The organism is Aeromicrobium jepli (assembly GCF_047246605.1).
Taxonomy (GTDB): Bacteria; Actinomycetota; Actinomycetes; order Propionibacteriales; family Nocardioidaceae; genus Aeromicrobium.
The window spans coordinates 1-222513 of record NZ_JBFOKO010000002.1 but is presented as its reverse complement, the minus strand read 5'-3'; the positions used below and the strand labels follow the sequence as shown (position 1 = coordinate 222513).

218 protein-coding genes, 1 tRNA gene, 3 pseudogenes and 2 riboswitches (1 of these 224 only partly in view) are annotated in these 222513 nt (G+C 70.5%); of the genes and pseudogenes, 118 read left to right on the top strand and 104 right to left on the bottom strand.

The window, feature by feature from the left end:
- The 3 genes in view from tpiA to AB3M81_RS04800 are tightly spaced (at most 13 nt apart) and all read left to right on the top strand, a layout consistent with a single transcriptional unit that may run on beyond the window.
- Positions 1-82, top strand: the final stretch of a protein-coding gene (tpiA, locus tag AB3M81_RS04810) for a triose-phosphate isomerase (RefSeq protein ID WP_412902766.1). It extends 716 nt beyond the left edge of the window; 82 of the gene's 798 nt are visible here — the last part of the coding sequence; its start codon lies beyond the left edge, outside the window; its stop codon occupies positions 80-82.
- A 13-nt stretch (positions 83-95) separates the two neighbouring features.
- Positions 96-332, top strand: coding sequence for a preprotein translocase subunit SecG (secG, locus tag AB3M81_RS04805; protein ID WP_412902765.1), 237 nt, complete (start codon positions 96-98; stop codon positions 330-332).
- Positions 329-685, top strand: a complete 357-nt coding sequence (locus tag AB3M81_RS04800) for an RNA polymerase-binding protein RbpA (RefSeq protein WP_412903127.1) — start codon at positions 329-331, stop codon at positions 683-685. The genes secG and AB3M81_RS04800 overlap by 4 nt, the downstream gene beginning before the upstream one ends.
- 187 nt (positions 686-872) lie before the next feature.
- Here AB3M81_RS04800 and pgl read toward each other — a convergent pair whose 3' ends face one another.
- Genes pgl through tkt form a run of 6 tightly spaced genes read right to left on the bottom strand, consistent with a single transcriptional unit; the run spans position 873 to position 8844 of the window.
- Positions 873-1571: a 6-phosphogluconolactonase gene (gene pgl, locus AB3M81_RS04795; protein ID WP_412902764.1), complete on the bottom strand. Its 699-nt coding sequence runs from the start codon at positions 1569-1571 to the stop codon at positions 873-875.
- A 1-nt stretch (position 1572) separates the two neighbouring features.
- Complete coding sequence (locus AB3M81_RS04790; protein ID WP_412902763.1) at positions 1573-2481, bottom strand: glucose-6-phosphate dehydrogenase assembly protein OpcA; 909 nt, start codon at positions 2479-2481, stop codon at positions 1573-1575.
- Positions 2481-3998 (bottom strand): glucose-6-phosphate dehydrogenase, encoded by a 1518-nt coding sequence (gene zwf, locus AB3M81_RS04785; protein ID WP_412902762.1) that lies wholly within the window; start codon positions 3996-3998, stop codon positions 2481-2483. Before zwf ends, AB3M81_RS04790 begins: the two co-directional genes overlap by 1 nt.
- Positions 3995-5554 (bottom strand): glucose-6-phosphate isomerase, encoded by a 1560-nt coding sequence (locus AB3M81_RS04780; RefSeq protein ID WP_412902761.1) that lies wholly within the window; start codon positions 5552-5554, stop codon positions 3995-3997. The genes zwf and AB3M81_RS04780 overlap by 4 nt, the downstream gene beginning before the upstream one ends.
- A 2-nt stretch (positions 5555-5556) precedes the next feature.
- The gene (tal, locus tag AB3M81_RS04775) at positions 5557-6645 is read right to left on the bottom strand and encodes a transaldolase (RefSeq protein WP_412902760.1); all 1089 of its coding nucleotides are present in this window, start codon (positions 6643-6645) and stop codon (positions 5557-5559) included.
- Positions 6646-6660: 15 nt separating this feature from the next.
- Positions 6661-8844, bottom strand: coding sequence for a transketolase (gene tkt, locus AB3M81_RS04770; RefSeq protein ID WP_412902759.1), 2184 nt, complete (start codon positions 8842-8844; stop codon positions 6661-6663).
- Between the two features lie 71 nt (positions 8845-8915).
- Here tkt and AB3M81_RS04765 point away from each other — a divergent pair, with 71 nt between their 5' ends.
- Genes AB3M81_RS04765 through AB3M81_RS04755 form a run of 3 tightly spaced genes read left to right on the top strand, consistent with a single transcriptional unit; the run spans position 8916 to position 10791 of the window.
- Positions 8916-9860: a heme o synthase gene (locus AB3M81_RS04765; protein ID WP_412903126.1), complete on the top strand. Its 945-nt coding sequence runs from the start codon at positions 8916-8918 to the stop codon at positions 9858-9860.
- A gap of 32 nt (positions 9861-9892) precedes the next feature.
- On the top strand, positions 9893-10261 hold the full coding sequence (locus AB3M81_RS04760) for a hypothetical protein (RefSeq protein WP_412902758.1): 369 nt from the start codon (positions 9893-9895) through the stop codon (positions 10259-10261).
- Positions 10258-10791, top strand: coding sequence for a GNAT family N-acetyltransferase (locus tag AB3M81_RS04755; protein WP_412902757.1), 534 nt, complete (start codon positions 10258-10260; stop codon positions 10789-10791). The genes AB3M81_RS04760 and AB3M81_RS04755 overlap by 4 nt, the downstream gene beginning before the upstream one ends.
- Here AB3M81_RS04755 and AB3M81_RS04750 read toward each other — a convergent pair.
- The 3 genes from AB3M81_RS04750 to AB3M81_RS04740 are packed head-to-tail and all read right to left on the bottom strand — an operon-like array spanning position 10685 to position 13262.
- Entirely contained in the window at positions 10685-11560 is an 876-nt protein-coding gene (locus tag AB3M81_RS04750; RefSeq protein WP_412902756.1) for a COX15/CtaA family protein, read from the bottom strand. The two genes, AB3M81_RS04755 and AB3M81_RS04750, sit on opposite strands and share 107 nt — an antisense overlap.
- Positions 11551-12321, bottom strand: a complete 771-nt coding sequence (locus tag AB3M81_RS04745) for an ABC transporter permease (RefSeq protein WP_412902755.1) — start codon at positions 12319-12321, stop codon at positions 11551-11553. The genes AB3M81_RS04750 and AB3M81_RS04745 overlap by 10 nt, the downstream gene beginning before the upstream one ends.
- Positions 12318-13262 (bottom strand): ABC transporter ATP-binding protein, encoded by a 945-nt coding sequence (locus AB3M81_RS04740; RefSeq protein WP_412902754.1) that lies wholly within the window; start codon positions 13260-13262, stop codon positions 12318-12320. The genes AB3M81_RS04745 and AB3M81_RS04740 overlap by 4 nt, the downstream gene beginning before the upstream one ends.
- A gap of 31 nt (positions 13263-13293) precedes the next feature.
- On the opposite strand from AB3M81_RS04740, the gene AB3M81_RS04735 reads away from it, so the two are divergent.
- Entirely contained in the window at positions 13294-14382 is a 1089-nt protein-coding gene (locus AB3M81_RS04735; RefSeq protein ID WP_412902753.1) for an ATP-dependent DNA ligase, read from the top strand.
- On the opposite strand, the gene AB3M81_RS04730 is transcribed toward AB3M81_RS04735, so the two are convergent.
- The 3 genes from AB3M81_RS04730 to AB3M81_RS04720 form a co-directional block, all read right to left on the bottom strand.
- A complete protein-coding gene (locus AB3M81_RS04730; protein WP_412902752.1) occupies positions 14379-15020 on the bottom strand; it encodes a DUF2510 domain-containing protein in 642 nt (213 codons plus the stop codon). The two genes, AB3M81_RS04735 and AB3M81_RS04730, sit on opposite strands and share 4 nt — an antisense overlap.
- A 197-nt stretch (positions 15021-15217) precedes the next feature.
- Positions 15218-15700, bottom strand: a complete 483-nt coding sequence (locus tag AB3M81_RS04725; protein WP_412902751.1) for a hypothetical protein — start codon at positions 15698-15700, stop codon at positions 15218-15220.
- A gap of 100 nt (positions 15701-15800) precedes the next feature.
- Positions 15801-16856 carry a DNA polymerase domain-containing protein gene (locus AB3M81_RS04720; RefSeq protein ID WP_412902750.1) on the bottom strand — a complete coding sequence of 352 codons (1056 nt, stop codon included), beginning with the start codon at positions 16854-16856 and terminating at the stop codon, positions 15801-15803.
- Between the two features lie 107 nt (positions 16857-16963).
- Between AB3M81_RS04720 and AB3M81_RS04715 the strand changes: the two genes are divergently transcribed.
- From AB3M81_RS04715 to abc-f, 9 genes are all read left to right on the top strand, one after another.
- Positions 16964-17674 carry a helix-turn-helix transcriptional regulator gene (locus tag AB3M81_RS04715; protein WP_412902749.1) on the top strand — a complete coding sequence of 237 codons (711 nt, stop codon included), beginning with the start codon at positions 16964-16966 and terminating at the stop codon, positions 17672-17674.
- Positions 17671-19107, top strand: a complete 1437-nt coding sequence (gene sufB / locus AB3M81_RS04710; RefSeq protein ID WP_412902748.1) for a Fe-S cluster assembly protein SufB — start codon at positions 17671-17673, stop codon at positions 19105-19107. Before AB3M81_RS04715 ends, sufB begins: the two co-directional genes overlap by 4 nt.
- A complete protein-coding gene (gene sufD, locus AB3M81_RS04705) occupies positions 19104-20291 on the top strand; it encodes a Fe-S cluster assembly protein SufD (protein ID WP_412902747.1) in 1188 nt (395 codons plus the stop codon). Before sufB ends, sufD begins: the two co-directional genes overlap by 4 nt.
- Positions 20288-20614: a non-heme iron oxygenase ferredoxin subunit gene (locus AB3M81_RS04700; RefSeq protein ID WP_412902746.1), complete on the top strand. Its 327-nt coding sequence runs from the start codon at positions 20288-20290 to the stop codon at positions 20612-20614. Before sufD ends, AB3M81_RS04700 begins: the two co-directional genes overlap by 4 nt.
- Positions 20611-21369: a Fe-S cluster assembly ATPase SufC gene (sufC, locus tag AB3M81_RS04695; protein WP_412902745.1), complete on the top strand. Its 759-nt coding sequence runs from the start codon at positions 20611-20613 to the stop codon at positions 21367-21369. Before AB3M81_RS04700 ends, sufC begins: the two co-directional genes overlap by 4 nt.
- Before the next feature lie 2 nt (positions 21370-21371).
- Positions 21372-22604 carry a cysteine desulfurase gene (locus AB3M81_RS04690; protein ID WP_412902744.1) on the top strand — a complete coding sequence of 411 codons (1233 nt, stop codon included), beginning with the start codon at positions 21372-21374 and terminating at the stop codon, positions 22602-22604.
- A gap of 4 nt (positions 22605-22608) precedes the next feature.
- Complete coding sequence (gene sufU / locus AB3M81_RS04685) at positions 22609-23064, top strand: Fe-S cluster assembly sulfur transfer protein SufU (protein ID WP_412902743.1); 456 nt, start codon at positions 22609-22611, stop codon at positions 23062-23064.
- Complete coding sequence (locus AB3M81_RS04680; RefSeq protein ID WP_412902742.1) at positions 23061-23417, top strand: metal-sulfur cluster assembly factor; 357 nt, start codon at positions 23061-23063, stop codon at positions 23415-23417. The genes sufU and AB3M81_RS04680 overlap by 4 nt, the downstream gene beginning before the upstream one ends.
- 255 nt (positions 23418-23672) lie before the next feature.
- The gene (abc-f, locus tag AB3M81_RS04675) at positions 23673-25274 is read left to right on the top strand and encodes a ribosomal protection-like ABC-F family protein (RefSeq protein ID WP_412902741.1); all 1602 of its coding nucleotides are present in this window, start codon (positions 23673-23675) and stop codon (positions 25272-25274) included.
- Here the strand turns inward: abc-f and AB3M81_RS04670 are convergent.
- Together AB3M81_RS04670 and AB3M81_RS04665 are read right to left on the bottom strand one after the other, a co-directional pair.
- Positions 25247-25984, bottom strand: a complete 738-nt coding sequence (locus AB3M81_RS04670) for an SURF1 family cytochrome oxidase biogenesis protein (RefSeq protein ID WP_412902740.1) — start codon at positions 25982-25984, stop codon at positions 25247-25249. The two genes, abc-f and AB3M81_RS04670, sit on opposite strands and share 28 nt — an antisense overlap.
- Positions 25985-26266, bottom strand: a complete 282-nt coding sequence (locus AB3M81_RS04665; RefSeq protein WP_412902739.1) for a DUF3099 domain-containing protein — start codon at positions 26264-26266, stop codon at positions 25985-25987.
- A 32-nt stretch (positions 26267-26298) separates the two neighbouring features.
- On the opposite strand from AB3M81_RS04665, the gene AB3M81_RS04660 reads away from it, so the two are divergent.
- Positions 26299-26514, top strand: coding sequence for a dodecin (locus AB3M81_RS04660; protein ID WP_412902738.1), 216 nt, complete (start codon positions 26299-26301; stop codon positions 26512-26514).
- Positions 26515-26523: 9 nt separating this feature from the next.
- Here the strand turns inward: AB3M81_RS04660 and serB are convergent, their stop codons facing one another.
- Positions 26524-27750: a phosphoserine phosphatase SerB gene (gene serB, locus AB3M81_RS04655; protein ID WP_412902737.1), complete on the bottom strand. Its 1227-nt coding sequence runs from the start codon at positions 27748-27750 to the stop codon at positions 26524-26526.
- Between the two features lie 50 nt (positions 27751-27800).
- On the opposite strand from serB, the gene AB3M81_RS04650 reads away from it, so the two are divergent.
- From AB3M81_RS04650 to AB3M81_RS04635, 4 genes are read left to right on the top strand one after another with little or no spacing between them, the layout of a single operon-like run.
- The gene (locus AB3M81_RS04650; protein ID WP_412902736.1) at positions 27801-28604 is read left to right on the top strand and encodes an ABC transporter ATP-binding protein; all 804 of its coding nucleotides are present in this window, start codon (positions 27801-27803) and stop codon (positions 28602-28604) included.
- A gap of 9 nt (positions 28605-28613) precedes the next feature.
- On the top strand, positions 28614-29063 hold the full coding sequence (locus AB3M81_RS04645) for an NfeD family protein (RefSeq protein WP_412902735.1): 450 nt from the start codon (positions 28614-28616) through the stop codon (positions 29061-29063).
- Positions 29064-30149, top strand: coding sequence for an SPFH domain-containing protein (locus tag AB3M81_RS04640; RefSeq protein WP_412902734.1), 1086 nt, complete (start codon positions 29064-29066; stop codon positions 30147-30149).
- A 32-nt stretch (positions 30150-30181) separates the two neighbouring features.
- A complete protein-coding gene (locus AB3M81_RS04635; protein ID WP_412902733.1) occupies positions 30182-30892 on the top strand; it encodes a lytic transglycosylase domain-containing protein in 711 nt (236 codons plus the stop codon).
- Between the two features lie 16 nt (positions 30893-30908).
- Here the strand turns inward: AB3M81_RS04635 and AB3M81_RS04630 are convergent, their stop codons facing one another.
- A complete protein-coding gene (locus AB3M81_RS04630) occupies positions 30909-31436 on the bottom strand; it encodes a YbhB/YbcL family Raf kinase inhibitor-like protein (protein ID WP_412902732.1) in 528 nt (175 codons plus the stop codon).
- A gap of 18 nt (positions 31437-31454) precedes the next feature.
- Here AB3M81_RS04630 and AB3M81_RS04625 point away from each other — a divergent pair, with 18 nt between their 5' ends.
- Complete coding sequence (locus AB3M81_RS04625; RefSeq protein WP_412902731.1) at positions 31455-32252, top strand: TrmH family RNA methyltransferase; 798 nt, start codon at positions 31455-31457, stop codon at positions 32250-32252.
- Between the two features lie 72 nt (positions 32253-32324).
- Here the strand turns inward: AB3M81_RS04625 and def are convergent, their stop codons facing one another.
- Positions 32325-32930, bottom strand: a complete 606-nt coding sequence (gene def, locus AB3M81_RS04620) for a peptide deformylase (RefSeq protein ID WP_412902730.1) — start codon at positions 32928-32930, stop codon at positions 32325-32327.
- 118 nt (positions 32931-33048) lie between these two features.
- On the opposite strand from def, the gene AB3M81_RS04615 reads away from it, so the two are divergent.
- Together AB3M81_RS04615 and AB3M81_RS04610 are read left to right on the top strand one after the other, a co-directional pair.
- Entirely contained in the window at positions 33049-34356 is a 1308-nt protein-coding gene (locus AB3M81_RS04615; protein ID WP_412902729.1) for an acyl-CoA dehydrogenase family protein, read from the top strand.
- A gap of 14 nt (positions 34357-34370) precedes the next feature.
- Positions 34371-35585: an acyl-CoA dehydrogenase family protein gene (locus tag AB3M81_RS04610; RefSeq protein WP_412902728.1), complete on the top strand. Its 1215-nt coding sequence runs from the start codon at positions 34371-34373 to the stop codon at positions 35583-35585.
- 16 nt (positions 35586-35601) lie between these two features.
- On the opposite strand, the gene AB3M81_RS04605 is transcribed toward AB3M81_RS04610, so the two are convergent.
- Positions 35602-36621: a zinc-dependent alcohol dehydrogenase family protein gene (locus tag AB3M81_RS04605; RefSeq protein ID WP_412902727.1), complete on the bottom strand. Its 1020-nt coding sequence runs from the start codon at positions 36619-36621 to the stop codon at positions 35602-35604.
- Positions 36622-36640: 19 nt separating this feature from the next.
- Here AB3M81_RS04605 and AB3M81_RS04600 point away from each other — a divergent pair, with 19 nt between their 5' ends.
- A complete protein-coding gene (locus AB3M81_RS04600; RefSeq protein ID WP_412902726.1) occupies positions 36641-37003 on the top strand; it encodes an FKBP-type peptidyl-prolyl cis-trans isomerase in 363 nt (120 codons plus the stop codon).
- Between the two features lie 10 nt (positions 37004-37013).
- On the opposite strand, the gene hrpA is transcribed toward AB3M81_RS04600, so the two are convergent.
- From hrpA to ypfJ, 3 genes are read right to left on the bottom strand one after another with little or no spacing between them, the layout of a single operon-like run.
- The gene (hrpA, locus tag AB3M81_RS04595) at positions 37014-40604 is read right to left on the bottom strand and encodes an ATP-dependent RNA helicase HrpA (RefSeq protein WP_412902725.1); all 3591 of its coding nucleotides are present in this window, start codon (positions 40602-40604) and stop codon (positions 37014-37016) included.
- A gap of 11 nt (positions 40605-40615) precedes the next feature.
- On the bottom strand, positions 40616-41359 hold the full coding sequence (locus AB3M81_RS04590; RefSeq protein WP_412902724.1) for a CPBP family intramembrane glutamic endopeptidase: 744 nt from the start codon (positions 41357-41359) through the stop codon (positions 40616-40618).
- A gap of 4 nt (positions 41360-41363) precedes the next feature.
- A complete protein-coding gene (gene ypfJ, locus AB3M81_RS04585) occupies positions 41364-42263 on the bottom strand; it encodes a KPN_02809 family neutral zinc metallopeptidase (RefSeq protein ID WP_412902723.1) in 900 nt (299 codons plus the stop codon).
- A 22-nt stretch (positions 42264-42285) separates the two neighbouring features.
- Here ypfJ and AB3M81_RS04580 point away from each other — a divergent pair, with 22 nt between their 5' ends.
- The 3 genes from AB3M81_RS04580 (at position 42286) to AB3M81_RS04570 (ending at position 45117) form a co-directional block, all read left to right on the top strand.
- Positions 42286-43548, top strand: coding sequence for a DUF445 domain-containing protein (locus tag AB3M81_RS04580; protein ID WP_412902722.1), 1263 nt, complete (start codon positions 42286-42288; stop codon positions 43546-43548).
- A gap of 75 nt (positions 43549-43623) precedes the next feature.
- A tRNA-Leu gene (locus AB3M81_RS04575) sits at positions 43624-43709 on the top strand.
- Between the two features lie 139 nt (positions 43710-43848).
- Positions 43849-45117, top strand: a complete 1269-nt coding sequence (locus AB3M81_RS04570; protein ID WP_412902721.1) for a tyrosine-type recombinase/integrase — start codon at positions 43849-43851, stop codon at positions 45115-45117.
- A 224-nt stretch (positions 45118-45341) separates the two neighbouring features.
- Here AB3M81_RS04570 and AB3M81_RS04565 read toward each other — a convergent pair whose 3' ends face one another.
- From AB3M81_RS04565 to AB3M81_RS04545, 5 genes are all read right to left on the bottom strand, one after another.
- Positions 45342-45866 carry a signal peptidase II gene (locus AB3M81_RS04565; protein WP_412902720.1) on the bottom strand — a complete coding sequence of 175 codons (525 nt, stop codon included), beginning with the start codon at positions 45864-45866 and terminating at the stop codon, positions 45342-45344.
- Between the two features lie 68 nt (positions 45867-45934).
- Positions 45935-46540, bottom strand: a complete 606-nt coding sequence (locus AB3M81_RS04560) for a cadmium resistance transporter (RefSeq protein ID WP_412902719.1) — start codon at positions 46538-46540, stop codon at positions 45935-45937.
- Positions 46540-48456, bottom strand: coding sequence for a heavy metal translocating P-type ATPase (locus AB3M81_RS04555; protein WP_412903125.1), 1917 nt, complete (start codon positions 48454-48456; stop codon positions 46540-46542). The genes AB3M81_RS04560 and AB3M81_RS04555 overlap by 1 nt, the downstream gene beginning before the upstream one ends.
- Positions 48453-48812 carry a Cd(II)/Pb(II)-sensing metalloregulatory transcriptional regulator CmtR gene (gene cmtR, locus AB3M81_RS04550; RefSeq protein ID WP_412902718.1) on the bottom strand — a complete coding sequence of 120 codons (360 nt, stop codon included), beginning with the start codon at positions 48810-48812 and terminating at the stop codon, positions 48453-48455. Before cmtR ends, AB3M81_RS04555 begins: the two co-directional genes overlap by 4 nt.
- Positions 48813-48927: 115 nt before the next feature.
- Positions 48928-49950: a flavin-containing monooxygenase gene (locus tag AB3M81_RS04545; RefSeq protein WP_412903124.1), complete on the bottom strand. Its 1023-nt coding sequence runs from the start codon at positions 49948-49950 to the stop codon at positions 48928-48930.
- A gap of 151 nt (positions 49951-50101) precedes the next feature.
- On the opposite strand from AB3M81_RS04545, the gene AB3M81_RS04540 reads away from it, so the two are divergent.
- The 3 genes from AB3M81_RS04540 to AB3M81_RS04530 are packed head-to-tail and all read left to right on the top strand — an operon-like array spanning position 50102 to position 51671.
- On the top strand, positions 50102-50482 hold the full coding sequence (locus tag AB3M81_RS04540) for an ArsR/SmtB family transcription factor (RefSeq protein ID WP_412902717.1): 381 nt from the start codon (positions 50102-50104) through the stop codon (positions 50480-50482).
- Positions 50483-50541: 59 nt separating this feature from the next.
- Positions 50542-51390: a cation diffusion facilitator family transporter gene (locus tag AB3M81_RS04535; protein ID WP_489671967.1), complete on the top strand. Its 849-nt coding sequence runs from the start codon at positions 50542-50544 to the stop codon at positions 51388-51390.
- Positions 51387-51671 carry a hypothetical protein gene (locus AB3M81_RS04530; protein WP_412902715.1) on the top strand — a complete coding sequence of 95 codons (285 nt, stop codon included), beginning with the start codon at positions 51387-51389 and terminating at the stop codon, positions 51669-51671. Before AB3M81_RS04535 ends, AB3M81_RS04530 begins: the two co-directional genes overlap by 4 nt.
- 109 nt (positions 51672-51780) lie before the next feature.
- Here AB3M81_RS04530 and AB3M81_RS04525 read toward each other — a convergent pair whose 3' ends face one another.
- The 3 genes and pseudogenes from AB3M81_RS04525 to AB3M81_RS04515 form a co-directional block, all read right to left on the bottom strand.
- The gene (locus AB3M81_RS04525; RefSeq protein ID WP_412902714.1) at positions 51781-52368 is read right to left on the bottom strand and encodes a copper resistance CopC family protein; all 588 of its coding nucleotides are present in this window, start codon (positions 52366-52368) and stop codon (positions 51781-51783) included.
- Between the two features lie 221 nt (positions 52369-52589).
- Positions 52590-53621 (bottom strand): M56 family metallopeptidase, encoded by a 1032-nt coding sequence (locus AB3M81_RS04520; RefSeq protein ID WP_412902713.1) that lies wholly within the window; start codon positions 53619-53621, stop codon positions 52590-52592.
- Positions 53618-53995 (bottom strand): annotated as a pseudogene (locus tag AB3M81_RS04515) (BlaI/MecI/CopY family transcriptional regulator). The gene AB3M81_RS04520 and the pseudogene AB3M81_RS04515 overlap by 4 nt, the downstream one beginning before the upstream one ends.
- A 269-nt stretch (positions 53996-54264) precedes the next feature.
- Here AB3M81_RS04515 and AB3M81_RS04510 point away from each other — a divergent pair.
- Positions 54265-55032: a cytochrome c biogenesis CcdA family protein gene (locus AB3M81_RS04510; protein ID WP_412902712.1), complete on the top strand. Its 768-nt coding sequence runs from the start codon at positions 54265-54267 to the stop codon at positions 55030-55032.
- A gap of 60 nt (positions 55033-55092) precedes the next feature.
- On the opposite strand, the gene AB3M81_RS04505 is transcribed toward AB3M81_RS04510, so the two are convergent.
- Both AB3M81_RS04505 and AB3M81_RS04500 read right to left on the bottom strand, forming a co-directional pair.
- On the bottom strand, positions 55093-55662 hold the full coding sequence (locus AB3M81_RS04505) for a vitamin K epoxide reductase family protein (protein WP_412902711.1): 570 nt from the start codon (positions 55660-55662) through the stop codon (positions 55093-55095).
- A 38-nt stretch (positions 55663-55700) separates the two neighbouring features.
- Positions 55701-56357, bottom strand: coding sequence for a DsbA family protein (locus AB3M81_RS04500; RefSeq protein ID WP_412902710.1), 657 nt, complete (start codon positions 56355-56357; stop codon positions 55701-55703).
- 356 nt (positions 56358-56713) lie between these two features.
- On the opposite strand from AB3M81_RS04500, the gene AB3M81_RS04495 reads away from it, so the two are divergent.
- The 4 genes and pseudogenes from AB3M81_RS04495 (at position 56714) to AB3M81_RS04480 (ending at position 59566) form a co-directional block, all read left to right on the top strand.
- Positions 56714-57421: a DUF3152 domain-containing protein gene (locus AB3M81_RS04495; protein WP_412903123.1), complete on the top strand. Its 708-nt coding sequence runs from the start codon at positions 56714-56716 to the stop codon at positions 57419-57421.
- 93 nt (positions 57422-57514) lie between these two features.
- Positions 57515-57844 (top strand): annotated as a pseudogene (locus tag AB3M81_RS04490) (PepSY domain-containing protein); the annotation flags it as partial.
- Positions 57845-58007: 163 nt separating this feature from the next.
- A complete protein-coding gene (locus AB3M81_RS04485) occupies positions 58008-58151 on the top strand; it encodes a hypothetical protein (protein WP_412903141.1) in 144 nt (47 codons plus the stop codon).
- A 120-nt stretch (positions 58152-58271) separates the two neighbouring features.
- Positions 58272-59566, top strand: a protein-coding gene (locus AB3M81_RS04480) for an IS3 family transposase (protein WP_412902709.1) whose coding sequence is annotated in 2 segments (ribosomal slippage) — positions 58272-58551 and positions 58551-59566 — 1296 coding nt in all. Because the reading frame shifts where the segments join, the coding sequence is not laid out codon by codon here.
- On the opposite strand, the gene AB3M81_RS04475 is transcribed toward AB3M81_RS04480, so the two are convergent.
- From AB3M81_RS04475 to AB3M81_RS04460, 4 genes are all read right to left on the bottom strand, one after another.
- Positions 59524-59868, bottom strand: coding sequence for a hypothetical protein (locus AB3M81_RS04475; RefSeq protein WP_412902708.1), 345 nt, complete (start codon positions 59866-59868; stop codon positions 59524-59526). The genes AB3M81_RS04480 and AB3M81_RS04475 overlap by 43 nt on opposite strands.
- Positions 59865-60110, bottom strand: coding sequence for a YgaP family membrane protein (locus AB3M81_RS04470; protein ID WP_412902707.1), 246 nt, complete (start codon positions 60108-60110; stop codon positions 59865-59867). Before AB3M81_RS04470 ends, AB3M81_RS04475 begins: the two co-directional genes overlap by 4 nt.
- Positions 60111-60289: 179 nt before the next feature.
- Positions 60290-60571: a hypothetical protein gene (locus AB3M81_RS04465; protein WP_412902706.1), complete on the bottom strand. Its 282-nt coding sequence runs from the start codon at positions 60569-60571 to the stop codon at positions 60290-60292.
- Between the two features lie 299 nt (positions 60572-60870).
- Positions 60871-61071, bottom strand: a complete 201-nt coding sequence (locus tag AB3M81_RS04460) for an SHOCT domain-containing protein (RefSeq protein WP_412902705.1) — start codon at positions 61069-61071, stop codon at positions 60871-60873.
- Positions 61072-61272: 201 nt separating this feature from the next.
- Here AB3M81_RS04460 and AB3M81_RS04455 point away from each other — a divergent pair, with 201 nt between their 5' ends.
- The 6 genes from AB3M81_RS04455 to AB3M81_RS04430 all read left to right on the top strand — a co-directional run bounded on the left by AB3M81_RS04455 (position 61273) and on the right by AB3M81_RS04430 (position 68967).
- Positions 61273-62040, top strand: coding sequence for a response regulator (locus AB3M81_RS04455; protein ID WP_425546780.1), 768 nt, complete (start codon positions 61273-61275; stop codon positions 62038-62040).
- Between the two features lie 62 nt (positions 62041-62102).
- Positions 62103-63161, top strand: a complete 1059-nt coding sequence (locus AB3M81_RS04450) for a sensor histidine kinase (protein WP_286928638.1) — start codon at positions 62103-62105, stop codon at positions 63159-63161.
- A 260-nt stretch (positions 63162-63421) separates the two neighbouring features.
- The gene (locus AB3M81_RS04445) at positions 63422-63706 is read left to right on the top strand and encodes a metal-sensitive transcriptional regulator (RefSeq protein ID WP_087625510.1); all 285 of its coding nucleotides are present in this window, start codon (positions 63422-63424) and stop codon (positions 63704-63706) included.
- 26 nt (positions 63707-63732) lie between these two features.
- Positions 63733-64113, top strand: coding sequence for a heavy-metal-associated domain-containing protein (locus AB3M81_RS04440; protein ID WP_412902704.1), 381 nt, complete (start codon positions 63733-63735; stop codon positions 64111-64113).
- A 52-nt stretch (positions 64114-64165) separates the two neighbouring features.
- A complete protein-coding gene (locus AB3M81_RS04435; protein WP_412902703.1) occupies positions 64166-66511 on the top strand; it encodes a heavy metal translocating P-type ATPase in 2346 nt (781 codons plus the stop codon).
- The gene (locus tag AB3M81_RS04430; protein WP_412902702.1) at positions 66508-68967 is read left to right on the top strand and encodes a heavy metal translocating P-type ATPase; all 2460 of its coding nucleotides are present in this window, start codon (positions 66508-66510) and stop codon (positions 68965-68967) included. The genes AB3M81_RS04435 and AB3M81_RS04430 overlap by 4 nt, the downstream gene beginning before the upstream one ends.
- Before the next feature lie 13 nt (positions 68968-68980).
- Here AB3M81_RS04430 and AB3M81_RS04425 read toward each other — a convergent pair whose 3' ends face one another.
- On the bottom strand, positions 68981-69385 hold the full coding sequence (locus AB3M81_RS04425; RefSeq protein WP_286928646.1) for a four-helix bundle copper-binding protein: 405 nt from the start codon (positions 69383-69385) through the stop codon (positions 68981-68983).
- Positions 69386-69549: 164 nt separating this feature from the next.
- On the opposite strand from AB3M81_RS04425, the gene AB3M81_RS04420 reads away from it, so the two are divergent.
- The 3 genes from AB3M81_RS04420 (at position 69550) to AB3M81_RS04410 (ending at position 72349) form a co-directional block, all read left to right on the top strand.
- On the top strand, positions 69550-70764 hold the full coding sequence (locus AB3M81_RS04420; protein WP_412902701.1) for an MFS transporter: 1215 nt from the start codon (positions 69550-69552) through the stop codon (positions 70762-70764).
- 26 nt (positions 70765-70790) lie between these two features.
- Complete coding sequence (locus AB3M81_RS04415; protein ID WP_286928650.1) at positions 70791-71153, top strand: ArsR/SmtB family transcription factor; 363 nt, start codon at positions 70791-70793, stop codon at positions 71151-71153.
- 962 nt (positions 71154-72115) lie between these two features.
- Positions 72116-72349: a DUF2933 domain-containing protein gene (locus AB3M81_RS04410; RefSeq protein WP_412902700.1), complete on the top strand. Its 234-nt coding sequence runs from the start codon at positions 72116-72118 to the stop codon at positions 72347-72349.
- A gap of 75 nt (positions 72350-72424) precedes the next feature.
- Here the strand turns inward: AB3M81_RS04410 and AB3M81_RS04405 are convergent, their stop codons facing one another.
- Together AB3M81_RS04405 and AB3M81_RS04400 are read right to left on the bottom strand one after the other, a co-directional pair.
- Positions 72425-73213: a DUF3152 domain-containing protein gene (locus tag AB3M81_RS04405; protein ID WP_412902699.1), complete on the bottom strand. Its 789-nt coding sequence runs from the start codon at positions 73211-73213 to the stop codon at positions 72425-72427.
- 224 nt (positions 73214-73437) lie between these two features.
- Complete coding sequence (locus AB3M81_RS04400; protein WP_412902698.1) at positions 73438-74043, bottom strand: DUF305 domain-containing protein; 606 nt, start codon at positions 74041-74043, stop codon at positions 73438-73440.
- Positions 74044-74246: 203 nt separating this feature from the next.
- On the opposite strand from AB3M81_RS04400, the gene resB reads away from it, so the two are divergent.
- A complete protein-coding gene (gene resB / locus AB3M81_RS04395; protein WP_412902697.1) occupies positions 74247-75812 on the top strand; it encodes a cytochrome c biogenesis protein ResB in 1566 nt (521 codons plus the stop codon).
- The gene (ccsA, locus tag AB3M81_RS04390) at positions 75809-76723 is read left to right on the top strand and encodes a cytochrome c biogenesis protein CcsA (RefSeq protein WP_412902696.1); all 915 of its coding nucleotides are present in this window, start codon (positions 75809-75811) and stop codon (positions 76721-76723) included. Before resB ends, ccsA begins: the two co-directional genes overlap by 4 nt.
- A 34-nt stretch (positions 76724-76757) precedes the next feature.
- On the opposite strand, the gene lnt (AB3M81_RS04385) is transcribed toward ccsA, so the two are convergent.
- The 6 genes from lnt (AB3M81_RS04385) to AB3M81_RS04360 form a co-directional block, all read right to left on the bottom strand.
- Positions 76758-78236 (bottom strand): apolipoprotein N-acyltransferase, encoded by a 1479-nt coding sequence (gene lnt / locus AB3M81_RS04385; protein WP_412902695.1) that lies wholly within the window; start codon positions 78234-78236, stop codon positions 76758-76760.
- A gap of 135 nt (positions 78237-78371) precedes the next feature.
- The gene (locus AB3M81_RS04380) at positions 78372-78959 is read right to left on the bottom strand and encodes a CueP family metal-binding protein (RefSeq protein WP_412902694.1); all 588 of its coding nucleotides are present in this window, start codon (positions 78957-78959) and stop codon (positions 78372-78374) included.
- 62 nt (positions 78960-79021) lie between these two features.
- Complete coding sequence (locus AB3M81_RS04375; RefSeq protein ID WP_412902693.1) at positions 79022-79636, bottom strand: TlpA family protein disulfide reductase; 615 nt, start codon at positions 79634-79636, stop codon at positions 79022-79024.
- Between the two features lie 15 nt (positions 79637-79651).
- Positions 79652-80431, bottom strand: a complete 780-nt coding sequence (locus AB3M81_RS04370; protein ID WP_412902692.1) for a cytochrome c biogenesis CcdA family protein — start codon at positions 80429-80431, stop codon at positions 79652-79654.
- Between the two features lie 171 nt (positions 80432-80602).
- Positions 80603-81580 carry a M56 family metallopeptidase gene (locus AB3M81_RS04365; protein ID WP_412902691.1) on the bottom strand — a complete coding sequence of 326 codons (978 nt, stop codon included), beginning with the start codon at positions 81578-81580 and terminating at the stop codon, positions 80603-80605.
- Positions 81577-81942, bottom strand: a complete 366-nt coding sequence (locus tag AB3M81_RS04360) for a BlaI/MecI/CopY family transcriptional regulator (RefSeq protein WP_412903122.1) — start codon at positions 81940-81942, stop codon at positions 81577-81579. The genes AB3M81_RS04365 and AB3M81_RS04360 overlap by 4 nt, the downstream gene beginning before the upstream one ends.
- Before the next feature lie 736 nt (positions 81943-82678).
- Between AB3M81_RS04360 and AB3M81_RS04355 the strand changes: the two genes are divergently transcribed.
- Together AB3M81_RS04355 and AB3M81_RS04350 are read left to right on the top strand one after the other, a co-directional pair.
- Entirely contained in the window at positions 82679-83479 is an 801-nt protein-coding gene (locus tag AB3M81_RS04355; protein WP_412902690.1) for a hypothetical protein, read from the top strand.
- Between the two features lie 886 nt (positions 83480-84365).
- Complete coding sequence (locus tag AB3M81_RS04350) at positions 84366-85037, top strand: CDP-alcohol phosphatidyltransferase family protein (protein WP_412902689.1); 672 nt, start codon at positions 84366-84368, stop codon at positions 85035-85037.
- A gap of 93 nt (positions 85038-85130) precedes the next feature.
- Here AB3M81_RS04350 and AB3M81_RS04345 read toward each other — a convergent pair whose 3' ends face one another.
- Positions 85131-85847 carry a TetR/AcrR family transcriptional regulator gene (locus AB3M81_RS04345; protein ID WP_412902688.1) on the bottom strand — a complete coding sequence of 239 codons (717 nt, stop codon included), beginning with the start codon at positions 85845-85847 and terminating at the stop codon, positions 85131-85133.
- Positions 85848-85944: 97 nt separating this feature from the next.
- Between AB3M81_RS04345 and AB3M81_RS04340 the strand changes: the two genes are divergently transcribed.
- From AB3M81_RS04340 to hrpB, 12 genes are all read left to right on the top strand, one after another.
- Positions 85945-87402 (top strand): MFS transporter, encoded by a 1458-nt coding sequence (locus AB3M81_RS04340; RefSeq protein ID WP_412902687.1) that lies wholly within the window; start codon positions 85945-85947, stop codon positions 87400-87402.
- A gap of 89 nt (positions 87403-87491) precedes the next feature.
- The gene (locus AB3M81_RS04335) at positions 87492-87998 is read left to right on the top strand and encodes a DUF2975 domain-containing protein (protein WP_412902686.1); all 507 of its coding nucleotides are present in this window, start codon (positions 87492-87494) and stop codon (positions 87996-87998) included.
- Positions 87999-88259 (top strand): helix-turn-helix domain-containing protein, encoded by a 261-nt coding sequence (locus tag AB3M81_RS04330; RefSeq protein ID WP_412902685.1) that lies wholly within the window; start codon positions 87999-88001, stop codon positions 88257-88259. It begins immediately after the preceding gene.
- A gap of 77 nt (positions 88260-88336) precedes the next feature.
- Positions 88337-90283 carry a 4-alpha-glucanotransferase gene (gene malQ / locus AB3M81_RS04325; RefSeq protein ID WP_412902684.1) on the top strand — a complete coding sequence of 649 codons (1947 nt, stop codon included), beginning with the start codon at positions 88337-88339 and terminating at the stop codon, positions 90281-90283.
- 26 nt (positions 90284-90309) lie between these two features.
- A complete protein-coding gene (glgX, locus tag AB3M81_RS04320; protein ID WP_412902683.1) occupies positions 90310-92421 on the top strand; it encodes a glycogen debranching protein GlgX in 2112 nt (703 codons plus the stop codon).
- Positions 92418-94697, top strand: coding sequence for a malto-oligosyltrehalose synthase (gene treY / locus AB3M81_RS04315; protein ID WP_412902682.1), 2280 nt, complete (start codon positions 92418-92420; stop codon positions 94695-94697). Before glgX ends, treY begins: the two co-directional genes overlap by 4 nt.
- Positions 94694-96364 (top strand): malto-oligosyltrehalose trehalohydrolase, encoded by a 1671-nt coding sequence (treZ, locus tag AB3M81_RS04310; protein WP_412902681.1) that lies wholly within the window; start codon positions 94694-94696, stop codon positions 96362-96364. Before treY ends, treZ begins: the two co-directional genes overlap by 4 nt.
- A gap of 100 nt (positions 96365-96464) precedes the next feature.
- The gene (locus tag AB3M81_RS04305) at positions 96465-98441 is read left to right on the top strand and encodes a maltotransferase domain-containing protein (protein ID WP_412902680.1); all 1977 of its coding nucleotides are present in this window, start codon (positions 96465-96467) and stop codon (positions 98439-98441) included.
- Between the two features lies 1 nt (position 98442).
- Positions 98443-100275 (top strand): maltose alpha-D-glucosyltransferase, encoded by a 1833-nt coding sequence (treS, locus tag AB3M81_RS04300; RefSeq protein ID WP_412902679.1) that lies wholly within the window; start codon positions 98443-98445, stop codon positions 100273-100275.
- A complete protein-coding gene (locus AB3M81_RS04295; RefSeq protein WP_412902678.1) occupies positions 100272-101675 on the top strand; it encodes a maltokinase N-terminal cap-like domain-containing protein in 1404 nt (467 codons plus the stop codon). The genes treS and AB3M81_RS04295 overlap by 4 nt, the downstream gene beginning before the upstream one ends.
- 4 nt (positions 101676-101679) lie before the next feature.
- A complete protein-coding gene (glgB, locus tag AB3M81_RS04290; protein WP_412902677.1) occupies positions 101680-103584 on the top strand; it encodes a 1,4-alpha-glucan branching protein GlgB in 1905 nt (634 codons plus the stop codon).
- A 45-nt stretch (positions 103585-103629) separates the two neighbouring features.
- Positions 103630-106146 carry an ATP-dependent helicase HrpB gene (gene hrpB / locus AB3M81_RS04285; RefSeq protein ID WP_412902676.1) on the top strand — a complete coding sequence of 839 codons (2517 nt, stop codon included), beginning with the start codon at positions 103630-103632 and terminating at the stop codon, positions 106144-106146.
- 168 nt (positions 106147-106314) lie between these two features.
- Here the strand turns inward: hrpB and AB3M81_RS04280 are convergent, their stop codons facing one another.
- The gene (locus tag AB3M81_RS04280; RefSeq protein WP_412902675.1) at positions 106315-107733 is read right to left on the bottom strand and encodes an NAD-dependent malic enzyme; all 1419 of its coding nucleotides are present in this window, start codon (positions 107731-107733) and stop codon (positions 106315-106317) included.
- 57 nt (positions 107734-107790) lie between these two features.
- Positions 107791-108771, bottom strand: coding sequence for a TIGR03557 family F420-dependent LLM class oxidoreductase (locus AB3M81_RS04275; protein WP_412902674.1), 981 nt, complete (start codon positions 108769-108771; stop codon positions 107791-107793).
- A gap of 289 nt (positions 108772-109060) precedes the next feature.
- Between AB3M81_RS04275 and AB3M81_RS04270 the strand changes: the two genes are divergently transcribed.
- From AB3M81_RS04270 to AB3M81_RS04260, 3 genes are all read left to right on the top strand, one after another.
- Positions 109061-111181, top strand: a complete 2121-nt coding sequence (locus AB3M81_RS04270) for a DEAD/DEAH box helicase (RefSeq protein ID WP_412902673.1) — start codon at positions 109061-109063, stop codon at positions 111179-111181.
- Between the two features lie 152 nt (positions 111182-111333).
- Positions 111334-112704 carry a hemolysin family protein gene (locus tag AB3M81_RS04265; RefSeq protein WP_412902672.1) on the top strand — a complete coding sequence of 457 codons (1371 nt, stop codon included), beginning with the start codon at positions 111334-111336 and terminating at the stop codon, positions 112702-112704.
- Positions 112701-113705, top strand: coding sequence for a hemolysin family protein (locus tag AB3M81_RS04260; RefSeq protein ID WP_412902671.1), 1005 nt, complete (start codon positions 112701-112703; stop codon positions 113703-113705). Before AB3M81_RS04265 ends, AB3M81_RS04260 begins: the two co-directional genes overlap by 4 nt.
- Positions 113706-113715: 10 nt before the next feature.
- Here the strand turns inward: AB3M81_RS04260 and AB3M81_RS04255 are convergent, their stop codons facing one another.
- The 7 genes and pseudogenes from AB3M81_RS04255 to kdpF all read right to left on the bottom strand — a co-directional run bounded on the left by AB3M81_RS04255 (position 113716) and on the right by kdpF (position 121343).
- On the bottom strand, positions 113716-114390 hold the full coding sequence (locus AB3M81_RS04255; RefSeq protein ID WP_412902670.1) for a response regulator: 675 nt from the start codon (positions 114388-114390) through the stop codon (positions 113716-113718).
- Positions 114387-116243, bottom strand: a complete 1857-nt coding sequence (locus AB3M81_RS04250; protein WP_412902669.1) for an ATP-binding protein — start codon at positions 116241-116243, stop codon at positions 114387-114389. Before AB3M81_RS04250 ends, AB3M81_RS04255 begins: the two co-directional genes overlap by 4 nt.
- 100 nt (positions 116244-116343) lie before the next feature.
- Positions 116344-116820, bottom strand: a pseudogene (locus AB3M81_RS04245) (histidine kinase); the annotation flags it as partial.
- Positions 116821-116924: 104 nt separating this feature from the next.
- The gene (kdpC, locus tag AB3M81_RS04240; protein WP_412902668.1) at positions 116925-117512 is read right to left on the bottom strand and encodes a potassium-transporting ATPase subunit KdpC; all 588 of its coding nucleotides are present in this window, start codon (positions 117510-117512) and stop codon (positions 116925-116927) included.
- A 5-nt stretch (positions 117513-117517) separates the two neighbouring features.
- Complete coding sequence (kdpB, locus tag AB3M81_RS04235; protein ID WP_412903121.1) at positions 117518-119530, bottom strand: potassium-transporting ATPase subunit KdpB; 2013 nt, start codon at positions 119528-119530, stop codon at positions 117518-117520.
- A gap of 65 nt (positions 119531-119595) precedes the next feature.
- A complete protein-coding gene (gene kdpA, locus AB3M81_RS04230; protein ID WP_412903120.1) occupies positions 119596-121242 on the bottom strand; it encodes a potassium-transporting ATPase subunit KdpA in 1647 nt (548 codons plus the stop codon).
- 8 nt (positions 121243-121250) lie between these two features.
- Positions 121251-121343: a K(+)-transporting ATPase subunit F gene (gene kdpF, locus AB3M81_RS04225; RefSeq protein WP_412902667.1), complete on the bottom strand. Its 93-nt coding sequence runs from the start codon at positions 121341-121343 to the stop codon at positions 121251-121253.
- Between the two features lie 136 nt (positions 121344-121479).
- On the opposite strand from kdpF, the gene AB3M81_RS04220 reads away from it, so the two are divergent.
- Both AB3M81_RS04220 and AB3M81_RS04215 read left to right on the top strand, forming a co-directional pair.
- Positions 121480-122976 carry a cobyric acid synthase gene (locus AB3M81_RS04220; RefSeq protein WP_412902666.1) on the top strand — a complete coding sequence of 499 codons (1497 nt, stop codon included), beginning with the start codon at positions 121480-121482 and terminating at the stop codon, positions 122974-122976.
- Complete coding sequence (locus AB3M81_RS04215) at positions 122973-123713, top strand: cobalt-precorrin-6A reductase (protein WP_412902665.1); 741 nt, start codon at positions 122973-122975, stop codon at positions 123711-123713. Before AB3M81_RS04220 ends, AB3M81_RS04215 begins: the two co-directional genes overlap by 4 nt.
- On the opposite strand, the gene AB3M81_RS04210 is transcribed toward AB3M81_RS04215, so the two are convergent.
- The 6 genes from AB3M81_RS04210 to AB3M81_RS04185 all read right to left on the bottom strand — a co-directional run bounded on the left by AB3M81_RS04210 (position 123652) and on the right by AB3M81_RS04185 (position 131019).
- Positions 123652-124611: a cobalamin biosynthesis protein gene (locus tag AB3M81_RS04210; RefSeq protein ID WP_412902664.1), complete on the bottom strand. Its 960-nt coding sequence runs from the start codon at positions 124609-124611 to the stop codon at positions 123652-123654. The genes AB3M81_RS04215 and AB3M81_RS04210 overlap by 62 nt on opposite strands.
- Positions 124608-125030 carry a histidine phosphatase family protein gene (locus tag AB3M81_RS04205; protein ID WP_412902663.1) on the bottom strand — a complete coding sequence of 141 codons (423 nt, stop codon included), beginning with the start codon at positions 125028-125030 and terminating at the stop codon, positions 124608-124610. Before AB3M81_RS04205 ends, AB3M81_RS04210 begins: the two co-directional genes overlap by 4 nt.
- Entirely contained in the window at positions 125027-125779 is a 753-nt protein-coding gene (gene cobA / locus AB3M81_RS04200) for a uroporphyrinogen-III C-methyltransferase (protein ID WP_412903119.1), read from the bottom strand. The genes AB3M81_RS04205 and cobA overlap by 4 nt, the downstream gene beginning before the upstream one ends.
- 209 nt (positions 125780-125988) lie before the next feature.
- On the bottom strand, positions 125989-128409 hold the full coding sequence (cobBC, locus tag AB3M81_RS04195; RefSeq protein ID WP_489671966.1) for a bifunctional hydrogenobyrinic acid a,c-diamide synthase/histidinol phosphate aminotransferase CobBC: 2421 nt from the start codon (positions 128407-128409) through the stop codon (positions 125989-125991).
- Complete coding sequence (gene cobO, locus AB3M81_RS04190) at positions 128403-129017, bottom strand: cob(I)yrinic acid a,c-diamide adenosyltransferase (protein ID WP_412902661.1); 615 nt, start codon at positions 129015-129017, stop codon at positions 128403-128405. Before cobO ends, cobBC begins: the two co-directional genes overlap by 7 nt.
- Position 129018: 1 nt before the next feature.
- Positions 129019-131019, bottom strand: a complete 2001-nt coding sequence (locus tag AB3M81_RS04185; RefSeq protein ID WP_412902660.1) for a VWA domain-containing protein — start codon at positions 131017-131019, stop codon at positions 129019-129021.
- 46 nt (positions 131020-131065) lie between these two features.
- Positions 131066-131211: riboswitch (cobalamin riboswitch) on the bottom strand.
- Positions 131212-131281: 70 nt separating this feature from the next.
- Here AB3M81_RS04185 and cbiE point away from each other — a divergent pair.
- Both cbiE and cobM read left to right on the top strand, forming a co-directional pair.
- Positions 131282-132487 carry a precorrin-6y C5,15-methyltransferase (decarboxylating) subunit CbiE gene (cbiE, locus tag AB3M81_RS04180; RefSeq protein WP_412902659.1) on the top strand — a complete coding sequence of 402 codons (1206 nt, stop codon included), beginning with the start codon at positions 131282-131284 and terminating at the stop codon, positions 132485-132487.
- On the top strand, positions 132484-133239 hold the full coding sequence (cobM, locus tag AB3M81_RS04175) for a precorrin-4 C(11)-methyltransferase (protein WP_412902658.1): 756 nt from the start codon (positions 132484-132486) through the stop codon (positions 133237-133239). Before cbiE ends, cobM begins: the two co-directional genes overlap by 4 nt.
- A gap of 1 nt (position 133240) precedes the next feature.
- Here the strand turns inward: cobM and AB3M81_RS04170 are convergent, their stop codons facing one another.
- From AB3M81_RS04170 to AB3M81_RS04160, 3 genes are read right to left on the bottom strand one after another with little or no spacing between them, the layout of a single operon-like run.
- A complete protein-coding gene (locus AB3M81_RS04170; RefSeq protein WP_412902657.1) occupies positions 133241-134743 on the bottom strand; it encodes a precorrin-2 C(20)-methyltransferase in 1503 nt (500 codons plus the stop codon).
- The gene (locus tag AB3M81_RS04165) at positions 134740-135402 is read right to left on the bottom strand and encodes a precorrin-8X methylmutase (RefSeq protein ID WP_412902656.1); all 663 of its coding nucleotides are present in this window, start codon (positions 135400-135402) and stop codon (positions 134740-134742) included. Before AB3M81_RS04165 ends, AB3M81_RS04170 begins: the two co-directional genes overlap by 4 nt.
- Entirely contained in the window at positions 135399-136277 is an 879-nt protein-coding gene (locus AB3M81_RS04160; RefSeq protein WP_412902655.1) for a nitrite reductase, read from the bottom strand. Before AB3M81_RS04160 ends, AB3M81_RS04165 begins: the two co-directional genes overlap by 4 nt.
- Positions 136278-136336: 59 nt before the next feature.
- Positions 136337-136519, top strand: a riboswitch (cobalamin riboswitch).
- A 56-nt stretch (positions 136520-136575) separates the two neighbouring features.
- On the opposite strand from AB3M81_RS04160, the gene AB3M81_RS04155 reads away from it, so the two are divergent.
- The 7 genes from AB3M81_RS04155 to AB3M81_RS04125 all read left to right on the top strand — a co-directional run bounded on the left by AB3M81_RS04155 (position 136576) and on the right by AB3M81_RS04125 (position 147035).
- Positions 136576-137607, top strand: a complete 1032-nt coding sequence (locus AB3M81_RS04155) for an ABC transporter substrate-binding protein (protein WP_412902654.1) — start codon at positions 136576-136578, stop codon at positions 137605-137607.
- A gap of 2 nt (positions 137608-137609) precedes the next feature.
- Positions 137610-138623, top strand: a complete 1014-nt coding sequence (locus tag AB3M81_RS04150) for a FecCD family ABC transporter permease (RefSeq protein WP_412902653.1) — start codon at positions 137610-137612, stop codon at positions 138621-138623.
- Positions 138620-139381, top strand: a complete 762-nt coding sequence (locus AB3M81_RS04145; RefSeq protein WP_412902652.1) for an ABC transporter ATP-binding protein — start codon at positions 138620-138622, stop codon at positions 139379-139381. Before AB3M81_RS04150 ends, AB3M81_RS04145 begins: the two co-directional genes overlap by 4 nt.
- 28 nt (positions 139382-139409) lie before the next feature.
- Positions 139410-143012: a cobaltochelatase subunit CobN gene (gene cobN, locus AB3M81_RS04140; protein WP_412902651.1), complete on the top strand. Its 3603-nt coding sequence runs from the start codon at positions 139410-139412 to the stop codon at positions 143010-143012.
- Positions 143009-143767, top strand: coding sequence for a precorrin-6A synthase (deacetylating) (gene cobF, locus AB3M81_RS04135; protein ID WP_412902650.1), 759 nt, complete (start codon positions 143009-143011; stop codon positions 143765-143767). Before cobN ends, cobF begins: the two co-directional genes overlap by 4 nt.
- A 377-nt stretch (positions 143768-144144) precedes the next feature.
- Positions 144145-145677, top strand: a complete 1533-nt coding sequence (locus AB3M81_RS04130) for an RNA-directed DNA polymerase (protein WP_412902649.1) — start codon at positions 144145-144147, stop codon at positions 145675-145677.
- Positions 145678-146201: 524 nt separating this feature from the next.
- Positions 146202-147035, top strand: coding sequence for a hypothetical protein (locus tag AB3M81_RS04125; protein WP_412902648.1), 834 nt, complete (start codon positions 146202-146204; stop codon positions 147033-147035).
- Between the two features lie 146 nt (positions 147036-147181).
- On the opposite strand, the gene AB3M81_RS04120 is transcribed toward AB3M81_RS04125, so the two are convergent.
- The gene (locus AB3M81_RS04120) at positions 147182-147988 is read right to left on the bottom strand and encodes a hypothetical protein (RefSeq protein ID WP_412902647.1); all 807 of its coding nucleotides are present in this window, start codon (positions 147986-147988) and stop codon (positions 147182-147184) included.
- A gap of 377 nt (positions 147989-148365) precedes the next feature.
- Between AB3M81_RS04120 and AB3M81_RS04115 the strand changes: the two genes are divergently transcribed.
- The 3 genes from AB3M81_RS04115 (at position 148366) to AB3M81_RS04105 (ending at position 151481) form a co-directional block, all read left to right on the top strand.
- Complete coding sequence (locus tag AB3M81_RS04115; protein WP_412902646.1) at positions 148366-149205, top strand: hypothetical protein; 840 nt, start codon at positions 148366-148368, stop codon at positions 149203-149205.
- 355 nt (positions 149206-149560) lie between these two features.
- On the top strand, positions 149561-150055 hold the full coding sequence (locus tag AB3M81_RS04110) for a hypothetical protein (protein ID WP_412902645.1): 495 nt from the start codon (positions 149561-149563) through the stop codon (positions 150053-150055).
- Positions 150056-150464: 409 nt separating this feature from the next.
- On the top strand, positions 150465-151481 hold the full coding sequence (locus AB3M81_RS04105) for a helix-turn-helix transcriptional regulator (protein WP_412902644.1): 1017 nt from the start codon (positions 150465-150467) through the stop codon (positions 151479-151481).
- 42 nt (positions 151482-151523) lie between these two features.
- Here the strand turns inward: AB3M81_RS04105 and AB3M81_RS04100 are convergent, their stop codons facing one another.
- Genes AB3M81_RS04100 through AB3M81_RS04085 form a run of 4 tightly spaced genes read right to left on the bottom strand, consistent with a single transcriptional unit; the run spans position 151524 to position 154891 of the window.
- Complete coding sequence (locus tag AB3M81_RS04100; RefSeq protein WP_412902643.1) at positions 151524-152699, bottom strand: zinc-dependent alcohol dehydrogenase; 1176 nt, start codon at positions 152697-152699, stop codon at positions 151524-151526.
- A complete protein-coding gene (locus AB3M81_RS04095; protein WP_412902642.1) occupies positions 152696-153169 on the bottom strand; it encodes a hypothetical protein in 474 nt (157 codons plus the stop codon). The genes AB3M81_RS04100 and AB3M81_RS04095 overlap by 4 nt, the downstream gene beginning before the upstream one ends.
- Positions 153166-153729 (bottom strand): type 1 glutamine amidotransferase domain-containing protein, encoded by a 564-nt coding sequence (locus AB3M81_RS04090; protein WP_412902641.1) that lies wholly within the window; start codon positions 153727-153729, stop codon positions 153166-153168. The genes AB3M81_RS04095 and AB3M81_RS04090 overlap by 4 nt, the downstream gene beginning before the upstream one ends.
- Before the next feature lies 1 nt (position 153730).
- On the bottom strand, positions 153731-154891 hold the full coding sequence (locus AB3M81_RS04085) for a glutathione-independent formaldehyde dehydrogenase (RefSeq protein ID WP_412902640.1): 1161 nt from the start codon (positions 154889-154891) through the stop codon (positions 153731-153733).
- Between the two features lie 159 nt (positions 154892-155050).
- Between AB3M81_RS04085 and AB3M81_RS04080 the strand changes: the two genes are divergently transcribed.
- Positions 155051-156049 carry a hypothetical protein gene (locus AB3M81_RS04080; protein ID WP_412902639.1) on the top strand — a complete coding sequence of 333 codons (999 nt, stop codon included), beginning with the start codon at positions 155051-155053 and terminating at the stop codon, positions 156047-156049.
- Between the two features lie 25 nt (positions 156050-156074).
- On the opposite strand, the gene AB3M81_RS04075 is transcribed toward AB3M81_RS04080, so the two are convergent.
- The gene (locus AB3M81_RS04075; protein WP_412902638.1) at positions 156075-157253 is read right to left on the bottom strand and encodes an MFS transporter; all 1179 of its coding nucleotides are present in this window, start codon (positions 157251-157253) and stop codon (positions 156075-156077) included.
- A gap of 80 nt (positions 157254-157333) precedes the next feature.
- Here AB3M81_RS04075 and AB3M81_RS04070 point away from each other — a divergent pair, with 80 nt between their 5' ends.
- Positions 157334-157900 carry a TetR/AcrR family transcriptional regulator gene (locus AB3M81_RS04070; RefSeq protein ID WP_412902637.1) on the top strand — a complete coding sequence of 189 codons (567 nt, stop codon included), beginning with the start codon at positions 157334-157336 and terminating at the stop codon, positions 157898-157900.
- Positions 157901-158042: 142 nt separating this feature from the next.
- Here AB3M81_RS04070 and AB3M81_RS04065 read toward each other — a convergent pair whose 3' ends face one another.
- The 12 genes from AB3M81_RS04065 to AB3M81_RS04010 form a co-directional block, all read right to left on the bottom strand.
- Positions 158043-158336 carry a hypothetical protein gene (locus AB3M81_RS04065; RefSeq protein WP_412902636.1) on the bottom strand — a complete coding sequence of 98 codons (294 nt, stop codon included), beginning with the start codon at positions 158334-158336 and terminating at the stop codon, positions 158043-158045.
- 161 nt (positions 158337-158497) lie between these two features.
- Positions 158498-159076: a C40 family peptidase gene (locus AB3M81_RS04060; protein ID WP_412902635.1), complete on the bottom strand. Its 579-nt coding sequence runs from the start codon at positions 159074-159076 to the stop codon at positions 158498-158500.
- Between the two features lie 385 nt (positions 159077-159461).
- Positions 159462-160433, bottom strand: a complete 972-nt coding sequence (locus AB3M81_RS04055; protein WP_412902634.1) for an epimerase — start codon at positions 160431-160433, stop codon at positions 159462-159464.
- Positions 160434-160442: 9 nt separating this feature from the next.
- Entirely contained in the window at positions 160443-160964 is a 522-nt protein-coding gene (locus AB3M81_RS04050) for a metallophosphoesterase family protein (protein ID WP_412902633.1), read from the bottom strand.
- A 10-nt stretch (positions 160965-160974) separates the two neighbouring features.
- Positions 160975-161481: a macro domain-containing protein gene (locus tag AB3M81_RS04045; protein ID WP_412902632.1), complete on the bottom strand. Its 507-nt coding sequence runs from the start codon at positions 161479-161481 to the stop codon at positions 160975-160977.
- A 43-nt stretch (positions 161482-161524) separates the two neighbouring features.
- Entirely contained in the window at positions 161525-162199 is a 675-nt protein-coding gene (locus tag AB3M81_RS04040) for a DUF6766 family protein (protein ID WP_412902631.1), read from the bottom strand.
- A 91-nt stretch (positions 162200-162290) separates the two neighbouring features.
- Positions 162291-162683, bottom strand: a complete 393-nt coding sequence (locus tag AB3M81_RS04035; RefSeq protein ID WP_412902630.1) for a hypothetical protein — start codon at positions 162681-162683, stop codon at positions 162291-162293.
- Between the two features lie 8 nt (positions 162684-162691).
- Positions 162692-163129, bottom strand: coding sequence for a DUF4383 domain-containing protein (locus AB3M81_RS04030; RefSeq protein WP_412902629.1), 438 nt, complete (start codon positions 163127-163129; stop codon positions 162692-162694).
- 37 nt (positions 163130-163166) lie between these two features.
- Positions 163167-163376 carry a DUF6458 family protein gene (locus AB3M81_RS04025; protein WP_412902628.1) on the bottom strand — a complete coding sequence of 70 codons (210 nt, stop codon included), beginning with the start codon at positions 163374-163376 and terminating at the stop codon, positions 163167-163169.
- Between the two features lie 108 nt (positions 163377-163484).
- Positions 163485-163967, bottom strand: coding sequence for a hypothetical protein (locus AB3M81_RS04020; RefSeq protein ID WP_412902627.1), 483 nt, complete (start codon positions 163965-163967; stop codon positions 163485-163487).
- A gap of 13 nt (positions 163968-163980) precedes the next feature.
- The gene (locus AB3M81_RS04015) at positions 163981-165378 is read right to left on the bottom strand and encodes a VWA domain-containing protein (protein ID WP_412902626.1); all 1398 of its coding nucleotides are present in this window, start codon (positions 165376-165378) and stop codon (positions 163981-163983) included.
- Entirely contained in the window at positions 165375-166259 is an 885-nt protein-coding gene (locus AB3M81_RS04010; protein ID WP_412902625.1) for an AAA family ATPase, read from the bottom strand. Before AB3M81_RS04010 ends, AB3M81_RS04015 begins: the two co-directional genes overlap by 4 nt.
- Positions 166260-166281: 22 nt before the next feature.
- Here AB3M81_RS04010 and AB3M81_RS04005 point away from each other — a divergent pair, with 22 nt between their 5' ends.
- Together AB3M81_RS04005 and AB3M81_RS04000 are read left to right on the top strand one after the other, a co-directional pair.
- Positions 166282-166674: an SRPBCC family protein gene (locus AB3M81_RS04005; RefSeq protein ID WP_412902624.1), complete on the top strand. Its 393-nt coding sequence runs from the start codon at positions 166282-166284 to the stop codon at positions 166672-166674.
- 9 nt (positions 166675-166683) lie between these two features.
- Complete coding sequence (locus AB3M81_RS04000; RefSeq protein WP_412902623.1) at positions 166684-167970, top strand: M20/M25/M40 family metallo-hydrolase; 1287 nt, start codon at positions 166684-166686, stop codon at positions 167968-167970.
- 126 nt (positions 167971-168096) lie between these two features.
- On the opposite strand, the gene AB3M81_RS03995 is transcribed toward AB3M81_RS04000, so the two are convergent.
- A complete protein-coding gene (locus AB3M81_RS03995) occupies positions 168097-168498 on the bottom strand; it encodes a hypothetical protein (protein ID WP_412902622.1) in 402 nt (133 codons plus the stop codon).
- Between the two features lie 12 nt (positions 168499-168510).
- Here AB3M81_RS03995 and AB3M81_RS03990 point away from each other — a divergent pair, with 12 nt between their 5' ends.
- From AB3M81_RS03990 to AB3M81_RS03980, 3 genes are read left to right on the top strand one after another with little or no spacing between them, the layout of a single operon-like run.
- Positions 168511-168918, top strand: coding sequence for a phage holin family protein (locus tag AB3M81_RS03990; RefSeq protein WP_412902621.1), 408 nt, complete (start codon positions 168511-168513; stop codon positions 168916-168918).
- Between the two features lie 9 nt (positions 168919-168927).
- Positions 168928-169266 (top strand): DUF3618 domain-containing protein, encoded by a 339-nt coding sequence (locus AB3M81_RS03985; RefSeq protein WP_412902620.1) that lies wholly within the window; start codon positions 168928-168930, stop codon positions 169264-169266.
- Complete coding sequence (locus tag AB3M81_RS03980) at positions 169266-170306, top strand: YihY/virulence factor BrkB family protein (protein ID WP_412902619.1); 1041 nt, start codon at positions 169266-169268, stop codon at positions 170304-170306. Before AB3M81_RS03985 ends, AB3M81_RS03980 begins: the two co-directional genes overlap by 1 nt.
- Position 170307: 1 nt before the next feature.
- On the opposite strand, the gene AB3M81_RS03975 is transcribed toward AB3M81_RS03980, so the two are convergent.
- Together AB3M81_RS03975 and AB3M81_RS03970 are read right to left on the bottom strand one after the other, a co-directional pair.
- A complete protein-coding gene (locus AB3M81_RS03975; RefSeq protein WP_412902618.1) occupies positions 170308-170493 on the bottom strand; it encodes a DUF5703 family protein in 186 nt (61 codons plus the stop codon).
- Positions 170490-171443 carry an aldo/keto reductase gene (locus tag AB3M81_RS03970; protein WP_412902617.1) on the bottom strand — a complete coding sequence of 318 codons (954 nt, stop codon included), beginning with the start codon at positions 171441-171443 and terminating at the stop codon, positions 170490-170492. Before AB3M81_RS03970 ends, AB3M81_RS03975 begins: the two co-directional genes overlap by 4 nt.
- 48 nt (positions 171444-171491) lie before the next feature.
- Between AB3M81_RS03970 and AB3M81_RS03965 the strand changes: the two genes are divergently transcribed.
- Positions 171492-172325, top strand: a complete 834-nt coding sequence (locus AB3M81_RS03965) for an undecaprenyl-diphosphate phosphatase (protein WP_412902616.1) — start codon at positions 171492-171494, stop codon at positions 172323-172325.
- A 61-nt stretch (positions 172326-172386) separates the two neighbouring features.
- Here AB3M81_RS03965 and corA read toward each other — a convergent pair whose 3' ends face one another.
- Positions 172387-173340, bottom strand: coding sequence for a magnesium/cobalt transporter CorA (gene corA, locus AB3M81_RS03960; RefSeq protein WP_412902615.1), 954 nt, complete (start codon positions 173338-173340; stop codon positions 172387-172389).
- Positions 173341-173387: 47 nt separating this feature from the next.
- Between corA and mshC the strand changes: the two genes are divergently transcribed.
- Positions 173388-174608 (top strand): cysteine--1-D-myo-inosityl 2-amino-2-deoxy-alpha-D-glucopyranoside ligase, encoded by a 1221-nt coding sequence (gene mshC, locus AB3M81_RS03955; RefSeq protein ID WP_412902614.1) that lies wholly within the window; start codon positions 173388-173390, stop codon positions 174606-174608.
- Between the two features lie 107 nt (positions 174609-174715).
- Here the strand turns inward: mshC and AB3M81_RS03950 are convergent, their stop codons facing one another.
- Together AB3M81_RS03950 and metH are read right to left on the bottom strand one after the other, a co-directional pair.
- Positions 174716-175564, bottom strand: coding sequence for a PAC2 family protein (locus tag AB3M81_RS03950; protein WP_412902613.1), 849 nt, complete (start codon positions 175562-175564; stop codon positions 174716-174718).
- A 9-nt stretch (positions 175565-175573) separates the two neighbouring features.
- Positions 175574-179302, bottom strand: a complete 3729-nt coding sequence (gene metH / locus AB3M81_RS03945; RefSeq protein WP_412902612.1) for a methionine synthase — start codon at positions 179300-179302, stop codon at positions 175574-175576.
- Between the two features lie 231 nt (positions 179303-179533).
- On the opposite strand from metH, the gene AB3M81_RS03940 reads away from it, so the two are divergent.
- Both AB3M81_RS03940 and AB3M81_RS03935 read left to right on the top strand, forming a co-directional pair.
- Complete coding sequence (locus AB3M81_RS03940; RefSeq protein WP_412902611.1) at positions 179534-181132, top strand: hypothetical protein; 1599 nt, start codon at positions 179534-179536, stop codon at positions 181130-181132.
- 14 nt (positions 181133-181146) lie between these two features.
- Positions 181147-181794 carry a phosphoribosyltransferase gene (locus tag AB3M81_RS03935; RefSeq protein WP_412902610.1) on the top strand — a complete coding sequence of 216 codons (648 nt, stop codon included), beginning with the start codon at positions 181147-181149 and terminating at the stop codon, positions 181792-181794.
- On the opposite strand, the gene AB3M81_RS03930 is transcribed toward AB3M81_RS03935, so the two are convergent.
- From AB3M81_RS03930 to AB3M81_RS03920, 3 genes are read right to left on the bottom strand one after another with little or no spacing between them, the layout of a single operon-like run.
- Positions 181780-183237: an MDR family MFS transporter gene (locus AB3M81_RS03930; protein WP_412902609.1), complete on the bottom strand. Its 1458-nt coding sequence runs from the start codon at positions 183235-183237 to the stop codon at positions 181780-181782. The genes AB3M81_RS03935 and AB3M81_RS03930 overlap by 15 nt on opposite strands.
- A 57-nt stretch (positions 183238-183294) precedes the next feature.
- The gene (locus AB3M81_RS03925) at positions 183295-184596 is read right to left on the bottom strand and encodes an MFS transporter (RefSeq protein WP_412902608.1); all 1302 of its coding nucleotides are present in this window, start codon (positions 184594-184596) and stop codon (positions 183295-183297) included.
- A 49-nt stretch (positions 184597-184645) separates the two neighbouring features.
- Positions 184646-185491 (bottom strand): pseudouridine synthase, encoded by an 846-nt coding sequence (locus AB3M81_RS03920; protein ID WP_412903118.1) that lies wholly within the window; start codon positions 185489-185491, stop codon positions 184646-184648.
- Between the two features lie 165 nt (positions 185492-185656).
- Between AB3M81_RS03920 and AB3M81_RS03915 the strand changes: the two genes are divergently transcribed.
- Positions 185657-186175, top strand: coding sequence for a 2'-5' RNA ligase family protein (locus AB3M81_RS03915; protein WP_412902607.1), 519 nt, complete (start codon positions 185657-185659; stop codon positions 186173-186175).
- Here the strand turns inward: AB3M81_RS03915 and AB3M81_RS03910 are convergent.
- A complete protein-coding gene (locus AB3M81_RS03910) occupies positions 186172-186825 on the bottom strand; it encodes a hypothetical protein (RefSeq protein ID WP_412902606.1) in 654 nt (217 codons plus the stop codon). The two genes, AB3M81_RS03915 and AB3M81_RS03910, sit on opposite strands and share 4 nt — an antisense overlap.
- Before the next feature lie 277 nt (positions 186826-187102).
- On the opposite strand from AB3M81_RS03910, the gene AB3M81_RS03905 reads away from it, so the two are divergent.
- Together AB3M81_RS03905 and AB3M81_RS03900 are read left to right on the top strand one after the other, a co-directional pair.
- On the top strand, positions 187103-187564 hold the full coding sequence (locus AB3M81_RS03905) for a hypothetical protein (RefSeq protein WP_412902605.1): 462 nt from the start codon (positions 187103-187105) through the stop codon (positions 187562-187564).
- Positions 187561-188004 (top strand): hypothetical protein, encoded by a 444-nt coding sequence (locus AB3M81_RS03900; RefSeq protein WP_412902604.1) that lies wholly within the window; start codon positions 187561-187563, stop codon positions 188002-188004. The genes AB3M81_RS03905 and AB3M81_RS03900 overlap by 4 nt, the downstream gene beginning before the upstream one ends.
- A gap of 13 nt (positions 188005-188017) precedes the next feature.
- Here the strand turns inward: AB3M81_RS03900 and AB3M81_RS03895 are convergent, their stop codons facing one another.
- Complete coding sequence (locus tag AB3M81_RS03895) at positions 188018-188431, bottom strand: GNAT family N-acetyltransferase (RefSeq protein WP_412902603.1); 414 nt, start codon at positions 188429-188431, stop codon at positions 188018-188020.
- A 61-nt stretch (positions 188432-188492) separates the two neighbouring features.
- On the opposite strand from AB3M81_RS03895, the gene AB3M81_RS03890 reads away from it, so the two are divergent.
- The gene (locus AB3M81_RS03890) at positions 188493-189170 is read left to right on the top strand and encodes an HAD family hydrolase (protein ID WP_412902602.1); all 678 of its coding nucleotides are present in this window, start codon (positions 188493-188495) and stop codon (positions 189168-189170) included.
- A 2-nt stretch (positions 189171-189172) separates the two neighbouring features.
- On the opposite strand, the gene AB3M81_RS03885 is transcribed toward AB3M81_RS03890, so the two are convergent.
- The gene (locus AB3M81_RS03885; RefSeq protein WP_412902601.1) at positions 189173-189481 is read right to left on the bottom strand and encodes an AzlD domain-containing protein; all 309 of its coding nucleotides are present in this window, start codon (positions 189479-189481) and stop codon (positions 189173-189175) included.
- Positions 189478-190140 carry an AzlC family ABC transporter permease gene (locus AB3M81_RS03880; RefSeq protein ID WP_412902600.1) on the bottom strand — a complete coding sequence of 221 codons (663 nt, stop codon included), beginning with the start codon at positions 190138-190140 and terminating at the stop codon, positions 189478-189480. The genes AB3M81_RS03885 and AB3M81_RS03880 overlap by 4 nt, the downstream gene beginning before the upstream one ends.
- Positions 190141-190229: 89 nt before the next feature.
- On the opposite strand from AB3M81_RS03880, the gene AB3M81_RS03875 reads away from it, so the two are divergent.
- The 16 genes from AB3M81_RS03875 to AB3M81_RS03800 all read left to right on the top strand — a co-directional run bounded on the left by AB3M81_RS03875 (position 190230) and on the right by AB3M81_RS03800 (position 206132).
- On the top strand, positions 190230-191144 hold the full coding sequence (locus AB3M81_RS03875; protein ID WP_412902599.1) for a M50 family metallopeptidase: 915 nt from the start codon (positions 190230-190232) through the stop codon (positions 191142-191144).
- A complete protein-coding gene (locus tag AB3M81_RS03870; protein ID WP_412902598.1) occupies positions 191141-192022 on the top strand; it encodes a tRNA (adenine-N1)-methyltransferase in 882 nt (293 codons plus the stop codon). The genes AB3M81_RS03875 and AB3M81_RS03870 overlap by 4 nt, the downstream gene beginning before the upstream one ends.
- A 93-nt stretch (positions 192023-192115) precedes the next feature.
- Positions 192116-193765 (top strand): proteasome ATPase, encoded by a 1650-nt coding sequence (gene arc, locus AB3M81_RS03865; RefSeq protein WP_412902597.1) that lies wholly within the window; start codon positions 192116-192118, stop codon positions 193763-193765.
- Between the two features lie 14 nt (positions 193766-193779).
- Positions 193780-194232 (top strand): GNAT family N-acetyltransferase, encoded by a 453-nt coding sequence (locus tag AB3M81_RS03860; RefSeq protein WP_412902596.1) that lies wholly within the window; start codon positions 193780-193782, stop codon positions 194230-194232.
- A gap of 57 nt (positions 194233-194289) precedes the next feature.
- Positions 194290-194709: a VOC family protein gene (locus AB3M81_RS03855; protein ID WP_412902595.1), complete on the top strand. Its 420-nt coding sequence runs from the start codon at positions 194290-194292 to the stop codon at positions 194707-194709.
- 38 nt (positions 194710-194747) lie between these two features.
- Positions 194748-196253, top strand: coding sequence for a depupylase/deamidase Dop (dop, locus tag AB3M81_RS03850; RefSeq protein WP_412902594.1), 1506 nt, complete (start codon positions 194748-194750; stop codon positions 196251-196253).
- A 14-nt stretch (positions 196254-196267) separates the two neighbouring features.
- Positions 196268-196462 (top strand): ubiquitin-like protein Pup, encoded by a 195-nt coding sequence (locus tag AB3M81_RS03845; protein ID WP_412902593.1) that lies wholly within the window; start codon positions 196268-196270, stop codon positions 196460-196462.
- Complete coding sequence (prcB, locus tag AB3M81_RS03840) at positions 196462-197274, top strand: proteasome subunit beta (RefSeq protein WP_412903117.1); 813 nt, start codon at positions 196462-196464, stop codon at positions 197272-197274. Before AB3M81_RS03845 ends, prcB begins: the two co-directional genes overlap by 1 nt.
- A gap of 8 nt (positions 197275-197282) precedes the next feature.
- Positions 197283-197975: a proteasome subunit alpha gene (gene prcA / locus AB3M81_RS03835; RefSeq protein WP_412902592.1), complete on the top strand. Its 693-nt coding sequence runs from the start codon at positions 197283-197285 to the stop codon at positions 197973-197975.
- A 75-nt stretch (positions 197976-198050) separates the two neighbouring features.
- On the top strand, positions 198051-199412 hold the full coding sequence (gene pafA / locus AB3M81_RS03830) for a Pup--protein ligase (protein WP_412902591.1): 1362 nt from the start codon (positions 198051-198053) through the stop codon (positions 199410-199412).
- A 68-nt stretch (positions 199413-199480) separates the two neighbouring features.
- Positions 199481-200389 (top strand): FKBP-type peptidyl-prolyl cis-trans isomerase, encoded by a 909-nt coding sequence (locus tag AB3M81_RS03825; RefSeq protein ID WP_412902590.1) that lies wholly within the window; start codon positions 199481-199483, stop codon positions 200387-200389.
- Positions 200390-200399: 10 nt separating this feature from the next.
- Positions 200400-201356 carry a helix-turn-helix transcriptional regulator gene (locus tag AB3M81_RS03820; RefSeq protein WP_412902589.1) on the top strand — a complete coding sequence of 319 codons (957 nt, stop codon included), beginning with the start codon at positions 200400-200402 and terminating at the stop codon, positions 201354-201356.
- Positions 201353-202324, top strand: coding sequence for a helix-turn-helix transcriptional regulator (locus tag AB3M81_RS03815; protein WP_412902588.1), 972 nt, complete (start codon positions 201353-201355; stop codon positions 202322-202324). Before AB3M81_RS03820 ends, AB3M81_RS03815 begins: the two co-directional genes overlap by 4 nt.
- A 1-nt stretch (position 202325) precedes the next feature.
- Positions 202326-202544: a twin-arginine translocase TatA/TatE family subunit gene (tatA, locus tag AB3M81_RS03810; protein WP_412902587.1), complete on the top strand. Its 219-nt coding sequence runs from the start codon at positions 202326-202328 to the stop codon at positions 202542-202544.
- Between the two features lie 5 nt (positions 202545-202549).
- Entirely contained in the window at positions 202550-203392 is an 843-nt protein-coding gene (gene tatC / locus AB3M81_RS03805; protein WP_412902586.1) for a twin-arginine translocase subunit TatC, read from the top strand.
- Positions 203393-203411: 19 nt separating this feature from the next.
- On the top strand, positions 203412-206132 hold the full coding sequence (locus AB3M81_RS03800) for a DEAD/DEAH box helicase (RefSeq protein WP_412902585.1): 2721 nt from the start codon (positions 203412-203414) through the stop codon (positions 206130-206132).
- On the opposite strand, the gene AB3M81_RS03795 is transcribed toward AB3M81_RS03800, so the two are convergent.
- The 3 genes from AB3M81_RS03795 to AB3M81_RS03785 are packed head-to-tail and all read right to left on the bottom strand — an operon-like array spanning position 206122 to position 209058.
- Entirely contained in the window at positions 206122-207021 is a 900-nt protein-coding gene (locus AB3M81_RS03795; RefSeq protein WP_412902584.1) for a 5'-3' exonuclease, read from the bottom strand. The two genes, AB3M81_RS03800 and AB3M81_RS03795, sit on opposite strands and share 11 nt — an antisense overlap.
- Positions 207018-207422 carry a PLDc N-terminal domain-containing protein gene (locus AB3M81_RS03790; protein ID WP_412902583.1) on the bottom strand — a complete coding sequence of 135 codons (405 nt, stop codon included), beginning with the start codon at positions 207420-207422 and terminating at the stop codon, positions 207018-207020. The genes AB3M81_RS03795 and AB3M81_RS03790 overlap by 4 nt, the downstream gene beginning before the upstream one ends.
- Before the next feature lie 58 nt (positions 207423-207480).
- Positions 207481-209058 carry a M28 family metallopeptidase gene (locus AB3M81_RS03785; RefSeq protein WP_412902582.1) on the bottom strand — a complete coding sequence of 526 codons (1578 nt, stop codon included), beginning with the start codon at positions 209056-209058 and terminating at the stop codon, positions 207481-207483.
- Positions 209059-209153: 95 nt separating this feature from the next.
- On the opposite strand from AB3M81_RS03785, the gene AB3M81_RS03780 reads away from it, so the two are divergent.
- The 3 genes from AB3M81_RS03780 to AB3M81_RS03770 are packed head-to-tail and all read left to right on the top strand — an operon-like array spanning position 209154 to position 212403.
- Positions 209154-210233, top strand: a complete 1080-nt coding sequence (locus tag AB3M81_RS03780; RefSeq protein WP_412902581.1) for a M24 family metallopeptidase — start codon at positions 209154-209156, stop codon at positions 210231-210233.
- Positions 210230-211687, top strand: coding sequence for an apolipoprotein N-acyltransferase (gene lnt / locus AB3M81_RS03775; RefSeq protein WP_412902580.1), 1458 nt, complete (start codon positions 210230-210232; stop codon positions 211685-211687). Before AB3M81_RS03780 ends, lnt (AB3M81_RS03775) begins: the two co-directional genes overlap by 4 nt.
- The gene (locus tag AB3M81_RS03770; protein WP_412902579.1) at positions 211684-212403 is read left to right on the top strand and encodes a polyprenol monophosphomannose synthase; all 720 of its coding nucleotides are present in this window, start codon (positions 211684-211686) and stop codon (positions 212401-212403) included. The genes lnt (AB3M81_RS03775) and AB3M81_RS03770 overlap by 4 nt, the downstream gene beginning before the upstream one ends.
- Here AB3M81_RS03770 and AB3M81_RS03765 read toward each other — a convergent pair.
- The 5 genes from AB3M81_RS03765 to AB3M81_RS03745 form a co-directional block, all read right to left on the bottom strand.
- The gene (locus AB3M81_RS03765; protein ID WP_412902578.1) at positions 212393-212776 is read right to left on the bottom strand and encodes an RNA polymerase-binding protein RbpA; all 384 of its coding nucleotides are present in this window, start codon (positions 212774-212776) and stop codon (positions 212393-212395) included. The two genes, AB3M81_RS03770 and AB3M81_RS03765, sit on opposite strands and share 11 nt — an antisense overlap.
- An 85-nt stretch (positions 212777-212861) precedes the next feature.
- A complete protein-coding gene (locus AB3M81_RS03760) occupies positions 212862-214208 on the bottom strand; it encodes an MFS transporter (RefSeq protein ID WP_412902577.1) in 1347 nt (448 codons plus the stop codon).
- Positions 214205-214966 carry a glycerophosphodiester phosphodiesterase family protein gene (locus AB3M81_RS03755; protein WP_412902576.1) on the bottom strand — a complete coding sequence of 254 codons (762 nt, stop codon included), beginning with the start codon at positions 214964-214966 and terminating at the stop codon, positions 214205-214207. The genes AB3M81_RS03760 and AB3M81_RS03755 overlap by 4 nt, the downstream gene beginning before the upstream one ends.
- Positions 214967-215001: 35 nt before the next feature.
- The gene (locus AB3M81_RS03750; RefSeq protein ID WP_412902575.1) at positions 215002-216540 is read right to left on the bottom strand and encodes a UDP-N-acetylglucosamine 1-carboxyvinyltransferase; all 1539 of its coding nucleotides are present in this window, start codon (positions 216538-216540) and stop codon (positions 215002-215004) included.
- A 41-nt stretch (positions 216541-216581) separates the two neighbouring features.
- Complete coding sequence (locus AB3M81_RS03745; protein WP_412902574.1) at positions 216582-217220, bottom strand: MBL fold metallo-hydrolase; 639 nt, start codon at positions 217218-217220, stop codon at positions 216582-216584.
- Between the two features lie 26 nt (positions 217221-217246).
- Between AB3M81_RS03745 and AB3M81_RS03740 the strand changes: the two genes are divergently transcribed.
- The 3 genes from AB3M81_RS03740 to AB3M81_RS03730 are packed head-to-tail and all read left to right on the top strand — an operon-like array spanning position 217247 to position 219553.
- Positions 217247-217738, top strand: a complete 492-nt coding sequence (locus tag AB3M81_RS03740) for a phosphoribosyltransferase (RefSeq protein ID WP_412902573.1) — start codon at positions 217247-217249, stop codon at positions 217736-217738.
- Positions 217738-218883 (top strand): serine hydrolase domain-containing protein, encoded by a 1146-nt coding sequence (locus AB3M81_RS03735; RefSeq protein WP_412902572.1) that lies wholly within the window; start codon positions 217738-217740, stop codon positions 218881-218883. Before AB3M81_RS03740 ends, AB3M81_RS03735 begins: the two co-directional genes overlap by 1 nt.
- Before the next feature lie 49 nt (positions 218884-218932).
- Complete coding sequence (locus AB3M81_RS03730; protein WP_412902571.1) at positions 218933-219553, top strand: alpha-ketoglutarate-dependent dioxygenase AlkB; 621 nt, start codon at positions 218933-218935, stop codon at positions 219551-219553.
- Here the strand turns inward: AB3M81_RS03730 and AB3M81_RS03725 are convergent.
- Both AB3M81_RS03725 and AB3M81_RS03720 read right to left on the bottom strand, forming a co-directional pair.
- Complete coding sequence (locus AB3M81_RS03725; RefSeq protein WP_412902570.1) at positions 219519-219929, bottom strand: DoxX family protein; 411 nt, start codon at positions 219927-219929, stop codon at positions 219519-219521. The two genes, AB3M81_RS03730 and AB3M81_RS03725, sit on opposite strands and share 35 nt — an antisense overlap.
- A gap of 15 nt (positions 219930-219944) precedes the next feature.
- On the bottom strand, positions 219945-220460 hold the full coding sequence (locus tag AB3M81_RS03720; protein WP_412902569.1) for a GNAT family N-acetyltransferase: 516 nt from the start codon (positions 220458-220460) through the stop codon (positions 219945-219947).
- A 100-nt stretch (positions 220461-220560) separates the two neighbouring features.
- Between AB3M81_RS03720 and AB3M81_RS03715 the strand changes: the two genes are divergently transcribed.
- Genes AB3M81_RS03715 through AB3M81_RS03705 form a run of 3 tightly spaced genes read left to right on the top strand, consistent with a single transcriptional unit; the run spans position 220561 to position 222440 of the window.
- The gene (locus tag AB3M81_RS03715) at positions 220561-221169 is read left to right on the top strand and encodes a DUF2975 domain-containing protein (protein ID WP_412902568.1); all 609 of its coding nucleotides are present in this window, start codon (positions 220561-220563) and stop codon (positions 221167-221169) included.
- Positions 221169-221393 carry a helix-turn-helix domain-containing protein gene (locus tag AB3M81_RS03710; RefSeq protein WP_412902567.1) on the top strand — a complete coding sequence of 75 codons (225 nt, stop codon included), beginning with the start codon at positions 221169-221171 and terminating at the stop codon, positions 221391-221393. Before AB3M81_RS03715 ends, AB3M81_RS03710 begins: the two co-directional genes overlap by 1 nt.
- 27 nt (positions 221394-221420) lie before the next feature.
- Complete coding sequence (locus AB3M81_RS03705) at positions 221421-222440, top strand: LLM class flavin-dependent oxidoreductase (RefSeq protein ID WP_412902566.1); 1020 nt, start codon at positions 221421-221423, stop codon at positions 222438-222440.
- Positions 222441-222513 lie beyond the last annotated feature (73 nt).

The window sequence follows — 222513 nt, the reverse complement described above, 5'->3', positions numbered from 1 at the left end:
CGTCGGTGGGGCCAGCCTGGTCGCGGAGGAGTTCGCCGGGATCGCCCGGTTCTACGACATGCCCGACCTCGCGGGGTCCTGACGAAGGGGAAGACGTGATCATCGCGTTCTCCGTGCTGCTGACCCTCAGCAGCCTGCTCATGATCGTCCTCGTGCTCATGCACAAGGGGCGTGGCGGCGGCCTGTCCGACATGTTCGGCGGTGGCGTCTCCAGCTCGCTGAGCGGCTCGTCCGTCGCCGAGCGCAACCTCGACCGCATCACGATCGGCGTCGCCGTCGTGTGGGCCGTGTGCATCTTCGCGCTCGGCCTGCTGCTGAAGGTGAGCAACTGATGGCCGCCGGCGCCATTCGTGGCAGCCGCATCGGCGCGGGCCCCATGGGCGAGGCCGAGCGGGGCGAGGCAGCCCCGCGCCAGGCCGTCTCGTACTTCTGCGTGAACGATCACTCGATCACGCTGCAGTTCTCGGTCGAGGCCGACGTCCCGACCGAGTGGGACTGCCCCAAGTGCGGCATGCCCGCCAGCATGGACTCCGAGAACCGGCCGGATGCGCCGAAGATCGAGCCCTACAAGACGCACCTGGCCTACGTGAAGGAGCGCCGCTCCGAGACCGAGGCCGCGGACATCCTCAAGGAAGCCCTCGACACCCTGCGCAGCAAGCGCAAGACCGGCGAGATCATCTTCTGAGGGCCGAGGCCGCTCAGCGGCCCACCGCCCCATGAGGTTGAGGCGCGAGGGCGCTCAGCGCCCGAAGCCTCGAAACCCGGTCAGACGAAGGGACCACGGATCCATCCGTGGTCCCTTCCTCGTACCCGGGGGAGCGTGGTCTCGATACACGCCGCTCGTTCCTCGCGGCGCACTCGACCAGCGTGGGCTACGAGCTGAGCCGGGAGGCGGCGCCGCGGTCGAGGAACCAGACGGTCTCCTCGAGGCCGCGGGCGCCCGCCGCGGGTGCCTGCTCGACGGGTGCGCCGCCGATCGCCTTGGCGACGGCCTCGGCCTTGTCCTCGCCGGACACGACGAACCACGTGGCGCGGGTGTGGTTGAGCGCCGGGTAGGTCAGCGAGATGCGCTGCGGCGGCGGCTTGGGAGAGTCGAAGACCTCGACGGCCCGGCGCTCGGTCTCGGTGACCTGCGGGTGGCCGGGGAACAGCGACGCGATGTGCGCATCGGGGCCCACGCCCAGCAGGACGACGTCGAACGGGTCGTCGGGAAGCGTCTCGGCGTACGCGTCCGCAGCCTCGGCCATCGACTGGTCGCAGCCGTGGGCGGGCATCGCGTGGACGTGCTCGGCGGGCACCTCGAACCGGTCGAGGAAGCCCTCGCGCGCCTGGCGGTCGTTGCGGTCCTCGTGCCCCTCGGGCACGAACCGCTCGTCGCCCCACCAGTACTCCGCGGCCCGCCAGTCGGCGTCGTGGGCGAGCTCTCCGTAGATCTTCCCGGCGATCGTGCCGCCGGTCAGCACGACGGTCGGCGTGCGGCCGGCGGAGACCGCCTCGGTCACGCGGGCGGCGAGCCGGCGGGCGACGGCCTGGGCCAGCAGCCCGGGGGTGTCGAAGACCTCGATCGCCATGTCAGTCCCTTCCGGTCACCAGGTGCTGGAGCGTCTCGCCGTAGATCTCGTCCGCGTCGAGGCGGCGCAGGTCCTCGGCCAGCAGCTCGGGGATCGTGCGGCGGCGGATCGGCACGACGCGCGGCGACGATCCGGGGACGCTGAACTCGCACGTCATCTCGTCGGTGCGCCGGATGTCGATGTCGCCGACGTCCGTGAACAGCGTGACCCGCTGGATCTGCGAGCCGGAGTCGTCGTCGACGAACTCGATCGGCACGCCCAGGCGACACTCGAGCCACGCCTGCAGGAGCACCGCGACGGGGTTGACGTCGTCGGCCAGGATGCGGCCGCCGGTGGCCGTGCCCGAGGTCTGGTCCAGGGCGGCGGCGAGCAGTGCGCGCCACAGCGTGAGGCGCGTCCAGGCCAGATCGGTGTCGCCGGGCTTGTAGCCGGGCGCCAGCTTGTGCAGCCAGCGCACCGGCTCGGGCGTGCGCTCGGAGTCCGTCAGCCGACGGCGGGCCAGCCGGCCGATGGGGTCGAGCGAGGGCTCCAGCGGGCCGATGCCCGGCCACCAGGCCACGACGGGGGAGTCGGGCAGCAGCAGCGGCAGGACGGCCGACTCGGCGTGCTTCACGAGGGGCCCGGACATGCGCAGCAGGACCGACTCGCCCGGCGAGCCCGCGCCGACGCGGACGCGCGCGTTGAGTCGCGGCTTCCCGCGCCCGTCGCCGAGGATGACGCCGAGCACGCGCGCCGGGTGCTCGTGCTGCAGGACGCTGGCGGACTTCATCACCTCGGCGACGTTGTCCTCGTCGGTGATGATGAGCAGCGTCAGCACCATGTCCATGGCCGGGCTGCCGGCCAGGGAGCGGCCCCGGGTGAGCGCCTTCGCGACCGCGGCCGCGTTGGTGTCCTCGAGGATCTCGTCCATCAGGGTCGCCTCCAGACGCGGCCGTCGCGGGCCAGCATGTCGATCGCGGACTGCGGGCCCCACGTGCCGGCCGGGTACGTGTCGATCGAGCGCTTGCGGGACCAGTGCTCCATGACGGGGTCGAGGATCTCCCAGGACAGCTCGACCTCCTGGTGCTGCGGGAACAGCGGCGGATCGCCCAGCAGCACGTCGAGGATGAGTCGCTCGTACGCCTCGGGGCTGCTCTCGACGAAGGTGCCGCCGTAGACGAAGTCCATGTTGACGTCGCGGATCTCCATCGTGGTGCCGGGCACCTTCGCGCCGAACCGCATCGTGACGCCCTCATCGGGCTGGATGCGCATCACGAGGGCGTTGTGGCCGAGCTCGGTGACGTCGATGTTCTCGAACGGCAGGTGCGGGGCCTTCTTGAAGACGACCGCGACCTCGGTCACGCGCCGGCCGAGGCGCTTGCCCGTGCGCAGGTAGAACGGGACGCCGGCCCAGCGCCGGGTCTCGATGTCGAGGCGCAGCGCGGCGTACGTCTCGGTCAGCGACTTCGGGTCGGTGCCCTCCTCGTCGCGGTAGCCCACGACCGGCTGGCCGCCGGCCCAGCCCTCGACGTACTGGGCGCGGGCCGTGTGCTTGTCGAGGTCCGTGGGCAGCCGCACGCTGCGCAGGACCTTCTGCTTCTCGGCGCGTAGGCTGCCCGCGTCGAACGCGACCGGCTCCTCCATGGCGACGAGCGCCAGCAACTGGAGCAGGTGGTTCTGGATGACGTCGCGCGCGGCGCCGATGCCGTCGTAGTAGCCGGCGCGCGAGCCGATGCCGATGTCCTCGGCCATCGTGATCTGCACGTGGTCGACGTAGTTGGCGTTCCAGACCGGCTCGAACATCTGGTTGGCGAACCGCAGCGCCAGGATGTTCTGGACCGTCTCCTTGCCCAGGTAGTGGTCGATCCGGAAGACCGACTCGCTGTCGAAGACGTTGCCGATCAGCTGGTTGAGCTCCTTGGCCGACTCGAGGTCGTGGCCGAACGGCTTCTCGACCACGACGCGGCGCCAGCCCATGCCGGGCTTGGCGAGACCGTGCTCGTCGATCTTCGACACGACGGTCGGGAACAGGCCCGGCGGGATCGACAGGTAGAAGGCGTGGTTGCCGCCCGTGCCCTGGCTCTCGTCGAGCTTGGTGAGCGTCTTGTTGAGCTCCTCCCACGCGTCGTCGTCGTCGAACTGGCCCGGGACGAACTTGATGCCGGCGGCGAGCTGCTTCCAGACGGTCTCGCTCCACTCGGTGCGGGCGCCGGCCTTGGCCGCCTTCTTCAGCAGCGACGCGAACGTGCCGTCGCCCCAGTCGCGGCGGGCGAAGCCGACCAGGCCGAAGCCCGGCGGCAGCAGGCCGCGGTTGGCCAGGTCGTAGATCGCGGGGATCAGCTTCTTGCGGGCCAGGTCGCCCGTCACGCCGAACATCACGATCGTGCACGGGCCCGCGATGCGGGGCAGGCGGCGGTCGCGCGGGTCGCGCAGCGGGTTCGGGCTCACGCGAGGGCGTCCTTGATCGTGGCGAGGCCGGCGTCCAGGTCGCGCAGGTGCAGTCGCAGCACGGGTCGTCCCTTCTCGCGCAGCACCTGGGCGTCGCCCTGCGCCTGCGACACGATGAACTGGCCGAGGGTGAAGTCGCGGCCGGGGACCGGCACGTCCTCGGCGGGCTCGCACGTGACCTGCAGGAAGACGCCGATCGGCGTGCCGCCCTTGTGGTACTGGCCGGTCGAGTGCAGGAACCGCGGGCCCCAGCCGAACGTGACGGGCCGGCCCAGCTGCGTGGCCAGGGCCGGGGCGAGCGACTCCAGGCCCGCGTGGGCCCAACGGTCGAGGTAGAACTGCAGCGCGAGGTAGCCGTCCTGGCCGACCTCGTCGCGCAGGTCGGCGAGCGCCTCCGCGACGGACCCGGCGGTGGATCCGTAGAGCTCGACGGTGCCGTCGACCGAGTCCGGCTCGGGCAGGCTGGCGCCACCGGAGAGCAGCTCACGCGCGGCGGCCTTGGCGCTTTCGACGTCGGGCTGGTCGAAGGGGTTGATGCCGAGCAGGCGGCCGGCGACCGCGGTCGCGACCTCCCAGATGAGGAACTGGTCGCCGAGCGTGCCGGCCAGCGCGACGGCCCAGTCGTGCTGCGGCAGGTCGTCGGTGCCGAGGTGGACGACGATCTCGTCCGCGGTCACCGGGTCGGTGGGGGCCTGGGCGACCACCGGCAGGATGCCGGTGCCCTCCTTGCCCGTCGACTCCGCCACCAGCTGCTCGGTCCAGTCGCCGACGTTGTGGTCCTCGTGGTCGTACACGACGACCTTGTCGACGCCGTTGCGCGCCGCCACGCCGAGGGCGGCGCCCAGGCGCAGGCCCGGATTCTGCGGGTCGTCGACCGACAGCGGCTCGTCGACCTCGCTGGCCTGGTCCAGCAGGCGGCCGATGTCGGCGCCGGCGAGGCCGCTGGGCACGAGCCCGAACGCCGTCAGCGCGGAGTAGCGGCCGCCGACGTGCGAGTCGGCGCGGAACACGCGGTAGCCCGCGGCCGTCGCCTCCTTGTCGAGGGGCGAGTCCGGGTCGGTGACGATCACGAGGTGCTCGGCCGGGTCGAGGCCGGCGTCGGTGAACGCCTGCTCGAAGATGCGGCGGTGGCTGTCGGTCTCGACGGTGCCGCCGGACTTGCTGGACACGACCACCACGGTCGACTCGAGGTCGTGGATGGCCGAGCGGACCATGTCGGGCTGTGACGAGTCGAGCACGTCGAGCGGCACGCCGTCGGCCTTGCAGATGACCTCGGGTGCGAGCGACGAGCCACCCATGCCGCACAGCACGACGCGCGTGATGCCGCGGCCGTGCAGCTCCTCGCGGAGCGCGGCGATGCGCTCCACGAGGGGCCGCGACGACTCGGCCAGGTTCACCCAGGACAGCCGGATGGAGGCCTCCGACTCGGCGGCGGGACCCCACAGGGTGCCGTCCTGGTCGAAGAGGCGGGACGCGAACCGCTCGGCGACGAGCTGGTCCACGGCTTCGGACACCGCTCCGTCCAGCGGTGTGTGGATGCGGAGTCGGTAGCCCATGGTCAGCCCTTGTTCAGCTCGGCCCGGACGGTCTCGAGGAGCTCGGCCCAGGAGTCGTCGAACTTCTGGAGCCCCTCGACCTCGAGCTTGTCGACGACCTCGTCGTAGGAGATGCCTTGTGCCTCGAGCTGGTCGATGATCTCCTGCGCCTCGGCGGCGCGGCCGGTCACGGTGTCGCCGGTCACCTCACCGTGGTCGGCGAAGGCCTCGAGCGTCTTCTCGGGCATCGTGTTCACGGTGCCGCGGACGACGAGCTCGCTGACGTACAGCGTGTCCGGGTAAGCCGGGTCCTTGACGCCGGTCGAGGCCCACAGCGGACGTTGCGGGTTGGCGCCCTTGGCGAGCAGCTCGCGGGCGCGCTCGCTGTTGAAGACCTCCTCGTAGGCCGCGTACGCGAGCCACGCGTTGGCCAGCGCCGCCTTGCCGCGCAGCGGGCTGTCCTGGGGCAGCCGGCCGTCGACCTCGGCGTCCACGCGGCTGACGAAGAACGAGGCCACCGAGTGGATCGTCGACAGGTCGCGACCCTCCGCGGCGGCCTGCTCGAGGCCGTAGAGGTAGGCGTCCATGACGCCGCGGTAGCGCTCGAGCGAGAAGATCAGCGTCACGTTGACGCTGATGCCCTTGGCGATCGCGGCGGCGATGGCGGGCAGGCCCTCGCGCGTGGCCGGGATCTTCACCATGAGGTTGGGGCGGTCGATCTCGTTCCAGAGCCGCTCGGCCATCTCGACGGTGCCGTCGGTGTCCTTGGCCAGGCCCGGCTCAACCTCGATCGAGACGCGGCCGTCGAGGCCGTTCGTGGCGTCGTAGACGGGACGCAGGATGTCGCACGCGTCGCGGACGTCGGTCGTGGTCAGGGCGAACACGGCGGCGTCGACGTCGGCGCCCGAGGCGCGCAGCTCGCCGACCTGCTGCTCGTACTTCTCGCCCTTGGACAGGGCGGAGGCGAAGATCGTCGGGTTCGTCGTGACGCCGACCACCTTGCCGCTGCTCACGAGCTCGGCGAGGTTGCCGGTCTCGATCCGCTCGCGCGACAGGTCGTCGAGCCAGATCGACACCCCCGCGTCGCCGAGTGCCTTGAGTCGTTCGGTCATGTCGATCTCCTCTGGTCAGTGGGTGGTGTCGGGAAGGACGGGGCCGGTCGGACGGGCGAAGACCGGCACGCCTCCCTCGTGCTGTGCGGCCTGCAGCGACTCGCGCGCGGCCGCGGCGGTCGCGGCCGCCGTGATGCCGAACTTGTCGTACAGCTCGGCGAACGACGCCGAGGCGCCGAAGTGCTCGAGCGACACGATGCGCCCGGCGTCGCCGACGATCTCGCGCCAGCCGAACGCGACCGCGGCCTCGACGGCGACGCGGGCGCGGACGTGCGGCGGGATGACGCTGTCGCGGTACGCCTCGTCCTGCTCCTCGAACCACTCGCGGCACGGCATCGAGACGACGCGCGCGGCGATCCCGTCCTCGGCGAGCAGGCGACGGGCCTCGACGGCCAGCTGGACCTCCGAGCCGGTGGCCACGAGCACGACGTCGGGGACGTCCTTGCCCAGGTCGGCGGGGGAGTCGAGCAGGACGTAGGCGCCCTTGGCGGTCTCGGACGCGGGGGCGTACTCGCCCTCGCGCGGGAAGACCGGCAGGTTCTGGCGGCTCAGGGCGAGCGCGGCGGGACGGTGGCTGCGGTGCAGGATCGCGGTCCACGCGGCGACGGTCTCGTTGGCGTCCGCGGGGCGGACGACGTCGAGGCCGGGGATCGCGCGCAGCGCCGCGAGGTGCTCGACGGGCTGGTGCGTGGGGCCGTCCTCGCCGAGGCCGATCGAGTCGTGCGTCCACACGTAGGTGACGGGCAGCTCCTGCAGCGCGGCCAGCCGGACGGCCGGGCGCATGTAGTCGCTGAAGACCAGGAACGTTCCGCCGTACGGGCGCGTGGGCCCGTGCAGCGCGATGCCGTTCATGATCGAGCCCATCGCGTGCTCGCGGATGCCGAAGTGCAGGACGCGGCCGTACCAGTCGCCGCTGAACTTCTTCGTGGAGTTCTGCGGCGGCAGGAAGGACGGCTGGTCCTTCGGGGTCGTGTTGTTCGAGCCGGCGAGGTCGGCCGAGCCGCCCCACAGCTCGGGCAGGTGCGGTGCCGCGGCGGTCAGGAAGTCGCCCGAGGCGACGCGCGTGGCGACGCCCTTGTCGTTCGGCTCGTAGACCGGCAGGTCGGCGTCCCAGCCGTCGGGCAGGCGACGGTCCAGGAGGCGGTCGAGCAGCGCCTTGCGCTCGCTGTTGGCCTCGGCCCACAGGTCGAAGCGCGTCGTCCACTCCTCGTGGGCCGCCGCGCCGCGCTCGAGCGCCTTGCGCGTGTGCTCGATCACGTCGTCCGGCACGGCGAAGTCGACCTCGGGGTCGAAGCCGAGCAGCTCCTTGGTGGCCTTGATCTCGTCGGCGCCGAGGGCCGAGCCGTGCGACGCGCCCGTGTTCTGGGCGTTCGGCGCGGGCCACGCGATGATCGTGCGCAGCACGATGAGGCTGGGGCGGTCCGTGACGGACTTGGCCGCCGCGAACGCGTCGGCGAGGGCGTGGACGTCCTCGCGGTACTCGCCGCCGCCGTGGGTCCAGTCGACGGTCTGGACGTGCCAGCCGTACGCCTCGTAGCGCAGGGCGACGTCCTCGGTGAACGCGACGTCGGTGTCGTCCTCGATCGAGATCTTGTTGTCGTCGTAGAGGACCGTCAGGTTGCCCAGCTGCTGCAGGCCGGCGAGCGAGGAGGCCTCGCCCGAGACGCCCTCCTGCAGGTCGCCGTCGGAGCAGATGGCGTAGATGTCGTGGTCGAACGGGCTCTCGCCGGGACCGGCGAACGGGTCCAGCAGGCCGCGCTCGCGACGGGCCGCCATGGCCATGCCGACGGCGTTCGCGACGCCCTGGCCGAGGGGCCCCGTGGTCACCTCGACGCCCGGGGTGTGGCCGTACTCCGGGTGGCCCGGCGTCTGGCTGCCCCACGTGCGCAGGCTCTTGAGATCGTCGAGCGACATCGGGTAGCCGGCCAGGAAGAGCTGGATGTACTGGGTGAGGCTCGAGTGGCCGCACGAGAGCACGAACCGGTCGCGGCCGAGCCACGTCGGATCGGCGGGGTCGTGCCGCATGAGCTTCTGGTAGATCAGGTAGGCGGCGGGCGCCAGGCTCATCGCCGTGCCGGGGTGGCCGTGGCCGGCCTTCTGGACGGCGTCGGCGGCCAGCAGGCGCGTGGTGTTCACCGCACGGTCGTCCACCTCCGACCAGTCGATCGTCGGTTCGGTGGATCGGGGGGCGTTGGTCACCGCTGCACTCCTGGGTTCACGTCGGTCGTCACACGAGGTCTGCGTCTCGAGCCTATCCGCCGGGCATTAGACTGTGCCATGTGACCGTCCTACCGCACACGACCGCTGACGACACCCTCGTCGAACGTCCGAGCCGGCGCGACGTGGTCGCGGCGTACGTGGCGCTCACCAAGCCTCGCATCATCGAGCTGCTCCTGCTCACCACCGTCCCGGTGATGTTCCTGGCGCAGCGCGGCGTGCCGGACCTGTGGCTCGTGCTGGCGACGTTCGTCGGCGGTGCGCTCTCGGCGGGCTCGGCCAACGCGCTGAACTGCGTCGTCGACGCCGACATCGACCAGAAGATGCGCCGCACCGCGCGCCGTCCGCTGCCGCGCCACCAGGTGGGCACCCGCAACGCGCTCGTGTTCGGCCTCGTCCTCGGCGTCGTGTCGACGCTGTGGCTGGGCCTGTTCGTCAACTGGCTGTCCTCGGCGCTCGCGCTGGCGGCCAACGTGTTCTACGTCGTGGGCTACACGATGATCCTCAAGCGCCGCACCACCCAGAACATCGTCTGGGGCGGCGCCGCGGGCTGCTTCCCGCCGCTCATCGGCTGGACGGCCATCACCAACGAGGTCGCCTGGACGCCGATCCTGCTGTTCCTCGTCGTGTTCTTCTGGACGCCGCCGCACTTCTGGGCGCTGGCGATGCGCTACCGCGAGGACTACGCGCGCGCGTCCGTGCCGATGCTGCCCTCGGTCACGACCTCGGCCGAGGTCGGCCGTCAGATCGTCCGCTACACGTGGGCCACGGTGCTCACGTCCGTCGCGGTCTGGCCCGTCGCCGACACCGGCTGGTTCTACCCGGCGATGGCGATGCTGCTCGGCATCGTGTTCCTGATCGAGGCGTACGACCTGCGCGCCCGCGCCCGCGAGACCGAGGAGCTGTCGATCATCAAGCCGATGCGACTGTTCCACTTCTCGAACGCGTACCTGGCGCTGCTGTTCGTCGCCGCCGCGGTCGACCCCTTCCTCGGCTGACCCCCGCGGCGCACGCGTCGTAGGCTCGGGCCATGCGAGCCATGCTGAGCTGGATCCTGCCCGCCGTCGCCACGTTCGCCGCGTGGTGGATCTTCCTGGGCGTCGACGAGGACGACCAGTACACCGTCGGCCAGGTCGCCGGCCTCGTGGTGGTCCTGCTCGTCGTCGGCATCGTCTGCGGCTGGCTCGCGCGCCGGAACGACCTCCTGCCGTTCGTCGTGAGCGCCACGATGGGCGTCGCGGCCGCGTGCTGGACCGGCTGGTCCGACGACGAGAGCGGCCTGTTCGTGGTCGGCTGGATCATGGTGACGGTCGCCATGGCGCTGGTCGCCACGGCGGTCATCGTCGGCTCGTGGGCCATGCGCCGCAGGCTGAGCGCGGACGACGGCCGCGTCGGGTGAGTCCGCGGATCGAGCCGATCGGCCCCGACGACTGGCGGCGCTGGCGCGACGTCCGCGTGCGGGCGCTCGCCGAGGACCCGGACGCGTTCGCCTGCTCGGCCCACCTGCTCGGCGCCGACGCGCCCGAGGAGCAGTGGCGACGCGCCCTCGGCGACCGGACGATCCACCTCGCCGTCGACGCAGGCCGCGACGTGGGCATGATCGGTCTCCGCCCCGGCGCGGAGCCGGAGCTGGTCTCGATGTGGGTCGCGCCGGAGGCGCGGCGCGCCGGGGTCGGCCGGCTGCTCGTCGACGCCGTCCTCGAGCAGGCGGGGGAGCGCCCCGTGATCCTGCGCGTCATGGCGGGCAACGACGCCGCGATCGCCTTCTACGCGGGTCGCGGGTTCGTGCTGACGAGCCGCGAGCCCGACCAGGAGGGCGCGCTCACGATGCGGCGGGCCGCGCCAGCAGCACGAGGCGCGTGGCCACGGCCAGCAGGACGGCCGCGCCGACCAGGTGCACCGCCACCAGGACCCACGGCAGATCAGTGAAGTACTGCACGTAGCCGATCAGGCCCTGGGCCAGGCCGACCGCCAGCACGAGGACGGCGGCGCGCCGGGCGCGGCCGTGCAGCATCACGACGGCCGCGACGACCAGGGCGATGAAGACCCACACGCTGATCGCGTGCGTCCGGCTCCACCACGCCGGATCGAGTCCGTTGCGCGGCGCGTCCGCGTCGCCGGCGTGCGGACCGCTGCCCGTCACGATCGTCCCGAGGTAGATGGCGACCAGCAGGACGAGGAACGCGGCGCGCACGACGAGCGCGGGAGTGCGGGGCACGCGCTCCTCGTCCTCGCGCCGGACGCCGGCCAGGAAGACGGTCGCCGCGACCACGAGGGCCATCGACAGCACGAGGTGCAGCGAGACGATCCACGGGTTGAGGTCCGTCAGGACGGTGATGCCGCCGATGACGCCCTGGAACGGGATGCCGATGGCGATGCCGAGGGCCAGGCGCAGCTGCAGCCGGGTGGCGTCGAGCCAGCGCCACGTCGCGATGAGCGTGCCGATCGCGATGACCATGAGCGCGTAGGTGAGCGTGCGGTTGCCGAACTCGATGACGCCGTGCCAGCCGAGCGCGCCGTGCGGGACGAACGACTCGTCCGTGCAGCGCGGCCACGTGGGGCAGCCCAGGCCCGAGCTGGTCAGCCGGACGAGTCCGCCCGTGAGGATGATGAGGGTGTTCGCGACGAGGTTCGCCCACGCCCACTTCTCGACCGTCGCCCGCGACACCGTGCGGCGCGACGCCGTGCTCATTCCCATCGGAACCACCTTCCGGCGGCGCCCGCGGACACGACGGCCCACACGGCGAGCACCGCCACCTCGACCGTACCGGGGGACCCGGTCACGAATGCCTGGCGAAGACCCTCGCCGAGGGCGCCGGAGGGCAGCGCGGTGAGCGCGCTCTCGACGGCGGACGGATAGCGGTCGAGCGGCAGCAGGACGCCGCCACCGACCAGGAGCAGCACGTAGACCAGGTTGGCCAGGGCGAGCGTCGCCTCGGCGCGCAGCGTGCCGGCCATGAGGAGCCCGAGGCCGCCGAAGGCGACCGTCGCGAGGACGGCCAGGACGACGAGCCACAGCCAGGCGGTCGCGCCGCCACCGGGACGCCAGCCCAGCGCGACGGCGAGGGCGCCCAGGACGACGAACTGGCCCAGCTGCAGCAGCACGACCGCCAGCACCTTGCCGCCCAGCAGTCCCGAGCGCGACAGGGGAGTCGCGCCGAGTCGCTTGAGGACGCCGTAGCGGCGCTCGAACGCCGTGGCGATCGCCAGGGACGTGAAGGAGGTCGACAGGATCGCCAGGCCCAGGACCCCGGGCGCGACCGTGTCGATCGGCCGGTCGCCGCCGACGAGGCGGTCCGAGCGCGATCCGGCGACGAGCAGCAGCACGGGGATGACGAAAGTCAGCAGCAGCTGCTCGCCGTTGCGCAGCGTCAGCCGCAGCTCCATCGCGGTCTGCGTCAGCAGCCGGCGCGCGGGCGCGGCGGCGCCGGGCGCGGGGGAGAGGTCGAGGTGGCTCATCGCAGTTCCCGTCCGGTCAGCTCGAGGAAGCGGTCCTCGAGGGTCTGCTGCTCGACCAGCACGGACTCCAGCAGGACGTCGTGGGCGGCGCACCAGCCGGTGACGCGGTGCAGGACGGCCGGGTCGACCCGCGTGGCGAGGACGTAGTGGCCGGGGCTCGGCTCCGTGGCGGTCGAGCCCTCGGGCAGCTCCTCGGCCAGGGCGTCGAGGTCGAGGCCGGCGCGGGCGCGCAGGCGGATGGTGTTGCGGGCGCCGGCCGTGACGAGCTCGGCGGCCGTGCCGGAGGCGATCACGCGGCCGGCGTCGATGATGTGGACGAAGTCCGAGAGCTCCTGCGCCTCGTCCATGTAGTGCGTCGTCAGGACGGTCGTCACGCCGTGGTCGCGCAGCTCGGCCACGAGGTCCCACGTCGCCCGGCGCGACTGCGGGTCGAGGCCGGCGGTCGGCTCGTCGAGGAAGACCAGCTCGGGACGGCCGACGATCGCCATCGCGAGGGACAGCCGCTGCTTCTGGCCGCCCGAGAGGCGGCGGTACGGCGTCCGCGCGAAGCCGGTCATCCCGAGCCGCTCGACGAGCGGCTCGACGGGCAGGGGAGCGGCGTACAGCGCGGCCATGTGGCGCAGCATCTCCTCGGCGCGCACGCCGAGCCAGGCCCCGCCGGACTGCAGCATGACGCCCACGCGGGGGCGCAGCGCCGCGGCGTCGGCGACCGGATCGAGTCCCAGCACCCGCACGGTGCCGGACTGCGGGCGGCGGAAGCCCTCGCAGGTCTCGATCGTGGTGGTCTTGCCGGCGCCGTTGGGGCCGAGGATCGCGGTGACCGTCCCGGGCTCGACCGTGAGGCTCAGCCCGTCGACGGCCCGCACGACGTCGCCGCGGCGGCCGTAGTGCATGACGAGGTCGCGAACCTCCACGGCGGGAGTGATCGTCGTCGAGGGCACCGGAACATTCTAGGTGTGGCAGGTTGGGGCCATGGACCTGCCCGTGATGCCGCCGCTGGCGCCGATGCTCGCGAAGTCCGCCAAGGCCGTCCCGCGCGGCGACGGCTGGCTGTTCGAGCCGAAGTGGGACGGCTTCCGGGCGATCATCTTCCGCGACGGGGACGAGGTCCAGATCGTGAGCCGCTCGGGCAAGCCGCTGACGCGGTACTTCCCCGAGGTGGTCGAGTCGATCCGTGCCAACGCGCCCGCGCGGTGCGTGCTCGACGGCGAGATCGTCATCGCCCGGGACGGCCGGCTGAGCTTCGACGCGCTGTCGAACCGCATCCATCCGGCGGAGTCCCGCGTCGACCTGCTCAGCCGCGAGACGCCCGCCTCGTTCGTCGCGTTCGACCTGCTGGCGCTCGACGACCGCTCGTTCGTCGAGGAGCCGCTGTCCGTGCGGCGCCCGGCACTGGTGGAGGCGCTCGCGGCGGCGGCCGACCCGGTCCACGTCACGCGAGTGACCGAGGACCCCGACGAGGCGGAGGAGTGGTTCGCCACGTTCGAGGGCGCGGGCCTGGACGGGGTGGTCGCGAAGGAGCTCTCGGGCCCGTACACGCCCAACGGCCGCACGATGCTCAAGGTCAAGCACGCACGCACGGCGGACGTCGTCGTCGCGGGATACCGCCTGCACAAGAACTCGACCGCGTCGCGCCCGCTGCTGGGCTCGCTCCTGCTCGGCCTGTACGCCGACGACGGGCGCCTGCAGCACGTCGGGGTGGCGGCGTCCTTCACCGAGGCGCGCCGGGCGGAGCTGATCGACGAGCTCGCGCCCCTGCTGCTCACGGACGGCGAGTCCCACCCGTGGGACCGGTGGCAGGACGAGGCCGCCCAGGCGTCGGGTCGCCTGCCCGGCGGCCAGAGCCGCTGGACCGGAACGAAGGACCTGTCGTTCGTCCCGCTGCGCCCCGAGCGGGTGGTCGAGGTCGGCTACGAGCACATGGAGGGCGAGGGCGACCAGGCGCGCTTCCGCCACATGGCGCGGTTCAAGCGCTGGCGCCCGGACCGCGAGCCGGAGTCGTGCACCTACGAGCAGCTCGAGGAGGTCGCGCGGTACGACCTCGGGGACGTGCTGCTCTAGGGGGTCCAGCGGCAGGTCGCGACGCCACCCGGCGACGCCGAGCTCGTCTGCACCAGGGTGCTTCCGTCGGCGTCGACGATGCGGCACGTCGTGATGTCCCGCCCGTCGTTCGCGCTGGCCTGGACGTAGACCTCGCCGTCGACCACGGAGAGATCGCTGCTCCAGCCGGGGTCGACCGCGCTCTCCTGGTACCAGCCGCTGCCGTCGTACCACTCGACGTCGACGCCCGTGCCGGCGCGCGAGTCGACCTCGAGCGTGTAGAGCGCGCCCTCGTCGCCGTCCGCGCCGGCGTCGCCCAGGTCGACGTCCTCCATGGCGAACAGCGAGGAGACGACGAACAGCAGCACGATCCCGATGGCGACCGCCGCCGCCACGAACGGACCGCGACGGGCCGGGCGGTGAAGGACGGACGGCCGCGAGGTGGACTCCGGCGTGCTCAGCTGTCCGAGCGGGACCCGCTGCCCGTTGAGCATCATGAAGCCGTCGGGGAGCCGGTCGCGGCCCGCCGGGCGGCCGGCCGAGGCGGGACGCCCGGCCCCCTCCACGCGGTCGGTCCAGCGCTGGCCGTCCCAGTAGCGGCGGCCGCCGCTCCCGGCCGGGTCGTCGTACCACCCCGCGGGCGGCCTCTGCTGGCTCACGCGGCGACCCTAGCCGAACGGACGGTCCTCCGGAGCGGATCATCCAAGCGCAGCGGTACCCCACTTGATCCGCTCGTGATCGTTGAGCGAATCACGTCCGAAGTGGCCCGCGATGTGTCGAACGACGGGATCACCTTCTTGTGACGACGACAGGGGAGCGGCCGACCTGTTCGCAGCGTCTGTTCGGCGCGCGTCGGTCATGCTGCAAGAGCCCGCCGAAGTGGGGCAGGCCATCCAGCCGGCCCCACTTCGATGCCGCTCACGTCACAGGATCGACAAGCCGGGGCGTCGGCCAGGACGCGGGGAGTTCGCTCGATGTCCCCAGACTGCAGCGAGGCGGTGCTGACGGAGGGGTCGAACGGCTCCGCGCCACCGTTGACGATGACGACCTCGAAAGAGAGGTACGCCGGGGCCTCGTCCGCAGCGGCGTACTCGCTGGGCTTGAAGGGCTTGGGCTTCCCCACGCGGATGGAGACGCCGTCTTCATACTTGTAGGTCTCGCCGAACGTGAGGGTGCTGTCCTCCGGCGCCTCGTCCGAGGCTTCCTCAGCCGGCTGCGCTTCTGAACTGGACGCGTTGCTCCCGACCTCGGGATCGGACTTCTCTCCGGTCTTGGTCGCACATCCAGACGCGAGGAGCACCGAGAGGACTACGGCTGCAGCCATGTTGGTTCGCTTCATGAAACGCAAGTCACCGTCTAGTAGCGGCGTACCGAAGGAACTGTCACGAAGTGGCCCGATAGGACTTAGGTCCCCTCCGGACGACGTGGGTTCAGCGTCGTCAGTCCTGCTTCTTGCGCGAGGGCTGCACGCGGCGCGGCTCGCCGGGCATCTTCGGGTAGTCGGGCGGGTAGGGCATCTCGCCCAGGCCGTTCTCCTCGTCACGGTCGTACCAGTCGAGCAGCGTCTGGATCGAGTGGTGGACGTCGTCGATCTCGGTCCACGGGTCCGGGCGCTTCTCCAGCAGCGAGGGCACGGTCGTGAGGTTCAGCTCGCGGGGGTCCTCGACGTCGAACAGCTCGTCCCACGTGAGGGGAGTGGAGACGGGGGCGCCGGGCTTCGGCCGCAGGCTGTAGGCGCTCGCGATCGTGCGGTCGCGCGCGTTCTGGTTGAAGTCGACGAAGATCCGCTCGCCGCGCTCCTCCTTCCACCAAGCCGTCGTGACGCCCTCGTCGCGGCGCTCCAGCTCGCGGCCGAACGCGAGGGCCGCGTGCCGCACGTCGGTGAACGTCCAGCGCGGCTCGATCCGCGCGAAGATGTGCACGCCGCGGTTGCCGCTGGTCTTGGCGAAACCGCGGATGCCGATCTCCTCGAGCAGCTCCTTGGCGACCCTCGCGACGCGCTGGGCGTCGCGGAAGCCGGTGCCCGGCTGGGGATCGAGGTCGATGCGCAGCTCGTCCGGGTGGTCGACGTCCGCGCGCCGCACGGGCCACGGGTGGAACGTCAGCGTGCCCATGTGCGCCGCCCACGCGGCCACGGCGATCTCGGTGGGGCAGATCTCGTCGGCCCGCCGCCCGGAGGGGAAGTGGATGCGGACGGTCTCGAGATACGGGGGAGCGCCCTGGGGGACGCGCTTCTGGTAGAACGCGTCGCCGTGGCTGTCGGACCGCGTGGCCATCACCATGTCCTCGCGGTAGCCCTTGGGCCAGCGCTCGAGCGTGGTGGGACGCTCGCGCAGCGCGCGCATGAGCCCGTCCTCGACCGTCACGAAGTACTCGACGACCTCGAGCTTGCTGATCGCCGGCGTGCGCTCGGTCGCCTCGTAGATGACCCGGTCCGGACTCGACACGCGGACGGTGCGCCCACCGGCCTCGACCTCGGCTGCTGTTGCCCCCATGGCCCGACCCTAGCGTCGTGTCGCGATGAGGCACGGCTCACTGAGGCGAGCCTTCGTTGAACGGGGGGAATCATTAACGTCACAATGGTGTTGTGAAAAACGTGCGCGTGAGTCATGAGGTGTCGTCGGCCGACGACCTCAGCACGCGCGAACGCGTCGCCGAGAGCATCCTGGCCAACGGTCCCAGCACCGCCTCGGCCCTCGCCGAGCGACTCGGGCTGACCCCTGCGGCCGTCCGCCGCCACCTCGAGGCCCTGCTGGAGTCCGGCCAGGTCGAGGCCCGCGAGCAGCGCGTCCGCGGCGAGCGCCGCCGGGGCCGCCCCGCCCGCGTGTTCGCCCTCACCGACGCCGGCCGCGACGGCTTCGAGCACTCCTACGACGACCTCGCCGCGCAGGCGCTGCGGTTCCTGCGCGACGCGGGCGGCGACGAGGCGGTCACCGCCTTCGCCCGCGCCCGCCTCGCCGAGTTCCGCCGCCGCTACGAGCGCGTGCTGGCCGGCGTGCCGGTCGAGGACCAGCCCGCCGTGCTCGCCCGCGCGCTGACCGAGGACGGCTTCGCCGCCTCCACCAGCTCCACGGCGCTCGGCGAGCAGATCTGCCAGCACCACTGCCCGGTCGCCCACGTGGCCGAGGAGTTCCCCCAGCTGTGCGAGGCTGAGACCGAGATCTTCGGCGAGCTGCTGGGCTCGCACGTCCAGCGGCTGGCCACCATCGCCCACGGCGACGGCGTCTGCACCACGCACCTGCCGCGCGCCACCCAGTCCACCACTGCTGTGTCACACAACCCTGTGTCATCAACCGAAGGGGAGTCGTCATGACGACCACGAACGACACGACCTCGATCGAGGACCTGAACCCGGGTCTGAAGGAGGTCGGCAACTACGAGTTCGGCTGGCACGACGCCGATGTCGCCGGAGCGAGCGCGCAGCGCGGCCTCAACGACGCCGTCGTCCGCGACATCTCGTCGAAGAAGAACGAGCCCCAGTGGATGCTCGACCTGCGCCTGAAGGGCCTCAAGCTCTTCGAGCGCAAGCCGATGCCGACGTGGGGCGCCGACCTCGACGAGATCGACTTCGACAACATCAAGTACTTCGTCCGTTCCACCGAGAAGCAGGCGACCTCGTGGGAGGAGCTCCCCGAGGACATCAAGAACACGTACGACCGCCTGGGCATCCCCGAGGCCGAGAAGCAGCGCCTCGTCGCCGGCGTCGCCGCGCAGTACGAGTCCGAGGTCGTCTACCACCAGATCCGCGAGGATCTGGAGGAGCAGGGCGTCATCTTCCTCGACACGGACACCGCGCTCAAGGAGCACCCCGAGATCTTCGAGGAGTACTTCGGCACGGTCATCCCGGTCGGCGACAACAAGTTCGCCGCGCTCAACACGGCCGTGTGGTCCGGTGGCTCGTTCATCTACGTGCCCAAGGGCGTCCACGTCGACATCCCGCTGCAGGCCTACTTCCGGATCAACACCGAGAACATGGGCCAGTTCGAGCGGACGCTGATCATCGCCGACGAGGACTCCTACGTCCACTACGTCGAGGGCTGCACGGCGCCGATCTACAAGACCGACTCGCTGCACTCGGCCGTCGTCGAGATCATCGTGAAGAAGGGCGCCCGCGTCCGCTACACGACGATCCAGAACTGGTCGAACAACGTGTACAACCTGGTGACGAAGCGCGCCACGTGCGAGGCCGGCGCCACGATGGAGTGGGTCGACGGCAACATCGGCTCCAAGGTCACCATGAAGTACCCGGCCGTCTACCTCATGGGCGAGCAGGCGCGCGGCGAGACGCTGTCGATCGCCTTCGCCGGCGAGGGCCAGTACCAGGACACCGGCGCCAAGATGGTGCACGTCGCCCCGAACACCTCCAGCTCGATCCTGAGCAAGTCCGTCGCCCGTGGCGGCGGCCGCACGTCCTACCGCGGCCTGCTGCAGGTCAACGAGGGCGCCGAGGGCTCGGCCAGCACGGTCAAGTGCGACGCGCTCCTGGTCGACCAGATCAGCCGCTCGGACACGTACCCCTACGTCGACGTCCGCGAGGACGACGTGACCCTCGGCCACGAGGCGACCGTCTCCAAGGTCAGCGACGACCAGCTCTTCTACTTCATGCAGCGCGGCATGGAGGAGGACGAGGCCATGGCGATGATCGTCCGCGGCTTCGTCGAGCCCATCGCCCGCGAGCTCCCCATGGAGTACGCGCTGGAACTGAACCGACTGATCGAGCTGCAGATGGAGGGTGCTGTCGGATGACCGCGACCATCGAGGGAAGCGACCAGAACCTGGCCGGGGCGCTGGAGCTGGACCACGTCCAGTCCCACCTGCACCCCGAGCCGTCGTACGACGTCGCCGACCACCCCAAGCCCACGGGCCTGGAGGAGATCTGGCGCTTCACCCCGCTGAAGCGCCTGCGTGGCCTGCTCGACGGCACGCCGTCGGACGCGCACCTGCAGTGGAAGGACGAGCTGCCGGCCGGCGCCACGCTGAGCGAGATCTCCACCGACGAGGCCAAGGCCCTCGGCGGCATCGCGCCGCTGGACCGCCTCGCGGCCCTCGCGGTCGAGAACGCCGGTGGCGCCGCGCTGCTGACGATCGACGGCGAGCTCGACGCCCCCGCGCGCGTCACGCTCACCGGCAGCTCGGTCGACCAGACCGTGTGGGGCCACGTCGTGGTCAAGGTCGCGCCCTTCTCGAAGGCCACGATCCTGTTCGACCACGTCGGCTCGGCCACGTACGCCACGAACGTCACGTACCTCGTGGGCGACGGCGCGCAGCTCGACGTCGTCAACCTGGCCGACTGGGAGGACGACTCCGTCCACAGCGTCCAGAACGGCATCAGCGTCGGCCGTGACGCGACGGTGCGCTTCTTCGAGTTCACGCTCGGCGGCGACGTCGTCCGCTCCTCGACCAACGTCGACTACCGCGGCACCGGCGGCTCGGTGGACCTGCTCGGCATCTACTTCGCCGACGCCGGCCAGCACCTCGAGCACCGCCAGTTCGTCGACCACACGGCGCCCAAGACGCGCAGCAACGTCGAGTACAAGGGCGCGCTGCAGGGCCAGGACGCGCACACCGTGTGGATCGGCAACGTCCTGATCCGCAAGGTGGCCGAGGGCATCGAGACGTTCGAGCACAACGACAACCTCGTGCTCACCGACGGCGCGCGCGCCGACTCGGTGCCGAACCTCGAGATCGAGACGGGTGACATCGCGGGCGCGGGCCACGCGTCCACGACCGGCCGCTTCGACGACGAGCACCTGTTCTACCTGCAGAGCCGCGGCATCGACCCGACCGAGGCCAAGCGCCTCGTCGTCCACGGCTTCTTCAACGACATCATCCGCCGGATCGGCGTCGAGGACCTGCAGGACCGCCTCATGGCGGCCATCGAGGACGAGCTGGCCACCGTGGTCGGCGCTCCCGCGGCGGTGACCGCGTGACGTTCCGCGAGGTGGCGAAGCTCGCCGACGTCCCCGAGGGCGCGGCCCTGGGCATCGAGTTCGAGGGCCACGACCTGGCCCTGGTGCGCGACGGCGACACCGTCTACTGCATCCAGGACTGGTGCTCGCACGCCGAGATCCCGCTGTCCGACGGCGACGTCGAGGGCTGCGAGATCGAGTGCTTCCTGCACGGCTCGCGCTTCGACCTGCGGACCGGCAAGGCGCTCAGCCTGCCGGCGACCGAGCCCGTCCCCGTCTACCAGACCAAGATCGAGGGAGAGACCGTGTGGGTCGACCTCCCCAACCAAGGAGAGAACGCATGAGCACCCTGGAGATCAAGAACCTCCACGTCTCCGTCGAGACCGAGGACGGCGCGAAGGAGATCCTGCGCGGCGTCGACCTGACCATCAACTCCGGCGAGGTCCACGCCATCATGGGCCCGAACGGCTCGGGCAAGTCCACGCTGGCCTATTCGATCGCCGGTCACCCCAAGTACGACGTGACCGAGGGCGAGGTGCTGCTGGACGGCGAGAACATCCTCGAGATGAGCGTCGACGAGCGTGCCCGCGCCGGCCTGTTCCTCGCGATGCAGTACCCGGTCGAGATCCCGGGCGTCTCGGTCGCGAACTTCCTGCGCACCGCCAAGACCGCCATCGACGGCGAGGCGCCCAAGCTGCGCACGTGGGTCAAGGACGTCAACGCCGCTCTCGAGCGCATGACGCTCGATCCGTCGTTCGCGTCGCGCTCGGTCAACGAGGGCTTCTCCGGTGGCGAGAAGAAGCGTCACGAGATCGCCCAGCTCGAGCTGCTGAACCCGAAGTTCGCGGTGCTCGACGAGACCGACTCCGGCCTGGACATCGACGCCCTGCGCGTCGTCTCCGACGGCGTCAACCGCTACTCGTCGCAGGGCGACCGCGGCGTCCTGCTGATCACGCACTACACGCGCATCCTGAACTACATCCAGCCCGACTACGTCCACGTCTTCGTGGCCGGTCGCCTGGCCGAGACCGGCGGTCGTGAGCTCGCCGAGCAGCTCGAGGCCGAGGGCTACGACAAGTTCGTCAAGGCGGCCGTCTGATCATGACCGGCTACGACGTCGAGGCCGTACGCAAGGACTTCCCGATCCTCTCCAGGACGCTGGCGGGCGATCGCCCGTTGGTGTACCTGGACAGCGCCAACACGTCGCAGAAGCCGCGTCAGGTCGTCGAGGCGATCGAGCGTCACTACCTCGAGCACAACGCGAACGTCGCGCGCGCCATGCACCAGCTCGGTGCCGAGGCCAGCGAGGCGTTCGAGCTCGGGCGCGACAAGGTGGCGTCGTTCATCGGCGCGCCGCGTCGCGACGAGGTGATCTTCACGAAGAACGCGTCCGAGGCGCTCAACCTCGTGGCGCGCGTCCTCGGTGACGCCGGTCGCGTCGGCGCCGGCGACGAGATCGTGGTGACCCAGATGGAGCACCACTCCAACCTCGTGCCGTGGCAGCTGCTCGCGCAGCGCACGGGCGCCGACCTTCGCTGGTACGGCGTGACGCCCGAGGGTCGCCTCGACCTGGACTCGCACACGCTGACCGAGCGCACCAAGGTCGTCGCGGTCACGTGGGTGTCGAACATGCTTGGCACGATCAACACGGTCGCCGAGGTCGTGCGCCGCGCCCGTGAGGTCGGTGCGCTCGTCGTCATCGACGCCTCCCAGGCCGTGCCGCAGCTGCCCGTCGACGTGGCGGCCCTCGGTGCCGACTTCGTCGCGTTCACCGGCCACAAGATGGTCGGTCCGACGGGCATCGGCGTCCTGTGGGGCCGTTACGACCTGCTCGCCGAGCTGCCGCCGTTCCTCGGCGGCGGCGAGATGATCGAGACCGTGTCGATGGACGCCACGACGTTCGCGGCGCCGCCGCACCGGTTCGAGGCGGGCACGCCGCCGATCGCGCAGTCGGTCGGCCTCGGCGCGGCCGTGGACTACCTGACCGAGCTCGGCATGGAGAACGTCGCCGCGCACGAGCAGCAGATCACGGCCTACGCGCTGGCCGCGATGAACGAGCTGCCGGGCGTGACGATCGTGGGTCCGAAGGAGCCGGTCGACCGCGGGGGAGCGATCAGCTTCACCGTGGACGGCGTGCACCCGCACGACGTCGCGCAGCTGCTCGACTCGCAGGGCGTCGCCGTGCGCGCCGGTCACCACTGCGCCAAGCCGCTGCACCAGTGCTTCGGCGTGCAGTCCACGACCCGCGCGTCGTTCTACCTCTACACGACCGAGGCCGAGATCGACGCGCTCGTCGCGGGCATCCGCCACACCCAGTCGTACTTCGGAGCGTGACCTGATGAACGCAGCCAACGTCGATGCGATGTACCAGGAGATCATCCTGGACCACTACAAGAACCCCCACGGGGCGGGACTGCGCGAGCCGTTCGAGGCGCAGGTCCACCACGTGAACCCGACCTGCGGCGACGAGATCACGCTGCGCGTGCACGTCAACGACAACCGCGTCGCCGACATCTCGTACGACGCCCAGGGCTGCTCGATCAGCCAGGCGTCGGCCTCGGTGCTGAACGACCTCGTCGTCGGCAAGAGCGTCGAGGACGGGCTGGCCACGCTGGACGTGTTCCAGGAGCTCATGCAGGGCCGTGGCCAGGTCGAGCCGAACGAGGACGTACTCGAGGACGGCATCGCCTTCGCCGGTGTCGCCCAGTTCCCCGCGCGCGTGAAGTGCGCACTGCTGGCCTGGATGGCCTGGAAGGACGCCGTCGCGCAAGCGGCGGCCAAGGAGGACTCATGACCACCGATCACAGCGACCTGCCCGACGTGGCGCCCGCCGGCGCCACCACCCAGGACGACGTCTGGGAGGCCATGAAGGACGTCGTCGACCCCGAGCTGGGGATCAACGTCGTCGACCTCGGCCTGGTCTACGGCATCCACACCGACGAGCACAGCAACGCCGTGCTGCAGATGACGCTCACCTCGGCGGCGTGCCCGCTGACCGACGTCATCGAGGACCAGACGCGCGCCGCGCTCGACGGCCTCGTGAACGACTTCCGGATCGACTGGGTCTGGATGCCGCCGTGGGGCCCGGACAAGATCACCGACGACGGCCGCGAGATGCTGCGCGCCCTCGGCTTCAACATCGGCTGACGGCTTCGCGAGCCGCGGCCCGACGCCGCCGCCCTGCCGACTTTCGGAACGGGATCCACTCTTCCTCCCCGGAGGAACGTGGATCCCGTTCCGAAAGTCGCGCGGGGGAGCGGCCGGTCCCGTGCCGCCCGCGGATTTCGCGCTGCGGGCATCGCTCCGTAGACTGCCTCGGTGGACATGATCCGGCTGGAGTGACGCGCGAGCCCCTGCTCGACCCGCGACCTCGCCCCGTCCACCCCTCACGAAGGCTCTTCCATGATCACCGCTTCCAACGTGGAGCTGCGCTTCGGCGCGCGCGTCCTGATGTCCGACGTCTCCTTCCGGGTGACCAAGGGCGACAAGATCGGCCTCGTCGGCCGCAACGGTGCCGGCAAGACGACGCTCACCAAGATGCTGGCGGGCGCCGGTGGCGAGCCGGCCCAGGGATCGATCACCCGCTCGGGGACGGTCGGCTACCTGCCGCAGGACCCCAAGACGGGTGACCTGACGATCTCCGCTCGGGACCGGATCCTCTCGGCCCGTGGCCTCGACGACGCCCTGCGCCGCATGCGCCAGGCCGAGAAGGACATGGCGTCGGAGGACTCGTCGGTCGCCGAGGACGGCATGCGCCGGTACGCGCGCGCCGACGCCGACTTCGGCGCCGCCGGTGGCTACGCCGTTGAGGCCGAGGCCGCGACGATCTCGCACGCGCTCGGCCTGCCGGACCGCATCCTCGAGCAGCCGCTGTCGACGCTCTCGGGCGGCCAGCGACGCCGCATCGAGCTCGCGCGCATCCTGTTCAGCGATGCCGACACGATGCTGCTCGACGAGCCGACCAACCACCTCGACGCCGACTCGATCGTGTGGCTGCGCGGCTTCCTGCAGACGTACTCCGGCGGGCTGATCATCATCAGCCACGACGTGGACCTCGTGGAGGAGACCGTCAACAAGGTCTTCTACCTCGACGCCAACCGCGCCACGATCGACATCTACAACATGGGCTGGAAGCACTACCTGCGCCAGCGCGAGTCGGACGAGGCGCGCCGCAAGCGTGAGCGCGAGATCACGACCAAGACCGCCGAGCGGCTCATCGCGCAGGGCAACAAGATGCGCGCCAAGGCCTCCAAGGCCTCCGCCGCCCAGCAGATGCTGCGTCGCGCCGAGCAGATGATGGCGGGCCTCGAGGACGTCCGCCAGGCCGACAAGGTCGCCAGGATCGACTTCCCCAAGCCCGCGCCGTGCGGCAAGACGCCGCTCATGGCCGAGGGCCTGTCCAAGTCCTACGGCTCGCTCGAGATCTTCACCGACGTCGACCTGGCGATCGACCGGGGCAGCCGCGTCGTGGTGCTCGGCCTCAACGGTGCCGGCAAGACGACCCTGCTGCGGATGCTGGCGGGCACGCTGACGCCGGACACCGGCAGCGTGGTCCCGGGGCACGGCCTCAAGATCGGCTACTTCGCACAGGAGCACGAGACCCTCGACCTCGAGCGGACGGTCCTCGACAACATGCAGCGCGCCGCGCCCGAGCTGACCGAGACCCAGGCGCGCAGCGTCCTGGGCGCGTTCCTGTTCACCGGCGACGACACCGAGAAGCCTGCCGGGGTGCTCTCGGGTGGCGAGCGCACGCGACTCGCGCTCGCGGGACTGATCGTCTCCAGCGCGAACGTGCTGCTGCTCGACGAGCCGACCAACAACCTCGATCCCGCCTCGCGCGAGGAGGTGCTGGCGGCGATCCGCTCCTACGAGGGCGCCATCGTGCTGGTCTCCCACGACGAGGGAGCGGTCCGGGCCCTCGACCCCGACCGGGTGCTGCTGCTCCCGGACGGCGACGAGGACATCTGGAACGACTCCTACGCCGACCTGGTCAGCCTGGCCTGACGCCGCTCGCGCACCTCGGTGCGGACGAACCAGTAGTAGCCGAACACGGCCAGGCCGGCGAAGAAGTACCACTGGACGGCGTAGAAGCCGCTGGGTCCCGAGCCGAGGTCGGGCTCGTCGGGCGCCTTGAGCCCATCCTGCTCGGGCGACGTCAGGGCGATGTGGCCCGGCAGCGGCTCGGCGCCCAGCAGGTCGGCCCAGCGCGAGGAGTCGATCGCGCGGACCTGGCCCTTGGTGGGCGTCGTGGCGGCCGCGTCGGCGGTGCTGTCCGGCTGGAGCCAGCCCGTGATCGTGACCTCGCCCGTGGGCGCGGCGGGGATGTCGTCGGGGGCCTCGCCCGTGCGGCTCGCGCTCATCCACCCGCGGTCGACCAGGACGATCTCGCCGCTGGTGAGCCGCAGGGGAGTGACCACGTCGACGCCCGGCGTGCTGCCGCGCTGCGCGAACCGGACGGTGATCTCGTCCTCGGGCTGGAAGGTGCCGGTGGCGGTGACGGTGCGCCACGCCAGCTTCGACGACCAGCCGTTCGCGAGGGCGCGCTCGACCGGGATCGGATCGGCCATGTAGTTGCCGCGCGTGACGTCGTTGGCGGCCTGCCGCTGGTGGTAACGGTCCCACTGCCAGCCGCCCAGCCACACGCACGCGACGGCCATGAACGCAGCGAAGACCGCCAGCCCGACCCAGCGCGGGCTGAGGAGGAATCGGTACACCTAGCGGTCCAACTGCTTGCGGTCGACGCCGAACGGCGAGGGGCCGTCGCCCACGTTCCGGATCGCCGAGTTGCCGATCACCACGGCGACGTACGGCAGGAGCACCGCGCCGACGAGGAAGAGCCAGCGCACCCAGTGGTCCACGGCGACGAACGCCAGGAAGCACGCGACGCGGATCGCCATCGAGATGAGGTAGTTGCGTTCACGGTGGTCGACCTGCGAGCTGTTGGCCGCGCGGGCACTCGTGATCGAGTGGACCTCTTCGGAGTCGCGGCGCGCCATGCCTCGAGTCTACGCCGTGGCACGATGGCGCCATGAGCAACCGCACCTATCGCGTCACGGAGATCGTCGGCACGTCGCCCGAGGGCGTCAGCGAGGCCATCGACAGCGGCATCGCGCGCGCCTCGCAGACCCTGCGCCACCTCGACTGGTTCGAGGTCGTGGGCATCCGCGGCCAGATCGTCGACAGCGAGGTCGAGCACTACCAGGTGACGCTGAAGATCGGCTTCCGCCTGGAGGACGACGAGTAGGACTCCGCGTCAGTGGGGGTCGTCGGCGGCGTCGGCCGCCTCGACCTCCTCGCGCGTGATGCCCATGAGGTAGACGATCGCGTCGAGGTACGGCACGTTCACTGACGTCTGCGCCTGGTCGCGCACGAGCGGCTTGGCGTTGAACGCGATCCCCAGGCCGGCGGCGGCCAGCATGTCGAGGTCGTTCGCGCCGTCGCCGATCGCCACGGTGTTCCGGACGTTGATGCCCGCGCGGTGGGCGAAGTCCCGCAGCGCCTCGGCCTTGCCGGCCCGGTCGACGACGCGCCCCACGACCTTGCCGGTGAGGGCGCCGTCGGCGATCTCGAGCTCATTGGCGGCGAAGTAGTCGATGCCCAGGTCGCTCGCGATGCGCTCGATGATCTGCGTGAAGCCGCCGCTGACCAGCGCGAACCGGTAGCCGAGCCGCTTGAGCGTACGGATCATCGTGCGGGCGCCGGGGGTGTAGGCCAGGCTCGCGAAGACCTCGTCGAGCGCCGACACCCGGACGCCCTCGAGCTGGGCGACCCGCTCGTGCAGGGACTCGGCGAAGTCGAGCTCACCGCGCATCGCGCGCTCGGTGACCTCGGCGACCGCCTCCTCGCAGCCGGCATGGGCCGCGAGCATCTCGATGACCTCGCCCTGGATCAGGGTGGAGTCCACGTCCATCACGACGAGGCGCTGCGCGTGGCGCAGGATGCCGTGCTCCTGGACGGCGACGTCCGTGCCGTGGTCGTGGCCGATCGCGGCCAGCTCGGACTGCAGCGCCTCGGGATCGGCGCCCGAGACCTCCATGCGGATCGCGGTGACGGGATACCGCGCCATGCGCACGATCCGGTCGATGTTGCCGCCGAGCTGGTTGATGCCCCTCGTGAGCGCCGCCATCGCCTCGGGCCGCAGCGGCGCGCCCAACACGACCACCTGCGAGCGGCCCACGCGGCGCGGCCGGTTGTCGCCGGTGCCGTGGACGATCTCGACCTCCAGGCCCAGCTCGGCGGCCGCGGACGACAGGTCCTCGGAGAACGCGGCGGCGTCGGCGGGTTCCGTCACGAGCACGCTCAGCACGAGGCGGCCGCGCACCACGAGCTGCTCGACGTCGATGACCTCGACGTCGTGACGGGACAGGACGGAGAACACCCGGCTGGAGACGCCCGTGCGGTCGGGACCGCTGATCGTCACGAGCACCGTGGGCGCGGTCAGCTGGAGCGTGGGGACGTGTCCCGGGACTGGCGTGCTCATCGTGTCGAGGGTATCGGCACCCGATTGCCCCGTACCGATAGGTTGGTCACGTGACTGCCGTGCTCGAACTGACCGACGTCACGATCGTGCGCTCGGGCAAGAAGCTCCTCGACGGGGTGTCGTGGCGTGTGCTGCCCGGAGACCACTGGGTGATCGTGGGTCCCAACGGCGCCGGCAAGACCACGCTCCTGCAGGTCGCCTCCGCCAACATGCACCCGACGTCGGGCACCGCCGAGGTCCTCGGCGAGCGACTCGGCTCCGTCGACGTCTTCGAGCTGCGGCCCCGCATCGGCCACACCAGCTCGTCGATCGCCGAGCGGGTCCCCGGCGACGAGACCGTCACCAACCTCATCCTGTCCGCCGCGTACGCCGTCCTCGGCCGCTGGAACGAGGAGTACGAGGCCGAGGACCACGAGCGCGCCATGGCGATGCTCGCCGAGCTCGGCATCGCCTCGCTCGCCGACCGCACGTTCGGCACGCTGTCCGAGGGCGAGAAGAAGCGCGTGCTCATCGCGCGCGCCCTGATGACCGACCCCGAGATGGTGCTGCTCGACGAGCCGGCCGCCGGCCTCGACGTGGGTGCCCGCGAGGACCTGATCGCCAGTCTCGAGGCGCTCGCCTCCGACAACCGCGGTCCGTCGCTCGTGATGGTGTCGCACCACCTCGAGGAGATCGCCCCCGGATTCACGCATGCGCTGCTGCTATCCCACGGTCGCGTGGTAGCGTCCGGGCCCATCGTCGAGACGCTCACGTCGCAGAACCTCACCGAGGCCTTCGGGCAGCGGCTCGAGGTCACGCACGACGCGGGTCGGTTCTCGGCACGCCGCCCACCGGTGCGGCGTCGAGCCAACTAGGAGGGGCGCATGGACTGGTTCGGGGACGACATCTGGCTCACCTGGGCCGCCCTCGGTGTCGTGGTCGGCCTGATCGAGCTGGCCAGCGGCGAGCTGGTCTTCCTGATGTTCGCGATCGCGGCGTTCGGCGCCGCGGCGGCGGCCGGCCTCGGCGCGCCCATCTCGCTGCAGATGGCGCTCTTCGGCGTCGTGTCCGTCGCGCTGCTGGCCCTCGTCCGTCCCCGCATCGTCTCGCGCCTCTACGACGGCCCGCCGCTGCCGTCCGGCCAGCACGGCCTCGTCGGCCACCTCGCGATCGTCGAGGAGCAGGTCACGCGCCACGCCGGCCGCGTGCTGATCGGCGACGTCTTCTGGACGGCGCGTCCGGTCGACCCCGATGCCATCTACGAACCCGGTGACGAGCTGCTCGTCGCCGCCATCGACGGCGCCACCGCGCGTGTCGTCCGGAAGGAGAGCTGAATGTTCGCCAACGCCGTGCTGGTCTTCCTCGTGCTGCTGGTCCTGCTGCTGGTGGTCGCCGTGGCGATGAGCCTGAAGATCATCCCGCAGAACTTCGCCGGGATCGTCGAGCGGCTGGGCAAGTACCGCACCACGCTGACTCCCGGACCGCACCTGATCGTGCCGTTCATCGACCGCGTGAAGTACCGCGTCGACCAGCGCGAGCAGGTCGTGTCCTTCCCGCCGCAGGGCGTCATCACCGAGGACAACCTGACCGTCGAGATCGACACCGTCATCCTGTTCACCGTCAACAACCCGGTGGCGGCGACCTACGAGATCGTCAACTACATCGAGGGCATCCACCAGCTCACGACCACGACGCTGCGCAACATCATCGGCGGCATGACGCTCGAGCACGCGCTCACCAGCCGTGACCAGATCAACCGGACGCTGAGCGCCGAGCTCGACGCCGCGACGGGCCGCTGGGGCATCAAGGTCAGCCGGGTTGAGCTCAAGAGCATCGATCCGCCGCCCACGATCATCGACGCGATGGAGAAGCAGATGCGCGCCGAGCGTGACAAGCGCGCGGCGATCCTCACCGCCGAGGGCGAGCGCCAGTCCGCCATCCTGACCGCCGAGGGCGAGAAGCAGGCCGCGATCCTGTCGGCCGAGGGCCAGAAGCAGGCCGCGATCCTCAAGGCCGAGGGCGAGAAGCAGGCCGCCGTGCTGACCGCGCAGGGCGAGGGCCGGGCCATCGAGACCGTCTTCCAGGCGATCCACGACGGCAACCCGGACCAGAAGCTGCTGTCCTACCAGTACCTGCAGACGCTGCCGAAGATCGCGCAGGGCAACAACGCCTCGACGTGGATCATCCCGGCCGAGGTCACTGCGGCGCTCAGCACGATCGGCAACGTCGTCGGCTCGATCCCGGTCGACGGCGGCGGCTCGCGCAAGCGGGTCGACCTCGACGAGCCCGTCGCCAGCGAGACCAGCGCGCCGGCCGAGACGAGCACCGCCGTCGAGGAGGCCATCCGCGCCGCCAAGCAGGCCGAGTCGCCCGTCTCGACCCAGGACGAGCCGCCGACGGACCAGCCGCCGACGGCCTGAGCCCGCTTGGGCGCTCTTGTCAGGGTGGGGGCATGAGTCGCCCCCGGATCATCGTGCTCGGTGCGGCCGTGCTGCTCACGGTCGCGACCGTCGTGGCCTGGCTGCTCGTCGACCGATCGGAGGACGACCCGGTCAGCGGCCCGCCGGCCAAGGCGGCCCAGGAGGTCCCGCTGGCGGACGGCTCGACCACCGAGCCGGACGAGGACTGGGTGGCCGAGACGGCCGCGAGCCGGCAGATCCCCGTCCGCGCGATGCAGGCTTATGCCCGCACCGAGATCGCCCAGCGCGAGGCGCAGCCGCAGTGCCGGCTGTGCTGGAACACCCTCGCCGGCGTCGGCTCGGTGGAGTCCGCCCACGGCACCTTGGGCGGGGCCGGGCTCGACGCCGCGGGCGTGCCCAGCAAGCGCATCATCGGCCCGCCGCTCAACGGCGAGAACGGCACGCGGGCTATCGAGGCGACGAAGGAGTCGACCGCACTCCACGGCGACGACACGTGGGACCGCGCGGTGGGCCCGTTCCAGTTCCTCACGTCCTCGTGGGAGCAGTACGGCGCGGACGCCGACGGTGACGGCCGCGCCGATCCGCACGACATCGACGACGCCGCGCTCGGCGCGGCGCGCCACCTGTGCGACCGCGACAGGGACCTGACCGGGGACGACTGGGTCCGTGCGGTCTTCGCGTACAACAACTCGATGGCGTACGTCGACAAGGTGCGCGGGATCGCCGACAGCTACGCGAAGTAGCTGCCGGCGCCGCTGCTCAGTGCTGCCAGGTGCCGTGGATGATCGCGCGGCCCAGCGTCTTGAACGCCAGGTTGAAGCCGACGACGGCGGGGGAGGCGGACGCGTCCACGCCCAGCGTCTCCTCGCCGACGGCGTGCACGACGAAGAAGTAGCGGTGCGGCTGGTCGCCCTCCGGCGGCGCTGCGCCCATGAAGTTGAGGCCGCCGCCGTCGTTGCGCACGTGGAAGGCGCTCCCCGGCAGGCTCTCGTCGCTCGCGCCGGCGCCTGTGGGCAGCTCGGTCACGTCGGCGGGAATGTCCACCGCGACCCAGTGCCAGAAGCCCGAGACGATCGGGGCGTCCGGGTCGAAGCACGTCACGACGAACGACTTGGTGCCCTCGGGCGCTCCGCTCCACGCCAAGTGCGGCGACGTGTCGCCGTGGGCGTTGACCTGGTCGGGCTTGAGCGGCTGGCCGTCCGTCACGTCGTCGCTGACGACGGTGAACGAGGCCGCCGCGGGCAGCAGCGGGTACGGATCGGGAGTCACGGGTCGGTCGAGGCTCATGCCCCCTAACCTAGTGCGGTGGCCGACCTCATCGCAGTGCAGGAACCGGGCGACGAGCGGTTGCGCGATTACCTGGACCTGCGCGACGTCCAGCTGCGCCAGAGCGTCGAGCACGAGCGCGGCATCTACATCGCCGAGGGCGCCAAGGTGATCGAGCGGGCGGTCGCCGCGGGCCACGAGCCCAAGTCGCTGCTGCTCGCGCCGCGCTGGCTCGACACCCTGGCCGACGTCCTCGAGGGGACCGACGCGCCGGCCTACGTGCTGGACGAGAAGACGATCGAGCGGGTGACCGGCTTCCACGTGCACCGCGGTGCGCTGGCGGCGATGCACCGGCCGCTCGAGCGCGCCGTCACGGACGTCCTGGCGTCCGCGACCCGTGTCCTGGTCGCCGAGGACCTGGTGGACCACACGAACATCGGCGCGATCATGCGGAACGTGGCCGCGCTCGGCTTCGACGCCGTGCTGCTGTCGCCGCGCTGCGCCGACCCGCTCTACCGGCGATCGATCAAGGTGGCGATGGGCGCCGTGTTCTCGCTGCCGTGGGCCCGGATCGACGACTGGTACGGCCTGCCCGCCCTGCTGCGCGAGCACGGCTTCACGACCTACGCGATGACGCTCGCCGACGACGCGGTGCCGATCGACGAGGTCGTCCCCGCCGAGCGTTCGGCCGTCATCGTCGGCTCCGAGGGTCCGGGACTGAGCGACCACTGGCAGCGCGCGTCCGACCACCGCGTCATCATCCCGATGGCGGCGGGCATCGACTCGCTCAACGTCGCCGCCTCGACCGCGATCGCCTGCTGGCAGTTCCGCCGCTGACCCGCTGAGTTGCACGTTGCGCCCGCGACACGCCGTCTGCGAGCGGCGGAACGTGCAACTCAGCGGGGAAGGTCAGTCGGCGTCGGGCTCCTCGCCGACGGGCCAGTCGTCGGGGTAGTCGTCGGCGAGCTGCCGGTGCTGCTTGTACAGCTTCTTGCGCGCCTTCTCGGGCACGCGGTCGCCGAAGACCGTGCCGAAGAGGTGGTCGGTCTCGTGCTGCAGGCAGCGCGCCAGCAGGCCCGTGCCCTCGAACTCGACCGGCTCGCCGTGCTGGTTGACGCCGGTGACCCACGCGTGGTCGGGACGCCCGCACTCGGTGAACGCGCCCGGGAGCGAGAGGCAGCCCTCGTCGTGGACGTCGAGCCGGCGTGCGTCGCCCTCGGGCAGGCGCAGGACGGGGTTGCAGACGACGCCGGTGATCCGCTGCTGGTCGGCGTCGGGGCAGTCGAACACGAAGACCTTGAGGTCCACGCCGACCTGGTTGGCGGCGAGGCCGACGCCCTCCGCTGCGTACATCGTGGCGACCATGTCCGCCACGAGCTCCTGGAGCTCGTCGTCGAACTCGGTCACGTCGCGCAGCTCGCGGTGCATGACGGGCGTGCCCCAGCGCGTGATCGGGCGGACGGAGCCCCCGCTCGGCAGGGGACGGGACTGGTCGGCGGAGGGCGTTTCAGGCACGCCTCAGAGTAACGAAGGAATCGACACGCCGAAGCACTGGCAACGGGAGTCCCAGTCAGATACCATCGGTATGTGAAACTGTAAACGACAGTTTCCACATCGTATCGAGGGAGTGAACGTGGCGGGCAACGACCCCATGGCCTACGGACTGCGCGTGCTGAACAAGCTGGCCTCGTCCGACAAGCTCGACAGGCTCGGTCTGCGCAGGTTCGCCGAGCGCGCGGTCCACAGTGGCACCCGGAGCGGGTTCCAGGCGATCGGCGCCGCGCAGCGCACGTTCACCAAGGTCGCCGGCGGCGGCCAGGGTGACCGACCGGCCGCGAGCCAGCCCTCCGGCGTCTTCGACCTGACGCCCACCGAGGACCAGCAGATGATCGTCGAGGTCATCTCCGAGTTCGCCGCCGAGGTGCTGCGCCCCGGTGCCGAGGCGGCCGAGCAGGCGGACGACACCCCCAAGGAGGTGCTCGCCCAGACCGGCGAGTTCGGCCTCTCGCTGATCAACATTCCCGAGTCGCTCGGCGGCCTGGCCGAGGAGCGCTCGGCCGTGACCGGCGTCCTCGTGGCCGAGGCGCTCGCCCACGGCGACATGGGCCAGGCCGTGGCCTGCATGGCGCCCTCGGCCGTCGCGACCGCGATCTCGCTGTGGGGCACCGAGGGCCAGCAGCAGACCTACCTGCCCGCGTTCACCGAGGGCGACGTCCCGACCGCCGCCCTCGTCGTGGCCGAGCCGCAGCCGCTGTTCGACCCGTTCGCCCTCCAGGCCGTCGCGAAGCGCGACGGCTCCGGGTGGGTCCTCAACGGCCTCAAGTCCGGCGCGGTGCGCGGTGCCGAGGCCGAGCTGTTCGTGGTCGCGGCGGACGTCGAGGGCCGCGGTCCGTCGATGGTCATCGTCGAGGCGAACGCCGACGGCCTCGCCGTCGCGCCCGACCCCGGAATGGGCCTGCGCGCCGCGGGCCTGTCGCGCCTGCAGCTGACCGACGTGCGCGTCGAGGCGGACGCGATCCTGGGCTCGGCCGCCGACTACCGCGACATGATCCGGCTCTCGCGCATCGCGTGGGCGGGACTGGCGCTGGGCACCGCGAAGTCCGTCCTCGAGTACGTCAAGGAGTACGTCGTCACCCGCGAGGCGTTCGGCGAGCCCATCGCCCACCGCCAGGCGGTCGCGTTCACGGTCGCCGACATGGCGATCGAGCTCGAGGGCATGCGCCTCGTCACGCTCAAGGCCGCCTCCCGCGCCGAGCGCGGCTCGGACTACGCCCGCGAGGCCGCGCTGGCCCGCCGCCTCTCGTCGGAGTACGGCATGAAGATCGGCACCGACGGCGTGCAGATGCTCGGTGGCCACGGCTTCGTCAAGGAGCACCCGGTGGAACGGTGGTACCGCGACCTGCGGGCCGTCGGCGTGATGGAAGGAGCGGTCCTCGTCTGAGGACGGAAGCGATCATGATCTACCTCGACACTCCCAAGAAGTTCCGCGGGTTCGTCCAGCAGGCGCACGACGTCGCCAAGGAGTTCCTGCGCGCCAATTCGCGCAAGTACGACCTCGCCGAGCACAGCTACCCCAAGGAGCTCGACCTCCTGGCCTCGCTGATCGACGGCATGAACGAGTCCGGCACCGGCACGGGTGCCGGCGCGGCGGGCGTCCGCGTCAAGGAGTCCGCGAAGGACAAGACCGGCGTCCGCAACGGCTCCAACATGTCGTCGGTGCTCTCGGTCATCGAGATGTGCTGGGGCGACGTCGGCCTGCTGCTGTCGATGCCGCGCCAGGGCCTGGGCAACTCGGCCATCGCGTCGGTCGCCACCGACGAGCAGCTCGAGCGGTTCAAGGGCACGTGGGCGTCGATGGCGATCACCGAGCCCAGCTTCGGCTCGGACTCGGCCGCCATCAAGACCACCGCCACGAAGGACGGGGACCACTACGTCCTCAACGGCGAGAAGATCTTCGTGACGTCGGGCGAGCGCTCCGACTCCGTGGTCGTGTGGGCCACGCTCGACAAGGACCTCGGCCGCGCGGCGGTCAAGTCGTTCGTCGTCCCGAAGTCGCTGCCGGGCATCCGCGTCGAGCGGCTCGAGCACAAGCTGGGCATCCGCGCGTCGGACACCGCCGTGATCGTGCTCGACAACTGCCGGGTTCCGGCCGAGAACCTGCTGGGCAGCCCCGAGATCGACACGAAGCAGGGCTTCGCCGGCGCGATGGCCACGTTCGACAACACGCGGCCGCTCGTCGCCGGCATGGCCGTCGGCTGCGCGCGCGCCTCGCTCGAGGTCATGCGCGACCTCATCGAGCAGGCGGGCATGACGATCGACTACGACCGCTCGCCGGCCACCCAGCCGCACGCCGTCGCGACGTTCCTGCAGATGGAGGCCGACTGGGAGGCCGCGCTGCTGCTGACGCTCGAGGCCGCCTGGATGGCCGACAACCGGCAGGCCAACTCGCTGCAGGCCTCGATGGCCAAGGCGAAGGCCGGCCGCTCGGGCAACCAGATCACGCTCAAGTGCGTCGAGCTCGCGGGCTCGCTGGGCTACAGCGAGACCGAGTTCCTCGAGAAGTGGGCGCGCGACTCGAAGATCCTCGACATCTTCGAGGGCACTCAGCAGATCCAGCAGCTCATCGTCGCGCGCCGACTGCTGGGCCTGAACAGCTCGCAGCTGAAGTGACCCGGCCGGGCCGCGATCAAGGCCGCAGGAGGGCCTTGATCGCGGTCCGCTCGTCCATCGCCCGGTAGGCGTCGGCGACCTCGTCGAGTCCGAAGGTCCGGTCGAACACCGCGCCGGGCTTCAGGTCGCCGGACAGCACCTCGGGGACCAGCTCGTCGAGGTAGTTGCGCACGGGCGCGACACCGCCGGCGAGGGCCTGGTTGCGGCCGAACATGGCGGGCACGTTGAGCTCGACGCCGTGGGGCACGCCCACGTAGCCGACCGTGCCGCCGGGGCGCAGCGACAGGAACGCCTGCTTCATCGAGTCGCCCGTGCCCACGCACTCCAGGACCGCGTCGGCGCCGATCCCGTCGAGGATCTCGCGCACCTCGGCCGCGCCCTCCTTGCCGCGCGTGGCGACGATGTGGTCGGCGCCGAACTGCGTGGCCAGGCGCTGACGGTCCTCGTGGCGGGACATCGCGACGACGGTGGCCGCCCCGAGCCGCTTGGCCGCCAGCACCGCGGAGAGGCCGACCGCGCCGTCGCCGACGACCGCGACGGTCGAGCCGGCCTTCACACCCGCGGCGACGGCCGCGTGGTGGCCCGTCGGGAAGACGTCGGTCAGCGCGAGCAGGTGCGGCAGCAGCTGGTCGTCGACCTCGCCGGGGACGGACACGAGGGTGCCGTCGGCCTGCGGGACGCGGACCAGCTCGGCCTGGCAGCCGGTGTAGCCGCCACCGTTGACGCACGAGGTGTGCACGCCGTTGCGGCAGTGCGCGCACGTGTTGTCGCTGTACATGAACGGGGCGATGACGAAGTCGCCGACGGAGAGGCCCGAGACGTCGCTGCCGACGCTCTCGACGATGCCGACCTGCTCGTGGCCGATCTGGTGCGGCTCCGTCTGCGGCTTGTTGAGGCCGCGGTAGGGCCACAGGTCGCTGCCGCACACGCAGGCCGCGACGACGCGGACGATCGCGTCGGTGTCGGCCGCGAGCACGGGATCGGGCAGCGTGTCGAGTCGGATGTCGCCGGGGGAGTGAAGGACGGTAGCGCGCATGCGTGCAAGGATGGCAGACATGAGTGAGAAGCCCGAAGTCGATTTCACCCCCGGCCCCGCGCCCACCGAGCTGGTCATCGAGGACATCACGGTCGGTGAGGGCGACGAGGCGGTCCCCGGCGGAGTCGTCGACGTCCACTACGTGGGCGTGGACTTCGAGACCGGCGAGCAGTTCGACTCGTCCTGGGACCGTGGCCAGTCCGCCCGCTTCCCGCTGCCGCAGTTGATCGGCGCCTGGCAGCAGGGCATCCCCGGCATGAAGGTCGGCGGCCGCCGCAAGCTGGTCGCCCCGCCGGAGCTCGCCTACGGCCCCGCCGGCGGCGGACACCGCCTCTCCGGCCGCACCCTGGTCTTCGTGATCGACCTGCTCGGCGTCGGCTGAGCCCAACCCGTCAGATCTCTCGGCCCAGCTCGTCCAGCGCCCTGCTGACGCGCTGGGCCGAGATCGGTCCCACGGCGCGCAGCTCCTGCGCGAACGTGCTGACCCGCAGCTCCTCGAGCATCCACCGCACCCGCTGGACCGGCGCGGAGAGGCGCTGCCACGGACGCAGGTCCTTCGTGAGCTCGTGGAAGCGGGCCTCGAGGTCCCACACGGGGCCCGGGTCCTTCGGCGAGGTCAGCCGCTTGGCGGCCGCCCGCAGGTAGACCTGCAGCCGGCCGACCTGGTCGGCGCCCATGTCCCGGATGAACCCGGGGTGGACGAGCCACGAGACCTGCACGCGCACGTCCTCGCCGGCCTCGTCGCTGCCCGGCGCGAGGTCGCCCAGCGCCTGCAGCGCCGCGATCGCCTGGCGCACGATGCGCTCGGCCAGCGGCACCGCGTCCGCGCGCGCCTTCTCGCGCAGCGCCCGGTACGCGGCCTCGTCCCAGACGGGACCGCCGTGCTGCACCACGAGGTGGTCCAGCGCGGCCAGCCACGACTCCTCGATGACCGCGGCGGCGTCGCCCTGCGGCGACGTGGCCAGCAGCAGCTTGTCCTGCAGCGAGAGCGACCGCCCGATCGTGGTGACGGGCGAGCCGGTCGACAGGGCGATCAGGCGCGCCTGCCCACGTGTGGACGCGACCTGCTGCTCGGCCGGGGTGCGCAGCACGCGCAGCGCCACGCTGTCGCCCTCGTCGACGACGGCGGGGTAGCCGGTGACCTGGCCGGCCGTCAGCGTGCGGTCGAGGTCGCCGAAGTCCCAGTCCTTGATCCCGGTGCGCTCCTCGCGCTGGGCGCGCTGGCGCAGGTCGCGGCGCAGCCGCGGCTCGAGCTCGGTGCGCAGCGCCTCGAGGTCCTTGCCCTGCGCCAGCTCCTTCTCGCCGTCGACGACGCGGAACGTGGGCCGCAGGTGCGCGGGCAGGCCGGCCGGGTCGATCAGCCGGCGGTCCACCTCGAGGGCGCGGGCCAGCTCGGAGCGCAGCTCGTTCGCCGGGTCGAGCCGGGGCAGGACGCGCTCGGCCGTCTGGGCGGCGGGCGCGAACCGGCGGCGCTCGGCCTTGGGCAGTCCGCGGATGAGCTCGGTGACCAGCTCGAGGCGTCGGCCGGGGACGCCCCAGGCGAACTCGTCGGCGTCGATCGTGAGCAGGTCGTCGACGGGCACGGTGATCGTGATGCCGTCGTCCGCGGCCTGCGGGTCGAACCGGTACGACACGTCGAACGTCGCGTCGAAGTCGGCGCTCTGCGAGGTCCACTCGGTGGGGAACGCGTCGGCGTCGACGCTCTGCTCGAACAGGTCGTCGGTGAAGTCCAGGACCGACTTGTCGGGCTGCTTCTTCCACCACGCGTCGAAGTGCCGGACCGAGACGATGTCGGCGGGGATGCGCGCGTCGTAGAAGTCGACGAGGGTCTCGTCGTCGACGCGGATGCCGCGGGTGCGCACGCGCTCCTCGAGCTCCTCGACCTTCGCGAGGCGGTCCTGGTTCCGCTTCCAGAACCGGTGGTGCGTGCGCCACTCGCCGCCGACGAGGGCGTGGCGGATGAACAGCTCGCGGGCGAGCGGCGCGTCGTGCTTCGAGAGCATCACGGTCCGGTCGACGACCACGGGGATGCCGTAGAGGGTGGATCGCTGCGTGGCGACGGCCGCACCGCGGCGAGCCGACCAGCGCGGCTCGGCGTACTGGTGCTTGAGCAGGTGCCCGGCGGCCTTCTCGATCCACTCTGGGTCGACGCGGGCGTTGTCCCGCGCCCACAGCCGCGAGGTCTCGACGAGCTCGCCGGCCATGATCCAGCGCGGCGGCTTCTTCGCCAGCCCCGAGCCGGGGAAGACGGCGAACCGCGCGCCGCGCGCACCGAGGTACTCCCGGCCCTCGGGATCGCGCAGGCCCACGTGCGAGAGCAGGCCGTGCAGCAGCGCCTGGTGGATGGCGTCGGCGTCGGGCTCGGTGCGCACCTTGCCGGGCTTGAGGCCGAGCTCGCGCACCGTGCGCCGCAGCTGGGCGTTGACGTCGGCCCACTCACGGACGCGCAGGTAGTGCAGGAACTCGTCGTGGCACATGCGGCGGAACTTGGTGTGCGAGAGGGCGTCGCGCTGCTCCTGCAGGTACCGCCACAGCGCCAGCAGCGAGAGGAAGTCCGAGTCCGGCTGGGCGAACCGCTTGTGCTGCAGGTCGGCGGCCTGCTGCTTGTCGAGCGGCCGCTCGCGCACGTCCTGGATGGAGAGGCCCGCGACGATCACGAGGACCTCGGGCAGGACGCCGAGCCGGTCGGCGGCCAGGACCATGCGGGCGTGCCGCGGGTCGAGCGGCAGCCGCGACATCGTGCGGCCGACCTTGGTGAGGCGGTCGCCGCCGTCGCGGCGCGGGGCGAGGGCGCCCAGCTCGCGCAGGAGGGTGAGACCGTCGGCGACGGCGCGGTGGTCGGGCGCGTCGAGGAAGCCGAACTCGCGGATGTCGCCGAGCTCGAGCGCCGCCATCTGCAGCATGACGCTGGCCAGGTTGGTCCGCAGGATCTCGGGATCGGTGAACTCGGGGCGGGACTCGAAGTCCTCCTCGTCGTACAGCCGGATGCAGATGCCGTCCGCGACGCGGCCGCAGCGACCGGCGCGCTGGGCGGCGCTGGCCTGCGAGATGCGCTCGATGGGCAGGCGCTGGACCTTCAGGCGGGCGCTGAACCGCGAGATCCGCGCCAGGCCGGGGTCGACCACGAAGCGAATGCCCGGGACGGTGATCGAGGTCTCGGCGACGTTGGTGGCCAGGACGATGCGCCGGCGCGGGCCGGTCTGGAAGACGCGCTGCTGCTCGTGTGCCGCGAGGCGGCCGTAGAGCGGCACGACGTCGCCCAGGCCCTTGCCCTCGAGGACCTCGGCGGTGTCGCGGATGTCGCGCTCGCCGGGCAGGAAGACCAGCACGTCGCCGTCGCGAGGCAGCTCGCGGACGGCGCTGACGATGCCGTCGATGACGTCGTCCTCGCGGTCGAGCGGGCGGTAGCGGACCTCGACGGGGTACGTGCGGCCGCTGACCTCGATGACGGGGACGGGGCGATCGGGCGTCGCGAAGAGGTCGGCGAACCGCTCGACGTCGATCGTGGCGGACGTGATGACGACCTTGAGGTCGGGCCGGCGGGGGAGCAGGTCGCGCAGGTAGCCCAGCAGGAAGTCGATCGCCAGGGACCGCTCGTGCGCCTCGTCGATGATGATCGTGTCGTAGCGCTCGAGTCGGCGGTCGTGCTGCAGCTCGGTCAGCAGCAGGCCGTCGGTGACGAGTCTGATGACGGTCTCGGGCCCGGATCTGTCGTCGAAGCGCACCGCGTAGCCGACCTCGGCGCCGAGCTCGACGTCGCACTCCTGCGCGATGCGGGCGGCGACGGAGCGCGCGGCGATGCGGCGCGGCTGCGTGTGGGCGATTTTGGTGCGGCCGAGCTCGGCGGCGATCTTCGGCAGCTGCGTCGTCTTGCCCGAGCCGGTCTCGCCGGCGATCACGACGACCTGGTGGTCGCGCATCGCGTCGCGGATCTCGTCGTGGCGGGCCGCGATCGGCAGGGCCGGGTCGAACTCGAGTCTCATCGTCTCCATTGTCAGCGCAGGCCGATGGCGTCGGCGAACAGGGCGTACCCGACGAAGGCCACGACATCGAGGATCGTATGCGCCACGACCAAGGGCATGACGCGGCCCGTGCGATGGAACCACCAGCCGAACACGACGCCCATGAGGGCGTTGCCGACGAACTGCCCGAAGCCCTGGTAGAGGTGGTAGCTGCCGCGCAGGACGGCCGAGGCGGCGATCGCCGCGGGGACGCCCCAGGAGAGCTGCCTGAGGCGGGTCATGAGGTAGCCGACCACGACGACCTCCTCGAGAAGCGCGTTCTGCAGCGCGGCGAGGAGCAGGACGGGGACGGTCCACCAGTGCAGGAGCTCCGGAGCCGTGACGATCTCGGCCGTGACGCCCAGCGCGCGGCCGCCGAAGTAGACGCCCAGTCCCGGCAGGCCGATCACGGCGGCCAGTCCGGCACCTATCGCGAGGTCGCGCCACGGCCGGCGACGGTCGAGGCCGATACGGGCGAAGACCGGGGGAGCGTCGCGGTCGAGGCTCAGCAGGTACAGCGCGAGCGCGACGGGCACGAGCGCGAAGGCGATGCCCACCACCTGGTAGGTGAGGTCGAGCCACGGGACGACGTCGCGGGACTGGTTGAGGCCGGCGGTGGCGTCGCGCAGCCGGCCCTCGCTGAGCTTGCGGACGAGGCTGAGGACCGCGTAGACGGCGGACTGGCCGAGGGAGAGGCCGAGGACGATCCAGACCTCGACGCCCAGACGCCGGGTCACGCGATCACAGGTCGTTCGTGGCGAAGGTGTCGCACTGGTTCAGGTTGCCGGACTCGTAGCCGGTGATGAACCAGCGCTGGCGCGACTCACTGGAGCCGTGCGTCCACGAGTCCTGGTTGACCCGGCCGCCGCCGAGCTCCTCCTGGATGTGGTCGTCGCCGACCGCCGCCGCCGCGGAGAGGGCGGAGTCGATGTCGTCGCGGGTCAGCGGCTGGATGAGCGTGTTGCCCTGGTCGTCCTGGGTCTGGGCGGCGTGGTGGGCCCAGACGCCGGCGAGGCAGTCGGCCATGAGCTCGATGCGGACGCCGCCGCTCTGCGGGCCGGTCTGGCCGTCCTGGCCGCGGGCCAGGATGCCGAGGATGTTCTGGACGTGGTGACCGTACTCGTGGGCGACGACGTACATCTGCGCGAGGTTGCCGCCGTCGGCGCCGAAGCGGCTGCTGAGCTCGTCGAAGAACGAGGCGTCGATGTAGACGCGCTCGTCGGAGGGGCAGTAGAACGGGCCGGTCGCGTTGGACGCGGTGCCGCACGGCGACTGCGTGGCGCCGGAGTAGATGACGGTCTGGGCCTCGCGGTACTGGCGGTTGATGTCGGCCGGGAGGGCGTCGGACCAGTAGTCCTGCGTGCTGTTGACGGTGCCGATGATGCGGCAGACGTCGTCGCGGTTGGCGTCGGCGCCGGTCTTGCACTGGCTGACGTCGATCGACTGGGACTGCGAGCCGCCGGTGAGGATCTGGTTGACGTCGAAGCCCGAGCCGGTCGAGCCTCCGCCGAGGGGGTTGCCCCCGAGGAACGCCACCAGCAGCATCAGCAGGAGGCCGCCGACGCCGCCTCCGACGATCGCGCCGCCCTTGCCGCCGGTGACCTGGCTCGTGTCGAGGTTCGCTCCCTCGTTGAACGTCATGCTCGGATTCTAGGGTTGGTCCATGACTGACGCGATGGCTCCGGCGCTCGGCGTGCTCGGCGACGACCAGGAGCGACGGGCCGGACTGCGGCGCATGCGCACGCTCGCCACCTCGCTGCTCGCGGTGGCGGCGGTGGTGTTCGCGCTGACGCACGGTCGCGACGGCTTATGGGGGTACGCCAACGCGGCGTCCGAGGCGGCGATGGTCGGCGCGATCGCCGACTGGTTCGCCGTGACGGCGCTGTTCCGGCACCCGTTGCGCCTGCCGATCCCGCACACCGCGCTCATCCCGCGCAAGAAGGACCAGCTGGCCGCGAGCCTGCAGGACTTCGTGGCCGAGAACTTCCTGCGTGAGGACGTGATCCGCGAGCGGATCGCGACGGCTCAGCCCGCCGAGCGCGCCGCCCGCTGGATCATGACGCCCGGCCGCGCGCACCGCGTCGTCGACGAGGCCTCGCGTGTCACGTCCGACCTGCTCGGGCGGGTGAAGGAGGACGACGTCCGTGCAGTCCTCACCGAGATGGTCATCCCGCGGATGGCCGAGGAGCCGCTGAGTCCCGCCATCGGCCAGCTGCTGACGGAGGTGCTCGACGAGGGCGCGCACCACGGCCTGGTTGACCTCGGACTCGACGAGCTGACCGGGTGGCTGCGCGAGCACCCCGAGCGCATCACCGACCTCATCAGGCAGCGCGCGCCGGACTGGTCGCCGCGGTGGGCCACCAACCTGGTCTCGGAGCGGCTCTTCCGCGAGGCGATGCAGTGGCTCGAGGACATCCGTGACGATCCCCGGCACGACGCGCGGCGGACGCTGGACCAGTGGCTGGTCGAGCTGGCCGACGACCTGCAGCACGACCCCGACACGATGGCCCGGGCGGAGCGGCTCAAGGAGCGCCTGCTCACCCAGCCCAAGGCGGCCGACACCGCGGTCCGCCTGTGGGACTCGTTCCGGCGTGGCCTCATCGACGCGCTGCGGGCCGAGGACGGCCTGCTGCGCCGGCGGATCGTCGAGGAGATCGAGCGGCTGGGGGAGCGGCTGCAGTCCGACCCCGCCTTGGCCGACCGCGTCGATCGCGCCGCCGGCGACGCGGCCGCCTACGTCGTCAACCACTACGGCGCGGAGATCGCCACCGTCATCTCCTCGACGGTCGAGCGCTGGGACGGCGACGAGACCGCCGAGCGCATCGAGCTGTTCGTCGGCCGCGACCTGCAGTTCATCCGCATCAACGGCACGGTGGTCGGCGGCCTGGCCGGACTCGTGATTCACGCGGCATCCCAGCTGCTGTGACGGGTCGGGTGGGCCCGGTGGTGGGGTGCGCGAGGAGGGTTTGCTAGAGTTCAGTGCTGCAGGAAAACGCACCACGTCCGGGTGGCGGAATAGGTAGACGCGCTAGCTTGAGGTGCTAGTGCCCGGTTACGGGCATGGGGGTTCAAGTCCCCCCTCGGACACACATGCGAAGTGGCCCCTGATCTGCGGAAACGCAGACGGGGCCACTTTGCATTTGCGGCCATGGCGGCACCATGGCGGCACATGGGCTCCCGCGGGGCACACCGATGACACCTAACGAGGGTCAGAGGAGCACCCGAGATGGCATGGATTCAGAAGCGACGCAGGACCGATGGCGGACTCTCGGTGCGCGTCGAATGGCGGATGGGTGGAGGTCGCAGCGGGGTCCGTCAAGACGAAACCTTCAGCGCGGGCACCGACGCGCAGAACCTCGCGCGCGCCGAAGGCTTCAAGAAGATGGTCGAAGCAGCCGGCAACCGCTGGCCCGACGGCTGGGTCAAGGGTGAGGGGTTCGTCCGATCGCCCGCTGACCACTACGTGCCGCCGCCGTACTTCGCCGAGGTGGCCGAGGAGTACGTCCGCCAGATCGTCGACCTGTCGCCAGGGCAGCGCAAGCGCTACCTGTCGCAGGTGAAGGTCTTGGCACGCACAGAGGTCCGCGGCGCGCGAATCTTCCACCGCCGGGTCGACGCGATCACCGAGAAGGACATCAAGGCCTGGCTGATCGACTGGGACCGCTCCATCAAGACCAAGGCGAACTACCACGGCCTGCTCTTCGGCATCTTCACCTACGCCAAGGAGGAAGGCCAGGTCGACGTGAACCCGTGCGCGCGCACCGCGCCCAAGCGCTCCAGGATCCGCCAATCTCAGGCCGACCTGCGCTTCCTGACCGAGGACGAGTTCCGCATCACCGCCCAGCTCGCGGCCGACGCCAAAGACCTGCTCACCCTCACCGTCGGCACCGGCCTGCGGTTCGGCGAGGTCACTGCCCTGTGGTGCAGCGACATCGACCTCGAGCACGGCACCGTCCGGGTCAACAAGGCGTGGAAGCGCGACGGCGAGGACGGCGAGACCGAGACGCCCGGATGGCTCAAGAAGCTCGTGCGGCCCAAGCACGCCATGCGCGGACATCACCTCGGCAACCCCAAGACCCCGAAGTCACGCCGCTCCGTCGCGATCGCCCCAGCGCTCGTGGAGCTGGTACGACCGCTCGTGGAGGGTCGACCGGCTGACGACGTGGTGTTCCTCTCGCCGACCGGACTGGCGATCCACAACAGCGACTTCTACGAGCGCGTGTGGCAGCCGCTCCAGCGCGATCTTCAAGCTTCCGGGATCGCGCCGTTCCGATTCCACGACCTGCGCCACACCCACGTCGCCTGGCTCATCGCCGGCGGCGCACCACTGCCACACATCCAAGCTCGCCTGGGTCACGAGTCGATCACCACGACCATCGACACCTACGGACACCTGCTGCCGGCCGGCGACGAACTGATCTCCGAGATCATCGAGACCGCCCTCACGGGCGGACGCATCCGGCCAGTCATGCGGCTCGTCAGAGGTGACAGATGAGTAGTCACAAGTGCGAACGCCCGGTCGATGCCCGTCGGAGCACCGCGACTTTCGACGGATGCTCGAGTACCGGCTGCTCGACCTCCACGGCACCTGATTGGAGACCGTCGCAAGCAGGCAGAGAGCGCCGCTCAGGACGTGCAAGACCAGGTACATCGGTTATTGTTGATCGGCGACTCGACGGCCCATCTCACCAGAGACAAGGGTTCGCTCCGGTGGATCTCTTAGCGCGTGTCGTACTCGGGTGGAAGGTTCTCGGGAATTTGCCGGCGGTGGTTTGTCGTAGTCGAAGCCTGTTCGCGGGCACGCTCCTCGCGCCTCATCAGGAGGGCCCCGGCCGCCGCCCCCGTGACGATCACGATGTCGGCGAAATTTCCGATGAACAGATTGCCGTAGGCAAGGAAGTCCACGACGTGTCCACGGGCGAATCCTGGTTCGCGGAACAGCCGGTCGCTGGCGTGAGAGGCTGCAGCGCCGCCCAGCGCACCGACCACGAGCGTCCAACCGAGCTGCCGGACGCGAAATGCGAAAACCACTGCGACGACCACGGCGGCGACAGAGACCAAGGCGAACACCCACGTGAACTCTTCGCCGAAGGAGAACGCCGCGCCCGGGTTGTACGCCAGTTGAAGGCCGAACAGGCTTCCAACCAACGGCGTCCGCTCACCCTCGATGAGAGTGCTCTCGGCCCAGCTCTTGGTCCACTGATCGACAAGAACGACGAGTCCGCCAAGCAGGAGGGCCGTCACCGCGAACCGCCAGCGACGCCCACGGTGCACCCCTGCGGCCGAATCCTGATTCGCCCTCGGTCGACGGGTCATCCGATGACCTCGAAGAAACGGGTGATGACCCCGGACTCGATCAGGATGAACAGGCCCAAGCCGATGAAGACTGTTGGCACGAGCCAGTGCTCGATGCGCTCCAGCGCCTCGGTGACGACCTCGCGGGTTCCGATCAGTCGTCCAGCGGCGCACCAAACGGCGACGAGGACGAGGAAGACCGCAATCATGACCGCGACGTCGGCGGGGGCGCTGGTGCGAAAAATCGGCGTGTAGAGCGAGATGTTGTCGGCTCCGTTGGCGATTGTTATCCCGGCGACGGTGAACAGCCCGGCTGCGAGGGTCAAGTCGTTGTCGTCGCCGTTGCGCTTGCGGAGCAAACCGCGGATGAGCGTCCAGATGCCGATGCTGAGAGGGATCAGTCCGAGCAGTCCGACCCATTGATCCGGCACGATCGTCAAGCCGAGCGCGGCGACCACACTGATCGCGACAAGCGTGATGAATCCGAGGTATTGCCCCCCGATGATCTGCCACGGGCGCGGACTCCCGTTGCGGGAGGCGAGGAACAGCACGGTGAGTACCACGATGTCATCGATGTTGGTTGCCGCGAACAGGCCGATGGCCGAACCGACAGTCGTCAGCATCAGCCCTCCAGTCGCGGCGTGGCAGTGCGGGCGGCGCGCAGCCCGTTGAGGATCACGATGACCTCCGCGATCTCGTGAACCAGGACCACGGCGGCGAGCCCCAAGACACCGAACAGTGCGAGTGGAAGCAGTGCGGCGATGATCAGCAGCGACAGGATGATGTTCTGGTTGATGATGCGCCGTCCACGCCGCGCGTGTTCGAATGCCCGCGGGATAAGGCGCAGATCATGGCCCGTGAAGGCAACGTCGGCGGACTCGATCGCCGCGTCGGAGCCAGTGGTTCCCATGGCGATGCCGATGTCCGCGGCGGCGAGAGCCGGGGCGTCGTTGATGCCGTCGCCGATCATGGCGACCGACCCCGATTCGGAAAGCTCGGTGATCGCAGCGGCCTTGTCCTCGGGTCGGAGCTCGGCGCGGACATCGTCGATCCCGGCCTGCGCGGCGAGAGCTCGAGCGGTTCGAGCGTTGTCGCCGGTGAGCATGGTCACGCCCACTCGGTGATCGAAGAGGGTGCGCACAACGTCGGGAACTTCGGGGCGCAGCTCGTCGCGAACGCCGATCGCGGCGACCGGGGCGCCGTTGCGGTGGACGATCACGACCGTCATGCCCTGCGTTTCCAGATCCTGGACACGCGCGCCGAGCTCTCCGGCGTCGAGCCAGCGCGGGCTGCCGACAGTGATCTGCGAACCGTCGACGGTGCCTTCGATGCCGTGTCCCGCCTGCTCGGTCACCTCCGCAGACAGGGGAACGTCCTGGCTGGCGGCCGTGATCGCCGCGGCGAGCGGGTGCGTGCTGTGCTGCTCCAACGCGGCAGCCCAACCCAGTCCCTGAGCCTCGATGATGCCCTCGACCACCAGGACCGCGGTGACGGCAGGCTCATTGCGGGTGAGAGTGCCGGTCTTGTCGACGGCGACGTGGCGGACGGTGCCGAAACGTTCGAAGGCCGCGCCGGACTTGACGATCACGCCGAACTTGCTGGCCGCACCGATGGCGGCGACGACCGTCAGCGGGACGGAGATCGCCAGCGCACAGGGAGACGCCGCCACCAGCACGACGAGGGCGCGAGTGATCCACACATCTGGGTCGCCCAAGATCGATCCGAGGAGCGCGACGAGCGCAGCAAGGATCAGGACCCCTGGGACGAGGGGGCGCGCGATCCGGTCGGCGAGCCGGGCGCGGTCGCCCTTCTCCGCTTGCGCCTGCTCGACCAGTTCCACGATCGTGGTGAGCGAGTTGTCAGTGCCGGCCGCAGTGGTCTCGATCTGCAGCGCGCCAGCACTGTTGATCGCCCCGGCTGACACCGGGTCACCCGGCTCGACCTCGACCGGGATCGACTCACCGGTGATTGCTGAGGTGTCCAGGCTCGACCGCCCTGAGCGGACGAGTCCGTCCGTGGCGATCCGCTCGCCGGGTCGGACCATCATCACGTCGCCGACGACCAGATCCTTGGCTTGGACCTGCTCCGCGACACCGTCACGGAGAACCGTCGCCGTCTCGGGCACGAGCTTGAGCAACGCCCGCAGCCCTCCGCGCGCCCGGTCCATCGCCTTGTCCTCCAAGGCCTCCGCGATCGAGTACAAGAAGGCCAGCGCCGCGGCCTCCTCGACGTAGCCGAGAATGACAGCGCCGATCGCGCTGATCGTCATCAGCAGCCCGATCCCGAGCTTGCCCTTGAACAGGTTCCGGATCGCGGCAGGAGTGAAGGTCGAGGCGCCCAGCAGTAGGCCGACCCAAAAGAGCGCCAGGGCCGGAGTCTCCGCCCCGGACCACTCGGCGACCAGGCCGAGGAGGAACGCCAGACCCGAGAAGACGGGCACCATGACCCCTCTGTCCTTCCACCACGGTCGCTCCGTGTCCTCGAACTCCTCGCCCGTCGTGGGGACAGACTCGTGCTCGCACCCACACGCCGCGCTCATGCGCCCGCTCGCGTCTCGCAGCAGCCCGCAACGGTGCACGTCGAGTCGACGCACGGCGCGTGAACGTCCACAGCCAACGTCACGTCCACCACGGCGACAAGGGCGGCGGCGAGATGGGGATCGGCAATCTCATAGCGTGTCTGACGACCCTCGGCCTCGGCCACCACGATGCCGCAGTCGCGCAGACACGTCAGATGGTTCGAGACGTTGGAGCGAGTCAGCTCCAACTCGCGCGACAGCACGGCGGGATAGCTCGGTCCCTCGAGCAGAGTCATCAGGATGCGGGAGCGCGTTGGGTCGGCCATGGCACGGCCGAGCCGGTTCATGACGTCGAGTCGTGTAGCAATGGTCAGCACTCGCTGAACTATACACTGAGCGCTGACCATTGAGACGAGAGGTCCGAGTCGGATGTCCGTGACTGCGCGCTCTGCACCAGGCCATATCTCCATGCGCTCGGGAGATCCTGTCGGATTACGGGACGATGCGCCGGGCGATCAGTCGGGCGTCCGCGCCCACGTTTCCCAGTAGCGCTGAGCCCCTGTTGCGAAGCCACGAGTCTCCGAGGACGTACAAGCCCGCGATCGGAGTTCGTCCGTCCTGCTGATCAAGAGTGCCGTCCGCGCCGACGACCGCTTCGGGCAACCATCCGAACCCGTTGCGATAGCCAGTAGCCCAAATCACCGACTCGAATCTGCGGTCGACGCCGTCGGCGAACGAGATCCTGTCGCGGTTCCCATCCACCGCACGAGGCAGAAGGTGGACGCCTCTCGAGGCCAGGTCGACCAGGCCTGGGCCCACCACCAACTCGCGCCGAGAGATGCGGCGTCCAACGCGACCGTCGGACGGCACCGAGAGCACCCCCGTCAGTTGCAGCCACCTGAAGAGGTCGACTCCGAGCAGCCGGTGCGGAAGGCGCGGTTGTGGAGAGCCTTGGGCGATTGACACACATCGATGAGCCGAGAGCTCCCTGGCGATCTGGATCCCTGTATTGCCGGAGCCGACGACGAGGACCGGACCGTCGGAGAGTTGGTCAGGGTTCCGGTAGGCGTCGCTGTGGAGGTTGACTCGGTCGACGGCTGTGGCGTTAGCGAAGCCGGGGTACTGGGGGATCACGAAAGGCCCGGTCGCCGCCACGACCGCGCGAGCGCGCAACGATCCCGTCGACGTTTGAAGGACCAGGGAGTCGTCCCGCTGTGGGTGGACGGAAACGGCGCGCGTATCCCACTTTGGCTCCACGCCCAGGCTCGCGCGGTAGAGGTCGAGGTAGTCGGCGACATCTTTCGATGACGGGTGGCGCCGCTGAGCCCCTGGCATCCGAAGCCCAGGTAGGTGAGTGTGCCAAGCCGGCGTGAACAGGGTGAGTGAATCCCAGCGGCGACGCCAGGAAAGCGTCTGCGCGGATCCTGCGTCCAGGACTACGAAGTGCTCGGCTGGCCGGAGGCCCCGCTCGAGCAAAGCATGTGACATCGCCAGTCCCGCCTGCCCTGCCCCCACGATGGCGACGGGAAGCGACTCCGGCGGGGACGTTGGTGACACTGCGACTCCTTCTGGACTGGCGATACGGGGACGCCAGTACTATTCAACATAGTAGACGCCTCCGTGCGCGCTGAATCGAGACTACACAATTGAGTGAATTCAGGATCCGATGTACTATCAGTTCATGAACGTTGCAGCCTCTACCGCTCTGGATGCGCTCGCTCGGTTCGGTCACGCCCTGTCCGATCCGACGCGCGCCAAGATCCTCATGTCCCTGCGTGACTCACCCGCGTTCCCAGCGGACCTGGCCGACGCGTTGGACGTGAGTCGACAGTCGATCTCGAACCACTTGGCGTGCTTGCGGGGTTGTGGGCTGGTGGTCGCGGTACCGCAGGGGCGCCGCACCCGGTACGAATTGGCCGATCAGCGGCTGGGTCACGCCTTGGGCGACTTGCACGAGCTCGTCCTGGCAGTCGATCCCGGGCACGGTGTCAGCGGCGATCCCGGCCACGGTGTCAGCGGCGATGCCGGCGTGGAGAGTGATCGGTGATGGGCGCGGGGCACGGCCACGGTGCTGCAGGTCACGCCGGGGGTCGCCACCGGTGGCGCTTGGCCGTCACCTTCGTGCTGGTGTTCGCGTTCTTCCTCGTCGAGTTGGTCTTCGGTCTCATGTCGAACTCGTTGGCCCTGATCTCCGATGCCGGGCACATGTCCGCCGACGTGGTGGCCTTGGGGGCCGCGCTCGTCGCGACGCGGATTGCGACGCGGCTGGACACCACGGGCCGCAAGACCTACGGCTCCTACCGGGCCGAGGTCTTCGCCTCAGGCTTCACCGTGCTGATCATGCTCGGCGTGGCGGCGTATGTCGTCATCGAGGCGATCAGTCGAATTGGCGACGCTCCTGAGGTTGCCACCGGGACGATGCTCGTGGTGGGAGCACTCGGTTTGGTCGTCAACATCGTCTCGATGCTGCTTCTGCGCGAGGGATCGCGCGAGTCCCTGAACGTCAAGGGTGCGTACTACGAGGTGGTTGCCGACGCTGCGGGAAGCGTCGGTGTGATCGCCGCGGGCACCCTGGTGGCCGTCAGTGGACAGCCCATCTGGGACACGCTCGTCGCCGTCGCGATCGGCATCTTCGTTGCCGTACGAGCGGTGGTGCTTGGCCGACAGGTTCTGGCCGTCCTCGGCCAACAGGTCCCCGAAGGCATCGTCGTGGACGAGGTGGTCGAGACGCTCGAAGCACTCCCAGGCGTCGCGGGCGTGCACGACCTTCACCTCTGGACCCTCACGTCCGGTATGAACGTCGCGACCGCGCATCTCGTGGTGGAGAAGGGCTCTGACGGGCAGTTGGTCCTGACCAAGGCCCAAGGAGTCCTGGCCACCACCTATGGGATCGAGCACGCCACGCTGCAGACGGAGCTGGCCCCCACTCAGCAGTGCGAGGAAGTGAGCTGGTGAGGATCCCACTCGAGATCATGATGGAGCAGGGGATCAATTCGGACGGGAGCGAACCCATCGGTTGGCTGGCCGGTATCTACACCCTGGGGCTGTTCATGCTGGTGGGCTTGCTCCTTTGGTCGTTCGTGAGGACGATGCGGCGAGCCCAGCAGCCGTGGCTCGGCGAAAGCGCGACCGACCCTGGGCAGAGCAACGGGGCCAACCGAAACTTCCCGAACGTTCCCCCTGAGGCAGCCGCCAGCGATGTGGCGTCAACGCCCACGACCGCCGATCAAGGCTGAAGCCACGGCTCACGCCGACTCCGCTGCGAAGTCACACGCCCGCGATCGCTGGCAAGGCCACCTCACAGCAAAACCACTCAGTGTGGGGCCGGTGGGGAGACGAGGGGTTTCATTCGCTGGTCGCCCGCCGGCGTCGCTGGTCGCGCTTGATCACCCAGAGCAAGATCGACAGTGGGAGCAGACAAGCGAGGGCGACCCCCACTCCGATCAGAATGGCAGTGCTTCGAAAGTCGCCTCCATTCGATTTTGCGGCAGCGGTCGACGGTTCTGCCTTCGGGGACTTGCTCTCATGAGAGCCGGTGTCTCCCAAGGTTGTGGCCGGCGGGAGTGGCGCCGTGAACCGGATGGTGCCATCCACGGGGTGGCCGTCGGCCGAGATCACCCGGTAGGCCACATCCCACGCGACGTCGCCGGAACCGCGCGGGGGCGGTGGCAATTCCACGTCCGACAGATCCACCGAGACGGTTGACCCGCTAGTCTCCGGGTCCACGACCAATACCCGCCGGGGCGATGTGCCGATGGTGATGCTGACCTTGGAGAACTCGCTGGACATCGGGTCGGTGAACCGCAATTGAATGCGTTCGGGAGTCGTCTGCGCCGTGGAGTCGTCCGCCGGATCGGACGAGATGAGGCCCGTGTGCGCCTGTGCTGGCACGGCAGGAGCGAGCACGAGGAGCGTAACGAAGGCTGCGGTCACTGTACGGACCAGCCACCTACCCCGCGGAGTGCCGAGGAGAGTCCTGGGGGATCGGCAGAAGTGAGGGGCGCGGTCTTGGTTGGTCACGGTTCTTCCTTGAGTTCAGGCGCGACGCTCAGCCATCGGGGCCAGGTGGGCATCGATGGCGCTGGCGTGCAGATGATCTACTAAGAACGATAGTTAATCGGCAATGGCGGCCCCACCCGGGGAGGAGCCGTTCGTCAGCGGCCAGAGAGAGCGGGACTGATCGTCGCCCCGGTACCCGACGCCTCCGACGCAGCAACGACGCCTGTGGTGGAACAGCAGTCGTGCGATTCGCTGAGGCCTCCAGGAATCAGCGACAGGACGACCGGCGTCGCGCCGAGAAGCAGAATGGATGTGGCAAGAATCGTCTGAGCGGTGCGTCCGAGCGGCTCATGGGGGCGCATCAGCCGTCGGGCCCGCAGGATGACATCGGAGCCGGTCGCTGAGAGTCCGTTCGCCGTGGGCACTCGCTGGTTCCTGATGGCCAGCTGATAGAGGGCGCCGGCCAACGATCTACGTTCGTCGGCCCTGGCTGCGTCGTCGGCCTGCAGTTCGGCGAGTAGTGCGAGCTGCTCGCGTGCCACCCGGAAGAAGCCGACGCGCGGGAACGCCCGGTTCAGTGCCCGAGCACGTGCCACGAGTCGAGCGTGCCGGGAGTTCAGATGGGCGTGCTCGTGCCGCAGCACGAGGTCCAGCTGGGCATCGGTGAGCGCTGCGCGTGCACCTGTGGTCACCACTACGGTGTCGTGCGTTCCGGCGCGGCGATTGCCCGGGAGGCAGTAGACGGCGGCGGCCTCGTGGTCGACGTTGAGGACTCCTTGGTGACCCGGCTCTGCCACCAACGCAAGGTCTGCCAGGTGATCGCGGTGGGCGCGCAGGTCGGCCCGCCGCTGAGACCAGAGGGTCGACGTCATCCGCCAGGCGAGGAGGCCCAAGATCGCCAGGCTCACGGTGGTGAGAGTCGCCCATCCCGGGTGGGCGTACTGGCGTTGCAGTTCGATCACGCATGCCCTTGCGAACTCGGCAAGAGCGGCCGCAGCTGAGAGGCCTGGCATGGTGAGGGCCATCATGCCCAGCACGAATGAGACGGTAACGGCCGCGATGGCGACCTGCCACACGGCGATGCCCAAGCGGGGTGCGCGATGCAGCCAAGTCGCCGAGGGCAGCGCATACTGGCACGCCAGCAGCATCGTGGCGAAGAAAGCCAGCAACAGGGCCGCGCCGATCACGTCGTGCCGTCCGGCCTGGTTCGTTCGGGGTTCGAGACCGCATCCCGCAGGGCGTCGAGTTCGGAATCGTCGAGCTGCTCGATGAAACGCATCAGTACGCCCGTACGGTCGCCCCCGTCGGCAAGGACGTGGCCCAGGAGGGCGGCCGTATGGTCCTCGCGGCTGGCGGCGGGCGTGTACAGATACGCCCGGCCCTGGCGCTCTCGTCGAAGTTACCCCTTGGTGAAGAGGTTGTCCATGACCGTCATCACCGTGGTGTAGGCGATCTTTCTGTCGGCGGCCAAGGAACTGTGAATCGAACGAACCGATCGCGGTTCATCGCTCGACCACATCACCTGTATGATCGTCCCCTCGAGTGGACCCAGTCCGTGCATCCGATCTCCTCCGGTACGAACTCCCATCGTAGTGGCGGCCAGCGAAGTGTGAAGCGGCCAGGTTCCCGTGTCGCGTCACGTGAGACACGCGCCTAGGCGGCAGCGCAGCCTCCTCGGCGCCGCGTACTCGCCCGGGTCCGGGCCGCGTCGGAGCGCAGTCACCAGCCAACTAAGATGTCTAGTAGATAGGCGCCAGTCCGCCGACGCCGGACCTCAGGGTCGTAGCGAGAGGTCCGCGGCGCCGCAGCCCTAGTCGCAAAGGAACTTGCATGGTGGCGCACTCGGTCGGTGAGACCGTTGCATACGGTCCTCTTCTGATCGCGATTCCCATCGCCCTGTTGGCGGGGTTGGTCTCGTTCCTCAGTCCGTGCAGTCTGCCTCTCGTGCCGGGCTACCTCGCCTACGTCAGTGGCGCCGCTGGGGCCGAGGTGGTGGGTCCGGACGCGCGCCGCCGATCAGTCGTCGTGATGGGAACGACTCTTTTCGTACTCGGGTTCGCCGCAGTCTTCACCTCCTACGGGGCCCTCGTAGGGGCGCTCGGAAGCAGCCTGCTGGACTACCAGGATGCGCTGATTCGCGTGCTCGGGATCTTCACACTCATCCTGGGTCTGCTGTTCGTCGGCGCGCTCGACTCGCTGCCGTTTCTCTCCAGGACCTTTCGTCCGAAGTTCCAGCCTCGGATCGGACTCGCTGGTGCCCCTCTCCTCGGCGTCATGTTCGGAATCGGATGGACGCCGTGCATCGGACCGACGCTCGCCGCGGTGCTGACGATGGCGACTACGTCGGGGACGGCCGGCCGGGGAGCACTCCTGTCATTTTCCTACAGCGTCGGCCTTGGCTTGCCATTCGTCCTTGCAGCCGTGGGTGTGAGCCGGGCGATGCGGGTGTTCCAGTTCGCCCGGAGGCACACTGTGGCGATCACCCGCTTCGGTGGCGTGATGCTGATCGGTCTGGGCCTCTTGCAGGTGACCGGCCTGTGGGGAGATTTCTTGGCGGAGATGCGTGGCTGGATCGGGACGTGGCAGACGCTCCTGTGATCGTGCGGCCGAGAGGCAGGCCTGCGCGTTCCGGCGAACGCGAACGGGAGCTCGGTCAACTCATACGAGCGTCGACCAGTAAGTCCAGAATCGGGCGCCGATCAGGCCCAACACAAACAGGAACGTGACCAGCAGGACGGGCGCGTGCCACACCTCGGCCCAGCGCGTGACTCGAGCCGCAGCCACTCGTTCCCCGAAGATTCGTGCTCGGGCATTTCGAAGCGTGAGGTACCAGAAGGTAGGGATGATGACGGCCCACACTGCCATGCAGTACGGGCAGAGCGCGCCGATCCGGTAGAGGCTCTGGAACACCAGCCACAAGACGAAACCCATGCCAGCCGTGACGCCAATCTGTAGTCCCACCCAGAACCAGCGCCGGAACTCAGCGCCCGCGAGCATCGCCGCGCCGGTGGTCATCAGAACGGGAAATGCCGCGACGCCCAGGATCGGATTGGGGAAGCCGAACACCGCGGCCTGAGCTGACTCCATGATCGAGCCGCAGCTCAATACCGGATTCAAGCTGCATGACGGGGTGTAGGCGGGATTCTCGGCGAGCTCGAACCGTTCGACGAGAAGGACCGCTGAGGCGAGCAAGCCGATGGACCCGCCAACCAACAACAGCCATGCCATCGCCCCATCGCGCGTTGACGACCCGTGCTCGGCGCCGTTCACCTCGCCAGTGCCTCGTCGATCGCCTGGCTGAAGTCCTCGATGCGTTGCGGCTCAAAGAGCTCTCCGTCGACGTAGAACGTCGGAGTGCCGCGAACGCCGAGCTCGATTCCGTCATCGATGTCGCGCTGCACCCGAGCCTTGACCGCGTCGGATCCGTAGTCGGTGTCGAACTGGCTCATGTCCAGACCGATGTCTTCAGCAAAGCCGCGGAAGAGCTTGTCGTGCGGTTCCTGGGCCTCGCCCCAGGTTGACTGCGTCTCGTACATCTTTCGGTACATCTGCTCGAACTTGCCTTGACGAGCCGCCGACTCGACGGCCCATGCGGCGCGCTCCGCATTGAAGTGACCCGGCAACGGGAAGTACCGAGCAACGAAGGTCACCTCACCCGCGTACTTCTCTCGGAGGTCCTCCACGATCGGGTACGCGGTACCACAGGCCTCGCATTCGAAGTCGAGGAACTCGACGAACGTCACATCGCTGGAGCCTTTCTTCCCGAGCACATGGGCGTCGGTCCGGCTCAGAGCCTCTTGCGCCTGTGCATCATCCGCGGTCGGATCGCTGGAATCATCGCCCGCCGAGGTCATGAACACGCCAGCCAGTGCGGCGATGACGACGCCGGCGATGACTGCGGCGATCTTGGTCTGTCTGGTCAACGGTTCGCTCCTTGGACTGGGCGCATTACTATCGCCAATAGTAAGTCGTCCCACACGGCAACTCAGGCGGGGATCGCCTCAGTGTGCCGTCAGCTCGATTGCAGGTGCCAGGAACGTGATGTCCGAGGTCGTCGGTCTTCTCCTGCTCTCTGGGGCCGCGGTCTCGGCGTGGCGCGCCACGCATCGCACGCAGGCGTCTCTCCTCCTCCCCGGCCGGCGGGACGCAACACGTCGGCGGCGACCACGCCCCGGCGCTCGGCGAAAGGTGAGAAGGCGCAGCAGGCGATGGCTTTCTCTCGGCCATCCTGTTCTTGGCGGGTGCGATCGTCCTCGGTGACGCGGTCGATGAGCTGGGCGTGAAGGATGCGACCCGTGCTAGGGAACTGGCCGGTGCGGCTCAACCACGCCCGACTGCGACAACCCTGACGCCGGGCCGTAGTTCAGGTGAGACCAACGGGCCCGCGAGCCGCACCTCCCGCGACGGCGACAGGACACCAGGTGCGGCCCCGGCGATTCCCGAGTCGGGAAGCGGGAGGTTCGCCATCGCTGGCGTTGAGCCCGCTGCGCCAGTTGAGTCTGGTCGGGAGATCACCTACTCGGTCGAGGTCGAAGGAGGTCTTCCGTACTCGGCGAACGACGTGGCCCGGTTCGTCGATGACGTGCTGTCCGACGGTCGCGGATGGACGTCGGTGACCACCGAGAAGTTCCGGAGAGTCTCCACGGACTCGATGTTCCGGATTCGACTCGCCACTCCCGCGACGACCGATCAGCTTTGCAGACCGCTGGATACGGGCGGACGGTTGTCATGTCGCAACGGCGAGATGGTTGTCCTGAATGCCTGGCGATGGGCCCATGGCGCAGATGCCTATAGATCCGACCTCGTTCGCTACCGCACCTACCTCGTCAATCACGAATTCGGTCACGCTCTCGGAAGCGGTCATAATTCCTGCCCGGGCGTCGGCGAGTCCTCGCCCGTCATGTCCCAGCAGACGAAGGGCCTCGGTGGATGTCGCGCGAACCCGTGGCCCACGGCGGCGGATGGCAAACAAGGCGTGACGCGGTGAGCGTGCGCACGATCTACTACGGTTCATAGTAGGTTTGTTCCCAGGAGTGGGCGTTCAACTTCCCCCCCGTCGTGGACGCCCACTCCGCCGAATATGACACGGACCCTGCTCATCGGCGACGTGGGTGATCGAATCATCGAACTCGGCGCATCTTGGGCGATCGTCATGACGATCACCGGGTTCATCATCTTCTTCCTGGGCCGGCGTCCCCGCAGGATGGCGACCGAGCGACGCATCAAGGGCGCTCGGCTCCGCAGCATCCATGCGCTGGTCGGGTTGCCCGTGGGACTCGGACTCCTCCTGCTGGTGGTGTCAGGACTGCCGTGGACCGGACTGGGGGGAGCTAAGGCGCAACAGCTCGCCGCGGGCGGTAACTCCTCCTTGTGGGGAGCTGACCCCGGAGCCGAGTCAAAGCTCGGAGCGCTGATCGAGGAGACTGACGGCAGGTCAGGACCTGCCGGATGGGCTGTCTCCAACGGACCGACCGCCCAGAGCCAGGGCACCGGTCACGCCATCTCAGTCGACCGCGCCGTCAGCGCAGCGTCCGATGCCGGTGCCCCGCCGCCCTATTCCGTCATTTTACCCGGTGGACGAGAAGGGCGTGTTCAGCGTGCTCGGCGATCAATGGTCGAACAACGGCAACCCGGCCGAGTCCGACGTCGCCAAGGAGCTGACCGTTCACGTCGACCAGTACTCGGGCGCGGGCGATGCCCGCCACGTACGGGTATGAGGACTACTCCGCACTGGCGAAGACCGTGTCCCACGGAATCGCTCTTCACGAGGGTCGCCGGTTCGGCACTGAATCGCCCCGGGTCTGGTGGAGGCTCTCAATCCATGGAGGATGAGAGTCATGGCTGCACCGAGGAAATATCCCGACGAGTTGCGTGAGCGTGCCACGAGGATGGCGGTCGAGCTCCGGGCAGATCCGGGGACGAAGTCGGGGGCGATCGCCCGAGTGGCTGAACCACTGGGCATGCATCCTGAGACGCTGAGGAACTGGGTGCGCCAGGCCGAGATCGATGGCGGGGTCCGGCCGGGCACCACCACTGGCGACGCGCAGCGGCTGGCTGAGCTGGAGCGGGAGAACCGCGAGTTGCGGCGGGCGAATCACATTTTGCGGACGGCGTCGGCTTTCTTCGCGGCGGAGCTCGACCGCCCCACCAGCAGGTAGTGGCCTACCTCGACGCTCATCGCCATGACGTGGTCGATGGGCGCGAGGTCGGGGTCGAGTCGATCTGTGCGGTGCTGAGGAACGCCGGCGTCCAGATCGCCCCGAGTGGTTACTACGCGGCCAAGACCAGGCCACCTTCGCAACGCTCGGTGCGTGATGCCGAGCTGGTCGAGGACATCAGGGTCGTGCACCGGGCGAACCTGGGCGTCTACGGCGCCAGGAAGGTCCACGCCGCGCTGAACCGCGAGGGAGTCACGGTTGCTCGGTGCACCGTTGAGCGGTTGATGCGCGCCGAGGGCCTGCGCGGGATCAGGCGGGAGAAGTCCCGCAGGACCACGATCGGCGACGGTGCTGAGACCGAACGGCCGGAGGATCTGGTGAGCCGCAAGTTCGTGGCCGCGGCGCCGAACCAGTTGTGGGTGGCCGATCTGACCTACGTGCGCACGCATGCCGGCTGGACCTACGCAGCGTTCGTGATCGACGTGTTCAGTCGCAAGGTCGTGGGCTGGCAGGTCTCGACCTCGCTGCGCACCGATCTGGCCCTCGATGCCCTCGACATGGGCCTTTGGGAACGTCAACGCACCGGCCAGAACGTCGCCGGCCTGACCCACCACTCAGACCGCGGAGTCCAATACCGGGCGATCCGCTACACCGAGCGGCTCGCCGAAGCTGACGCCGTCGCTTCCGTCGGCAGCAAGGGCGACAGTTACGACAATGCGATGGCCGAGGCGTTCAACTCGTTATTCAAGGCCGAGTGCATCCGCAACCCGATCATGCGTCCCAAGGGCGGCTGGAAATCAGTCGGCGACGTCGAGCTTGCCGTCGCCGAATACGTCGACTGGTTCAACCACAGGCGCCTGCACGGCGAGCTCGGGCAGGTCCCACCCGCCGAGTTCGAAGCGAACCACTGGTCGACCCACCGCATCACGCACTACGTTGAAACCCCGACCCCAGCAGGGGCCGGAACCAAGTAACCGAGTCTCCACGAAACCCGGGGCGATTCAATCATGGCCGCCATCATCGCGGTGCACAGCAGTGCGACGACGATGATGTTGGTACCTGCAATACCGGTCAGGAAATGCAGGCCGGCGATGACCAGCATCGGGATGCAGCAGATGATCATCATCAATCCATGACCGCGATGTGTCCCGTGGCCGACGCTGTCGGACTCGTGCCCGCCATGGTGGTCTTCGGAACTCGGCGAGGACTCCCGCAGATGGTGCGCCGCGTGCCCATCGGTGTGCGCACCGTGATCCATGCCGTGTGGCGTACTCATGATGTCTTTCCTTTCAAGGAGGCGGGCATGTGCCCGAGTTTGGCGTACAGCGGGCAGTGTCCAAGCGCCCCGGTGACGATGAGGTCGAGGCCGGTCACCACCAGCAGCAGTTCGAGGACGACAGCCCCGGTGGATGAGCCGCCGGCCAGCAGCACGATTCCGGCGACGGTGGCGAGCGCTCCGACGACCACTCGAGCGACGCGTTCGGCAGGGGTGATGTTGATGATCCAACGCTTACCCATGATGGCCTCCAGCTCTTGATCGACCGCGGATGTCCGGTCCAGTTCGATGCTCTCGCCATCCGGTGAAGGTGACCGGCGTTGTCTCGTGAAGGTTCGTTGAAGAATCGCTCGTTGCGGAAGTGCCGGGTCGCCCGTTGGGCTCCGGGACAACGCAGCAGCTGGCGTCGTGACGAGGGTCGTCAGCCGTGGTGGCCCTCGTGGTCGTCCGGATCAACGGTCCGCACGGGAACCCGTTCCTGGTCGCCGTTGCTGATGGCGGGACCGATGACGAAGGCCGAGAGGGAGAACATCAGCGCGAACACACCCAACGCGAGCGCGGGCGCCTTCCACGAGTCGAAGCGTCGATGAAGACGTCGCAGCATCGGTATGGAGAAGACCAGTCCGACGACGGCGAACAGCACATTGCCGGTCGCGCCGGTCACCAGTACCGCTCCGCCGAGAATGCCGACGTGGTGCAGCACGTGGGGGAGCAGACCCATGATGGCGCCGACGAGAGCGGTCAGTGCGTTCCATGCGGTCCCGAAGACGCCCACGTGGTTGTCAGGTGCGGCCGGAGCGAGTTCCTCCGAGTTGAGCTCACGATCCGGGACGTGGTGTGCGGGCATCGTCAGTCGTTCGTCCGGTGGGGCAGCGTGGTCATCATGCCGGTCTCGGCGTGGTGAATGTCGTGGCATGGTGGGTCGCCCCCTGGCTCGGGTTGTGGCTTCGGCGTCAAGCTTCAAAACCCGACATGTGCGGAGACAAGAGGTGGGTGGTTCTCCTACCGTCCCGAGGTGCGCAGCACGGTGCTGCGGGCGTGGTACTCGTCCTCGTTGATCTCGCCGCGGGCGAACCGCTCGTTAAGGATCTGCATCGGGTCCCTGCGATCAGAAGGGGATGCATCAGTGCTCTGAGTGCCGCGGAAGATCGCGATCACTGCAACGACCACCAACGCCCAGAACGCGACCATGGCCAGGGTCATGAGGATCCAACCGACCCATCCCGTGCCGTCGTGATACCAACCCATCATCGTGCTCAGCTCCTCCGTCGGGCCTCGTACTTTCAATGATCGACCCGGCACCAGGGCGACATAGTGGTCTTCGTGTGAAGGTTCGCTGAAGGATGGGCCGCCCGCGGTGCTGATCTGGGCTGGTAGGGCAGATGGACTGCCATCATGTCGGGTATGGGCGAGGACGTGATCAACGGAACGGCCGGCTCACCGGCGGGAGGTGCCGCGGGTGTTCGTCCCCCGACGGGCCTGCGGGCGATGGTCGTCGAGGACGAGACGCACCTTGCGGGGGTCATCGGCAGCTACCTCGAACGCGAAGGCCTGGAGGTGGCTGTGGTCCACGACGGTATGGAGGCATTGGAAGTCGCTCGAACCGTCGATCCGGATGTGGTGGTGCTGGACTTGGGTCTGCCGAGTCTGGACGGTGTGGAGGTCTGTCGGCAATTGCGCACATTCTCCGATGCCTATGTGGTGATGCTGACAGCGCGCAGCGAGGAGGTCGACACCTTGATCGGCCTCTCGGTGGGGGCAGACGACTACATGACCAAGCCTTTCAGCCCTCGGATCCTGATGGCCCGGATCCAGGCACTGCTGCGCCGACCTCGGAAGCCGGATGGGGCAGACGACCAGGTGGAGGGGGCCCGGACCTTCGGTGCGTTGGTCGTCGATCCGCTGGGGCGGGACGTCTGGCTCGAGGGGGAACCGGTGTCGTTGACGCGCACCGAGTTCGACCTTCTGGCCGCTCTCTCCGACCACCCGCAGATGGCATTCAGCCGCCGGCAGCTCATCGACACCGTCTGGGGTCCCACCTGGGTCGGCGATGAACATCTGGTCGACGTCCACGTCGGGCACTTGCGGCGCAAACTCAACGACGACGCCAGCCAGGCCCGATTCATCCGCACCGTCCGTGGAGTCGGCTACCGGATGGGCACCGGCCAGTGACCGACCGCCGAGCTCGCGCGGACACGACCCGTGTCCGCTCTCGGTTCGCCGCTCGGCTCCTGGTGGCCCAAGCCCTGGTCCTCGTGGCCGGGGCCCTGACCACGTGGCTCGTGGCTTCCGTCGTGGGCCCCGGCATCTTCAGCGACCACCTGCAACAGGCCGGTGACGAACACACCGCCGAACAGATTCGCCATGTGGAGGAGGCCTTCGCCTCCGCGCTGGTTCTGTCCATCTCTCTCGCGCTGATCGCCTCGGTGCTCGCAGCGCTGGCCGTCTCCTGGTACTTCAGCCGCCGGGTTCAGCGTTCGATCAGCGACGTCGCGGCGGCGGCGGCACAGGTCGCTGCCGGCCGGTACGGCGCCCGGGTGCCCGACCCGGGACTGGGTGAAGAGTTCGCCTCGCTCGCACTGACCTACAACCGCCTCGCCGAGAGACTCGAAGCGACGGAGTCGACCCGCCGGAGCATGCTGGCCGACCTGGCACACGAGATGCGGACCCCCCTGGCCACGATCGACGCCCATCTCGAGGCCGTCGAGGACGGCATCCGGTACCTCGATGACGACACCCTGGGCGTCATCCGGGGCTCGACAGGCCGACTGCGGCGCTTGGCCGAGGACATGACCGCCGTGTCGCGAGCGGAGGAAGGGCTCGACGTCACGCTGCGACCCGTGCCGGCAGCGGATGCTGCTGCGGCGGCCATCGAGGCCGCACGTGACCGGTACGCCACCAAGGGGGTTCGCCTGCTCAGCGAACTCGCCGACGCCGGCCAGGTCCGCCTTGACTCCGACAGATTCGGACAGGTGCTCGGCAACCTGCTCGACAACGCTCTGCGCCACACTCCGACGGGCGGGACCGTCACCTTGGACTGTCGCCGCATCGATGACTGGGTCCAGTACCGCGTCAGCGACACGGGCCAGGGGGTGGCGGCAGAGCACCTGCCGCACCTGTTCGACCGGTTCTACCGCGCCGACAGCGCCCGCGACCGCGGCCACGGTGGCTCTGGCATCGGTCTGGCGATCGCCAAGGCGCTCGTGGAGGCACAAGGCGGTGGCATCTCGGTGACCAGTGCCGGGCCCGGGAGCGGCACGACGTTCACGTTGCGCTTTCCCTGCTTCAAGTAACTCGTCCGCCCGGACTGAACGGCCCGGATCTTCAGCGAAACATCACAGAACCTCGCGGCCTTTCACCTACTGCCCTGGCCATCATGGCCGTGTTCAACACCGACTCGGTGAACGACATCAGCGTCTGACAGGGCAGGAAGCGGCGAACATGAAGGTTCGACGAAGTTCTCTTCGCGGCCGTGCTTTTCATCACCCGGTGGGGGTATGGTCAGTCACGAAGACCGATACCCCCAAGGGGTATCTTCCGAAGGAGTTTCGCGATGGCCGTTGAACCGGGATACATCACCGAGAAGCAGGCTGTCCTCGCCAGGCTCCGTCGCGTTGAGGGTCAGGTGCGTGGCCTGCAGCGGCTGGTGGACGAGGAGCAGTACTGCATCGACATCCTCACCCAGTTGTCGGCGGCCACGAAGGCCCTCGAAGGGGTCGCGCTGCTGTTACTCGACCAGCATCTCGAACACTGCCTGACGCACCCCACCGACCCTGCCGAGGCCCAGCAGAAGCTCAACGAGGCCTCCGCAGCGATCCGGCGACTCGTCCGCTCATGATCGATCCATCAAACGAAGGAGCACCCATGTCCGTGTCAGACGACAGCCGCAATCTTCAACTGCTCGACTCCTCCGCCGGCGACGGCGGGTGCGGCTGCGGGGGATGCGGCTGCGGATCCAACACCCAGTCCGAAAGTTCGACCGACACCACCACTGAGGCGATCACCATCGCCGCGACGAAGGAGAGCGACATGACCACCAACACCTACGCCGTCACCGGAATGACCTGCGGCCACTGCGCCAGCGCCGTCACCGGCGAACTCAAGAGCCTCGACGGGGTCTCCGACGTCAGCGTCGACCTCGTCGCCGGCGGTACCTCGACAGTCACCGTCGCGAGCGCCGAGCCACTCGACCAGGCCCAGGTCGCCGCCGCCCTCGACGAGGCCGGCGACTACCAACTCGCCTGAGCACCGAAACCCTCACGCGCATCCCGATTCAATCTAGGCAGGAGTCACAGTCATGGCACAACCAACCCCTACGGTCGACGCGCTGCACGACGTCGAGCTCGCCATCGGCGGGATGACCTGTGCCTCCTGCGCCGCGCGGATCGAAAAGAAGCTGAACAAGGTCGAGGGTGTGTCGGCCACGGTCAACTACGCCACTGAGAAGGCCAAGGTCAGTTATCCGACGACGCTCACCCCTGCCGATCTTGTCAGCGTGGTGGAGGCGACCGGGTACACCGCGACCGTGCCCACTCAGGCGGCCAACGGTGACGACCCTTCGGCCGACAGTGACCCGGACGAACGGGATCTGGAGGCTGCGAGCTGGCGACAGCGCCTGATCGTCTCAACCGTGCTCTCCGTCCCGGTCCTGGCGATGTCGATGATTCCGGCGTTGCAGTTCGACAACTGGCAGTGGATCTCACTGACGCTGGCCTCACCCGTGGTCGTCTGGGGGGCCGCCCCGTTCCACCGAGCTGCGGTGACCAACGCGCGCCACGGCGCAGCGACCATGGACACCCTCATTTCCGTCGGAGTCACCGCCGCGTGGCTCTGGTCGCTGTGGGCGTTGCTGTTCACCCACGCCGGGATGACTGGCATGCGGATGCCGTTCGACCTCCTCCCAGATGGTGAAGCTGACGTCCACATCTACCTTGAGGTCGCGGCGGCGGTGACCACCTTCATCATTGCGGGCCGCTACTTCGAGGCTCGAGCCAAGCGCCAGTCCGGTGCGGCTCTACGCGCCCTGCTCGACATGGGCGCCAAGGACGTTGCCGTCCTGCGCGGCGGCACGGAGGTGCGCGTGCCGGTGGGCCAACTCGAGGTCGGTGACCGGTTCCTGGTGCGCCCGGGCGAGAAGGTCGCCACCGATGGCGTCGTCGAGGACGGTACATCGGCAGTCGACGCGTCCATGCTCACGGGCGAGTCGGTCCCCGTCGAGGTCGGGCCCGGTGATGTCGTCGTGGGCGCCACGGTGAACGCCGGCGGACGTCTGGTGGTCCGGGCCGCCCGCGTCGGAGCCGACACCCAACTCGCTCAGATGGCACGGCTGGTCGAGGACGCTCAGAACGGCAAGGCGCAGGTCCAGCGACTCGCCGACCGAGTCTCGGCCGTATTCGTGCCCATCGTGCTCGTGCTCTCCTTGGTCACGCTCGCCGCGTGGCTGCTGACTGGTCACAGCGTCACCGCTGCTTTCACCGCCGCCGTGGCGGTGTTGATCATTGCCTGCCCCTGCGCCCTCGGTCTCGCGACCCCCACCGCACTGCTCGTCGGGACCGGCCGCGGTGCCCAACTCGGCGTGCTCATCAAGGGCCCGGAGGTGCTCGAGTCCACTCGGGTGGTCGACACGATCGTCCTGGACAAGACCGGCACCGTGACCACCGGACAAATGGAGCTGGTCGATGTGGTCCCCGCTGAAGGTGTGACCAGTGCCGATCTGCTCCGGCTGGTCGGTGCCCTCGAGAACGCTTCGGAACACCCCATCGGTCAGGCCATCGCCACCGGCGCCAGCCAACGACTCGAGTCGCAGCTGTCCGATGTCGAGGGATTCTCCTCGACCCAAGGCCTCGGCGTGGCCGGGATGGTCGATGGCCACGCGGTCGTGGCCGGCCGCCCCGGCTGGCTGGCCCAAGAGTGGAACCAACCCCTCGACGCGAACCTGGTGGGAGTGGTCGAGGCCGCGGAACAGCAAGGCCGGACCGTGATCGCCGCTGGCTGGGACGGAGCGGCCCGCGGGGTCGTCGTGGTCTCCGACGCGATCAAGCCCACGAGTGCTCAGGCCGTGGCCGAGCTCAAGGAGCTGGGACTCGAGCCGATTCTGCTCACCGGTGACAACGAACGCGCTGCCCGTGCCGTCGCCGCCGAGGTGGGCATCGAGCAGGTGATCGCCGAGGTCCTCCCCGCTGAGAAGGTCGCCACTGTCGAGCATTTGCAGCGCGAGGGCCGCACGGTCGCCATGGTGGGAGACGGCGTTAACGACGCCGCGGCACTGGCCACCTCCAATCTGGGCATCGCCATGGGCACCGGCACCGACGCCGCCATCGAGGCTTCCGACCTCACTCTCGTTCGCGGCGACCTGCGCGCCGCCGTGGACGCGATCCGGCTCTCTCGGCGCACGCTGCGGACCATCAAGAGCAACCTGTTCTGGGCCTTCGCCTACAACGTTGCGGCGCTGCCCCTGGCCGCGCTCGGTCTGCTCAACCCGCTGATCGCCGGCGCCGCCATGGCGTTCTCCTCGGTGTTCGTCGTGTCGAACAGCTTGCGACTGCGGCGCTTCCAGCCCGTCTCGACCCAGACAGCCGAGACGTCGCGTGCTCGCCTTGACTCAAACAAGACCAACCTTTCCCATGTGGAGGCAGGACGATGACGACGCACCAGCACACGAGCGGCCACCGCGACCATCACGCGCAGCGTGACGGGGGTACCACCGCCATCATCGAGGTCTCTGGGGTCCAGTGGGCGTCCAGCAAGAACGTCGCCGAAGCGATGCTGTCGCGCCGGCCCGGGGTGCTCTCCGTCGATGCCAACCCGGTCGCCCAGACGGCCACCGTCACCTATGACCCGAAGCGGACCAGCGTGAGCGATCTGCGGGACTGGGTGCGCGAATGCGGATTCCACTGCGCGGGACAGTCGGTTCCCAATCATGTGTGCGATCCGATGCTTGAGCCTGACCGTGACGAGCACGCCGAGCACCACCACGAGCTCCAGCACGACGGTCACGACGCGGGCAGCAGCCACGCGGGCGCGGCTTCGCCGATCTCGTCACCGCATGATGCGATGGGCCACGGCGGTCACGGGACGATGTCGATGGCTGACATGGTTCGCGACATGCGCAACCGATTCCTGGTCGCCCTGCTGCTCGCGGTACCCATCACGCTGTATTCGCCGATGGGGCGGGACATGCTCGGCTTCGACGCGGCCGCTCCATTCGGGATGCGCGATGACATCTTCGCCTTGATCCTGTCCCTGCCGGTGATCTTCTACTCGGCCTGGATCTTCTTCGACGGTGCCTGGCGAGCGCTCCGGGCCAAGACCCTGGACATGATGGTGCTGGTGGCCGTGGCCGTCGGAGCCGGCTGGCTGTACTCCCTCGGAGTCACCGTCACCGGGGGCGGTGAGGTCTTCTACGAGGCCGTTGTCATGCTCACCGTGTTCGTGTTGCTCGGCCACTGGTTCGAGATGCGGGCACGAGGCGGCGCCAACGACGCGATCCGTACGTTGCTTGATCTGGCTCCGCCGTTGGCGGTCGTTCTCCGCGAAGGCGAACCGGTCGAAGTTCCCACCTCCGAGGTCGAGGTCGATGACCTTCTCCTGATCCGGCCGGGGGCGAAGATCGCCACTGACGGCACCGTCGAAGAGGGCGAGTCGGAGGTCGACGAGTCCATGGTCACCGGCGAGAGCCTCCCGGTGCACAAGGGGCCCGGCGATCGGGTCATCGGCGCCACCATCAACGCGAGCGGCACCATCCGGGTGCGCGCCACCAAGGTGGGCGCTGACACCGCTCTGGCACAGATCGTCGCGCTGGTGCAACAGGCGCAGAACTCCAAAGCGCCGGGACAGCGACTCGCGGACAGGGCCGCATTCTGGCTCGTTCTGGTCGCACTGGTCGGTGGAGTCGGCACCTTCCTGGTTTGGCTCGCTGCCGGCGCAAGCGTGCAGACTGCGCTGCTGTTCGCCATCACCGTGGTCGTGATCACCTGCCCCGACGCCCTTGGACTCGCCACGCCGACAGCAATCATGGTCGGCTCCGGCCTCGGCGCGAAACGCGGGATTCTGTTCAAGAACGCCACCGCCATCGAGAGCTCCGCGCGCGTCGACACCGTCGTCTTCGACAAGACCGGCACCCTCACCAAGGGGGAGCCCGAGGTCACGGACGTCATTGTCGGCGACTTCGATCGCGATCGGGTCCTGGCGCTCGCGGGCGCACTCGAACGAGAGTCCGAACATCCTCTCGCTCAGGCCGTCGTGCGCCACGTCGATGCAACCGATGTGCCGCGCTTGCGCGCCACCGCGTTCCGCAACGTCACGGGCATCGGCGCCCTCGCCGAGGTCGACGGCCACCAGATCGCCATCGGCAACCGTCGCCTCATGGAATCCGAAGCGATCACCATCGGTGACCTGGGTGCGCAGCGCGACGAGATCGCCGCCGGCGGTCGCACGGCGGTGTTCGTTGCCGTCGATGATCGGGTCGTCGCGGTGATCGGGATCGCCGACGCGGTCCGCGAGACGTCCGCCGCCGCGATCTCCGCACTTCACGAGGCGGGCATCAGGGTCGCCATGCTCACCGGCGACAACCGTGCGACCGCCGAGCGGATCGCCGAGGAGTTGGGAATCGACGACGTCATCGCGGATGTCCTGCCCGAGGACAAGGCACACCAGGTCAAGCAACTGCAGGCACAGGGGCGCACCGTGGCGATGGTCGGTGACGGAGTCAACGACTCACCTTCTCTCGTGCAGGCAGACGTCGGCATCGCGGTTGGCGCGGGTACCGACGTCGCGATCGACGCCGCAGACGTCGTTCTCATGAGGTCGGACCCCCTGGACGTCCCCGTGGCGCTGACGATCGGCCGAGGCACGCTGCGCAAGATGCGTCAGAATCTTGGTTGGGCGGTGGGATACAACGCGATCGCGCTACCCATCGCGGCTGGTGTCTTCCAGCCGTCCTTCGGCCTGGTCCTCAGGCCCGAGGTCGCCGCCTTGTCGATGTCCGGCTCCAGCTTGTTGGTGGCAGTCAACGCACTGCTGCTCAAGCGACTCCGGCTGCCCGGGCAGCAGCCCGACAACGATCCCACCCAGAACTCCGAGATGCAGCGGGCGTCCTGAGGGAGCTCGTGCCTCAGCCCAGACTGGCGAGGAGGTCGCGACAGGCCTCCTCGCACCGGCGGCAAGCCTCGGCGCAGATGCGGCAGTGTGCGTGCATGCTGGCGTGACTCTCACACTCGTCGCCGCAAGCCTTGCACGCGACGGCACAGGCTTCCAAGAACGCTCGGGTCACATCGGCGTCGTATGCGGTGCGCCTCGAAAGCACCTTGCCTGTGGCCGTGCAGATGTCGGAGCAGTCCAGATTGGTGCGGATGCATGTGGTCAATTCGGCGACCATGTCCTCGGCCAGGCACGCGTCAGCACAAGCCGTGCACGCTTGGGCGCATTCGAAGCAGGCTGCGATGCACTCGGCCAACTTCTGCTTGTCGATCTGACCCAGATCCTTCGGGTAGGCATCCAGCATCTTCGTGTGAACCATGGTTCCTCCTCCTCGAAATGGTGGCGGCGGGTGACCTGCGTCTGACGACCGGTGGGAACCGCCCTTTCATGATCAGTACCCGTCCGACTGTTGGATCATTCGCTTGACCGAGATCCTCCCGCGGAATGTTTACACGTGCAGATGTGCGCACGTAACGTTGTCGAGTGATCTTGGTCGAGCGTTCCGTCCTGCGGCATCGTGCCTACCGGCACCTGTTCAGTGCGCAGGTGGTGGCGCTGCTTGGCACGGGCCTCCTGACCGTTGCGTTGAGTTTGCTGGCGTTCGATGTTGCGCCGCGATCGGCGGGAACGGTCGTGGCTACTGCGTCGACGATCAAGATGGTCGCCTACGTGCTGCTTTCCCCGCTTCTGACCGCGGCAACTGCGAGTCTGCCGCCGCGTCGGGTGATGGTCGCGGCGGATCTGGTGCGCGGCGGGGTCGCAGTGAGCTTGCCATGGGTGAGTGAGGTCTGGCAGATCTACGTGCTGATCTTCGTGCTGCAGACCGCGTCGGCGACGTTCACTCCGACGTTCCAAGCGGTGATTCCCGCGGTCCTGCCCGACGAGCGCGACTACACGCGGGCGTTGTCGCTGTCGCGACTGGCGTATGACTTGGAATCGCTCGTCAGTCCCATGATCGCGGCGGCGCTCCTGACCGTGGTGTCTTTCCATGTCCTGTTTGCCGGGACGGCCGTCGGGTTCGGTGTCTCTGCGGTCATGGTCATCACGGCTGGTCTTTCGGTCCGGCCTCACAAGGCGGAAGTGTCGTTCTGGCGACGCGCGACAGATGGCATGCGCCTGTTCGTCACGCGCGGGCCGCTGCGCTTCTTGATGGCGTTGAACCTGGTGGTCGCGGCCGCCTCCTCGCTCGTCCTGGTCAACACCGTCGTCGTCGTTCGCGAAACACTCGGCTTGAGCTCGACCTCACTGGCGGTCGCGCTCGGTTGTTACGGCGCCGGATCCATGGTCGTGGCGTTGGCGGCACCGCGACTCCTCGACACGATCAGCGACCGGACGCTGATGCTCGCAGGTGGCGTCACCGTGCCCGCGGCTTTGGTGCTGGCTGTTCTCGTGACGGGAGGCGACCATGGTTGGGCGCCCCTGCTGGTGATCTGGGCTGTCATTGGCGCTGCGACGTCGGCGATCCTGACGCCATCGGGAAGAGTCATCAACCGGAGTGTCACCGAGGGCGAACGGGCCGGTGCTTTCGCCGCGAACTACTCGTTGTCCCACGCCTGTTTCCTGTTCGCCTACCCAGTCGCTGGATGGACGGGAGATCAATTCGGAGTCCCGGTCACCGCTGCGGTCATGACCGCGATCTCAGTCCTGGGACTGGCGGCCGCCGTGGCATCGTCGCGCCGACCGGTACTCACTCGGTAGTCAGAGGTGGCAGGATCGGCAGCACCATGAGCGATCCGATCCCGACGCCGCGTCGTTCGAGCCTGGACCATCCGCAGCGTCCCGACCTCGAGCGCCTGCGTGAGGCTGCTGACGTGTTCGCGCTGATCGGAGAGCCCACGCGCTTGGAGCTCCTGTGGTTGCTCACGGAGGGACCTGCCACAGCCGGCGAACTGGCCGACGCGGTCGAAGCCTCGCGCACGGCGGTCAGCCAGCACCTGGCGAAGCTCCGCCTCGCCGGTCTCGTCGACGCCCAGCGCGACGGTCGCCATCAGGTCTACCGGATCCTCAGCGGACACGTCGCACGATTGGTGCGGGAGGGTCTCAACCAGGCGGACCATCTCGTCTCGGGCGAAGAACCACACCTCTGAGTCGCCCTGACCGCCGTGGAACAGGCGTGAGCGGGACGCGTCGAGGACCAGGGGAGGTCGTTCGGGGAGCACACTCGTGGAGCGATGTGCGGCTTTCGCCGGACAGACCATGACTAGGTGAGGCGACTCCACGTGGCACCCGAGGTCGTCGATTCGAAGACGGCACCACCCGCGGCTGCGTACCAGCGATCCGGCGTCACTTCGAGTGCCTCCGGGGAGTCCGGGAGCGCACCTCCCGCTCTCCAGCTCTCACCGCCGTCGCGACTCACATGAACACGTCCAGTGGCTGCAATGCCCACGACGAGACCGTCCTGGCCCCCATCGATGTACGCCAAGGACGGTGCGACGACGGTCCGCGCGCGAGCTCCATCGCTCGCGGGATAACGAATCAATCCGCCGGACGGGGTCGTCGCGAAGAGGTCGGTCGAGTCGGGATCGGTGGCGTTCGTGGCATCTCATCTGGGCCTGTTCACCGTGGAGGAAGGGTCGCCGCCGCGGCGGGTCGGGGAGTGCCGCAGGCCGCGAGCAGGGACACGAGTACGGCGGATCCGACAACGGCCACACAGGCGCGGCGGGTGTTACTCACGTGACAGCCTTCTGTCGTGGACGGTAACCGTGAACTCCGGCGTGGCCGGCTCGTGTCGTCATGCAGGTCATCTCCGGGTCGCTTGCTGATATCCCTTTAGAGCCAACACGAAAGATGTGTCGGAATGTTCATCGCGCAATGAAGCTTCCCTGAAGATTCCAGCGTGACCGGCTCGGCCTTTCACTCCCGGGCAATGGGACTTCTTACAACGAACGTGGCAGCGTGGCCGCACTTGTGCGTGTTGTCGAGCAAGGACCAGCAGCACCCGGCCGATTCACGAAGCGGGATCTTCAGCGAACCTTCACGGAATCAGCGCCCCAATCAGGAGTCGGGGAGCGGATGCTGGGTTGGTTCGTCCCAGGGAGTGGAGTTCGACATGAACCGGTTCATTGGCACGCTGGTGTGGTTCGTCGCGGTAAGTGCGGCCGTGCTGGTCGGTGCGTTCGCCATGGGTGCGCCACCCTCGGGAGTCTTGCTCATCCTGCTGCTCGCTTGCCCGCTGATGATGCTGTTCCTCATGCCTGAAACGCATGGTGAGGCTGACGAGGACGACGACTCGCGGCCCGTCGAGAAGGACTCTCAGCCGTGCGGGCCCCGCAGCGGACGCTGAGGCCGTGTGGAGTGTTGTTTCTGACCGCTTAAGGCCACCAATCTGGTCGGACAGCGCGAGCGTCCACAGGGTGCCTCAGGGTCGATCGACCCCGGTCGGCCACGCATTGGCCCGACACCCATCGAGGGTCTTGGTCTGTTGGAGCATGACCGGAGCTGGCGCGCCCTTGGCTGGGCACGCGGCGTGGGGGAGTCCGAGCGCATGGCCGAACTCGTGGTTGATCAGGTACCGGCGATAGGCACCGATGTCCTTCTCGTAGGACGGGGCGCCATTCACCCAGCGCCAGGCGTTGATCACGACCCGGTCCCCATTGCGGCACGAGAGGCGACCGCCGGTGTCAAGGGGAGCGCACAGGTCGTCCGCCGTCTGTGGCGACGCGAGAATGATCCTCACTGAAGCATCGTTCGCCACGCGAGTGAATTCGTGGCCAGGGGACGCCCACCCCCGGGGATCGCTGAGGGTGGCGTCCACGGCTCGCGCGAAGCCCGCCGGCGCGAACGATAGGCCCTCCTCGACTTCGACTTGATAGGTCATGGTCGTGGCCGTGGATCTCCGCGGGACAGAAGGCGTAGGTGCGATTTGGAACCTGCCTGACGCTGACTCCGGGACATTGACCGGCTTGTCCAGGACCGTGGATCGCCGCGCGGGTGGTCGGGCGGAACGGCTGCCCCGGCTCTCGACCTGGTCCTCCGGCCGCGACGGCGACGGTCTGGCACGTGGCAACTCCGACCGAGCATCCGAACCGTTGGAACTTGGGTCATCGGAGAGTTGTTTCTGCCCTTTGCCGATGTCAGGGACGAGGAGAGCGGTTGCGACCACGGCTGCGGCCAACGCGGGTAGTCCTATCCGTGCGGTCCTGGTCATACGCGCGCGCTGAGGCCGACGGCGCCGGTGTCCCCGCGGAGCCGTCGGGCTGGCGGCTGCGCTGCGACTCCTTCTTCGGGAACCTGTCACGACCTCGCTCGATCTGGAAGGGCGGCGTGCCGCCGGGTTGGGGGGGGGAAGTGACCCAGCGGCACGCCAGTCGGCTGCAGCATCCATTCCGACGTCAGGTCGGAAACATGGTGGAGATGCTGCGAAACGCTGCGTCAGGACCCGAGGAGACCGTTCATCTGGTCGATTTCAGCCTGCTGGTCGCTGATCACCTTCTGTGCCATCGCGATCGCGTCGGCATTCTCGCCGTCCTGGACTTCCGTCTCGGCCATGGCGACCGCACCCTCGTGGTGCTCGATCATCATCTGCAGGAACATGCGGTCGAACTCAGCGCCAGATGCATCCTCGAGGGACTTCATGTCCTCCTCGTCCATCATCCCGGCCATGCCGCCTTCGTCACTGGACCCGTGGTTCATGTCCCCGTGGTCCATCTCCCCGGACGGCACGTCTTCACCCCAGCTCTCGAGCCAGCCCTCAAGGGTCTCGATCTCGGGACCCTGCGCGGCTTCGATGTCGGCAGCCAAGGACTTGACTTCGTCGGTGCCGGCACGTGTCTCGGCGACCTTGGCCATCTCGATCGCCTGCTCGTGGTGAGGGATCATCTGTTGGGCGAACGTGACATCCGCGTCATTGAACGGGGCGCTCTGGCTGGAGGAGGAGCCCGTGTCGCTCGACTTTCCGCCATCGGAATCGTCGCTGCATGCGGCCAGGGTGAGACCGATCGTCGCGAACAGCGTGAGAGCCGCCAGCTTCCTCTTCATCAGGTTTTCTCCATCTCTGGTCGTCTTCAGTACGCCAGCGAGTCTGCCTCCCGAATGTGAAGAGCGACCACGCTCAGTCCTCAAGGTTCCATGAAGACTCCGGGACTGCGCCGGGTCCGAGGCTCCCGGTTGGTCGACCGGGGCGGTCGCACACACGTTGAAGGCGAGAGTTCAACTACTAGGAAGCATAGTAGACTCCAGCCATGGTCGACGAGGCGCTCAAGGAGAGAGATCAGTCGAAGTCGCCGACGCCAACCCGGACTGTCTACGGGTGGGGCTGGGGCCGCTGGGCGTGGCGGACGCTGACATCGATGCGGACGGCCGTGATTCTGCTGGCCCTGCTCGCACTCGCTGCGATCCCCGGATCGTTCCTGCCACAACGGAACGTGGCGACCAACCCCGGGGCCGTTCCAGGTTTCTACCGGGACCATCCCACCTTGGCGCCGTGGCTCGACCGTCTCTTCTTGTTCGACGTCTACGCGTCTCCGTGGTTCGCGGCGGTGTACCTGCTGCTGCTCGTGTCGATGACCGGCTGTGTCCTTCCTCGATGCGCGAAGCTCTGGCAGGAGTGTCGCGCGGAGCCGACGCGTGCTCCGACGCGCTTGTCACGCATGGAAGGTCATCGCGAGCTGGCCGTGTACTCGGACCGCGATTCGGTGCTGCGGCACGCAGGTGCGGTTCTGTCTCGGCGCGGTTACCGGGTCGTGCAGGCGCTTGGGGAAGTCCGGGCGGAGAAGGGCTACGTCCGCGAGGTCGGGAACCTCATGTTCCACCTCTCGCTGTTGCTGTTGCTGGTGGGCATGGCCAGTGGCAAGCTCCTCGGTTTCGAAGGTCGAGCGGCGCTGGCCGATGGCGACACCTTCACCAACGTGGAGTCGTCCTACGACGAGTTCTCACGGTCGGCCCTCACCCGTGTGGACGAGCTGACGCCGTTCTCGGTCACCCTGGACGGCTTGGACGCTGAGTTCGCCATCAGCGGTTCGCGTGCAGGCGAGCCTCGCAAGTTCGATGCCACGGTGACCTACCTGCAGGCCGACGGAACTGAGAAGTCCGCCAGTATCAAACCCAATCAGCCGCTCGACATCGAAGGAACCAAGTTGTTCCTCACGGGGCACGGCTACGCGCCGCGCGTCACGGTCCGCGACGGTACGGGTGAGGTCGTGTTCGCCGGTCCGGTGATCTTCCTGCCCATCGAGAACAATTTCACCAGCGACGGCGTCGTCAAGGCGCCGAACGCCCAACCGACACAACTCGGCTTCAAGGGTCTCTTCTTGCCGACGGCTCCCACCAACGACGGCGACCGCTCGCAGTTCCCGGGGTTGATTGCCCCTCGGCTGGACCTGACTGCCTACACGGGGGATCTCGGGATGGATCGGGGTGCTCCTCAGTCGGTGTACGCCATCAAGCTCGACGGCATGGAGGAAGTGGCCCAGAAGCAGATGCGGGTGGGCGACTCGTTGGAACTGCCCGACGGAGCCGGCAGCATCACCTTCGATGGCGTGTCACGGTTTGCCAACTTCCAGATCGCCTATGACCCGGGCAAGGAGATCTCGCTGGTCGCAGCGATCTTCCTGATGATCGGCCTCACCACGTCGCTGGTCATACGTCGCAGGCGGGTGTGGGTCCGTGCCACTGACTCCGGGCCGACGGTCACGGTGGAGATCGCCGGCCAGTCGCTGACCCGCAGGGATCTTCCCCCCGCGGACCTGGTCCGCCTCGAACGAGAACTACTCAGCCTCAATGAATCCTTGGAAAGGACCCCGTCATGACCTGGTCTCGGCTGTCGGACGACCTTGTCGTCGCCACCATGATGATCCTCGCGTTGGCGTTCTGCTTCTATGCGGTGAGCATGGCTCAACGCACCACACGGCAGCGAGGAGTCGCGAAGGAACCAGTGACCACACCCGTCGCCGCGGCCTCAGCGGCGGGAGACAACCTCGAGCACCCGCCCGAGGTGGGCGCCCCGTGGAGCGAGCGGACAGCGCGGATCGCGTCGGTCATGGTCGTGATGGGCCTTGTACTCAATGCGGCCGCCGTCCTGGCACGCGGAATCGCGGCCGAGCGAGCGCCATGGGGAAACATGTACGAGTTCGCGATCGTGGGTTCGACTGCGATTCTGGGAGCCTATGTCGCGGGCCTGTCCCGGTATCCGCTCCACAGGCTCGGGATCTGGGTGATCGGACTGGTGCTCGTGACTCTCGGAAGCGCGGTCACGGTCCTGTACACGCCCGTCGACGCGTTGATCCCCGTTCTCGATTCGTACTGGTTGGCGATCCACGTGGGGGCCGCGATCGTCTCGGGCGGCGCGTTCACCGTCGCAGCCGTGACCTCGGCCGTCCAGCTGTTCAGGCCCGGACGTCACCCCGAACGGGATGAGATGCTGGAGCGCGTTTCCTACGGGCTGATCGTGTTCGCCTTCCCCGTGTGGACATTCGCGGTCATCGCCGGCGCGGTGTGGGCCGAAGCAGCCTGGGGACGCTACTGGGGCTGGGATCCGAAGGAAACCTGGGCCTTCATCACCTGGGTGTTCTACGCCGCGTACCTCCATGCGCAGTCGACCGCCGGATGGAGGGGCAAACGCGCTGCCTGGTTCAGCATCGCGGGGTACATCGCGTTCCTGTTCAACTTCATCGGCGTCAACATGTGGGTCGGGGGACTCCACTCCTACGCAGGAGTCTGAGACCCGCGACGCACGGAGCCCGGCGCGCTGCTCCTCACGCGGGATCGCTGGCGCGTCGGGCTCGTCTCGACGCCGCGTATCGCCATGCTGCGAGAAGCAGGGCGACCATGGCGCCACCGACGATCACCAGCGTGCGCTGTTGCTCGAAGCGCACCGCCGGAGTGAGACCAGCACGAAGCTGCACCGTCTCGACCAACACCTCGGTGCCTCGGGACTGGTTCCGTGCGCGGACCGAGCCGTCCGCTGAGATGAACCCCGAGACACCGTTGGTCGATGCCACCGTGACGTCCCTGCCCAGTTCGACGGCTCGAGCGCGAGTGATCTCGAACTGTTGGGCCGGTTGAGCGGTGCCGGTGAAAGAGGCGTTGCTGGTCTGCACCACGGCCACGCGAGCGCCGCGTCTCACTTGGGCGGGCAGCACGTCGTCGTGCGCCACGTCGAAGCAGATGGCGTCGGCGACCGGCACGCCGTTGACCTGCAACGGCATCTGTCCGTTCCCGGGCAGCATGTCGCGAGGGATCTCCTCGAAGCGCGGAAACCAGTCACCGATGATCGGTCGCCAAGGGATGTATTCGCCGAACGGCACCGGGTGAGCTTTGGTGTAGGAGTCGACGGGAATGCCATCGGAGGACCACAGGACTCCCCGGTTGAACGCCTGCTCAGGACTGGGACCGTCGACGATCGCGCCGACGAGCACTGGCGCGTCGACAGCCACTGCCGCATCACCGATCGCCTCACTCAGGGCGGGATCCCCGGCCGGGTCGAGGGCAGTGGCGTTCTCTGGCCACACCACCAGGTCCACCGATCGCCCTTGCGCCGTCAGTGACGTCGCCAGCCGCTGGGTGGCCGCAAGGTGATTGCGGGTGACGGTCCGATGGTGTGCGACCAGGTCGGTGCCGTCGCCCGGTACCCCGCCCTGAACCACCGCGACTCGAGCGGATCCAACGCTGGGGACGCGGAAGGGCAGCGTGGCCGCGACCAGGCCGATGGTCATCGGAATCACGAGCCACAGGACCATGACGCGCCGGGGGAGCAGGACGAGGTGGGCCACCCCGAACCCGGTCGTCGCCACCAGCAGACTGGTGCCGGCGATACCGAGGTGAGCAAGGGCGGGCTCCCACGGCGAATCGAGGGCGGTGACTCCCAGTCGCCCCCAAGGCATCCCGCCCAGAGGCCAGCTGCCTCGTATCGTCTCCGCGCTGACCCAGATCAGCCCGCCCCACAGCGGCGCCGCAGGCACGTCGCGGACCACCCGGATGCCCAGGCTGGCGATCGCAAGGAAGAGAGCTTGTGCCGTACCGAGTGCCAGCCACGCGGCCGTGCCGATGGATTCGTCCAACCACCAGAGCAGCGGAAGCATGTACGCGAGTCCGAAGCACAGGCCCAGTACTGGCGCACGGCTCCAAGACTCGCGTTGAATTCCCCACCACAGGAGTGCCATCGCGACAGGAGCCGCCACGCGGAATCCGAGTGGCTCGAAGGACGATGCCGCCAGGAGCCCCCCGAGGCTCATGGCGATGACTGAAGACCCCATGCGTGGGACCAGGCTCGTGGGCGCGGCCGAGAAGTCAGGCAAGAGTCGGCGAAGCGGTCCCCTCGAGGTGGTCTCGAAAACGATCACCCGGACCACCCCATGCGGCACATCGAATCAGACGAGTTTGAGCGTTGTCACGCACGTGGGTGCGTCCGGCTTCGTGGTGAAGTCAACAGTCCCTGTCTTGTCGCCCAGGCGAATCGACATGGTCCCCTCGATGTCGGCCGGCAGCCAGAATCCGACGAACCCGTTCGAGTACGTTTCGACGTCCTCGTCCACGATCACCGTGTCGTTGGTCTTGTCCACGATCTTCACGCGCACCTCGGTGTCACCCAACTCGCCCTTGCACGTGGTCAGCGAGTGGAAGAAGCACTCGTGCGTTTGCGAAATGAAGGGTGCTGCGGACAGGTAGAAGCGGTCACGGTCCAACGGGACGCTGCCTTCACTGTCGTCAGCGCTGAGGATCAGCTCGTCTGCTCTCACCGAGGCCATCAGGTCAGTCGGTCGCTGGCCCACCGGGAGGCGATCCAACTCGTTGATCACCTCATCTGCAGATTTTCCGGCGAGCCCATACGGCTCCAGGATCTGTTGCGTGTCAGCGGACTCGCCCTTCGCAATTTCGTTCCCGCCGCGTTCTGACGGGCTGCCGCAAGCGGACAGGACGAGGATCCCGAGAATCGCGATACAGAACAGTCTCTTCATCGGTGTGCGTTTCCTATTCTTCACGTGGATCTGGTGGGTCGGGACCTGTGGGTTCTGTGCCATCACGGGACGTCGTCCGTCTCCTGGAGTACTGCTTCGAGCAGGCTTCGCAGAGTCGCAGCGGTGGCCGGACCAATGACTCGGGCGGCAACTCTGCCCCGGCGATCCACCACGAGTGTCGTGGGGACCGCTGAAGTCGTCAGGGCTCCACCGAACGACAATGTCGCCGTCGAGGAGTCCTGAGCGATCACGCTGTCGTACGGGATCTCGTAATCGCGTTCGAAGGCACGTGCCGCCGCCTCGTTGTCGCGAACGTTGATGCCCATGAATGTCACCGCATCTCCGTACTGATGGGCGACCTCGACGAGGTCAGGTGCCTCGGTCGCGCAAGGGACGCACCATGAACCCCACACGTTGTAGACGGTCACCTCGCCGCGCAAGCTGTCCGTGTCGATGGTCTTCCCGCTGAGCAAGCGAGCTTTGAACGGCCGCGACTGGACGCGATCCGCCGATTCGTACTCCTCGATGATTGATCCTCCGTCGGCTCTGGCGGCCGATGTTGGTGTGGACGCGTTGCTGGACCACCACCACGCGAGAATGCCGAGCGTCGCCAGGACGGCAACTGCTGCGAGAGTCCTGTTCCTGGTGCGGTGGGGGGTTCGAGATGGAGTAGTCACGCGTCAGGACCGCTTTCAGATCGGAGGATTCCACGTGTCGACAAGGCCTTGGGTGGCAGCCATCAGGACGGACCACCATCCGGTCAGTTGCAGGACGCCCAGAGCAATGAGGAAACCGCCGCCGACTCGAGCCATGTTCGCGGAGTGCTTGCGAGCCCATGCGGTGCGTCTCATCCAGTTGGTCACGGAGAACGCGGCAATCAGGAAAGGGATCCCCAGGCCCAAGCTGTACGCGAAGGCGAGGCCAGCTCCGCGTCCCGCGGTGGCTGACGTCGTGGCCAGAGCGAGTACCGCCGCGAGCGCGGGTCCGATGCAGGGGGTCCAGCCGACTCCGAAGACGACTCCGAGCAGAGGGGCACCGGCCAGGCCGACGCGCGGTCGGTACTTGAGTCGGACGGTTCTGTTCACGAACCGAAGGCCCGAGCCGGACAACGCGAAGCCCAGGCCCATCAGCACCGTGAGGACTCCGGACCAGCGGATGATCTGGTCCTGGTGCTCAACTAGTTGGGAACCGAGGATGCCGAAGAGCGCGCCGTAGCTGGTGAATACGGCAGCAAATCCCAACACGAACAATCCGGCGCCGACCAGTGTGCGCCCGCGGCCATGAGCAGCCTCGCCGCGTAGTTGGCGCGCCACGGTTGATTCCTGCCCCTCGACTCCCGCGACGTAAGAGAGGTATGCGGGCACGAGGGGGAGGGAGCACGGTGAGAAGAAGGAGACGACGCCAGCGATCACCGCTACGAGCATCGCGAGGATCAGCGATCCGGAGAGGATGGTTTCCTGCAGTTCGATCATGGGAGCCCGCCGAGCTCACCGGCACCTCGAGCGCATGGACCCATCGGCCCTTGTGGCACCACGGTCATACCCCTAAGTCGGTCGAGAACGAACGTTGACCCATCTACTAAGTAAGATAGTACATGGTCCTCGAGTGCCTCGGGTTGTCGCATTGGCGGCCCGCCGTTTGAGTCATGAGAAGAGAGCGGGGCGACTGCAACAAGCGTGAGTGAAGCCGCTCTCCCCGCCCGAGTAGGCGGTCAGGAGCGCCGGCGCCGCACTCGTCCCCACGATTGCCGCCACGATCAGACCAGTGGTCATCCGGCGGAGCGGCGGCTGCGGCTGAACCAGTCGTCGTGCCCGAGCCAGCGTCGCGCCTCCTGTGGCGGCCAAGGCGCCGGAGGGAACACGCGATGGGGTCATGACGGCGAGTTGGAGCAGCGCTGAGGCAAGTTCGGGGCCGTCCTCGGTCTCGATACCGTCGTCAGCATGCATCTCCGCGAGATCGGCGATCTCCTGGTGAGCGACGCCGAAGAAGGGCAGGAGGGGGAGTGCCTCCGCGAGAGCCAGCGACCGTTGGACCAGACGATCGTGACGCGCGGCGAGGTGAACTCGCTCATGTCGCAGGACCAACTCCAACTGCCTGGCGGTCAGGTGGTCGGCGGCCCCGCGGGTCACGATGATCTTCCCCCGGCGCGACCTGCGTCCATCGGGAATGCAGTAGACAGCCGCGGAACCGTGATCGAGCACGACCACGTCCCGACCGAGTGGGCTTTCGACGAGCGCAAGAGCCTGACGGTGCTGGCGGCGGGCGAGGGTCGCTTCGCGATGATGCCTCGTGAGTGCTCGGGCAACGCGCCACATCACCAGGAAGAACAGTCCGAATCCAACGGCGCTGACCGCCGCCCCGGCCGGGGTTGAGTACTGTCGCCGAAGCTCGACGAAGCAAGCGTGAAGGATCTCGCCTGCGGTGCCCACCGGCGAGAACCCGGGCAGTGCGAGGCAGATCGACCCGAGCAGCAGGGAAACTACGACCGCGCCCGCGAGGGCCTGCCAGAACGCAATGGCGAGCCGTGGGGAGCGATGACTCCAACGAGCACGACGAAGCCCGAAGTGGCCGGCCAGCATGAATGCCCCTGCCAGGGCGAAGAACCCCGCCGCATGGCTCATGGGACGCCCTCGGAATCATTCCTCGGCTCTTGGAGGAGTTGACGCAAAGACGCCAAGGCTTCCTCATCCAGGCGGTCGACGAAGTGCATCAGCACCCCGCGCCGGTCCCCGCCGTCGGCGAGTGCGTTGCCGAGCAATGAGGCGGTGTACTCCTCGCGGGTTTCGCGCGGGCTGTAGACGTAGGCGCGGCCCTGACGTTCACGCGTCACGAACCCCTTGCCATGGAGGTTGTCCAGCACAGTCATGACTGTCGTGTAGGCAATGGTCCGGTCAGTCGCCATGAACTCCTGGACCTCGCGTACGGTCTGGGGCTGTTCGACAGCCCACAGGCGCTGCATCACGGACGTCTCCAGCGGTCCCATCACTCACCAACTCTCGGTCTACTATGAGACATCGTATCCGGGTTCCGTGAATCTGGTTCGCCGTGGCCGCATCGACGCAGTGACAGATGGCGTGACTTAGCAACGCCATCTACCGCTCGGTGCGCGTAGAGGGGCATCGGTTTGCGCGGACTCAGTCGGGACGCGGCCTCAGTGAATTCGGAACGAAGGGCGTCGCTTACTGGCCGCTTTGTGGCCTGATTGGCAAAGCTCACGTTGCAGGTAGTCGGGTATCGTCGGAAGCGACCCGAAGGGGCCATCCCCACCATTGGAGGGATTTCCGCAGTTCTCGGTACCCAACGTCTCAGCTCGTTTGTAGCTCGGACTCGACAGGGGGTCGCAGGTTCAAAATGGTGCCAGCCCGATCGCTTTTCATTTTGCCCGGCTGATTCCCGTGTTGAGGGTGGCCATGGCTCTCCTGGTGGCGTCAAGACGCGAATGTAGGTGCCAAGCTCAGGGCAGTATCCGTCCGTGCTCTGACTCTCATGCTGCGCTTCCTGCAGCCTACGATCACCCTCGCGTGGGTCCCATCTCTGGCCGATCACGGACGTCCACTCCAACGTTCTGTAGGGGGAGCGACGCTCCGACGATGTGATTACTAGGCGCACTGTTACCCGCGGCTCGCTCAGCGAACAGAAAGGGTGAGATGCGGGAGAGGAGGCGGCCTTCGTCGTTAGCGGCGGAGCATCTGTCGGCTCGCGCGGCTAGTGTGCGCCTCATGGCAGACGAACGACTCCCGGCGCCGGGATGGTTGAGACTTGAGCTCTCCGTGGACTTGTCTTCGCGGCAGGAGGATGAATCCGATGACTTCGGTTGGGATTCCTGGCGCGGCTCGATCGTCGCGGGGTGGGAAGTCGACGTCGATCTCGAGCCAGCCCACGTCGGTGCCCTGACTGCTGAGTTCCCGAGGGAGATCTTCGTTGAGGATGGTGAGATTACGGTCCACGTCGGCGGGTGTGAGCTCATGGTTCTGCACCTCGACGAGGGTCACCCGGTGTTCGGAGACCAAGTGGCCGTTGGACCCTATGGCCCTGCCATTTACGACGCCGGTGACGCCCTCGCTCAAGACCTGGCCGATGTCCTGGGGCCACTCACCCAAGGGGCCGCTGACGACCCGTTCATTCAGGAAGTGATGGATGCTAGCGAAATTGGCTGGTACGACTCGCTCGTCCTGCTGCGCAGCATCGGTATCCATGAGCGCTTCCGGGGTGAAGGAATCGGAGCCTGGGCCGCTGCTCGCGCGATCATGCAGCTTGCACGCTCCGAAACCGCCTTGGTGGCACTGAAGGCAGCACCGTTGAATCGGACCAAGTTCCTCAGCAGCATTGAAGTTGCAGACCCTGAGGCACACAGAGACCTGAGCCCTGCGGAAGCTGCGGCCTGGGACGCAGCTTGCGTGAGGATCGCAGCGAATTGGCAGAAGTCGCTTGGCCTCGCGTCGGTCACCCACCACCCTGGCGTCCTGTTTGCGCCAGGTGGACAGAACAAGGCGCTGGTCGCCACCTTGCGTCGCTTCTAGTGCAACGTTCGAGGCGCGTGGGTCGCGACTCGTTGAAGGCCGCATTCCAGGTGCCGGTGAACGTATCCAGAGGTCCAATCTTCGGAGCGGGGCGACACCGATGACGCGATGGGTCGAACCCGTTGAACTCCTGCGGCTCGTTCGGCGTGACTTCTCGCTCAGCGGCAGTGAGCCGGTTGGGGGTCACTCTGCGAGAGTCAAGTGAGCTGATTCCCGTGTCGTAGCCCGGGCTGCCCCCGGCCGATATCCACACCTATCGGGTACGACTTTCGCGGTGGCAGGTTGGTGAGGGCCCAGACCTCACCGGGATCCAGAGTTTTGCCGACACGCTTGAGTCTCCCCACCCCTGGAAAATCTTGGGCTGCTGTGATTCGGCCCATGTCCGCAAGTGTGAGAGGGCGCGCAGCGCTCTGGCGAGTTTCCGTTTCCTGATGACTTGCCTCGCTCCATCAATTGTTGCCCCGGCGGCTGCGGTCACCACAACCATCAGCCCCGAGGTGCATCGGCCGCGCACACGAGAGCGGCGACGGGCGGGGCACTGTGCCCGTTACGCTGGTCATACGAACTTCAGATCGGTGCACCCCTAGGGGGCACACTTCGGATGTAACGGGATGGAACCGTAGAAGACGGCCACTGGCATTCCAGGCGAATGCGGATTTTCGCTGGAATGCCAGTAGGTGTCCCTCCGGTTCAAGTCCCCCCTCGGACACAGAAGAAGACCCCTCTCTCCGGAGGGGTCTTCCTTTTTCTCGCGTCGAGCGGCCGCCCGCGCACCCGCGGGTGTCACGTTCGTGTCGCGCTGGGTGGCCCCTGCCAGGACGACGCGTGCGTGACTTCTGGTTCGGCACAGCGGGCGGCCGGGCGGGGGAGGGCGTACGTTGACTCCGTGAGCAAGGCGGTGTCGCCCACCCACCACCTGCCGGGCCCAGGTCCCTTCCTGACGTACCCCAATCTGATCACCCTGATCCGCGGTGTGGCGGCCGCGTGCCTGGCGGTCACGGCTCTCGTCGTCGATGACCCAGTCCCGTGGCTGATCGCCGGCTATCTCACGTACTGGCTCGGGGACAGCCTCGATGGACTGGTCGCGCGCCTCCTGGGTCAGGAGACGAGGGCCGGCGCGGTCTTCGACATCTGCACCGATCGGCTGAGCACCGCGATCCTGGCCGCGGGCCTCGTCGTGCAGCAGCCGGACCTGGCGGTGCCGATCGGCCTGTTCCTCCTCAACTTCATGGTGATCGACCAGCTGCTCTCGCTCTCGTTCCTGCTGTGGCCGATCGTGAGCCCGAACTACTTCGCCGAGGTCGATCCCACGGTGTTCCGGTACAACTGGTCCCACCCGGCCAAGGCGTTGAACAACGCCGGGATCATCGTCGCGGTGCTGATCGGAAGCCTGCCCGTGGCGTTGGCGATCGTCACAATCCAGTTGGCGGTCAAGATCACCAGCGCCGTCCGTGTCGCCCGCCTCGCTTCCAGACGTGCATCCGCGACCCCGCGGGCCTACGGTGGCGCGCGAACAGACGTGCTCCCCGATCCCGGCTACCCACCAGATCGTGCTTGAGGCGCTCCGGGCCGGTGCAGGCCCGGAGCCTCCCCTCATGGTCGAGCGAGCGTCCTTCCCATGGCGCACCCGAGCGTGAACCCAGTCAGCGCGTCAGCGCCCGGCCTGGAGGCGTAGGCCGGCGAGCAGCAGGTCGAGGCCGGCGCGGAACTCCTCGGCGTCGTCGTGGGAGGCGAAGTCCTCGAGGATGTGATGGACGAACGGGAACTCCTCAGGGTCGAGCTCGCGCCAGCCGTCGAGGTGCTCGGCGGCGTACTCCTCGCGCGTGACGGTGCCGTTGCGGACCTCCGGCGGCGGGCGCTGGCCCAGGTCGGCGGCGGTGCCGACGACGAAGCCGATGATGGCCGAGACCGCGTGGAAGCTGTCCTGCGACGAGAGGTCGAGCCGCATCGCCTGCTGGCCGAGTCGCTCGAAGATCCGCATGGCGTTGGGCTGCACATCGGTGTTGCGCATGAAGTAGGCGCCGAGCCACGGTCGCTCGACGATGGCCTCGAACAACGTCACCGCGATCGCGCGCAGACTGTCGATCGGATCGGGCATCGTCAGGTGGGCCTCGGTCGACGCGAGGACGTCGGCCATGACGTGGTCGCTCGCGCGGTCCAGCAGCTCGTCCTTGTTCGAGACGTACCAGTAGATGCTGCCGACGCCTCCACCCAGGCGCGCGGCCAGGGCGCGGAACGTCAGGGCGGACTCGCCGGCCTCGTCGAGCAGGGCCACGGCGTCGGTGAGGATCGCCTCCATCGAATGCGTGACTCGACCGCGGGACTCCCGTGCGGGACGGGTGCGCGAGCGGTCCGGGGAGGGTGTCATGCGTCCCATCTCACCATCCGTGTCTTCCATCGAACGTCGTTCTATCGTATCGAACGGCGTTCGAGAGTCGAACGTCGTTCGATTCAGAGGTCATCTCATGGAAGCTGTCGCCCCCACCCGCGCGGTCGCGCGCACCTATCCGTCGCTGCGCGCGGCGTGGATTCCCCTGGCCGCGCTGTGTCTGGCGTTCTTCGTCGAGATGGTCGACAACACGCTGCTGACGATCGCGCTGCCGACGATCGGCCGTGACCTCGGCAGCAACACGACCGGGCTGCAGTGGGTCACGGGCATCTACTCGCTGACCTTCGGCGGGCTGCTGCTCACGGCAGGGTCGATGGCCGATCGACTGGGCAGGCGGCGCGTCCTGCTGGTCGGGCTGGCGGTGTTCGGCGTGGCGAGCCTCGCCGTCGTCGCCGTGAGGAGCGCCGGCGAGCTCATCGGCTTACGCGCGGTCCTGGGCGTGGCCGCGGCGGCGATGGCCCCGATCACGAACTCGCTCGTCTTCCGCCTGTTCGAGGACCAGGCCCTGCGCATGCGCGCGATGACGCTGATGATCGTCGTCGGGATGAGCGGCTTCATCCTCGGGCCCCTGCTGGGAGGCACGGCGCTCGTGCACGTCAGCTGGGAGTGGCTGCTCGTCGTCAACGCGCCGATCGCGCTGGTCGCCTGGATCGGCGTGCGGCTCGGGGTGCCCGCCGACCGGCCCGAGGACCTCACGGACGACGCGCTCGACCTGATCGGCGCGGTGCTCAGCATCGCCACGATCGGCCTGGGCTGCTACGCCCTCACGAGTGGTGTGGAGCACGGCTGGTGGTCGACCGCCACCTTGGGCTGCGTCCTCGGCGCCGGCCTCGCGCTCGCGGCGTTCATCGGGTGGGAGCGGCGGACGCCGACGCCGATGCTGGATCTCGGCGTGTTCTCCAACGGGACCGTGCGGGGCGCGGCGCTCGCCCAGGTCGGCACGGCGATCGCGATGGCCAGCGTCATGTTCGGACTGATCCTGCACTTCCAGTACGCCTACGGCTGGAGTCCGCTGCGCGCCGGACTGGCGAACCTCCCGATGATCCTGACGATGGTCCTGGCGACGCCGATCACCGAGCTGCTGGTGAAGCGACTGGGTCACCGAGTCGCCTGCCTGGTGGGCGCGGCGCTCATGACGGGTGCGCTCGCCGGGCTCGCGTGGGGCGTCGAGCACGGCTACGCGCCGATCGCCGTGGCGATGGTCGTCATGACGATCGGCCTGCGGACGGTGATGACGATCTGCGCGGTCGCGCTCGTGGAGGCGATGCCCGAGAACCGCACGTCGATCGGCACGGCGCTCAACGACACGGCCCAGGAGGTCGGCTCGAGCGTCGGCACCGCGGTCGTGGGCACGCTCATCGCGGCACTCGTCACGGCGACGCTGCCCTCCGGCGTCTGGTCCTCGGCCTTGGTGGCCTCGTTCTTCGCGGGGGAGAGGATCACGTACGCCGTGCTCGCAGTCCTCGTCGGCGTGATCAGCGGCTGGGGCGCGCTCACCCTCACCGACTCGCGCGTGACCGAAGAACCGCACTGACGCGGAGGCCCGCGAGCGGCTCGAGTCGTTGCTCGACCTATCGAATTGCGATAGATTACTAACGACAAGCGACACGAAGGAGCCGAAAGATGAGCGTGTGGGCGATCCGGGTGCTGCGGGCGGTGATAGCGATCGCGCTGGTGGGGTCCGTCGTGGTGCAGGTGGCGATGGTCGCCCTGCTGTGGCTCGACACCGACGAGGAGCCGACGGGCACGAGGGTGGCTCTGGTCGTCATCGGCGTCCTCGGCGTGCTGACGCTGCAGGTGGTGGCGGTGTGCGTCTGGCGACTGCTGTCGATGGTCGCGCACGGCACCGTCTTCTCCCACCGGGCCTTCCGGTACGTCGACGTCGTGATCGGCGCGATCGCCGCGGCCGCGGCACTGATCTTCGCCGTCGCCGTGGTCGCCCGCTTCGCCAATCACGCCACGCCGGGGGATGAGGTCGCCCCGGGCCTGGTCGGCCTGATCTGCGGCTTCGCGCTCGTGGCCGCCGGTGTCGCCTTGGTCGTCTACGTCATGCGGACGCTGCTGGCGCAGGCGGTCGCCCGGGACGCCGAGGCCAGGCACCTGCAGTCCGAGCTCGACGAGGTGATCTGAGTGGCGATCGTCGTCGACATCGACGTGATGCTGGCGCGCCGGAAGATGGCCGTGGGGACGCTCGCCGAGCGGGTCGGGATCACGCCGGCCAACCTCGCCGTGCTGAAGAACGGGCGGGCCAAGGCGGTGCGGTTCACCACCTTGGCGGCGCTGTGCGAGGTGCTCGACTGCCAGCCCGGCGACCTCCTGCGCTGGGAGCCGGACGCCGACGGGACGGATGCCGAACGGACGGAGCCGCGCGCGCACGAGCGACAGTCCTGAGTGAAGGTGCGGCGGACCGTCCCTGAAGAACCGCCGCTCGGTTGGCGGGGCCGGTGGGACGCCACCATGCTGGACGGGTGACGACTTCCCGCGAGCTGGCCGAACTGGCTGCTGCCCACCACGTCGCGACGGAGTACCGCGGGTCCGATCGCGAGATGGTGCAGGTGGACGACGAGATCGTCGTGGCGGTCCTGGCCCAGCTCGGCGTCGACGCGAGCGGCCCTGACGCGATCCGGCGTGAGCTCGAGGCCGTGCGGCAGCGGGAGGCGCAGACCGCCCTGCCGCCGACGATCGTCCTGACCGCCGGCGCGACGCGTGAGCTGGAGGTCCCCGCGACCCTGGTGCTGGAGGACGGCACCTCGTCACGCGTCGAGCGGCTGTTCGACGTGCCGCTCGGCTGGCACCGCCTGGTCACGGACACGCAGGACGTGACGCTCATCGTCGCCCCGAGCCGCATGCCCGAGGTCCCGCGCACGTGGGGCTGGATGTTGCAGCTGTACTCGCTGGGCACGGACCGATCCTGGGGGATGGGGGACTACGGCGACCTCGCGGAGATGGCCCGACGGGCCGGGACCGAGCAGGGCGCGGGCGTGCTGCTGGTGAACCCGGTCCAGGCGTTCGTGCCCTCGAAGCCCCTGCAGCGGTCGCCGTACTCGCCGTCGAGCCGCCGCTACGCGAACCCGCTCTACCTCCGGGTCACCGACACGGCGGCCTTCCGCGAGGCGGACGAGTCGACCCAGCGGGACGTGCTGGCGCTCAGGCCGGACTCGAGCACCGATCTCATCGACTACGACGAGGTCTGGGCCGCCAAGCTCGCCGCGCTCGAGCTGCTGTGGGAGACCGGTCCCGCGCACGAGACGGAGATCGTCGACCCTGACCTGAGGGCGTTCGCCACGTTCTCGGCCCTGGCGGAGCGGCACGGCGCGGACTGGCGGCAGTGGCCCGAGGAACTACGGGACCCGGCCGGGGAGGCCGTGGCGCAGGCCCGGGACTCGCTCGCCGATCGCATCGCGTTCCACGCCTGGCTGCAGGAGCTGTGTCGCGAGCAGCTCGACGCCGCGCGGGCGGCCGCGCACGAGGCGGGCATGGCGGTCGGCATCGTGCACGACCTGCCGGTGGGGGTGGACCCGGGCGGCGCGGACTCCTGGGCCGAACAGGACACGTTCGCCTCGGACGTCCGGGTCGGCTGTCCGGCCGACGCCTTCAACCCGCTCGGCCAGGACTGGGGACTGCCCCCGTGGCGACCCGACCGGCTCGCCGCGTCCGGTTACGCCGCCTTCCGCGACGTCATCCGCAGCGTCCTGCGCCACGCCGACGGCATCCGCGTCGACCACATCGCCGGCCTCTGGCGACTGTGGTGGATCCCGCCGGGCGAGCCCGCCCACCGCGGCACGTACGTGCACTACGACGCGGACGTCATGCTCGGCATCCTGGCCCTGGAGGCGTCCCGGGCCGGTGCCATCGTGGTCGGCGAGGACCTCGGCACCGTCGAGGACGTGGTCACCGAGACGATGCATCAGCGCGGGATGCTCAGCTCCGCCGTGCTCTGGTTCGAGCGCGACTGGGAGGCACCCGGCCAGCCGCACGTGCCGCCCGAGCAGTGGGAGCCCGAGACGATGGCCAGCATCAGCACCCACGACCTGCCCACCGTCACCGGATGGCTGCAGGACGAGCGCGTGCGCGTGCAGGCCGAACTCGGCCTGCTGGGCGGGTCGGCGGAGGAGGCCTACGCCGAGGCCGAGTCCGACCGCGCGGCCATGCTCGACCTGCTGCGCGCCGAGGGCGTCGACGAGGACGATCTCGTCGTCGCGCTCCACGCCGTGATCGCCCGCGCCGCGTCCCGGCTGGTCCTCAGCTCGCCGGCGGACGCGGCCGGCCAGCTCCAGCAGCCCAATCTTCCCGGGACGGTCGACGAGTATCCGAACTGGCGGATCCGCCTGCCGATGGACCTCGACGAGTTCTTCGCCGACCGCCGGGTACGTGCAAGCATTGCCGCCATGCAGGCCGCGCGCCCACCGGCGTGACCGGCCCCCAACCCAGAGGAGAGTCCGTGCAGCCCTGGCCTGGATCGCCCTACCCGCTCGGTGCGACGTTCGACGGGACCGGCACCAACTTCGCCGTCTTCTCCGAGTCGGCCGAGTTCGTCGAGCTCTGCCTGTTCGACGACGCCGGAAACGAGACGCGGGTCCGCCTCGAGGAGGTCGACGGCTTCGTCCACCACGGGTTCCTGCTCGGAGTCGCCCCCGGACAGCGGTACGGCTTCCGCGTGCACGGCCCGTACGATCCCGAGAACGGGCACCGGTGCAACCCGAACAAGCTGCTCATCGACCCGTACGCCAAGGCGATCTCGGGCTCGGTCCACTGGGACAAGTCGCTGTTCGCGTACGACCTCGACGACCCCGAGCAGATGAACGAGGACGACTCGGCGGGTCACGTCCCGTACTCGATCGTCATCAACCCCTACTTCGACTGGGCGAACGACCGGCTGCCGCGGACGCCGTACCACGAGTCGCTGATCTACGAGGCCCACGTCAAGGGCCTGACGATGACGCACCCGGACGTCCCCGAGTCCCTGCGGGGCACGTACGCCGGCATCGCCCACCCGGCCATCGTCAAGCACCTGAAGTCGATCGGCGTCACCGCGATCGAGCTGCTGCCCGTGCACCAGTTCCTCAACGACCACTACCTGGTCGAGAAGGGCCTGACCAACTACTGGGGCTACAACACGATCGGCTTCTTCGCGCCGCACGCCGACTACGCCGCCCACCCCGGCCGCCAGGTCGAGGAGTTCAAGGGCATGGTGCGCGCGCTGCACCAGGCCGACATCGAGGTCATCCTCGACGTCGTCTACAACCACACCGGCGAGGGCAACCACCTCGGCCCGACGCTGTCGATGCGCGGCATCGACAACTGCGCGTACTACCGGCTCGTCGAGGGCGACGAGCAGCACTACATGGACTACACCGGCACGGGCAACTCGCTGAACGTGCGGCACCCGCACACGCTGCAGCTCATCATGGACTCGCTGCGCTACTGGGTCACCGAGATGCACGTGGACGGGTTCCGGTTCGACCTCGCCGCGACGCTCGCCCGCGAGTTCTACGACGTGGACAAGCTCGCGACGTTCTTCGAGCTCGTGCAGCAGGACCCGGTCGTCAGCCAGGTCAAGCTCATCGCCGAGCCGTGGGACGTCGGTCCCGGCGGCTACCAGGTCGGCAACTTCCCGCCGCTGTGGTCGGAGTGGAACGGGCTCTACCGGGACACCGTGCGCGACTTCTGGCGCGGTGAGCCTGCGACGCTGGGCGAGTTCGCCTCCCGGATCGCCGGATCGTCCGACCTCTACCAGGACAACGGCCGGCGGCCGTACGCCTCGATCAACTTCGTCACGGCGCACGACGGGTTCACGCTCAACGACCTCGTGACCTACAACCACAAGCACAACGAGGCGAACGGCGAGGAGGGACGCGACGGCGCGGACGACAACCGGTCGTGGAACTGCGGCGTCGAGGGACCGACCGACGACGAGGAGGTGCTGGAGCTGCGCCGACGCCAGCGCCGCAACCTGATGGCGACCCTCCTGCTGTCCCAGGGCGTCCCGATGGTCCTGCACGGCGACGAGATCGGCCGCTCGCAGGGCGGCAACAACAACGTCTACTGCCAGGACAACGAGGTCAGCTGGGTCGACTGGGACTCGCGTGCGGAGGAGCGCGCGCTGCTGGAGTTCACCTCCGCCCTGGCGGCCTTCCGCCAGCGTCACCCGATCTTCCGCCGTCGGCGGTTCTTCGAGGGCAAGCCGGTCCGCAAGGCCGACGAGCTGCGCGACATCGAGTGGTTCACCCCCTCGGGCGACGAGATGGAGGAGAAGAACTGGGAGGACGAGCTCGGCAAGTCCATCGCGGTGTTCCTGAACGGCGACGCGATCGCGGACCGCGACGCGCGCGGCATGCGGGTCACCGACGACTCGTTCGTGCTCGCCTTCAACGCCCACAGCGAGCCGGCGGAGTTCACGCTCCCGCCGGAGGACTACGGCTCCGGCTGGGCCGTCGTCGTCGACAGCTCGACCGGCGTCGTCCAGGAGCCGGGCCCAGAGACGCTCGGCGCGCATGCCACGTTCCTCGTTCCGCCGCGCTCGCTCGTGGTGCTGCAGCGGGTCGGCTCATGACCGCACCGTCATCGACGTACCGGCTGCAGCTGCGGCCCGGGTTCGGCTTCGACGACGCTCGCGGTCTCGTGGACCAGCTGGCGTCGCTCGGCGTGGGCGCGCTCTACCTGTCGCCGGTGATGGAGGCGACGCCGGGCTCGACCCACGGCTACGACGTCGTCGATCCCACGCGGCTGCGTGACGAGCTCGGCGGCGAGGGCGCCTTCCGCGACCTCGTGGCGGCCGCGCACGAGGCCGGCCTGGGCGTCGTCGTGGACATCGTGCCGAACCACATGTCGGTCGAGGTGCCCGAGGCGAACCCGTGGTGGCACAGCGTGCTGCGCGAGGGCGAGGCCTCGCCGTACGCCCGCCACTTCGACATCGACTGGTCGCGCGGGCGCATCCTCGTGCCGATCCTCGGGGACGCGGCCGACGTGGCGCAGCTGACGGTCGAGGGCGACCACCTGGCCTACTTCGACCACCGCTTCCCGATCGCGGAGGGCACCGGCCACGGCAGCCCGCAGGAGGTGCACGATCGCCAGCACTACGAGCTGGTCGACTGGCGCCGGGGCAACAGCGAGCTCAACTACCGCCGGTTCTTCGACATCACGACCCTGGCGGCCGTGACGGTCGAGCGGCCCGAGGTCTTCGAGCAGGCCCATCGCGAGATCTTGGGGTGGGTCGACTCCGGGGACGTGACGGGCCTGCGCGTCGACCACCCCGACGGGCTCGCCGATCCCGGAGAGTACGTCCGGCGCCTGCGGGAGGCCGCACCCGACGCGTGGATCGTGATCGAGAAGATCCTGCACCCGGGGGAGGACCTGCCCGCGAGCTGGCCCGTCGACGGCACCACCGGCTACGACGCGATGCGCGAGGTCTTCGGGGTGCTGCTCGATCCCGCCGGAGAGCGGGCGTTCACCGGTCTCGCCGGCCGGCTCGGCGTCCCCACCGACTACGCGGCGGTCGAGCAGGAGGCCCGCCGCATGGTCACGGACAAGATCCTGGTCGCCGAGGTGCGCCGGATCGCCGCGCTGGTCGAGGGAGTCGAGGAGGCGGCGACCCGTGCCGCCGTGGCCGAGACGATGATCGCGTTCGGCGTCTACCGCTCCTACCTGCCCGAGGTCGGGTCCACGTGGGCCGACGCGATCGCGCGCGCCCGGTCCCGGCGTCCGGACCTGGACGAGGCGCTGTCGGCGCTCGACCGCCAGGTGCGCGCCGATCCGGGCGGCGAGCTCGCGACGCGCATCCAGCAGACGTCGGGGATGGTGGTCGCCAAGGGCACCGAGGACACCACCTTCTACCGGTACACCCGCTTCGCGGCGCTCAACGAGGTCGGCGGCTCGCCGGACGTCTGGGGTCTCGGGGTGGAGGAGTTCCACCGCCTCGCGGCCGCCCGCGAGGCATCGCAGCCGACGACGATGACGGCACTGACGACGCACGACACCAAGCGCTCGGAGGACACCCGGGCCCGCATGGCCGTGCTCGCCGAGGTCGCCGACGACTTCGCCGAGAAGGTCGTCGCGTGGACCGAGCGGTGCGGCATCGACGAGCCGTCGCTCAACCTGCTCGCGTGGCAGACGCTCGTCGGCGCCTGGCCGATCAGCGACGAGCGGCTTGCCGACTACCTGCTCAAGGCGGCGCGGGAGTCGAAGCTCCGCACGACGTGGACCGAGCCCGACGAGGCGTTCGAGGAGGCGGTGGCCGACTGGCCGCGCCGGGTTCGGGACGAGCTCGGCGAGCAGATCGACGACTTCGTCGCCCGGATCGCCGCGCCCGGATGGTCGAACTCGCTCAGCCAGAAGCTCGTCCAGCTCACGATGCCCGGCGTCCCGGACGTCTACCAGGGCACCGAGCTGTGGGACTTCTCGCTCGTCGATCCCGACAACCGGCGCGAGGTCGACCACGGCCTGCGCCGCGAGCTGCTCGACCGGTCTCGTGGCGACCTCCCGGAGGTCGACGCCTCCGGCGCCGCCAAGCTGCTGCTGGTCCAGCGCACGCTGCGTCTTCGGCGCGACCGACCCGAGCTCTTCCGCGGATACCGACCGCTGGCCGCCGACGGTCCTGCGGCCGACCACCTGCTGGCATACGCGCGCAGCGAGGACCTCGTCGTGCTGGCGACGCGGCTCCCGGCGGGGCTCGAGCGTGCCGGCGGATGGGGAGACACCACGCTGGAGCTGCCCGACGGCTCCTGGACCGATGTCCTCACCGGCTCCTCGGCCGACGGCGGGCGCGTGCAGCTCGCAGCAGTGCTCGGCCGGTACCCGGTGGCGCTTTTAGTCCGAGGGGAGGACCGATGACGCTCACGGTGTGGTGCCCCGACCTGGAGCGCGTGCGCGTGCGGATCGGCGACGTCGATCACGAGATGCGACGGGCGGATGACGGCTGGTGGACCGCGGACGTCGACGCGCCCGCCGGGACCGACTACGCCTTCCTGCTCGGTGACGACGACACGCCGTTGCCCGACCCGCGCTCGACGTGGCAGCCGCACGGCGTGCACGGCGCGTCGCGCGTCTACGACCAGGACGCCTTCGCATGGACCGACCGCGCGTGGGCGGGTCGCGCCCTCGAGCGCTCCGTGATCTACGAGCTCCACATCGGCACTTTCACGCCGGGGCGGACGTTCGACGCCGCGATCGAGCGCCTCGACCACCTCGTCGACCTGGGCGTCGACCTCGTCGAGGTGCTCCCCATCAACTCGTTCGACGGCACGGCCGGCTGGGGCTACGACGGCGTGCTGTGGAGCGCGGTCCACGAGCCGTACGGGGGTCCGGACGGCTTCAAGCGGTTCGTCGACGCCTGTCACGCGCGCGGGCTCGGGGTCGTCCTCGACGTCGTCTACAACCACCTCGGGCCGTCCGGCGCCTATCTGGACCGGTTCGGTCCGTATTTCGCCGGCGAGAGCGACTGGGGGCCCGGCCTCAACCTGGACGGGCCGCAGTCCGACGAGGTCCGCCGCTACGTGATCGACAACGCGATGATGTGGTTCGAGCACTTCCACGTCGACGCGCTGCGGCTCGACGCCGTCCACGCCCTGGTGGACACGCGAGCCATGCCGATCCTCGAGGAGCTGTCCGCCGAGACGGCGCGGATGTCGGACGTCCTGGGCCGGCCGCTCAGCCTCATCGCGGAGTCCGACCTGAACGACCCGCGCACCGTGCGCCCGAGGTCGAGTCACGGACTGGGCATGGACGCGCAGTGGTCGGACGACCTGCACCACGCGCTGCACGTGCGGCTGACCGGCGAGACCGACGGCTACTACGCCGACTTCGCGGCACCGGGCGCGCTCGCCAAGACCCTGCGCGGCGCGTTCTTCCACGACGGGACGTGGTCGTCGTTCCGCGGACGCACGCACGGCAGGCCAGTGGACGTCCGCGAGCTCACCGGCGCGTCGTTCCTGGCCTACCTCCAGAACCACGACCAGATCGGCAACCGCGCCACGGGGGACCGCATCTCGGCGACGGTCCCACCCGATCTGCAGGCGTGCGGCGCCGCGATCGTGCTGCTCGGGCCCTACACGCCGATGCTGTTCATGGGCGAGGAGTGGGCGGCGTCGACGCCGTGGCAGTTCTTCGCGTCGTTCCCCGACCCCGAGCTGGCCGAGGCGGTGCGAACCGGCCGGCGCCGCGAGTTCGGGCGGCACGGCTGGGGCGAGTCCGAGGTGCCCGATCCGATGGACCCGGCCACCGTCGAGCGCTCGACCCTCGACTGGGACGAGCTCGGCGATCCGGCCCATGCGCGCATGCTCGAGGTCTACCGCTCGCTCATCGCGCTGCGCCGTCAGCACCCCGAGCTCAGCGACCCGTCGCTGGGCGACTTCACCGTCGACGTCGCCGCCGACGACTCGTGGCTCGTGATGCATCGCGGCCGCTTCCGCGTCGCCTGCCGGTTCGGCGATGTCGCGCCCCCGGTGGACGGCGAGATCGTGCTGGAACTCGAGCGCGTCACCGTCACCGTGACGCAGTAGCCCCGGTCACACGGCCGGGCCTGTGTGTTGCGGGGAGTCGCGGGGTGCACCACCGTTGGTGGGGCGAGCGAGGCGATCTACGCGTGGGGGAGTGCACTGCATGACAGCTCGAATCGGCATCGACGACGTGAGGCCGCTCTCGGGAGACGGCACCTATCCGTCCAAGGCGGTGGTGGGCGAGCACGTGCCGGTCAGCGCCATCGTGTGGCGCGAGGGCCACGACGCCGTCGCCGCCGAGGTCGTGTGGCGAGGACCCGGAGCGCGGCGCGACCGGACGTCGCGGCTGCGCGAGCTGGTCGAGGGGACCGACACCTTCAGCGGCGTGATCGTCCCGGACTCGGTCGGCCTGTGGACCTTCCGCGTCGACGCGTGGAGCGACCCGTGGACCACGGTGGTGCACGCCATCGAGGTGAAGCTGGCCGCCGGGCAGACCGCCGACGAGCTCGCGAACGACCTCGAGCTGGCCGCTCGCCTGCTCGACGAGGTGGCCGCGCGCAAGGAGCGCGCGAAGGACCGTCCGGCGCTCGAGGGTGCCGCCACGGCCCTGCGCGCCGCGGACCTCCCGCTCGGCGCCCGCACCGGGCCCGCGCTCGCCTCCGAGGTCCGCCGAATCATGCACGACCACCCGGTGCGTGAGCTCGTCACACGGGGGCCGGAGCGCACCATCTGGGTCGACCGCACCCGCGCGGCCTACGGCTCGTGGTACGAGTTCTTCCCCCGCTCGACCGGCGGCGTGGGCGCGGACGGCGTGCCCGTCCACGGCACGTTCGCGACCGCGGCGAAGGAGCTGGACCGCGTCGCCGAGATGGGATTCGACGTCGTGTACTTCCCGCCGATCCACCCGATCGGCCGCGTCAACCGCAAGGGGCCCAACAACACCCTGACGCCGGGGCCGGACGACCCCGGCTCGCCCTGGGCGATCGGCGCCGCGGAGGGCGGTCACGACGCGATCCACCCCGAGCTCGGCACCGAGGAGGACTTCGCCGCCCTGTTGGCGCGGGCGGCCGAGCTCGGGATCGAGGTGGCCCTCGACCTCGCGCTGCAGGTCGCCCCGGACCACCCGTGGGTCAGCGCGCACCCGGAGTTCTTCACGACGCTGCCCGACGGCACGATCGCCTTCGCGGAGAACCCGCCGAAGAAGTACCAGGACATCTACCCGCTCAACTTCGACAACGACCCGGACGCGATCTACGCCGAGATGCTGCGCGTGACGCTGCACTGGGTCGAGCGTGGCGTCAGGATCTTCCGGGTCGACAACCCGCACACGAAGCCGCCGAACTTCTGGGCGTGGCTCATCGGCGCGGTCAAGCGCGAGCATCCCGACGTGCTGTTCCTGTCCGAGGCGTTCACGCGCCCCGCCCGCCTGTGGGGACTCGCGCGGCTCGGCTTCACCCAGAGCTACACCTACTTCACGTGGCGGACGACCAAGCAGGAGCTCATCGAGTTCGGCGAGGACCACCGGGACCGGTGGGACGAGGGCCGGCCCAACCTGTTCGTCAACACGCCCGACATCCTCCCCGAGCACCTGCAGGTCGGCGGGCCCGGCATGTTCGCGCTCCGGGCCGCACTGGCCGCGACGCTCTCGCCGACGTGGGGCGTCTACTCCGGCTACGAGCTCTACGAGCACGAGCCGCTCGGGCCCGGCAAGGAGGAGTACCTCGACTCGGAGAAGTTCCAGCTGCGTCCCCGCGACTACGCGGCCGCGCTGGCCGAGGGCCGCTCCCTGCAGCCGTGGCTCACGCGACTCAACGAGATCCGTCGTGCGCACCCCGCGCTGCAGCAGATGCGCACGCTGCGGTTCCACGAGGTCGACCACGAGGCGCTGATCGCCTACTCCAAGCAGGACCCGGAGTCCGGCGACACCGTCGTGGTGGTCGTCTCCCTCGACCCGCACGAGTCGCGCGAGGCCACGCTGTGGCTCGACCTGCCGAGCCTGGGCTTCGCGCCGGGCGAGCACCTGATCGCCCACGACGAGGTGTCCGGCGAGACCTACGACTGGAGTGACGGGAACTACGTGCGACTCGACCCGACCCGCGCCTGCGCGCACATCGTCAGCCTGACCAGGAAGGGGGCCTGAGGTGAACGAGGCTCACGACGTCACGACAGCCCCCGATGCGGCCCTCGTCGGATTGGAGGACATCCCGCACACGGGCGAGTCGATCGCCGACGACGGGACGCTCACCGAGCCCCAGGCCGAGGAGTTCGCCCACGCCGAGCAGGCGCCCGACGACCCGGAGTGGTTCAAGCGGGCGGTGTTCTACGAGGTCCTCGTGCGGGCGTTCGCAGACTCCAACGGCGACGGCACGGGCGACCTGCGGGGCCTGGCCGGCCGGCTCGACTACCTCGAGTGGCTCGGCGTCGACTGCCTGTGGCTGCCGCCGTTCTACGCCTCGCCGCTGCGCGACGGCGGCTACGACATCAGCGACTTCCGCGCCGTGCTGCCCGAGTTCGGCACGGTCGAGGACTTCGTCTTCCTGCTCGAGGAGGCCCACCAGCGGGGCATCCGGGTCATCACCGACCTGGTCCTCAACCACACGTCGGACGCGCACCCGTGGTTCCAGCAGTCGCGCAACGACCCCGACGGCCCGTACGGCGACTACTACGTCTGGCGGGACGACGACTCGGCCTACAGCGACGCGCGCGTGATCTTCGTCGACACCGAGTCGTCCAACTGGACCTACGACCCGGTGCGCGGACAGTTCTTCTGGCACCGGTTCTTCAGCCACCAGCCCGACCTCAACTTCGAGAACGAGGAAGTCCAGGAGGCCATGCTCGACGTCATGCGCTTCTGGCTGGACCTCGGGATCGACGGGTTCCGGCTCGACGCCGTGCCGTACCTGTTCGAGGAGGAGGGCACCAACTGCGAGAACCTCCCGCGGACGCACGAGTACCTGCGCCGGGTCCGGGCGACGGTCGAGGCCGAGTACCCCGGTCGGGTCCTGCTGGCGGAGGCCAACCAGTGGCCGGCGGACGTCGTCGAGTACTTCGGCGACCCCGCGGTCGGCGGCGACGAGTGCCACATGGCGTTCCACTTCCCGCTGATGCCCCGCATCTTCATGGCCGTGCGCCGCGAGTCCCGGTTCCCGATCTCAGAGATCCTGGCGCAGACACCGCCGATCCCGTCCGGCACGCAGTGGGGCATCTTCCTGCGCAACCACGACGAGCTGACGCTCGAGATGGTCACGGACGACGAGCGCGACTACATGTACCGCGAGTACGCCTCGGACCCGCGAATGAAGGCCAACATCGGCATCCGCCGCCGGCTGGCGCCGCTGCTGGAGAACGATCGCAACCAGCTCGAGCTGTTCACGGCGCTGCTGCTGAGCCTGCCCGGCTCGCCGGTCCTCTACTACGGCGACGAGATCGGCATGGGCGACAACATCTGGCTCGGGGACCGCGATGCGGTGCGCACGCCGATGCAGTGGTCGCCGGACCGCAACGCGGGGTTCTCGCGGTCGGACCCGGGCCGTGTCTACCTGCCGCCGATCATGGACCCCACCTACGGCTACGAGGCGATCAACGTCGAGGCTCAGCAGGGCAATGCCGCGTCCCTGCTGAACTGGACGCGCCAGATGATCGCGGTGCGCAAGGAGCACCGGGCGTTCGCCGAGGGCGACTTCGTCGACCTCGGCGGCTCCAACCCGAGCGTGCTCGCCTACAAGCGGGTGTGGGAGCGCCCGGACGGCGGTCTGGACGTCGTCCTGTGCGTCAACAACCTCTCGAGGTTCCCCCAGCCCGTCGAGCTCGACCTCTCCGAGCACCAGGACTCGACGCCGGTCGAGCTCACCGGCAGCGTCCGGTTCCCCCGCATCGGCGAGCTGCCCTACCTGTTGACACTGCCCGGTCACGGCTTCTACTGGTTCCAGCTGGTGGAGCTGGGCGACGAGGGCGAGATGAGGAGTCAGTCATGAGCGGACAGGCCGAGCACGAGACCATCCCGCGCGACGAGCTGGTCGCGCAGCTCGCGGCCGCCCTCCCCGCGTGGCTGCCGACGCAGCGATGGTTCGGCGGCAAGGACCGCGAGATCACGGCGGTGCACCCCGTGTCGTGGACGACCCTGCTCGAGGGCGACCCGCTGCTGCTGCACCTGGTGGTCCGGGTGGAGCAGGACGACCGCCGGGAGCTGTACCAGCTGCTCATCGGCAGTCGCCGGTCCGAGCTGCCGAACGTGCCGGCGACGGCGTCGATCGGGCTCGAGGACGGACTCACGTGCTACGAGGCGAGCGGCGATGCGGACCTGACGTCGTGCCTGCTCGACCTCATGGCCGAGGGAGCACAGGTCGACGGGCTGACGTTCGCGCACGAGCCCGGCGCCGATCTCGCCACCGGGCTGCGCGCCCACCCCATCACGACCGAGCAGAGCAACACGTCGCTGGTCTACGGCAGCCAGTACATCCTCAAGCTGTTCCGCAAGCTGGTCCCCGGGGTCAACAAGGACCTGGTGCTCCATCGCGCGCTGCACGAGCTCGGCTCGGAGCACATCGCCGATCCGCTGGGATCGATCAACGCCCGGATCGAGGGCGAGGAGATCACGATGGGGATGCTCCAGCGGTTCATGCCCGACGCGGCCGACGGCTGGGTCATGGCGACGACCAGCGTGCGCGACTACATGGCCGATCCGACCGGCCTGCCGCCCGAGGAGTTCGGCGGGGACTTCGCTGGCGAGGCCTACCGGCTCGGCAAGGCCGTCGCGACGGTGCACGCCGACCTGGCCCGCGCGCTCGGCACCGAGCAGGTCGGCGCCGACAGGCTCCGGACGGTGCACGAGGCGATGCTGGCCCGACTCGACCGGGTGTCGGCGCAGGTGCCCGAACTGGTGCAGCACGCCGACGCCCTGCGGCGCGTCTTCGCGCGCATCCTGGACGTCCCCGTGCCGGTCTCGACCCAGCTCATCCACGGCGACCTGCACCTGGGCCAGGTCCTGAGGACGATCCACGGGTGGCTGCTGCTCGACTTCGAGGGTGAGCCGGCCGCAAGCCACGCCGAGCGGGCCGCTTTGGCCTCGCCGCTGCGCGACGTCGCCGGCATGCTGCGCTCGTTCGACTACGCCGCGCAGCAGATGCTGGTGGGCCATCCGGACGACCCGGAGCGGACCTCGTGCGCGATGGCCTGGGCGCGCCGCAACCGCGACGCGTTCTGCGACGGCTACGGCAAGGTGGCCGGCCGGGACCCGCGTGACAGCGCCGACGTGCTGCGCGCCCTCGAGCTCGACAAGGCCGTCTACGAGGTCGCCTACGAGCACGCCAACCGTCCCGACTGGCTGACCGTGCCGTTGGCGTCGATCGATCGGATCGTGACCGAAAGTGAGTGACCCCGTGAGCCAGACCCCTGCGTGGCCGCCGTCCGTCGGCGACCTGGACCTGCACCTCATCGGCGAGGGCCGGCACGAACGACTGTGGGAGGTCCTCGGCGCGCACGTCACCACCTACGAGGGTGAGGACGGCCCGGTGAGCGGCACTCGCCTCGCGGTCTGGGCGCCGAACGCGCGCGCCGTGCAGCTCATCGGCGACGTCAACTCCTGGCAGGGCGACGAGCACGCGATGCGTCCGCTCGGGGGCTCGGGCGTGTGGGACCTGTTCGTCCCCGGCATGGGGGAGGGCTCGCGCTACAAGTTCCGCATCCAGGGCCCGGACGGTCACTGGCGCGAGAAGGCCGACCCCATGGCCTTCGGCACCGAGGTCCCGCCCGCCACGGCGTCCGTGGTCGTGGAGTCGCGCCACGAGTGGTCCGACGATGCGTGGATCGCCCGGCGCGACGCGACGTCGTGGCTCGATGCGCCGATGAGCATCTACGAGGTGCACCTCGGCTCGTGGCGGCCCGGCCTCGACTATCGCGAGCTGGCCGGTGCGCTCGCGGACTACCTCGCCGAGACCGGGTTCACGCACGTCGAGCTCATGCCGATCGCCGAGCATCCCTTCGGCGGATCGTGGGGCTACCAGGTCACCTCGTACTACGCGCCCACGTCGCGCTTCGGCTCACCCGACGACTTCCGCTGGTTCGTCGACGAGCTGCACCGGCGGGGCTTCGGCGTCATCGTCGACTGGGTCCCGGCGCACTTCCCGCGCGACGAGTGGGCGCTGGCCCGCTTCGACGGCACCGCGCTGTACGAGCACCCGGACCCGCGTCGCGGCGAGCAGCCCGACTGGGGGACCTACGTGTTCGACTTCGGTCGCCCGCAGGTGCGCAACTTCCTCGTCGCCAACGCGCTGTTCTGGCTGGAGGAGTTCCACCTGGACGGGCTGCGCGTGGACGCGGTCGCGTCGATGCTCTACCTCGACTACTCGCGCAACGAGGGGGAGTGGGTCGCCAACAGGCACGGTGGCCGCGAGAACCTCGAGGCGGTCCAGCTGCTGCAGGAGCTCAACGCGACGGTCTACAAGCACCATCCCGGCGTGGTCATGGTGGCCGAGGAGTCCACGGCGTGGCCCGGCGTCAGCAGCCCGACCAGCAGCGGCGGCCTGGGCTTCGGCTTCAAGTGGAACATGGGCTGGATGCACGACACCCTCTCGTACCTGGGGCACGACCCGATCCACCGCTCCTACCACCACGGCGAGATGACGTTCTCGATCGACTACGCCTGGAGCGAGCACTTCATCCTGCCGCTGTCCCACGACGAGGTCGTGCACGGCAAGGGCTCGCTGTGGCAGCGGATGCCGGGCGACGAGTGGAACAAGGCGGCCGGCGTGCGGGGCCTGCTCGCGTTCATGTGGGCCCACCCGGGCAAGCAGATGCTCTTCATGGGCGGCGAGTTCGGCCAGCCGGGCGAGTGGGCCGAGTCGCGCTCCCTCGACTGGGACGCGCTCGACGACCCGCTGCACGCGGGCATCCAGCGCCTGGTGGCCGATCTCAACGAGCACTATCGCGAGGACCCCGCCCTGTGGTCGGCGGACGCCCGGCCCGAGGGGTTCCGGTGGATCGACGCCAGCGACACCGCGGGCAACGTGATCGCCTTCCTGCGCCTCGGCTCGGACGGTTCGCAGCTGGCCTGCGTCGCCAACTTCTCCGGCGGCCCGCACCACGACTACCGCGTCGGCCTGCCCCTGGCGGGCACCTGGACCGAGGTCATCAACACGGACGCCGAGATCTACGGCGGCTCGGGGGTCGGCAACCTCGGAGCGGTGGAGGCCACCGAGGACCCGTGGCACGGACAGCCGGCCTCGGCCGTCCTGCAGCTGCCGCCCAGCGGGGTGCTGTGGCTGCGGCCGGCCGAGGAGGAGTGACGGTCCGGGGTCCTCGACACACGCCCGGTCGGGCAGACTTCAGGAGTGTCCGATCCGCTGCGCAGCCTGCTCGCCGCGCCGCCGGACCTTCCGGTCACCGCCGGTCTGGCGGCACTCGACGAGGCGGTCCGGACCCACGGCGTCGCGGTGGTGCACGCCCCGCCCGGCACGGGCAAGACGACGCTCGTCCCGCCGGCGGTCGCCGAGGCCGTGTCCGGTCGGGTCGTGGTCACGCAGCCCAGCCGCATCGCCGCTCGAGCCGCGGCGCGTCGGCTCGCGCAGCTCCTCGGCGAGCCGCTGGGGGAGACCGTCGGCTACGCGGTCCGCGGTGAGCGGCGCGCCGGCCCGCGCACGCGCGTCGAGGTCGTGACCACCGGCCTGCTCCTGCGGCGGATCCAGAGCGATCCGGAGCTGCCCGGCATCGCGGCCGTCGTCCTCGACGAGGTCCACGAGCGCCATCTCGACGCCGACCTGACGCTCGCTCTGCTGCTGGACGTCCGCGCCAACCTGCGCGAGGACCTCGCGCTGGTGGCGATGTCCGCCACGATTGAGGTCGAGCGCACCGCCCTGGTGGTCGGCGGGGCCGGGGGAGCGGCTCCCGTGATCGGCGTCCCGGGCGCTCTGCACCCGGTGGAGACGGGCTGGTGCCCTCCGCCACCGCGCACGCGCCGCACCGACGAGCGGGGCATCACCCCGGCCTTCCACGACCACGTCGCCGCGACCGTGCGTCGTGCCCTCGCCGAGCACCAGGGCGACGTCCTGGTCTTCGTGCCGGGTGTCGGCGAGGTCGAGGCGACCGTGCGGCGCCTCGGCGGCGTGGACGCGGACGTGCACGCCCTGCACGGCCGGTTGTCGGCCGCCGAGCAGGACCGTGCGTTGAGCGAGGGCCCCCGGCGGCGGGTCGTCGTCTCGACCGCGGTCGCCGAGTCGTCGCTGACGGTGCCCGGCGTGCTTGTCGTCGTGGACGCCGGCTTCTCGCGCGAGCCGCGGACGGACCACCGCCGTGGCCTGGGGTCGCTCGTCACCGTGAGCGTGAGCCGGGCCGCCGCCGAGCAGCGTGCCGGCCGCGCGGGCCGCCTCGGTCCCGGCGCCGTGCTGCGCTGCTGGTCCGAGGCCGAGCACGCCCATCTCGCCGCCCACCCCGAGCCCGAGATCGCCACCGCCGACCTGACCGCGTTCGCCCTGGAGGTGGCGTGCTGGGGCAGCTCGGACGTGCGCGACCTGTCGCTGCTCGACCAGCCGCCGGCGCACGCCCTCGAGGCCGCCCGGCGGGTGCTCGTGGAGCTCGGCGCGATGACCGAGGACGGCAGCGTCACGCGGCGCGGCCGGGTCCTCGCCGGCGTGCCGGTCGATCCGCGGCTGGCGCGGGCGCTCGTGGACGGGGCCGGTCTCGTCGGCGCGAGGCGGGCGGCCGAGGTGGTCGCGATGCTCAGTGAGGACGTCCGTGCACCCGGCGGTGACCTCGTCGCGGCCCTGCGGTCCCTTAGGAGCGGGCAGGGCGCAGGGTCGTGGCGCAGCCAGGTCCGCCGGCTGGAGGGCATCGTGACGCAGGGCGGGCAGACCGCTGGTGGCGGACTGACTGACGACGTGGCGGTCGGTCTGGTGGTCGCCCTGGCGCACCCGGACCGGATCGCGCGCAAGCGACCGGGCTCCTCCGGCTATCTCATGACGTCCGGGACCGGCGCGGCACTGGACCCGCGTGACCCCGGGCCGCTGGCCGGCCTCGAGTGGCTGGCCGTCGGCGATGCGGACCGCCGGCCGGGCTCGCGCGAGGCACGGATCCGCGCGGCGGCCCCGCTCACCGAGGACCTGGCTCTCGAGGCGGCCGGGTCGCTGTGGACCGAGGTCGACGAGGTCCGCTGGGCCGACGGGCGGATTCTGGCCCGTCGGCGCACGCTGCTCGGCGCGATCGAGCTGGCCTCGGTCCCGCTGGCGGATCCGCCGGAGCAGGACGTGGCGGAGGCGATCCGGGCGGCGGTCGAGACCGAGGGGATCGGCCTGCTCACGTGGACGGACGCCGCCACGGCGCTGCGCGCTCGCCTGGACTTCCTGCACCGGGCGCTCGGCGATCCGTGGCCGGATGTCAGCGACGAGGCACTGACCCGGGACCTCCACGCGTGGCTGGGGCCGCAGCTCGCGCGGGTCCGCTCGGCCCAGGACCTGCGCCGCATCGACGTCACCGCCGCGCTCCGGGCCCTGCTGCCGTGGCCCGAGGCCGGCCGGCTCGACGAGCTCGCTCCCGAGCGCGTGGAGGTCCCCAGCGGGTCGAGCGTGCGGATCGACTACGGACGGGAGCAGCCGGTGCTCGCGGTGCGGCTGCAGGAGGTCCTCGGCTGGGACTCGGTGCCCGTCCTCGCGGGCGGCCGCGTGCCGCTGCTGCTGCACCTGCTCTCGCCGGCCCGGCGCCCCGCCGCCGTCACGGCCGACCTCGACTCGTTCTGGGACAACGGCTACCCGGGCGTGCGCGCCGACCTGCGCGGCCGCTATCCCAAGCACCCGTGGCCCGAGGACCCGCGCAGTGCCCCCGCCACCCGGCGGACCAACACGCCGCGCTCACGCTGAGGTCGCCTCGATCTCTCACCGGACACCTCGCGTGGCTCGCCCCGGGACCGCGCGCGGACGAGGAGTTCCTCCATCCCTTCACCGCCCTGCGCCTGTTCCCGGTGGTGGGGACCGTCTACGCCCTCGCGTTCGTCGCCATGCGGGCCAGGGTCCCGGGCGACGGACGGGTCACCAGCTCTCGCCGAACTCCGTGAACGTGAAGCTGTCGTCGGCGGCGTCCTGGACGGCCTTGGCGACGGCATGGTGCACGCCGGGGTGGAACACGCTCGGGATGATGTAGTTCGCGTTGAGCTCGCCGGGGGTGACGGCGTCCGCGATCGCCTCGGCCGCGGCGACCAGGGCGCCGGCGGGGATGTCGTGGCTCTGGGCGTCGAGCAGGCCCCGGAAGGTGCCCGGGAACGCGAGCACGTTGTTGATCTGGTTCGGGTAGTCCGAGCGGCCCGTGGCGACGACGCGCGCGGTGCGGCGGGCCACGGCTGGGTCGATCTCGGGCGTCGGGTTGGCGAGCGCGAAGACGATCGCGTCCTCGCCCATCGCGGCCACGTCGTCGCCGTCGATGATGTTCGGTGCGCTGACGCCGATGAACACGTCAGCGCCCGGCAGCGCCTCCTTGAGCGTGCCCCGTAGGTCCGCGGGGTTGGTGTTCTCGGCGATCCAGCGCAGGGAGGCATGGTCGCTCTCGCGACCACGGTGCACCACGCCGTCGACGTCGCAGACCACGACGTCGCGCGCGCCCGCCGTCAGCAGCAGCTTGAGGATCGCGGTGCCGGCGGCGCCCGCGCCGGCCAGCACGATGCGCGCGTCCGCGAGCTCCTTGTCCACGACCCGCAGGGCGTTGGTCAGGGCCGCGAGGACCACGATCGCCGTGCCGTGCTGGTCGTCGTGGAAGACCGGGATGTCGAGTCGCTCGCGCAGGCGCTGCTCGACCTCGAAGCAGCGCGGCGCGGAGATGTCCTCCAGGTTGATCCCGGCGAAGCCGGGCGCGATCGCGGCGACGGTCTCGACGATCCCGTCCACGTCCTGCGTGTCGAGGACGATCGGCCAAGCGTCGATCCCGGCGAACGACTTGAACAGCGCGGCCTTGCCCTCCATGACCGGCAGCGCCGCGAGCGGGCCGATGTTGCCCAGCCCAAGCACCGCGGACCCGTCGCTGACCACCGCGACGCTGTTGCGCTTGACCGTCAGGCGCCGCGCGTCCTCCGGCTCGGCGGCGATCGCGTTGCAGATCCGTGCGACACCCGGGGTGTAGACCATCGACAGGTCGTCGCGGTTGCGCAGCGGGTGCTTGGAGGCCGTCTCGATGACGCCGCCGAGGTGCATCAGGAAGGTCCGGTCCGAGACCTTGAGGATCTCGACGTCCTCGAGCCGGCCCAGTGCCTCGACGACGCGGTCGGCGGCGCCCTCGCCCTCGGACGCCGCGCACGTCAGGTCGATCTGGAGCACGTCGACGCCCGACCCCGTGACGTCGAGTGCGGTGACGAGTCCGCCGGCCTCCTCGACGCAGGCACTCAGCGCGCTGACGCCCGAGCCTCCTGCGGGGACGGTGAGGCGGACGGTGATCGAGTTCGAGACTCCGGGAGACGACACGAGATCGTTCCTACTCCTCGATCGGCGTTACTGGCGAGTCGGTGAACCGCGTCCCGCTCAGCCGCCGAACTCCTGCTTCAGCGCGGCGAGCAGCTCCGGCGCCGCGTCGAGGTACTGGTCCTGGGCCTCGTCGCCGATCTGGATGAGCGCGAGGTCCGTGAAGCCGGCCTCGGCGAAGGGCCGCGCGGCCTCGATCACCGCGTCGACGTCGTCGCCGCAGGGGATCTGCTCGGCGACGTCCTCGGGACGCACGAACTGGGTGGCCGCGTCGAACGCGGACGGCCCGGGCAGCTCGGCGTTGACCTTCCAACCGCCGGCGAACCAGCGGAACTGCTCGTGGGCGCGCGTCACGGCCCGGTCGCGGTCGGCGTCCCACGAGATCGGCAGCTGGCCGACCTTGCGGGCCGGGGTCGAGGCGCGCGTCGCCTCGTCGAAGCCCTTCACCGCGTCCGCGTCGGGCTCGACGGCGATCATGAAGTCCGCCCACGGCGCCGCGACGCCGATCGACTGGGGACCGCTGACCGCGACGCCGATGGGCACGCGCGACTCCGGCAGGTCCCACAGCTTCGCCGAGTCGACCCGGTAGTGGTCGCCCACGAAGTTGACGTACCCGCCGTCGAGCAGCCGGTTGATGATCTCGAGCGCCTCGGAGAACCGCTCGTGGCGGACGTTGACCGGGTCCCAGCCCTCGCCGACGACGTGCTCGTTGAGGTTCTCGCCCGCGCCGAGGCCGAGCGAGAAGCGTCCTTCGCTCAGGACGCCGAGCGTCGCGGCCTGCTGTGCCACGACGGCCGGGTGGTAACGGCCGATCGGGCACGTCACGTATGTCATCAGCTCGAGCGTGCTGGTCGCGTTGGCGACCGCGCCGAGGGTCACCCAGGCGTTCGGGCTGTGGCCCTGCTCGTCGAGCCACGGGTTGTAGTGGTCGCTCATCACCGCGAAGGGGAACCCCGCCTCCTCGGCACGCCGGGCGTACGTCACGAGGCTCGTGGGGGAGGACTGCTCGCACATGAGGGTGCATCCGATGGACAGGCTCATGCCGATCCAGTACCCGGGACGGCGCGCCTCACTCCACCCGGGGCTACGATGGACTCACGACCATCGCGATCGGTGCGTCCCGACAGACTCATCCCGGGTGCAACGAGACGTCATCGTCCGCCACGAGGCCTTCGAAGGCTCCCGGCGAACCAGCTGCGACGCCGCGGTCCGACTCCGGGTCCGAGCTCCTCGGGCCATGTCCGTCGGCCGTGGCCCATCGCGAGGTCCGTAGCTGTCCGGGTGCGCTCGCACCACGACGCGGACAGCGTGCATCTCAGAGGAGAGACGTTTGGCCACACGAGGCCGGAGCCGTTCGGGCTCCACCGGGACGCGGTCCCGCAACCAGCGCGCCGGGCGCGCCCCCGCAGGCGAGGGCATCATCCCGGTGCTCGCGCGCGCCGTCCGCGAGGTCGAGGCCGGAGTCGGTCGCGGCCGCAAGAGCCCGTCCATCCGGACGAAGTACCAGACCGTGGCCCTGCTGGCGCGCGAGGAGCGCGCGCGGGTCAAGGAGGACGCGGAGCTGAGCGAGCCCCAGCGCACCGAGCAGCTCAAGCGCCTCGACGGCATCGGGACGATCCTGGCCAAGACGGCCGCGCTCGACACGTCGCTGCTCTCGCTGCTCGCCGAGGACGCCGAGGTGTCCGACGCCGCCAAGGAGCTCAAGCGCGAGATGCTCGCCGCCGCCGGCCTCGAGCTCCCCGACGAGCCCGAGGAGCCGGAGGAGACCGAGCCCGCCGAGGCGCCCGCCAGCCGTCAGGTGGTCCCGCAGTCCGTCATCTCGCGCACCCTGGCGAACCCGTTCCTGCCGCCGCAGTTCCACCTCGAGCGCCGCGCCCCGCAGACCCACCGCCTGGCGGGCTGGGAGCTCATCGGCCCGCTGCTGTCGTCGTTCGAGCGCGCCTCCAGCGGCGCCTCCGCCTGCATGGACCTGCCCGAGCCGACGACGGTGCCCCTCCCGGAGGGCATGTCGCTCATGCGCCACCAGGCCGAGCTCGTCGCCGCCGCGGCCGAGGGCCACCGCACGTTCCTGCTGGCGGACGAGCCCGGCCTGGGCAAGACCGCCCAGTCGCTGCTCGCCGCGCAGGCCGCGGACGCGTATCCGCTGCTCGTCGTCGTGCCGAACGTCGTCAAGTCCAACTGGGCCCGCGAGGCGCGGATGTGGACGCCGCGTCACCAGGCCACCGTGATCCAGGGCGACGGCGAGACCGTCGACGCGTTCGCCGACATCGTGATCGTCAACTACGAGGTCCTCGACCGGCACGTCGGCTGGCTCGGCGACCTCGGCTTCCGCGGCATGGTCCTCGACGAGGCGCACTTCATCAAGAACAAGTCCTCGCAGCGCTCGCAGCACGTCCTGCAGCTGTCCGAGCGGATCCGTGCCCGCGCCGGCCGCCCGCTGCTGATGGCCCTCACCGGCACCCCGCTGATCAACGACATCGAGGACTTCCGCGCCATCTGGCAGTACCTCGGCTGGATCGACGAGAAGAAGCCGCGCGCCGAGCTGATGGACGCGCTCGAGGAGACGGGGCTGACCCCGCTCGATCCCGGCTTCTTCCCGGCCGCCCGCTCCCGCGTCATCGACATGGGCATCGTCCGCCGCCGCAAGGTCGACGTGGCCGCGGACATCCCGGCTCGCCGCGTCGCCGACCTGCAGGTCGAGCTGGACGACGAGGCCGAGCGCTCCATCCGCGCCGCCGAGCGCGAGCTCGTGGCCCGCCTCGTCGCGAAGTACGAGCGGGCGATCGAGGCCCGGGACGGCGAGTCCGCGGCCGAGGGCATCGACCACGACCTCGTCCGCCGGATCGCGGCGTCCGAGCGCGAGGAGTCCGCGAAGTCGGACGAGAACGTGTTCGCGATGATGCGCCGCATCGGCCAGGCGAAGGCGGGCCTCGCGGCCGACTACGCCGCGCAGCTGGCCCACAGCGTCGGCAAGGTCGTCTTCTTCGCCAAGCACGTCGACGTGATGGACGAGGCCGAGGCCACCTTCGAGAAGCGGGGGATCCGGTACACGTCGATCCGCGGCAACCAGACGCCGTCGGTGCGCCAGAGGAGCATCGACGCGTTCGTGAACGATCCCGACGTGGCGGTCGTCGTGTGCTCGCTGTCGGCGGCCGGCGTCGGCGTCAACCTGCAGGTCGCCTCGGACATGGTCCTGGCCGAGCTGTCGTGGACGGACGCCGAGCAGACGCAGGCCATCGACCGCGTCCACCGCATCGGCCAGACCGAGCCGGTGACGGCGTGGCGGATCATCGCCTCGCGGACGATCGACACCCGGATCGCCGAGCTCATCGACAGCAAGGCCGGCCTCGCCGCCCGCGCCCTCGACGGCTCCGACGAGGAGATCGCCCAGTCCGCCGACCTGCAGCTGGAGACGCTCGTCGCCCTGCTGACGGAGGCGCTCTCGTCGTGACGGGGGCACGGCCAGTACCCTGACCGTGCGAGTGCCGACGTGCGGCACGCAACCCCGCAGGAGAACCGCACACCGATGGAAAGTGACTGTCCCAGCCACTGTCGTCCCGTCGTCCCGCCCGCCCGGGCCCTCCCTGAGGGGAGGCGCCGCTGATGTGGGTCCTCACCCTGCTGCTCGGTCTCCTCGTGGTGCTGGCGATCACCGCCGCCACCGGCTACTTCGTGGCGCAGGAGTTCTCCTACATGGCGGTGGACCGCTCGCGGCTGAAGGCGCGCGCCTCCGCCGGTGACGCCGCCGCGCGGCGCGCGCTCGCGGTGACCCGCCGCACCTCGTTCATGCTCTCGGGCGCGCAGCTGGGCATCACCGTGACGGCGCTGCTCGTCGGCTACGTCGCCGAGCCGCTCATCGGCGAGTCGCTCGGCACGGCACTCGGCGGCGTCGGCGTACCGACGGGCGTGGGCGTCGCGGTCGGCACCGTCATCGCGCTGCTGGTCTCGACGTTCGTGCAGATGATCTTCGGCGAGCTGTTCCCGAAGAACCTCGCCATCGCGCGGCCCGAGCCCGTCGCGGTCGCGCTGGCGACCTCGACGACGATCTACCTCTCGATGTTCGGCTGGCTCGTCCGGGTCTTCGACGCGGCCTCCAACCTGCTGCTGCGGCTGGTGCGGATCGAGCCCGTGCACGACGTCGAGCACGCCGCGACCGTCCGCGACCTCGAGAGCATCGTGGCCGAGTCGCGCGACAGCGGCGACCTGCCCGCCGAGCTCTCGATGCTGCTGGACCGCATCCTCGACTTCCCGGAGCGGGACGTCGAGCACGCCATGATCCCGCGGGCCCGCGTCGACGTGGTGCGCGCCGACGACACGCTCGACGACGTGTGGCGGACGATGAGCGCGGGGCACTCGAGGTACCCCGTCCTGGACGGCGGCGACGAGGTGCGAGGCGTCGTCCACCTCCAGGACCTGCTCGCGGCCACCGAGGTCGGCGGCGCCCCCGTCGCGACGCTCATGCGCGAGGCGGTGCTGGTCCCGACCTCGATGGCGCTGCCCGATGCGCTGCGGGCGATGACGACCACCGGCTCGCAGCTGGTGTGCGTGGTGGACGAGTACGGCGGCTTCGCCGGCGTCCTCACTGGCGAGGACCTGGCCGAGGAGCTGGTCGGCGAGATCGCCGACGAGCACGATCCCGACGCCGACATCGCCGTCGCCCAGGCCGACGGGACCTGGCTCATGGCCGGCGACCTCCCTGTGGACGAGGTCGAGCGGACCGTCGGCTGCGCGCTGCCCGAGGGTGACCACGAGACCCTCGCCGGACTGGCCATCGCCGCCCACGGCGAGCTGCCCGGCGTCGGCACCGTCGTCCGAGTGACCCTCCCGCCGGACCCGGCCGCCCTGGGCGGCCCGGCCGAGCCCGAGCCGGCGCACCTCGTCCTCCAGGTGGTCGAGGTGACCCGGCACGTGCCCTCGCGACTGCGGGTGACGCACGAGATCGCCCAGCCGACCGACGAGGGAGCCAGCCGATGAGCAACCCGATCGTGGTCATCACGGTGACCGTCGCGCTGATCGTCCTCAGCGCGTTCTTCGTCGCGGCCGAGTTCGCGCTGCTGGCCGCCAAGCGGCACCGGCTCCAGGACCGCGCCGCCGAGAGTCGCTCGGCCCGCGCGGCGCTGCGCAGCTTCAACGAGCTCACCGTGCTGCTGGCGGGCTGCCAGCTCGGCATCACGGCCTGCGCGCTCGGCCTCGGCGCCGTCACCAAGCCCGCCGTGAAGTACGCGCTCGGCCCCGTCCTGAGCGGCTGGGGCGCCCCGGACTGGCTGGCCGACGGGGCCGCGTTCGTGCTGGCGCTGGTGGTCGTCACGTTCCTGCACCTCGTGATCGGCGAGATGGCGCCGAAGTCGTGGGCCATCGCGCACCCCGAGTCCGCCGCGATCGCCCTGGCGCTGCCGATGCGCGGCTTCATGTGGCTGGCGCGTCCGTTGCTGGTCGCGCTGAACGAGATGGCCAACTGGTGCCTGCGCAGGGTCGGCGTCGAGCCACAGTCGAGCGTCGCGTCGGGCCAGACACCCGACGACCTGCGTCACCTCGTCGAGCACTCGGCGAACGTCGGGGCGATCGGCGCCGGCCACTCGACGCACCTGACCGAGGCTCTCGTCCTGCAGGACCTGACACTCGGCGACCTCCTCCGCCCCGGGCGCCGCATCACCGCGGTGGACGCCGCCGGGACCGTGGCCGACGTCCGTGCCGCCGCGGTGAGCAGCGGACACCTGCGCATCCTCGTCACCGACGCGCGCGAGGTCGTCGGCGTGGTCCACGTCCGGGACACGCTCGCGCTGTCCCCGGCGGACGGGCTCGCCGGTCCCATGCGCCCGGTCGTCCGCCTCGAGGCGGAGACGCCCGTGTACTCGGCCCTCGCCACCATGCGCGAGACGCGGACCCACCTGGTCCTCGTCACCGGTCCGCAGGGCGACGGCGTGCTGACGCTCACGGACCTGCTCGAGCGGCTGTTCCCGCGGACCGCGGCGTGACCGAGGCGGCCTAGCCGCGGAACCGGTGGCCGATGCCGGGCTCGGTGATGAACAGCCGTGGGTGGGCCGGGTCGGCCTCGAGCTTGCGGCGGATGCTCGCGAGGTGGACGCGCAGGTAGTTCGACTGCCGCTCGTAGCCCGGTCCCCAGACGGTCCGCAGCAGCTCGCCCTGGCGGACCAGCCGGCCACGCTTGCGCACGAGCGCGTCCACGATGCGCCACTCGATCGGCGTCAGGTGGATCGCCTCGCCGTCGCGTACCGCGCGCGACTCGGTGACGTCCAGCGTCAGGCCATCGGTGCGGACGACCAGCGACGGCTCGGTGGCGGCGGTCCGGCGCGTCACGACCCGCACGCGCGCGAGGAGCTCCTCGACCGAGAACGGCTTGGTGATGAAGTCGTCTGCCCCCAGGTCGAGCGCCTCGACCTTGTCGTCCGGCTCGGTGCGGGCCGAGACGACGATCACGGGCACCTCGGTGAACTCGCGCAGCCGCTTCAACAGGGCGACTCCGTCGATGTCCGGCAGGCCGAGGTCGAGCAGCACCACGTCGGGCATCCGCTCGTGCACGATCTGCAGGGCGGAGCGCCCGTCGGCCGCGGTCTCGACCTCGTAGTCGCGGGCCCGCAGGTTGATCCCGAGGGTGCGCAGGATCGCCGGGTCGTCGTCGACGACGAGCACGAACGTCATGGCGTCTCCTCCGGGGCGCGGGGCAGGTCGACGGCGAACGTCAGGCCCCCGCCGGGCGTCGCCTCCGTGGTGATCGTGCCACCCATCGCCTCGGTCAGGCCACGCGCCACGGCGAGGCCCAGGCCGACACCGTCGTTGCCGGGCACGTCGCCGAGGCGCTGGAACGGCGCGAAGATGCGGTCGAGGTCCTGCTCGTCGATGCCGGGACCGGTGTCGGCCAGCCGCAGCGTGACGCGATCGCCCACGGCGGCGGCGTCGAGGCGCACCTCGGCGTCCGGGGGAGTGTGCTTGAGCGCGTTCTCGGACAGGTTCGCGAGCACGCGGTCGAGCAGGCCCGGGTCGGCCACGGCCACGAGCGACTCGTCGATGCTCACGGTGATGCGCTCGCCGCCCTCGATCGGCGCGATCGCCGTCCGGGCGGCCTCCGCGAGCCCGACCTCCGAGGGGTGGACGGTCACGGCACCGGTGTGGATCCGGCTCATGTCCAGCAGGTTCGTCACGAGCGAGGTCAGGCGGTCGGTCGACTCCTCGATCGTCTCCAGCAGCGCGGCCTCGTCCTCGGGCGAGAACGCGACGCTCGTGCTGCGCAGGCTGGAGACGGCGGCCTTCACCGCCGCCAGCGGGGAGCGCAGGTCGTGGGACACGGCGGCGAGCAGCGCGGTGCGGGTCCGGTCGGCCTCCACGAGGCGATGGCCGTCGATCTCGGCGGCTCGTGCCCGCCCCCGCTCGTCCATGACCTTGGCGTAGGCGGCGTAGGCGTTCAGCAGGCTGCGCTCGGAGTCGCCGCGCCCGCCGCCACGCAGCGCGAGGAACGTCTGCTCGTCGATCGCGGTGCTCACGACGTCGTCGCCGATCGAGGCGGGGGCGTCGCCGACGGCGGCGAGGACCTCCCACTCGGCGGGGCCGGACCGGCGCAGGACGGCGGCTCCGTCGGCCCCGAACAGCTCGCACGCGGACGACAGCAGGCCGACCGGGTCGTCGCTCGAGCTCAGCAGCGAGTGCGCGAGCACGGTCAGGCTGTCGGCCTCGGCCCGCGCCCGGCGCGCCCGGGCCGCCTGCCGCGCGGAGTGGTCGACCACGGTGGCGACCGCGATCCCGACCAGGACGAACAGCACGATCGCCGCCGCGTTCTCGGGCTCGGCGATCGTCAGGGTGTAGCGCGGCGGCGTGAACAGCAGGTTCAGCAGCACGCCGCTGAGCACCGCCGACAGCACCGCCGGGAGCAGTCCGCCGATCAGCGCCGTGGCGACGACGAGGGCCATGAGGACCATCGCCTCGGACGGCAGGCCGTGCAGGGAGGGCGTCTGCCACAGCAGCAGGCTCACGAGGGTCGGCGCGGCCACGGCGAAGACGAATCCGGCGAGCCGCCGGCGGGCGCCCAGCGTGTGGTCGCCGCGCTCGGCTCGCGCCTGCTGCCGGGCGTAGTCGTGGGTGACGATGTGCACGTCGATGTCGCCCGAGGCGGCGATGACGCGCTCGCCGATCCCCGGGCGCACGAGGGTGGAGAGCCGGCCGCGCCGGCTCGCCCCGATGATGACCTGGTCGGCGTTCTCGGCGCGCGCGAACGCCAGGATGGCGTCACCGGCGTCGTCGCCGACGACCGTGTGGAACGTGCCGCCCAGCTCCTCGGCCCGGGCCCGCAGCTCGGTCAGCCGGTCCGGCGAGATCGCGCTCAGCCCGTCGTGGCGCGTGACGTAGAGCGCGAGCCACTCGCCGCCGGCGCGCCGCGAGGCGATCCGCGCGGCCCGGCGCATGAGCGTCGCCGACTCGGGTCCGCCCGTCACCGCGGCGACTATCCGCTCGCGCGTGGCCCAGGTGCCCGTGATCTCGTGCTGGTCGCGGTACTGCTCCATGCCCTCGTCCACCCGGTCGGCGAGCCACAGCAGGGCCAGCTCGCGCAGCGGTCAGGTTCCCCACGCGGAAGTAGTGGTGCAGCGCCGCGTCGACCTTCTCGGCGGCGTAGACGTTCCCGTGCGCCATGCGCCGCCGCAGCGCCTCGGGGCTCATGTCCACCAGCTCGATCTGCTCGGCCGCGCGGACCACCTCGTCCGGGACGGTCTCGCGCTGGCGGACGCCGGTGATCGCCTCGGTGACGTCGTTGAGCGACGCCAGGTGCTGGATGTTGACGGTCGTGATGACGTCGATGCCCGCGTCGCGCAGCGCCTCGACGTCCTGCCACCGCTTCTCGTGGCGACTGCCCGGGACGTTGGTGTGGGCCAGCTCGTCGACGAGGACGACCTCGGGGGAGCGGGCCACGATCGCGTCGAGGTCGAGCTCCTCCTGGACGGTCCCGCGGTACGCGACGCGCCGGCGAGGCACGACCTCGAGGTCGCCCAGCGCGTTGATCGTGTGCGCTCGCCCGTGCGTCTCGATGAAGCCGACCACGACGTCGGTGCCGCGGCCCAGGCGCCGGTTGCCCTCGTCGAGCATCCGGTAGGTCTTCCCGACGCCGGGCGCGGCACCGAGGTACACCCGCAGGGTGCCGCGCTCGCTCGCCGTTGCCACGTGCCCAGTGTCCACCTGCCGCGGCCCGTCTAGCGCGCGGCGTCGGCGACGGCCACGTTGAGCTCGAGCACGTTCACGCCCGGCTCCCCGTGGATGCCGAGGAACCGTCCCTGCGTGTGCCGCCGCACGAGGTCGCGCACGACGGCGGTCGTGAGGCCGTTGGCTCGCGCGACCCGCTCGACCTGCAGGTCCGCGTAGGCGGGGGAGATGTGCGGGTCCAGCCCGGATCCGGACGCGGTGACGGCGTCCGCCGGCACGCGCGCGGGCGGGACGGACTCGCGCTCGGCGACCTCGGCACGCCGCTCCTCGATGGCGGCGAGCAGGTCCTCGTTGCGGGGACCGAGGTTGCTCGGCGCCGACGCGAGGGTGTCGTGGTCGTTCGCCGACGGGCGCGGGTGGAACCACTCGTCGCCCTCGAAGCGCTGGCTCAGCAGGCGTGAGCCGACGACGGTGCCGTCGACCCGCACCGGCTGCCCGGCCGCGCGGTCGCCCAGCGGCTGGGCGACGGCCCAGGCGGTGACCGGGTAGGCCACGCCGAGCACGACGGTGAGGACGACGAGGATCCGCAGGGCCGCCAGCGACTGGCGGCCGAGGTCGGACAGGAAGGTGATGAGCATGGGGATCAGCCGATTCCGGGAAGGGTGGACACGAGCAGGTCGATGAGCTTGATGCCGGCGAACGGGACCAGGACGCCGCCGAGTCCGAAGACCAGGACGTTGCGGCGCAGCACCGCCATCGCCGACGCGGCGCGGAATCGCACGCCGCGCAGGGCGAGCGGGATGAGCGCCACGATGATGAGCGCGTTGAAGACGACCGCCGAGAGGATCGCCGACTGCGGCGTCGCCAGGGCCATGACGTTGAGGGCGTCCAGGGACGGGTACGCCGCCGCGAACATCGCCGGGATGATCGCGAAGTACTTGGCGACGTCGTTCGCGATGGAGAACGTCGTGAGCGCTCCGCGGGTGATGAGCAGCTGCTTGCCGATCGCGACGATGTCGATGAGCTTGGTCGGGTCGGAGTCGAGGTCGACCATGTTGCCGGCCTCCTTCGCCGCCGCCGTGCCGCTGTTCATCGCGACGCCGACGTCGGCCGCCGCCAGGGCGGGGGCGTCGTTGGTGCCGTCGCCCGTCATGGCCACGAGGCGGCCGCCCTGCTGCTCGCGCCGGATGAACGCGAGCTTGTCCTCGGGCGTGGCCTCGGCGAGGAAGTCGTCGACCCCGGCCTCCTTCGCGATCGCGCGGGCGGTGAGGGCGTTGTCGCCCGTGACCATGACGGTCCGGATGCCCATCGCCCGCAGCTCGGCGAACCGCTCGGTCATGCCCTCCTTCACGACGTCCTTGAGCTGGACGACGCCCAGGACGGTGCCCTCGCCGTCGGGACCGAGCTCGGCGATGACGAGCGGTGTGCCGCCGCCGCGCGCGATCGCGTTGATCGTGTCGGTGACGTCCTCGCCGGGATCCGTGTCGAGCCAGGCGGCGATCGCCGAGCCGGCGCCCTTGCGCAGCCGCGTCCCGTCCGGCAGGTCCACGCCGGACATCCGCGTCTGGGCGGTGAACTCGACGAACTCGGCGCCGGTGGGCACCTCCGTCTCGGGCGCGCCGCTCGCGAGTGCGAGCTCGACGATGGAGCGGCCCTCGGGGGTCAGGTCGGCGAGGCTGGCGAGCCGGGCGGCGTCGCGCATCCGGTCCTCCTCGATGCCGGGTGCGGCGATGAAGAGGGTCGCGCGGCGGTTGCCGTGCGTGATGGTGCCGGTCTTGTCGAGCAGCAGCGTGCTGACGTCGCCCGCCGCCTCGACGGCGCGGCCGGACATCGCGAGGACGTTGACCCGCACGAGCCGGTCCATGCCGGCGATGCCGATGGCGGACAGCAGCGCTCCGATCGTCGTCGGGATGAGGCACACGACGAGGGCGACGAGGACGACGAGGTCCTGCGGGGCGCCCGCGTACCCCGCCATGGGCGCGAGCGTCGCGACCGCGACGAGGAACACGAGCGTCAGGCTGGTCAGCAGGATCGACAGGGCGATCTCGTTCGGCGTCTTCCGGCGGGAGGTGCCCTCGACGAGGCCGATCATCCGGTCCAGGAACGTCTCGCCGGCCGCGGCGGTGATCCGCACGACGATCCGGTCCGAGAGGACCCGCGTGCCGCCGGTGACCGCGCTGCGGTCGCCGCCGGCCTCGCGGATGACCGGCGCGGACTCGCCCGTGATGGCCGACTCGTCCACCGAGGCGATGCCCTCGACGACGTCGCCGTCGCCGGGAACGACCTCGCCGGCCTCGACGACGACCAGGTCGCCGACCCGCAGCTCGGTGCCGGCCACCCGGGTCTCCTCGCCGTCGGAGCCCAGGCGCCGGGCCATGGTGTCCGTGCGCGTCGCCCGCAGGGACGCCGCCTGCGCCTTGCCGCGGCCCTCGGCGACGGCCTCGGCCAGGTTGCCGAACACGACGGTGAGCCACAGCCACGCCGCGATCATCACCGTGAAGGTGCTCGGGTCCGCCACGGCCGAGACGGTCGCCGCGATCGAGCCGAGCCACACGATGAACAGCACGGGGGAGCGCCACAGGTGCCGCGGGTCGAGCTTGCGCAGGGCCTGCGGCAGCTGCTCGAGCGCCTGGCGACCCAGGACGCCGAGGGTCATGCCGGTCCGGTGCGCCCGCGGCTGCGGAGGCGTCTCCGGCTTCGGTCGGGTGGGGGTGGTGGTGCTCATGCGAGGGCCTCCGCGATCGGTCCGAGGGCGAGTGCGGGGAAGTAGGTGAGCGCCGTCATGATCACGATGACGCCGACCAGCATCCCGACGAAGAGGGGACGGTGGGTGGGCAGGGTGCCGGCCGTGGCGGGCACCTTGCCCTGCCGGGCCAGCGAGCCGGCCAGCAGCAGGACGAGGACGATCGGCACGAGACGGCCCAGCAGCATCGCCAGCCCGAGCGTGACCTGGAAGAAGTCCGAGGTCACCGTGATGCCGCCGAAGGCGCTGCCGTTGTTGTTCGCGGCCGAGGTGTACGCGTACAGCACCTCGCTGAAGCCGTGCCCGCCCGGATTGCCCATGGCGTCGGCCGTGGAGTCGCGCGAGATGGCCAGGCCGGTGCCGGCCAGGACGAGGGTGGGCGTCGTCAGGACGTAGAGCGCCACGAACCTCATCTCGCGTGCGCCGATCTTCTTGCCCAGCAGCTCCGGGGTGCGACCGACCATCAGCCCGCAGACGAAGACGGTCAGGACGGCCATGATCACGATGCCGTAGATGCCCGCCCCGACTCCGCCCGGGACGATCTCGCCCAGCATCATGTTCACGAGCACCATGCCGCCGCCGACGGGCGTCATCGAGTCGTGCGAGGCGTTCACGGCGCCGGTCGAGGTGCCCGTCGTGGCGACGGCGAACAGGGACGTGGCCCATTCGCCCAGGCGGGTCTCCTTGCCCTCCATCGCGGCGCCCGCCGCCTGGGCGGACGGCGCGTGCGCGCCGACCTCCGCCCACGTGGTGACGGCGAGCGAGAACGCCCAGAGGAACGCCATCGTGCCGAGGATGGCCAGGCCCTGACGGCGGCTGCCCAGCATCGTGCCGAGAGTGCGCGTCAGGCAGACCGGGATGAGCAGGATCAGGAGGATCTCGACCAGGTTCGTGTACGCCGAGGGGTTCTCGAGGGGGTGCGCGGAGTTCGCGTTGAAGAAGCCGCCGCCGTTGTTGCCGAGCAGCTTGATCGACTCCTGGCTGGCCACCGGGCCGCCGGTCAGCACCTGCGGGTCGCCCATGAGCGTCGTCGCGGTCGTGTCGGTGAAGGTCTGGACGACGCCGCCGACCATGAGCGCGACCGCGCCCAGGAACGCGATCGGCAGCAGGATGCGCACCGTGCCCCGCGTGAGGTCGACCCAGAAGTTCCCGAGCGAGCCGTGCCGCACGCGGGCGAAGCCGCGGACGAGGGCGACGGCGACGGCGATGCCGATGGCCGCGGACAGGAAGTTCTGCACCGCGAGCCCGGCCATCTGGGCCGTGAAGCCGAGCGTGGACTCGCCGCCGTAGGACTGCCAGTTCGTGTTCGCCACGAACGAGATCGCCGTGTTGAACGACATCCAGAACGGCATGCCGTCCATGTCGCGGCTCATCGGCAGGTGCGCCTGTCCCATGAGGATCGCCATCAGGACAGCGACGGAGACGAGCGAGAAGCCCACGACGCTGATCGCGTACGACCTCGGACTCTGCTCGGCGTCCGGGCTGACCCCGGTGAATCGGTAGACGAGGCGCTCGACGCGCAGGTGTCGACTGCTGGTGTAGACGCGCGCCATGTAGTCGCCCAGGGGGACGTACAGGACGGCCAGCAGCGTCAGGAGGACGGCGATCGACAGCAGACCGCCCATGGTGTCGGTCACTGGAAACGCTCCGGGAGGATGAGGGCCGCGAGCAGGTAGATCGCCAGCGCGATCACCACCGCCGTCAGCAGGCCGCTTTCGATGCTCATGCGGCCAGCCAAGCGCCGCCGCCGCCCGACCTCGGTCGTCTTGACGCGATCTTGACGTCGCTTGACGCGAGTTTGGCGAGGCCCGGGCACCGGCACCGACGCTCGGTGCTCCGGCCGCCACCGGGATACTGGACGCGTGGACCCGCAGCCCCCTCGCCCCGGCCGACTCCTCGTCGCCGGCACCACGTCGGACGCGGGCAAGAGCCTCGTGACGACGGCGCTGTGCCGCGCCTTCGCCCGCCGCGGCGTGCGGGTCGCTCCGTACAAGGCGCAGAACATGTCGAACAACTCGATGGTGTGCGCCGACGGGGCCGAGATCGGCCGCGCGCAGTGGGTCCAGGCGCTGGCCGCGGGCGCCGAGCCCGAGGCCGCCATGAACCCCGTGCTGCTCAAGCCCGGCGGCGACCGGCGCAGCCACGTGGTGGTCATGGGCGAGCCCGCCGGCGAGATCAGCAGCCGCGAGTTCATCGGCGGGCGCACGCACCTCGCGGCGGCCGCCCATGCCGCCTACGACGACCTCGCGTCGCGCTACGACGTGGTCGTGGCGGAGGGCGCGGGGAGCCCGGCGGAGATCAACCTGCGCGCCGGCGACTACGTGAACATGGGCCTCGCCCGTCATGCGGACATCCCCACGGTCGTCGTCGGCGACATCGACCGCGGCGGCGTCTTCGCGGCCTTCTACGGCACGGTCGCGCTGCTCGACGCCGCCGACCAGGCGCTCGTCGCGGGCTTCGTGGTCAACAAGTTCCGCGGCGACGAGTCGCTGCTCGCGCCGGGGCTGCGCCAGCTGGAGGAGGTCACGGGGCGCCGCGTGTTCGGCACCCTGCCGTGGAGCCCGGACGTGTGGCTGGACTCGGAGGACGCGCTCGACCTCGAGGGACGGCGCACCACCGCCGACGGCGCGCTGCGCGTGGCCGTGGTCCGGCTGCCGCGGATCAGCAACTTCACCGACGTGGATGCGCTCGGCCTCGAGCCGCAGGTCGATGTCGTGTTCACGGCCGATCCGCGGGACCTGGCCGACGCCGACCTCGTGGTGGTCCCCGGCACCCGTGCGACCGTGTCCGACCTGGCGTGGCTGCGGTCCCGCGGGCTCGATCGCGCGATCGTCCGCCACGCGGAGGCCGGACGCGCGGTCCTGGGCATCTGCGGCGGCTTCCAGATGCTCGGCCGGCACGTCCACGACCCCGACGGCGTCGAGGCCGGCGCGCCGGCCGACGTGCCGGGTCTGGGACTGCTCCCGGTCGAGACGACATTCGGGGCGGAGAAGGTGCTGCGCCTGCCGCACGGCGAGGCGCTCGGCGCCCCGGCGTCCGGCTACGAGATCCACCACGGCCGCATCACCCGCGACCCCGGCGCCGAGGAGTTCCTGGGCGGCGCGCGCGACGGCTCCGTGCTCGGCACGATGTGGCACGGGAGCCTCGAGTCCGACGAGCTCCGGACCGCCGTGCTCGACCTCGCGGCTCGCGCGCGCGGAGGGTCCTTCGCGCGGTCGGGCGTGAGCTTCGGCGCCGCACGCGAGGCCCGGCTGGACCTGCTCGGCGACCTGGCCGAGAAGCACCTCGACGTCGACGCCCTCCTGGACCTGGCCCGTCGAGGGGCGCCGGCGCTGCCCACGATCGGCCCGCTCGCATGAGGGTCCTGCTCCTCGGCGGCACGCGGGAGGCGCGTGCGCTGGCGGAGCTGCTCGTCGCCGACGGCGACCACGTCGTGACCTCGCTGGCCGGCCGTGTGGCCCGCCCGCGCCTGCCCGTGGGCGAGGTCCGGATCGGCGGCTTCGGCGGCGTCGACGGCCTCACCGCGTACCTCGTCGAGAACGCGGTCGACGCGGTGGTCGACGCGACGCACCCCTTCGCGGAGCGCATCAGCGCGAACGCGGCGGCCGCGTGCGGCCCCGCCTCGGTGCCGCTCGTGCGGCTCGAGCGGCCGGGCTGGGCGGAGCGCGAGGACGCCGGCACGTGGCACTGGGTGGACGACCACGACGAGGCCGCGCGCGTCGCGGCGGGACTGGGTGAGCGGCCGTTCCTCACGGTCGGCCGCCAGTCGCTGCACCGGTTCGTGGAGCCGTTGCGCGACCACGCCTGCGTCGTGCGCGTCGTCGACCCGCCCGAGATCGCGCTGCCCGGTGCCTGGACGCTCGTGCAGAGCCGGGGCCCGTACACGCTCGAGCACGAGCGGGACGCCATGGCGGGCACCGACGTGCTCGTCACGAAGGACTCCGGCGGCACCCACACGGAGGCCAAGCTGGACGTCGCCGCCGAGCGGGGGACGCCCGTGGTCGTCGTGCGCCGGGCCGGTGCTCCGGCCGGCGTCAGCGTCGTGCGCGACGCCGCTGACGCGCGCGCCTGGGTCCGAGCGCGAGCAGCACGCTGAGACCGGCCGCGGCCCACGCCACCGCCGTGGCGAGCCGCGTCGCGCGTGGCAGGTCGGCGACGACGGGGGCGGGACCGTCGCCCATCCGCGCGCGGTCCTCGATGCGGCCCGCGTAGTCGTTGATCCCTCCGAGCGTCACGCCGAGGGCGCCCGCGAACGCGGCCTCGACCGGTCCGGCGTTCGGGCTCGGGTGTCGCCGCGCGTCCCGACGCCATGCTCGCAAGGCGTCGCGGGGACGGCCGCCGACCGTCGGGGCGAGGCCCGCGGCGAGCGCGGCGGACACCCGGGACGGGACGAGGTTGGCCGCGTCGTCGACCCTCGCGCTGGCCCAGCCGAACCGCTCGTACCGCGGGCTGCGGTGGCCGACCATGGCGTCGAGCGTGTTGATCGCCCGGTAGCCGACCAGTCCCGGCACGCCGAGCGCCGCGCCCCACAGCAGGGGAGCGACGACCGCGTCGGACGTGTTCTCCGCGAGCGACTCGACGGCGGCCCGGGCCACGCCGGCGCCGTCGAGCCCGCTGGGGTCGCGGCCGACGAGATGGGTGACCTGGAGCCGTGCGGCCGGCAGGTCGTCCCGCGCCAGCTGTCCCGCGATCGTCTCGCCCTCGCGCACGAGCGACCGCCCGCCGACCACGGCCCACGTCGCGGCGGCCGTCAGCAGTGCGCGCTGCCACGGCCGGCGGCACGCGCGCTCGGCCACGAGGGCGGCACCGGCCAGTGGCACCACCACGAGGCCGTGGTGCAGCACGCCCGCGGCGCGGTGGTCGCGGTGCGTCACCTGCTCGACGCGGGCGGCGAACCGCCCGAGGCCCGCCACGGGGTGCAGCCGCGCCGGGTCGCCCAGGAGGCGGTCGAGGACGAAGCCCGCCGCGAGACCGGCGGCGCGAGCGGCCGTCATCGGCCCGTCACGATCGGCTCGGCGTTGGCCGGGACCTCGCACGGCCGGCCGGTCAGCAGCTCGACGGCGATCGCGATCGTGTCGCCGTGACTGATCGCCAGCAGTCCGTCGCCGTGCTCGCGGACCAGCGCGCCGACGCGCTCGCGCACGGCGTCCACCGGCTCCTCGCGGCCGCGCTCGACCAGCCGGTCGTCCAGGCCGAAGCCGAGCCCGAGCTCGCGCGCGACGATCTCCACGGTCTCGACGGCACGCCGGGCGGGCGAGGAGAGGACGACCGCGAAGGGCTCGTGGCGCAGGCTCCGCGCGGCGAGGAGCGCCTGCCGCCGGCCGAGCTCCGTGAGCGGCGGCGCCGGGTCGCCGTACTGGAGGCGCCCGGCGGCGTTCCACGTCGACTCGCCGTGCCGCAGCCAGCAGATCACGGCTCGAGCGCGGCGACGTGGCCGATGACCGCGACGGCGGGAGCGCCGATCCCGGCCGCGGCGGACTCGCTGGCGGCCTTCGCCAGGGTCGTGCGCAGGCTGCGCTGGCTCGGCAGGCTCGCGTCGGCGACGAGGGCGCAGGGGGTCGCACCGTCGAGTCCCCCCTCGACGAGCGCCTCGGCGATGGCCGGCAGCGTCCGCACGCCCATCAGGACGACGAGTGTGGTCCCGGACCGCGCGAGCGCCGCGTAGTCGACGGTGGAGTCGGGGTGCCCCGGCGGGACGTGTCCCGAGACCACGGTGAACCCCTGGACGAGACCACGGTGGGTGACCGGGACGCCGGCCAGCTCCGGGGCAGCGACGCTGGAGGTGACGCCCGGGATCACGGTCGTCGGCACGCCCGCGGCGGCGCACGCCTGGACCTCCTCGAAGCCGCGCCCGAACACGTACGAGTCGCCGCCCTTGAGGCGGACGACGTGGTGTCCGGCCCGGGCGCGCTCGACGAGGATGCGGTTGATCTCGTCCTGGCTGGTCGAGCGGCCGAAGGGGATCTTCGAGACGTCGACGACCTCCGCGTGCGGCGGGGCCCACGCGAGCGCCTCCCACGGCGCGAGCCGGTCGGCCACCACGACGTCGGCGGTCTCGATCGCCTCGCGACCCGCGACCGTGAGCAGCCCGGGGTCGCCCGGGCCGGCGCCGACGAGGGTCACGCGGCCGGACCGGCCGGCGTCGCGGGGTGCGACGGGCACCGGGAGGCGGCGCACGACGAGGTCGAAGGACCGTTCGTCCACGGCGTCGCGCGTCCACACCAGCCGGCCGCGCTGGGCGAGGTCCTCGAGGACCGCGCAGGCGGACTCGGCGTGCAGGGTCACCGAGGCGCCGTCTCCGAGCAGGCCGGCGACGGTCGCGACGGCGTGCTCGCCGCCGTCGAGGACGAGGGCGCTGAGGCCCCGGGCGTTCAGGTGCATGTGGTGTGGACTCCCCACGTGGTGAGCAGGTGACGGGTGACGGACGGCTCGCGCACCGCGATGCGCACCCAGGCGTCGTCGAGGCCCGGGAACGTGTCGGCGCGGCGGAGCGCGAAGCCGGCGTCGCGCATCCGGGCATGGAGGCCGGGGCCGGGTCGCGCCAGGACGAACGGCGCGGCCGACGGGACCACGGGCACGCCCAGCTCGGCGAGTCCGTCGACCAGCACGCGCCGGTGCTGCTCGGCCTGGCGGGCACGCCGGTAGGCCTCGCGCGTCGCGTCCGGGCCGGCCGTCGCCATGACGGCGTGCAGGGCCGGCGTGCCCACCGACCACGGCGCCTGCTGGGCCCGCAGGTCGGCGACCGCGGCCGGGTCGCCGACGACGTACCCCGCGCGGACGCCCGGCATGGACCACAGCTTGGTCAGGCTGCGCACGACGACCAGGCCGGGAAGGCGGCGGTCCGCGAGGCTCTGCGTCTCACCGGGGACGAAGTCCATGAACGCCTCGTCCACCGCCACGACGCGGCCGGGCCGGCACAGCGCCCGGACGTCGGCCGCCGGATGGAGGCGGCCCGTCGGGTTGGTCGGGTTCCCGACGACGACGAGGTCGGCGTCCTCGGGCACCGCGCTCGGCCGCAGCGCGAAGTCCTGCTCGGGGGAGCAGAGGACGTGCGTGACCTCGTGTCCCGCGGCTCTCAGGGCCACGTCCGGCTCGGTGAACTGCGGGTGGATCACGACGGGACGGCGCCAGCGCCGAGCGCGCGCAATGAGGGTGAACGCCTCGGCGGCGCCCGACGTCACCAGGACGTCCTCGGCCGCGCGGCCGTGCCGGCGCGCGACCGCCGCCCGCGCCGCGGTCGGATCGGGATAGTCCGTCGAGGCCGCGAGCCCCTCGGCGAGCGCGCGCTCGAGCCACTCGGGCCGGGGCAGGCGGCTGACGTTCACGGCGAGGTCGACCAGGTCCGCGTCCGCCTCGGCGTCGCCGTGGTGGCGCAGCGGATCGGCGAGGGCGGGAGCGGGCTCGGGACGGGCCGCCGCCTCACGCACCAGCGGCGAGCCGTCGTGCGGCCGGGTCGCGGCGGTCGCGTCCGCGAAGGCCTGGGCGAGGTGCGGGTGCCCGGCCCAGTGCACGTGCAGGTAGGACGCGCTCAGGGTCGGCCCCGCGAAGCCGACGCCGTCGCCGTCCACGGTCCACGCGGGACGGCCGCCGTGGGTCGGGGTCACGGCCGTGCGGTGGAACTCGTGCGCGGTCGCCGTGGTCCCGGCCGGCCCGAGCAGCTGGTCCCCGGCCAGTGTCGGACGCCGGTACGACAAGGTCAGGCGCGGCGTCATGGCGGCGTCCGCGTCGAGCGCGCCGACCATCGGATGCCCGTCGACCGAGCGGCACAGGTACAGCAGGCCGGCGCACTCCGCGACGGTCGGCACGCCGTCGAGCACCGCGGCGCGCAGGTCGGCGCGCAGGCTCGCGTTGGCGCTGAGCGCCGCCGCGTGGACCTCGGGGAAACCGCCGCCGAGGTAGATCCCGCGCGTTCCCGCGGGCAGCACCGGATCCCGGGCAGGGTCGAACGGCACGACCGAGCAGCCGGCCGCCTCGAGCAGCTCGGTGGTCTCGGCGTACCGGAACGTGAACGCGCGGCCCGCGGCGACGGCCACGACGGGGGAGTCGCGGCCGACGCGGCCGACGTGCGCGGCCGGGTCCCAGGCCGGCTCCGTCAGGTCGGGCGCGGACCGGGCGACCTCGAGGACGGCGTCGAGGTCGACGCTCGTCGCGAGCTGCTCGGTCAGCCGCGCGAGCGAGGCGGCGGCCTCGTCGCGCTCCTCGGCGGGGACGAGGCCGAGGTGCCGCGACGGCGCGCTCACCCCTTGGTCGCGCTGCACGACGCCCAGGACCGGGATGCCCGTCCGCTCGACCGCGCGGACCACCTCGGTCGCGTGGCGGGGCGACCCGGCCTTGTTCAGCACGACGCCGGCGATCGTGACGCCGGGCTCGAACGTCGCCAGCCCGTGGACGACCGCCCCGATCGTGCGCGAGGCGTGCGAGACGTCGACGACGAGCACGACCGGCGTGCGCGTCAGCGTCGCCACGTGCGCCGTCGAGGCGAACCCGTCGCCGCCGATCTGGCCGTCGAACAGGCCCATCACGCCCTCGACGACCGCGAGGTCGGCGCCTCGCGCGCCGTGCAGGAGCAGCGGCGGGACGAGCGACGGATCGGTCAGGTGCGGGTCGAGGTTGCGTCCGGGGCGTCCGGTGGCCAGCGCGTGGTAGCCGGGGTCGATGTAGTCGGGTCCCACCTTGTGGCCGGAGACGACGTGCCCGCGGGCGGCGAGCGCGGCCATGAGGCCGGTCGCGATCGTCGTCTTGCCGTGCCCCGACGCCGGGGCTGCCACGAGGACCCGTGGCAGGGTCACCACTCGATGCCCCGCTGGCCCTTCTGGCCCACGTCCATGGGGTGCTTCACGGGGTTCATCTCGGTGACCAGGTCGGCCACCTCGACGAGGCGGGGATCGGCGCGACGACCCGTCACGACGACGTGCTGGGTGCCGGGCCGGCTCGCGAGGGTCTCAACGACGTCGTCGACGTCCACCCAGCCCCACTGCATCGGATACGTGAACTCGTCCAGGACGTAGAGCCGATGGCGCTCGGCCGCGATCCGGCGCTTGACCTCGGCCCAGCCTTCGGCGGCGTCGGCGGCGTGGTCGGCCTCGGTGCCGCCCTTGCGGCTCCACGACCAGCCCGAGCCCATCTTGTGCCACTCGACCGGGCCGCCCTCGCCGGTCTCGGCGTGCAGGCGGCCGAGGCGCTCGAGGACGGTCTGCTCGCCGATGCGCCACTTGGCCGACTTGACGAACTGGAAGACGCCGATGTCCCAGCCCTGGTTCCAGGCGCGCATCGCGACGCCGAACGCGGCGGTGGACTTGCCCTTCCCGTCGCCGGTGTGGACCATCAGCAGCGGCCGGTTGCGGCGCTGGCGCGTGGTGAGCCCGTCGTTCGGGACGACGAGCGGCGTGCCCTGCGGCATGTCAGGCCACCCCCTCGCGCGGTGCGGTCGCGGCGTGCACGACTCCGGTGAGCCCGTCGGCCGTGACCTCGCCGAGCGGGACGTGCTCGGCCTGCAGGTCGGTGGCGAGGTCGGCGCCCAGGCCGAGGCGGTAGCGCCCGGACTCGCAGTCGACCACGACGCTCTGGATCCCGGTGGCGGCGATGTGGCGCGCCGCGTGGTGCGCCCGGGCGAGCGCGTCGGGCCCGGCCGTGGCGCGGCCGTCGGTGACCACGACGAGGAGCGGCCGGCGGGACGGGTCGCGCAGTGCCTCGCGGCGGACGACCTCGGCCGCCCGGTGCAGGCCCTCGGCGAGCGGGGTGCGGCCGCCGGCGGGGAGCTCCGCGAGGCGGCGAGAAGCCACTTCGACGGACCCGGTCGGCGGCAGCGCGATCTCCGCGGCGTGCTGGCGGAACGTCACGAGGGCGACCTTGTCGCGGCGGCGGTACGCGTCCAGCAGCAGCGACAGGACGGCCGTCTTGACCTGCTCCATCCGCCGGCGCGCGGCCATCGAGCCCGAGGCGTCGACGCACAGCAGCACGAGGTTGGACTCCTGCCCGACGGTCTCGGCCCGGCGCAGGTCGGTGAGGTCGAGCGCGAGGCCGCGGCCCTCGGTCAGTCCGCGGCGGGCGACCTGGTGCGGCGCCGCGGCGGTGATGGTCGCCGGGAGGTGCAGTCGGCCGGTGGGCTCGGGGTCGCGCCGCACTCCGGCGACGCGGCCGTGGGGCGTGCGGGCCCGCGACCTCCGTCCCGACTCGCCCTCGCCCGTGCCACGCACGACCAGCAGGCGCGCCCGGGCGGGCTCGCCGGCCGAGGCCACCGATCCGGCGCCGGCCGGGGCCGGCTGCTGCTGCTCGTGGCCGGCGTCGGGCTGCTCGGACGGCGCGTCCGGTCCCGTGCCGTCGGACGGCGCGTCGTCCGGCGAGCCGCCGGGTCCTCCGCCGTCGCCGGGACCGTCGTCCTCGGGACCGGGGTCGGGCTCGTCCGAGCCGAGCAGGTCGTCGAGGCGGTCCTCGTCGAGTCCGGGCTCGTCGAACGGGTTCCGGCGGCGCCGGTGGGGCAGCGCGAGGCGTGAAGCGACGCGCACGTCCTCGCGGGTCACGTGGGTGCGTCCCTGCCACGCGGCGTGCGCCGCCGCCGTGCGCGCCGTGACCAGGTCGGCGCGCAGGCCGTCCACGTCGAAGGCGGCGCAGATCTCGGCGATCGTCGTGAGCGTCTCGTCGTCGAGGACCACCTCGGCCACGCGGGCCTGCGCGTCCGCGAGGCGCGTGCGCAGCAGCTCCTGCTCGCGGCCCCAGCGTGCCGCGAAGCCCTCAGGGTCGGCGTCGAAGGCCATGCGGCGGCGGACGACCTCGACCCGAAGGGCGGGATCTCGCGGCGCCGCCACCTCGACGGTCAGGCCGAACCGGTCGAGCAGTTGCGGGCGCAGCTCGCCCTCCTCGGGGTTCATCGTGCCGATCAGCACGAACCGCGACGCGTGCTCGGCCGAGACGCCGTCGCGCTCGATGCTGACCCTGCCGGTGGCGGCCGCGTCGAGCAGCAGGTCGACGAGGTGGTCGTGCAGCAGGTTGACCTCGTCGACGTAGAGCAGGCCGCGGTGGGCGCGGGCGAGGAGGCCGGGCTCGAGCTCGACGCGTCCGTCGCGGAGTGCCGCGTCGAGCTTGAGCGAGCCCGTGACGCGGTCGTCGCTCGCGCCGACGGGCAGCTCGACGAGGCGGACGGGACGCTCGACGACCTCGGTGTCGAGGGGGCCGTCGGGGGAGTGGGCCGCCGGATCGTCCGGATCGACCGAGAACCGGTCCCCGGCGCGGACCCGGACGGGCGGCAGCACGCCGGCGAGGGCGCGGACCGTGGTGGTCTTGGCGGTGCCCTTCTCGCCGCGGACCAGGACGCCGCCGATGAGCGGGTCGATCGCGACCAGGGTGAGGGCGAGGGTCATGTCGTCGGAGCCGACGACGGCACAAAACGGATACTGCGCTGGCATGTAGGGCTCCCGCTCGATCTGCCAAGTCGGTCCGGGACGCGGTCGCGCCCCGGGTCGGATCGAGGCCGGTCTTCGGACTTCCCAGGTCTGACGCCTGAGTCACCGCAGCGGGCCCTGTGCCGGATTCTCACCGGCTTCCCAGATTCTCCCCGTGGCCATCGGCCGTGGGGCACCTCGAACCTGAGCCACACCATAGACGGCCTCGGTGGACGCCGGACCGGGGCCCCCAGATGGCGGGACGACCGGGCTAGGGTCCTCGACCATGGATGTGCACGTGACCGTGGTCGGCGTCGGCGCCGACGGCTGGGACGGCCTGCCGGCCTCCTCGAGGACGATCGTGGAGGGCGCGCGGACCCTGCTGGGCGGGCGCCGTCATCTCGACGCGGTGCCTGCGAACCCGGGCCAGGAGCGCATCGCCTGGCCGTCGCCGCTGCGCGCCGAGCTGCCCGCGCTGCTCGCACGGCTGGACGGCCCGGTCGTCGCGCTCGCGTCGGGTGACCCGCTCGTGTCGGGCATCGGCACGACGCTCATCGACCTGCTGGGGAGCGAGTCCGTCACGGTGGTCCCGGCGGTGTCGTCCGTGGCGCTGGCCCGGGCGCGGATGGGCTGGCCCGCGGAGTCGGCGGGCGTCGTGAGCGTCGTCGGCCGCGACGTGCGGCTCGTCGTCCCGGCCCTGTCCGCGGGTCGCCGGCTGCTGGTCCTGTCGAGCGACGAGTCCACGCCCGCCGCGGTCGCGGAGCTCCTGGTCGGCCTCGGGTGGGGTGAGTCGCGGCTCGTCGTCCTGGGGGACCTCGGCGGCCCGGCCGAGTCACGGCTCGAGTCCACGGCGGACGCCTGGGGCGAGACCGCGCCGCGCCTGCACGTGCTCGCCGTCGAGGTCCGCGGCACGGGACCCGGCTGGGCCATGGGCGGGGTCCTGCCCGACGACGCGTTCGAGCACGCCGGCCAGATCACGAAGCGCGACCTGCGGGCGAGTGCGCTCGCGCGCCTCGCGCCGGCACCGGGCCAGCTGCTGTGGGACGTCGGGGCGGGCAGCGGCTCGATCGGCGTCGAGTGGATGCGCGCGTGGCCCAGCGCGCGGACGATTGCGATCGAGCCGCGGGCCGACCGCGTCGCCCTGGTCCGCCGCAACGCCGAGCGACTGGGCGTCCCGGGGCTGGCGGTCGTCGAGGGCGAGGCGCCGCGCGTGCTGGCCGGCCTCGAGGCGCCCGACGCGGTCTTCGTCGGCGGCGGGTCGACGGCCGACGGCCTGCTGGATGCGTGCTGGTCGGCGCTGCGGCCCGGGGGCCGGCTGGTCGTCCACGCCGTGACCGCCGAGACCGAGACCGTCCTGCTGGACCGGTACCGTCGGCACGGCGGCGAGCTGGTCCGCCTCCACGTCGAGCGTGCCGAGCCGCTCGGCGGGTTCACCGGGTGGACGCCCGGGCGCGCCGTCAGCCAGTGGTCCATCGTCAAGGGAGACTCATGACCGTCCACTTCGTCGGTGCCGGCCCCGGTGCCGCGGACCTGCTCACGCTTCGCGCCGTGCGCCTGCTCGAGTCCGCCGACGTGTGCCTCTACGCCGGGACGTACCTCGACGCCGAGGTGCTCGGCCATTGTCGTGACGACGCCCGCCTGGTCGACACCCAGCACCTCGACCTCGACGAGATCACGGCCGAGCTGGTCGAGGCGCACCGCGCGGGGCGCGAGGTCGTCCGGCTGTGCTCGGGCGACCCGTCGCTCTACTCGGCCGTGCACGAGCAGGCGCGCCGGCTCGATGCCGCCGGCGTCCCGTGGGACGTCACGCCGGGCGTGCCCGCCTACGCGGCCGCCGCGGCGATCGTGGGCGCCGAGCTCACGGTGCCCGAGGTCGCCCAGTCGGTCGTGCTGACCCGGACCCAGGCGCGGTCCACGAAGATGCCCGAGGGGGAGCGGCTGGCCGCGTTCGCCGCCACGGGCGCCACGCTCGCGCTGCACCTGGGCATCACCCGGACGCGCGAGCTCGCGGCAGAGCTCGCCGAGCACTACGGCGCCGACTGCCCCGTGGTCGTCGTCTCGCAGGCCACCCAGCCCGCCGAGCTCGTGCTGCGCGGCACGCTGGCGGACATCGCCGACCAGGTGGAGGCCGCCGGCCTGCGCCAGGCGGCCGTGATCCTGGTCGGTCCGGCACTGGCGCCGGACGTCCGCGGCGGCGAGTCGTTCCTGTACGCCGCCAGCCGCGAGCGCCGCGCCCGCGGCTGACCTACTCGACGAAGCGGGGGCTCCAGACGCGCCCGTTCGGCGTCACGCGGGTGGTCGAGGCGCCGATCAGCAGCAGGCACTTCATGTCGACCGTCCCCGGATCGAGCTCGCCCAGCGTCGTGACGGTGAGGCTCTCCTCGGCGCGGCCGACGTCGCGACCCACGACCACGACGGTGCTCGGCGACTTGTGCTCCAGCAGGATCGCCTGCGCCTGCGCCACCTGCTCGGTGCGCGAGCGCGACCGCGGGTTGTACAGGGCGAGCACGAGGTCGGCCTCGGCGATCGCGCGCAGCCGGCGCTCGACGACGTCCCACGGCTTGAGCCGGTCGGACAGGCTCATGACCGCGAAGTCGGCGCCGATCGGGGCGCCGGCCCGCGCGGCGACCGCCTGCACGGCCGAGATGCCGGGCACCACGCGGACGTTCACGTCCGCGTAGCGGGGATCCTCGGCGGCCTCGAACACCGCCGAGGCCATGCCGAAGATGCCGGCGTCGCCGCCCGAGACGACGGCCACCCGCTCGCCGGACAGCGCGAGCTCCAGCGCGTCGCGCGCCCGGTCGACCTCGACGGTGTTGCCCGAGGCATGGCGCACCAGGCCGGCGCGCTGCGGGACGCGCTCGACGTACGGGCCGTAGCCGACCACGTGCCCGACCTCGGCGAGGACCTGCGAGGCCTCTGGCGACAGCCAGTGGTCGGGGCCGGGCCCCAGGCCGACGACGACCACCTCGGCGCCCTCGGCCGGCGCGACCGCCTCGGGCGCGGGGTTCTCGTAGCGGGCGACACCGGGCCGCGTGTCACCCGGCACCAGGACGATCGAGAAGTACGGCACCGTCGAGGGGTCGACCTCCGCGACCGGCAGAATGCGCTCGGCGTCCATCGACGCCCGCTCGACGTACCACGACCCCTCGACGCGGCCGGCCTGCTCGAGCGCGGAGCGCACCTTGGCGAAGGTCCGCCCGAGCTTCATGATCACGGCACCGTCGGTGTCCGCAAGGCGGCGCGCCAGCTCCGGCTCCGGCAGCGTCCCGGGCAGCACCGTCAGCACGTCGGTCTGCCGCACGAGCGGCAGCGCGGTCGCGGCCGTGGCGGCCGCGAACGCCGGGACGCCGGCGACGACCTGCGTCTCGAACTCGCCGCTGAGCCGGTCGTGCAGGTACATGAACGAGCCGTAGAGCATGGGGTCGCCCTCGGCCAGGACGACGACGTCCCGGCCGGCGGCGAGGTGCTCACGGACGCGGCGCTCGCACTCGTCGTAGAAGTCGGCCATCGCGCCGGCGTACCCGCCGGGATGGTCGGTCGTCTGCGTCGTGACGGGGTAGACGAGGGCCTCCTCGGTCACGCCGGGCCGCACGAGCTCGGCCGCGATGCGGCGCGCGTTCGACTGCTTGCCGACGCCCTGGTGGTACGCGACGACGTCGGCCGACTCGATCAGCCGGGCGGCCTTGAGCGTGATGAGCTCGGGGTCGCCCGGGCCCACTCCGACGCCGAACAGCCGCCCGCTCACTCGCGCTCCTGTGCCAGCGCGTTGAGCGCCGAGGCGGCCATGGCCGAGCCTCCGCGGCGCCCGGTCACGACGAGGTACGGGATTTCAATGCCCGAGTCGGCGGCGAGGTCGATCAGCGCCTGCTTGGACTCGGCGGCACCGATGAAGCCCACGGGCGTGCCGATGATCGCGGCGGGGCGCGGCGCGCCGTCGCGCAGCAGCTCCAGCAGGTGGAAAAGGGCCGTCGGCGCGTTGCCGAACGCGACCACGGCACCCGCCAGGCGGTCGCCCCAGAGCGAGACTGCCGCGGCCGAGCGCGTGGTCGACCAGGCGCGGGCGAGGTCCGGGACGCGCTCGTCGCGCAGCAGGCACAGGACCTCGTTGTCGCGGGGGAGTCGCGCGCGGGTCACGCCCGAGGCGACCATGTGCGCGTCGGTGAGGATCGGCGCGCCGGACTCCAGCGCCGCACGCGCGGCGGACACGAGGCCGGGGTGGATCACGAGGTCGCCGGCGAGGTCGGTCTGGCCGCACGCGTGGATCATCCGCACGGCGACCTTCTCGGCGTCGGCCGGGACGCCCGACAGGTCGGCCTCGGCGCGGATCGTGGCGAACGAGTCGACGTAGATCTGCGCGCCGTCGGTCTCGTAGTCGTAGCGGCGAGCGGGTGGGGCGAGGCTCATGCGTTCTCCAGGTCGGGGACGATCAGGGTGCGCCACGGCGTGACCACGACGCGCGGCGGGCCCAGCGCCAGGACGTCGTCCATGAGGCGCCGGTCGAGACGTCCGTCGGGTGCCGCCAGGTGGAGCGCGAGCCGGCCGTCGTCCTGCGAGATCCTGCCAAGCGGCGGCGGCTCGGCGGACACCCGGGTCTCGTCGTGCCGCGGGTGCCCGGTCCCGACGAGCGCGGCTCCGGCCCCGTCCAGCTCGTCGACGTGCCACGGCGATCCGGCCTGCGATCCCGCCCGTTCCAGGAAGCGGCGCGCGAGCCCGACGAGGGCCTCGGCGGCCTCGTCGATCGCGACGACCGGGCCCCAGCCGTCGCGTCCGGCGCGCAGCTGGACCCGATCCGCCGAGATCGCGACGAGGCCGAGGTCGAGGTCCCGGCCGGCGACGTCGCCGCGACCGTCGTCGAGGACGAACAGGAACCTCCCCGCCAGCGCGGCGAGGGCCGGATCGGCGCAGAGCCGCTCGTCGAGGTCGCGCACCACGGGCCGCAGGTCGGCCCGTCCGCCGGACCGGCCGGTCAGCGGGGAGGCCATGACGTTGCGGACCCGCTCGTGGGACGCCGACGGCATGAGCCCGGTCGCCATCACGGCGTCCACGACCTCATCGGGCAGGCAGCCGTCGTCGTGCGCCAGCCCGCGCACCTGCAGGTTCGCCCGCGAGGTCAGGTGCACGGCGCCGTCCCCGTGCCGCCGGGCGACGTCGAGGAGGCCGTCCAGGGCGGCGGTCGGGAGCTGCCCGCCGGGCACCCGGACGCGCACGAGGGCGCCGTCGTCCGCGATCCAGGGACGCAGCAGGCCGGGGCACAGGTCGCGCCGAGTTCGTTCCGTCACGCGGACATGGTGCCATCCACGGTGGCGCGGACCCGCTGCTCGCGACTCACGCGCCGGACTGCTACGGTCGGCTCGCCAGTCAAACTCAGCGATGAGCCAGGGAACCCGGTGAGACTCCGGGACTGACGCGCAGCGGTGAGGGTGACGGGCGGGGCACGAAGCCACTGGACCATCCAGGTCTGGGAAGGCGCTCCGTCCGGTTGATCCCGAGTCCGAAGACCTGCTGGCCCTCACGGCAACCGCCGTCTGGTCCGACCGGGCTTCGCGAACGAGCCCCAGACCTCGAAGGATCACGCCCGTGCGTACTCCCGTCCGCCGTCCCCTCGCCGTGCTCGCCGCCGCCGCCCTGACCCTGGGCGCCTGTGCGGGCGGCGACACCGCCACCGACTCCGCCCCGGCCGCCGACGGCTATCCCCGCGAGCTGCAGAACTGCGGCCGCACCACCACCGTCGAGGCCGCGCCGCAGCGCGTCGTCTCGCTCAACCAGGGGTCCACCGAGATCCTGCTCTCGCTCGGCGTCGGCGACCGCATGGCCGGCACGGGCACGTGGACGGACCCCGTCATGAAGGGCCTCGAGGCCGAGAACGAGAACGTCGAGCGGCTCGCCGACAACGCGCCGTCCATGGAGCGCGTGCTGCAGGCAGAGCCCGACCTCGTCACCGCCTCGTTCGCCAGCACGCTGGGCAAGGGCGGCGTCGGCAGCGCCGACACGTTCGAGGACCTCGGCATTCCGACGTACCTGTCGCCCGCCGAGTGCGAGGGCAAGGACAACGAGGGCGACGACGACGGGGCCCGCACCGGCGTGCTGGAGATCGACACGATCTACCGCGAGATCACGGAGCTCGCCGGGCTGCTCGGCGTGGAGGACCGCGGCGACGAGCTCGTGGCCTCGCTCCAGGACCGCGTGGCCGCGGCCTCCCGGAAGGCCCCGAAGGACGAGGTCAGCGTCCTGTACTGGTTCGCCAACAGCGAGTCGCCCTACCTCGCCGGCTGCTGCGGCGGCCCGGGGATCATCACCCGCGCGCTCGGCCTGAAAAACGTCTTCGACGACACGAAGGCCGAGTGGCCCCAGGTCGGCTGGGAGACGGTCGCCGACCGCGACCCCGACGTCCTCGTGATCGGCGACCTCACCCGCAAGAGCCAGACCGCCGAGTCGGCCCGCGCCAAGATCGCCTTCCTCGAGTCCAACCCGGTGACGCGCGAGATGACGGCCGTGAAAGAGCGCCGGTACGTCGCGCTCTCGGGCGCCGCGCTGAACCCCTCGATCCGCACCGTCGAGGGCCTCGAGCAGGTCGCCGACGCGCTCGCCGAATTCGGTCTGACGCAGTGACCGTGAGCCGGCGCGCCTGGATTCTCGGCTCGGCCGGGGTGGCGCTGCTGGTCGCGTCCGTGTGCGTCGCGGTGACCATCGGCCCCTCGGACGTCGGTCCGCGCTCGGTGCTGTCGCTGGCCTGGTCGCGGGCGCTCGGCGGCGAGTCCGGCCTCACGCGCATCCAGGAGGGCATCGTCTGGAACCTGCGCCTGCCCCGCACGCTGCTCGCCGCCGCGTGCGGTGCCGGCCTCGCGGTCTGCGGGGTCATCCTGCAGTCGCTGCTGCGCAATCCACTGGCCGACCCGTTCGTGCTGGGCGTCTCGTCCGGGGCCTCGACGGGAGCCGTCTCGATCGTCGTGCTGGGCGTCGGGGCCGGCGCCGTGAGCCTGGCCACCGGCGCGTTCGTCGGGGCCATCGGCGCGTTCCTGCTCGTGCTGGCGCTGGCCGCGGCGGCGGGTGGGACGACGGACCGGGTGGTCCTGGCCGGGGTCGCGGCGACCCAGCTGTTCTCGGCGCTGACGTCGTTCATCGTCTTCACCGCGGCCGACGCCGAGCAGACGCGCGGCGTGCTGTTCTGGCTGCTCGGCTCCCTCGGCAGCGCCACGTGGACGGACGTCGCGGTCGTGGGCTCGACGGTGCTCGTCGCCGTCGTGGCGTGCCTGCTGCTGGCGTCCACGCTCGACGCGTTCGCGTTCGGCCAGGACAGCGCCGCCACCCTCGGCGTCGACGTCGCCCGAGCCCGCATCGCGTTGCTCGTGATCACGGCGCTCACCACCGCCGTCATCGTCAGCACGTCCGGCGCGATCGGCTTCGTCGGCCTCGTCCTGCCGCACGTCGCCCGCGCGATGGTCGGCGTGAACCACCGCCGGATGCTGCCGCTCGCGGCCATCAGCGGTGCCGTGTTCCTGGTGTGGGTCGACACCGCCGCCCGCACCGTGATCGATCCGCAGGAGCTGCCGGTCGGCGTGGCCACGGCGCTGCTGGGCGTGCCGGCCTTCGCGCTGGTCCTGCTGCGACGGAGGAGCCGCGCATGAGCCTCACCGCCACGGCCGTCTCGTGGGCGATCCGCGACCGCCTGGTCGTGGACGACGTCACGATCGACGCCGCGCCCGGCTCCATGGTCGGGCTGCTGGGTCCCAACGGATCGGGCAAGTCGAGCCTGCTCAGGCTGCTCGCGGGACTGCGCGCGCCGAGCGCAGGCGTGGTCCGGCTGGGTGAGGACGACCTCGCGACGCTGCGCCGCCGCCACGTCGCCCGGCGCGTCGGCGTGGTGGAGCAGGAGTCCGCGACCGACACCGATCCGCTCGTCCGCGACGTCATCGAGCTCGGCCGGATCCCGCACCGGCGGTCCTGGCAGCCGATGGGCGACCGCGACCTCGGCGCGGTCCGCCGCGCCGCCGCGGCCACGGGCGTCCTCGACCGGCTCGAGCAGCCGTACGCGACCCTCTCGGGCGGCGAGCGGCAGCGCGTCCAGATCGCGCGCGCCCTCGCGCAGGATCCCGAGGTGCTGCTGCTCGACGAGCCGACGAACCACCTCGACGTCCGGCATCAGCTGGACGTCCTGCGGCTCGTGCGCGACGCCGACGTGACCGCCGTCGTGGCGCTGCACGACCTCAACCTCGCCGCCGCCTACTGCGACGAGGTCGTCGTGCTGGCGCAGGGCCGGATCGTCGCCGCGGGCCCGCCCTCGACCGTCATCACCGAATCGCTCGTCGCCGACGTCTACGGCGTGAAGGCGTTCGTGGAGCCCCACCACGTCACCGGCGCGCTCACGGTGGTGTGGCAGCCGTGATCCCCAGCCCGTCCACCGAAGGAGCAGCATGACCCGCATCGCCCTCATGTCCACCTCGGACACCGACCTGCTCTCGGCGCGTGCCAGCGGCGCGGCCTACACGTGGGCGAACCCCGCGCGCGTGGGCGACGCCCGGCGCGACGCGCTGGTGGACGAGGCCGACCTCGTCGTCCTGCGCGTGCTCGGCTCGCCCGAGGACGTCCGCGACGTCGCTGCCCTGGTGCGCGAGCGCGGCCGTCCGCTCGTGGTGCTCGGCGGCGAGCGGCTGCCGAACGCGGCGCTCATGGAGCTGTCCACCGTGCCGATCGGCGTGTGCGCCGAGGCGCACCGCTACCTCGCCGAGGGCGGCGCCGAGAACCTGCGCCAGCTCCACGCGTTCCTGTCCGACACCGTGCTGCTCACGGGTGAGGGCTTCGATCCGCCCTCGGTGCTGCCCGAGTGGGGAGTGAGCGAGCGGCCGTCGTCCCGGGAGGACCTGCCGCGCGTCGGCATCCTCTACTACCGCGCCCACGAGGTCAGCGGGAACCAGGCGTTCGCGCACCAGCTGGCCGACGCGGTCGATGCGACAGGTCGGGCCGTGGGCGTGCCGATCTTCGTCTCGTCCCTGCGCGCGGCCTCGGACGACCTGTTCGAGCAGCTCGCCACCCTGGACGCGATCGTCGTGACGGTGCTGGCCGCAGGCGGGTCCAAGCCCGCCACGGCGAGCGCCGGCGGCGACGACGAGGCGTGGGACGTGGAGCGGCTCCGCGCGCTCGACGTCCCCGTGCTGCAGGCGCTCGCGCTGACGTCGACGCGTGCCGAGTGGGAGGCGTCCGACGACGGCGTCACGCCGCTGGACTCGGCGACCCAGATCGCGATCCCCGAGTTCGACGGCCGGCTCATCACGGTGCCGTTCTCGTTCAAGGAGGTCGACGAGGACGGGCTGCCGCGCTACGAGACCGATGCCGAGCGGTGCGCCCGTGTCGCCGGCATCGCCGTCAACCACGCCCGCCTGCGCCACGTCCCGCCGGCCGAGCGCAAGGTCGCGCTGGTGCTGTCCGCCTACCCGACGAAGCACAGCCGCATCGGCAACGCGGTCGGCCTGGACACGCCGGTCTCGGCGATCCGCCTACTGCGGCTTCTGCGCGAGGAGGGCTACGACCTCGGTGCTCCGGGCGAGATCCCCGGCCTCGATCCGCTGCCGCCGGTCGAGGGCGAGGAGCCGGACACCACCTCGGGCAACGCGCTGATCCACGCGCTCATCGAGGCCGGCGGCCAGGACGAGGAGTGGCTGACGCAGGCGCAGCTGAGCAGCTCGCACGTGCGGATCAGCCGCGACGACTACTTGCGCTGGACGGCCGACCTGCCGGCCGAGCTGCGCGACGAGATGGTCGAGACCTGGGGCGAGGCCCCCGGGTCGCTGTTCGTCGATGACGCGGGCGACATCGTGCTCGCGACCCTGCGCGCCGGCAACGTGGTCATCCTCATCCAGCCGCCGCGCGGCTTCGGCGAGAACCCCGTCGCGATCTACCACGATCCCGACATGCCGCCCTCGCACCACTACCTCGCGGCGTACCGCTGGCTCGAGCACGGGTTCGGCGCCGACGCGGTCGTGCACCTCGGCAAGCACGGCTCGATGGAGTGGCTGCCCGGCAAGAACGCCGCGCTGTCCGCCGCGTGCGCGACCGACGCCGCGATCGGCAGCATGCCGCTCATCTACCCGTTCCTCGTGAACGACCCGGGAGAGGGCGCACAGGCCAAGCGGCGTGCGCACGCGACGATCATCGACCACCTCGTGCCGCCGATGGCGCGCGCCGAGGGCTACGGCGACATCGCCAAGCTGGAGCAGCTGCTCGACGAGTACGCGAACGTCGCGGCGATGGACCCGGCCAAGCTGCCGGCCATCCGCCAGCAGATCTGGACGCTCATGCAGTCGGCGCAGATGCACCGCGACCTCGGCCTCGAGGAGCGTCCCGGCGACGAGGAGTTCGACGACTTCCTGCTGCACGTCGACGGCTGGCTGTGCGAGATCAAGGACGTCCAGATCCGCGACGGCCTGCACGTGCTGGGCCAGGCGCCCGAGGGCGAGGCCCGCGTGAACCTCGTGCTCGCCGTCCTGCGGGCCACCCAGGTGTGGGGCGGACAGGAGAGGGCGCTGCCCGGACTGCGTGCGGCGCTCGGCCTCGGCGAGGATGCTCCGCTGCCCGAGGTCGACGCCGTCGAGGCGCAGGCGCGCTCACTCGTCGAGGCGATGGAGAAGGCGCAGTGGGACACCGCCGCGATCGAGACCGTCCACGAGGATGAGACCGTCCGAGCCGTGCTGCGGTTCGCGGCCGAGCAGGTGGTCCCGCGGCTCGCGGGCACGACCGACGAGCTCACGAACATCCTGCGCGCGCTGGACGGCCGGTTCATCCAGGCCGGCCCGTCGGGCTCGCCGCTGCGCGGCTTGGTGAACGTGCTGCCGACCGGGCGGAACTTCTACACCGTCGACCCGCGCGCCGTGCCGTCGCGGCTCGCGTGGGAGACCGGTCAGGCGATGGCCGAGTCGCTCGTGGCCCGGCACCTCGAGGACACGGGGGAGTACCCGCGGTCGGTCGGCCTCTCGGTGTGGGGGACGTCGGCGATGCGCACCTCGGGCGACGACATCGCCGAGGTGCTGGCGCTCATGGGCGTGCGCCCCGCGTGGGATCCGGCATCGCGCCGCGTCAACGGCCTCGAGGTGATCTCGCTCGAGGAGCTGGGTCGCCCGCGGATCGACGTCACGGTGCGGATCTCCGGCTTCTTCCGCGACGCGTTCCCGCACGTCATCGAGATCCTCGACGACGCGGTGCAGCTCGTCGCCGACCTCGACGAGCCCGACGAGCAGAACTACGTCCGCGCGCACACCGCGCAGGACCTCGCCGAGCACGGAGACCACCGCCGCGCCACGACGCGCATCTTCGGGTCCAAGCCCGGCTCGTACGGCGCCGGCATCCTTCAGGTGGTCGAGTCGGGCACGTGGCGCGACGACGCCGACCTCGCCGAGGTCTACACGGCGTGGGGCGGCTTCGCGTACGGGCGCGGACTCGACGGTGTGGCCGCCAGCGACGACATGCGCACGAGCTACCGCCGCATCGCCGTGGCCGCGAAGAACATCGACTCGCGCGAGCACGACATCGCCGACTCCGACGACTACTTCCAGTACCACGGCGGCATGATCGCCACGGTCCGCGCGCTCACGGGCGCCGAGCCGAAGGCGTACGTCGGTGACTCCACGACGCCGGACGCCGTGCGCACGCGGACGCTGCAGGAGGAGACGAACCGCGTCTTCCGCTCGCGCGTCGTCAACCCGCGCTGGATCTCGGCGATGCAGCGGCACGGCTACAAGGGCGCGTTCGAGCTGGCCGCGACCGTCGACTACCTGTTCGGCTTCGACGCGACCGCCGGCGTCGTGCACGACTGGATGTACGAGTCGCTCGCGAAGGAGTACGTGCTCGACGACACGAACCAGGAGTTCATGCGCCGCTCCAACCCGTGGGCGCTGCGCGGCATCGTCGAGCGACTGAACGAGGCGGCCGACCGCGGCCTGTGGCAGGAGCCGGACCCGGAGGTCATGGCCGAGATGGCGCGCGTCTACCTCGAGGTCGAGGGCGACCTGGAGGACGACGCGTGATCCGGCGCCTCGCGCTCGTCGGTCTCGGTCCCGGCGACCCGGAGCTGGTCACGGCCGAGGCGGCGCGCGTGCTCAACGAGGTGGACTACTTCCTCGTCGCGGACAAGACCGCGTCCCATCCGGGAACCGCCGACCTCATCGCGATGCGCGAGGCCATCTGCGACCGCCACGTCACGGGGGAGTGGCGTCTCGTGGCCGTTCCCGATCCGGAGCGCGACCGCGACGACCCGGCCGACTACGCCGGCGCGGTGCGCGACTGGCACGAGGCGCGGGCGCAGGCGTTCGAGCACGCGCTGCTCGAGCACCCGGGCGACGCCGCCGTCCTGGTGTGGGGCGACCCCGCGCTGTACGACTCGGCCATCCGACTCGCCGACCGCATCGTCGAGCGGGGCGTCGTGGACGTGTCCGTTGCGGTCGTCCCCGGCCTGAGCAGCGTCCAGCTACTCGCCGCGCGCCACCGGCTGGTGCTCAACGTCATCGGGGGACCGATCACGATCACCACCGGCCGTCGCCTCCTCGACGACGCGGTGGACCACGACAACCTCGTCGTGATGCTCGACGGCGCGCTGACGTGCCGGAAGCTGGCCGATCCCGCGGCGTGGCAGATCTGGTGGGGAGCCAACCTCGGCTCGCCGGGGGAGCAGCTCGTCGCCGGACGGCTCTCCGAGGTCGCGGACGAGATCTGGGAGCGCCGCTCCGCCGTCCAGGCCGCCCAGGGCTGGGTCATGGACACGTACCTGCTGCGGCGAGGTTGACTGCTGCGATCGCGCATGCGCCATCTCGGACCGGGGCGCCTTGTTGCCACGAGCGACCTCGATCGCACTTCACTCTCGGCCTCGGTCGGGCCCGCTAGACCGCGGAATCCCGCCCAGAATGATGCAAATCGGAATCTTCGCTGCCTATATGCGGGTGCGGTGACCCAAGAGGCGATAGGCGCGGGACCAGTTCGATACCTTCAGGGACGACCGGAACGAGAGCGTAAGACGTCTCCTCCTCGTAGGAGGAAGCGCGACGAGGGACGTCCTAATACACAACGCAAACCACGATGCAACTACCCCAATCTCGCTAGCCTCTTCTTGCCGAGGCGACGGTTTGGGAGCGCTCGCTGTGGACCGGATAGGAGGAGCCGGCGATGGATTGGTCAAAGGCGCTTGACGTGGATGTCGCCCTGAAGAATGTCCGCCAGGACCTTGTTGGGGACTGGTACCGCGATCCCTGGGGTTGGCCTGAGATCGAGTATGTAGCCACGTCTGCTCCGGCTGTGCTATTCGACCGCGCGGCCAGTAGCGGCGTGTACCGAGTCGCGAACCTTGATGTCCCGAAGGAGGGGTTTGCGTCACGGCCGGCGGTTGTCATGGAGCCTGTAGACCGGCTTCTTTACCAAGCCGTCGTCGACCGAGTTTCCGTGAGACTGACCAAGGGGATGCAGCCTTGGGTATTCGGATGGCGTTTGAGGCGAAGGAAACCCGCCCCCGGCTTGATGGCGCGGAATGATTACGAATGGGCAAATCAAAGAAACGCGCTGTACCGGCTCGTCGAGAAGCAAGCCTTTGACCTCAAGACCGACATCGTGTCGTGTTTCGCGTCGATGCCCATCCATCGCGTTATTGAGGACATCGAACACCGGGTTGATGGGCAACACGCGGTTGTCGGGCGCCTAACAGGAATGCTGCATGGATGGGACGCTGCTCCGGGACGCCGGGGGTTACCACAGCGCAACGCCGCTTCGTCGCTCCTCGCAAACATGTATTTGATGAACCTCGATGAGGCTGTCACGGATTACAACGAGACGACGAGGCGCTCGACGTCGTCAAGTCGAAAGTTAAGTACTCGGTGGATGGACGACCTATGGGTGTTTGGTCACGATGAGGGCCGACTTCGTCGGTTGCAGGTCGATCTTCAAGACAAGGCGAGGAATCTGGGTCTCGAACTTCACGCTGCCAAGACCGGCATCCACGAGGGAGACGAGTTGGCGCGACAGGCGCTTCAAACCGCTCACAGTGCCGTAGATTCTGCGCTGAACGAGCCGCTTTTTTCCAACGACTCACCTGACACCGCTCCTCTACGAGAGCTCGTAGAATCGTTGTTGGAGGAGCCTGAAGCGGCGGATCGCTCATCAGTACATTTCGCCTGCGTCCGCCTCCGCCAGAAGAAGATGACGGCGGAAGCTCAGCTCCTACTGGAGCAGGCCGAGCGGATGCCCCACGTAGCGGACCACCTTTCGCGACTCTCGAACGACCTTGGCCTATGGAAGTCGTATCAGACTTGGTACGCCGACTACGTGAAGTCGGACTGGGCTCGATTCAGTTGGTCGGTGGCACAGCTTACGACGATGTTCCCGTCCAAATCGAAGGTCTCAGACGCGGTGGTTACGGCTTTGGTCGAGCTTATGGATGACAAACCGGACCTTCCCGTGCTCGCGGTCGGAATCCAGCGCTTGGCGCGGTGGGATTCCGATACGGCAAAGGACTTACTCCGCGCGTTGGAATCCAAATCAGACCATCCTCTGGAGCGCCGGTTGCTCGCCCTGGGATCTCTGGATTTGCGGGAACCCCGACACCGGATTCGAGACTTGCTGGGCGCCTACCCTGAGAATCAGGTCACGCTGCGGCTGATCGAAGACCGCGGGTTCAAGAAGTTGGCAGCAGCGAAGGACTTCAGATAGTCGGCGTGAGACTTCAGGATGCCGTTTCGACACTTCGGGCATCAACGCTCGTTGCGCCTCCGAGGTTGCCGCCGTGCGGATCGAGGACTACGCGGAGACTCTGCGCGGACGCCGAGTCCTGCACCTGCTCGGCGGAGAGAACAAGGCGGCCAGCATTCTGATTACCGTCCCGGGTCCTCCGCGTCTTGGAGGCAAGCCGTCGGTCCAGCGCGGTAACGTTTCAATCCATCGCGACGAATGGACGAGACTTGACGCATAATCACGGACCGGACTATCGCCTCCTGTGGCCGATCGAGATCTTCCGTTCCGAGGCGTACGCCGCGTCCGACTCACCCAATGCGCACATGCTTCAGGAACGCGGACGTCTCCTGTTGAGCGAAGCGTTCGCTGGACCACAACCTGGCCGCGAATTTGAGCAGACGGGGCCCGGGACGGGTGCATGGCGCGCCGACACGTTTGACGCCACTAGCAGGTTTCTACGTGTCCTCGCCGATGATGCGGACAACCTGCCCAAGCATCGTCGGATGTATTGGCGGGAGCGGATGACGCTGGCGGGCCCCGAGCCAGCCCTGACTGGGCTCTCGCTTCAAACAGAGTGGGTTCGTTGCGTCAAAGAGTTCGATGAGGCTGGGTACTTCGACCGCATATGCCCCAGCGTGTGTGCGGATGGACCGTCCCGGCAGGAGCGGGACGAAGAGATGTCACGTTATCTGACGCGGAACGCTCACATGCCGGTCACGTGGCCCTTCGCCATCCCGACCGAAGGGCTGCCGGTCGACGATTTCTACACATACGTCGAAGTGTTGCACGACTGCATCTGCAGACCGCGGCAGCGGATGTTCCATTCCTACGGTGACGACTGGCACTACGACGACTTTGCCCCCGAGCCTGGGCAGGCGCTCTACCGGTGGAAGGTCAACGAGCTGTTCGCGCGAACGACCTTGGACCTGCGGCTGGCCGAGGACGGAGACGACATCGGTCTTCTCGTCCACGCGACCGACAAAGCACGCAGCGACCTGACCCACCGCATCCTAGCCGCGGCCAGTGACCCGTCCAGGGACCCGGTGGCACGTGCAGTCATGCAGTTCAGAGCACGCGGCGCGAACCGCCAGGACAAAAAGGACGCCTGCCGCGCGCTTGCCCACGAACTCGAGAGCATGCGGGGCCAAGTCAAAATGCACCTGTTGTCGAGAGACGAGGGCATGCTTTTCGAGACCGCGAACAAGTTCGCGATCCGGCACAACCGTGCCGACCAACACGACGACTACGCAGACGAGTATCTCGACTGGCTGTACTGGACGTACCTTTCCACCATCGAACTGATGCAGACTCTCGCTCGTCGCAACACGCTTGAGTGAACCGAGTCTTGTCCACTTGGTTGCCGGATTCGCGAGTAGGCACCTCGCGCGATGAACTCTGGACAATCGACGCCTACGAAGCGATCGCCTCAGCACGGCGTCATCGCAGCTTGTCGCGTCGCTGGCCGATCGGCGGCCGCGGGGCGCTACCGACGCGAACGAATGACTATCCCATCTCGGAACAGGTTGGGAATGTTTCCATCGTCTCCAGTGGGCTCGGTGATTCGCTCCACAAGTTGCGCGTCAGCCGGTCTCGCCTGGCCCGCAAGGCGGCGGAAGGTCTCCATGCCATCCGCGGGTGTGTCGGCGCGGCGCGGCCCCGGGCGCTCGAACTGGCGGTCCCGCGACTCGTTGACCCAGCCGACGACCTCTTCCGAAACGCCGACCTCGATGTCTGACGTCGGTATGTAGCCAACGAGGTACCGTCCCTCAACCTGTCGGTCGCCTTCGGCGATGAGGTCAACGATCGGCGCGTAGTAGTCGAGAAGCCAGGCAGTTGGATCAATCGGGACCTCCTGAGCATCACCCCGCGGCGGAGGGTCGACAACCCGAAGTGCCAACCGCCCCTCCGGGAAGCGGGTTGCTGCCCCATAGCGATGCGTTGGTGCTGCCCCATTAATCGATGCGACACTGCTCTTCTGCGCCCGCATCTTGGCCACGAGGGCTCCCGTGACCCGGTCTCGCCCCTTCGCCTCAGCAACGGCCCAGTCGCCTGCAGCGTTGCAGCCGAAAAGGTCTGGTCGCTTGGTGCTGGCGCCATACTTCACAGCCCAAGCAGCCTCGTAGCGGCTGATGTGCATCAGCCAAGGTATTCCGAGAACTTGGGCGGCGTACGCCTTGGCCATCGCCATGCCGAGATAGAACGACGCGATTGCCTTCTCGCTGGGATCCAGAGTCTCGAACGCCTCCGAACGAACCATGCGGCCACCCCGGATGTCGAAGTAGGCGTCCATGCAAGCTACGCGATGAACGAGGTCCGCGGACGAGTAGCGGCCGTGCCGCAGCACATCTCGCCGAGCTTTTCCGACCGTTATCGTCGCCCAAAGCACGTCGTTCCAAGTCAGGCGGAGGCCACGATGCCCGTTCAGTCCGGATGACTCTGGGAACTCCGTCGCCTCGCAGGGAATTCGAAACCTGGTGTGCCCGGGCAGGATCATCTGCCGAGGCTAGCCGCCCCGGCACGGGTGCCGGAGCTCAATGCGCAACCTGCGGAGCTCGCATCTCGGGTTGTACACGCCCTATGCGCCTCGGCCGCGTCTTTCCGCCGCTTGGCGGGCGTGAGCATCACCGCCTCCGACGAGGACGTGACCTTGCCGATTATGGTTGCGCCGTGGAATCGCCCTCCCTTCTGGAACTTCCGTACGACCTGCGTCGACTGGTCGTTGTGTCGGACCGCCTTACTGAGCGCTCCGAAACTGTCGCGCAGCGTTCATCAGTTATTGATAAGGCGACCGCCGTCGGTCGGGTTTTCGCGAGTCAGCCGCAGGTTGGGGCCATCCTTCTCGCTGGCGTTGTGGGCTGGGAACTCGCTCGAGCCGTGGGCAAGTTACGGATGCAGGGCACCATCGTCCGCCCAATCGCCTTGGAGACAGCTGAAGCTCTCCGCTTTCCGCCCGGCCACCCTAGGACCAACGTCGTGTATGCGGCTCACCCCGTAGATGTAGGCGCATACATCCCGGCGGCCGACTTCCATCGGTTCCTCTTCCAGCACAAGGTTGCCGAGGCGCAGCGCCTGATCCGGGCACTGGGCGCCAAATCAGTCACGGTCAGGAGTGTTCATGGCTGGAGCCGCGAAGCAGCAGCGCAACTGGGCCTCAGCGTCACTGAGCCATCTACTGGCGTCGCTACAAACGTGTCGGCTAGCGCCGACCGATCGTTGGGTTCCAACGAGGAGATCATCACAACTATGACCCTCACGCCACAGGGTCATCCTCTTGTGCCGGATGACGTCGTCTGGTTCCCTCATGAGCCCCTTTGGCAGGAGATCGCACGCGCGCGCATCGAGTCGGGTTTGCGTGAGTTCTCAATCGACGTTCGATCATCTGATGACTTCGGCATCAACTCGAAGCTCAAAGCTTCGGTGGAAAAAGTGGGGCTGGAGGCAGGCGGCAAGTTCGTCGAGCACGTCGAGACGACTTGGCGCCTCGAAGGCAGTTTCGCTACGACCTAGTTCGCCACCCGCTAATCTACGCGGCAGCGTGCGGCCAACGTCCCAGACCGGGTCGCCTCCGATCGGTCTCACCCCCGCAATGCGTCATACCACCGGGAAACAGTCAGACTGCGACGCGACGTGGGCCAGGACAAAGACGATGACAATGCCTACCCGTTTGGGGAAGGCGTCCCGAGCCTTCATATCCGCAAGGTCGCGGTGGCTCTCGACCGTGGACGACTAGGCGCCGAAGACTCATAAGTGTCGAGTCTTCACTCGAGCCACAACTTGGGAAAATGTCCAGGCAAGGAGGTGAAAGCTAAGTCACTCTCGAGATGGGTTCCTGATCGACCGACCGGCACGAAGGCGGATTCCTATGACATCGATTCAGATTGGCTCCAACGCGTTCAATGGCGTCCCGTTTCCCTTGGTGCTCGGGGATCGTTACTTCCACATCTACGAAGTTGATGGGTCGCTGAAGGTGGACGTCTTCCGGTGGATCCCAGCGTTCAAGAGCGCCGTCTACGAGGTGGTTTCGAGTGTTCCAATCGCAGAGAGAATTGAGTCGAGCCCCAATGGGGATGTCCTCTTCACGAGCGAGAACGGAAGCTTTGCCTACAAGTTCCGACCGAACCCCCAGAAGAGTCAGCTCTTTGGGAAGATTCCTGTCACCGACGAGCTCAGCGTTGAGCTGAAGGATCGCGCCTTGCGGGTGTACCGCGATGGCGAGGTGATGGTGGACGCTTCGAACAACACGTTTGTTGGGTGCGCGATCGGGATCCTCATCGATGCGGATGGCAACGTGGCACTCGGCGTATCGGACCTGCCTGACGGGATGGAACTCACGGTGCGCGGAAACGGGCACCAATGACGTCCACCCACCGAACCTAGGCAGCCTCGCACGGGTTGGTCGGCGCGCGAGGATGCCGGGTTCTCCAACGTCGTCGGGCCCACCATTGCTGTGCCAGATGACATTGGTCGGCGTCGAGGTCTTCTCGCCGGTCCAAGGCCGTTTCGCACTCCTGGCACGTCTCGCCCGACCGAGAGGGACCTAGACCGAGCCTCTCCGTCGACTGCGAAACCGAGACAGACGAACAGTCGCCTGGTCTACCGCCCGTCCACCGCTCGCAACGATCGAAATCAACTGACTGTCCACACGCCTGAGCCCACCGCTCAGTGGGTACATGCTCCTTGAACGTGACCTACAAGGTCTCGACCGGAGCACGACGGGGACCGGTCGAGCCGCGCCGTACCCCCCGCACCCGTCCCAGGAGCCACGCGTGCTGGACAGTCCGTCCGTCGACGAGATGACGGAGATCACCGACTCCTCCGACTCCCTGCAGGATCGAGTGGACGCGTTCGTGAGCGCGCTGCGTTGTGGCATGGCGTACGACGCCGCGTGGCTCACCGTGTCGGATCCTCGGCTGCGCGACCACGCCGTGGTGGGAAGCGCGGGGCTCGACGAAGAAGTGGCCGACTTCCTGGCCAGCCCGGAGACGGCGGACGAGATCACCGCCGGGGGAGCCGATGGTCTCGACCCGTTCGTGAGGCTTTCGGAGCTGCCGGGCGAGCTGGTCGACCGGCCCGTCTGGACGCGATGTCTCGGTCCGGCGGGCTTCCTCGGGGGCCTCGGGGCGACGGTGCGCGACGGGTCGGGTCAGCAGGTCGGATTCATCGGGCTGCTCAACCGCCACGACAGGCCACCGCACGTGCGCGCGCGGCCCCACCTCGAACAGCTCGCGCCGCTCATCTCCCACGGGCTCTCACCCATGCGCTCCCTGCTCGCGGCGGCGCGGATGGTGCCCGATGCGGAGGCCGGGGTGGTGCTCATGCGCGACGGGAGCACGTGCACGCTCCCGGGCATGCACGACCACCCGCTGCTTCATCGCAGCTCGCCGGCGGTCCGCGTCGCTCACGGGAGCCTCGCCGTCGGCCAGGTCTCGCAGTCGTTCCTGTGGCCGGCGGGCGCGGCCGACGAGGACGCCGGCCACGTGCGCCTGACCGTGTTGGCGACGACCGAGATGTCGCGCTTCGTCGGCGGGCTGCTGTTGCTGTCGCCCACCGCCGACTGCCATGCGCTGACTCCTCGGGAGCTCCAGGTGCTCGGCCTTCTCGTCAACGGGCGATCGAATCAGCAGATCGCCACCACGCTGGCCGTGACACCTCGGACCGTCGCCACTCACGTCGAACATGTCATGCGCAAGCTCCACGCTCCTTCCCGAACCTCCGCTGCGGTCCAGGCCGAGCGCGAGGGTCTGTACGTTCCGCCATGGCCTCGTCGCCATGGTCCGCGTTGACGGCCGGCAGGGGGCACCGACCGCCAACGTGGGTCCGTGAGATCAACCGCCCGGCCGGAAGACGGCGCGGACGCACCCGTCCTCCTTCTCCTTGAACATCCGGTAGCCCTCCGGTCCCTGGTCCAGCGGCATCACGTGGGTCGCCAGGTGCTCGGTCCTGATCTCGTCCCGGCTCATCCGCTCGAGGATCTGCGGGATGTAGCGGTGTCCGTGCTGCTGGGCACCGCGCAGGGTGAGCGCCTTGTTCATCACCGCGCCGAGTGGGAACTTGTCGACGAGTCCCGCGAACACACCCAGGGTGAAGACCGTCCCGCCCTTGCGGCACGCGTAGATCGCCTCCCGCACCGCTGTCGGCCGGTCCGTCTGCAGCCGGAGCTGCTGCTTGACCTGGTCGTACACGTACTGCGGACCCGTCGAGTGCGCCTCCATCCCAACGGCCTCGATGCACACGTCCGGTCCGCGACCGCCCGTGATCTCGCGCAGGGTGCCGGGCACGTCGTCCTGCTCGTAGTTGAGCGTCTCCGCCCCGATGTGCGCGTGGACCTGCGTCAGCCGGTTCTCGAACCGGTCGATCACGATGACCTGCTCGGCTCCCATGAGCATGGCGGCGCGGGCAGCCATCTGGCCGACGCCGCCCGCGCCCCACACCGCGACGACGTCACCGGGGCGGACGCCGGCCTGGTCCGCGCCGGTCCAGCCTGTCGGTGCCGCATCAGAGGCGAACAGGGCCCGCTCGTCGGACACGCCGTCGGGGATCGTGAAGGCGCCCTGATCCGCGTAGGGCACGCGGATGAGGGGAGCGTGGCTGCCCGCCCAGCCTCCCAGCGCGTGGGAGTAGCCGTAGCAGCCGCCGATGCCCTGACCCCACAGCGCTTCCGTGATGCCCGGATTGGGGTTGCCGTTGTCGCACAGCGAGTAGAGCTCCTGACGGCAGTACCAGCAGTGCCCGCAGCTCGTGAACGAGACCACTACGACCCGGTCGCCGACGCGGTGCTTGCGGACCGCCGGCCCGACGGCCGCGACGGTCCCCATGAACTCGTGCCCGAGGACGTCACCGGCCCGCATGGCCGGGATGTAGCCCCCGAGCAGGTGCAGGTCCGAGCCGCACGTGGCACTCAGCCCCACCTCGAGGACGATGTCGTGATCGTTGAGGATCGAGGGTTCGGGGACGTCCTCGACGCCGATCTCGTTGATCCCGCGCCACGTCACGGCCTTCATCGCACGCCTCCCTTCGGTGCCATCCGGGTCCAGGCCTCGAGCAGCAGGCCCCCGGGTGTTGACGTTCGCTCACCGTGCGGGACGGGATCGACTCGCAGGATCTCCCCGACCTCGATGAGCTGCTTGGCCTCACGCAGGGAAGCCCTGAGTTCCGCCTGGGCGTCCTTGCCGGCCAGTCGTGCGGGCGGAGGACTCGAGGGCGCGTCCTTGAGCCGGGCCCGCACCTCGGTTCCCTTGTCGGCCGGGGCGGAGCTGAAGCGGACCTCGATCCGGTCGCCGAACGAAGCCAGGGGAGCAGGCAGGCCGCGGTCGCGGATGTCTTCCAACTCGCCCACGACCGTCACGGTCAACCACCCGGAGCCCTTGCCGTCCTGGGAGGGCAACGTCGTCATCGGATCGATGACCGACCGCACGCGTCGCACGACGCTCTCTCCGGCGCGGACCGCCGCGTTGGGCTTCGGCGAGCTCATGTGCGCGCCTCCGACCCCGCCGAGGCGAACTCCTGCACGATCCGCTCGCAGAACGCGGGCAGGTCGTCGGGCGACCGACTGGTGGTGATGTTGCCGTCCGTGACGACCTCCTCGTCCACCACGTCCGCTCCCGCGTTGCGCAGGTCGGTGCGGATGCTCGGCCACGAGGTCAGCCGTCGCCCGCGGGCGACGTCGGCCTCGACGAAGTTCCACGGGCCGTGGCAGATCGACGCGACGGGCTTGCCCGACTGGACGAAGCTCCGCACGAAGTTTACGGCCGCCTCCTCCGTGCGGAGCTTGTCCGGGTTCACGGTGCCGCCCGGCAGCAGCAGCGCGTCGTAGTCGTCAACGGACACGTCGGAGACCACCTGGTCCACGGAGAAGGTGCCGGCGTCCTCCAGGTCGTTGTTGCGCGCCTGGATCTCGCCACTCTGCAGCGAGACCACCACGGTCGTGGCGCCGGCGTCGTCGAGCGCCTGGCGAGGCTTCTCGAGCTCGACCCGCTCGACACCGTCGGCCGCGAGGATGGCGACGGTGCGTCCGTCCAGTGATCCGGCCATGTCAGGCACCCGCCCCTGCCATCGAGGGATGCAGGACGACCTTGGTCCAGCCGTCGTCGCGCTTGTCGAAGTGCTCGTAGGCCTCCGGCGCCTGGTCGAGCGGCAGCTCGTGGCTCACGATGAACGAGGGCTCGGCCTTCCCGCCCGCGATCAGGTCGCGCAGCTGGCGGTTGTACTTCTTGACGGGCGCCTGGCCGCTGCCGATGTGCTGGCCCTTGAACCAGAACATGCCGAAGTCGAAGGCCAGCTTCCCCTGCTTGGCCAGCTCGTCCTTGGCTCCCGGGTCCTCGGGCACGAAGACGCCGACGCAGCCGATGTGACCCGTGAAGCGCACGGAGGCGACCAGCCGGTTCATCGTCAGGTTCGCCTGCTCCTGGCCATCGGGCTCGTGGGCCTGGTATCCGACGCACTCGCAGCCGCTGTCCGCGCCCAAGCCCATCGTCTGCTCGAGGACCGCCTCCACGGGGTCGACCTTGGAGTCGTCGATGGCGATCGCGCCGATGGACTCGGCGAGGCGGAGGCGATCGGGCTGGCGGTCGACGACCAGGACCTTGCTGGCACCGCGGATCGTGGCCGACAGCGCGGCCATCAGGCCGACGGGCCCGCCTCCGTAGATGACGGTCTGGTCGCCCGGCTTGACGCCGGCCATCTCGGTGGCGTGGTAGCCGGTCGGGAAGATGTCGGAGAGCATGACGTAGTCGGTCTGACGCTCGGCCGCGTCCTCGCCGAGACGCAGAGCGTTGAAGTCACCCCACGGCACCCGCAGCAGCTCCGCCTGTCCACCGCCGTACGGCCCCATGTCGGCGAACCCGTACGCGGCGCCGGCCATCTTCGGCTCGGGCTGGGCGGTCAGACAGTAGTTGGTCAGCTGCCGTTCGCAGTTCTTGCAGTGTCCGCACGCGATGTTGAACGGGAGGACGACGTAGTCGCCGACCTGGACCTTGTCGACCCCGTCGCCGACCTCGACCACCTCGCCGAGGTTCTCGTGGCCGAACCACCGGCCGGTCTCGAAGTCGGTCCTGCCCTCGTACATGTGAAGGTCCGAGCCGCAGATGTTCGCGGACGTGACCTTCACCAGGACATCGGTCGGCCGCTCGATCCGGGCATCCGGAACGTCCTTGACCGCGACCTGACGCGGTCCCTCGTACACCACTGCTTTCATGCTGCTTCCCCCTTTGGAGGCTTCGTCGGATGCTGCCGGGCTTGAGGCTCCACCTTCCATTGCACGGCCGATCGCAGGCCGCCCGCCATCGGCAGAATTGCGGAGGCACGAGCTGCCGCTTCCGCGGTTCGGCGTGGTCTGGACCGGGTACCTGCAGGCGTGACGACATTCCACGTCGGCCTCGTCGCGGACCCGGCCTTCCCGTCCGAGGTGGCGGAGCAGCTGGGGGACCTCGACCCGCCTCGCGTGCAGTCCCACGACGCGTGGGAGGTCGATCGGGTGAGCGAGCCGTTCACCACCGGCAGCGAGGACGCCGAGACCGCCATGGGGCGGCTGCTGAAGATGGCCCAAGAGCGACGGTGGGACGTTGTCGTGGGGATGACCGAGCTCCCGTTGCACGATTCGGACGGCCGGCACCTCGTGGCCAGGACCGACGACGAGCAGCACGTGGCGCTGGTCTCGCTGCCGGCGCTCGGCGGACTGCGCGTCCGGGCTCGAGCCCGCCGTCTGGTGCGCTCGATCGTGAGCGACATGTCGAATCCGTCCACCGCGCCCAATGACCGCGTCACGCTGTCCCACGTCGCGGGCCCGTTGCGGCTGCTGCTGGGCATGGTCCTGGCCAATCGCCCGTGGCTTCTCGTGCCGGGCCTCAAGTCCGCGCTCGTCGCGGCGCTCGCGACCGGAGCCGTGGCCACGATCAACTCGACGGTGTGGCTGCTCGCGTCGTCGTTGTCGCCCTGGCGCCTCACCGCGGCGACGGTCGCCGCGCTCGCGATCGTCGTGTGCTGGCTGATCATCGACGGCAATCTGTGGGACCGTCCGGACGACGAATCGATCCAGGCGCGGAAGCGGTCTCGGATGTACAACGCCTCGACGATCGTGAGCCTCACCGTGGGCGTCACGATCTGCTACGTCGTGCTGTTCCTGATCAACCTGTTGTGGGCGCTTTTCGTGCTCGACCCGGCCGTGACCGGCGGCTACATCCGCAAGTCGATGGACCACGGCGACCTCGTGCTGCTCGCGTGGTTCGTCGCCTCGGCCGCGACTGTGGGAGGTGGACTGGGCTCAGGCCTGGAGTCGGACGAGGCGATCCGTGCGGCGGCGTACTCCAAGCGCGAGGAGGAGCGCCGGGGTCGCATCGCCGACGAGGATTCGTAGCCCCACCGCCTCGACCTGCGCACCCTCATGCTGCGCCGCGGCCGAGCGCGGCCGGGCGGCGCGCGTGCCCGGAGGGTCGGGTCGTCGCCGCGGCGAGGGCGAGGGCCGCCGCGAGGCCGAACGCCCACCGCATGCTGCCGGCCTCGGCCACGGCGCCGAGGACCGCCGATCCCGCGGCCTGGCCGAGCGCGAGCACGAGGAACGCCCAGCCGACGCCGGCCGCGGGGGTCTCGGCGTGGACGTGTGCTCCCCACAGGAGCAGCAAGCCGCTCAGGGCGATGTAGGCCGCGCCGAACACGCCCGCGGACGCGGTCGCGACGACGACGTCACCCGGGGCGAGCGCCAGCGCGGCCGTCGCGCCGCCGAGCAGCAGTGCGGTCGCCGACCAAGCCGAGCGTGATCCGAGCCGGGCGGCGGCATCGCCCGCGAGGGCACCGGCGACGCCGAGCGCGCCGAGGGCCACCCAGGCGACGATGGACGCCCGCTCGCCGAGGTCACCCACGCTCGTCATGAGGTCACGCCCGAACGTCCAGACGGCGGCGCTCGCCGCCCCGGCGAGGGCGGCGGCGACGGTGAGCCGCCGGCTGCCCGGCGGGAACAGCGGTCGGGGCAGGAGCGGTCGTCGCCCGGTGCTCCTGTCGGCGGGAACGACGCACGCCGCCCAGGCGGTCGCCGCGGCGGCCAGGACGGCGAAGACGAGCCACGCAGCCCGCCAGTGCTCGTGCGTCAGCAGCGCGACCGGCCCGGCCACGGCGACGCCCACGCCCGTGCCGGCGTTGACGACCGTCTGCGTGCGGCCCTGGCGCGATTCCTCGACAGCGTGGGTCACGGCGTGCGCGAGGGCGGGGGAGACCAGCCCTGTGCTGGCGCCGCCGAGCAGGACGCCGACGACCAGCACCGCCGCGTTCGGCGCGACCGCGATGGTGAGCGTGCCCGCTGTCGCCAGGACGCCAGCGGCGACAGCCACCACACGCCCTCCGAGCCGGGGCGTGAGCATCGACGCGGCGAGGACCGCCATGCAGTAGACGACGTAGCCGCCCGCCGCGACGACTCCCGTCGCGGTGGAGCCGACGCCGAACGCGTCCCGGAACGCCGGCACGAACAGCCCGTAGGCGAAACGCGCCAGGCCGTAGCAGGCGGCGATGAGGCACAGGCTCGCCAGGCTCAGCGAGAGCTCGCGATGGCGGGCGGCGATCGTCGGCATGGGTCTCCTGACCTCACTGATCGGTGAACTACGATCGACGCTACTACACTGATCAGTGAAGGCAACGGGACGGAGCGACGATGAGCACGGTGCAGGCGCTGGACGCGACGACACTCACGCCCGGCGCGCGGCGCATCCTGACGGCGGCGTCCGACCTGTTCTACCGCCACGGGATCCACGCCGTCGGGGTCGACGCCATCGCCGACGCCTCCGGCGTCACGAAGCGGACGCTCTACGACCGGTTCGGCTCGAAGGACGTGCTCGTGGCGACGTATCTGCGCGCCCGCCACGAGCAGTGGTGGGAGCGGCTCGAACAGCGCCTGGCCTCCTCGCCGGCTCCGCGGGCGCTCGCGCTGTTCGACGCCTACGCGCACGACGCCCCGTCGATCGACCGAGGCTGCGCGTTCCTCAACGCGGCGGGGGAGCTGCCGGCCGAGCATCCGGGCCAGGCGGTGATCCGAGTCCACAAGCGGGCGGTCCGGGAGCGTCTCGAGCAGCTCGTGCGCGAGGACCGTCCCGGCCTCGATGCACCGGACACCGCGGACCACCTGTTCCTGCTGCTGGAGGGCGGCGTGGCCCATCACGGGATCGACGGCGGTCGGCTATTGGGCGCGGCTCGCGGGATCGCCGCGCGGCTGCTGGGCTGAGGGCAGGGGAGCGGCACCACGCCTCGTGCGTCCGCTCGCACGCGTGGTGCCGCGTCGGCAGTGGCCCTCCTTCGAGGACGTGGCGATCGTGTCGCCCGTTGGCGGCGCCGGGTGCGGAGTCCGGCGGTGGACGGCGGCGGGCTCAGTCGCCCGTCTTCGTGACCCCGAACATGAGTACGCGGCGGTCGATGTCGTAGAACACCTTGCTGGTGTTCTTCAGAACGTCCTGCAGGTTGTCGGCGTCCTCGGCCGTGACCGTGAGGACCTCCTCCCACGCACCCTCGTCGAGCACGAGCTGGAGGGTCCAGATGCCCGGTCCGCCGCCCTCGGCAGCCGTCCAGCTGAACTGGTAGTGCGTGAGCTGGCGCACCCGCAGGCTGTCGTCCGTCATCCGGATGCCGTCGCCGTCGTCCTTGCTCTTCCCGGTCGGAGGCATGCCATCTCCTTGGATCGCGCCGCCCGCCTTCTGCGTTGCGGCTGGGGCCCTTTCGGTACCCATTCCGGGCTGATCCACGCCCGCTCCGGCGCCGTCCCACGCCCGGACGCGACAGGGGCGAGCCACCGTCACGGTGACTCGCCCCTGCGGGAGTGCTGCGCTCAGATGCGGCGAACCTTGTACTGGCTCGTCCAGATCTTCTCCTTCTTGACCGACTGACCCGGTCGCGGCGCGTGCCAGATCTTGCCCTTACCGGCATAGATGCCGATGTGGTAGACGCCGGAGCCGTTGTAGAAGCCGATCAGGTCGCCCTTCTTCTTCTTGCCCTTGGCGACCTTCTTGCCCTTCTTCATCTGGGCGCCCGCGACGCGCGGCATCTTCTTCTTGACGGCCTTCTTCAGGACGTACTGCACGTAGCCCGAGCAGTCGAAGCCGGACGGCTTCGTGCCGCCCCAGCGGTACGGGCTGCCCTTGTACTTCGCGGCGGTGCGGACGATCTTCGCCCGGCGCTGGGCGGCGCGCTTCTTCTTGAGCCGCTTCTTCTTGGCGATGGCCGCGCGCTTCTTCTTCAGCGCGGCCTTCTTGGCGGCGGCGCGCTTCTGGGCGGCCGTCTGGGTGCTGGTCGTCGGCGTGCTCGTCGTGCTGGTGCTCGACGGGGCGGCGATGCCGGAGACGGGAGCGGTCGTGGTGGCCGTCGCGGCCTGGCTCGGCGCGGCGATGGACAGCAGGGACGCTGCCACGGAGGCAACGATGAATCGTGCGACATGTCGCATAGGGGGGTTCTCCTTCGACGCCTACGAGGAGAGACCTGTCGGGCTGGCTCTGAAGGTGTGCCCCACGCGTGGTGGTGAGCCCCGAGTCGCGCTGTGGCGACGTGCTGCTTGGTTTCCCCGGCTCGCCGATGAGCTCGATCTTGACTGTCCCGTGAACCTCGGCGAGTTCAGCGTGCCCACGGCCTGGCCCGTCGGGGCCTCAAGGACTGTAGGCAGACGTCCTGCAGCAACCGGAACCGGAGAGGATCGGCCGGACATGCTGTGACGACCCTGTGAGGACTGGTATCGCAGGGAAAATCCGGCCTGGTCGCAGCGAGCGCACGTGAGGCATCTCACAGGCCCGGAGCGTGGGTCAACGGCCGACGACGTCCTCCAGCGCCGGCCGCAGGTCCGGCCAGCGGAACCGGAACCCGGCGGCCTCGAGCCGCTCGGGCAGGACCCAGCGGCTCTTGAGCAGCATCTCGGACTCGTAGCGGAGCACCCACAGGGCGGGCTCCAGCATCCAGCGGAACGCGGGCAGGCCGATCGGCATCCCCACGGCGCGGCGCAGCTCGGCCATCAGCGTCCGGTTGTCGGTCGGGTTCGGCGACGAGAGGTTGACCGGGCCGTCGATCTCGTCGTGGTCGTCGATGAACCGCATCGCGGCGAGGGCGTCGTCGATGTGCAGCCACGAGAACCGCTGGCGCCCGCGCGTGCGGTGCATGGGCACCGGTCCGCCCGTGGGGTGTGCGCCGATGCCGCGGTAGCGGCGGTGCTGGAACCACCGTCCGTCGTACTGGGGGCCGCCGAGGCCCAGCCGGGCGACGCGGCCGAGCAGGTCGGAGGCCGGTCCGCCCAGGACGATCGCCATGCGCAGGGCGACGCGGCGGGTCCCCGGCAGGTCGCCGGCGAACAGCTCGTCCTCCCAGCTGCGTGCCACGTCCACGGAGAACCCTGAGCCGAGCTCGCCGGTCGACTCGGTCTGCGGCCGGTCCATCGCGTGGCGGTAGATCGTCGCGGTGCTGGCGTTCATCCACAGTCGCGGCGGGTGCGCGGCCGACGCGATCGCCTCGCGCAGCTGGCGCGTGGTGTCGACGCGCGAGCGCAGGATCTCGTCGCGGTTCGCGTCGTTGTAGCGACAGCCGACGTTCTTGCCCGCGAGGTTCACCACGAGATCGGCGCCGTCGACGAGTCGCGCGATCGAGGCGGGATCGGTCCAGCGTCCGTCGGGTCCCTCGCGACCGACGCGGGCCACGTCGTAGCCGCGCGCCGTCAGGTCCTCGACGAGGCGGTGCCCGATGAACCCGTTCCAGCCCGCGACCACTGCCCGCCGATGCTCGACCATGCCGCGACCCTAGCGGCCGGCGGGCGTGCGCGGGGGCAGCCGGTGCAACGTCACGTCTCGCAGCACGCCGTCGTCGGCGACGGCCGTCATGTACGTGCAGTGCGGCTGGCGCCGCCGGTCGGTGGGGGAGCCCGGGTTGAGCAACCGCAGTCCGGACTCGGCCGTCGTGTCCCACGGGACGTGGCTGTGACCGAACACGAGGACGTCGACGTCGCCGTACTCGGCGGCGCACCGCTCCTCCCGTCCCTTGGCCTGGCCCGTCTCGTGGACGACGGCGAACCTGACGCCGTCGATCTGCTCGCGCGCGACGAGCGGAAGGCGCTCACGCAGCTCGCCGTGGTCGTTGTTCCCGTGGACCGCGACGAGCCGTGTCGCCCGCGCCTCGAGCTCGTCCAGGTGCTCGACGGACACCCAGTCGCCCGCGTGGATCACGACGTCGGCGACGTCGACCTCGTCCCACACCTGCGACGGCAGGTCCTTCGCGCGCTTGGGCAGGTGCGTGTCGGCGATCAGGAGTAGTCGAGTCGACAAATCGACCGCCTCACGCCGCAGCGGCCAGGGCCGCCTCGATCTGCCGATGGGTCTCGGCGTCGTAGCCGACGAGGATCATGTGCTCGACGGACGGGGGATTGGCGCGGACCGACTCCAGCGCCGCGCCGATCGAGTCCTCCTTGGACCATCCGTAGATCCCGGCGCCCACGAGCGGGAACGCGACCTCCTTGGCGCCGAGCTCGTCGGCGACCTCGAGCGAGCGGCGGTAGCAGGACACGAGGAGCGAGCGATCGTCCTCGCCGGCGCGACGGTTGGGCCCGACGGTGTGGATGACCCAGCGGGCGGGGAGGTCGCCCGCCGTCGTCCAGCCGGCGTTGCCGGTGGCCAGGCCGTTGGGGAAACGGGCGATGCAGTCCTCGAGGATCGCCGGCCCGCCTGCGGCATGGATGGCGCCGTCGACGCCCCCGCCGCCGCGCATCGCGGTGTTCGCGGCATTGACGATGGCATCGACCTCGAGGGTCGTGATGTCGGCGTGGACGGCGCTGAGGCGAGGCATCTCGTGATCGTATGACGGGCTCCGGACACGTGCCCGGCGAGCGTCACTCGCCGTCGGTGGCGCCCGTCGAGTCGTGCGGGGCGCCCACCGGCTTGCTCTCGGCCGAGCCCCGCTGGCGAAGGTACACCGCGAGGATCGCCATCGACCCGACAGCGAGGAACTCCGACTGCCAGTTCTGCAGCGTGCGCGACCAGAAGTCCGCGTTGGCCAGGTAGGCCGGCCACGAGACGGTCGCCATGCGCGACTCGAGCTGCTCCTCGTTGAACGCCGCCCAGCCCGCGACGGACTGCACGGCCCACGAGGCAAGGAAGATCGCCGCCATCACGAGGCTCAGCGACCACGAGAACAGCGTGGTCCGCCAGCCGCCGACCTTGGCCCAGGCCGGCGAGTCCTCCCGGGCGTACTCGCCGAGCAGGTGGTCCTGCTCGGTCCCCAGGCCCGGCTCGGTCGGGGACTCGGGCGACCCGCGCTGGACGAGCCAGACCGTGGCGGTGATGTAGAGCAGGAACTGCAGGTACTCGGACTGCCAGTTCTCGGCCACGTCGACCGAGAAGCTGGCGGACGTGACGTACTCGAGGAACGAGACGGTGCCGAGCTGGTCAGCGACCTGCTCGTCGTTGAACGCGATCCAGCCCGCGAAGGACTGGCCGACGAGCGCGGCGAGGAACAGCAGCAGGAACGCGAGGCTGAGCGCGTTCTGGCGCAGGAAGCGGGACATGGCGGCCTACCGGTGGACGAGCGCCACGGCCAGCAGGTAGGCCAGTCCGGCGACGATGAGGACCAGGTACGTGGTGAACATCAGCTTCACGTCAGCCTCCCGAGAGGTCGCAGTCGAACGGTGCCCCCGGCACCGGCCGGCAGCCGGCCGCAGTGACCAGCCAGCGGGTGCCGAACCGCCCGAGGAAGTAGGTGTCCTCGTCGAGCACCGCCCGCGCCGCCGTGCCGAAGCGCTCGGTCTCGCGGACGGCGCCGGGGGAGGGGAGCCCGGAGTCCAGCACGCCCGCCTCGCACGATCCGTGCTCGGCGACCAGCTGGTCCTGGGCCGCGGTGCTCAGCAGCCGGCAGGCCGCCTCGGCGTCCCCCTCACGGACGGCGGTCGCGAAATCCTCCGCGGTGCTGCGCCAGGCGGAGTCCGCTCGTGCGGACCCGCACCCGGCGCAGCACAGCAGCACGGCCACCAGGACGGCGACCGGTCGAGCCATCCGTCACCTCACACCCGGCGACCGGGACGCGTGGCGCGCGCCTCGCGGCTGAACAGGAAGCCCAGCCCGATCATGCCGACGGCGAGGATGAAGTGCAGCCAGTCGTCGGCCGTGTTGAGCGGCACGAAGTTCGCCTGGTGCTCCTTGTCGACGAGCAGGCCGTAGATCCACAGCACGCCGTAGATCACGCCACCGCCGATGAGGTAGAGCCGTGCCGTGTTCCACGTGCGCGCCAGGGCCAGCCCGGCGACACCGAACAGCAGGTGCACGATGTTGTGCAGGATCGACACCTGGAAGACACCCAGGAGCATCGCCTCGGAGTGGTGTCCGGCGAACTCCATCGTGTCGTAGTCGGACGTGATGCCGGGGATGAACCCGGCGATGCCGACGAGCAGGAAGACGGCACCGACGGCGGCCGCCGCCTTCTGCATGTTCGTCTCGGTCATGCTGTTTCTTGCCATCTCGAACAGCCCCTCTCGGTGTTCAGCGCGGGGGAAGGTCCCCACGCGCATCGCCGCGAGCCTCGCCACGGGCGCGGCTCATCATCAGCAGCGACAGGATGATTCCCAGGACGCCGACGGCCATGAGGATGTAGCCGGTCGTCACCAGGTCGACTCCGTTGATGGAGTCCTGCACGGCGAAGGACAGGATCGCGCCGAGCGCGAGCAGGAACAGTGATCCGCCGATGTACATGAGTACCTCCTGTAGGTCCGGCGACTCCCCGTCGCCTTCGTTCGACCGTGGCACATGACGGTGGGCCTCGCACGCCGAGTGAGGCGCGTGAGGACGGCGATGCGCGAGTCAGCGGTCGGCCGGGACCCAGGCCTCGGCGCCGGGAGCGAGGCTCGGCAGCGTCACGGTCCCGAGGTCGCCCAGCACGAACGTGACGCGCTGCTCAGGGTCCACGCCGGCGGGCAGGAAGAACGCCGAGGTGGTGGGCACGAAGTCCATCGTGGAGGGGCGGTCGGGCACGTCGCGCACGTCGACCCGCACGGTCTGGCCGTCCGCCGTGACGCCGCGGACGACGGACGGGTTGGAGCTGCTCCCGTACGTCACGACCTGGACCAGCCCGTCCTCCGCGACCACGACGCCGGCGCGGGACTCGACGCCCTCGCCGGCCCCGGCGGGCAGGCCGCGGGACGGCTCGGGCGTGGTCGGCGTCGCGGACGGCGCCGGAGGCGGGATCGTGGGGTCCGGCGCGTAGCGGTCGCGCTCGCCCGATGCGCCGCATCCGGCGCACCGCAGGACCGTCACCAGGATCGGGACGGCGTGGCGGACGGACACGACGGGACCCCTCTCAGACAGGCAGCAAGCGTGTCACGAAGTGGGTCAGCTGGTCCACGTTCGCGCACTCGTGCATCGGCACGATCTCGGAATACGCGAGCGCCTCGGAGTCGCCCAGTCCCCACCGCGTGTGGTGCTCCGGGTTGAGCCAGTACGTGCGGCGCGAGCGCATGGCGATCTCGTGCAGCGCGTCGAAGCGGGGGTTCTGGTTGTTGTTGCGCGCGTCGCCGAGGATCAGCACCGCGGTGCGTGGCCCGACCGAGTCGAGGAAGAACTCGCGGAAGTCGAGGAAGGCCTCGCCGTAGTCGCTCGAGGTGTGCCACTTCGTGATGCGCGCCTCCTCGCGGATGCGCGGCTCGATGTCACCGCCGCCGCCGACGGCGCCCTCCTTGACGATGTCGGTCACCTCGGCCATCGCGTTGACGAACGCGAAGACGCGGACCTTGCTGAACTGGGCGCTGAGCGCCTGCACGAGCAGCATCGTGAAGTTCGAGAAGCCCGCCACCGAGCCCGAGACGTCGCAGATGAGGACGAGCTCGGGGCGGTTCGGGCGCGGCTTCTCGTAGACGGGGCGCATCGGCACGCCGCCGGTGCCCATCGCGCGGCGCAGGGTGCGTCGCATGTCGATCCGGCCGCGACGCCGACGCCGACGCCGGGCCGACAGGCGGGTGGCCAGCACGCGGGCCAGCGGCTGCACGGAGCGACGCAGCTCCTCGAGCTGCTGCCGGTTCGCCGTGAGGAAGTCGACGCGGTCGCGCGAGGACCGCACGGCGTGCTTGGCGATGAGGTCGCGCCCGCGCAGCTCCGAGGAGCGCCGGCGGGCCTCGGCCTGCACCATCTCGCGGAACGCCTCGACGTCGCGGCGCACCTCGTCGCGGGCGAGCCGGTCCGTGAACTGGGTGCCGAGTCCCTGCCCGCCCTGGCCGGAGCCGCCGCCGGGGCGCATCGCCATGGCGGCCGAGATGAGCGTCTGCGGCTGCAGGCGGTCGATCGTCTGGTACGCCGACCAGCCGGCCGTGTCGGTGCCCGGCTGGCCCACCTGGCCCAGCACGTCGACCGCGATCTCGGCGATCTGGGCGAGCGTGCGCGGGTCCCGCTCCATGAGCGCCGCGAGCAGCAGGTCGCGGATCTGCTGGACGTCGAGGTCCTCCTGCGCCTCGCGGGCGGCCTCCGGACGCCCGACGCCGACGGGGAAGAACAGGTCGAAGGTCTGGTCGAAGACGTCACGCTGCCCACCACGGCGCACGAGGGCCGCGGCGAGCCCCTCGCGCAGGAGGTCGCGATCGTCGAGGCCGAGCACGCGCATGACCTCGGCCGCGTCGATGGACTCGCTGGGACCGGCGTTCACGCCCTTGGCGCGCAGCGCCTCGACGAACTCGACCAGCCGGGTCGCGACCTGGGGCTCGCTCATGACAGGACGGTGTCGAGGTCCAGCTTGGCCCGCGCCTTGTCGATGTCGTCGTGGTGCTTGAGCACGACGCCCAGGCTCTCGGCGACGACCTCGTCGGTGAGCGAGTCCGCGCCGAGGGCGACCAGCGTGCGCGCCCAGTCGAGCGTCTCGGACACCGACGGCGCCTTGCGCAGCGGCATCGCGCGCAGCGCGTTGACGACCCGCACGAGCGACTCGGCGAGCGCGGCGTCCAGACCCGGGACCTTGAGGTGGACGATGTCGCGCTCGAGCTCGGCGTCGGGGAACTCGATGTGCAGGAAGAGGCAGCGGCGGCGCAGCGCCTCGGACAGCTCGCGCGTCGCGTTCGACGTGAGGACGACGAACGGGCGCTGCGTGGCCTGCACGGTGCCGAGCTCGGGGATCGTGATCTGGAAGTCGCCCAGGACCTCGAGCAGCAGGCCTTCGATCTCGACGTCCGCCTTGTCGGTCTCGTCGATCAGCAGGACGGTGGGCCCGTCGTTGCGGATCGCCGTCAGCAGCGGGCGGGGGAGCAGGAACTCCTCGGAGAAGATGTCCGACTTCGCCTCGCTCCACGTCTCGTCGTGGCCGGCCGAGATGCGCAGCAGCTGCTTGGCGTGGTTCCACTCGTAGATGGCGCGCGACTCGTCGACCCCCTCGTAGCACTGGAGGCGGACGAGCTCGGCGCCGCAGGCCTGTGCGACGGCACGCGAGAGCTCGGTCTTGCCGACGCCCGCGGGGCCCTCGACGAGCAGCGGCTTGCCGAGCTCGCTGGCCAGGAAGACGGTGGTGGCGACCGCGTCGGAGGCGAGATAGCCCGCGGTCGCGAGGCGCGCCTTGACGTCGTCGACGGAGGAGAACGGCATCGTGCCGGTGTTGACCATGGTGTCAATCTACGCTGGGGTCATGGCGACGAGTCGAGTGCGGTACGTCACAGCCCTGTCGGCGACCGATGCGTTCGAGCGCGTGACCGACTGGCGGCGGCACCGCGTGCCCCTCACCCGGATCACCGTGACCCCGAACGGGTTCACGGCGCGGACCGCGATCGGACCCGTCGGATTCGACGACCCGATGGAGGTCACGCTGTGGGATCCGCCGCGGCGCGTGGTCCTGCACAAGCTGGGTCGGGTGGTGCGCGGCGACGCCACCATCACGGTCGAGCCCCAGGGTCCCGGCAGCGTCGTGACGTGGAGCGAGGACGTGACCGTCGTGGGCGTCCCGCGCTGGGCCGATCCGGTCCTGCGTCGCGCGCTGCGGGCGATGATCCGACTCGTCCTGCGGCGCGTGCTGCCTGACTAGGCTGGCTCCATGAGCGCCGAGTCCGAGGTCGTCGACCTCTGCCGTGACCTGATCCGCATCGACACGTCGAACTTCGGGGACTCGTCCGGCCCGGGCGAGCGCGCCGCCGCGGAGTACGTGGCCGAGAAGCTGGCCGAGGTGGGCATCGAGTCCACGATCCTGGAGTCCGAGAGCGGCCGCGCCAGCGTCCTCGCGCGCTGGGGCAACCAGGAGTCCGGCCGCCCCGGCCTCGTCATCCATGGCCACCTCGACGTCGTGCCCGCGCAGGCGTCGGACTGGTCGGTCGACCCGTTCGCGGCCGAGATCGTGGACGACTACGTCGTGGGGCGCGGCGCCGTCGACATGAAGGACTTCGACGCGATCATGCTGGCCGTGGTCCGTGAGCGCCAGCGCTCCGGCCGCATCCCCGACCGCCCGATCCTGCTGGTGTTCACCGCGGACGAGGAGGCGGGCGGCCAGCTGGGCGCCCACTGGCTCGTCGAGCACCACCGCGAGTGGTTCGAGGGCTGCACCGAGGCGATCGGCGAGGTCGGCGGGTTCTCCACCGAGGTCGCGGGCCAGCGGCTCTACCTCATCGAGTCGGGCGAGAAGGGCATCGCGTGGCTGCGGCTCAAGGCCGCCGGCCGCGCCGGGCACGGCTCCATGCGCAACCGCGACAACGCCGTCACGCACCTCGCGCAGGCGCTCGTCCGGCTGGGCGAGCACGAGTGGCCCGCCGAGCCCGGCCCGTCGATGCGGATCCTGCTCGACAAGGTCCGCGAGCTCACCGGCGCCGACGGCACCCCGGACGAGCTGTTCGAGCACTTCGGGCCCGCCGCGCGCATGATCGGCTCGGGCCTGCGCAACTCGACCAACGCGACGATGGTCCAGGCCGGCTACAAGCACAACGTCGTCCCGGGCGAGGCCGTGGCCTACGTCGACGGGCGGCCGCTGCCCGGTCACCACGACGGCTTCGCCGAGCGCGTCCAGGAGATCGCCGGCGACACGGTGAAGGTCGAGCCGTACCACCTCGACATCCCCCTCGAGTACGCCTTCGAGGGCGATCTCGTCGACGCCATGACGGTCTCGCTGCTCAAGCACGACCCCGAGGCCCACGTCGCGCCGTTCCTCATGTCGGCCGGCACGGACGCGAAGGCCTGGCACAAGCTCGGCATGACCTCGTACGGCTTCGTCCCGCTGCGGCTGCCCTCCGACCTGGACTTCACCGCACTCTTCCACGGCGTCGACGAGCGCGTGCCGATCGACGCCCTGCAGTTCGGCACCCGCGTCGTCGACGAGTTCCTCGATCTCGCCTGAGGGTGCATAGGGCCCCATGACGTGGGTACGCCCCGGTCACAGTCGTCTAGTGATGGGGGTGGCCACCATGGCCGGAAAGCTGAAGTTCATCGTCGGTCTGGGTGCGGGCTACGTGCTCGGGACGCGTCAGGGACGCGAGCAGTACGACAAGATCGTCCAGAAGGCGCAGTCGCTCTGGCGCAACCCGAAGGTCCAGGACGCGGCGAGCAAGGCCCAGACGGTCGCCGAGGACAAGGTCGGCGACACGTTCGGCGGATCGTCCAGCGGCTCCTCGAGCAGCGGCGGATCGTCGAGCGGCTCCTCGAGCAGCGGCGGGTCCAGCACGTCGAGCGCGGGCAGCAGCGACTTCGGCAGCGGATCGACGGGCTCCGGCTCGTCGTCCAGTGGCGCCTCGAGCACGGGCGGCTCCAGCTTCGGCGGCTCGTCGACCGGCGGCACGACGCCCGGCGGCTCGGGATCGTCCACCGGCAGCTCGGGTCTCGGCGGCTCCAGCAGCACCGGCGGCTCCTCCTCGGGTGGCTCGTCCACCGGGGGCCCGGCATGAGCCACCCGGTGAGCGGCGGCGGCGAGCCCAGCACGGGTGAGCTGTTCTCGCGCCTGTCCACGGACCTGACGACGCTCGTCCGCGACGAGCTGCGTCTGGCCACGGCCGAGATGTCCGTGAAGGCCAAGCGGGCCGGTGTGGGCGCCGGGATGTTCGGCGCCGCCGGCCTGCTGGCCCTCTACGGGCTCGGCGCGCTGTTCGCGGCCATCATCGCGGCGCTCTCGCTCGTCATGGACGTGTGGATCGCCGCGTTGATCGTCGCCGTCGTCCTGTTCATCGCCGCGGGGATCGCCGCGCTGCTGGGCAAGAACAAGGTGAGCGAGGCCGGCAGCCCGGTGCCCGAGCGCACCGTCGAGAGCGTCAAGGCCGACGTCGACGCCGTCAAGCACGCGCGCGACCACTGAGGAGGACCGATGAGCACCAACAACGACAACCCGACCCCCGAGGAGCTGCGCGAGGAGGTCGAGCGCACGCGCGAGGACCTCGCCGAGACGGTGGACGAGCTCGCGGCGCGGCTGGACGTGAAGAGCCGTGTCCGCGAGTCCGTCGACGAGACGAAGGCGCGTGTCAGCGAGTCGGTCCACGACGCGACCGATCGGGTGCGCGTGACCGTCGAGGACACGACCCACCGCGTGCAGGAGGCCGTCACCGAGCCCGACGGCAGCCCCAAGCCGGCCGCCCTCGCGGTGGCGGGGGGAGTCGTCGCGCTGATCGTCGCGATCGTGGCGATCCGGGCGTGGCGGAGCCGCTGATGGGCGCACCCGCCGAGCACCGCGAGCCGCAGAGCCCGAAGGACCTCAAGAAGCCCTCGTGGCTCCACGTGGTGCGCAAGACCGCCCGCGAGTTCTCGGCCGATCAGTGCACGGACCTCGCGGCGGCGCTGACGTACTACGCGGTGCTCGCGCTGTTCCCGGCGGCGGTCGCGGTGCTCTCGCTCATCAGCCTCGTCGGGCAGAGCGAGAAGACCGTCGACACGCTGCTGCAGATCCTGGGTGACATCGGCGCCTCGGGCGCCGCCGACACCCTCGAGCCGACGCTGCGCCAGCTGGCCCAGAGCCAGCAGTCGGGCTTCGCGTTCATCATCGGTCTGCTGGCCGCGCTGTGGTCGGCCTCGGCGTACGTCAACGCGTTCAGCCGCGGCATGAACCGGATCTACGAGATCGACGAGGGGCGCCCGATCTGGAAGCTCCGCCCGATCATGCTGGTGCTGACGGTCGTGCTGGTGCTGCTCGCGGCGCTCGTGGGCGTCGCGCTGGTGCTGACGGGTCCGGCGGCGCAGGCCGTGGGTGACGCGATCGGCCTGGGCGACACGGCGACCACCATCTGGAACATTGCCAAGTGGCCGGTGATGCTCCTCGTGGTGATCCTGATCGTCGCGCTGCTGTACTACGTGACGCCGAACGTCCGCCAGCCGAAGTTCCGCTGGATCAGCGTGGGTGCCGTCATCGCGATCCTGGTGTGGATCATCGCGTCGCTGGGCTTCGGCTTCTACGTCGCGAACTTCTCGAACTACAACCGCACGTACGGCTCCCTGGCCGGCGTGATCGTGTTCCTGCTGTGGCTGTGGATCACCAACCTGGCGCTGCTGTTCGGCGCCGAGCTCGACGCCGAGCTGGAGCGGGGCCGCGAGCTGCAGGCGGGCCTGCCGGCCGAGGAGGAGATCCAGCTCCCGCCGCGGGACACGACGAAGATCGAGAAGACGCGCAAGAAGGAGGAGGAGGACATCCGGCGCGGTCGCCAGCTGCGCCAGACGCGGGGTCGCGACGACCAGGACCCCGCTGACAAGTCCTAGGTCAGACCGTCGCCCGCATCCGCACGATCTTGCGGCGCAGGCGGACGGTCCGGTGGCCCGTCGGGTCACGACGCAGGCGGTCGAGCTCCCATCCTTGGAACTCGGCCGCCTGCGTCAGCCACTGGCAGACCGCGTTGCGCGACTTCGTGCGCGAGATGGACACGTCCCAGAACTCGTACTCGATCATCGGACTCCTTCGGAGACGTCGCTCAGGGCGGCGGCGATCTCGGTGGGCAGCTCGAGCTCCTCGGAGCCGAGCGATTCCATCAGCTGGGCGGTGGTGCGGGCCCCGACGATGGCCGACGCCACGCCGGGCTGGTCACGCAGCCAGGCCAGCGCCACGTGCGAGATCGAGGCGCCGAGGCCGTTCGCCGCGGCCGCCAGCGCGTCGACCACGCGGACCTTCGAGGGCGTGAGGTGGGGCGCGACGAAGGCCTCCCAGCGCGCGTCCGCCGCGCGGGAGTCGCCGGGCACGCCGGCGCGGTACTTGCCGGTGAGGACGCCGCGACCCAGCGGGGACCACGCGAGGATCCCGAGCCCGGCGTGCTTCGCGGCGGGCAGCACCTCGATCTCGGGGGTGCGGTGCACGAGCGAGTACTCGACCTGCGTGCTCACGAGCGGGACGCCGCCCCCGAGGCCCTTGTACGCGTGCTGCGCGGCGACCGTCTGCCAGCCCGAGTAGTTGCTGATGCCCGCGTAGCGGACCTTGCCCGCGCGGACGGCCTGGTCGAGCGCGGCCATGGTCTCCTCGACCGGGACGGTGTCGTCCCAGCGGTGGACCTGCCACAGGTCGAGGTGGTCGGTGCCGAGATCGGCGAGGGAGCGGTCGAGCTGCTGCAGCAGCGATCGCAGCGAGCCGTCGGTGATGACGCGGCCGTCGCGGCGGACCACGCCCGCCTTGCCCGCCAGCACGATCTGCTCGCGCACGCCGTGCTTGGCGAGCAGCGAGCCGATGACCTGCTCGCACGCGCCGTCGCCGTAGATCGGGGCGGTGTCGAGCAAGGTGCCGCCCGCGTCGAGGAAGGCCTTGAGCTGCTCATCGGCGACGTACTCGTCGACCGCGGCACCCCACGACATGGTCCCGAGGGCGAGTCGCGACACCTCGAGTCCGGAACGTCCCAGCCGGCGCTGCTGCATGCGACGAGGTTAATGGGTGGCCTCGAACGCGCTGTGTAGGCTCGCACGGTGGATCTGCTGCGCTCCGTGCTCCTGGGCATCGTCCAGGGCCTCACCGAGTTCCTGCCCATCTCCAGCAGCGCGCACCTCGCGATCGTGCCGCAGCTGCTCGGCTGGGAGGACCCGGGAGCGGCGTACACGGCGGTCGTGCAGATCGGCACCGAGCTGGCGGTCCTGCTCTACTTCTGGCGCGACATCTGGACGATCGGCTCGGGGTGGGTCCGCGGCGTCTTCAGCCGGGCGGCCCGGCAGGCGCCCGAGTGGCGGATGGGCTGGTTCATCATCGTCGGCTCCCTGCCGATCGTGCTGCTCGGCCTGCTGCTGGAGGACCTCATCGACCGCGAGTTCCGCAACCTGTGGTTCATCGCCTCCATGCTGATCGGCATGGGCCTCGTGCTGGGCCTGGCCGAGCGGATCGGCCGCAAGACCAAGCCGATCGACGACCTCTCCGCGCGCGACGCGATCCTGCTGGGCCTCGCGCAGGCGTGCGCGCTGGTCCCGGGCGTCTCCCGCTCCGGCGCGACGATCTCGATGGGCCTCATCCTGGGCTACGAGCGCCAGGCCGCCACGCGCTACGCGTTCCTGCTCGCGATCCCCGCCGTCGTCGGCGCGGGCGTCTACAAGCTCAAGGACATCCCCGGCGGCGAGAACGCCTACGGCACCGTCCCGACGCTCGTGGGAACGGCCGTCGCCTTCGTGGTCGGCCTCGCCGTCATCCACTGGCTGCTGCAGTACGTCAGCAAGAACTCGTACACGCCGTTCGTCCTCTACCGGATCGCCCTCGGCGCCGTCGTCCTCGTCCTGCTCTCGGCCGGCATCCTCAACGGCGCCGTCGCCGCCTGATCCTGTACCGGTTCGGCCCAGATATGGGCCTGGGCGGTACAAGATCCGCTCGCTTCGTCGTTCAGAGCCAGCCGGACCTCTTGAACCGCCGGTAGACGAGGAAGCAGGCGATGCCCATGGCGGCGAGGCAGGCGGGGTAGCCGTACGTCCACGTCAGCTCGGGCATGTGCTCGAAGTTCATGCCGTAGATGCCGGCGACGGCCGTCGGGATGGCGAAGAGCGTGGCGCCGGCGGTGAGCTTGCGCATGTCCTCGTTCTGCTGGACGCTCAGCTGCGCCAGGTGGGCGTTGAGCGCGTTGGACAGCAGGCTGTCGATCGAGTCGATGGCGTCCGCGGCGCGCTGGAGGTGGTCGGCGATGTCGCGGAAGTAGGGGCGCAGCTCGGCCGGGTCCGCGACCTGCGAGAAGCGGACGATCGGGTCGCGCAGCGGGGCGACGGCGTGCCGGAACTCGAGGGTCTCGCGCTTGAGGCGGTAGATGCGCTGGGAGTCGCGGGTGCGGTCGGCCGAGAAGACGGACGCCTCGACCTCCTCGACGTCGTTCACCAGCTCGGCGGCGGCGTCCTCGTACCGGTCGACGATCGTGTCCACGACGGCGTGCAGCGCCGTGATGGGTCCCTGGGCGAGCCGCTGCGGTGCGAGCTCGGCGCGGTGGCGCGCGTCCACGAGCGAGGGACCGCCGTGCCGCACCGTGAGCAGGAAGTTCTCGCCGAGGCACACGTTGACCTCGTTCGTGGTGATGTCGTCGTCGCTGTACGAGACGCTGCGCACCGAGAGGAACACGTGGTCGGGGTAGCGCTCGACCTTGGGCCGCTGGTGCGGGCTGAGCGTGTCCTCCACGGCGAGCGGGTGCATGCCCAGGGCGGCGCCGATGCGCTCCATCTCGTCGTGCGTCGGGTTGTTGACGCCGATCCAGAGGAAGTCGTTGCCGCTCAGCTCGGCGAGGCGCTCGTCCAGCTCCTCGGGCTCGGGAGCGGTGTCGCGTCGCGCACCGTCGACGTAGACCGCGCAATCCATGATCACCTGCTCATTGTGGCTTCCGGCCTGCCGATAGGCTCGACGACATGCAGAGTTGGCCGCGCCCGTCGATCCCTCGTCTCGTGGACGCCGGACTCGGCACCGGACCCGTCGTCCGGATCCACGACACCTCCCGTGGGGACGTCGTCCCGACCGATCCCGAGGGCGCAGCGCGCCTCTACGTCTGCGGCATCACGCCCTACGACGCGACCCACCTGGGCCACGCGAACACGTACCTGACGTTCGACCTGCTGCAGCGCGCCTGGCTCGACCACGGCGTCGAGGTGCACTACACGCAGAACGTGACGGATGTCGACGACCCGCTGCTCGAGCGCGCCACGGCGACCGGCGTCGACTGGGTCGAGTTGGCCGAGCGCGAGACCCAGCTGTTCCGCGAGGACATGACCGCGCTGCGCATGCTGCCGCCCGAGCACTACGTCGGCGCCGTCGAGTCCATCCCGCTCGTCGTCGACATGATCAAGCGCCTGGAGGAGACCGGCTCGGTCTACCGCGTCGACGACGACCTGTACTTCGAGGTCCGGTCGGCCGCCGGCTTCGGCGAGGTCTCGGGCTACGACGCCGAGACGATGACGCGCTTCTTCGCCGAGCGCGGGGGAGACCCCGACCGTCCCGGCAAGCGCGACCCGCTCGACTGCCTGCTCTGGCAGGCCGAGCGCCCCGGCGAGCCCGCGTGGGACACCGAGCTGGGCCGCGGCCGCCCGGGCTGGCACATCGAGTGCTCGGCGATCGCGCTGCACCACCTCGGCACGGCGTTCGACGTGCAGGGCGGTGGCTCCGACCTGGTGTTCCCGCACCACGAGATGTCGGCCGCCGAGGCCGAGCGCGCCACCGGCGAGGCCTTCGCGCGCGCCTACGTCCACGCCGGCATGGTCGGCTACGAGGGCGAGAAGATGAGCAAGTCGAAGGGCAACCTCGTGCTCGTCTCCAGGCTGCGCGCCGCCGGTCACGACCCGATGGCGATCCGGCTCGCGCTGCTCGCGCACCACTACCGCGAGGACTGGGAGTGGTTCGGCGACGAGATCGGCGCCGCCGAGGAGCGCCTCGCCCGCTGGCGCGCGGCGTTCGCGCGGCCGCTGGCCGGGTCCGCGAAGGTGCTCGTCGAGCAGCTGCGCGAGGCGCTGGCGAACGACCTCGACGCGCCGGCCGCGCTCGCGGCGGTCGACGCCTGGGCCGCCGCCGACGGCGAGGACGGCGAGGCGCCCGCCGTGGCGCGCACGGCCGTCGACGCCCTGCTCGGCGTCGCCTGATCCCGCCTCCGGCGTGCGCGATGTGTAGCGGTACCCACGCGTTCCCGGCCTGAGCGCCTCGAGTCGAGTGGTCAGCGCTGCACATCTGGTGGGCCGGCGGCCCGAGGTCAGCTCTCCTCGGTGGGCCGGCGGCGCAGGTAGCGCTCGAACTCGCGGGCGATCGCGTCGCCGGATGCCTCGGGCAGGTCGCCGGCGTCCCGCTCGCTCTCGAGCGAGTGCACGTACTCGGCCAGGTCCTCGTCCTGCTCCATGAGCTCGTCGGCGCCGCGCTGCCACGCGTCGGACATCTCGCGCAGCACGCCCTGCGGCAGGCCGACTCCGATCGCGTCCTCGATCGCGCCGAGCAGCGCCAGCGTGGCCTTGTAGCAGGGCGGCTCGGCCGCGTAGTGCGGCACGGCCGCCCAGATGCTGGCGGTGACGAGGCCCTCCTTGGCCGCGACGTCGCTCAGGACCGTGGTGATGCCGATCGGGCCCGTGTACTTGGCCTGGTCGAGCGAGAGCCGCTCGAGCATGACCGGGTCGTTCGTGGTGCCGGTGACCGGGACGGGTCGCGTGTGCGGCGAGTCGGCCAGCAGCGCGCCCAGCGTGATGAGCTCGTGCACGCCCGCGGCGCGCGCGAGCTCGACGACGGACACGCAGAACGTCTGCCACTTGTAGTTCGGCTCGACGGCGCGCAGCAGCAGCACGTCGCGGTCCTGGTGCGGCGGGTGCGCCACGTACAGGGTGGGCGTCGGCCACACGATCTCGCGCAGTCCCGAGTCGTTCGGCGCGATGACCGGGCGCACGGCCTGGAAGTCGTAGAACTCCTCCGGGTCGAGCTCGGCGAACACCTCGGCGTCCCACTGCTCGAGCAGGTGGTCGAGCGTGCTGGTGGCGGCGTCGGCCGCGTCGTTCCACCCCTCGAAGGCCGCGATCATCCACGGGTTCCGCAGGGCGGGGATCAGGGGCTCGGTCACCCCGCCAGCCTACTCATCCTCGGTGCGATAGCCGAGGTTCGGCGACAGCCACCGCTCGGCCTCGTCGATCGACCAGCCCTTGCGCTCGGCGTAGTCCTGCACCTGGTCGCGGCCGATGCGGCCCAGCACGAAGTACTGCGACTGCGGGTGCGAGAAGTACAGGCCGCTCACCGAGGCGCCCGGCCACATGGCCATGCTCTCGGTCAGCTCGATGCCGGTGCGCCGCTGGACGTCGAGCAGCTCCCAGATGGTGCGCTTCTCGGTGTGCTCGGGGCACGCGGGGTAGCCCGGCGCGGGGCGGATGCCGTCGTACTTCTCCTTGATGAGCTCGGTGTTGCTGAGCTTCTCGTCGGGGGAGTAGCCCCACAGCTCGGTCCGCACGCGCTCGTGCAGCCGCTCGGCGAACGCCTCGGCGAGGCGGTCGGCGAGGGCCTCGACCATGATCGCGGAGTAGTCGTCGAGGTCGGCCTTGAACGCCTGGACCCGCTCGGTGCTGCCCAGGCCCGCGGTGACGGCGAACGCGCCGACGTAGTCGGGCAGGCCGGTCTCGAGCGGAGCGACGAAGTCGGCGAGCGAGCGGTGCGGCACGCCCGGGCGGTGCTCGGTCTGCTGGCGCAGGTGGTGGAACCGGGTGAGCTCGGTCGTGCGGGACTCGTCGGCGTAGACGATCGTGTCGTCGCCCTCACGCGCCGCGGGGAACAGGCCCGCGACGCCGCGCGCCGTCAGCCAGTCCTCGGCGATGATCCGGTCCAGCAGCTCGTTGGCGTCGTCGTACAGCTTCCGCGCGGCCTCGCCCGTGGTCGGGGCGTTGAGGATGTCCGGGAACGAGCCCTTCATCTCCCACGCGTTGAAGAACGGCTGCCAGTCGATGTACTCGCGCAGCTCGCCGAGGGGGTACGGGCCGAACTCGTGGATCCCCGGCGCCGCCGGGACGGGCGGCGTGTAGCCGGACCAGTCGAGCGGCGTCTGGTCGGCGCGGGCGGCCTCGAGCGGCAGGATCGTGCGGGCGTCGCCACGCGAGGCGTGCCGCTCGCGCAGCGAGTCGTAGTCCGCCTTGATCTCGGCCATGAGGGCCGGGCGGCGCTCGTCCGACAGCAGCGAGGCCACGACGGGCACCGAGCGCGATGCGTCCTTGACCCACACGACGGGGCCGTCGTACTTGCGGTCGACCTTGACAGCGGTGTGCGCCCGCGACGTGGTGGCGCCGCCGATGAGCAGCGGGATCTCGAGGCCCTGGCGCTGCATCTCGGCGGCGAAGCCCTCCATCTCGTCGAGCGACGGCGTGATCAGGCCCGACAGGCCGATGACGTCGGCGTCGTGCTCCTTGGCCGCGTCCAGGATCTTCTGCGCGGGCACCATGACGCCGAGGTCGATCACCTCGTAGTTGTTGCACTGCAGCACGACCCCGACGATGTTCTTGCCGATGTCGTGCACGTCGCCCTTGACGGTGGCCATGACGACGGTGCCGTTCGTGTTCTCGGCGTCGCCGGGCTTCTTCTCGGCCTCGATGAACGGGATCAGGTAGGCGACGGCCTTCTTCATGACGCGCGCCGACTTCACCACCTGGGGCAGGAACATCTTGCCGGCGCCGAACAGGTCGCCCACGACGTTCATGCCGTCCATGAGCGGCCCCTCGATGACCTCGATGGGCCGGCCGCCGCGCTCGGCGATGAGCTGGCGCAGCTCCTCGGTGTCGTCCTCGACGTGCGCGTCGATGCCCTTCACGAGCGCGTGGGTGATGCGCTCGCCGACCGGCAGGTCGCGCCACTCGAGCGTCGCGGCCTCGGCCTTCTCGCCGGTGCCGGCGTAGTCCTGGGCGATCTCGAGCAGGCGCTCGGTCGCGTCGGGACGGCGGTTGAGGATCACGTCCTCGATCCGGTCGCGCAGCTCGGTCGGCACGGTGTCGTAGGGGACCAGGGCGCCGGCGTTGACGATGCCCATGTCCATGCCCGCCTCGATGGCGTGGAACAGGAAGACCGCGTGGATCGCCTCGCGGACCGGGTTGTTGCCGCGGAACGAGAACGAGACGTTCGAGACGCCGCCCGAGACGAGCGCGCCGGGCAGGTTCTGCTTGATCCAGCGCGTGGCCTCGATGAAGTCCGTGCCGTACGCCGCGTGCTCCTCGATGCCCGTGGCGACCGCGAAGACGTTCGGGTCGAAGATGATGTCCTCGGCCGGGAAGCCGACGTCCTCGGTCAGGATCCGGTAGGCGCGCGAGCTGATCTCCTTGCGCCGCTCGAGGTTGTCGGCCTGGCCGTCCTCGTCGAAGCCCATGACCACGACGGCCGCGCCGTACTTGCGGCACAGGCGGGCGTGCTCGACGAACCGCTCCTCGCCCTCCTTGAGCGAGATCGAGTTGACGATGCACTTGCCCTGGATGGCCTTCAGGCCCGTCTCGATGACCTCGAACTTGGAGGAGTCGACCATGACGGGGACGCGGCTGATGTCAGGCTCGGCGGCGATCAGCTTGCAGAAGCGGTCCATCGCCGCGACGCCGTCGATCATGCCCTCGTCCATGTTGATGTCGATGACCTGCGCGCCGTTCTCGACCTGCTGCAGCGCGACGGCGAGGGCCGCGGGGTAGTCCTCGGCCTTGATGAGGTTGCGGAAGCGGGCGGAGCCGGTGATGTTGGTGCGCTCGCCGACGTTGACGAAGAGCGAGTCCTCGGTGACCGTCAGCGGCTCGAGGCCGGACAGGCGCAGCGCCGGGGCGATCTCGGGGACCTCGCGCGGAGGCAGGCCCTCGACCGCGCCGGCGATGTGCTGGATGTGCGCGGGCGTGGTGCCGCAGCAGCCGCCGACCACGTTGATGAAGCCGGCCTCGGCGAACTCGCGCAGGGTGGCGGCGGTCTGGTCGGGCGCCTCGTCGTACTCGCCGAAGGCGTTGGGCAGGCCCGCGTTGGGGTAGCACGAGATGTGGCAGTCGGCGAGCCGCGAGAGCTCGGCCAGGTACGGGCGCATCTCGTCGGCGCCCAGTGCGCAGTTGAGGCCCACGAGCAGCGGCTTGACGTGCCGGATCGAGTGCCAGAACGCCTCGACGGTCTGGCCCGAGAGCGTGCGGCCCGAGGCATCCGTGATGGTGCCCGAGATGACGACGGGCCAGCGCCGGCCGGTCTCCTCGAACAGCGTCTCGACGGCGAAGATCGCGGCCTTGGCGTTCAGCGTGTCGAAGATCGTCTCGATCATCAGCAGGTCGACGCCGCCGTCGACGAGACCGCGCGCGGCGGTCAGGTAGGCCTCGACCAGCTCGTCCCACGTGACGTTGCGGGCGCCGGGGTCCTCGACGTCCGGCGAGAGCGAAGCGGTGCGCGTGGTGGGGCCCAGGGCGCCCGCCACGTAGCGCGGGCGGTCGGGAGTGCCCACGGCGTCCGCCGCCTCCCGCGCCAGCTGCGCCGCGGCGTGGTTGAGCTCGTACGCCAGGTCGACCATGTCGTAGTCGCGCAACGAGATCGCGTTGGCGTTGAACGTGTTGGTCTCGATGATGTCGGCGCCGGCCTCGAGGTACTCGCGGTGGATCCCGGCGATGATCTCGGGCTGCGTGAGCGTCAGCAGGTCGTTGTTGCCCTGCACGTCGCACGTCCACTGCGCGAAGCGCTCGCCGCGGTACCCGGCCTCGTCCGGCCGGTCGCGCTGGATCGCGGTGCCCATCGCGCCGTCCAGCACCAGGATCCGTCGCGACATGGCCTCCGTGAGGGCGGCGGTGGCGTCAGGACGGAACTGCTGGACGAATTCGGTCATGTGGGGAGTCCTCGGCGTGGCATCGGCGATGGATGCTGGGAACCTCCAGCCGGCGGCGGGCTCGCCTGGGCCTCGGGAAGGTTCCGAACGATGCCCACGAGCATACGTCAGCGACGATGATGCATCGCGGAGCCGTCGAAGTGTGGACGGGCGTCGTCGAGCGGCCCGTGGACCGATGCGTGCGGCAGGCGTAGCGTGCTGGACAGGACATGCCCGAGAGGTGTGGGTGTCATGGCGGCACGGCAGACGATCCCCCGCGAGGTGGAGCTCCGCGACGAGCCGCGCCGGCCCGAGGACGATCCCACCCTCGGCGTCCCGGTGACGCCGGCGGCACGCGCCACCGCGCCGCGTCACCGGCTGGTGACGATGGGGGACTCGCTCACGCAGGGGTTCATGAGCGGCGCCATCCACCGCACCGACCTCAGCTGGCCCGCGCTCGTCGCCTTCGAGCTGGGCCTGAGCGCCCGCGAGTTCACCTACCCGACGTACGAGTGGCCCACCGGCCCAGGCGGCCTCCCGGTCGACCTCGAGCGGCTGGCGCGCGAGTTCGACCGCCGGTTCGGCAGCCGGCTCGACCTCCTCGAGAGCTTCCGGGCGGCGCCGTGGCTGCGCCACCACATGGACGCCATCGAGGACCACTGGGAGCGAGGGGAGGGCGCTCGCCGGCCCGACGCGGGCGAGCCGTTCCACAACACCGCGGTCTACGGGTGGGACGTGCTGGACCCGCTGGTGGTCACGGAGGCCCGGATCGAGCGGCTCCTCGGGCGCCCGACCGGTGACGACGTCCTGGACCAGCTCGTCGAGCACCACATGGCGCGGGCCGCGTGGCCCGTCCTGCGGCACGCCTCCGGCGGGGACCCCGGGCGCAGCGTCCTCGACTCCGTGGCCGCCCTCGCGCGCGACGAGGGGATCGAGACGCTCGTGGTGGTCCTGGGGTCCAACAACGCTCTGGGATCGGTCGTCTCGCTCGAGACCGCGTGGACCCCCGCCAACTACGCGACGCTGTCCCTCGCGGGACGCCGCGACGCCCGCGTCGGCTGCAACCTGTGGCGGCCGAGCGCGTTCCGCGCCGACTGGGCCGACCTCGTCGCCGGGCTCCGGACCGTCCGCGCCGAGCACGTCGTGGCGGCGACGATCCCGTCGGTCACGATCGCGCCGATCGCCCGGGGGACGCACCAGAAGGTCCGCCCGGACTCGCGCTACTTCCCCTACTACACGCGGCCGTGGGTGACCGACGAGGACTTCGACCCGCGGCACGACCCGCACCTGCTGGAGGAGGAGGTGCGCGCGATCGACTCGGCGATCGACGCCTACAACGAGACGATCGTCGCGTCGGTCCGCGCCGCGCGGGAGGACGGCCTCGACTGGTACCTGTTCGACCTGGGCGGCCTGCTCGACCGGCTCGCGGCGCGCCGCTACGTCGACAGTCCGTGGGCGCGGCCCTCGTGGTGGGAGCCGTACGAGCTGCCCGAGGCGCTCCGCCGGCTCGATCCGGTGCCCAGCACGCGGTTCTTCCGCTCCGGGCCGCAGGGGCGCACGGAGGGCGGGCTGTTCTCCCTCGACGGCGTGCACCCCACGACGATCGGTTACGCGATCATGGCGCAGGAGGTCATCCGGGTGATGCGCACGGCGGGCGTCACGTTCCTCGACCGTCACGGCAGCCGGCGGGCCGACCCGGTCGAGCTCGACTTCGACCGGATCCTGCGCGCGGACACGCTCATCAGCCGGCCCCCGGCGTCGATCACCGCCTCGCTCGGCCTGCTCGGCTGGCTCGACGAGCGGCTGGACTGGGTGACGCGGTTCCTGCCGTTCGTGCACTCGCCGCTGTGATCGGCGGGACTGCGATGAGGCTGCGGCGCCAGGAGCGGTTCGCGGACCGGGCCGAGGCAGGACGTCGCCTCGCCGTCGCGCTGGGGCACCTGCGCGGTGAGGACGCGGTCGTCCTGGGCCTGCCGCGCGGAGGCGTGCCGGTCGCCGCCGAGGTCGCTCGTGCGCTGCGCCTGCCGCTGGACGTGATCGTCGTGCGCAAGCTCGGCTTCCCGTGGCAGCCGGAGCTGGCGATGGGAGCGATCGGCGAGGACGGCTGCGAGGTGCTCGAGCCCGGTGCGAGCGCGATGGCCGGCCCGGACCTCGTCGCGGCGGTGCGGCGCCGCGAGCGGCCCGAGCTCGACGCCCGGCTCCGGCGGCTGCGCGGGGCGCGCGCCCCGGCCGACATCCGCGGCCGCACGGTCGTGATCGTCGACGACGGGATCGCCACCGGGGCGAGCGCGCGGGTCGCCGCGCAGGTCGCCCGGCTCCGCGGCGCGGCCCGGGTCGTGGTGGCCGCCCCGGTGGCGCCGTCCGAGGTCGTCACCGGCCTGAGTGAGGCCGACGAGGTCGTCGTGCTGGCCACGCCCGAGCACTTCGGCGCGGTGGGCCGCTGGTACCGCAGCTTCACGGCGACCTCGGAGGCCGAGGTCGCCGAGATCCTGGCCGCGTCAGGCGACGGGTGAGACCGGCTCCTCGACGGGCACGGCCGGGCGCGCGCCCCGGACGAACAGGGCGACCACGACGGCCAGCGCCGAGATGACGCCGCCGTAGAACAGTGCGGCGTGCACGCCCGAGGCCGTGGCCTCGACGAGCGACGCACCGGACTCGACCTCGTCGACCGAGCGACGCGTCATGACGGTGACGAACAGCGCGGTGCCCGCGGCGCCGGCGACCTGCTGCAGCGTCGAGACGGTGGCGCTGCCGTGCGAGTAGAGGTGGTGCGGCAGCGCGCCGAGCGCCGAGGTGAGCAGCGGCGTGAACATGAGGGCGAGGCCGACGCTCATGACGACGTGGACGGCGACGACGAGTCCCTGGCTCGTCGAGCTGTCGAACATCGACATCGACCACAGCGCGACCGACGTGATGGCGGCGCCGGGCGCGACGAGCGGTCGCGGGCCGTGCTGGTCGAACAGCCGGCCGACGAACGGCGCGAGCAGGCCCATCGTCAGGCCGCCCGGCAGCAGCACCAGGCCGGTCTCCAGCGTCGAGAGGCCGAGCACCGACTGCAGGTAGATCGGCAGCAGGATGAGGGTGCCGAAGAGCGCCATCATGCTGACCGCGACCAGGACGACCGCGATCGTGAAGCTGCGGTGGGCGAACGTGCGCAGGTCCAGCAGGGCGCGCTCCTTGAGCGACAGCTGGCGCACGACGAACAGGACCAGCGCGACGGTGCCGATCACGATGGGGACCCACGGCTGGACCGGGACCTCACCCGCGGCGGCCTCGCCGATGCTGCTCAGCCCGTAGATGAGGCCACCGAAGGCGAGCGCGGACAGCACGACCGAGACCACGTCGACGGGGACGTCGACCGGCTCGGTGACGTTGCGCACCCAGGCGGCTCCCAGCCCGAGGGAGAGCAGCGCGATCGGCATGACGAGCCAGAACATCCAGCGCCAGTCCAGCTGGTCGAGCACGATGCCCGAGATCGTCGGGCCGATCGCGGGCGCGACCGAGATGACGATCGAGACGGTGCCCATCATGCGGCCGCGGCGGTCCGCCGGGACCAGGTTGAGGATCGTCGTGATCAGCAGCGGCATCATGAGCGCCGTGCCGACGGCCTGGACGGCGCGGGCCGCGATGAGGACGCCGAACGCCGGCGCGAGGGCGGCGAGCAGCGTGCCGGCCGTGAACGAGATCATCGCCGCCAGGAAGACGCGGCGCAGCGGGAACCGGGTCAGCAGGAAGCCCGTGATGGGGATGACCACCGCCATCGTCAGCAGGAAGGCCGTCGTGAGCCACTGCGCCGTCGTCGCCGGGACGTCGAACTCGCGCATGAGCTCGGGCAGGGCGACGCTCATGATCGTCTCGTTGAGGATGACGACGAACGCCGAGCCGACGAGCAGCGCGATGAGGCGGCCCGCGCGGTCGGTGCTCGGCGTGGGGGGAGCGTCAGTGGTGGTGGTCACGGTGCGTGACAACGCGGCCGGGCGCGCGCTTGTTCCCACGCGTCACAGTGACCACTCTCACGCGGCGGGGACGGGTTCCTTCCGCGGCAGCGCGAGGCTGCCGACCGCGGCCGCGATCGCCAGCGCGCCGGCCAGGAGCCAGGCCGACGTGTAGTCGCCCGAGGCCGCCCGCAGCGCACCGCTCGCGGCGGCCGCGACGCCGGCGCCGATCATGTGGGCGGCGAAGACCCAGCCGAAGACGACGCCGCCGCGCTCCGCGCCGAACGCGGTCCGGCACAGGATCACGGTGGGCGGGACGGTGGCGACCCAGTCGAGGCCGAACAGCGCGACGATCACGAGCAGGGGCGGCTCGACGCCGGGTGCCAGGACGGCGGGCACGGCGAGCAGGGCCATTCCGCGCAGCGTGTAGTAGGCGGCGAGGAGCAGGCGCGGGTCGAAGCGGTCCGTCAGCCAGCCGGACCCGATCGTCCCGACGATGTCGAAGACGCCCACGACCGCGAGGAGCCCGGCGGCGGTCGTGGCGGGCATGCCGTGGTCGTGCGCGGCGGGCACGAAGTGGCTGCTGATGATGCCGTTCGTGGTCCAGCCGCACACGAAGAACGTGCCCGCCAGCAGCAGGAACGACCGCGTGAGCGCCACCTCCTTGAGGATGACGAGGGCGCTCAGGACGGCACTCCACGCCGACGGGACCTCACCGGCCGTGACGGACTCGTCGGCACCGCCGTACGGCTCGAGCCCCACGTCGCGGGGGTGGTCGCGCAGGACGCCCGCGACGAGCGGCACCAGCGCGACGCACACGACGGCGATCGTGATCGAGGCGGCCTCCCAGCCCCACGTGTCCACGATCGCGGCGAGCAGCGGCAGGAAGATCAGCTGCCCCGTGGCCCACGCGGCACCGAGGAGGCCGACGACGAGGCCGCGGCGCGCGACGAACCAGCGGTTCGCGACGATCGCGCCGAACACGAGCGCGACCGAGCCCGTCGCGACGCCGATGACGACGCCCCACAGGGCGGACAGCTGCCAGGGCGCGGACATCCCGAGGGTGCCGAGGCACCCGGCGGCGATGAGGACGAGCGCGGCGACGGCCGTGCGCCGGACCCCGATCCGCTCCAGCAGAGCGGCCGCGAACGGTGCCGCGATGCCGTAGACGACGAGGTTGACGGAGACGGCGATCGACGTGTCCGTGCGGGTCCAGCCGAGGTCGTCCTCGATCGGCACGAGCAGGACGCCGAGACTCGACCGGAACGCCGCGGACGCCAGCAGCACGAGGAACGTCACGCCGGCGACGGCCCAGGCGCGGTGGACGCGCCGGCGCGGACGCCGCACCAGCTCGGGTCCGGCTCCCGCCGGTGTCCCCATGTCCGTCATCGGTGTCCTCCCACTCGTCCTGCCATCGTGCATCCGCAGGCTAGGCGATGGGGAGGACGGTGTCCGGCGCCCCGGTCAACGGGAGCTCCTGGCGGCTCACGAATCGGCGCTCGGACCCGTCCACGGGATCGGTGAGCTCGAGCTCGCTCGCGAGCAGCTGGAGCGGCCGGGAGAAGTCGTCGACCGACACGTCGGTGACGGTGGGGTAGAGGGGGTCGCCCACGATCGGGCTGCCGAGGCCGGCCAGGTGCAGGCGCAGCTGGTGCGTGCGCCCGGTCGTGGGGGAGAGCCGGTAGACCGCGAGGTCGCCCCGGCGGGACTCCAGCTCGATCCGGGTCTCGGCGTTGACCTCCGCTCCGGGCACGACCTCGGCCCGGGGGGCGCCCCGGTCCTTACGGATGTGGTTCCTGACGACGACCGGCGACTCGAGCGAGGCCTGCCACGGCGCGAGCGCGCGGTAGGTCTTGCGGACCTCGCGGCGTTCGAACAGGCCCTGGTACGCGCCGCGCCAGCGCCGCTCGGTGGCCAGCAGCAGCACGCCGGACGTGACGCGGTCGAGACGGTGCATGGGGGTCAGCTCGGGCAGGCCGAGCTCGGCCCTCAGCCGGACGACGACGCTCTGCACGACGTGACGCCCGCGCGGGATCGTCGACAGGAACGCGGGCTTGTCGACCACGACGATCCGCTCGTCGCGGTGCAGGACGACGAGCCTCCCGGGGACCTCGGGCTCGTCGCGCAGGTCGCGGTGGAACCAGACGAACGTGTGCGGCGTGTACGGATCGTCCGCGCGCACGGGGGAGAGGTCGTCGTAGACGTAGCGCTCGTCCGCCAGCATCCGGCCGACGTCGGCACGCTCGGCCATCCGGTGCTCCAGCCATGCGCGCATCGTCGGCCACGGTGCACCCTGCGGATCACGATCCGGTGTCCGCAGCCACGCCGCGGCGAGCCCGTGGCGGGCGGGCAGCGGGGAACGAGGCGGCACGGGTCGATCCTAGGCGCGAGCCACGTGTCGTCGAGGTGGTGAGCGGGTGACCGGCCTATCCTGCGAGCCATGCCCGACCAAGCGCTGGAGCTCAGCTTCGACTCCCCGTCCGCGGGCGCGGTCGTGGCGCAGTGGGCGGCACTCAAGGCGGCGGGGCTGCCGTCGCAGGCGGACCACAGGTCGATGACGAACGCGCCGCACCTGACCCTCGTCGCCGCCGTCCGCATCGACCCGACCGTGGTGGCCGTCGCCCGCGACGAGATCGCCCCGCTGCTCCCGTCGCGTCTCGGGGTCCGCGGACTCGTGCTGTTCGGCGAGGGTCCGCGCGTGACCATCGCCCACCTCGTCGAGCCCGATCAGGCCCTCGCGGCGGTCGTCGCGCTGCTGCGTCCGCTGGTCCCCGGTGTCCGGCACCCCGTGTGGACACCGCACGTCACCCTGGCCCGGCGCGTCCCGCGGCGCTCCCTGCCCGAGGCCCTCGAGGTCCTGCAGGCGACCGAGACCCCGCGCGAGCTGGTCTGCGACCGGCTCCGCTGGTGGGACCCCGAGCAGGAGCTCATCGAGGACATCGCGACGGCGCGGCCCTAGAGCCGGACGTCCACGACGAAGCGGTCGCCCAGCTCGGCGCGGAGGTCGCGCAGGAGCCGCTCCGTGACCTGCGGGTCCGGGTCGCCCATGCGGTCGGGCTCGGCCTCCCGGGCCCACGCCCGCAGACGCTGTCTGACCCCGTCGGAGAGCATGGGCCAATCGTCGTCGTCGCTGAGGCCGTAGTGCACCCACAGGGGCCACTCGCAGCCGTACTCTCCTTCCAGCCTGACCTCGGTGACCCCGGGCTCGCGGCTCACGGACACCTGCCACGACGCTCCGAGCGCGCGTCGCAGGGCGTCGTCGATCGCTGCGACCCGATCCAGGAACGCGAGCCGGTCGGACTCGTCCGCCCACCCGGCCGTGACGTCCAGCGCGTCGGGGTGCGTCGGGCGGTAGGAGCGCGCCAGCAGTGCCAGAGCGGCCTCGATCGGCGCCTCGGCGGCCTGGCACCCGTCCGGCAGGCCGTCGTGCTCGCTGCCGTCCCGCAGCTGGGTCGAGATGCGCGCGACCGAGGGCACGAGCGGCGGCACATCAGGTCGCTGGGAGTCATCGCCCGGAATGACGCTCGCGTGCCAACGACCGCCCCAACTCGAGTAGTCGGGATGGAACCAGACCCTCACCTCGTCCGGCTGCTCGTACGTGTTGGGCATGCGCCCATGGTGCCCGTTGCGTTCCGCCCGCGTGCGGCATCGCCTCATCAGCACGAATCGCCCACCCCGACCGTCGACGCGGCTAGGGTGCGACGGTGCGTGCAGACCCGGCTCCGGAACCCGAGGGACGAACGATGATGCCTTCGGCCCCGCTCCGGTACCCCAACGCATCATCGTTCGTGCGCGCGCGGTGCCGGGCCGTCGGTGGCCCCCGATGCTGAGCCTGTGGCGTCGGTTGCGTCCCGCTAAGGACAGGCCCACGCGTTCGGTCCTCGCGATGGCGCTGGCGTTCGCGTTGGTGGTCGGGTTCGGGACGTCGTGGGAGCTCATGCGGTCCCATGACGGCCATCGGGAGGCGGCGACGGTGGTCGATCGGCACGAGGTCAGCCCGAACGGCTGCGTGGGCGGATCGCGTGGCGTCGATCCGCGGTGGGACGTGACGTGGCGGTCGGCCGACCCGCCCCAGGGGTTTCCGGTCGAGTTCGTCGAGAGGGGCACCTGCGATGGGTACGAGGTCGGCGAGCGGGTCGAGATCATCCGCGTCGTCGAGGACGGCCGGACGCGCGTCTACAAGGACGTCGTGACCGAGAGGCGGGAATCGCTCGGCCTGGCGGCCTTCACCTTCGCCCTGATCGTGATCGCCGGCCTGCCGCTCGCATGGATCCACTTCAGCGTGCGCCGCTGGTGGGAGCGAAGGCGGACCGCCACGACGACACCCGCGGAAGGGACCGCGAGGTGACTCCGCACGGCGAGGACGACTCGCTCGTGCCCTTCACTCTCGAGGACGTCCTTCACGTCCTCGAGGGCAGGCAGGAGCTCTCGGCAGACGGCTCGGTCGTGACCGTGCGGGACGGCGTGTTCGGTCGCACCTACGAGGTTCACGTGGAAGGCGCGGTGGCGTACCTGTGCACGTTTCTGTCGACGAACCCGGATCGCGTGAAGGCCCGCAGCGACGCCATCTCGTACTTCGACCTCGAGGTCCAGGAGTACAACGCCGGGACGAATCCCGTGGGCGATCCGATCATCATCGACGCGGACGGGCCGCGGCTGACGCACGAGGTGCCGAGCCCCGCCGAGGAGTTCCTCGCGCGGATGGGCGGGCGTCCCCACGAGATCGTCGCGCACGACCCGCGCACCGGCCTCAGGCAGGCGGACGACCCGAGCCAGGACGACCCGTGACACGGACGGACGACTAGCGCAGCACCATCCCGACGGAGTGCGGCGCGCTGTCGACGAAGCCGTGCCGCTCGTAGAGGCGGCGGCCCGGCGGGTCGGCCATGAGGGAGACGTACGCGCCGGGCGGCGCGTCCCGGCGGATGGCGTGCAACAGGTGGGTCAGGACGCGGTCGCCGAGGCCGCGCCGCTGGTGCGCCGGCAGCACCGCCATGTCGACCACGTGGAAGTACCAGCCGCCGTCGCCGAGCACGCGTCCCATCGAGACGGTCTCCCCGCTGGGGGAGTGCACGACGTGACACGCGGCCCATCCGCCCGCGAGCGCCGGCCTCGCCTGCTCGGGCGTCTTCGGCGTCAGCCCTGAAGCCGCTCGCAGGTGCAGGTAGTCGTCCTCGGCCGGCGGTCCCTCGACCAGCTCGTACTCGTCCGTCACCCGGACACCTTGGCACGCCCCCGGGACACGGCGCTTTCCCGCCTCCGGGATAGTTGACGAGGTGGTCACGCCGAACACCTCACCCGAAGCCCCTCGCCTGCCCGCCGCCGTCCTGTGGGACATGGACGGCACCCTCGTCGACACCGAGCCGCTGTGGATCGCAGGCGAGCACCTGCTGGCCGAGCAGCACGGCGCGGTCTGGACCGAGGAGGACTCGCTGAACCTCGTCGGCAGCGACCTGCTCGTCGCCGCGCGCTACATCAAGGGCCGCATCGGCGGCACGATGACGCCCGAGGAGATCGTGGACTTCCTCGGTGGCCGTGTCGCCGCCGCGCTGCGTGAGCAGCAGGAGTGGCAGCCGGGCGTCCGCGACCTCGTCGAGGAGTTCCGCGCCGCCGGCGTCCCGCAGGCGCTGGTGACGATGTCGTACGCCTACATCGCCGAGCCGGTCGTCGAGGCGCTCGGCTTCGACGCCGTCGTCACCGGCGACTCCGTCACGCAGGGCAAGCCGCATCCCGAGCCCTACCTGACCGCCGCCGAGCTGCTCGGCGTGGACCCGGCCGACTGTGTCGCGGTCGAGGACTCCGGCACGGGCGCGGCGTCGGCGAACGCCGCCGGCTGCTTCGTCGTCGCGGTGCCGCACGCCGTCGGAGTCCCCGAGGCGCCCCGCCGTGCCGTCGTGCCCACGCTGGGCGGGCTGAGCGCCGCGGACGTGGCGAAGCTGGCCGGGCTCGCCTGACCTCAGGCCAGCGCGCGGACCGCGGCGGTCACGACCAGGCCCGCGAGGACGCACAGCAGCTCGTGCCGCCCGGCCAGTCGCAGGAGGACGGCGACGGCCACGCCGCCGATCACGCCGGCCTCGGCGTCCGCCCCGGAAGCGCCCACGATCGTCACGACGACGAGGGATGCGAGCAGGCACTGGCCGACGCCGTCGATCAGGTCGCTCGTCCGCTGAGAGGTCGCGTCCGGCTCGAGCAGCACCGGCCCGAGGGCCTTGAGCGCGATGTTCATGAGCGCCAGGAGCGCGACGCCGATCCAGAGCACGGTCACTCACCCCTCCGGCCCCGCAGCAACGCCGGCAGAGCGCCGAGCAGCATCGCGACGCCGACGGGGACCACCCACAGGCTCGCGCACGCGACCGCCGCGCCCGCGGCGATGCGCGGGCGCAGGGCGGGCCGCTGGCGCAGCACGTCGACCAGCAGGACGGCGAAGAAGGCGGGAAAGACCGCGTCGAGCCCCAGCCGATGGGTCAGCTCCAGCGACGGAGCGCCGAGGGCGCCGATCGCCGTGCCGCCGACCCAGACGGGCCACTGCACGAGAGTGGCGGGCACGAGCACGTCCCGCTCGACCGTGCCGTCGGGCCGCTGCGCCGCGGCCCACGAGCCGTCGACGACCAGCTGGGCCTCGACGCCGCGCCGCAGCCGCCCGCCGCGCAACGCCGGGGCGCACGCGGCGGCCATGGGCACGAAGCGCAGGTTCATCAGCGTGGCCGCGCCCAATCCGGCGCCGATCCCGCCGCCGCCCGACAGCGAGGTGACGAAGGCGAACTGCGCGGAGCCCGAGAACGCCAGGGCCGACATCGCGATGGCCAGGGCGGGGTGCAGTCCGGCCTGCACGGCGAACGCGCCGAACGTCACCGCGAGAGCGAAGGCGGCGGCCGCCAACCCGGCGCCGACGGCGAGTCCGCGCCGCCAGCGTTCCCAGATCACCCCCATGGTCTAGCACGATCCGGGCCGTGCGTGGCGCTCGGCCGGCCGGACCGCTCCACCGCCGCGCCCCGCGCCAGTACGTTGTACCCATGAGTGGCTGGCGCCTGGCGCGCATCGCTGGGGCGGACATCATCGTCCGACCGTCCCTGGTCCTGATCGGCATCGTGCTGGTCATCGTGTTCGCGCCCCAGTTCGAGTCCCTCGGCGCCGGCCCGAACCCCTACTTCACGTCCGTCGTCTTCGTCCTGGCGCTGTTCCTCTCGGTGTTCCTGCACGAGCTCGCGCACCTGGCCGCCGCGCGGTGGTTCGGGATGACGGTCCCGTCGGTCGAGCTGCACCTGCTCGGCGGCGAGACCCGCATCGAGGGCGACTCGCGGGACGCGTGGCAGGAGCTGGTGACCTCGATCGTGGGACCGCTGTGCTCGCTCGTCCTGGGCCTCGCCGCCCTGTGGGGAACCCGGGCGACGGACGGCGCCACGCACTCGGTGCTCTGGTCGCTCGGCTTCATCAACGTCCTCATCGCGATCTTCAACATGCTGCCGGGCCTGCCGCTCGACGGCGGGCGCGTCCTGCGGGCCATCGTGTGGGCCGTCACCGGCAGCGAGGCCAAGGGCGTGCGCATCGCGGGATGGATCGGCCGACTCGCCGCACTCGGCCTCGCCGCCCTGGCCGTATCGATGCTGTTCGACGAGGACCGCTTCGCGCTGGGCCGCGCGCTGCTCGTCCTCGCGGTCGCGTTCTTCCTGTGGCAGGGCGCCTCGTACGCGCTGCGGCACGGCGTCGCGATCGCGCGCATCGGGGCGCTCGAGGCCCGCCAGCTGATGCAGCACGAGTCGCCGCCACCGGAGTCCGTCCCGATCTCGGTCAACCTGACCGGCCGTGCGCTGCTCGTCGCGATGGCCGAGAATCCGGCGAATTCCTACGCTCTCGTCGACGACGACGGCCGGGTCGTGGGGACCCTCTTCGCCGCCACCGTGGACCGCGCCTATCGTGAGGCCGGATGAATCACCAGCGCACCGGGCCCTTCGAAGAGGGCGAGTGGATCCGCCTGTCCGACCCCAAGGGCCGCAAGCACAACATCCAGCTCGTCGCCGGCAAGGAGTTCAGCACCAAGAAGGGCCAGATCCGTCACGACGACATCATCGGCCGCCCCGAGGGCATCGTCGTCGAGACGTCGCTGGAGTTCCCGTACCAGGTCTTCCGGCCGCTGCTGTTCGAGTACGTCGTCTCGATGCCACGCGGCGCGGCGATCATCTACCCCAAGGACGCGGCGCAGATCCTCGTCCAGGCCGACATCTTCCCGGGAGCGCGCGTCATCGAGGCGGGCGCCGGCTCGGGCAGCCTGACGTCGTACCTGCTGCGCGCGATCGGTCCCGAGGGGCGCCTCGAGTCGCACGAGCTGCGCGAGGAGTTCGCCGAGACCGCCCGCAAGAACGTCGCCCAGGCGATCGGCGCCATCCCGGACAACTGGGACCTCACGGTCGGCGACCTGCGCGACGCCGCCGACGGTCCCGAGGTCGACCGGATCATCCTCGACATGGTCGACCCGTGGACCTGCATCGACCTCGCGCTCGAGCGGCTCGTCCCCGGCGGCATCGTGTGCGGGTACGTCGCCACGACCACCCAGCTCTCGCGGTTCGTCGAGTCGCTGCGCGCGTCGGCGGGGTTCACCGAGCCGCACGCCTGGGAGACGCTCGTGCGCGACTGGCACCTCGAGGGACTGGCGGTGCGCCCCAACCACAAGATGAACGGGCACACCGCGTTCCTGGTCACGGCACGCCGTCTGGCCCCCGGCCAGCGGCCGATGCCGAAGACGCGTCGCCCCGCCCCGGGCGCCTACGGACCGGACTACACCGGCCCGCGCCCGGCCGACGTGGACTGACCGCAACACGATCGAAACCGACGCGTCTCACGATGCGGTGGTGCACACGGTCGTGACGGGTAGGGTCGAGTCATCACCCTCCAGGAGGTGCACATGAACGGCAATGAGCACACCGACAGGTACGTCGAGGCCCGCCTCGCCGACGTCGAGTCCCGCCTCGCCCACACGGCCGCCCAGAACGAGCGGCTGACCTCCACGCTGCGTGAGGCGCGCGACCAGATCGTGGCCCTCAAGGAGGAGGTGGACCGGCTCGCCCAGCCGCCCACGGGCTTCGGCACCTTCCTGCAGCGCAACGAGGACGACTCGGTCGACGTCATCACCAGCGGCCGCAAGCTGCGCGTGACCGTCAGCCCCGCCGTCGACAAGGACGCGCTGCGCAAGGGCCAGGAGGTCATCCTCAACGAGGCGATGAACGTCGTCGACGCCCTCGACTTCGAGGAGGTCGGCGAGGTCGTCATGCTCAAGGAGCTCATGGCCGACGGCGAGCGCGCGCTCGTCCTGGGCAACGCCGACGAGGAGCGCGTCGTGCGCCTCGCCGACACGCTGGTGGGCGCCAAGCTGCGCGCCGGCGACTCGCTGCTGCTCGACAGCCGCGCCGGCTACGTCTACGAGCGGATCCCGAAGTCCGAGGTCGAGGAGCTCGTCCTCGAGGAGGTCCCGGACATCGACTACACCAGCATCGGCGGCCTCGGCGGCCAGGTGGAGATCATCAAGGACGCCGTCGAGCTGCCGTACCTGCACCCCGAGGTCTTCGTCGAGCACGAGCTCAAGCCGCCGAAGGGCATCCTGCTGTACGGCCCGCCGGGCTGCGGCAAGACGATGATCGCCAAGGCCGTCGCGTCGAGCCTGGCCAAGAAGGTCAGCGAGCGCACGGGGGAGGAGGGCCGCTCCTACTTCCTCAACATCAAGGGCCCCGAGCTGCTGAACAAGTACGTCGGCGAGACCGAGCGGCACATCCGCCTCGTGTTCCAGCGGGCGCGCGAGAAGGCCACCGAGGGCACGCCCGTCATCGTGTTCTTCGACGAGATGGACTCGCTGTTCCGCACGCGCGGCTCGGGCGTCTCGTCCGACGTCGAGAACACGATCGTGCCGCAGTTGCTCAGTGAGATCGACGGCGTCGAGGGCCTCGAGAACGTCCTGGTCATCGGCGCCTCCAACCGCGAGGACATGATCGACCCGGCCATCCTGCGACCCGGCCGGCTCGACGTGAAGATCAAGATCGAGCGGCCGGACGCCGAGGGCGCGCGCGACATCTTCAGCAAGTACCTGACGCCGTCGCTGCCGCTGCACGAGGACGACCTGCGCGAGTGGGGCGGCGACCGCGAGGCGTGCGTCCACGGCATGATCCAGCGCACCGTCGAGCGGATGTACACCGAGAGCGAGGAGAACCAGTTCCTCGAGGTCACGTACGCCGGCGGCGACAAGGAGGTCCTGTACTTCAAGGACTTCAACTCCGGCGCGATGATCCAGAACATCGTCGACCGTGCGAAGAAGATGGCCATCAAGGACTTCCTCGAGCACGGCAGCAAGGGCATCCGCGTCCAGCACATGCTCCAGGCCTGCGTCGACGAGTTCAAGGAGAACGAGGACCTGCCCAACACGACCAACCCCGACGACTGGGCGCGGATCTCGGGCAAGAAGGGCGAGCGCATCGTGTTCATCCGCACCCTCATCACGGGCAAGGGCGGCAACGAGCCCGGCCGGTCGATCGACACCGTCGCGAACACGGGGCAGTACCTCTGACCCTCGAGCTGCGCGTGGTCCGCTACGACCACCCGGACGCCGTGAAGCTGACCGAGCTGGTCCAGGCCGAGTACGTCCGGCGCTACGCCTCGGAGGTGGGCGACGCCTCCCCGATGACCCCCGACGAGTTCGACCACCCCAACGGGATCTTCTTCATCGGCTACGTCGACGAGATCCCGGTCGCCATGGGCGGCTGGCGGCGCGGGGGTCCCCGGGGCCGGACCGACGGCGAGATCAAGCGGATGTTCGTGCTGGACTCGCACCGCGGCCGGGGGTACTCGCGCCAGGTCCTCGAGGAGCTGGAGCGCAGCGCCGCGCGGCAGGGCATCACGCGGCTCGTGCTGGAGACGGGCACCGAGCAGCCCGAGGCGATCAGCCTCTACCGCTCGGCCGGCTATGTCGACGTGGAGCCGTTCGGCTTCTACGCCGAGTACGACGACTCGGTCCACCTCGGCAAGACCCTGTGAACTGTCCGACCCCGGGTGCATCCTGAGGTCACCAGCACACTTCACCGGGAGTCCGACATGGCATTCAACGCGTACGTCTTCTTCAGCGGCGGCACCTGCGCCGAGGCGTTCGAGCACTACCGCGACGTGTTCGGCGGCGAGCTGGCCGTCATGCGCATGAGCGAGGTCCCCCAAGAGGCCCGGATGCCCGGCGCCGAGCCGGACTTCGTCATGCACGCGTCGCTGCGCGTCGGCGACGGCCTGCTCATGGGCTCGGACGACCCGACGGGCGACGGCGGTCCGAAGCAGGGCTTGAGCGTCTCGTACTCGGCGCCGGACGCCGACACGGCGCGGCGCGTGTTCGACGCCCTCGCGCAGGGCGGCGAGGTCACGATGGCGCTCGAGCCCACCTTCTGGTCGGCGGCGTTCGGCATGTGCACCGACCGCTTCGGCGTGCCGTGGATGGTCGACGTCGAGTCGTCCGGGGCCAGCGCGTAGCCCGGGCACCGCTCGCGCGACGACGTAGGGTTGCCAGCGTGAGCGTCCACCGCATCCAGGGGTCCGAGGTCGAGTACGGGATCGCCGTGCAGGGCCAGCCGCAGGCCAACCCGATGGTCGCGGCCACGCACGTCGTCAACGCGTACGCGGCGGCCAACGGGCTGACCCGGCGTGCTCGGTGGGACTACGAGGAGGAGAGCCCGCTGCGCGACGCGCGCGGGTTCGACCTCGGCCGTGACGTCGCGGACCCGTCGCAGCTCACCGACGAGGACATGGGCCTGGCCAACATCATCCTGACGAACGGCGCGCGCCTGTACGTCGACCACGCGCACCCCGAGTACTCCAGTCCCGAGGTCACCGGCCCGCTGGACGTCGTGCGCTGGGAGAAGGCCGGCGAGCACGTCATGCGCCGTGGCGCGGACCTGGCCAACCGGCTGCCCGGCGTCGGGCCGATCGTGCTCTACAAGAACAACGTCGACAACAAGGGCGCCGCCTACGGCTCGCACGAGAACTACCTCATGCGCCGCGACGTGCCGTTCCTGTCGATCGTGCAGCAGCTGACGCCGTTCTTCGTCAGCCGACAGGTCTTCACCGGGTCGGGACGCGTCGGCCAGCGACAGGACGGCAGCGTCCATGCGTTCCAGATCAGCCAGCGCTCGGACTACTTCGAGGTCGAGGTCGGCCTCGAGACCACGCTCAAGCGCCCGATCATCAACACGCGCGACGAGCCGCACGCCGACCCCAAGAAGTACCGCCGGCTGCACGTCATCATCGGCGACGCGAACATGTCCGAGGTCGCGCTGTACCTCAAGCACGGCACCACGTCGCTCGTGCTGGCGATGATCGAGGCCGACGCGCTGCCCGAGCCGCTCGAGCTCGCCGACCCCGTGCGCGCGCTGCACACGATCTCGTACGACCCGACGCTGCGCACGGCCGTGCCGCTCATGGACGGGCGGACCATCACGGCCCTGGAGCTGCAGCAGCACTACCTCGACCACGCGAAGAAGTTCGTCGAGAGCGAGGGCGGCGACGAGCAGACGCGTGACGTCCTGCGCCGCTGGGAGTCGGTCCTGACGCGGCTGGCCGACGATCCGATGGACCTCGTGCGCGAACTCGACTGGGTGGCCAAGCTGGCGCTGCTCGAGCGGTACCGCGAGCGCGACGGCCTGGACTGGGACCACGCCAAGCTGCACCTGGTCGATCTGCAGTACCACGACATCCGTCCCGAGCGCGGGCTCTACCACCGTCTCGTCGCCGGCGGCCGGATGGAGCGGCTGCTCGACGACGAGACGGTGCTCGAGGCGATCACCGAGCCGCCGCACGACACCCGCGCGTACTTCCGCGGGCGCTGCCTGGCTCGGTTCTCCGAGGACATCGCGGCCGCGTCGTGGGACTCGGTGATCTTCGACCTGCCGGGCTTCGACTCGCTGCAGCGCGTCCCGACGATGGAGCCCCTCAAGGGCACCGCCGAGCACGTCGAGGGACTGTTCGGACGCGTCGGGTCCGCCGCAGAGCTCTTCCGCGCCATTACCGGGCGCAACTGACTAGGGTGGTGGACATGGCCGAGCAACAGCACAGGACGACCCGCAAGAGCGACGTCGACGAGGAGCAGGTCGAGACGACCGAGGTCGACGCGGAGCGCAAGGAGAAGCTCGACGACGACGTCGACTCGATCCTCGACGAGATCGACGACGTCCTCGAGGAGAACGCCGAGGAGTTCGTGCGCAGCTTCGTCCAGAAGGGCGGGCAGTGATGCTCGATGGAGGGTTCCGCGCCGTCGGGTCCTCCTCGTTCACCGAGTTCCTCGCCGCCCAGGCTCCCGACCTGCTGCCGAAGGCGTCCGCGTCCGTCCCGCCGGGCCTGGAGGTGACGCACGGCACCACGATCGTCGCCGCCACCTTCGACGGGGGAGTGGTGATGGGCGGCGACCGCCGCGCCACGATGGGCAACGTCATCGCGCAGCGCGACATCCAGAAGGTCTTCCCCACCGACGAGTTCAGCTGCGTCGGCATCGCCGGCACCGCGGGGATCGCGGTCGAGATGACCCGGCTGTTCCAGGTCGAGCTCGAGCACTACGAGAAGATCGAGGGCATCACGCTGTCCACGGACGGCAAGGCCAACCGTCTCGCGGCGCTCATCCGCAACAACCTCGGCCTGGCGATGCAGGGCCTCGCGGTCGTGCCGCTGTTCGCCGCCTACGACCTCGACGCCGGCGTCGGCCGCATCTTCGCCTTCGACGTCACGGGCAACAAGAACGAGGAGCGCACCTTCCACTCGGTCGGCTCGGGCTCGACCTTCGCGCGCGGCTCGCTCAAGAAGCTCTACCGCCACGGCATGACCGAGCAGGAGGCCGTGACGGCCGTCATCCAGGCGCTCTACGACGCCGCGGACGACGACTCCGCCACCGGCGGACCCGACCTGACCCGCCGCATCTTCCCGCTCGTCTCGGTCATCACCGCCGACGGCTACCGAGCCTGGGACGAGTCGGCCACGGCGCAGGTCGCCGACGCCGTCATCGGCGGGCGCATGCAGTCGCCCGACGGCCCGTCCGCCCCGCTGACCTGAGGAGCGTCATGTCCACTCCGTTCTACGTCTCGCCCGAGCAGCTCATGAAGGACCGGGCGGACTTCGCCCGCAAGGGCATCGCCCGAGGCCGTTCGGTGGCCGTCCTGCGCTATGCCGATGGCATCGTCTTCGTCGCCGAGAACCCGTCCCGCGCGCTGCACAAGATCAGCGAGATCTACGACCGCATCGGGTTCGCCGCCGTCGGCCGCTACAACGAGTTCGAGAACCTGCGCATCGCCGGCGTCCGGCTGGCCGACCTGCGGGGCTACTCCTACGACCGCAGCGACGTGACGGGCCGCGGGCTGGCCAACGCGTACGCCCAGACGCTCGGCACGATCTTCTCCAGCGGCGGCGAGAAGCCGTACGAGGTCGAGATCTTCGTGGCCGAGGTCGGCTCGCACGAGGGCCCCGACCAGATCTACCGGCTGATGTACGACGGCTCCGTCGCGGACGTGCCGCAGTACGGCGTCATGGGCGGTCAGAGCGAGCGGATCGAGGAGTACCTCAGCACGCACTTCACGCCCGACCTGCCGCTGGCCGACGCGCTGCGCCTGGCCTCGACGGCCCTGGGCAACGACGCCGATCCGGCTCGCACGATCGCGCCGGGCGACCTCGAGGTGGCCGTGCTGGACCGCACGCGGACGCAGCCGCGCAAGTTCAAGCGGCTCAACCCGTCGCAGGTCGGACAGCTGCTCGGCTGACGGCCCGCCGGCCCGGGCGACCGGACCGGATCCGAGATGCCGTGCGCGTGCGGCAGGCGGGTCTAGGCTGGCCGCATGGACCGGCGGATCTTCGGTATCGAGAACGAGTACGGCGTCACCTGCTCGTTCCATGGGCAGCGCCGCCTGTCGCCGGACGAGGTGGCTCGCTACCTCTTCCGGCGCGTCGTGTCGTGGGGACGCAGCAGCAACGTGTTCCTGCGCAACGGCGCCCGCCTCTACCTCGACGTCGGCAGCCACCCCGAGTACGCCACGCCCGAGTGTGACGACGTCATCGACCTCGTCACGCACGACCGGGCGGGGGAGCGGATCCTCGAGGGCCTCATGCTCGACGCGCAGCAGCGCCTGGCCGAGGACGGGGTCGAGGGCGACATCTACCTGTTCAAGAACAACACCGACTCCGCCGGGAACTCGTACGGCTGCCACGAGAACTACCTCGTGAGCCGCGGCGGCGAGTTCAGCCGGCTCGCGGACGTCCTGATCCCGTTCCTCGTGTCGCGCCAGATCATCGTCGGCGCGGGCAAGGTCCAGCAGACCCCGCGCGGCACGGTCTACAGCGTCAGCCAGCGCGCCGAGCACATCTGGGAGGGCGTCTCCAGCGCCACCACCCGCTCGCGGCCGATCATCAACACGCGCGACGAGCCGCACGCCGACGCCGAGCGGTTCCGCCGCCTGCACGTCATCGTGGGCGACTCGAACATGAGCGAGACCACCACGATGCTCAAGATCGCCACCACCGACCTGGTGCTGCGGATGATCGAGGCTGGCGTCACGATGCGCGACCTCACGCTCGAGAACCCCATCCGGGCGATCCGCGAGATCTCGCACGACATGACGGGGCGCCGCAAGGTCCAGCTGGCCAACGGCCGTGAGCTGTCCGCGCTGGAGATCCAGTACGAGTACTTCACCAAGGCCGCCGAGTTCGTCGACCGCAACGGCCTGCACACGCCCACGACGGACCGGGCGATGGACCTGTGGGAGCGCACCCTCAAGGCGGTCGAGAGCGAGGACCTCAGCCTCGTCGAGCGCGAGATCGACTGGGTCATCAAGTACCGCCTGCTGGACCGGTACCGCCAGCAGCGCGAGCTGCCGTGGTCCGACCCGCGCATCGCCCAGCTCGACTTGGCCTACCACGACATCCGCCGCGACCGTGGCCTGTTCTACCTGCTCGAGAGCAAGGGCAGCGTCGCGCGCGTGACGAAGGACCTCGACGTGTTCACCGCCAAGTCGGTCCCGCCGCAGACGACGCGCGCCCGCCTGCGCGGCGACTTCATCGCCCGCGCGCAGGAGCGCCGCCGCGACTTCACGGTCGACTGGGTCCACCTCAAGCTCAACGACCAGGCCCAGCGGACGGTGCTCTGCAAGGACCCGTTCCGCTCGCAGGACGACCGCGTGCAGCGCCTCATCGACTCCATGTGACCTCTCAGTCGCATCTTGGGATCGGCCGTTAGTGTGGGCACGGCATCGAACCCAGGAGGATCCTCATCGTGCGTCGTACCGCTCTCGTGACCGCTCTGGTCACCGCTTCCTTCGTCCTCACCGGCTGTGGAGGCGGCACCGGACTCGACAACGTCGAGGTCTCCAAGGGCGACACCCCCAAGGTCACCGTCGAGAAGGACTTCGAGACCGAGAAGACCCAGACCCGCGTGGTCAACGACGGCGGCGGCGACGAGGTCGCCGAGGGCGACACGATCAAGATCAACTACATCGCCGTCAACGGCCGCACCGGCAAGGAGTTCGACAACTCCTACAAGAACGAGTCGCCGATGACGCTGACGCTCAACGAGAAGACGGCGCTGCCGGGCTTCTACAAGGGCCTGGTCGGCAAGCAGATCGGCTCGCGCGTCCTCGTGTCCGTCCCGTCGAAGGACGGCGCCTCGCTGCTGCAGAGCGCGGAGTCGCTGGGCCTGGAGAAGGACGACACGATGGTCTTCCTGTTCGACATCGTCAGCAAGGTCCCGAACGAGGCCAAGGGCAAGGCCGTCAAGGCTCCCGCCTGGGCGCCCAAGCTGAGCTACAACGACAAGAAGCAGCCGGCCAAGTTCACCACGACCAAGCAGACCGCGGCGAAGATGCCCAAGACGCGCTCGTACGAGCTCATCAAGGGCACCGGCGACAAGGTCAAGGAGGGCGCCACCGTGAGCGTCCAGTACGTCGGCCAGAAGTACCCCGACGGCGACGTCTTCGACGAGTCCTGGTCCACCGGCCCGCGCCAGCTCTCGCTGGCCAAGGGCGGCGTCATCGACTGCTGGAGCGAGCAGCTGCCCGGCCACACCCTCGGCAGCCGCGTCGTCGTGGCGTGCTCGTCGGACGACGCGTACGGCAAGGACGCCAAGAAGAACCAGCAGCCCGACGGGCCGTTGATCTTCGTCGTCGACCTGCTCGACGCCAGTTAGTCTTTCGTCCATGGCCCAACGGAAGACCGAGAGGTTGATGAACCTCGTCTTCACCCTCCTGGCCACGCAGCAGTACCTGACCAAGGACCAGATCCGCGCGTCGATCGCCGAGTACCGCGAGGACTCCGACGTCGCGTTCGAGCGCAAGTTCGAGCGCGACAAGCAGGAGCTGCGCGACCTGGGCCTGGAGATCGAGACCGGCACCCACGACGCCCTCGGCGGCACCACCGGCTACCGGCTGCTGCGCACCGAGGTCGAGCTGCCGCAGATCGACCTCACGGTCGAGGAGGCCGCCGTCATCGGCCTGGCCGGGCAGCTGTGGGACCACGCCGGCATGGCCGCCGAGACCACGACGGCGCTGGCCAAGCTCAAGGCGATCGGCAACGACTTCGACCCCTCCGTGCTGCGGATGACCGAGGCGCGACTGACGGCGAACGAGCCCACGTTCGACGCGGTCTTCGACGCGACCGGACGCCGCATGCCGATCGCGTTCGAGTACAGCCGTCCCGACGGCGAGACCACGCTGCGCCACCTCGAGCCGTGGAGCATGACGTCGTTCCGCGAGCACTGGTACGTGGGCGGGTTCGACCGCGACCGCGGCGAGCCGCGCCTGTTCCGGCTCTCGCGCATCGTCGGTGACGTCAAGCCCGACGGCGAGCCGGGTGAGTACGAGGTCCCCGCCGACGCCGACCTCAAGCAGGTCGCCCGCGCGCTCTACCCGCCCACGCCCGACGCCTCGGCGGTCCTGCGGATCTCCGCGGGCCGGGCGCAGTCCCTGCGCCGCCACGCGGTCCGCATCGACCGGATCGACGAGGCCACCGACGAGGTCGAGGTCGCCTACGCGATCGAGGCCGACCTCGCCGACGACATCGTGTCCTACGGTCCCGACGTCGTGGTCGTCTCGCCGCGCTCGCTGCGCGACGCCGTGGTGGCGCGCCTGACCACGATCGCGCAGGTGCACGCGTGAACCCGTCCCTCAAGCAGGTCGTGCGGATGCTCGCGATGGTCCCGTACCTGCAGAGCAACCAGGGCATCCCGCTCGTCGAGCTCGCCCGCGAGTTCAAGATCCGTCCCGCCCAGGCCCAGCGCGAGCTGGAGATGATGATGCTCACCGGCTGGGGCGAGTTCCACGGCGAGCTCATCGACTTCGACGTCACCGCGCTGGAGGAGGACGGCGTCGTCCACATCCGCGACGCCGAGTTCATGTCGCGTCCGCTGCGCGTCTCGCGCAGCGAGGCCGCCGCGCTGATGGTGGCGCTGCGCACGCTGCGGCAGTCCGCGGCCGGCGACCAGGCGCAGATCATCGACTCGGCGCTGGCCAAGCTCGCCGAGGCCGCCGGCACCGACGTCGACACGTCGGTGGACGTGCTGCTGCCCGAGGTCGATCCCGCGGTCCAGTCGGCCGTCGCCGAGGCGCTCGCGAGCAAGCGGCAGCTGCACATGGTCTACGCCAACGACACGCGCGACGAGCAGAGCGAGCGCACCGTCGACCCGCACCGCGCGTTCACGCAGGACGGGCACCGCTACCTGTCCGCGTGGTGCCACAAGGTCGAGGCGGACCGGCTGTTCCGGGTCGACCGGATCGTCGCGGCGAACGTCCTGGACGCGCCCGTCACGACCGACGCGGCCTCGCGCACGCGCCTGGAGGACCTGTTCCCGCGCGGCAAGGACCTGCCGACGGTGGTCGTCGACGTCGCGCCCGAGGCCGAGTGGATGGTCGAGCAGTACCGCATGGAGGTGCTGAGCGAGCACCCGGACGGGTCCCTGCGCGCCCGCATGTCCGGCAGCGACGTGTCGTGGCTGCGCCGGATCGTCATGCGCGCCGGCGGCCGCGTGCGCGTGGTCGAGCCGGCGGACTTCGCCGCCGAGGTGAGGGGTTCGGCTCGGGCTGCGCTCGCCGCGTACGATGGAGACGTCCGCGAACAAGGAGCCTGACATGCCCAACCTCGGTGCCACCGAGATCCTCATCATCCTGGGGATCGTCATCCTGCTGTTCGGTGGGCGCAAGCTCCCCGAGCTGGCCCGTGGCTCGGGCCGTGCCCTGCGCATCTTCAAGTCCGAGATCCGCGAGAGCGAGAACGAGGAGAAGCAGGCCGACGCCAAGCGCGCGATCGACCCGGCCGCCCCTGAGCGGCGCGACGACACCACCGCCTGACGGAGGTGGCGCTGGGACTGGGTCGTGGCGGGCGCAAGCCCGGCCCCGGCGGCGAGATGCCGCTGCTCGACCACCTCGCCGAGCTGCGCTCGCGGCTGTTCAAGGCGCTCGCCGCCGTCGCGATCGGCGTCATCGTCGCGTGGTACTTCTACCCGCAGATCCTGGACTGGCTGACCGCTCCCTACGAGCAGGTCAGGCCGGCTCTCGAGGCCGAGGGCATCGACACCGAGCTCATCGTCAGCGGCATCGGCGGCGCCTTCCAGTTCCAGCTGCGCACCAGCATCGTCGCCGGTCTGGTGTTCTCGTCCCCGGTCTGGCTGTGGCAGCTGTGGGCGTTCGTCCTGCCCGCCCTGCACCGGCACGAGAAGCGCGCGGCGGTCCTGCTGACCGCGACGTGCGTCCCGCTGTTCCTCGGGGGCGCGTGGATCGGCTACTGGACGTTCCCGAAGGCGATCGAGCTGCTCGTCGGCTTCGCTCCCGAGGGCTGGACCAATCTGCTCAACGGCGCCGACTACCTCAGCTTCGCCACCCGCATGATCGTGCTGTTCGGCGTCGGTGCGCAGATTCCCGTGGTGGTCGTGGTGCTCAACCGGATTGGCGCCGTCAGCGGCGCCCAGCTGATCCGGGCGCGCCCATGGATCATCATCGCGATCTTCGTCTTCGCCGCCGTCGCGACGCCCACCGTGGACCCCGTGACCTTCCTGTTCCTGGCGATCCCAATGAGCTTCCTGTACCTCGTCGCCGAGATCATCGCGCGTGTCACCGACCGCCGCCGGGGCCGCACCGAGCAGCGCTGGGACGACGACGAGGCCTCGCCGCTCGACGCGCCCGAGGGGCTGAACGACTGATCGTCCGTAGGCTGGAGGCATGTCCACCCCGGCCGAGCAGTACGCCCGCTTCCGCGAGGACCGCAAGCACCCCCACGTGGCGGCCTTCCGCGATCTCTACCCCTTCGGGCTGGACGACTTCCAGCTGCGCGCCTGCAAGGCGCTCGAGGAGGGGCACGGCGTGCTCGTCGCGGCGCCGACCGGATCGGGCAAGACCCTCGTGGGCGAGTTCGCGGTGCACCTGTCGCTCGAGACGAACCGCAAGTGCTTCTACACCACGCCGATCAAGGCGCTGTCGAACCAGAAGTTCAGCGACTTCGCCGAGCGCTACGGCGCCGAGAACGTCGGCCTGCTGACGGGCGACAACACGATCAACGGCGAGGCGCCCATCGTGGTCATGACCACCGAGGTGCTGCGCAACATGATCTACGCGAACTCGCCGACCCTGAAGGGGCTCGGCCACGTCGTCATGGACGAGGTCCACTACCTGGCCGACCGCTTCCGCGGCGCCGTGTGGGAGGAGGTCATCATCGGCCTGCCGCCGTCGGTGTCGGTGGTGTCGCTCTCGGCGACGGTCTCGAACGTCGAGGAGTTCGGCGCCTGGCTCACCGAGGTCCGCGGCGACACCGTCACGATCCTCGAGGAGAAGCGGCCCGTCCCGCTGCACCAGCACGTCCTGGTCGGGCGCAAGATGTTCGACCTGTTCGAGCCCGGCACGACCGAGGTCAACCACACGCTCGAGCAGATGGCCCGCGACGACGCGCAGTGGAACCGCGCCTTCGCCAAGAACCGGTCGCGCCGTCCCGAGAAGGGCGGCCGCCGGCCGCGCAGCCGCCACCGCACGCCGGACCGCATCGACATCGTCATGAAGCTCGAGGCGGAGGGCCTGCTGCCGGCGATCGTGTTCATCTTCAGCCGGGCGGGCTGCGCCTCGGCCGTGGAGCAGTGCCTGGCCGCGCGCCTGAACCTCACGACGCCGGAGGAGCGCGAGGCGATCGAGGCGCACGTCGACGCGGCGTGCGCGCACCTGCCCGACGAGGACCTCGCCGTGCTCGGCTTCCACGAGTTCCGCCAGGGCATCGCCCGCGGCATCGCGGCGCACCACGCGGGCATGCTGCCGACGTTCAAGGAGTGCGTCGAGGACCTGTTCAGCGAGGGCCTGGTCAAGGTCGTGTTCGCGACCGAGACGCTCGCCCTCGGCATCAACATGCCGGCCCGCTCGGTCGTGATCGACCGGCTGACGAAGTGGAACGGCGAGAGCCACGTCGACGTGACGCCGGGGGAGTACACCCAGCTCACCGGCCGCGCCGGACGCCGCGGCATCGACGTCGAGGGACACGGCGTCGTCCTGTGGCAGCCCGGCCTCGACGCCCGCCACGTGGCCGGCCTGGCCTCGACCCGCACGTATCCGCTCAACTCGTCGTTCCGGCCCTCGTACAACATGGCCGTCAACCTCGTGCACCAGGTGGGCCGCGGGCGCGCCCGCCAGCTCCTGGAGCAGTCGTTCGCCCAGTTCCAGGCGGACCGCGCCGTCGTCGGCCTGGCGCGTCAGGTCCGCAAGGCCGACGAGGCGATCGCCGGGTACCGCGAGTCCGCCTCGTGCGAGCTGGGCGACTTCATGGAGTACATGCGCCTGCGCCGTGAGCTCGGCGAGCTCGAGTCCAGCGGGTCCAAGGCGCGCAAGGCCGCCCGGCGCGAGGAGGCCATGGACGCGCTCATGAACCTGCGCCGCGGCGACGTCATCAACGTGCCGGCGGGCAAGTTCTCGGGCCTGGCCGTCGTGCTGGACCCCGACACCGGCAACCGCGAGGGCCCGCGCCCCATGGTGCTGACCGCGAACCGGCACGCGCGCCGGCTGGCGGCGGTGGACTTCCCGACCGCGGTCGAGCCGCTCATGAACATGCGGATCCCCAAGTCGTTCAACCCGCGCGACGCCCAGTCGCGCCGTGACCTGGCGTCCTCGCTGCGGGACCGCGCGGGCCACCTGGCCGAGTACCGCGCGGCGTACCGCGACAGCACGCACGCCGAGGACCCGCGCATCGCGGACCTGCGACGCCGGATGCGCGACCATCCGTGCCACGCGTGCCCCGACCGCGAGTCGCACGCGCGCTGGGCCGAGCGCATGATCCGGCTCGACCGCGAGACCGAGAACACGCGCCGGCGCGTCAAGGAGCGCACCAACAGCGTCGCGCGCCAGTTCGACCGCGTCTGCGAGGTCCTCGACACGCTCGGCTACCTCGCCGGCGACGAGGTCACCGCCGAGGGCAGGCGCCTGCAGCGGATCTACGGCGAGTCCGACCTCGTCGTCAGCGAGTCCCTGCGCAGCGGCATCTGGGAGGGCCTGTCGCCCGCCGAGCTGGCCGCGGTGGCCAGCGGGCTCACGTACGAGGCCCGCAACGCCGAGGACGCGCCCCCGCCGCGCTACCCGACCAAGGCCGTCGCGGACGCGGCGGAGTCGATGGGCCGGCTCTGGCTCGAGCTCGACCAGCTGGAGCGCCAGCACCGGCTGCGCTTCCTGCGCCGCCCGGACTTCGGCTTCGCGCACGCCGTGTGGCTGTGGTGCGAGGGGACCAGCCTCGACATCGTGCTGGGCGCGGCCGAGATGGCCGCGGGCGACTTCGTGCGGGCCATGAAGCAGCTCATCGACACGGTCGCGCAGATCGCCGACGCCGCGGGCGCCGGGCCACTGCGCGACACCGCGCGGCAGGCGCTGGACGAGCTGCGGACGGGCGTGGTGGCCTACTCCAGCGTCACGTCGTGACGCTGGCCAGCAGCCGCTCGACGGGACCGGCCACGTTCCAGCGCTCGCCGAACGCGGCGAGGCCGTCGGCGTCGACGATCCCCGTGACGGGATCGGGCACGTCGAGGTCGGGACGGACCGTGACGACCTCGACCGCCGCGTCGATGTAGTCAGCCGAGTCCAGCAGCGACTGCCGCACGCGCGGCTTCAGCGAGGACGAGGGGTCCTGCGCCGCCGCGCGGATGCCGTCGAGGTCGCGGAACTCGCCCAGCAGGGCGGCCGCCGTCTTGTCGCCGATGCCCTTCACGCCGGGCAGGCCGTCCGAGGCGTCGCCGCGCATGACCGCGAAGTCGACGTACTGGTGCGGCTCGATGCCGTACTTCTCGCGCACCCAGGCGGCGTCCACGACGTCGTGCTTGCCGACACCGCGCGCCGTGTACAGGACGCGGACGTCGCGCTCGTCGTCGACGAGCTGGAACAGGTCGCGGTCGCCGGTGACGACGTCGACGCCGGTGTCCCACCGGTTCACCAGCGTCCCGATCACGTCGTCGGCCTCGGCCTCGGGAGCACCGACCACCGTCGCCCCCGCGAGCGTGAGCGCCTCGGCGATGAGCGGCACCTGCGGGGAGAGCAGGTCGGGCGTCTCCTCGGTGCCGGCGGAGGGATCGGCGACGCGGTGGGTCTTGTAGGTCTCGAGCAGGTCGACGCGCCACTGGGGGCGCCAGTCCTGGTCCCACGCGGCCACGACGGCCTCGGGCTCGTAGCGGCCCTGCAGCGTGGCGAGGAAGTCGAGGATGCCGCGCACGGCGTTGACGGGCGTGCCGTCGTCGGCGCGGATCGAGTCGGGGATGCCGTAGAACGCCCGGAAGTACAGGCTGGCCGTGTCGAGCAGCAGCAGTCGCGAGCTCATGGTGTGGGCTCGCCCTCCTCCGCCTCGTGACGCAGGCGCTGCTGCTCGCGGTAGGCGCGGCGCTGCTCCTCGGCGCGCTCGCGCAGCTGCCGCAGGAACTCCTCGTCGTCCTCGGGGTTCGCCGGGACGTGGCGGCCGGGACGGTCGTACTCGGGAAAGCGCGACGCGGCGACCGAGGCGGACGTGTTGCCCTTGTAGGGCAGGTCGCGGGCGCCGGCGAGCGGGCGGCCGGCGACGAGCCAGGCGACCGAGCCGACGAGCGGCAGCAGGATCACCACGATGAGCCACATCCCCTTGGGGAGGTTGCGGCACGCGTGCTCGTCGGTCGTGATGACGTCGATGAGACAGAAGACCCACAGCGCGAGAACGACCACGCTCCCGACCGACCCGAAGAGGAACATGCCGTCATGATGGCACGACCGGGTCGGTGCGGGAGCGTGGTTCGCTCAGCCTCCGGTGTCAGCGCAGGGCGCCGGCGTGGCCGCGGTGGCCCAGCGCCTTGCCCTTCGCCTTCGCCTTGAGCCCCTGCTTGGCGGCCTTGCGGCTGCCATCGGGGTAGAGGCCCTTCTTCGACAGGGCGAGCGTCGCGACGGCGTAGGCCGCCGCGTCACCCATCTCGTACAGCGCCTGGGCGCTGATGTTCGACATGGTGTCGCACGCCTGGTGGTAGCACGGGTCGTACGCGACGCCCGCTGTGCCGCCGTACAGCTCGACCTGCTCGGGCGTCTTGACGCCCTCCGCGCCCGTGAACAGGCCACCCGCCGGGATGCCCACGGCGATGAACGGACCGTAGTCCGAGCGTCCGTCGAACGCGGTGGGCTCGCTGGCCAGGTTCTTGCGGTCGAAGTAGCCCGTGAAGATCTGCTCGATCTCCGCCGAGCCCGTGGGACCGGCGTCCTCGCCGCCGGGCGTGCCGTCGGCCGAGCCGTCACCGTCGTACACGAAGCGCGCGTAGTTCGGCGAGCCGATCATGTCGAAGTTGAGGTTCGCGTAGATCTGCGACAGCTGCTCCTCGGTGAGCGTGTTCACGTAGTGCTCGGCGCCCAGCAGGCCCAGCTCCTCCGCGCCCCAGAAGGCGAAGCGGACGGGACGCTGGAGCTTGCGGTCCAGCTTGGTGGCCTTGAGCTGCTTGGCGATCTCGAGGATGCCCGCGGAGCCCGAGCCGTTGTCGTTGATGCCGGGGCCCTCGGTGACGCTGTCGAGGTGCGCGCCCACGACGACGACCTGGTCGGGGTTCTTGATCTTCTTGAGGTCCTTGGCCGGCAGGTCGGCGATCACGTTGTAGGTCGTGCGGTTCGGGTCCGACTCGGTCTCGGTGAAGACGGTGCCGGTGGGCGACGCGCTGGCGGCGATCGCCGAGCCGTCCGCGAACGAGACGCCGACGACGGGGATGTCCTTCGGGACGCCGAGCGTGCCGACCACCAGGTCGGTGCGGCCCTCCTGACCCTCGTTCATGACGATCACGGCGTCGTAGCCGGCGGCCGCGGCGTTGTCGGCCTTGACCTCGAAGTTGCACGTTCCGCGCTGGACGAGGGCGATCACGTCGCCCGTCGGGGCGGCGGGGAAGTCGGATGCCTCGCAGCCGGACGTGCTGCTGTTCGGCTCGGCGCCCGGCGGGATCTGCAGGTCGATCGGGACGATCGGCCCCGAGACGTCCCCGCTGCCGGAGTAGGTGAAGGCGCCCGTCTCGTACTCCTCGCCGTTGACGGTGAGGGTGGTCGGGCTGAGCTCCTGGAAGAACGGGAACGTGAACGCCTGCTTCGTGACCTTGTACCCCGCGCCCTGGAGCTGGCGGGAGACGTAGTCGACCGACGCGTCGTGACCCGGCAGGCCGGACGCGCGGTTGCCGCCGTTGCGGTTCGCGATCGTCTGGAACTGGCGGAGGTGCTTGAGGATGTTGTTGACCGTGACGGCCTTGGTCAGCTGCTTGGCCTGACCAGCCGGAGCGGACGGTGCCTGCTTCGCCTCCGCGGGTGACGCGGTCACGAGGCCTGCGGTGAGGACCGCCGCCGAGGCGGCGATGACTGCCTTCTTCATGGATCCCCCGATCCTGGTGTGATCGGCTGCCGGTCTGGCAGCACTACTGGATACGGTCACACAGGATCGTCGTGGACGCTAGATACCCTTGCGCTGTGACCGAACGCCTCGACCGTGCCCGCATCCTCGCCGGACAGCACGGCATTGACGCCCTGCTCGTGACTCCCGGAGCCGACCTGCGCTACCTCACCGGGTACGCCGCCAAGCCGCTCGAGCGGCTGACGTGCCTCGTCGTGACGCAGCTGGGCTGCCACCTCGTCGTGCCGGCGCTCGAGCGCGCCGCCGCGGAGGCGTCCGGGGTCGAGGTCCCGATCGTCACCTTCGGCGAGACCGACGACCCCTACGCCGTCGTGGCCGACCTCGTCGGGCGCGCCGACGTGGTCGCGGTGGACGACCAGATGTGGGCGTCGCGCGTCTTCGCCCTGCAGGAGGCGTTCCCCGAGACCGGCTTCGTGCTGGGCGGCCAGCTGGTCTCCGACCTGCGCACCGTCAAGGAGGACTCCGAGGTCGAGGCCCTGCGCGAGGCGGGCGCGGCGATCGACCGCGTGCACGCCCGCATGGGGGAGTGGCTGCGTCCCGGCCGCACCGAGCGCGAGGTCGGCGCGGACATCGCCGCGGCCATCCTCGCCGAGGGTCACGAGCAGGTCGACTTCGTGATCGTCGGGTCCGGGCCCAACGGCGCGTCGCCGCACCACGAGGTCTCCGACCGGGTCATCAACGCCGGTGAGCCGGTCGTCGTCGACATCGGCGGCACCACGGCGAAGGGCTACTGCTCGGACTCGACGCGCAACTACGTCGTGGGCGGCGAGCCCGACCCGGGCTACCTCGCCATGCTGACGGTCCTGCAGCAGGCCCAGCAGGCGCAGCGCGAGCACGCCCGTCCCGGTGTCACGGCCGAGTCCGTCGACGCCGTCGGGCGCCGCATCATCGCGGACGCCGGCTACGGCGAGCTGTTCATCCACCGCACGGGCCACGGCATCGGCCAGGAGACGCACGAGGAGCCCTACATCGTCGAGGGCAACACGCTCGAGCTCGAGCCGGGCATGGCGTTCTCGATCGAGCCGGGCATCTACGTCGAGGGCCAGTGGGGCGCGCGCATCGAGGACATCGTCGTGTGCACCGAGGACGGCATCGAGGTGCTGAACAACCAGCCTCGCGATCTCGTGCGCCTGTGAGACGACTGCTCGCGGCGGCGCTGCTGGGCGTCGCGTCCGCCGCGGCGTTCGAGCCGCTCGCGGTGCCCGGCCTCATGGTGCTGGCCGTCGCGGGCCACTTCGCGCTCGCCCGCAGCCTGCGCGACGCGCCCGTCCGCTCGGTCCTGCTGACCGGCCTGGTCTTCGGGCTGGCGTTCATGGGGCCGCTCATCTGGTGGATGAACGCCGTCGACCCGTGGGCCTGGGTGGCGCTGGTCGCCGTCGAGGCGCTCTTCCTGTCCGTCATCACCCTGCTGATGCGGGCGACGGTGCAGGCGCCCTGGTGGCCCTTGTGGGCCGCCGCCCTGTGGACCTCGGGCGAGCAGGTGCGCGGGGCCTTCCCCTTGAGTGGCTTCCCGTGGGGCCGCCTGGCGCACACCGCGATCGACACGCCGTTCGAGGGCTGGGTGCGCCTCGTCGCGATGCCCGCCACGTCGTTCCTCATGGCGCTCGCGGCGGCGCTGCTCGTCGTCGCCGTCACGGACCGGCGCCTCGTGGCGCTGGCGGCCGCGGTCGCCGTCCCGCTCGTCGGGATGCTGCTGCCCACGGGGATCGCCGACGGGGCGGGGATGCGCAGCGTCGCGGTCGTGCAGGGCAACACGCCCGGCCCGTTCCTGCAGTGGCCGCGCGCGGCGATCTTCCGGCTCCACGTGGCCGCCACCGAGCGGATCGACCGGCCCGTCGACCTCGTGCTGTGGCCCGAGAACGGCTCGGACCTCGACGTCTTCGACAACGCCTACGCGCGCGACGAGGTCACCGACCTGTCCCGGCGCCTGGGCGCGCCGATCCTGGTCGGGGCGATCCTCAACGGCCCCACCGACGACTCGGCCTACAACGCCTCGGTGCGCGTGGACGAGAACGGGCCGCACGAGGACGTCTACCTCAAGCAGAACATCGTGCCGTACGGCGAGTACGTGCCGTTCCGCCAGCAGCTCGGGCCCATCGTGCCGCGCTTCGACCGCGACATCCCGCGCGACATCCTCGCGGGCGACGAGCCCGGCGCGATGAAGGTCGCGGGCACCACGGTCGGGCTGACGATCTGCTGGGACATCGCCTACGACGGGGCCGTGCACGGCGCCGTCGACCAGGGCGCCGAGCTGCTGGCGGTGCAGACCAGCAACGCGAGCTTCATGGACTTCGGCCGCGGGGTCCAGCCGCAGCAGCAGTGGGCGATCTCGCGGCTGCGCGCGATCGAGACGGGGCGGTGGGTGACGGTCGCGTCGACCAACGGGATCTCCGGCGTCGTGGACCCCACGGGCCACGTCGTGGCACGAGCTGCCGAGAAGACGCCCGAGACGCTCGTGGAGGACGTACAACTGGCACAAGGGACCACGCCGGCCACGCGATACGGCGACTGGCTCACTCTGGTGATCCACGTCATGTCCGTGGCAGGATGGGTCCTCGGTAAACGCCGGTTACGAACGGAGCGACGATGAAGGCCTTGGTCATCATCCCGACCTACAACGAGGCTGACAACGTCAGCTGGATCTGCGAGAGCGTCCTGCAGCAGCAGCCCGAGGTCGAGATCCTCGTCGCCGACGACAACTCGCCCGACGGCACCGGCGAGATCGCCGACAAGCTGGCCGAGCGCGACCCCCGCATCCACGTCCTGCACCGTCAGGGCAAGGAGGGCCTGGGCGCGGCGTACCGTGCCGGCTTCGCGTGGGGACTGGCCCGCGACTACGACGTCCTGGTCGAGATGGACGCCGACGGCTCGCACCGCCCCGAGGACCTGGGGCGGCTGCTGGACTCGGCTCGCGCGGGCGTGCCGCTGACCCTGGGGTCCCGCTGGGTGCCCGGCGGCAAGGTCGTCAACTGGCCCAAGCGCCGCGAGGCGCTGTCGCGTGCGGCCTCGCTCTACGCGCGGCTCATGCTGGACCTCGGCGTGAAGGATGCCACCGCCGGCTTCCGGGCGTTCCGGCGTGAGACGCTCGAGGCGATCGACCTCGACGCGGTCGAGTCGCAGGGCTACTGCTTCCAGATCGACATGACGCGCCAGACCCGCCTGGCCGGACTCGAGGTCGCCGAGGTGCCCGTGACGTTCGTCGAGCGGGTTCACGGCCAGTCGAAGATGAGCTTCGCCATCGTGAAAGAGGCCCTCACACGGGTCACCGTGTGGGGCCTCCAGCGGATGAATCCCGTCAGGCGCTGACGGACTTCCTCCGTGACTTGCGGTGCAGGTGCGGCGGGCCGATCTCGCCACCGCGCAGCATCTCCAGCCGCTCGGTCAGGATCTCCTCGAGCTCGGCCTCCGATCGACGCTCCAGCAGCATGTCCCAGTGCGTGCGGACGGGCTTCTCGTCCTTGGCCTCCGGCTCGGCGCCGCCGACGCGGCGTCCCATCTGACCCGTCTTGGGGTCCTCCCACTCGGCGGGCACCTCGGCCTCGTCCGACATGGTGACGGTGAAGGTGTGGCCGTCGGCGCACACGTACTCGATCTGCTGGCGAGGCGCCATCTCGACACCGCGCTCGTCCTCGAAGCTCTGGGCTCCCAGCCGCGCTCCGCGCAAGGCTCGTTCTGCCATGTTCGGTCCCCCTTCTGAAGGTCTCCGTCCTGTCCAACGTACGACAGATGCGTGAGATTCCCCTGAGAGGAAAAGTTTCGCCGAGTCAAGGGGTGAGCGCACGCGCACGGTCCTCGACGTGCGCCGGGACTCGCAGCAGCAGGACGAGGCCGGTGGCCAGGACGACCATGATGCCGGCGATGCCCCACCGGTCGGTGTCCTCGCCGAACAGCAGGTTGCCCGCCCAGATCGAGAGGGCGAAGAACAACGGGGCCATGAACGACACGGCCCGTCCCGTCATGGCGTACAGGCCGAAGTTCTGTCCCTCGCGACCGGGTGCCGTGATGCGCGTGAGGTACGTCCGCGCGGCCGACTGCGCGGGCCCGACGAACAGGCACAGGCCGAGGCCGAAGATCCAGAACATGGTGGGGCCGGAGACGAACAGCAGGACCGCCCCGAAGACGAGCATGGACGTGAGCGAGAACACGATCACGGCCCGCGGGCCGATGCGGTCGTCCCAGCGTCCGGCGAGCAGCGCGCCGGCGGCGGAGATCACGTTCGCGGCGATGCCGAAGAGGATGACGTCATCCTTCGTGATCTCGTACACGGAGACGGCCAGGACGGCGCCGTAGGCGAAGACGCCGGCGAGCCCGTCGCGGAAGAACGCGCTCGCGATGAGGAACTTGAGCGTGCCGCGGTCCTCGCGCCACATCGCGCGGATGTCGTTCCAGATGCCCCGGTAGGAGTCCAGCAGCCCCGCCCTGGGCGCGACGTCGTTGGCGGAGGCCGGCAGCTCGGGGACCTTGCGGAACAGCGGGATCGCGAACAGCAGGAACCACACCGCCGCGACGAGCGCGATGAGCCGGATGTTGAGGCCGTTCTCGGAGGGGACGCCCAGCAGGCCGCGGGTGTCGCCGTCGCCGGTGACGAAGCCGAAGTAGCAGATCAGCAGCAGCACGATGCCGCCGAAGTAGCCCATCGCCCAGCCGAACCCGGAGACCAGGCCGACGTTGTCGGGGGTGGAAACCTGCCGCAGCATCGCGAAGTAGGGGACCTGCGTGAGCTCGAAGATGACCGATCCCGCCGCCATGAGCACGAGCCCGAGCCACAGGAAGTGCCAGTCGTTCTCGACGAAGAACAGGGAGGCCGTGATCGCCACGACCGCCATCGTGAGCCACAGCAGGCTGCTCTTGCGCCGCCCGTCGGCGTCGGTGCGGCGGCCCAGCGCTGGGGCGAGCAGCGCGATGAGGACTGCGCCGGCCGCGCTCGACAGCCCGAGCCACGTGGCCGCGCGGAACGGGCCCGGGACGTCGTCGCCGACGGCGTCGACGAGGTACACCGAGAAGATGAACGTCACGATGACGGCGTTGTAGGCGGCCGAGCCCCAGTCCCACAGGCCCCAGGCCACGACACGGCCCCGGTCGGTGCGGGTGGCGACGACGTCGTCGGTCATGCGGGTTCCTTCCACTGGCCGCGCTGGAGCAGCACGTCCTTGAGCAGGTCGGTGCGGTCGGTCATGATGCCGTCCACGCCGAGGTCGGCCAGCCGGGTCATCTCGGCCGGGTCGTCGACGGTCCACACGTGCACGAGCTTGCCCGCGCGATGGACTCGTCTCAGGAATCCGGGCGTCATGACCGGCGCGCGGCCGTGCCGCACCGGCACCTGGAAGATCAGCGGCGCGGCCGGCACGCGCCGGGTGAGCACCAGCTGCGCCACCTCGCGCGAGGAGGCCGAGGTGACGACCCGGGGGAGCCGGGCGCGCATGCGGACGAGGCGCCGGTGCGAGAACGACGCCAGGCAGATGCGGTCGAGGATGCCGAGCCGCTCGACGAGGTCGCACGTGGCGTCGACGGAGTCGTCGGCCTTGACGTCGATGTTCCAACGCGCCTCCGGCAGCGCGTGGACGAGGTCCTCGAGGCGCACGATCGGCTCGCGGTCGCCGAGCAGGGCCCGGTCGATCTCGGCCGAGTCCAGGTCGGCGATCGCGGTGTCCCGGCCCAGCAGCCGGCCCAGCCGCTCGTCGTGGCACGCGTAGACGACGCCGTCGCGGCTGCACCGCACGTCGGTCTCCATGTACCGGTAGCCCAGCTCGTAGGCGTGCGTGAACGCGGCGAGCGAGTTCTCGATCCCGAGATTGGCGTCGACCTTGGCGCCACCCCGGTGGGCGAACGCGATCGGCGGGGCCGGCTCGAGGTACGGCGGTGTCCTCACGCGACCAACCTAGGCCACGAGCCGGCTCCGGACCGTCAGATGTCGCGGAAGGTCTCGATCTCGGCGCCGAGCGCGTTCAGGCGCAGCGCGAGGTCCTCGTAGCCGCGGTTGATGACGTAGACGCTGCGCAGCACCGACGTGCCCTTGGCGGCCAGCATCGCGATGAGGATGACCACGGCGGGGCGCAGGGCCGGCGGGCAGACCAGCTCGGTGCCGCTCCAGTGCGTCGGTCCCTCGATCAGCACGCGGTGCGGGTCGAGCAGCTTGACCTGCGCGCCGAGCTTGTTGAGCTCGGTCAGGTAGATCGCGCGGTTCTCGTAGACCCAGTCGTGCAGCATCGTCTGGCCCTCGGCCGTCGCGGCGATGACCGCGAAGAACGGCAGGTTGTCGATGTTGAGGCCGGGGAACGGCATCGGGTGGATCTTGTCGATCGGGGCCTTGAGCTTCGACGGATGCGTCGTGATGTCGACCAGGCGCGTGTGCCCGTTCTCGGCGAGGTACTCCGCCGAGCGGTCGTAGCGGAAGCCCATCTCCTCGAGCAGGGCCAGCTCGATCTCCATGAACTCGATCGGCACGCGGCGCACGGTGATCTGCGAGCTCGTGACGATCGCGGCGGTGATGAGGCTCATGGCCTCGATCGGGTCCTCGCTGGGCGCGTAGTCCACGTCGCCGCGGATGTCGCGCTTGCCCGTGACGCGCAGCGTGGTGGTGCCGATGCCCTCGATCCGGACGCCGAGCTTCTCCAGGAAGAAGCACAGGTCCTGGACCATGTAGTTCGGGCTGGCGTTCCGGATGACCGTGACGCCGTCGTGGCGCGCGGCCGCGAGCAGGGCGTTCTCGGTGACGGTGTCGCCGCGCTCGGTGAGCACGATCGGGCGCTCGGGAGCGACGCCGCGGGCGGCCGAGGCGTGGTAGCTGCCGTCCGTGGCGAGCACCTTGAGGCCGAAGGGGCGCAGGGCCGTCATGTGCGGCTCGACGGTGCGGGTGCCGAGGTCGCAGCCGCCGGCGTAGGGCAGCTCGAACTCCTCGACGCGGTGCATGAGCGGACCGAGGAACATGATGATGCTGCGCGTGCGGCGGGCGGCCGCGGCGTCCATGGCGCGCAGGTCGAGGTCCTCGGGGACGACGAGCTCGAGGTCGTTCTGGTCGTTGAGCCACGTCGTCTTGACGCCGATGGACTCGAGCACCTCGAGCAGGCGGTTGACCTCCTCGATGCGCGCGACCTTGCGCAGGACCGTGGTGCCGGTGTTCAGCAGGGCGGCGCACAGCAGCGCGACGCCGGCGTTCTTGCTGGACTTCACGTCGATGCTGCCCGAGAGCGTGGTGCCGCCCTTGACGCGCAGGTGGCTGGGACCGGTGGTGGTGCCGACGCTGACGAGCTCGGAGTCCAGGGCGGATCCGATGCGCGCGAGCATGTCGAGGGTCAGGTTCTGCTGGCCCTTCTCGATGCGGTTGACGGCGCTCTGGCTGGTGCGGAGCTCGGCCGCGAGCTGGGCCTGGGTGAGGCCCGAGTGCTGGCGTGCGTCCCGGATCAGGGTGCCGATCCGGGCGAGGTAGTTGTCGCTCTCAGTCATTCGCCCAGCGTATCTCAGATGTGAGATAAACCAAGGCGACGTCAGTGTGACGTGAGGGCGTCCGTCTGGCCCAGGCGCTGCAGGTCCGGCACCCCGCCGTGGTTCTCGACGTGCGTCCAGTAGATGCCGTACGCGACGTCGGCCACCGTGCAGTCGTGGATCGGGAAGGCCGTCCGTGGGGCGACCGAGCGCACGAAGTCGACCGTCTCGCTGACCTTCGCCCACGGCGCCGACAGCGGGAACGCCAGGATGTCGACGCCCTCCGGCCGGTACTCGTACGTGTCGCCGGGATGGAAGAACGTGGGCTCGCCCTCGGCGCTCACCAGGACGCCGACGTTGCCGACGCGGGGGAGGGCCGGAACGATCTCGGCGTGGCGGGAGCCGACCCCGGTCAGGGTCAGCGCCCCGATGGCGAACGTCACACCGTCGCCGGTCGCCTCCCAGCCCTCGAGCGTCTCGGCCGTCTCGGGCTCGGCCAGCAGCCGCGCCTGCGGGTTGGCCGCGACGAGCGCGTCGATGCGGTCGCGGTCGAGGTGGTCGGGGTGCTGGTGGGTCACGACGATCGCGTCGAGTCCCGTGAGCTCGAACGCCGAGGCGCTGAACACGCCCGGATCGAGCAGCACGCGGGATCCGGCGGCCTCGACGAGCACGGCGGCGTGGCCGTGACGAGTGACGTCCATGGTCGCCATCGTGCCACGATGGGGCCATGGACGAGCGCGAGATCCTGACGTGGGAGACCTACGGCGCGGCCGTCCGCGAGCTGGCCCAGGCCGTCGCGGACTCGGGCTTCGTCCCCGACATCGTGCTCGGCATCGCCCGCGGCGGCCTCGTTCCGGCCGGCTCGGTGGCGTACGCGCTGGACTGCAAGAGCCTGTTCACGATGAACGTCGAGTTCTACACCGGCGTCGGCACGACACGCGAGGAGCCGACGCTGCTGCCGCCGTTCCTGGACCTGAACGAGCTCCGGGACGCGTCCGTCCTCGTCGTCGACGACGTGGCGGACAGCGGCAGGACGCTGGAGCTCGTGGCGCGGGTGTGCGACGAGCACGCCGGGACGGTCCGTACGGCGGTCATCTACGAGAAGCCGCGGTCCGTCATCACGCCCGACTACGCGTGGAAGCGAACGGACCTGTGGATCAACTTCCCGTGGTCGAGCGAGCCCGTCATCACCCCGCGCACGGGCGTGCAGGACGCCTGATGTCCGCCGGCCGCGTCGCGGCGACGATGCCCGACGTGGCCGCCGCCATGGACGTTCCGGGGGCCGCGTGGGCCGTCGTCTCCGGCGAGCGCCAGGTCGTCACGCTCGGCGCCACCGGCCCCGTGCGGCGAGACACGATCTTCCGGATCGCCTCGATCACGAAGCCGATCGTGGCGGTCCTCGCCCTGGCCCTGGTGGAGGACGGGGTGCTCGCGCTCGACGCGCCGGTCGACCGGTGGCTGCCGGAGCTGTCCGGCCGCCGCGTGCTGCGGGCGCGCGACGGCGCGTTGGAGGACACGGTCCCGGCCGGGCGGCCGACGTCGCTGCGCGACCTGCTCCAGATGGGACTCGGGATCGGCTGGGACATGGTCACGCCGGGTGAGGCGCCGTGGCCCTCGGCCGTGTCCCGCAGCGACATCGTCTCGACGTGGACGTCGCCGGTCGTGCGGCCCGACCGCTGGGCCGAGCTCGCGGGCGCGCTGCCGATGGCGCACCAGCCGGGGGAGGGCTGGCTGTACCAGTTCTCCTTCGACGCCGTCTCGGTCCTGATCGAGCGAGCCACCCGGCGCCGGCTCGACCTCGTGCTCCGCGAGCGGCTGCTCGACCGCCTGGACATGCACGAGACCGGGTACAGCGTCGGCATCCGGGATGTCGACCGCGTCTCGTCGGCGCTCTTCCCCAACCGCGCGGGCCGTTTCGTCGAGGTGGCGCCGTGGGGCGACCCGCGGCTCATGACCGTGCCGGTGTTCCGCGGCGGCGCGACGGGCCTGCTGTCCACGGTCGCCGACCTCGCCCGGTTCGTGCAGATGCTGGTGCGCGAGGGACGCGGACCACGCGGCCGGGTGATCTCGCCGGCCTCGGTCGCGCTGTTGCGGACCGACTGGCTGACGGGTGCGGCCGACGCCATGGCGCACGAGTTCCTCGAGCCCTCGATGGGGTGGGGCCTGGGCTTCGGCGTCGACCGCGAGGCCCGGTACCCCGGATCGCACCCCGGGCGGTTCGGCTGGGACGGCGGCACGGGCACGAGCCTGTGGGTCGACCCCGCGTCGGGCGTCGGCGGCGTGCTGCTGACGCGGCAGGGGCTGGGCTCGCCCCAGCCGCCGGCGTACCTCGACGCCTTCTGGACCGCGGTCCACGCGCCGTGACACGCCCCGGATCGAACGAACGTTCGATCAAAGGGCGTACAGTGCTGTCATGTGGTTCCAAGGATCATTGCTGGACGGTGACGCGGGGGTGCGCGTCGGTCCGCTGACGGGGGTCGAGCGGCACGAGCTGACGCGGGGCGCGTGGGTCGACACGCTGCCCGGCTGGATCAGCGGCGCGGACGAGCTGTTCGAGACGCTGCAGAGCGAGGTGCCCTGGCGTGGTGAGCGCCGCGAGATGTACGACCGCGTCGTCGACGTGCCACGGCTGCTGTGCTTCTACGGACAGGGCCGGCCGCTGCCGCACCCGGCGCTGGAGCAGGCCCGGGAGGCGCTCTCGCAGCACTACGCGGACGAGCTCGGCGAGCCGTTCGTGACGGCGGGGCTGTGCTACTACCGCGACGGGAACGACTCGGTCGCGTGGCACGGCGACCGCATCGGCCGCAGCCGCACCGAGGACACGATGGTGGCGATCGTCTCGCTGGGGGAGCACCGCCGGCTCAGCCTGCGCCCCGCCGGCGGCGGACCCCAGACGGGCTTCAGCCTCGGCCACGGCGACCTGTCGGTCATGGGCGGCAGCTGCCAGCGCACGTGGGAGCACGCGATCCTCAAGACCGCCAAGGCGGTCGGCCCGAGGATCAGCGTGCAGTTCCGCGTCGCCGGCGTTCGGTGAGCACCCTCAGCGCGTCGGTCGACCACAGCGCCCACAGCACGAGGACGGGCTGGAAGAACAGCCGCAGGAACCGCGCGCGGTCGGTGTCGAGGCCGAAGCCGTCCGCGTGGTTGAGGTGCTGGGCGACGTTCCCGGGGAAGACGGCCACGAAGAACGCCGCGACGACGAGCCCGACGACTCGCCGGTGGCGCGGCAGGGCCATGAGCGCCGCACCCAGGGCGATCTCGACGATCCCGGACACCACGACGGTGACGTCCTCGTCGATCGGGATGCTCCGCGGCACCTGCGCCTGGAACTCCTGGCGGGCGAACGTCAGGTGGCTGACGCCGGCGAAGGCGAGCACGGCTCCGAGCAGCAGCCTGGCGACGGTCCTCATGGCGACGACGCTAGGTCACCGGGAGTCGATCCGCTCGTAGAGCACGTGGTCCTGCCAGTCGCCGCCGACGCGCAGGTAGTCCCGCGCGACCCCGAAGCTGCGGAACCCGTTGCGCTCGAGGACGCGCTGGCTCGCCTCGTTGTCGAGCCGGGTCGCGGCCTCGATCCGGTGCAGCCCGAGGCGGCCGAAGGCGAGGGTCACGATCTCGTCCACGGCGCGGGTCGCCAGGCCGCGGCCCTGCGCCCGGGCGTCGAGGTAGTAGCCCAGCACGCCGCGACGCGCCGGGCCCAGGGCGATCTCGTTCAGGTTCACCCGGCCGACGACGTCGTCGCCGTCGAGGATCACGCGCGGGAACGACAGGCCCTCGGCGTGACGGCGCAGTGCGTCCTGGATGATCGCGCGCTGTCCCTTCGGGGTGAAGTACGCCGGTGGGCGCTGAGGCTCGATGGCGGCCATCGCGTCGCGGTTGCGGTGCAGGACGTCCGCGAGCGCCTCGGCGTCGGTCGCGGCGACGAGGCGGGTCACGGGCATGCGCCCAGTGTGACAGTCGCGTGACCCTTGGTGGGGTCATTGACGACGATGGCATATCGCGTTTCGATAACATCGAGATTCGATATGGATGGAGTTCGTCATGAAGGCACCCTTCGGCACCGCCACGAGGTCGGACGTCTGGCTGACCCTCGCACTCGCGCTGGTGGGCATCATCGCGACGCTCTGGGACGCGATCGCCCGCCTCGCGGAGGTCCTGCCGAACCAGGACGTGCCGGTGGACGTGCAGGTCACGGCGTCCTCGCAGACGCTCGCCATCGAGGGCGTCGGCCGGGCGGTCCCGGCCGAGGTCGACCGCTTCACCGTCCACGTCTCGGACCTGCCGCCGGGCACGTACATCGCTGCGATCGCCGCGGCGGTGGTGCCCGCCGCCGCCGTGATCACCGTCCTGGTGTGCCTGGCCTGGCTGCTGCGCAACATCGGCGCGGGGCACTACTTCAGCCGCCGCAACACCCGACTGGTCACGACCGCCGCGCTCGCGACGGTCGTGGGGTGGCTGCTGACGGCGGTCGCGAGCACGGCGGCCGGCAACGGCGCCCTCGCGCTGCTGAGCGAGGACCCCGACGCCGGCTTCCGGATCACCGTGAGCATCTCGTTCCTGTACCTGTTCGCCGCCATGGTCGCCGGCTGCGTGGCCGCCGCCTTCCACACGGGCGAGCGGATGCAGCGCGACAGCGACGGCCTGGTCTGATGCCACCGGAGGACGAGGCCCACCGGGTCCACTGCCGGCTCGACGAGCTGCTCGCCGAGCGCGGGATGACCCTCACGCGGCTGGCCGAGCTCGTGGGCGTCACCGTCGTCAACCTCTCGGTCCTGAAGAACGACCGGGCGAAGGCGATCCGGTTCACGACGCTCACCGCGATCTGCGATGCGCTGGGGTGCGAGGTGGGCGACCTTCTCGTCGTGACGGAATGAAACCGGCGCGCGGACGTTGACCCGAGTGTGAAGAACATCGGCTTCCTGTCCTTCGGCCACTGGTCCGACTCTCCCCACTCGGGGACGCGCTCGGCCTCCGACGCGCTGCTGCAGTCGATCGACCTGGCGGTGGCGGCCGAGGAGCTCGGCGCCGACGGCGCGTACTTCCGCGTCCACCACTTCGCCCGCCAGCTCGCCTCGCCGTTCCCGCTGCTGGCCGCGATCGGCGCGCGCACCTCGCGCATCGAGATCGGCACGGGCGTCATCGACATGCGGTACGAGAACCCGCTGTACTTCGCCGAGGACGCCGGCGCGGCCGACCTGATCTCCGGTGGCCGGCTCCAGCTCGGCATCAGCCGGGGATCACCGGAGCAGGTCGTCGACGGCTTCCGCTACTTCGGGTACGTGCCGCCGGAGGGACAGAGCGACGCCGACATGGCGCGCCAGCACACCGAGGTCCTGCTGCAGGTCCTCGAGGGGAAGGGCTTCGCGCAGCCCAACCCGCGCCCGATGTTCCCGAACCCGCCGGGCCTGCTGCGCGTCGAGCCCCACTCGCCCGGCCTGCGCGACCGACTCTGGTGGGGCGCCGGCTCGCGCGCCACCGCCGAGTGGACCGCCCGACTGGGCCTCAACCTGATGAGCTCGACGCTGCTCACCGAGGACACCGGCGTGCCGTTCCACGAGCTGCAGGCCGAGCAGATCCAGCGCTTCCGCGACGCGTGGAAGGAGGCCGGCCACGAGCGCGAGCCGCGCGTGTCCGTGAGCCGCAGCATCATGCCCCTCGTGAGCGACCTCGACCGGGCGTACTTCGGCCACGAGTCCCGCAGCACCGACCAGGTCGGCTTCCTCGAGGGCGGGGCGGCGCGCTTCGGCCGGACCTACGCCGCCGAGCCCGACGTGCTGGTCAAGGAGCTGACCGAGGACTCGGCGATCGCCGCGGCGGACACGCTGCTGATCACCGTGCCGAACCAGCTCGGCGTCGACTACAACGCGCACCTCGTCGAGAGCCTGCTGACGCACGTCGCGCCGGCGCTCGGCTGGCGCTAGCTGTACTCGGCAGACACGTTGGTGACACGGGGCTTGTGAAAGAGGAGGACCTCCCGGCTTAGTGGAGATGTCT

Excerpts from the sequence above, each read along its gene's own strand:
- pgl (WP_412902764.1), bottom strand. The coding sequence starts at position 1,571 with ATGGCGATCGAGGTCTTCGACACCCCCGGGCTGCTGGCCCAGGCCGTC.
- AB3M81_RS04790 (WP_412902763.1), bottom strand. The coding sequence starts at position 2,481 with ATGGACGAGATCCTCGAGGACACCAACGCGGCCGCGGTCGCGAAGGCG.
- AB3M81_RS04780 (WP_412902761.1), bottom strand. The coding sequence starts at position 5,554 with ATGGGCTACCGACTCCGCATCCACACACCGCTGGACGGAGCGGTGTCC.
- tal (WP_412902760.1), bottom strand. The coding sequence starts at position 6,645 with ATGACCGAACGACTCAAGGCACTCGGCGACGCGGGGGTGTCGATCTGG.
- AB3M81_RS04760 (WP_412902758.1), top strand. The coding sequence starts at position 9,893 with ATGCGAGCCATGCTGAGCTGGATCCTGCCCGCCGTCGCCACGTTCGCC.
- AB3M81_RS04750 (WP_412902756.1), bottom strand. The coding sequence starts at position 11,560 with ATGGGAATGAGCACGGCGTCGCGCCGCACGGTGTCGCGGGCGACGGTC.
- AB3M81_RS04745 (WP_412902755.1), bottom strand. The coding sequence starts at position 12,321 with ATGAGCCACCTCGACCTCTCCCCCGCGCCCGGCGCCGCCGCGCCCGCG.
- AB3M81_RS04735 (WP_412902753.1), top strand. The coding sequence starts at position 13,294 with ATGGACCTGCCCGTGATGCCGCCGCTGGCGCCGATGCTCGCGAAGTCC.
- AB3M81_RS04725 (WP_412902751.1), bottom strand. The coding sequence starts at position 15,700 with ATGAAGCGAACCAACATGGCTGCAGCCGTAGTCCTCTCGGTGCTCCTC.
- AB3M81_RS04720 (WP_412902750.1), bottom strand. The coding sequence starts at position 16,856 with ATGGGGGCAACAGCAGCCGAGGTCGAGGCCGGTGGGCGCACCGTCCGC.
- sufB (WP_412902748.1), top strand. The coding sequence starts at position 17,671 with ATGACGACCACGAACGACACGACCTCGATCGAGGACCTGAACCCGGGT.
- sufD (WP_412902747.1), top strand. The coding sequence starts at position 19,104 with ATGACCGCGACCATCGAGGGAAGCGACCAGAACCTGGCCGGGGCGCTG.
- sufC (WP_412902745.1), top strand. The coding sequence starts at position 20,611 with ATGAGCACCCTGGAGATCAAGAACCTCCACGTCTCCGTCGAGACCGAG.
- AB3M81_RS04690 (WP_412902744.1), top strand. The coding sequence starts at position 21,372 with ATGACCGGCTACGACGTCGAGGCCGTACGCAAGGACTTCCCGATCCTC.
- sufU (WP_412902743.1), top strand. The coding sequence starts at position 22,609 with ATGAACGCAGCCAACGTCGATGCGATGTACCAGGAGATCATCCTGGAC.
- AB3M81_RS04680 (WP_412902742.1), top strand. The coding sequence starts at position 23,061 with ATGACCACCGATCACAGCGACCTGCCCGACGTGGCGCCCGCCGGCGCC.
- abc-f (WP_412902741.1), top strand. The coding sequence starts at position 23,673 with ATGATCACCGCTTCCAACGTGGAGCTGCGCTTCGGCGCGCGCGTCCTG.
- AB3M81_RS04665 (WP_412902739.1), bottom strand. The coding sequence starts at position 26,266 with ATGGCGCGCCGCGACTCCGAAGAGGTCCACTCGATCACGAGTGCCCGC.
- AB3M81_RS04660 (WP_412902738.1), top strand. The coding sequence starts at position 26,299 with ATGAGCAACCGCACCTATCGCGTCACGGAGATCGTCGGCACGTCGCCC.
- serB (WP_412902737.1), bottom strand. The coding sequence starts at position 27,750 with ATGAGCACGCCAGTCCCGGGACACGTCCCCACGCTCCAGCTGACCGCG.
- AB3M81_RS04645 (WP_412902735.1), top strand. The coding sequence starts at position 28,614 with ATGGACTGGTTCGGGGACGACATCTGGCTCACCTGGGCCGCCCTCGGT.
- AB3M81_RS04640 (WP_412902734.1), top strand. The coding sequence starts at position 29,064 with ATGTTCGCCAACGCCGTGCTGGTCTTCCTCGTGCTGCTGGTCCTGCTG.
- AB3M81_RS04635 (WP_412902733.1), top strand. The coding sequence starts at position 30,182 with ATGAGTCGCCCCCGGATCATCGTGCTCGGTGCGGCCGTGCTGCTCACG.
- AB3M81_RS04630 (WP_412902732.1), bottom strand. The coding sequence starts at position 31,436 with ATGAGCCTCGACCGACCCGTGACTCCCGATCCGTACCCGCTGCTGCCC.
- AB3M81_RS04610 (WP_412902728.1), top strand. The coding sequence starts at position 34,371 with ATGATCTACCTCGACACTCCCAAGAAGTTCCGCGGGTTCGTCCAGCAG.
- AB3M81_RS04605 (WP_412902727.1), bottom strand. The coding sequence starts at position 36,621 with ATGCGCGCTACCGTCCTTCACTCCCCCGGCGACATCCGACTCGACACG.
- AB3M81_RS04600 (WP_412902726.1), top strand. The coding sequence starts at position 36,641 with ATGAGTGAGAAGCCCGAAGTCGATTTCACCCCCGGCCCCGCGCCCACC.
- hrpA (WP_412902725.1), bottom strand. The coding sequence starts at position 40,604 with ATGAGACTCGAGTTCGACCCGGCCCTGCCGATCGCGGCCCGCCACGAC.
- ypfJ (WP_412902723.1), bottom strand. The coding sequence starts at position 42,263 with ATGACGTTCAACGAGGGAGCGAACCTCGACACGAGCCAGGTCACCGGC.
- AB3M81_RS04580 (WP_412902722.1), top strand. The coding sequence starts at position 42,286 with ATGACTGACGCGATGGCTCCGGCGCTCGGCGTGCTCGGCGACGACCAG.
- AB3M81_RS04570 (WP_412902721.1), top strand. The coding sequence starts at position 43,849 with ATGGCATGGATTCAGAAGCGACGCAGGACCGATGGCGGACTCTCGGTG.
- AB3M81_RS04560 (WP_412902719.1), bottom strand. The coding sequence starts at position 46,540 with ATGCTGACGACTGTCGGTTCGGCCATCGGCCTGTTCGCGGCAACCAAC.
- AB3M81_RS04555 (WP_412903125.1), bottom strand. The coding sequence starts at position 48,456 with ATGAGCGCGGCGTGTGGGTGCGAGCACGAGTCTGTCCCCACGACGGGC.
- AB3M81_RS04540 (WP_412902717.1), top strand. The coding sequence starts at position 50,102 with ATGTACTATCAGTTCATGAACGTTGCAGCCTCTACCGCTCTGGATGCG.
- AB3M81_RS04510 (WP_412902712.1), top strand. The coding sequence starts at position 54,265 with ATGGTGGCGCACTCGGTCGGTGAGACCGTTGCATACGGTCCTCTTCTG.
- AB3M81_RS04505 (WP_412902711.1), bottom strand. The coding sequence starts at position 55,662 with ATGGCATGGCTGTTGTTGGTTGGCGGGTCCATCGGCTTGCTCGCCTCA.
- AB3M81_RS04475 (WP_412902708.1), bottom strand. The coding sequence starts at position 59,868 with ATGAGTACGCCACACGGCATGGATCACGGTGCGCACACCGATGGGCAC.
- AB3M81_RS04470 (WP_412902707.1), bottom strand. The coding sequence starts at position 60,110 with ATGGGTAAGCGTTGGATCATCAACATCACCCCTGCCGAACGCGTCGCT.
- AB3M81_RS04460 (WP_412902705.1), bottom strand. The coding sequence starts at position 61,071 with ATGACCCTGGCCATGGTCGCGTTCTGGGCGTTGGTGGTCGTTGCAGTG.
- AB3M81_RS04455 (WP_425546780.1), top strand. The coding sequence starts at position 61,273 with ATGGGCGAGGACGTGATCAACGGAACGGCCGGCTCACCGGCGGGAGGT.
- AB3M81_RS04445 (WP_087625510.1), top strand. The coding sequence starts at position 63,422 with ATGGCCGTTGAACCGGGATACATCACCGAGAAGCAGGCTGTCCTCGCC.
- AB3M81_RS04440 (WP_412902704.1), top strand. The coding sequence starts at position 63,733 with ATGTCCGTGTCAGACGACAGCCGCAATCTTCAACTGCTCGACTCCTCC.
- AB3M81_RS04435 (WP_412902703.1), top strand. The coding sequence starts at position 64,166 with ATGGCACAACCAACCCCTACGGTCGACGCGCTGCACGACGTCGAGCTC.
- AB3M81_RS04430 (WP_412902702.1), top strand. The coding sequence starts at position 66,508 with ATGACGACGCACCAGCACACGAGCGGCCACCGCGACCATCACGCGCAG.
- AB3M81_RS04425 (WP_286928646.1), bottom strand. The coding sequence starts at position 69,385 with ATGGTTCACACGAAGATGCTGGATGCCTACCCGAAGGATCTGGGTCAG.
- AB3M81_RS04415 (WP_286928650.1), top strand. The coding sequence starts at position 70,791 with ATGAGCGATCCGATCCCGACGCCGCGTCGTTCGAGCCTGGACCATCCG.
- AB3M81_RS04410 (WP_412902700.1), top strand. The coding sequence starts at position 72,116 with ATGAACCGGTTCATTGGCACGCTGGTGTGGTTCGTCGCGGTAAGTGCG.
- AB3M81_RS04405 (WP_412902699.1), bottom strand. The coding sequence starts at position 73,213 with ATGACCAGGACCGCACGGATAGGACTACCCGCGTTGGCCGCAGCCGTG.
- AB3M81_RS04400 (WP_412902698.1), bottom strand. The coding sequence starts at position 74,043 with ATGAAGAGGAAGCTGGCGGCTCTCACGCTGTTCGCGACGATCGGTCTC.
- resB (WP_412902697.1), top strand. The coding sequence starts at position 74,247 with ATGGTCGACGAGGCGCTCAAGGAGAGAGATCAGTCGAAGTCGCCGACG.
- ccsA (WP_412902696.1), top strand. The coding sequence starts at position 75,809 with ATGACCTGGTCTCGGCTGTCGGACGACCTTGTCGTCGCCACCATGATG.
- lnt (WP_412902695.1), bottom strand. The coding sequence starts at position 78,236 with ATGAGCCTCGGGGGGCTCCTGGCGGCATCGTCCTTCGAGCCACTCGGA.
- AB3M81_RS04380 (WP_412902694.1), bottom strand. The coding sequence starts at position 78,959 with ATGAAGAGACTGTTCTGTATCGCGATTCTCGGGATCCTCGTCCTGTCC.
- AB3M81_RS04370 (WP_412902692.1), bottom strand. The coding sequence starts at position 80,431 with ATGATCGAACTGCAGGAAACCATCCTCTCCGGATCGCTGATCCTCGCG.
- AB3M81_RS04365 (WP_412902691.1), bottom strand. The coding sequence starts at position 81,580 with ATGAGCCATGCGGCGGGGTTCTTCGCCCTGGCAGGGGCATTCATGCTG.
- AB3M81_RS04360 (WP_412903122.1), bottom strand. The coding sequence starts at position 81,942 with ATGGGACCGCTGGAGACGTCCGTGATGCAGCGCCTGTGGGCTGTCGAA.
- AB3M81_RS04355 (WP_412902690.1), top strand. The coding sequence starts at position 82,679 with ATGGCAGACGAACGACTCCCGGCGCCGGGATGGTTGAGACTTGAGCTC.
- AB3M81_RS04345 (WP_412902688.1), bottom strand. The coding sequence starts at position 85,847 with ATGACACCCTCCCCGGACCGCTCGCGCACCCGTCCCGCACGGGAGTCC.
- AB3M81_RS04340 (WP_412902687.1), top strand. The coding sequence starts at position 85,945 with ATGGAAGCTGTCGCCCCCACCCGCGCGGTCGCGCGCACCTATCCGTCG.
- AB3M81_RS04335 (WP_412902686.1), top strand. The coding sequence starts at position 87,492 with ATGAGCGTGTGGGCGATCCGGGTGCTGCGGGCGGTGATAGCGATCGCG.
- treY (WP_412902682.1), top strand. The coding sequence starts at position 92,418 with ATGACCGCACCGTCATCGACGTACCGGCTGCAGCTGCGGCCCGGGTTC.
- treZ (WP_412902681.1), top strand. The coding sequence starts at position 94,694 with ATGACGCTCACGGTGTGGTGCCCCGACCTGGAGCGCGTGCGCGTGCGG.
- AB3M81_RS04305 (WP_412902680.1), top strand. The coding sequence starts at position 96,465 with ATGACAGCTCGAATCGGCATCGACGACGTGAGGCCGCTCTCGGGAGAC.
- AB3M81_RS04295 (WP_412902678.1), top strand. The coding sequence starts at position 100,272 with ATGAGCGGACAGGCCGAGCACGAGACCATCCCGCGCGACGAGCTGGTC.
- AB3M81_RS04275 (WP_412902674.1), bottom strand. The coding sequence starts at position 108,771 with ATGAGCCTGTCCATCGGATGCACCCTCATGTGCGAGCAGTCCTCCCCC.
- AB3M81_RS04265 (WP_412902672.1), top strand. The coding sequence starts at position 111,334 with ATGTGGGTCCTCACCCTGCTGCTCGGTCTCCTCGTGGTGCTGGCGATC.
- AB3M81_RS04260 (WP_412902671.1), top strand. The coding sequence starts at position 112,701 with ATGAGCAACCCGATCGTGGTCATCACGGTGACCGTCGCGCTGATCGTC.
- AB3M81_RS04255 (WP_412902670.1), bottom strand. The coding sequence starts at position 114,390 with ATGACGTTCGTGCTCGTCGTCGACGACGACCCGGCGATCCTGCGCACC.
- AB3M81_RS04250 (WP_412902669.1), bottom strand. The coding sequence starts at position 116,243 with ATGGAGCAGTACCGCGACCAGCACGAGATCACGGGCACCTGGGCCACG.
- kdpC (WP_412902668.1), bottom strand. The coding sequence starts at position 117,512 with ATGCTCATCACCTTCCTGTCCGACCTCGGCCGCCAGTCGCTGGCGGCC.
- kdpB (WP_412903121.1), bottom strand. The coding sequence starts at position 119,530 with ATGACCCTCGGCGTCCTGGGTCGCCAGGCGCTCGAGCAGCTGCCGCAG.
- kdpA (WP_412903120.1), bottom strand. The coding sequence starts at position 121,242 with ATGGGCGGTCTGCTGTCGATCGCCGTCCTCCTGACGCTGCTGGCCGTC.
- kdpF (WP_412902667.1), bottom strand. The coding sequence starts at position 121,343 with ATGAGCATCGAAAGCGGCCTGCTGACGGCGGTGGTGATCGCGCTGGCG.
- AB3M81_RS04215 (WP_412902665.1), top strand. The coding sequence starts at position 122,973 with ATGAGGGTCCTGCTCCTCGGCGGCACGCGGGAGGCGCGTGCGCTGGCG.
- AB3M81_RS04210 (WP_412902664.1), bottom strand. The coding sequence starts at position 124,611 with ATGACGGCCGCTCGCGCCGCCGGTCTCGCGGCGGGCTTCGTCCTCGAC.
- cobO (WP_412902661.1), bottom strand. The coding sequence starts at position 129,017 with ATGCCGCAGGGCACGCCGCTCGTCGTCCCGAACGACGGGCTCACCACG.
- AB3M81_RS04185 (WP_412902660.1), bottom strand. The coding sequence starts at position 131,019 with ATGCCAGCGCAGTATCCGTTTTGTGCCGTCGTCGGCTCCGACGACATG.
- cbiE (WP_412902659.1), top strand. The coding sequence starts at position 131,282 with ATGGATGTGCACGTGACCGTGGTCGGCGTCGGCGCCGACGGCTGGGAC.
- cobM (WP_412902658.1), top strand. The coding sequence starts at position 132,484 with ATGACCGTCCACTTCGTCGGTGCCGGCCCCGGTGCCGCGGACCTGCTC.
- AB3M81_RS04165 (WP_412902656.1), bottom strand. The coding sequence starts at position 135,402 with ATGAGCCTCGCCCCACCCGCTCGCCGCTACGACTACGAGACCGACGGC.
- AB3M81_RS04145 (WP_412902652.1), top strand. The coding sequence starts at position 138,620 with ATGAGCCTCACCGCCACGGCCGTCTCGTGGGCGATCCGCGACCGCCTG.
- cobN (WP_412902651.1), top strand. The coding sequence starts at position 139,410 with ATGACCCGCATCGCCCTCATGTCCACCTCGGACACCGACCTGCTCTCG.
- AB3M81_RS04130 (WP_412902649.1), top strand. The coding sequence starts at position 144,145 with ATGGATTGGTCAAAGGCGCTTGACGTGGATGTCGCCCTGAAGAATGTC.
- AB3M81_RS04125 (WP_412902648.1), top strand. The coding sequence starts at position 146,202 with ATGTATTGGCGGGAGCGGATGACGCTGGCGGGCCCCGAGCCAGCCCTG.
- AB3M81_RS04120 (WP_412902647.1), bottom strand. The coding sequence starts at position 147,988 with ATGGACGCCTACTTCGACATCCGGGGTGGCCGCATGGTTCGTTCGGAG.
- AB3M81_RS04110 (WP_412902645.1), top strand. The coding sequence starts at position 149,561 with ATGACATCGATTCAGATTGGCTCCAACGCGTTCAATGGCGTCCCGTTT.
- AB3M81_RS04100 (WP_412902643.1), bottom strand. The coding sequence starts at position 152,699 with ATGAAGGCCGTGACGTGGCGCGGGATCAACGAGATCGGCGTCGAGGAC.
- AB3M81_RS04095 (WP_412902642.1), bottom strand. The coding sequence starts at position 153,169 with ATGAGCTCGCCGAAGCCCAACGCGGCGGTCCGCGCCGGAGAGAGCGTC.
- AB3M81_RS04090 (WP_412902641.1), bottom strand. The coding sequence starts at position 153,729 with ATGGCCGGATCACTGGACGGACGCACCGTCGCCATCCTCGCGGCCGAC.
- AB3M81_RS04085 (WP_412902640.1), bottom strand. The coding sequence starts at position 154,891 with ATGAAAGCAGTGGTGTACGAGGGACCGCGTCAGGTCGCGGTCAAGGAC.
- AB3M81_RS04075 (WP_412902638.1), bottom strand. The coding sequence starts at position 157,253 with ATGCCGACGATCGCCGCCCGCCATCGCGAGCTCTCGCTGAGCCTGGCG.
- AB3M81_RS04070 (WP_412902637.1), top strand. The coding sequence starts at position 157,334 with ATGAGCACGGTGCAGGCGCTGGACGCGACGACACTCACGCCCGGCGCG.
- AB3M81_RS04065 (WP_412902636.1), bottom strand. The coding sequence starts at position 158,336 with ATGCCTCCGACCGGGAAGAGCAAGGACGACGGCGACGGCATCCGGATG.
- AB3M81_RS04055 (WP_412902634.1), bottom strand. The coding sequence starts at position 160,433 with ATGGTCGAGCATCGGCGGGCAGTGGTCGCGGGCTGGAACGGGTTCATC.
- AB3M81_RS04045 (WP_412902632.1), bottom strand. The coding sequence starts at position 161,481 with ATGCCTCGCCTCAGCGCCGTCCACGCCGACATCACGACCCTCGAGGTC.
- AB3M81_RS04040 (WP_412902631.1), bottom strand. The coding sequence starts at position 162,199 with ATGTCCCGCTTCCTGCGCCAGAACGCGCTCAGCCTCGCGTTCCTGCTG.
- AB3M81_RS04035 (WP_412902630.1), bottom strand. The coding sequence starts at position 162,683 with ATGGCTCGACCGGTCGCCGTCCTGGTGGCCGTGCTGCTGTGCTGCGCC.
- AB3M81_RS04030 (WP_412902629.1), bottom strand. The coding sequence starts at position 163,129 with ATGACCGAGACGAACATGCAGAAGGCGGCGGCCGCCGTCGGTGCCGTC.
- AB3M81_RS04025 (WP_412902628.1), bottom strand. The coding sequence starts at position 163,376 with ATGTACATCGGCGGATCACTGTTCCTGCTCGCGCTCGGCGCGATCCTG.
- AB3M81_RS04015 (WP_412902626.1), bottom strand. The coding sequence starts at position 165,378 with ATGAGCGAGCCCCAGGTCGCGACCCGGCTGGTCGAGTTCGTCGAGGCG.
- AB3M81_RS04010 (WP_412902625.1), bottom strand. The coding sequence starts at position 166,259 with ATGGTCAACACCGGCACGATGCCGTTCTCCTCCGTCGACGACGTCAAG.
- AB3M81_RS04005 (WP_412902624.1), top strand. The coding sequence starts at position 166,282 with ATGGCGACGAGTCGAGTGCGGTACGTCACAGCCCTGTCGGCGACCGAT.
- AB3M81_RS04000 (WP_412902623.1), top strand. The coding sequence starts at position 166,684 with ATGAGCGCCGAGTCCGAGGTCGTCGACCTCTGCCGTGACCTGATCCGC.
- AB3M81_RS03990 (WP_412902621.1), top strand. The coding sequence starts at position 168,511 with ATGAGCCACCCGGTGAGCGGCGGCGGCGAGCCCAGCACGGGTGAGCTG.
- AB3M81_RS03985 (WP_412902620.1), top strand. The coding sequence starts at position 168,928 with ATGAGCACCAACAACGACAACCCGACCCCCGAGGAGCTGCGCGAGGAG.
- AB3M81_RS03980 (WP_412902619.1), top strand. The coding sequence starts at position 169,266 with ATGGGCGCACCCGCCGAGCACCGCGAGCCGCAGAGCCCGAAGGACCTC.
- AB3M81_RS03975 (WP_412902618.1), bottom strand. The coding sequence starts at position 170,493 with ATGATCGAGTACGAGTTCTGGGACGTGTCCATCTCGCGCACGAAGTCG.
- AB3M81_RS03970 (WP_412902617.1), bottom strand. The coding sequence starts at position 171,443 with ATGCAGCAGCGCCGGCTGGGACGTTCCGGACTCGAGGTGTCGCGACTC.
- corA (WP_412902615.1), bottom strand. The coding sequence starts at position 173,340 with ATGGATTGCGCGGTCTACGTCGACGGTGCGCGACGCGACACCGCTCCC.
- mshC (WP_412902614.1), top strand. The coding sequence starts at position 173,388 with ATGCAGAGTTGGCCGCGCCCGTCGATCCCTCGTCTCGTGGACGCCGGA.
- metH (WP_412902612.1), bottom strand. The coding sequence starts at position 179,302 with ATGACCGAATTCGTCCAGCAGTTCCGTCCTGACGCCACCGCCGCCCTC.
- AB3M81_RS03940 (WP_412902611.1), top strand. The coding sequence starts at position 179,534 with ATGGCGGCACGGCAGACGATCCCCCGCGAGGTGGAGCTCCGCGACGAG.
- AB3M81_RS03935 (WP_412902610.1), top strand. The coding sequence starts at position 181,147 with ATGAGGCTGCGGCGCCAGGAGCGGTTCGCGGACCGGGCCGAGGCAGGA.
- AB3M81_RS03925 (WP_412902608.1), bottom strand. The coding sequence starts at position 184,596 with ATGGGGACACCGGCGGGAGCCGGACCCGAGCTGGTGCGGCGTCCGCGC.
- AB3M81_RS03920 (WP_412903118.1), bottom strand. The coding sequence starts at position 185,491 with ATGCGCGCATGGCTGGAGCACCGGATGGCCGAGCGTGCCGACGTCGGC.
- AB3M81_RS03915 (WP_412902607.1), top strand. The coding sequence starts at position 185,657 with ATGCCCGACCAAGCGCTGGAGCTCAGCTTCGACTCCCCGTCCGCGGGC.
- AB3M81_RS03910 (WP_412902606.1), bottom strand. The coding sequence starts at position 186,825 with ATGCCCAACACGTACGAGCAGCCGGACGAGGTGAGGGTCTGGTTCCAT.
- AB3M81_RS03905 (WP_412902605.1), top strand. The coding sequence starts at position 187,103 with ATGGCGCTGGCGTTCGCGTTGGTGGTCGGGTTCGGGACGTCGTGGGAG.
- AB3M81_RS03875 (WP_412902599.1), top strand. The coding sequence starts at position 190,230 with ATGAGTGGCTGGCGCCTGGCGCGCATCGCTGGGGCGGACATCATCGTC.
- AB3M81_RS03870 (WP_412902598.1), top strand. The coding sequence starts at position 191,141 with ATGAATCACCAGCGCACCGGGCCCTTCGAAGAGGGCGAGTGGATCCGC.
- arc (WP_412902597.1), top strand. The coding sequence starts at position 192,116 with ATGAACGGCAATGAGCACACCGACAGGTACGTCGAGGCCCGCCTCGCC.
- AB3M81_RS03855 (WP_412902595.1), top strand. The coding sequence starts at position 194,290 with ATGGCATTCAACGCGTACGTCTTCTTCAGCGGCGGCACCTGCGCCGAG.
- AB3M81_RS03845 (WP_412902593.1), top strand. The coding sequence starts at position 196,268 with ATGGCCGAGCAACAGCACAGGACGACCCGCAAGAGCGACGTCGACGAG.
- prcB (WP_412903117.1), top strand. The coding sequence starts at position 196,462 with ATGCTCGATGGAGGGTTCCGCGCCGTCGGGTCCTCCTCGTTCACCGAG.
- prcA (WP_412902592.1), top strand. The coding sequence starts at position 197,283 with ATGTCCACTCCGTTCTACGTCTCGCCCGAGCAGCTCATGAAGGACCGG.
- pafA (WP_412902591.1), top strand. The coding sequence starts at position 198,051 with ATGGACCGGCGGATCTTCGGTATCGAGAACGAGTACGGCGTCACCTGC.
- AB3M81_RS03820 (WP_412902589.1), top strand. The coding sequence starts at position 200,400 with ATGGCCCAACGGAAGACCGAGAGGTTGATGAACCTCGTCTTCACCCTC.
- tatA (WP_412902587.1), top strand. The coding sequence starts at position 202,326 with ATGCCCAACCTCGGTGCCACCGAGATCCTCATCATCCTGGGGATCGTC.
- AB3M81_RS03800 (WP_412902585.1), top strand. The coding sequence starts at position 203,412 with ATGTCCACCCCGGCCGAGCAGTACGCCCGCTTCCGCGAGGACCGCAAG.
- AB3M81_RS03795 (WP_412902584.1), bottom strand. The coding sequence starts at position 207,021 with ATGAGCTCGCGACTGCTGCTGCTCGACACGGCCAGCCTGTACTTCCGG.
- AB3M81_RS03790 (WP_412902583.1), bottom strand. The coding sequence starts at position 207,422 with ATGTTCCTCTTCGGGTCGGTCGGGAGCGTGGTCGTTCTCGCGCTGTGG.
- AB3M81_RS03785 (WP_412902582.1), bottom strand. The coding sequence starts at position 209,058 with ATGAAGAAGGCAGTCATCGCCGCCTCGGCGGCGGTCCTCACCGCAGGC.
- AB3M81_RS03770 (WP_412902579.1), top strand. The coding sequence starts at position 211,684 with ATGAAGGCCTTGGTCATCATCCCGACCTACAACGAGGCTGACAACGTC.
- AB3M81_RS03765 (WP_412902578.1), bottom strand. The coding sequence starts at position 212,776 with ATGGCAGAACGAGCCTTGCGCGGAGCGCGGCTGGGAGCCCAGAGCTTC.
- AB3M81_RS03760 (WP_412902577.1), bottom strand. The coding sequence starts at position 214,208 with ATGACCGACGACGTCGTCGCCACCCGCACCGACCGGGGCCGTGTCGTG.
- AB3M81_RS03750 (WP_412902575.1), bottom strand. The coding sequence starts at position 216,540 with ATGACTGAGAGCGACAACTACCTCGCCCGGATCGGCACCCTGATCCGG.
- AB3M81_RS03745 (WP_412902574.1), bottom strand. The coding sequence starts at position 217,220 with ATGGACGTCACTCGTCACGGCCACGCCGCCGTGCTCGTCGAGGCCGCC.
- AB3M81_RS03740 (WP_412902573.1), top strand. The coding sequence starts at position 217,247 with ATGGACGAGCGCGAGATCCTGACGTGGGAGACCTACGGCGCGGCCGTC.
- AB3M81_RS03735 (WP_412902572.1), top strand. The coding sequence starts at position 217,738 with ATGTCCGCCGGCCGCGTCGCGGCGACGATGCCCGACGTGGCCGCCGCC.
- AB3M81_RS03730 (WP_412902571.1), top strand. The coding sequence starts at position 218,933 with ATGTGGTTCCAAGGATCATTGCTGGACGGTGACGCGGGGGTGCGCGTC.
- AB3M81_RS03725 (WP_412902570.1), bottom strand. The coding sequence starts at position 219,929 with ATGAGGACCGTCGCCAGGCTGCTGCTCGGAGCCGTGCTCGCCTTCGCC.
- AB3M81_RS03720 (WP_412902569.1), bottom strand. The coding sequence starts at position 220,460 with ATGCCCGTGACCCGCCTCGTCGCCGCGACCGACGCCGAGGCGCTCGCG.
- AB3M81_RS03715 (WP_412902568.1), top strand. The coding sequence starts at position 220,561 with ATGAAGGCACCCTTCGGCACCGCCACGAGGTCGGACGTCTGGCTGACC.
- AB3M81_RS03710 (WP_412902567.1), top strand. The coding sequence starts at position 221,169 with ATGCCACCGGAGGACGAGGCCCACCGGGTCCACTGCCGGCTCGACGAG.